This is a genomic window from Haloarcula sp. S1AR25-4 (assembly GCF_031624555.1).
In the GTDB taxonomy this organism is placed as follows: Archaea; Halobacteriota; Halobacteria; order Halobacteriales; family Haloarculaceae; genus Haloarcula; species Haloarcula pellucida.
Genome location: NZ_JAMQOR010000003.1, coordinates 1 through 223,948, shown reverse-complemented (window position 1 = coordinate 223,948; position 223,948 = coordinate 1). Strand labels below are relative to the sequence as shown.

Sequence of the window (223,948 nt, the reverse complement as noted above, 5' to 3'; positions counted from 1 at the left end):
GAGCGCGACGACGAGGTCCTCTGCGACGGGATGTGCGTCGATGACGATGTCGTCGCCCTCGCTCAGGTCGATTGAGTGGTCGACGATGACTTCTGCGTGTTCGCGGATGCGCGGGTCCATACAGGAGCGTCCGGCGACGGGCCCAAACCACTTTCGCCGCCGGCTACTTGTCCTTGCTCTGTTGGAACCCCTCTCTGAACCCTTGGAAGGTCCGGCGGAGCATCAGGTACATGAAGAAGAAGAAACCGAGCACCGCGGCCAGCAGTCCGTAGATGAGCACATCCTGCATACCCGGCCGTTGACAGTCACCAGACAAAGAGGTTTCGCCACCGTTCGATAGCAGCCCGGAAACCGCCGATTTCGAAGAGTCAAATCCGTCTTTGAGCGATATGTGTAACGACCGTCGTACCTTGGCAAAGACTCATAACGCCATAGTACATATCGTATCCCATGTCGTTGCTGCCCTCTCGGGACCCGGCGATTCCCGACGCGGAACCCCGGGTCATCGGGGTCGACAGCGAGGACGCAGACGACGTCCTCTCGGCACTCTCCTCGGAGACTGCCCGCGAGTTGCTGGCGGCACTCAACCGTGAACCAGCGCCGCCCGCGGAACTCGCCGACCGAGTGGGGACGTCGCTCCAGAACACCCAATACCATCTCAAGAAACTGAAAAACGCCGGTGCCGTCGAAGTCGTCGATACGGCCTACTCCGAGAAGGGCCGCGAGATGGACGTGTTCGCGCCCGCGAACCAACCGCTGGTCATCTGTGCGGGCGACGAACAGGAGACGTCGGGACTGCGGGCCGCGCTGTCGAACCTGCTGGGTGCCCTCGCAGTCGTCGGACTGGCGAGCGTACTGGTCCAACAGGTGTTCGGGCGCGGACTCGGGACACTGTTCGGGCCGACGGTCCGGAGTGGCAGTGCGGACACGGGCGACCCAGACCCGAGTTACTACATCGAGAACGGGACCATCGCCGACGGCGGCGTAGCCACGCAGACGGCGGATGCGGCGACACAGGGCGGCGCGGAACTGCTCGGTGGCCTCCCGCCCGGACTCGCTTTCTTCGCCGGCGGGGCGTTCGTCCTCGCGATGGTCGGTGCCGCCTGGTACGTCCGCCAGTAAGTGTCAAACCAGTCTTTCACTCTCCAATAGGCCCTTTGTTTTCGAGTGTCAACGTATCACACGCGCCGAACTGCTCGGCGCGAGACGGTCCGCAGTTGGCACTCTCAGCTGGCATTCCCCGGCGGCGCGGCCGGTTCCCTCTCACCGGTCTCGGGCCGCCGTCGAGAACACCGCTCCATCTGGCGACCGGAGGCGGACACGGACGCGTCCGTCGTCTGCCTCCAGTTCGGCGTGGGCTGGCCGATAGCGGCGCGGGTCGGCGTAACTCCCCGGATTGACGAGTAACCGACCGCCGAGTTCCCCGATCTCGGGCCGGTGTGAGTGACCCACGACGACAACGTCGGCGTCCTCCTGTCGCGCGAGCATCCCCAGTGCCGTCTCCGAGTGTTCGTGACCGTGGACGACGAGTACCGTCAGCCCCGCCCACGAGAGCGTCGCCACGTCCGAGAGCCGGTCCCGGACCCCCATCGTGTCGTTGTTCCCGGAGACGGCCGTGAGCGCCGACGCCTCGGCCGCGACGGCGTCGAGGACGGCTTCCGTGGTGAAATCGCCCGCGTGGACGACGTGGTCCGCGGCCCTGACCGCGTCGAGCGTGTGCCCCTCCAGTCGGTGGCCGTCGGTGCCGTGCGTATCGGAGACGACAGTGAGCATATCCCGGATAGCGTCTCCAGCCGTAAATCCAGAACCACTTTCCCCCAGCCTCGTGACTGCCCGGGCATGGCAGGCAGTAAATCAGTCGTCCTCGCCGCCCTCGTCGCCAACGGCGCCATCGCGGTCCTGAAGTTCTTCGGGTTCCTCCTGACCGGGAGCGCCGCGATGCTGTCGGAGACGTACCACAGCATCTCCGACACCGGCAATCAGGTGTTCCTCCTCATCGGCATCCGGTTTTCCGGACGCGAGGCCGACCGACAGCATCCCTTCGGCTACGGCAAGGCACAGTTCTTCTACAGCTTTCTAGTCTCGGTGTTCCTATTCGGCATCGCGGGCTGGGAGAGCCTGAAACACGGGTACAGCGAACTCACCGCCGCTGGCGGTCACGGTGGGGAGGCCGCTGGCGGTGCCGTCGAGTTCCTGTTCATCAGTTTCACGCCGCCGACGTGGCTCGACCCCCTCTGGGTCAACTACAGCGTCCTGCTGGGTGCCTTCGCCTTCGAGACGTGGGCGCTGTACAAGGCCCGCGCCGAGATGCGACGGCAGATGAAGCGCAACGACTGGTCGAGCTATCGGGAAGCGTTCCGCAAGACCAGCGACGTGACGACGTTGACGGCGCTGACCGAGGACACTATCGCTCTCGCCGGCATCGTCATCGCACTGACTGGCCTGTTCCTCGAACAGATGACCGGTAACGCCGTGTACGACCAGATTTCGGCGGTGCTCATCGGCATCATGCTGATGGGATTCGCGCTGGCGCTGGCGTGGGAGAACAAACGCCTCATCCTCGGCGAGAGCCTGCCGGCGGACGTGGGCCGAGAGCTCCGAGCGGCCGTCGCTGACCACGAACACGTCACCGACATCGTCGACTTTCGGACGGTGTACTTCGGACCGAACGAGGTCGTCGTCTCGGCCGACCTAATCTTTACGGATGGGCTGGAGACAGCGGAGATAGACGACGCCATCACCGCCATCGAAGACTCGCTGAAGGCGATCAACGGCGACATCCGGAAAGTGTACATCGAACCCGAGACGGCTTGATACTGCAGGCTGTACCGTCTCTGGCGAGTTCGTCACCCCGGGTGACCGACCACTTCACGAGCGGACACCCGGCAGTATGTCTCACTCGTACAGTCCGAGTTCGTCTGCCCACCACGGCACGGAAATCCGGTCTATACCGGTCGTGACCCGCATCCGGATCACGACTGCCGCCCCGACGGTGCGGCGTTCCCGGTAGTCGACGTAGCGGACGACGCCCGCCCGGTCGACGTAGATGCGTGACCGGACCGCGACCGTCTGGTCCGGGTCGGCACCAGGTACGGGCACCGCCGTGTCGTTGGATCCGACGACGGCGAGCGCCCGACCGTCGCGCTGGACCGTCCCGAGACGGTGGTACTCCTCGGCGTCGAGGATCGGGCGGAGACGGGCCGCACCCGACGCCGAGGAGACGTACGGAATCTGGCCGTCGCTGGGTTCGGTGACGTAGTCCGTGTCCGGGTCGTCGCGGACGCTGCGATACAGCGTCCCGTTCGCGACGACGGCGTCGTCGGTCAGCGGGCCGAACGTCCGCCGGACGCGGGTTATCCCGCGCTCGCGGTCGACCCACACGTCTCGCGTGTTCTGTGGCCCCTCGCGTTCGACGTGGCGGTGGAAGCTCCGATCGGCGAGTGCGGCCTCGTGCCGGTCCAGAATCCGGTCGAGGTCGACGCTCCCGTTTTCGCGCGGGAGCGCCACGGTGTCTGTGGTCGTCTCGGGCACCGGCGCGGGCGTCAGCGGACGCTCCGAGGAGGACGTGTCGGCACTCGCAAACAGGCCCGAACAGCCCGCGAGCGCGACCACCGCGACGACGAGCACCGGGCGCCACATGGGTAGAGACAGGAGTGCGAGCGGGATAGCTGCTGGGGCGAACCCTTTTGCCCGAGAACGGCCAACGGACCCCCGTGGCGACGACAGACGACGGCTACCTCCGCTTTTTTCCCTACGAGGAGCCGTACGACCACCAGCGCGAGGCGATGGCCACCATCTACGACGCCTTAGACGACGGTCGAGACGTCCTCTTCGAGGGGGCCTGTGGCACCGGCAAGACGCTGGCCTCGCTCGTCCCGGCGCTGGAACACGCCCGCGAGACGAACAAGACGGTGGTCATCACGACGAACGTCCACCAGCAGATGCGCCAGTTCGTCGAGGACGCCCGCGCCATCACCGACCACGAGGACCTTCGCGCGGTCGTCTTCCGCGGCAAGGGGTCGATGTGTCACATCGACGTCGACTACGAGGAGTGTCAGGCGCTGCGGGACACCACCCGCGAACTGGTCGACGTCGAGGGCGACATCGCCGACCTCGAACGGCGCGAGGGGGAACTGCTCGAAGCGGGCCAGTCGGGCGACGGCGAGGCCATGGAGGCCCGTAGCGCCGTCGTCGAGGAGTTACGCGACCTGCAGGAGCAGCGCGACGAACTGGAGTCCGAACGGTCGACCTGTGATCACTACTACCGGAACCTGACCGTCGACACCACCGAGTTCTACGCGTGGCTCTACGACGACGTGCGCACGCCCGACGACGTGTACGAGTACGCCGAACAGCAGGGGCTGTGCGGCTACGAACTACTGAAAGAGGGGATGGACGGCGTCGATTTGGTGGTGTGTAACTATCACCACCTGCTAGACCCCACCATCCGTGAGCAGTTCTTCCGGTGGCTCGGACGGGAGCCAGAAGACGTCGTCGCCGTCTTCGACGAGGCCCACAACGTCGAGTCGGCGGCCCGCGACCACGCCCGGCGTACCCTCACCGAGAACACGCTCGACCAAGCGCTGGACGAACTGGCCGAGTCCGAAGACGCCCGGGCCGACGGTGCCGCGAACGTGCTCGAAACGTTCCGCGACGCACTGGTCGAGACCTACGAGGACGCCTTCGGCTTCGGCGACCGGGAGGCCGTCGACGAGCACTGGGACGACGTCACCGTCGCCAACGACGACAAGAAAGACGACCTCACCCTCTCGTTCTTCCGGGGGTACACCGGGCCCGGCTTCCACGAGGAGGTCGACCAAGCGCTGGACCTCGGGCGCGAACTCGACGCTACCTACGAGGAGCAGTTCAAGGAGGGCGAACTCGACACCCGCAAGGAGTGTCAGACCCTGCAGGCGGCCGCCTTCCTCTCGGCCTGGCTGGCCGAATCCGACGAGGCCGGCCAGTACCCCGTCGTGAGCGTCCGCCGGGACGAGAGTACCGACGAGGTGTACGGCCGGGCGGAACTGTACACCTGCATCCCCGAACAGGTGACCCGGGACCTGTTCGACGACCTGCACGCGGCCGTGTTGATGAGCGCGACGCTGCGCCCGTTCGACGTCACCGAAGACGTCGTCGGCCTCTCGGACCCGGTGACGATGGCCTACGGCGCGCAGTTCCCCGAGGAGCGCCGGCGGACCTACGCCGTCGACGGGCCCGCCCTGTTCTCTAGCGAGCGGGACAACCCCGAGACCCAGCAGACCATCGCCCGGACGCTGGAGGACGTCATCCGGTTCACGCCGGGGAACACCCTCGTGTTCTGTCCGTCCTATAGCGAGGCCCAGCGCTACCACGACATGGTCGCCGTCAGCGGCACCCGCTATCTGGACGAACCCGGCACGCAGGCGCGTGACCTCCGCGAGGCGTTCACCGACGACGACGGTGCCGTCCTCTTCACCTCGCTGTGGGGCACTCTCGCGGAGGGCGTGAGCTACGACGGCGACGACGCCCGCACCGTCGTCGTCCTCGGGGTTCCGTACCCCCATCTGGACGACCGGATGGAGGCTGTGCAGGACGCCTACGCGACGGCGTTCGGCGACGAGGACACCGAGGAGGCCGGGTGGCGCTACGCCGTCGAGATCCCGACGGTCCGCAAGACCAGACAGGCGCTCGGTCGGGTGGTCCGCTCGCCCGAGGACTTCGGCGCGCGAGTCTTGCTCGATAAGCGCTACACGGAACACGCCGAGATGGACATGCGCGACTACGCGGTTCGGGGGACGTTTCCACCCGAGGAACGCCGGGAGATGGTCGACATCGGCCCGGAGAAACTGAAGTTCGCGCTGTTGAACTTCTATCAGGACTTGGGCGCCTACGACGGGCCGCCGCCGAAGCCATAGCGAGGTTCCGAACGAAGGGAGGAACCTCGAAGCGACGCGGTGAGCGGAGCGAACCGCGGAGCAATAGCGAGAGGCGCGAACGTCCTCAGAGAGAACGGTCAGAAAAGTTAATATGTCGATGCCGAGACGGTATCTACGTGATGCGCCCTCCACAGTCCTCCCTCCGCAGTAGCCTTACAACCGCCGTCGCCCTCGCTATCGCGGCCGTCTCCTGGGCCGCGGCGACGGCCCGCACAGCGACGTCGTTGGCGTGGACGATACTCCGCGGGGCAACAGCACGACTGCAGTCGAGCGCACGAACCGGGCTCCGCGAGAGTCATCGCGTCCTCGCCGGCCCACTCCGGCGGGCGGTCACTGGCCCGGTTCGAGACGCACTACTCGGTCGTCGGTTGGACATCTCACTGCTGATAGGCCTGCTCACGGTCCCGCTGGCTCTCGGGTCGGTGTGGTGGGTCGACGCGAACGTCGGCTACGATGCGCTCGTCGAACTGGTGTCGGGGACGTGGGACGGGACGAGCCCCGAACTCGGCGTCTTCCTCGCCGCCGCCGTACTCGTCGGTCTCGGTGCCGTCAGCGCGGGGCTGAACTCCGGGCTCCTCCCGACGAGCGGACTGGTCATCGCGCCAATCTTCGGCGCGGCGCTGACGCGCTACGGCACCAGCGTCCCGACGTACGGCGGCGGAACGACCGTCGTCTCGCTGCCCGAGGCCGTCGCGTATGCCGCGTACGTCGGCGTCGCGTTCGGCGTCCCCATCGCGCTCTGTGGCTTCCTCCTCGGTGCCGGACTCCGCCGTGTCGGGGTCGTTCTCACCGACACCGCCGGCCCGTCCCGACCGACCGAGCAAGCCTGACGAGCGGCGTCGGCGGACCCCTGCGGAACACTCGTCCGGGTCCAAACCGGATAGTTTGAAACCCCCGCTGTGCTATCCCCGGCCAATGCTAGTCGCCTTCGACTTCGACGGGACGCTTTCGGACTCCGAGATGACGGTCCTGCTGGGCAATCAGAACGGTACCGCCGAGGACATGGCGTCGATCACCGAACGAGCGATGAACGACGAAATCGAGTACGCCGAGAGCCTGCGCCAGCGCTGTGCCCTGCTCGAAGACCTGCCCGACGAACAGGCACAGGCGGCCTTCGAGCAGGTCGAACTGCGGCCCGGCGCCGCCGAGGTCATCGAAGCACTTCGAGAAGCGGGCCACTACGTCGTCATCCTCACTGGCGGATTCGAGCGCGGCGTCGAGGCCGCACTCGCAAAGGCGGGCGTCGAGGTCGACGCCATCGTCGCCAACCGCCTCCCTGTCGCTGACGGGAAGAGCGAGGCGGGAACCGCCTCGGAAGACACGAGCGGGCAGCGCCCGCGAGTGCTCACCGGCACCGTCGAGGGCCCGCTCATCGAGGGGACGAAAGACGACGCGCTGGAGGTCGCGACGGCCATCACCGGCGAGGACCGCGCGGAGACGGTCGCCGTCGGCGACGGCGCCAACGACCTGCCGATGCTGGAGGTGGCAGGGCTGGCCGTCGGCTTCGAGCCGAAACCGGCCGTCGCGCCGTCGTGTGACGTGACCGTCTCGACGATGGACGAACTGTACGACCTCTTCGAACAGAAAGAGATGCTGTAGTCGGGCTACTCGGTCGCCTGCGCGATGGCCTGGTCGAGGTCGGCAATGATGTCGTCGACCGACTCGGTCCCGACCGAGAGCCGCACCATGTCGTCGGTGACGCCGGCGGCGGCCTTCTCGTCGTCGGTGAGTTGCTGGTGGGTGGTCGATGCCGGGTGGATGACCAGCGTCTTCGCGTCGCCGACGTTGGCCAGCAGGCTGGCTATCTCGGTGGACTCGACGGTGGTGCGGGCGGCGTCGTACCCCTCCGCCAGCCCGAACGTAATCATGCCGCCGTAGCCGCCGTCGAGGTACTTCGTCGCCGTCTCGTGCGTCTCGTGGTCCTCCAGTCCAGGGTAGGTGACCCACGACACCTCGGGGTGGTCGTCTAAGAACTCCGCGACGGCCATCGCGTTCTCGCAGTGGCGGTCCATCCGGGTCGGGAGCGTTTCGAGGCCCTGCATGGTCTGCCACGCGTCGAAGGGGGACTGCTGGCAGCCCAAATCGCGCAGCCCGCGGGCGATAGCGGCGTAGGTGAAGGCGGCGTCGCCGAACCGCTCGCGGAAGTTGACGCCGTGGTACGCGGGGTTGTCGCCGGCGATTTCGGGGTACTTCTCCTCGTACTCGTCCCACGGGAACGAGCCCCCGTCGACGAGGACGCCGCCGACGGTGGTGCCGTGGCCGTGAATCCACTTCGTCGTGGAGTTCCAGACGAGGTCCGCGCCGTGTTCGAGCGGGTTGCACAGGTACGGCGTCGCGAAGGTGTTGTCGACGAAGAGGGGGACACCGTTGTCGTGGGCGATCTCGGCGAGTCGCTCGAAGTCCGGGGTGACCAGCGCGGGGTTGCCGATGGTCTCACAGTGGACGTAGGCCGTGTTCTCGTCGATGGCCTCCTCGTAGGCGTCGTAGTCCAGCGTGTCGACGAAGCGGGTCTCAACGCCGTTTCGCGGCGCGGTGTGGGTGTAGTAAGTGTAGGTCCCGCCGTACAGGGAAGAGGCGGTGACGACGTTGTCGCCCACGTCGGCCAGCAGGAAGGTGGCGAGGTTCAGCGACGCCATCCCCGAGGCGGTGGCGACGGCCCCGACCCCGCCTTCGAGTGCGGCCAGCCGCTCCTGTAACATCCCGACGGTGGGGTTCATCAGTCGGGAGTAGATGTGTCCCGGTTTCTCCAGTGCGAACTGGGCGGCGGCGTCCTCGGCGTCCTCGAAGACGTAGGAGGTGGTCTGGTAGATGGGCGGTGCGCGAGCCCGGGCCTCGGCGTCCGGTTGTTCCTGTCCGACGTGGAGCGCGTCCGTCTCGAATCCGCGGTCGTCGTCACTCATACATCGGAGTAGTCACGGGCGACCCCCTTAATTCCCGTCTACCGCGGCGAGAGAGCCCCCGAATCCGAGATAGCGGCGATTTTGGGCGACCGTCACGAACCGGTTCGCCCGCCGAACGACCCTGCCTGATCAAAGAGTTATGAGTCAGTAGGCCGTTCGTCCGCTATGACACGGACCCGGGAGACGACGGTCCTTCTGGTCTCGCCGCCGTCGTGGCCGGGTCTCGTCACAGCGTTCGACGGGGACCCGTCGGTGACGGTCAGCGACGTCGACAGCGTCGAGGCGGCCCTGACGACCCACGGCGACGCGGTCGACTGCGTCGTCTGCACCGCGGACCTGCCCGGTGGAGGGTGGCAGGACCTGCTGGCGTCGGTCGAGGAGACGCCGTTCGTCCTCGTGGCCCTCGACGGAAGCGAGGGGCTGGCCGCCGACGCCGTCGCCGCCGGTGCCGACCGCTACGTCCCGGCCGACGACCCCAAGACCGCGAGCGCGGAGGCGGCCAGTGCCGTCGACGCCCTCCTCGACGCGACCGGACCAGCGGGCCACCACGAGAAGCTCGTCGAGTACTCCACCGACGTCATCGCCACCTACGACCGGGACGGCCGACTGAGCTACGTCAGCGAATCCGTCGCCGACACCCTGGGGTACGAACCCGAGGAGATGCTGGGCGCAAACCCACTCGAGAAGGTCCATCCCGACGACCGCGGGCGCATCGTGGACTTTTTCGGGAGGTTACAGGAGCAACCGAACGAGACCCGGCGGGCGACCTACCGGTTCGAGACCGCCGACGGGAGCTACCGGACCCTAGAGTCCATCGGCCGCAACCGGTTCGACGACCCCGCACTGGAGGCCATCGTCATCAACTCCCGTGACGTGACCGAACGCGAGGAGCGCAAAGCCGAACTCGAACTCCGGGAGTCCATCATCGAGGTGGCACCTATCGGCCTCCACGTCCTCGACGAAGAGGGGGTCTTTCTGTGGGTCAACGACGCCTTCGCCGACGTCGTCGGACGGGACGCCGAGGCCATCGTGGGAACGGAGTATCTTCGGCTCATCGAGGCGGGAACGATTCCACCGGACATCGGGCCGTGGTACGACGAGTCGGTCCGGCGGCTCCTCTCCTCGAAGACGGACGTGGAGACGGCCCGCCGGGACGCGGTGCCGGTCACCGACGCCGACGGCGAGACGCGGCTGTTCGACGTGCATCTGTCCCTGCTCCCGCTCGACGACGGGGAGTTTGCCGGCACCGTCGCCGCGTTCCGCGAGGTGACCGAGCGAAAGGAGTACGAGGCCGAACTAGAGCGGCGCAACGAGCGGCTCACCGAGTTCGCCAGCGTGCTGAGCCACGACCTGCGGAACCCGCTGTCGGTCGCCACCGGCCGGCTCGAACTGGCTCAGGACCGTCTGGGCACGGACAGCGACCTCACCGCCGCCCAGACCGCCCTCGACCGCATCGACGCGCTCGTCGAGAACATGTTGACGCTGGCCCGGGAGGGCCGCGTGCTCGGGGAGCTGACCGAGGTGGACCTGAGCCAGGTCGCCAGGGCCGCTTGGTTGACGACCGAGACGCGGGCGGCGACGGTCGAGATCGCACCCGAGGTGGGGACCACCGAGGCCGACGAGACCCGTCTCCGCCAGCTGTTCGAGAACCTCTACCGCAACAGCGTCGAACACGGCGGGACGGATGTTACCGTCACCGTCGGGTCGCTTCCGGACGGGTTCTACGTCGCCGACGACGGGTCGGGCATCCCGGACGACGGCGAGGGAGACCTGCTGCCGGGTGAGGACGGCGGGTTCGGCCTCGGCATCGTCCGGGCCATCGCGACGGCCCACGGGTGGGACATGGACGTGACCGCGAGCGAGGCCGAGGGCGCCCGTTTCGAGTTCACCGGCGTCGGGAGCGAGTGAGGCCGCCGACGCTCACTGTTGCAGTGACCCCGCGTACGACTGGGCGCGGGCGACGACCGTCGCCGGGTCGAACCGGACGAGGCCGTAGCCGTCGCCGTCGAGTCCGCGGAACCGCTCGTCCCACGCCCCCCGGTCCGGGCCGAGGTACTTCGTCAGGAGTCGGTCGGCGCGGTCGGCGTCGAACGGTTCGAGCGTCGCCGTCCCGCGCATCCCGACGTGTTCGACGCGCCCCGACTTCGGGTCGAAGTCCACGACGGCGAGGGCGGACTCGGGGAACTGTCGGAGACGGTCGGGATAGGACCGCCCGTCCTCCATGGCGATGAGCCACACCTGCTCGCCGTCCCAGTGGAACCACAGGGGCGAGACCCGGGGGCCCGACTCCGAGGATTGGGCGAGGAAACAGAACAGAGGCCGAGCGAGGAACTCGCCCAGCGAGGCGTCGAGGGTGTTCTCGACGATGTCCATGCCAGCGCGTCGACCGCCTGCGGGAAATAGGTTGGAGTGGAAACCGAGGGCTAACTGGTGCGTATCTGGATAGTGCGTGGCGGTCGGCCGGGAGTGAGGCGCGACAGGTGTCGCGCCCGAGCGACCCGGGGAAGGGCAGGCCCGCGACGGAGCATCCCGGCCCGCCTCGGCGACCGGTTTCACGCGAATCGCGGGTAGCGCGGTCACGTGCGACCGCGAAGACGAACGCCGAGGCCGTGAGTCAGCGATTCGTAGCGTGTTCGCCCCACGGTCGGGAGAGACGGCGACGCCGTCTCTCGAACCGCCCATCGGAAGTCTTCGACTGCTGCGGACGCGTGACCCGGGTGACGAAGGTGGTTAGGCGAACTTCCGCACCGTCATGTCCAGCGTATCGAGGTCCAGAATGGGGGCGAAGCCGGCGTCGGGGTCGATGTTGACGGACTTCTGGAAGTCGGTCTGTGCCTGCCAGCACCCCGAGTTCAGCGCGAGGACGTTGTGGTACTTCCCCCAGCCGAGTTTGTGGACGTGGCCGGTGTGGAACACGTCGGGCACCTCTTCGATGACGAGGTAGTCGCGGTCCTCCGGCGCCAGTCGGGTGTGGCCGCCGTACTGCGGGGCGACGTGGCGCTTTTTCAGCAGTTGGTACATCGCCTTGTGGGGGTCGTCGTAACTGGCCTCCTCGTCGGGGAGTTCGGCGATGACCTCGTCCAGCGAGACGCCGTGATACATCAGCACTGTGACGCCCTCCACCGTGACGAGGGCGGGGTTCGAGTGGACGGTGGCGTCGTGGGCGGTCATGATGTCCCGCAGTTCCTCGTCGAAGCCCGGTTGTGGCTCCGCGAGGCGGACGGCGTCGTGGTTGCCGGGAATCATCCGAATCTCCATGTCGCCGGGCACCTCCTTGAGATACTCCGAGAACTGCTCGTACTGCTCGTAGATGTCGATGATGTCCAGTTCCTCGTCCTGATCGGGGTAGATGCCGACGCCCTCGACCATGTCGCCGGCGATGAGGAGGTACTCGACGTGTTCCGCTTCAGCGGTATGGAGCCAGTCGGTAAAGCGATGCCAGGCGTCGGCCATGAACTCCTGACTGCCGACGTGGACGTCGGAGATGAGCGCCGCCTGCACGTGGCGGTCGGCCGTCGACGGCGAGTGGGTCCGTGGCACGTCGGGGAAGTGCAGGGAGTCGACGAAGAGGATGCCCGAGTCGTCGGCGAGCGTTCCGTCGACGGCGATGACCTCGTCTAAGAGGAGTTGCTGGACCAAATCGGCGATGGGGCGGTCCTTCATCACGAGACAGGGGAAGGTCCCGTTCGTGTCTTCGAGTTCGACCAGCCAGTGGCCGCTGGCCGTCGAGCGGATGTCCGAGACCATCCCGATGAGTGCGGCCTCGCTACCACCGGCCATGTTCTCGATGGCGTCGGTCGGTCGGTGGTTCACGCGACCACGGAGTTTGCTCGCGAGTTTCTCGTAGCGGTCACGGAACACCGACACGAAGTCGCTGTACTCGCCGGTCCCGGTGGAGTTACCGGTCATGTCGTTTGCGACCTCGATGGCCCGTTTCGAGAGGTCGACGTCGCGAGACCCCTTCGTTTCGTGTGGAACGTCCCCACCCGCGTCGGGCGACACCCCGGAGTCTGTTCCAGTCGAAACAGAGGGGTCTCGGGTCGCGGTCTCCCCGTTCTCCTGTTCGGCGGCCCGCTGACTGCCGGCGGTCGCGTCGGCTCTCGATTCTGCCCGGTCGAGCACGGCTTCGACGTGCCCAGCTGTGAGCTTCAGCGCGTCGTCGGGCATCGTTTCGACTGCGCGGTCGAGTGCGCGTTCCGGGTCCGGTGCGTCGGCCAGTTTCGTTACGGCCTCGCGTTCGGCATTGTAGCCGCGGCTGGCGAGTTCGCTGACGATACGGGCCGGCGTCGAGAGCGGCACGTTCTCTACTCCGCGTCGGCGGGCAAAAACGTAGCGGACCGGCAGAGGACGTGGTGACACAAAGTTGATACCGTGGTGCTGACAAGCCGAGGTACGGATGGAACCCGACGTGTCGGCAGAGGACGACGACCGCAGTGCCGCCGTCGGTTCGGACGGCGACGTAGACGACGAGGACGTGCCGGTCTCGGTGTACGTTCGCGACATCGCTACGAGTGTCGGCGCCGTCGTGTTGGTGGGCCTGTTGCTGTTCGCCGTCAGCGGCGTCTGGCCCCCGTTGGTCGCCATCGAAAGTGGCAGTATGACACCGAACATCGACACCGGAGACATGGTGCTCATCATGGAGGAAGACCGGTTCCCCGGACCCGACGCCCGACACGGTGTCGTTACCGCCGAGACCGGAGCCGAGTCGAACTACGTGATGTTCCGCGAACCCGGCGACGTCATCGTCTTCGAACCCAACGGCAACGAACAGCGGACGCCGGTCATCCACCGGGCGATGTTCTACGTAGAGAAAGGAGAAAACTGGTACGACCGCACCGACCCCGACGCCGTCGGGGCCGCCGATAGCTGTGCCGACCTCCGGAACTGCCCCGCCCCGCACGACGGGTTCGTGACGAAGGGCGATTTCAACGACGCCTACGATCAAGTGACCGGGACCAGCACGGTCGTCCGCGACGAGTGGGTCGTCGGCACCGCCGAACTCCGGATCCCGGGTCTCGGGTGGGTCCGGCTCCAGACGGGGACCCGGCTCGCCGGTTGATCGCCCGCTGGGATAGCCCGGACAACGGAACGTTGATTGTGCGTCTCTCGGTAGTCCCGGTAGAATGTCCGGTGACGACCGTCCGTCGGCAAGCGACGACGGTGACGAGGACGGGCCTGGTGTACTGGTGTACGTGACCGACATAGTCGGGAGCGCCGGTGCAGTCTTGCTGGTCGGCCTGTTGCTGTTCGCCGTCAGCGGCGTCTGGCCCCCGCTGGTCGCCATCGAGAGCCCGAGCATGGACCCACACATCGAGAAGGGCGACCTCGTCTTTGTCATGGAAGAGGAGCGATTCGCCGGGGCGAACGCACAGGACGGCGTCGTCACCGCCGACCGCGGCGAGGACTACGTCCGATTCAGCCGACCGGGCGACGTCATCGTCTACGCACCCGACGGGAACAATCAGACGACGCCCATCATCCACCGGGCGATGCTGCACGTCGAGGAGGGGGAGAACTGGTACGACCGCGCGGACCCGGCGGCCGTCGGGGTCGCGGATAACTGCCGCCAACTCACCAACTGCCCGGCGCCCCACGACGGCTTCATCACGAAGGGCGACAACAACGCCCGCTACGATCAGGTGGGGTCGAGTCCAATCAGCGACCCGGTCAGGCCCGCCTGGGTCGTCGGCACGGCCGAGTGGCGCGTACCGTTGCTCGGCGAGATTCGACTCGGCTGGAACCAGGCCGCACGCGTCTCGGCAGCCGAAACGTCGGTCGACGCGGAGAACACTACTGTCGCCGTCGCGTAGTCACGCGGGCGCACACTCAGTTGTCGAACCGCGCTTGGACGAACGGCTGGACGTCGTCGATGTCGCCGAGTCGCGAGTCAGAGAGGAGGACTGCTTCGGTCTCTTCGGTCGGTACCGACAGGGAGATCTCCTTCGTCCGGCCGTACCGGCCCTTCGAGACGACGACGGCGTTGACGATGCCCAGCATGTCCAGTTCGGAGATGAGGTCCGTGACACGGCGCTGGGTCAACACGTCGGCGTCGATCTCCTCGCAGAGGTTCTTGTAGATGTTGAACACCTCGCCGGTGTTGATGTTGCGGACGCCGTTTTTCTCTAACAGGATGATGGCAAAGAGGACGATCTTCGACTGGGTCGGGAGCGTCCTGACGACCTCGACGACCCGGTCGAGTTCGATCTTCTCTTGGGCCTGTCGGACGTGGTCTTCCTCGACCTGATCGGTCTGGTCGCGTTCGGCGAGTTCCCCGGCGGTCCGGAGGAGGTCCAGTGCGCGGCGGGCGTCCCCGTGTTCCTGTGCGGCGAAGGCCGCACACAGCGGGATGACGTCGTCGGAGAGCGCACTCCCCTTGAACGCCACGTCAGCCCGCGCCTGCAGGATGTCCCGCAGTTGGTTGGCGTCGTACGGCGGGAAGACGATCTCCTCTTCGCCGAGGCTGGACTTGACGCGGGGGTCGAGAAAGTCGGTGAACTTCAGGTCGTTCGAGATGCCCATGATGGACACGCGGGAGTTCTCCAGTTCGGAGTTCATCCGCGAGAGGTTGTACAGCGTGTCGTCGCCGGACTTCTCGACGAGTTTGTCGATTTCGTCCAGCATGATGACGACCACGCGCTCGTGGTAGTCGACGGCGTCGAAAAAGGACGAATACACCCGGTCGGTCGGCCACCCGGTCATCGGCACTTCCTCGAAGTCGTCTTTGTCGGCTTCGAGGGCGTCGATTTCGCTTTCGAGCGCGTCGACGCTTTCGAACTCCGTCGCTTCGAGTTCGGTGGCGTCCTCGCGTGCGCGAGACAACACGTCTTCGAGCGTCTCGATGCGGTCGTCGATGACGTCGGCGTTCTTGTTGATGAACTTGTTCGCGAGCTGTGCGAGGACGCGGTACTGGGTGTCGGTCACCTCGCAGTTGATGTACTCGACTTCACAGGGGACCTCGTACTTCTGTGAGGTCGTCTCCAATTCCTCGCTGACGAACTTCGCGCTGGCCGTCTTCCCGGTCCCCGTTTTCCCGTAGATGAGAATGTTCGACGGTGTGTCCCCACGGAGAGCGGTAACCAGAATGGTCGCCATGTTGTTTATCTGCTCTTCTCGGTGCGGGAGTTTGTGCGGCGTGTAGGACGGTCGCAGTACCTCCTTGTTCTCGAAGATGGGTTCGCCTTCGAGCAAGTCGTCGAACAGGCCGCGGGAAGCCTCGTCGGAGTCCCCGGTGCTTCCCGTATCGAGGTTGTCGAAAACGACGTCGTCCAGGTCCGGTGTCTGTGAGGACTGGGCGTCGGTCGTGTCGTCGTCGGACGAGAGTGAGTACTCCGGGTCCTCCGATGTGTCGGGCCCGGCGTCCGAGTCGTCGAGTGAATCGGTCATTGTCGAGAGCGCAACCCCTTTGTTTCGAGTGGAGAGCAACGGAGATGCCCGAAGAGCGGACGTGAGGACTGCGTCTGTGCCACCACTGACGAGTGTCGACGCTCTCGGGTGCGTCCAGTTGAACCACATGAACCCGTGGGTGATTCGATATTAAATATTTCGGTCGAATCGTGGCGGCAGATCCACCGGAAAGAGTCCCCCGGTACGGACGATGACGACCGAGTTACGGGAGTTCGTCGCTGCGCTACTGCCGAAGTAGTCGAGGGGTACGCCCTCGATACCGGAGATACTCTCGGTGAGGAGTGGGTAGCGGAGTGGCTGCACGGGAACTAGGGGGGAGGGGCGACTGACCGTGGGGCGACGAGGACCGAAGAGCGGGGACGAGTAGGAGAGTCATACCGGCGCTACAGTTCGCGAGAGTGACTAGAATCCCACAGTTCCGGTGAACCCCCCCACCCCTTCGTTTCGGGTGGAACGGCCTTCGAGAGAGGGGTGGGGGTGAACGAACGAGGGGTTGCTCTCTAGACTAGGAAAGACTTAATACATATACAGAAAAACCAAATCCGCACCCTAGAGAAGAAAACAACTAGAGGATTACAGCTGTTCTAGACTAGTGTTTCGACGCCTCTGCTCTATGAATCTGCTAGTCTAGCTCGTAGCGCACTCTTCAGTTCCGCCTGTCGAGCGCCGTCTCAGCGGCGTCCACCCCGGGTCCGTTCGCCGTTCCACCTGAAACGAAGGGGTGGGGGGCACACACCTCCCCCTCTGTTTCCCCTCCGTCCCCTTCGTCATGGTATCCCCGGCTTCGGTCGAAACGTCCGTCGGTGTGTCTCGGGATCTCGGTTCCTATCGTTCACCGCTCTATGACCCTCGTTTCGCGTGCGTCCGAAAGCGCGGGTGAGACACCGAAGGAACCTGTGAATTTGCTCAATTCGTCCGTTCCCAGGCCGCTCTCCCGTGTTTCGTCTCGACGGTGGCGGGCCTCTCCAAACACATAATTAAACTCACACTTGTCTGACGTAGCCTTAAGTGAATTCGCCTTTCTTCTACGGGCAGAAGCCGCCAAACCGGCGAGTCCGGGCGGCGGGAGGATAGGATGGGACTGTTAACAAACCTCAGAGATAGCATTTCACGGGCAGCATCGACGCTGTTCTCCGAAGAAGACCCAAAGCGTATCGGGATATACGGCCCGCCGAACGCCGGGAAGACGACGCTCGCGAACCGTATCGCACGCGACTGGACCGGCGACGCCGTCGGCCCGGAGAGCCACGTGCCACACGAGACGCGCCGCGCGCGCCGGAAGGAGAACGTCGAGATAGAACGGGACGGGAAGAAGGTGACAATCGATATCGTCGACACGCCCGGCGTGACGACGAAAGTCGACTACACCGAATTTCTGGAACACGACATGGAGAAAGACGACGCTGTGCGTCGATCTCGGGAAGCCACGGAAGGGGTCGCGGAAGCGATGCACTGGCTTCGCGAGGACGTCGACGGCGTCATCTACGTGCTCGATTCGGCGACCGACCCGTTCACGCAGGTCAACACGATGCTCATCGGCATCATCGAGAGTCAGGACCTCCCGGTGCTGATTCTCGCGAACAAGATCGACCTAGAGGAGTCGTCGGTCCAGCGGATTCGCAACGCCTACCCACAACACGAGACCATCCCGCTCTCCGCGCTGGAGGGCGACAACATGGACGAGGTCTACGACAAGATAGCGGAGTACTTCGGGTGATACCATGGCAGAGATAAAAGGCCCCGACGACGGCGTGCAGATAGACCTCATCAGCGGCGAACGGATGGACGGCCTCGCCTCGATGGAGAAGATACGCATCATCTTAGACGGGGTGCGCGATGGCAACATCGTCATCCTCGAAGAGGGACTCTCCCCCGACGAGGAGTCCCGTCTCATCGAGGTGACGATGACCGAGATAAGCCCCGACGAGTTCAACGGCATCGAGATAGAGACCTACCCCAAATCGGAGACGGCAGACCAGAGCATCCTGGACCGCATCATGGGCAAGGAGTCGACGAAGAAACTGACCGTCATCGGTCCGGCCAACCAGATCGAGACACTCCACAAAGACGAAACTCTCATCAGCGCGCTCGTCTCCCGGAAATAATGCCTCACCAGTGTACGAACTGCGGCCGCGCGTTCGACGACGGCTCGAAGGAGATGCTGTCTGGCTGTCCGGACTGTGGCGGTAACAAGTTCCAGTTCCGGCCCGACGGCATCGATAGTCAGGCGCCGCCGGATCCGGATGCGGAACCGCCAGAACCCCCGGAGCCGCCGGGTGCCGACAGTACCGTGGCACGCACCGTCGGCAAGACGGCAGCGACGGTCCGGGACATCGTCGGCGGCGGGAACGACGACCCGACCGTCGGCGCCGACGCCGGGGCCGCCAGTTCGACTGGAGCGAGCGGTTCCGACGACGCCTCGCCCGGCGTCGACCGGAGCGAGGCCGCGACCCGCCGGGAGGTCGACACCCAGACGCCAGACACCGAGGACGCTGCACAGGCGAGCGCCCGCGCGGACGTGGTGACGCCGGACGAACTCCCCCAGGAGCCACAGTCGGACGCCGACGACGAACATCACTTCCAACCTGTCGGCGCCGACCCGGACCCGCCGGAGGAACCCGATGAGACGGAGCGGCCGGACCTCAAGGAACTGCGCGAGGAACTCAACGACCAGTTCGAGTCCATCAAGGTGCTCGAACCGGGGCAGTACGAACTGAACCTGATGGAACTGTACGACCGCGAGGAGTACATCGTCGCGTTACAGGAGGACGGCCGGTACTCGATTCAGGTCCCCGAGACGTTCCGCGAGTAATCCCCTTATTTTCGGGTGCGATCCGGCACAATCGTTATATAACGCCGCGTAGATGAATCGCGTACGAACCATGGCACACCGGAACTGTTCGCCGACGGAGTCACACCTCGAAGAGTGGGCGTCGCTCCTCGGGACAGACATCGCCGAGGAATCACGGGAGCGGACCGAGAACGGCGACTGGCCGGACTAATCAGACGGCGTCCGAAGACAGAGAGAAAGACGGCGAAAGTCCTGACGGCGTTACTCGATTTTGGCGTACTGCTCTGAGAGCTTCTCGGCCGCCTCGGCCATCAGGTCCTGTTCGTAGTCGTCTAGGTCCCACTCGACGACTTCCTCGACGCCGTTCGAGCCGAGTCGGACGGGGACGCCGAAGGCGGTGTCCTCGTGGCCGAACTCGCCCTGCAGTTTGACCGAAGCGGGCAGGACCTCGCCGGTGTCGCGGACGATGGCCTCGACCATGTGGGCGACGCCGCGGGCGGGGCCCCACTCGGTCGCGCCCTTGCGCTCGATGACGTCCATGGCCGACTCCTGTAGGTCGCCGAGAATCTCTTCTTTCTCGTCGCCGTCGAACTCGGGGTCGGTGCCGTCGACGCGGACCTTCGAGAAGACGGGGACCTGTGCGTCGCCGTGCTCGCCGAGGATGGTCGCCTCGACGTTCTGGGTCGGGGCGTCGAAGCGCTCGGAGAGGACGTAGCGGAACCGCGCGGAGTCCAGTCGACCGCCGAAGCCGATGACCTGTTCGCGCGAGCGGTCGCCGGCCTCGTAGAGGTGGCGGTTGAGCAGGTCGACGGGGTTGGAGGTAGTCAGCGAGATGTAGTCGTCGTTGTGCTCGTCGAGCGAGGACTGGATGTCCTCCATGATGGGGGCGTTGTCGCCCGCGAGGTCGATGCGGGTCTGGCCCGGTTGGCGCGGGATGCCGGCCGTGATGACGACGACGTCCGAACCAGCGGTGTCCTCGTAGCCGCCCTGTCGGACCGTCGTGTTCGAATCGTATGCGATGCCGTGGTTGGTGTCGGCGGCCTGCCCGATGGTGTCTTCTTCCTTGTCCGGGATGTCGACGAAGACGACTTCGTCGGCGATGTCTCGGAGCGCGATGTTGTACCCTGCCGCGGCGCCGACCGTTCCGGCCGCACCGACTACGCTTACCTTTGTCATACCATTCGAAACGCCTTCGGCGCGAACGTTAAACGTGTCGAAACCCCCCTCCACGGGTCACTGATCGGACCCGAAAACGGTTTTCAGCGCCACGGCGTTGATACGTGTATGAGCGACTTCGATAAGGAAGCCGAACGCGAGAAACTCCGGGAGAAATTCGAGAAGGAGGAAGAACAGCGTGCGGCCACCGAACAGATGAGCGAACTCCTGTTGAAGGGTGCGACGATGACGAACGCCCACTGTTCGGACTGTGGCGACCCCATCTTCCGCTACGACGGGCAGGAGTTCTGTCCCACCTGCCAGAAGCCCATCACACGCGAGCAGGGAGCGTCGGCGGACGGGACCGACGACGAGGCCGGTCAGTCCGCCGACGGGGACCACATCGAGGTGGCGAACCCGAGCGACGAGGCCCGCGTCCAGTTCGGCGCCGACGAAGCGGACGACAGCGAGGCCGAGGAAGCCCGGACGGACGAACAGGACACCAACTCCAAAGCGGTCTCGGAGACGAACCACGTCGGCCGGAACGAACCCGACCGGGGGACGGACGCCCAGACTGCGCCATCCCGGGAAGTGCCGTCGGCAGACCCCGAACGGACTCCAGACGAAGCGGGGGGTAACCGAGAGACGGACGACCGTCGACCCGCTGACCGGCAGTCACACACCGCCGGTCGCCGGTCTGTGGGACGCGACGAGCGGGCGGGGCGACGGGCGAACCCGGACGTTTCGACTCGAACTGAGCGCGCTACCGGTGACGTACGTGCGGACCTCGACGCTGCGGCGTCGCTGCTTGCGGAGACGGTTCGGCGGTTTGCGGAGCGGGCCGCGGCGGCCGACGACCCGAGAGAAGCGCGCGAACACCTCGCTGCCGCCCGCGAGGCGGCGGAGGCGCTCGACGCGGCAAAGCGCTGACCGCTGTCAGCCGTCGGCGCGGACGCCGTCCCCGACGTCGACGGTCCCGTCGTCGCGGTGGACGTCGATTCGGTCGACGAGGGCGTCGATAGTCGGGACGTCCTGTGGCTTTGGCCCGCCGTGTCTGGAGACGATGCGGAGTCGGTCCTCGACGCACTCGAAGAGCACGACGCCGGGAAGGCTAGGGATCGTGCGCTGGAACGGTGCGAACGCATCGAACTCGTCGGGTGGGACGTCTCGACGGTCGTCGTCGACGCCGTCGTCCGTGGGGTCTGCGAGCATCGGGAACGGGAGTTCGTAGCGGCGGTGCCACACCAGCGCCCGTTCGCGGATGTCGGGCAACACCGGGACGACGGCGGTCCCTCGCGTGGCGAACTCCCCGTAGTGGTCGGCGAGTCGACTGACGAGGTCCCGACACAGCGGGCAGTAGTGGTTCCGGAGCAAGACGGCGAGGACGTAGTCGTGGTCGGCAGCGAGACGCTCGGACGTCAGCGTCGCGCTCCCTGCACCGACGTTGTCGAGTTCGAAGTCGAAGTAACGGTCACTACCGGTCGTCGTATCTGTCACCTGAGGACCCCCTTACCGGAACCACGCTATACAACTGCTTCAAACTTTCTCTGCACGAACAGATCGGTGAAATCGAATCGGCGTCTCAGGGATCGTACTCGCCGCTAACGACGTCGCGGATACGCGTCGCGGTCACCTCGCCGATGCCCGCCACGTCGAGCAAGTCGTCGTGGCCGGCGGTCATCACCGCTTCGACGCTCCCGAAGTGGGCCAGCAGGTTCCGGGCCGTCACTGGTCCGACTTCCGCGACCGAGGTGACGACGTACTCCTGTTGCTCGGCCAGCGTCTTCGACTGTTTCTCGCCGTGGACGCTCACCTCTCGGTCGCCCTCGTCCTGTTCGCGGCCGGCGATGACCTCCAGCAGGTCGGCCGTCTCGGCCTCGTCGGCGGTGCGCATCACGCTGGCGCCGAAGTCGACCGCGAGCGAGGCTAGCGCCCCGTTGATGGCCTTGTGGTGGACGTTTCGGGCGCCATAGAGGTCCTCGCCCTCGACGACGACGACCGGGCGGGCGTAGTGGCGGGTGGCGTCGCCGACTTGCTCGAACATCGACCGGTCCCCGCCGGTCAGTGTGTCCATGAAGTCGGCGACGGTCTTTCGCTCGACGACCACGCGGTCCGAGAGGACGTAGTCGCCGACCGCCAGCGTCTCCAGTCGCGTCTCGACGCCGTCGCGTGTCGAGAGGTCCCGGGCGATGGTCGAGTCGAGTTCGCGCTGGTCGGCGACTATCTCTATGGTCTCCTCGTCGCCGTCGGCCGTCGCGACGGCTCCCTCCAGTTCGTCGGCGTCGGTCCCGGCCTCCTCGGCCACGTCCTCGCCGGCGAACGCGTCGAGGCCGGCCTGTCCGTCGTCGTCGGGCGCGCTCTGTGCGCCGTCGTCCTCGGTTTCGACTGGAGCGGGCGACCCCTCGCTCTCGGGCCCGGTTTCCGATCCGGCGTCGTCCCCGTCTGGGTTCTCGTACTCGTCCAGCCCGGTCTGGTCGAGTTCGGCCTCCAAGTCGCCGGCGACGCTCTTTAAGTTCTGTAACTCCCGTTTCATCCGTTTCTGGTCGTTTCTGGCCTTCCAGAAGTACGCCTCGTCGCGGGTGTCCTCGGCCAGCAAGACGACGACGCGGCCCTCGGCCTGTCGGCCGGTTCGTCCCTTGCGCTGGATGGCGCGGATGGCCGTCGGGACGGGTTCGTAGAACATCACGAGGTCGACCTCCGGCACGTCCAGTCCCTCCTCGGCGACGGAGGTCGATACGAGGACCTCGAACTCCCCGTTCCGGAAGCGGTCCAGCGTCTCCTGTTGCTCGGTCTGAGTCATCCCCTCGCTGCCGTCGGTGTCCGACTGGCCGACGAACTTCTGGGTCGAGAAGTGGTCCGAGAGGAAGTCGACGAGGGTTTCGGCGGTGTCCCGGGACTCGGTGAAGACGATGACTCGCTCGCCGTTCTCGATGCCGAGCGTCTCGGCCAGCAACATCCGCGTCTGGCGGAACTTCGGGTGGAGGTCGTCGTACGCGGCGGCCTTGCGCATCGCCTCGCGGATCTTGGGTTCGCTGACGAGTCGCTGGTCGGCTTTCGACGCGCCGGACGAGCGGGCGGCCTCCTTCAGTCGCTCGAAGTACCGCCGCAGGGACTCGACGCTCTGGGTCTCGACGTAGGTGACGGCCGTCCGTAACTTCCGAATCTCCGCGAGCAGGCTCATCCCCTGATACCCCTCGCTCTGGTCGTTGTCCATGAGTTTCCGCAACTCGGCCTGCATCCCCTGAATCTCTCGTTCGGAGAGGTCCGGCGAGGACTTGTTGGTGACGCCGAGGTCCTTTAACTGCGCCAGTCGGTCGGCGACGACTTCGTTGATGGCGTCGCGTATCTCTATCACTACGTCGGGGAGTTCGATACGTTTCCACTCGACGCTCGTATCGTGGGTGTACTCGGCGACGTCGGCGTCGTCCTCGGTCATCACGGTGACCTCCGAGAGGCCGAGATTCTCACACACTTCGAGGATGGCCTCCTCGTCGTCGCCGGGGGAGGCGCTCATCGCGGTGACGAGGGGATCGTCGGCGTCGGCGTGGTAGCGGTCGGCGATGTAGTTGTAGGCGTAGTCGCCGGTCGCGCGGTGACACTCGTCGAAGGTGCAGTGGGTCACCGACGAGAGGTCGATACGGTTGCCCACGAGGTCGTTCTCGACGACCTGCGGCGTCGCGATGACCACTCGCGCACGCTCGAACAACTCCGCTCGGTCGTCCGGTCGGACCTCACCCGTGAAAACGACTATCTCGTCGTCGGGAACGGTCAGCGCCTCACGGTAGAACTCGGCGTGTTGCTGGACCAGCGGTTTCGTCGGGGCCAGCAGGAGGGCGGTGCCGCCGACGCCGTGGAGGCGGCGGGCGGTCACGAGCAGGGAGACGGTCGTCTTGCCGAGGCCGGTGGGGAGACAGACGAGGGCGTGGCGATCGTCGGCGGTGTCGGCGAGTTCGACCTGATACCGGCGGTTCTCCAGCAGCCCGTCGGTAACCAGTGGCTCGGTGACGTACTCGCCACCGGACTCGGCGTCGGTGGTCGCCATTGGCGAGGCGTTGGCCCCGCCGGCGGTTAAGGGTTCAGGTAGCGTGGTGGAAGTGAAACGGGGTGGACGAAGGTATTATTTCATCTTCTGATAATCATAACTCATGACGGTGACCAGTCCGGTCGAACTCGTACTCGTGGTGTTCTTCACGGTTTCGGGGCTGTCACTCGTTGCGCTCACGGTGTATCTCCGGACGTATCCCCACGGGATTCGCGGCGTCCGCTCGTTTACCGCGCTGTTGGCGCTGACGGCGGTGTGGTCGTTCGCCGCCGCCGCGAAGATCGTCCTGCCGACCGCGGTCGAACGCGTACTGGTCGCGCTCGAACTCCCGCTTGGGGTGCTGTTCGTACTCGTCTTCTTCGTGTTCGCGGCCCAGTACACGGGCCGAGACTGGCACCGCCGCCCCCTCTTTATCGCGTACGTGGTGGTCGTGCTGATGGGGCTCGTGCTGGGTATCCTCACGAACCCGCTCCATCACCTGTTCTGGGAGGGTATCGACCTGTCGACGGCGGTGTTTCCCCATCTGGTTCACAGGGGACTGGGACCGCTGTACTTCCTCTATGTCTTCCTCTCGTACGGGCTGTACTGTGTGGCGGTGTACGCGTTGCTGGCCATCCACCTCCGGAGTCGGTACAGCACCGAGTCGGTGTTGCTCGTCGCCTTCGGGAGCGCGCTGCCGCTGTTTATCAACGTCGTCTCTGTACTGGACAGTGCCCCGATTCCGGGGCTGGATTACACGCCGATCGGCCTCGCCCTGTTCGGCATCGCGACGACGTGGTCCATCCAGCTAGATTTTTTCGACATCGTCCCACTGGCTCGCGATACGGCCGTCGAGCAGAGCAGCGAAGGCATGGTCATCCTCGACGCCGAGCGCCGCATCCGTGATTTCAACCCCACGGCATCAGAGCTCCTCCCGTCGCTTGCGAGCCACCAGAATGAGTCCATCGAACGAATCGTCGAGAACGCCGAAGAGTGGTTCGAGGACGTCGACGGCGGCCGTACCGAGTTCGCTCCCCAGACCGACGAGGACCGGTATCTCTCGGTCCAGACGTCCGCGATAACCGACGGCCCGCACCACCTCGGCTGGACCGTCGTCCTCTCGGACATCACCGACCAACAGCGACGACAGCGTCACCTCCACCTCGTCTCGCGCGTCCTGCGACACAACATGGCCAACCGCATCAACACCATCATGGGTCACGCGGAGGTGTTAGAGGAGTACGTCGACGAACGTGGTCGGCCCCATCTGCAGGCTATCGACGACAGCGCCGGTTCCATCATGGAGACGAGCGCGAAACTCCGGACGATACAGCGTATCGTCACGAGCGAGCGAGCCAGAGAGCGAACCAACATCTCGACCACTGTCGAGGCCATCGTCGCCCGGTACTCGGCGAAATACCCGGCGGCGACGGTGACGGCGTCGTGTCCCGACGAGGTGTTCGTCCGATCGACCGTCGGGCTACAGGCCGCCCTCGAGAACCTCGTCGAGAACGGCATCGAACACGACCCGGATCCATCGCCGTCGGTGACTATCACCGTCACCGTCGATGCGGACACGGTCCACGTCACCGTCGCCGACGAGGGCCCGGGCATCCCCGACACGGAGCGTCGTATCCTCGAAGAAGGTGAGACGCCGCTCCAACACAGTTCCGGCGTCGGCCTGTGGCTCGTCTACTGTTTCGTCGAGCAGTCGGGACACGACCTCACGTTCGAGTTGCGCCCGGAGGGCGGGAGCGAAGTGTCCTTCTCGCTGGACCGGGCTCTGCCTGAACCGGACGGGTGACCGCGCTGGTCGCTGTAGACGGGGAAAGCCATCAATTCACTCCGATGTGTAGCTTGAACTACCATGGCGTACCACAGCCGCTCGACTCCCGCACAGGTCTGGCAGACACTGACCCACTCGCTCTGGTGGGCACAGCAACTCAGCGTCTTGCAAGGGGTGGTCGCGGCCGCAAAGGCGGCGTTCGCGGCGGTGTTACTCGGAGTCACGGCGCCGGCCGCACCGGTCGTCGTCGGCCTCGTCTCCTTTGCCGTCTACACGGCCAACGACCTCGCCGACATCGAGGAGGACGCAATCAACTGCCCCGAGCGGTCGTCATTCGTCACAGACCACCCGGTGGTGGTCGCCGGCCTCGCCGTCGGTGGCCTGCTACTGGGGGCGGGCATCGCGCTGTGGGCGGGCGGGCCGGACGCACTCGTCGTCGCCCTGATTCCGGTCGTCGCGTGCGTCCTCTACAGCGTCCCGCTCGCACCCGGGTGGCGGCGACTGAAGGACGTGTTCGTCGTGAACACGGGGCTGGTGGCACTGGCGTGGGCGTCGACCGTGACCCTGCTCCCACTTGCCGTAGCGGGTCGTCCCATCGGCCCGGTCGCGGTGGCGGTCTGTCTGTTCTTCTTCCTGCGGTCGTTCGTCTCGGTCGAGGTGTTCAACGTCCGAGACGTCGTCGGTGACAGGGCCACGGGCGTCGAGACGCTCCCCGTCGTCCTCGGTGTCGGTCGGACGCGGCAGGTACTCGCGCTGCTCGATGGCTGTTCGCTCGCGGTGCTGGTCGCGCTCACGCCCGTCGCGCACGCGGCCCTGCCCGCGGTGTTTGCCCTCCCGGTCGTGAGCTATTCGCTCTCGCTCACGTGGGTTCTGGACCGGACGAACGCGATGGATACGCTCTGTCTGGCCAAAGACGGCGAGTACCTCCTGCTCGGACTGGTCGCCCTCGCCGTCTAGAACGGGACCAAGACCAGTCCGGCCCACATCGCGGCGGCCGCGAGTACCGGGATGGCGAAGTTGTCGTCGACGACGTAACCCGCGATGGTGGGTTTGACCCCGTCGGCGAACGTCGCGGCGACGCCGCCCAGCACTGCCGCGGCCGGCGAGACGAACGGGGACGCGAGCAGCGTACACACGCCGAACATCACGAGCAACACCCACGCCTGCTTGACGTTGCTGGCCTCTGCAGAGCCCAGCAGGCCGCTTATCGGATCGCCGATGGCCAGCATGAACATCGCCGGTACGGCCACGGTGGTGGGTAGTCCGACGGCGACGGCCCCGGCGACGACGGCCATCCCGACGATGTACAGCGCGTAGCCCGCCGGATTGTCCTGTTCGTACTCGCGGGTGAGACGGTCGTAGATGGCCCAGTCGAGACCGATCGAGAGACGAACGAACTCCAGAAAGACGACGGTAACCAGACACACTGCCAGAAACGTCTGGACGACCCGCCAGGTGACGAGGTCCGGGGCGAGGAGGTACGAGAGCGGGACCGCCGACCCGGTGGCGTGGACGAGTCGACGGGCGACCTCGTCAGCCATCTTACAGGTCGTCGAAGGTCGTCTCGCCCTCGGTGAGGCGCGCTATCGTCTCCGCGAGGCCGTCGATGGAGACGCGTTTCTGCTCTGTGCTGTCCCGTTCCCGAACGGTGACCGTGTCCTCCTCTACGGACTCGTAGTCGACGGTAACGCAGTAGGGCGTCCCGATCTCGTCCTGTCGGCGGTAGCGCCGGCCGATGGCACCGGAGTCGTCGTAGGTGACCGAGTGCCCGGCCTCGCGGAGGGCGCTCGCTATCTCGCGGGCGTACTCGGCCATGCCGTCCTTGTCCATCAGCGGGAAGACGCCGACGGTGGTCGGGGCCTGTTCTGGCGGGAGGTCGAGGTAGGTGCGTTCCTCGCCGTCTACCTCGTCCTCGGTGTAGGCGTGGGCCAGCATCGTGTAGATGAGGCGACCGACCCCGAAGGAGGGTTCGACGACGTGCGGGCGGACGTGTTCGCCGTTCTCCGTGACCGTCTCGACGCTGAAGTCTGTCTCCTTGACGGGGACGGTGTAGGCCTCGCCGTCTACCTCGACGGTCACGTCCTCACCCTCGAAAGCCTCGGGGTCCCGTTCGGCCAGCGCTTCGAGTGCGTCGGCCACCGACTGGGCGTCGCCGCCGAACTCGGGCCCGAGGTAGCTCATGTCCGGGTCGACGGTCGGTCGTTCGACGGTCACGGGTTCGTCGTACTGCTTGAAGACGGTGTAGTCCTCGCCGGAGTGTTCGGCGTGCTTCTGCAGGTCGTAGTCGCCCCGATAGGCAAAGCCCGTAATCTCTATCCAGTCGCCGTCGATTTCGGCTTCGGCGTCCCAGCAGTCAGCGGCGTAGTGGGCGAGTTCGCCCGGGAGGTGCTGGCGGAACCGGAACCGGTCCATGTCGATACCGATGCGCTCGTACCAGTCGCGGGCGACGCCCAGATAGTACGCCACCCAGTCGCTGGTGACGACGCCCTCGTCGACGGCTTCGCCGACGGTCAGCTGTTCGACGCCGCCGTCAGCTGCCTGCTGGCTCTCGCCGGAGTACAGCGGGAGCGTCACGTCCTCTACGTCGGCGAGCGGCGGTTCGTCCTCCTCGGGGTCGACGAAGTGTTCGAGTTCGGCCTGCGTGAACTCACGCACGCGCACGAGGGACTTCCGGGGGGAGATCTCGTTGCGGTAGGCCTTCCCGATCTGTGCGACGCCGAAGGGGAGCTGGTTACGCGCGTACTCCGAGAGCTGCGGGAACTCGACGAAGATGCCCTGTGCCGTCTCCGGCCGAAGGTAGCCCGGCGAGGAGGTGCCCGGGCCGATGTTCGTCGCGAACATCAGGTTGAAGTTGTCGACGGGTTCGCCGGCCAGCGAGGCGTTGCAGGACGGACAGGCGATGTCGTGGTCGGCGATGATGTCCATGACGTCCTCGTTGGGCAGGGACTCGGCCTCCTCGATGTCGGTGTTGTCCTCGACGATATGGTCGGCGCGGTGGGTCGCGCCGCACTCGCCGCACTCGATGATCATGTCGTCGAAGCCATCGAGGTGGCCCGACGCCTCGAAGACGGCTTCGGGCATCACGTCGGGGGCCGAAATCTCCTGATGGCCCTCTTGCAGGACGAAGCGGTCACGCCACGCGTCTTCGACGTTCGACTTCAGGGCCGCGCCCTGCGGGCCGTAGGTCCAGAACCCGGCCGCGCCGCCGTAGGCGCCGGCGGCGGGGAAATAAAAGCCCCGGCGCTTGGCCAGTTCGGTCAGTCGCTCGCCCTCGCTCATAGGCCCTCCAGTAGGTCGACGTCGCGGACGATACCGTCGAGTTCGTCGCCCGCGACGAGTGGAATCTGTTCGATGTCGTGTTCGATCATCAATCGGGCCGCCTCCCCGGCGGTGAGGCGTTTGCTCACGGTCACGACGTCGGCGGTCATGAACTCGCTTACGGGTTCGACCGGAATCTCGACGTTTCGGGTGGGCATGTAGCGGCCGCCGACGGCCTTGATGCCCTCCCAGGCCCACTCGTCGTCCTCGTTGGCGATGGACTCGCCGGTGTCGTCTTCGCCCTCGACGACCCGGGCCACTTCGATGATGTCGACTTCGGTGAGCATCCCGGTCATCTCGCCCTCGGCGTCGAGGACGACGCCGTAGGGGACTTCGGCGTGGGACAGTTCCCGCTCGGCGACGGTCAGTGGCGTCTCGACGTAGATGCAGTTGATATCCCTGCGGGCGAGGTTCCCGACTTCGGTGTCGCCGTCGACGTCGCCGCTCGCGATAGCGTGGACGACGTCGGTGACGGTGACGATGCCTTCGAGGCGCCCGTCGACGACGGGGATGCGGCGCTCGTTCTCCGCGACCATCAGGCGTGCGGCCTCCTGAATGCTGGCCTCGGCGGTGATGGTCGGGACTTCCTCGACGAGCAGCGCGAGCTGGTCCTCGTCGGGTCGGTCGATGAGGGCGTCCCGTGAGATGAGTCCGCGGAACTCCTCGCCGTCGTCGGTGTCTTTGATGACGGGGACGGACGAGAACGCCCGCTCTTGGAGGTACTCCAGCACGTCGTCACGGGTGCCCGGAATCTCGACCGTGACTACCTCCGAGCGCGGCGTCATGGCGTCTGCGACGTTCATACTGCCAAAACTTCCTGCCCGCACCTACTAAGTCCTTAACATCCACCGCTTTCTCCCGGCGCTCGGTCCGAGTCGCGTGGGTCCACGCCCGTCCGAACTGACAGCCGAAACCGTGCTGTGCAGGCCGCGACGACGCCGAAAACCCCGCTCGAAATCCTCGCGAACGGGTACGTTCACATCCGTTACCTAACACCGAGAGTAGGCCGGCCGTACCACTCGCCGCTCGACTGAACCTCGGACGAACCGCGACACTGCGCGCGGATGCCGCGGGGAGTCTCGGTCGTCTCGTCGTGGAAGTAGCGCACCCCCGGTCAGACAGATGTCTGACACTGGTCCGACTCCGTCCGGGGATTTCGCTACGTTTATATGTGGGTGTTACATATTGTCATGCATGGAGCCGGACACGGTTGCCCCAGCGGAGGTTGCTGAGGACGCGGAGGTTATGGCTTCCGTCGAGGAAGGTACGACTGATACGCTCGTCATCGCAGACGTCTCGACCGACGAGGCGTATATGACACTCCCGCTGGTAGACGCCGCCTCGCTGCCGGAATGGCGGTAACGCGCGGTCCGGGTCACTGCGGTTCGATCCGCGATTTTCACATTTTCGACGCTCGGGACTCGTAGCGACTGCCGACGCCGTCGCGGCGTTCGGCCGTCCTCGAACCGATCAGGTACCGCGCTCGAAATCGAGCAGCGGTATCGTCGCCAGTTCGCCGTCGGCGGCCTGCGGTGCGTCAGCGACGGCAGGACCGGTGTCGCCGGACGCCCCACCGTCCGTGGCCGTGGGTTCCGAGCCGTCGGTCACGGCTCGCCGGCACCGCACGCACGCGTTGAGAAAACAAGCGTTATGCCGTCCCGGTAAGTTCGGTCCGGTATGAAGGTACTCGTCACGGACCCCATCGCCGACGCCGGCCTCGCCCGGCTCCGCGAGGCGGGCCACGAGGTGGAGACAGCCTACGACGTCGAGGGCGACGCGCTGCTCGATGCAGTATCCGATGCGAACGCGCTCATCGTCCGCTCGGGCACCGAAGTCACCGACGAGGTACTCTCGGCCGCGCCCGAACTGGTCATCGTCGGGCGCGCCGGCATCGGCGTCGACAACATCGACATCGACGCCGCCACCGAACACGGCGTCATCGTCGCCAACGCCCCCGAAGGCAACGTCCGGGCCGCCGCCGAACACAGCGTCGCGATGGCGTTCGCCACCGCCCGCTCCATCCCGCAGGCCCACGACCGTCTGAAGGGCGGCGAGTGGGCGAAAGGGGCGTTTCTCGGCACCGAGGTCAACAAGAAGACCCTCGGTGTGGTCGGCTTCGGCCGCGTCGGCCAAGAGGTCGCGAAACGACTGGGCAACCTCGGCATGGACATCGTCACGTTCGACCCCTACATCAGCGAGGAACGCGCCAAACAGTTCGGCGCCGAACTCGTCGACGAACTCGACGAGTGTCTCGAGAAGGCCGACTTCGTCACTATCCACACGCCGCTGACCCCCGAGACCGAGAACATGATCGGCGAGGAGGAACTCGCCCAACTCGAAGGCGGGTACGTCGTCAACTGCGCCCGCGGCGGCATCATCGACGAACCCGCCCTCGCGGAGGCCGTCGAGGACGGCGTCCTCAAGGGCGCGGCGCTCGACGTCTTCGGCGAGGAACCGCTCCCCGACGATTCGCCGCTGCTCGACGTCGAGGACATCATCGTCACACCGCATCTGGGCGCGTCGACGGAGGCCGCCCAAGAGAACGTCGCCACCTCGACGGCCGACCAGATTATCGCCGCGTTCAATCAGGAACCCGTGGCGAACGCCCTGAACGCGCCGTCGCTCGACCGCGCCACTTTCGAGCAGGTCGAACCGTACCTCGAACTCGCGAGCACCGCCGGCCGCATCGCCGTCCAGCTGTTCGACGGCCACATGAGTTCCGTGTCGGTCACCTACGCGGGCGACATCGCCGACGAGGACGTCGAGTACGTCACCGCCAGCGCGCTGGAAGGCGTCTTCGCACCCTCGGACATTCAGGTCAACGCCGTCAACGCTCCGCAGATCGCCGAAGAACGTGGCATCGACGTGACCGAGTCGAAGACGAGTTCCGCCGAGGACTACCAGAGCCTCATCACCGTCACCGTCTCCGACGGTGCGGAGTCCGTCTCGGTCTGTGGAACCCAGTTCGGCGGCGAGGAGTCCCGCATCGTCCGCATCGACGACCACCGCATCGAGGCCGTCCCGCACGGTCACATGCTCGTGGTGCGCAACAAGGACGAACCCGGCACCATCGGCTTCATCGGGACCGTGCTGGGCGAAGCGAACATCAACATCGCGGGGATGTTCAACGGCCGCGAGACCATCGGCGGGGAGGCCATGTCCGTCTACAACCTCGACGAATCGCCGACGGCCGAGGTCTTCGACCGACTGGCCGAGGACAGCCGCATCATCGAGACGACCTACGTCGCACTCGGCGACGAGTAAGCCACGCCGCGTTTTTCCGAGCCGAGTCTCCGGGGGAACCGTTATCTGTCGCGCTAGTCTTGTCGAGTAACGAGCTAGTGGGATGGAGACAGCCGACAGCCGACAGGTCCGGACCCTGTTCACCGCCCTCGAACGCGGCGAGACTGGCGTCTACGACCTCGTCGTCGCACACGACGAGACGACGACCCCCGAACTGGACGGCGGCGGCCGGCGACGCAGCCCCTCTGTCGACGCGCCCGCTCGACACGGCCGATTGGACGCAGTACGGCCGGTACAACGTCTCCGCCATCGCGGAAGCGTACGACTGGGACGTGAGACCGGCCGACACCGACGACGATCACGTCCGGTTCGAGATTACCGGACTGGAGGCACGATGACACCGACGCCGGGTGGTGGGTGCCGATGAGCGAGGCCGATCCGCTTCCCGTCACCTGCGTCGACCCGGACGGTCGACTCGGCCCTGTCGTCACTGCACTCCGGACGGCCGACGACGTGGCGGTGGCGGTCGTCGAGACCGTCGACGACGTCTCCGCGACGGCGGCGTGCTGTGTCCTGTTGCACGCCCCGGAGACCGTGTCGCACTCGGCAGTCGACGGATTCGCCCAACTGGACGCGCTCACCGACGCCCACCCCGAAATGTCGGTCGCACTCTACGGCCACGACATCGGGTCGATGACGACCACGACGCGGGCGTTCACCCACCGGGCGGTGGACGAGGGCGTCGACGCCGCGATAACGATGGGCGGCAACCGACCCGAACTCATCGTCCGCCGGGTCAAGCAGGCCGCCGGTCGCGAGACGCACTTCCAGTCCGACTCCGAACTGCTGGACTCGCTGCTGGACTCGTTTCCCCACCAGCTGTTCGTCAAGGACGACGTCGGCCGGTTCGTCGAAACCAGCGCGCACACGGCCAGCGAGTACGACTTCGACCGGGACGAACTGGTCGGATTGACCGACTACGAACTCCTCCCACACGACCTCGCCGACGAACTCTACGAAGAGGAACAGCGCATCATGGCCGCCGGCGAACCGATGCTGAACAAGGTCGAACACTACGTCGACATCGAGGGCCGCAGTCGCTGGGTCAACACGGCGAAAGCGCCCCGGTTCGACGCCGACGGCGACCCCATCGGCATCGTCGGGAGCACCCGCGACGTCACCGACGAGAAGCGACAGGAACACATGGTCCGGGCGGTCCACGAGGCCAGCCGTGACCTCGTGCGGGCGGGCGACCGGACCGAAATCGGCGAGGTGACCGTCGCCATCGCGAAGGACATCCCGGCGCTTCCCCGAGTGCAGGTCGCACTCGTCGACGCTGACGGCGGGACCCTTCGACCGGTCGACCCCGACGACCAACGGCGCGTCTACGACCGGTACGCGGAGTGGTACGACCGCGCGTTCGACCGCGGCGAGACGCTGTTTGTCACCGCCGACGGGGCCGACGCGGTGGCCGAGTGGACGGCCGCCGACGAACCCGCCGCCGCCCTCATCCCAGTCGGCGACCACGGCGTCTTCGGCGTCACCACCGGCGAGGGGACCGTCGACGAGTTCACGCTTGATCTCGCGAACATCCTCGCGGCCAACGTCGAGGCCGCACTCGACCGGGCCGAACGCGAACGCGAACTCGAACGCCAGAACGAACGGTTAGAGGAGTTCGCCAGCATCGTCAGCCACGACCTGCGGAACCCACTTACCGTCGCCGACGCCTACGCCGAAATCGCCAGAGAGGACCCACAACCGAGACACTTCGACAAAATCGAGGGCGCCTTAGACCGGATGGCGCAGTTGACCGAGGAACTGCTGACCCTCGCGAAGAAAGGACAGGCCGTCGGCGAGACGACGGCCGTCCGGTTGCAGGACGCGGTCGACGAGGCCCGCGCCTCCGTCGGCGCCGACCGTCTCACGGTTCGGACCGCCGACTGCGGGACCGTCGAGGCCGACGCCTCCAGACTGGTCGAACTGCTGGAGAACCTCTTCCGGAACGCCGTGGAGCATGGCTCCTCCCACGGTCGACCAGCGTCCGACGACGACGCCGAACACGGGACCGCAGACGACGAGGCAGTCACCGTCACGGTCGGGATGCTCCCGGACGGCGAGGGATTCTACGTCGCCGACGACGGCCCCGGTATCGCCGAAAGCGAACGCGAGAAGGTGTTCGAGATGGGGTACACCGACAGCGAAGACGGCACGGGATACGGGCTCTACATCGTGAAAACCATCGCGGAGGCACACGGGTGGTCGGTGGCGGTCACCGAGAGCGACGCCGGCGGCGCTCGGTTCGAGGTCAGCGACGGTACCGTCCGCTGATTAGCGCTCGTCGAGCAGTCGCTCGTACCGCTCGACGACCGCCTTCCGGCGTTCGCGTTCGCATTCGAGCGCCGTCTCCAGCGCGGCGATGCGACAGTGCAGGACGGTCAGTTCGAACTGCGCGATGCTCGTCGGGGTGGTACCGGTGGAAGTGCGGTCGACGTCCGACCCGGACTCGGGCGTCGCCACTTGGGTGGGTCGTGTGGTCACATACCACGATTGGCGTCGAGCGGCAAAAGCACCCATCGGACGGCCGTCACACGCCCGTCATGCGGCCGTCGGCGGCCTGAGAGCGCAGGCCGACCTACATGAAGTCCGCGATGCCGGACTGCTTGTTGTGGTCGTTCTCGAACACCGACTCGATTTTGGTTTCGAGAATCTTCAGCCGCTGTTTCGTGTAGTCGCGAGCGCCGAACTCGTCGGCGACGCGGATGGCCGTGTCGATGTACTTCGTCACCGATCCCTCGTGGACGGTGAGGTTCACGCGGCCGCCACACTCCCGGCAGTCGCCGGTCAGCGGCATCCGGCGGAACGACTCCCCGCAGTCCAGACACCGCACCTCCTGTCTGGAGAACGCCCGGAGGTTGCCGATGAGGTCCGGCAGGAAGTGGTACTCGATGATGCGCTCGGCGACGTCGGACTCGACGACGGCCCGGAGTTTCCGCGAGAGCGACAACTGGGCGTCCATCTTCTCCTCCATCGACCCGAGCGTCTTGTACGCCGAGAGGTCCGGCCCGGCCGCGAGGTCGGTGGTGTCGTGAGTGTGCCGGAAGTCGGTGTACTCGCGGTCGGTGCCCAGCGTCTCCTCCGCGATTTTCATGACGTCCTCTACCTCGGCGGGGTCGGCCAACTCCCGCGTGGCCTCGTAGAATTCCCGCGGGTAGCGGTCCATGATGTCCATGTTGTGGGCCTCGTCGTCGATCTCGCTCGGGTCGATGCGCGAGGACATGACGAGTGGGGCGTCCATCTGTCCGCCGCGCTTGTTCGGGAGGTAGGACTTCGAGAAGTTGAGCAGGCCGTCCATCAGGAGCATCACGCAGTCCTCGTCGCCGTCGCACTGGCCGACGTAGGTTCCCTCGACGGCGACCCGATGAGTGTCGGCGACGGTGAGACAGTAGACGAACTCCACGTCGCTCTCGACGTACTCGACGGCGGTCACGGCGTCCGTCGGGACGCCAGCGCCGTCGGCCACCGGCACCGTCGCACCCGCGCCGGTCATCGTCGTCTCGCCGCCGTCGTAGGCCGGGAGGGCGTCGCCACGCTCGATTTCGCTGGCGCGGACTTCCTTGACGCCGCTCTCGCCCGCCCGGAGCATCGTGTGGTCCGGGGTGACCCGCAGCGTCCGGTCGCCGACCTCGATGCGGACGAGGTGGTCCGGCGCGCGGTGTCTCGAGACGGCCTCGACTGGTCTGCGGCAGGGGCCGTCGTCACCCAGCGACGGCACCGCGAGGTCCCCGTCCAGTTCCTCGACGAGCGTCCCGAAGTCGTCCGTCTCGGGGTCGTCGAGTCGCGACTCCACCAGTTCTTCGATGGTCCCGTAGTGCCAGTCGTCGGCTTCGTCCTCGTACCACACTTTCGTCTCCGGGTGGAAGCAGTTCCGCCGTTTCGCCGCGTGGAAGTACGGGTGGGCGTAGCCGACGGCCGCCGAGGTAAAGCCGACGACCCGGCCGACCGTCGCGGCGGAGGTGTGTGGGGCCATCCCGAAGACGAGTTCGCCCACGAGTTCCTCGCGGTCGTCGAACTCGTAGTACGGTTCGAGGCCGTAGTACTGCTCTAGGAGGTCGTCGACGAACGCCGCGGTCTGGAGCATGTGTTCGGCCGCGCCGTCCGAGAGGACGATGTCCTGCACTTTCAGTTCGACCAGTTGGTCGGCGTGGGTCAGCGGGTCGCCGTGGATGTCCGTCTCGTAGCCCAGATGGCGCAGGCGGTCGGGGTCGACGTCGAGTTCGGCCGGTCGGACCGCCGTCACCGGCAGGTCGGTCATGTCGTACCGGACGGTGCCGTCCTTGAACGCCGAGACGTCGTGTTTCGCCCGCAGAATCCCCTTCTCCATCGGTTCGGGCAGTTTCTCCTCGGAGGTGAGCCCCTTGACTGCTTTCAGCGTGTCGAACGCCGTCTCGCGTTCGCCCACGCTCTGGAGGGCGTCGCGGTATATCTCCCGGACGTCCAGTTCCGTGTACTGGGTGGGAGAGGCCAGCGTCTCACAGCGGTCACACTCCGCGCGGCCGGACTCGTCGGGTTCGACCTCCATCTCGCAGTCGGGACAGACGTACACCGTCTCGGCGACGGCGTCACACTCCGGACAGCGGGCCTCGTGGGTCTCCGTGCCGCAGTCGGGACAGCGCCGGCGAGCGACCTCCACGTCGACGCGGCCCGGCGTCTCGCTCATCGAGTCGGCGTGTTTGGTCGCGTCGGCGACGCTCCGCTGTGCCCCGCCGGCCTCGCCGATGGGAAAGAGCGTGTGGACGGCCGGCGAGAGGTCCCGGCGCTCTGACTTCTCGGGCCGGCCCATCCGGTTGCCGATGCGGGTCGGGGCGCGCTCGCGGATTTCGAAGGGCGACACCTCGTTGACCGCGAGGACGGCGTTCCGACCCGCCTCGTCGCCCAGTTCGTCGTCGACGTAGCCGATGGCGTCGGCCGCCTCCTGTTCGCCGTAGGTCTTCGCGCGGTCGGAGAGGTCCTCGATGGTCCACTCTCGCTCCAGCGAGCGGTCGAAGCCGAGCGTCCGGACCAGCGGTAGCCAGTCGGGGACGACGAGGCGGTCCTCGTCCTGTACGTGTTCGACCAGCAGGCGTTCGAGGGCGGCCTGTGCGTCGTCGGTCCGCGGGAGGACGAGGTCGCCAGTGGCCGCTCGCGGGTCGCTTCCGCGGCGTGTCGCCCCGCTCGCTCCCCGCTCGCCGTCCCGAGACGCGTCCGGCGGACGCGTCTCGCGGGCACCGTCGGTCTGTGCGACCTGCCCCTCGTCGATGGCGTCGGCCAGCGCCCCCATCTGGTCGACGGTCACGTCGTGCCAGAGGTAGGTGTACTTCGGGTGGAGCGGCGCGTCGTACTCGCTGGCCCACTCCAGCGCTTCCTCGGCGCTGGGGTCCGCGAGGTCGACGGTCGGACTGTCCCGCATCGCCTGCACGTCCGCGCCCGCGGCCGCGAAGTCCTGCTCCCACCACTCGACGGTGTAGGAGGCGGGCGCGAGCGGGTGGTTGTTCTCGACGAACTCGCCGTAGTTGACGAGGTACTCGCCCAAATCGAGTATCTTCTCGACGCCGTTCCTGACCTCGAGCGCCTCCTCGGCGTCGTCGATTCGCCGGACGTCGCCGTTGGCGAGGCGGACCGTCGGTCCCTCGATGGTGTCGACGGGGACGACGCCGGCGGCCTTCCCCGGCCGCTCGGTCTTTATCTGGGTCCCGGTCGCGAGGAAGTCGTCGACCAGATGCATCGTCGCCGGGTGGACCCCCGCCGTCGCGAACCCGTGGTTGCGCGCCCGGCCGTAGCGCAGGCGGAAACCGCCCGATTTGGAGGGGTGTGAGAAGACGGGGCGGCCGGCGATGAGGTCCCGCAGGTACTTCTTCGCGGGGTCGACTCGGGGCGGGCCGGCCTGTTCCGCGCTGTCCTCGTCGCCGCCGTCGTCACCGTCGGCGTCCTCGCTCGCGTCGTCGCTCTGGTCTCCGTCGTCTTTCGAATCGGCCTCGTCGTCGTTTCCGATGGTGCCGTCGATGAGGTCCTGCAACCACGGCCAGTCGACCTCGTCCAGATTCCGCGTGTAGCGCTGAATCTTCGGGGCCTTCAGCGCGATCCCCTCCGCGAGGACGAGACACATCCCGCCGCGGGCGGAGTTGGAGTCCACCCGTTCGAGGTCGCGATAGCCCGAGACCTCCTCGTCGCCGGTGGCCTCGCCGTCCAGCATGATGGGCATGTGTTCGGCGATGAACTTCGTCTCCTTCTCCTTCGGCGAGTACTGGAGGCCGGTGTCCTTGTCGTAGAGGTCTATCTCCTCGGCGTAGCGACCGATCTCCTCCTCGCGGGCCTTGTACTGGTCGATGCCCAGCAGCGCCCGGGCGTAGTCGGCGACGAGGACGGAGAGGGCCTGTGCGGTCCCGCCGGCGGAGCGAATCGGGCCGGCGTAGTAGACGTTGATGAATTCGGTCCCGTCGTCGTTTTCCAGCAGTTCCACGCGGTCGATACCCTCGATGGGCGCGGCGACCACGCCTTCGGTCAGCAGGGCGACGGCCGTCCGAACCGCACCTTCGACTTTCCCCTCGCGGGTGTCGTAGTCACCGACGGTGCCCTCCACGAAGTCGTCGACGAGTTCGAGGGCGGCTTCCTCGCGGGACATCTCCCCTTCGAGTTCGCGCACCCGTTCGGCGACCCCGTCGATGCCGAGGATGTTCTCGACACGGTCGGCCATGTCCCGCGCGGTCGGGATCTCGACCTCCGGTTTGGGGTCGCCGCCGCGCTCTCGGGCGCGCTCTGCGACGTCCATCGCCGACTCGAGTTCGGTTTCAAGCGTCTCGAAGTACTGTTCGTCGGCCTCGCGCATCTCAGAGGTCCCAGAGGTCGAGGTCCGTCGGTTCGTCGTGTTCGCGTTCGAGTGTCGTGTCGAATTCACGGACGTACAGTTCCCCCGCCCAGACGGTGCCGGCGTTCAGGTGGCCGGCGATGGCCTCGCCGTCCGGTCGCGAGAGGACGGCGTGGGTGTGGGCGAAGCGCTCCCCCTCTAACCACGAGACGTTGCCCATACACGCGGCTACCTCCAGGGGCTCGTCGAAGGTGACGGCGTCGTACTCGGTGCGCTCTTGGTCGTAGAACCATATCTCGGCGTCCTGCACCGCGCCGAGCCCGTAGAAGAAGGCCGCGTCGACGTCCTCGTCGGCGGCGAACGACTCTATCTGCGCTCGCCAGTCGGCGCCGTGGTCCAGTCGGCAGACGTACTCCGAGGCGGTGTCGACCTCCCGATAATCCATACTGACACTGGACGGTAGGCGACGGCAAAAACGTACCGCCCTGACCCGCGACGCCCTACGCCGGCAGGGACACGCGAGAGACGGACTGCCCGCGCTCGGCGTCGTGAAAGACGAGGTCCTCGACGGTCCACTCCACGGGGTCTATCTCCCGGTCGACCAGTCGCTCGGCCGCCGCGGGGTTTCCGCCCCGTGCGACGGTGACGTGCGGGACGTAGGCGTCGCCTTCCATCCCGTCGACGGGGTCGAACTCGGCACAGAGGCGTTCGTGCAGCGCCCGCAGGCCGGGGCTCTCGACGGCGAGGTAGACGACGGGGGAGGGCCCGGTCACGGCCGTCTCGAACTGTTCGACCCCGGCGATTCGGACGGTGAAGGGGGCCGTCCCGCGGAGGGCGTCCCGGGCGCGCGCTTCGATGCGGGCGTAGGCGGCGTGGTCGCCGCTCCCCAGTCGTTTGGCGACCATCGTGTGCTCGCCGCGGGGGCGGGCCTGCGCTCGCGGGAGGTCACGGGCGAGGCGTCCCGCCAGCGCGGTCACCGACGACGGGAGGGACACGTTGAGGCTGTACACGCCGCTACTGAGTCGGGCAGGCGGCAAAAGGGACGCGGTCCGCCGGTTACAGGCGGTCGGTCAGGTAGAGGACGATGAGCGCGATGAGCGCGATGCCGAGGAGTGGCTGGAGCGGGCCGAGGAGCCACCCGAGGATACCGAGGACGCCTTCGACCACTTCCAGCGCTATCCAGACGACGGCGAGGAGGAGCAGTACTTTCAGCAGCGTGTCTACGTCGACTTTCCCGCGATCCATAGGTGTCGGTTCCGCTCGACGGCTCAAACCAGTTGTGGCCAGCCGTTGGCAACAAACCATATTGTCGCCGAGCGTAAACTGCCTACAGAATGCGACGAATCGGTAGCTTACTGGTGGCTCTGTTGCTCGTGACCGCGCTGCTGCCCGCGACGGCGGCAGGCGCCGCGTTCGGCGGCCTCTCCCAGCAGTCGGTGGACCCCGACGTTGTCGTGATGACCGCCGACGTACAGGCCGACGGCGACGCGCAGTGGGCCGTCGCCTACCGGATTCGACTGGCGACCGACAACGACACGCAGGCCTTCGAGGAGTTACAGGCCGACATCCGCGCCAACGAGACGGCCTACACCGACCGGTTCGGCGACCGGATGGCCGGCACGGCCCGCGCCGCCGAGAACGCGACCGGCCGGGAGATGGCCATCGAGAACGTCAGCGTCACGGCCAGACAGGAGTCGTTCGGGCAGACGTACGGCGTCGTCACCTACCGCTTCCGGTGGACGAACTTCGCCGCCACCGAGGACGGCCGTCTCACGGCCGGCGACGCCCTGTCGGGCCTGTTCCTCGATAGCGAGACGTCGTTGACGATGTCGTGGCCCGCGGGCTACAGCGCCCAGACGGTCGCGCCCGCCCCCGACGACCGCTCGAACACGTCGGCGACGTGGCGGGGCCAACAGCAGTTCGGCACCGACGAGCCACGGGTCGTCCTCGCGCAGACGGGCGGCGGGGGCGGTGACGGCGGCCTCGACACGGCGCTCGTCGGCGGGGCGGTACTGGTGGTCCTCGCTCTCGTGGGGGGCGCATACTGGGCGCGCCGGTCGGGCCTGTTCGGTGGCGGCGACGAGGGCGACGAGCCAGTCCAGCAACCGACGGCGGCGTCCGAAGGCGGGGACGGGGACACGACGACAGACACCGACAGCGCGGCGGCCGCCGGGGCAGCCGGCAACGGCGCGTCCGCACCCCCGGCGGAGCTGCTCAGCAACGAGGAACAGGTGCTGAAACTGCTGAACGAGAACGGCGGCCGTATCAAACAGCAGGAGGTCGCGAGCCGACTCGACTGGACCGACGCGAAGACGAGTCAGGTCATCGGCGGCCTCCGCGAGGACGACGAACTGGAGACGTTCCGGATCGGTCGCGAGAACGTCGTCACCCTCCCCGATACGGACGTGACCGAGACGACCGACGACGAGAACGGCGAGTAATATCGTAGCCATTGAAAATCAATGCACACCCGACCGCACGACGGCGGTGCGGTCGGTGTGTGTGAATCGTTTCAATTGTTCCTATAACCGTTCCGGTGTTTCATCACTCCGTTTCCCCGCGTGCGGTCGCTGTCCTGCGGTTTAATCCGGTTTAATCGGCGACGAACCGGGCTGACGGTGAGGGGTTTATACGTGGATAGGGGGCCAAGCAGTGGACACGATGAGACGAGCCACTCCGGCACTGCTGGCCCTCCTGCTCGTGACGAGCGCACTGGCCGCGGTGCCAGCGGCCACGATGGCACAGGAGACGTCGACCCAGACCGAACAGCGCAGTGAGAACGCGACCGTCGCCCCCGGGGCACAGCTCGCCGGCGCGGTCGGCGTGCAGGGCGCCGAACTCGGCGGTGAGGTCGAGGCCCGCGCGTACGGTATCAGCGTCGCGAAGGCCAACACCGACAACGCCCGCGCGGCCGTCGTCGCCGAGGAGACCGGCGAGCTAGAGGTGCGCCTCGAAGCACTCCGACAGCGCAAGGCGGCCCTCCAGCAGGCCCGCGAGAACGGGTCGATGAGCGAGGGCGAGTACCGCGCCCGGACGGCCCAACTCCACGCCGAGACCCGAACCGTCGAGCGACTGGCCACCCAGACCAACGAGACGGCGAGTACGCTGCCCGCCGAGGCGCTCGAAGCAGAGGGCGTCGATATGGCGGCGGTCCGCTCGCTGGCCGACCGCTCCGAGGAACTGACCGGCCCCGAAGTGGCCGAAATCGCACGCAGTATCGCCGGTAACGACGTCGGCGAAGGCGTCGGCCCGGCAGCCGACCGCGGCTCCGAGGCACGAGAGAACCGCGGCGAGCGCAACGAGACGGGTGCCGACGCCGAGGCGACCGTGACGGTCGACGCGAAGACGAACGACACCGACACGACCGTGAACACGACGGCCGACACGACCGTCAAGGCCGAGACCGGCGACCTGCCCGACGCGAACACGACCACCAACGAGACAGTCCCGGCCCCCGACGGCGGGTACTGACGACACTCTGTCAGCAGTCCCCGTGTGACTGATAACCACGCCTTCTCGAACACGGAAGCTATTAGTACGGGACCTACGGTAGTCGCAAGTACATGACGCGGACCACCGTCGCCGACGCGCTCGCCGCCGCCGACGAGCGGTCCGTCCGCTTCTCCCCGAGCCGACGACGACGACGGGCCCTCTGCTAGGCCCACTACTCTCCTCACTTCGTTTCACGGTTCGTTTCGACTCCGAGTACCGCCGGTCGGCTGTCCGGCGTGTCAGTCCAAACCGACAGTCACACCACGGAACCCACAGAGTACACAACTATGTCAGACGGAAACGGAACCGTCGCGCTCGCCTTCTCCGGTGGGCTCGACACGACAGTCTGCGTATCGCTGCTGAAAGAGGAGTACGGCTACGACGAGGTCATCGGCGTCACCGTCGACGTCGGCCAGCCCGACTACGAGTTCGAGGAGGCCGAGGAGACGGCTGAAGCGCTCGGCGTCGAGCAGTACGTCGTCGACGCGAAAGAGGAGTTCGCCGACCTCTGTCTCAAGGCCGTGAAGGCCAACGCCGACTATCAGGGCTACCCGCTGGGCACCGCGCTCGCCCGCCCGGTCATCGCGAAGGCCATCCTCTCGGTGGCCGAAGAGGAGGGGTGTAACGGCATCGCCCACGGCTGTACCGGCAAGGGCAACGACCAACTGCGTTTCGAGGCCATCTGGCGCGACTCCGACATGGAGGTCATCGCCCCCGTGCGCGAACTCGGCCTCACCCGCGAGTGGGAGAACGAGTACGCCCAAGAGAAGGGCCTCCCCGTCGAGGGCGGCGACGGCGGCCGCTACTCCATCGACACGAACCTCTGGAGCCGGTCCATCGAGGGCTCTGAACTCGAAGACCCCTCGACGATTCCCGAGGACGACATCTACAAGTGGACCGAGAACCCCTCCGGCAAGGACGCCGAACTCGTCGATATCGAGTTCGAAGACGGCGAGGCCGTCGCCGTCGACGGCGAGGAACTGGGGACGGTCGAACTCATCGAGCAACTCAACGAGCAGGCCGGCGCCCACGGCATCGGCCGCACGGACATGATGGAAGACCGCATGCTCGGTCTGAAGGTCCGCGAGAACTACGAGCACCCCGCGGCGACGGTGCTGCTCACCGCGCACGAGGCGCTCGAAGGCCTCGTCCTCACGCAGGAAGAGCGCGCGTTCAAACAGCAGGTCGACCAGCAGTGGTCCCAGAAGGCCTACGAGGGCCTCGTGGACGCGCCGCTCGTCTCCGCACTCGAAGCGTTCATCGACGACACGAACGAGCGCGTCACCGGGTCCGTCACCGTGAAGCTCGAAGGCGGGCACTGCCGCCCGGTCTCCCGCGAGTCCGACTACGCCGTCTACAGCGAGTCTGCGGCCTCCTTCGACGAGGAGGACGTCACCGGCGGCATCACCCAGCAGGACGCCACCGGCGTCGCGAAGTACCACGGCTTCCAGTCCCGTCTCGCCAACGGCATCTTAGAGAACGCGAAGAAGGGCACGGCCGTTCCCGACGGTGGCGAGGACGACCACGGGGAGGCCTCGGACCACGCGAACGGCAACGCCGTGAGCGGCGAGTCCTCGGAGGAGTAATCCCATGGGCGACGGAGAGGACGACGCCGGACACGAACCGGACGACGAGACGGTGGTCCGCCGCGACCGCTTCGCGGGCGGGCCGGCACGCTCGTTCCTCTCCTCGCTCGCCGACGACGAGCGCATCTTCGCGGCCGACCTCGCCGTCGACCGCGCCCACGTCGTCATGCTCGAAGAGCAGGACGTCGTCGACCGCGAGACGGTCGGCGAGATACTGGCGGCGCTGGACGACGTCGAGGAGGCCGGGCACGGCGAACTGCCCGACGGCGAGGACGTCCACGAGGCCATCGAGAGCGCGGTCATCGACCGCGTCGGCCCGGAGGGCGGGAAGATGCACACCGCCCGCTCGCGCAACGACGAGGTGGCCGCCTGCATCCGCTACCGCCTGCGTGAAGATATCCTCGAACTGGTCGAGACGGTCGTCGGCGCCCGCGAGCGGTTGCTGGACGTGGCCCGTGAGGAAGCGGAGACGGTGATGCCCGGCTACACCCACCTTCAGCCAGCACAACCGACGACGGTGGCCCACTGGGTGCTGTCCTACGAACAGGCGCTCCAGCGCGACACCGCGCGCCTGCTCGACGCCTACGAGCGCGTCAACCAGAACCCGCTCGGGTCGGCCGCCTTCGCCGGCACGCCCTTCGACGTGGACCGCGAGCGCACCGCCGAACTGCTCGGGTTCGACTCGGTGGTCGAGAACTCGATGGACGCCTCGGCGACGCGGGACTTCCTCGTGGAGGTCACGAGCGCCGTCGCGACGCTCGCGACGACGCTCTCCGGTCTGGCCGAGGACGTCGTCGTGATGGCCAGCAAGGGCCACGTCGAACTCGACGACGACTACGCCTCCACGAGTTCCATCATGCCCCAGAAGAAGAACCCCGACACGCTGGAACTCGTCCGTGGTCGCACCGGCGACGCGACGGCGGGGCTGAACGGCCTGCTGACGAACCTGAAGGGGCAACCGCGCGCGTACAACCGCGACCTGCAACGCGCGGGCCGGCACGCGTGGGACGCCATCGACAGCGTCACCGAGAGCGTCGAGGTCGCGGCCGGTGCGGTCGCGACGGCCGAGTGGCCCGACGAGACGCTGGCGGCCGCGGCCACCGAGGGGTTCGCCACCGCGACGGGCGTGGCGGACTTGCTGGCGATGGCCGGCGTCCCGTTCCGCACGGCCCACGAAGTGGTGGCCGAGGTCGCCGCGGGCCTCGGCCCAGAGGAGGACGCCCCGGACTACGAGGCCATCTCGGCCGTCGCGGAGGACGTCCTCGGCGACCCGCTCTCGCAGTTCGTCGACCGGGAGGCCGTCGAGGCCGCCCTCGACCCCACCGAGAGCGTCGCCATGCGCGACTCCCGCGGCGGCCCCGCACCCGAGGCCGTGGCCGACCAACTGTTGGTCGCCGAAGAAGTGCTCGCCGGCCACCGGGAAACTGTCCAGACGGCCGCCGACGCCGTAGAGCGCGCACACGACCGCCGTCTATCGGAGGTCGACCGCTATGTGTGAGCGACGAGCCCCGCGAGGGGTGATTGTACCATAAATCTGATACAGTGTTCGGGAACACGCGATAATTTGCTTTTAGACGCCATTAGATGGCAGTATGGGTTACTAATCGGTACTGATAGGTTCGAAGATTTTAAGTGGGTGCGGGCGCGAGAGAACGGTACAATGGCAGACTGCATCGAGTGCGGGGCGGAAGTCTCCCTGCACGACAACCTCGAAGTCGGAGAGATCGTCGACTGTGCGACCTGTGGTGCCGAACTCGAAGTCGTCGGCACTGACCCCGTCGAGCTCGACACCGCACCCGAGCTCGAAGAGGACTGGGGTGAGTGAGGTGTTCGCGGTGGCGCGGCGCGTTGCGTCGCATACGACTGTGACCCGTGACGCCGCGACCCGCGAACACACGGAGGACACAGCATGAAAGTCGGAATGCTCTACTCGCGCATCCGCCGGGACGAGAAGCTCCTGCTCTCGGAACTGCGCGACCGTGACCACGAGATAGAGAAGATAGACGTCCGCAAACAGCAGTTCAACATCAGCGAGCCTCCCGCGAAGTTCGAGGGTCTCGACGTCGTCGTCGACCGCTGTCTGGCGACGTCTCGTAGCGTCTACGCGACGAAGTTCGCCGCGGCCTACGACGTGCCGGTCGTCAACGGCCCCGACGTCGCGGAGGTCTGTTCGGACAAGGTCAAAAACAGCCTCGCGCTGGTCGAGGCGGGCGTCCCGACGCCTAACACCGACGTGGCGTTCACGAAAGACGCCGCGCTGGAATCCATCGAGGACTTCGGCTACCCGTGCGTGCTGAAGCCCGTCGTCGGGTCGTGGGGTCGCCTGATGGCCAAAATCGACTCCCGCGACGCCGCGGAAGCCATCCTCGAACACAAGGAGACGCTGGGCCACTACGAGCACAAGATATTCTACGTCCAGGAGTTCGTCGACAAACCCGGTCGGGACATCCGCGTGCTGGCCGTCGACGGCGACCCCATCGCGGCGATGGTCCGCTCCTCGGACCACTGGCTCACCAACGCCGCGAAGGGTGCCGAGACGAACGAGTTCGAACTGGACGACCGTGCGCTCGAACTGGTCGAGAAGGCGTCGGCCGCCGTCGGCGGCGGCCTGTTGGGTATCGACTTGATGGAGGTCGGGGTGTCGCAAAGCGACACCCGGAACGCGAGCGGCGACGAGCCGCGAGCGGAGGACTACACGGTCCACGAGGTCAACCACACCGTCGAGTTCAAGGCGCTCAACGAGGTCACCGACGTGGACGTGCCCGCAGCGGTCGTCGACTGGCTCGAATCGAAGGCGGCAAGCGAGAGCGACGCGGAGGTCACCGCATGACGTACTCCGCCAGCGTCGTCGGTGGCTCCGGGTTCACCGGTGGGGAACTCCTCCGCATCCTCGACGGCCACCCCGAGTTCGAACTCGCACAGGCCACGAGTCGGTCGAAGGAGAACAAGACCGTCGGCCACCAGCACCCGAACCTCCGGCACTCGGACCTGCGCTTTTCCTCGCCCGAGGACCTCGAATCGGTTGACGTGCTGTTCGCCGCGACGCCCCACGGCGTCTCCATGGAGCAGATAGACCAGTTTCAGGACGCCGCTGGTACGGTCGTCGACCTCTCGGCGGACTTCCGTCTGGACACCGAGGCGCAGTACGACGAGTGGTACGACGGGCACACGCGTCCCGAACTGCTCGAACAGAGCGAGTACGCGCTGCCGGAACTCAACCGCGACAACCTCGCGGGTGCGGACCTCATCGCTTCCGGCGGCTGTAACGCCACGGCGACGATTCTGGGCCTGCTCCCGCTGTTCGAACACGGTGTTCTCGGCGGCGACGAGCAGATAGTCGTCGACGTGAAGGTCGGATCCAGCGAGGGCGGGGCCGGCGGCGGCGAGGCGTCCAGCCACCCCGAGCGCTCGGGGGTCGTCCGTCCCTACGCCCCGACAGGCCACCGTCACGAGGCCGAGATTCAGCAGTTCCTCGGCGTCGACGTCTCCTTCACCGTCCACGCGGTGGACATGGTCCGTGGCGCCAGCGCGACCTGTCACGTCTTCCCCGACGGTCCCGTCTCGAAGGGCGACCTCTGGGGAGCCTACCGCGGCCAGTACGAGGACGAACCGTTCGTCGAGCTGGTCGCCGGCGGTGGCGGCGTCTACCGCTACCCCGAACCGAAGGCCGTCGCGGGGACGAACAAGGCGGAAGTCGGCTTCGAACTCGACCCCGCCAACAAGCGGCTGGTCGTGTTCTCGGCCATCGACAACATGATGAAGGGGTCGGCCGGGCAGGCGGTCCACGCCGCCAACGTCGCCCTCGGCCTCGAGGAGACGGCGGGTCTGGAGTTCCAGGGACTCCACCCCGTCGGCGCACCGTAATCCCTGACGAAGCTTTCTATGACAGTAGTTATCAAAGTCGGTGGCGCTCGTGCTGTTGACCCAGCGGGGGCGCTCGCGGATGTGGCATCACTCGTCGAGCAGGGCGAACAGGTCGTCGTGGTTCACGGCGGCTCGACCAAAGTCGACGAGACGCTCGAACGACTCGGCATCGACCCGGAGTACGTCGAGACGCCGAGTGGCGTCGTCGGCCGCTTCACCGACGAGACGACGATGGAAGTGTTCGAGATGGCCTTCGGCCACCTCAACACCCGACTGGTCGCCGGCCTCCAGAGCGAGGGCGTCGACGCCGTCGGCCTGAACGGCGTGGACGGCAAGTTGCTCTACGGCCCCCGCAAGTCCGCCGTCCGCGTCGTCGAGGACGGCAAGAAGAAGATCAAGCGCGGCGACCACTCCGGCACCATCAAGCAGGTCAACGGTGACCTCTTGGGGTCGCTGTTGGACGACGGCTACACGCCCGTCGCCGCGCCGCCGATGGCGGGTAGCGAGGCGCGAAGCGCCTCGGAAGGTTCGAGCGGCGACGAGCCGCGAGAACAGGTCATCCCTGTCAACACCGACGCCGACCGCTCGGCGGCGGCTATCGCCGGCGAACTCGACGCGACGCTCGTCCTCCTGACCGACGTCGAGGGCGTCTACGAGGACCCAGACGACCCCGCGACGCTCATCGAGTCGGTCGAGACGAGCGAGGAGTGGGCCGCCCTCGAAGCCGCCGCCGAGGGGTTCATGGGCCGGAAGATAATGGCCGCCGAGGAGGCACTCTCCGGCGGCGCGCCCGAAGTGGTAGTCGCGGACGCCAACGCCGATACCCCCATCCTGTCGGCGCTTGACGGCGACGGGACGCACGTGCAAGCGAGCGCAGTTCAGGAGGCAGACCAATGAGCGGCTTCGTCTTCAACGAGAAACCCATCCAGATAGAACGCGGCGACGGTGCCTACGTCTACGGCGACGACGGTACGGAGTACCTCGACATGGGTGCGTCCTACGCCTGCGTCCCCCTCGGACACGGCCACCCCGCGGTACAGGACGCGGTCACCGAGCAGTTCGAGAAACTGACCTACGTACAGGCTTCCTACCCCAACGCCCAGCGGACGGCCCTGTACGAACTGCTCGCCGACACCGCACCGGACCCCATCGACAAGACGTGGCTCTGTAACTCCGGGACAGAGGCCAACGAGGCGGCGCTGAAGTTCGCGCGCTCTGCGACCGGGAACTCCAAGATAGTCGCCACCATGCAGGGCTTCCACGGCCGGACCATGGGGGCGCTCGCGACCACGTGGAAGGACAAGTACAAGAAGCCCTACGAACCGCTCATCGGCGACGTGGAGTTCGTCCCCTACGACGACGCCGAAGCGCTGGACGAAGCGGTCGACGAGGACACCGCCGCGTTCATCGTCGAACCCGTACAGGGCGAGGGCGGTATCAACCCCGCGTCGGCGGGGTACCTCGACGCGGCCCGAGAGATTACCGAGGACGCTGGCGCGGCGCTCGTCTTCGACGAGGTCCAGACCGGCATGGGCCGAACCGGCGCGCTGTGGAACTCTCAGCGGGCGAACGTCACGCCCGACATGATCACGTCGGCGAAGGGGTTGGGCAACGGCTTCCCCGTCGGTGCGACGCTGTGCCGGGACTGGATCGCCGAGAACTACGGCTCACACGCCTCGACGTTCTCCGGTGGCCCGGTCATCTCGGCGGCCGCCGGGGCGACAGTCTCGACCATCGTCGAGGACGACGTCCCCGAGAACGCCGCCGCCATGGGCGAGTACCTCCAGACGGAACTGGCGGCGGCCATCGGCGACGAGGTGCGGGACATCCGCGGCGAAGGACTGATGATCGGCGTCGAAGTCGGCCGCGGCGCGAACAAGGCATTGAAGCAACTCGCGCTGAATCACGGCATCCTCGCGCTGCCCGCGGGCCGGACCGTCGTGCGTCTGCTCCCGCCGCTGACCATCGACGAGGCCCACGCCGACGAGGTGGTCGAGGCCATGGCAGAGGTGGTGGGATGAGCGAAGCGGCCGTCGAGGAGGCCGACACCGAGGCCCGCGAACTGCTCGAAGACGTCGTGCGCATCCCCTCGGTCACCCCCGAGGAACGCGAGGCCGCCGAACGTCTCGTCGAGTTCTTCGAGGCCCACGACCGCGAGGTGTGGATAGACGACATCGGCAACGTGCGCGCGCCGGCCGACGACGGCGTCCTCCTGACCTCCCACGTCGACACCGTGCCGGGCGACATCCCAGTGCGTATCGAGGAAACCGACGAGGGCGACGTACTGTGGGGCCGCGGCAGCGTCGACGCCAAGGGACCGCTGTGTTCGATGGCCGTCGCCGCCGTCCGCACCGGGGCCTCCTTCGTCGGCGTCGTCGGTGAGGAGGTCGACTCCCGCGGCGCTCGGTACCTCGTCTCTGACCGCGACGCCGAACCGGACGCCGTCGTCAACGGCGAGCCCTCCGGCTGGGAGGGCATCACGCTGGGGTACCGAGGACTGCTCGGTGGGACCTACGTCGCCACCAGCGAGTCCGGCCACTCCTCGCGCCCGGAGAACAACGCCATCCAGGACGCCATCGACTGGTGGGCCGCCGTCGAGGACGAGTTCGACCCCGACGAGTGGGTGCCCGTCTTCGAGCGGGTCACCTGTAAGCCCGTCGACATCGACGGCGGCATCTCCGAGGACGGCCTCTCAGTCGAGGCGACGATGGACGTACAGCTACGGGTCCCTCCGGAGTACACCACCGACGAGATTCGCGAAATCGCCGACGGTCACCTCACCAACGGCACGGTCCACTGGGACGACAAGGTCGAACCCGTCATGCAGAGTCCGCGGACCCCGGTCGCGCGGGCGTTCCGGGCCGCCATCCGCCAGCACGGCGGCGACCCGACGCTGCTCCGCAAGACCGGCACCAGCGACATGAACGTCTTCGCGAAGGCGTGGGACTGCCCGATGGCGACCTACGGCCCCGGCGACTCCGACCTCGACCACGCGCCGAACGAACACATCCACCTCGCGGAGTACGACCGCGCGGTCGGCGTCCTCACGGACGTCACCGAACGCCTCCTGTAACTATGCACCTGCTCGACGTCGACGACCTCACGACCGACGAACTGTCCGCCGTGCTCGCTCACGCGGCCGAAATCAAAGCCGACCCCGGCGACTACGAGGACCTGCTGGACCAGCAGACGCTGGGGATGATATTCGAGAAGCCCTCGACGCGAACCCGCGTGTCCTTCGAGACGGGGATGACCCAACTGGGCGGCCACGCCCTCTTTCTCGGCCCCGACGACATCCATCTGGGCCACGGCGAACCGGTCAAGGACACGTCGCGAGCGCTGGCCCGTTACGTCGACTTCGTGATGGCCCGCGTCTTCGACCACGAGGACGCCGAGGAACTGGCCGCATACAGCGACGTACCGGTCATCAACGCGTTGACCGACGACGCCCACCCCTGCCAGACGCTCGCCGATCTGCTCACGATTCGTGAGGAGTTCGGCGGCTTCGACGTGGACGTGGCGTGGGTCGGCGACGGCAACAACGTCTGCCAGTCGTTCGTGCTGGGCGCGGCGATGACGGGTCTCGACCTCACCGTCGCCACGCCTGCGGGCTACGAGGTGTCCGACGAGGTACTGGACCGGGCCGCCGAGTTCGGGAACGTCCCCGAGACCACGAACGACCCCGAGGCGGCCGTCGACGGGGCCGACGTCGTCTACACGGACGTCTTCGTCAGTATGGGACAGGAAGACCGCCGCCACGAGAAACTGGACGACTTCGACGGCTTCCAGATTACCACGGATCTGCTGGGCGACCGCACGCTCATGCACTGCCTGCCCGCCCACCGCGGCGAGGAGGTCACCGACGAGGTCATCGAGTCGGACAACGCCGTCGTCTGGGACCAGGCGGAGAACCGCCTGCACGCTCAGAAAGGGCTGCTTGCGTGGCTGGCCGAGACGGCGTAGCCTCGAAAAATCGGCACGATCTATTCACGACCTATACATTTGATGTTTATATAATACACAGAGCAAAAGTAACATGCCCATTCGAGAGAAATGTAGAATCAATGCCGACGATGAAGACAGGTCTCCCCATCTACCGATCAGTCTTAAGCCGGTATTCTATATCGAGAAGTGACGTACTCATATTGTTCTCGCTGACGATTTTCGCAATGGGCATGCTTTTATCCGGTCTTTCATCACTCTTCGTCTTCTCAGCTGTCTTTGTCGCAATCATGTCTCAATTAGTTGGGATATTACCAATAGCCAACTATAATGGAATGAATCTAAGATCTTTCATATATTTCATTTCAGTCCTGTGTATCCTGATCATAGACTAACAAATATTGCCGCATAATGCTATTTTCCTCCCCGGCACTGTCTTCATACCCAAATCGGACTGTCGGAGTGACTGACTAGATCCCGTGACCGACCAGCGGGTGTGAGCGGCCTCGTTCCCGCGTTTTTCGCGCCATCAGTCTGAACGAGAGGGTGACGCGGCCCGACTGTGTCTATCTGCCGACGCTCTCCGGGAGCGACTGCTCGTCGGCTTCACGTACGTCGATGCCGCGCGACCGGAGTGCGGACGCCATCTCGCCGGTCGAAAGCCCGCTGAACCCGGCCGCCTGCTCCAGCGTGTACGTCCTGCTACGGTACAGTGTCAGCGCCGTCGTGAAGGACTTGGATGACATTCTCCAACGTCTGCTGACTAGCAGAACTAGGTATTAAACATTCTGTGGTAAACTGTGGCTAGATTTTTTGGCTAATTGGGGAAAATACCACATATGTACTGTTATGGGTTGCATAAGTGGACGAACAGTTTGTCCCCCTCGCTGCCGAACGTCGAGCGGATTTCCGTCGGGTTGACGACGGTGACGCCCACGTCGTCGCCGATAGACTGCTTGGCTCCACCCGAAACGCTACCCTTTTCGATACGTTCGTGACCTGTTGACACAGTTTCGGCCGTGCCTGAATCGCCCGGTTCCAGTCGAAACGGTGCCCTTTTCGATACGTTCGTGACCTGTCGGCACAGTTTCGGTCGTACCTGAATCGTCCGGTTCCAGTCGAAACGGTACCCTTTTCGATACGTTTGGGAACAGTTAGCACCCGAACCGTCAGTTCGGCGGGTCGTCGCTCTGTCCGGGCACACCACGGCCCTGATAGAACTCGCCGCCCCAGTTACCGACCCAGATGTCCTGATTGGCGAGATAGAGGGCGTCGGCGGTGTAGAACCGGTCGTCGGTGACCGACCACTCGCCGGCCTCGGTGTCGTACGCGACTTCCCCGTTGTAGACGCTGGCCTGCCCGAACTCGCCGCCGGCCTTCGGCGGGAGCGGCGGTTCGTTCCCCTTCGACTGGCTCACCGACGGCGGGCGCTGGGCACGCTGGAGTCGGCCAGTGTTGAACGTGCTGTCGAAGAAGCGCGCGAACAGCGGTCGCACGTCCGAGTTCCCCAACACGGCGTCGGCGGCGTTGAGACCGCCGGTGATGTCCCCGGCGTCCCGCGCGGTGATGGCGTACGTCGAATCGCCCGTCCCGGAGGCGAAGGTGCCGGCGTCGTCGTCCCACAGTTCGTCGACCATGTAGCCGACCACGTCGCCCGCGGTGTCGGTGTGGTCGACGCCGTCCATCTGGGAGGCCCACAGGAGGCCCTGTGCCACGATGCCCTGCGTGGCCGCTTGATTGGCCGCGCCGTTCTCGACTTTCCCGTTGCCCGCGAGGTTCGACTGGACGACGCTCGCGAGGCCGTTCGCGTAGTCGGCGGCGGCACTCAGGTCGTCCTCGGTGCCAGCCTGCGGCCCGTAGTACCCGACCGCACCGAGCATCAGTCCGACCGAGCGGGTCGACTCCTGTTGGGCCACGTCCTCGGGGCTGAACAGGTCCATCGTCGTCCGGGCGACCCCGTCGGTAATCTCCTGTATACCGACGTCCGTCTCGAAGACGGCGTCCGCACCGGCCTCGCTGGGGAGCAGCGGCCGGGGGTTGACGTACCCGAACCAGCCGTTCTGTGCGAGGCTACTCATGTCCGAGAGGAACCACGTCATCGCGGCGTGGTGATGGGGTCGACGCGTCTCGTCCTCGATACGGCCCTCGGCGGGCCGGTACTCCGAGAGGAACTCCCAGCTATCGCCGTGGGTCAACGCCCCGTTCCCGCGGGACCCGCCGACGAGAATCGCGGCGTTGATACCTATCTGTCCCAGCGTCGAGAGCAACTGGGCCCGGAACCGTGGGGCCATCTCTGTCGGCAGCAGGTCGAAGTGCTTCTGGAAGTTCTTCGCCCAGGTGACGCCCTTGAGGTGTGTCCACGCCAGCGACGATGGGCTGACGACGCCGGAGGATTCGCTCTTGTCCCACGCGAGCGTCTTCGCGTCCGGTCGGCCGGTATCGTCCTCCAGTACCGGCCGCTGCGTGAAGTGTGGGTCGCCCTCGGTAAACGCCGCAAACGAGAGATTGGGATCCGTAATCGGCGGGCGCTCGACTGCGGCCCGTTCGAGCATCGCAGGAAGGCGCTGGTCCCGCATCTGTTCCATCTGCTCGTTCAGCGGGAAGGGGACGCCGTTGGCGCTCATCGCGATGTTCGTGCTCATGTTGTACAGCGAGTACCAGTAGGCGTCGAACGTCGCCGCCGCGAAGTCGTAGGCCGCGGTCTGGCCACCGCCACCGCCCGAGGGGTCGCCGACGACGACGGCGCCTTTCATCCCGAGCGAGCGGTGGGGAGTACAGAAGTACAGGTGGATGCCCTCGCTGTCGAACGAGCGCTCGTACGCCGCACCGGCCTCCCCGACCGGGTCGCCGCTCTCGAAGGACCCGTCCTCGGCGACGACGTTGTGGCTCCCGCCGTTGCCGGTCCACTCCCAGACGACGGTCGTTCCGGGGTCGACGTGGATGGCCGGCGGGTCGAACGCGAAGTCCCCGCCGTTGCCCTCCGCGCCGACGGCGACGGTCACCGACGACTCGCCGCGCAGGTCGGTCGTCCCGTCGAAGTTGTCGGTGTCGGAGAACCAACCGCCGTAGTCGACGTCGCTACCGCTACTGGTCTCGGTCGATGTCCCGGTGGGCGTTCGCGTCGAGGCGTCCGTCGCCGCGTCCGTAGGCGTCGTCTCCGTCCCGCCGAGGCCCTGACAGCCGGCGAGCGCCGCCAGCGTCCCGAACGTCCCCGCGAGGACCGTGCGTCTGTCGTGCATCGTATGCCGGGCTACCCAACTCTGGGAAATAGCGGTACCTCGCCAGCGTGGCACCGACACACCGACGGGGAACGGTTAGATAGGTGGAGCGACCGGCGAGCATAACTGTTCGCCGGTCGTGCGCCCGTGTGACACACGCTCTCGTCCGGGAGTTGATAACTCATGTGCGAGTGCCCGACAGTATAAACCGATGGCGCTGGTACCGCCACGCAATGGAGCCACTCGTCGTCGACGCCGGCGAAGCCGACGTCGAAGCGCTACTGGACGCGCTCGAAGACGGCCAACGGGTCGTCGTCCGCACGGAGTTCCTCGGGGAGTCCCACGAGGTGACGCTGCGTTACGACGGCGTCTGGTACTGCGATACCCCGACGCGACTGCACAAACACGATTCACGCGAGGAGATGCGGACCTGTTTAGAGCGGCAGGGCTACGGGCGGGAGTGAGCGGTAACGCCGGTTTTACCCGGTGAGCTACGGGTAACGGCCCCGTTTATGCGTGGCGCGTGCCTATCCGTTCGCACATGGCAATCGACCCATCGCCCGACGCCTTCCGCGAACTCATGGTCGACGACGAACCGCCGCTCGACGAGGTGATGGCCTGCGTCTTCGGCGTCCAGCGACACGAGGTCCGGACCTATCGGACGCTGCTCGACACCCCCGGTAGCACCGTCGAGGAACTCGCCGCCGAACTCGACCGGGACCGTTCGAACGTCAACCGCTCGCTGTCGACGCTCCGCGAGAAGGGCCTCGCGAAGCGCGAACGACGCTTGCTTGACGGCGGCGGCCACGTCTATCAGTACACCGCGACGCCGCTCGACGAGGCCCGCGAGTTGATGCACGAGACGCTGGACCAGTGGACCGCGGCGGTCCACGACCGAATCGACGAGTTCGACGCGACCGACGTCTAACCGCGCCGAGAACGCCGTCGTCGCCGGCTCACGGTCCCGATTCCCTGCTGGCCGTAACCGTCCGACTTTTGCCCGGGCGGACCATCACCTCGAACAATGGCTGATCTGCAACTCACCGACGACGTGCCGTCGGCGGCCGACGACGGCGTCTGGCTCGCCTGCATCGAGTGCGGCGAGTCGTTCGCGCCCTTCGAGGACGTCCGCTACACCTGCGACCACTGCGACGGCCTGCTGGAGGTCCGGTACGCCGACCTGCCTACCTTCGAGGACTTCGAGGGCGAGGGGTCGGGCGTCTGGCGCTACCACGACGCGCTGCCGTTCGACGTCGGCGTCACCCTCCCGGAGGGGAACACGCCGCTCCACCGCGTCCCGCGCATCGAGGACGAGGTGGGCGTCGAGAGCCTCCGCGTCAAACACGAGGGGATGAACCCCACCGGGTCGTTCAAGGACCGCGGCATGACCGTCGGCGTCCGGGTCGCCAAAGAGGTCGGCGTCGGCCGACTGGCCTGTGCCTCGACCGGGAACACCTCCGCGGCGCTCGCGGCCTACGGCGCCCGCGGCGGGATGGAGACGCTCGTCTTGCTTCCCGCCGGAAAGGTCGCCGCCGGTAAGATCGCGCAGGCGGCCCTACACAAGGCCCGCATCCTCGAAGTCGACGGCAACTTCGACCAGTGTCTCGACATCGTACAGGACCTCGCTCAGCGCGGCGAGGCGTACCTCCTGAACTCGCTGAACCCGTTCCGCCTAGAGGGCCAGAAGACGATCGGCCTCGAAATCATGGAGGAGCACTACGCCGACTACGGCGAGTACCCCGACCGCATCGTCCTGCCGGTCGGCAACGCCGGCAACACCGCGGCGCTGTACAAGTGCTTCCGCGAACTCGTCAAGGCCGGTGCCATCACCGAAGAGCAGGTGCCGAAACTCACCGGCGCACAGGCCGAGGGCGCCGCCCCGATGGTCGAGGCCATCGAGGAGGGCCTCGACGAGACCCGCCGCTGGGAGGACGTCGAGACCCGCGCGACGGCTATCCGCATCGGCAACCCCGTCAACGCCCCGAAGGCCCTGCCGGGCATCCGCGAGACCGGCGGGACGGCCGTCGCCGTCTCCGACGAGGAGATCACCGAGGCCCAGCGTGACCTCGCTGGCGAGGGCGTCGGCGTCGAACCGGCCTCCGCCGCCTCGCTCGCCGGCCTCCGGAAACTCCGCGAGCGCGGCGTCGTCGGAGACGACGAATCGGTGGTCTGTCTGACCACGGGCCACCTGCTCAAGGACCCCGACGCGGCCGCCGAGGCGGGCAACGACCCCGAACCCGTCGCCAACAGCACGGAGGCCGTACTGGAGCATCTGGCCGAGAACTGACCGACCGGCCACTCGCCGCCGGTAGCAGGCAATTCTTATCACCCGCACGGGCGAATCCAACTCGACATGGCCGATACACGCCGGGACCGACCGGACCGTCCGACGCCCACAGGCACACCTCGTGACCGGAGGGAGCGATGACCGGCGTCTACGAACGGGCGCTGGGCGAGGCGGCCGACGACCTACACCCGAAGGTCCGCGAGCGCTACAGCATCGGCACCGAAGACGGCGTCACGGTCGGTCGCGGCGAGATGGACGTCTCCCGCGGTACGCACGTCCTCCCGGCGCTGTACGCGATGACGACTCGCGACATGCTGTTTCCCGAGGCCGGCCACGATATCCCGTTCTCGGTGACGACGGTTGGCTATGACCTCGACGGCCACGAAGCGATGACGACCCGACGAACGTTCGAGTTCGGCGGCAAGACGCGGCGTTTCGACTCGGTGACGGTGTGGGACGCCGACGGCGAGCGTCTGCTCGACTTTCTGGGGCGGGGCGGCCCCATCGCCACGGAACTGCACCCTCGCGTCGAGGCCGGCGCGCTCGTCGTCGAGGCTGGCCGCCAGTGGGTCCATCTTGGTGACCACTACGTTCGGCTCCCCGGCCCCCTCGTCGCCGACGTAGAGGTCCGTGACCGCTATGACGACGCCGGCGAGTGCTACTACGTCCTCGCCACCGTCGAGAACGCGCTGGCCGGCCACATCCTCAGCTACCGAGGGTCGTTCACGCAGGAACTGACCGAGCGAGACGAGGTGGCAGACCTCCGACCGATTCGCCGCCTGCCGACGCTCCCGCCGCGATGAGCGAGTCGTTCGGCCGGGGGTCGACGGTGAGGGCAGCGGCCTCCCGGCCGACCGTCGTCGGCATCGCCGTGACCGACCTGAGCGCCGCGTTCGGCGCCCTCGTCTGGGTCGCGGCCGTCCTCGTCGCCGGCCTCGGGCCGGTCGAACGGGCGCTCACGCTCGCACCGCTCGTCCTCGTGCCCCTCGGCGTCGGCATGGCCGCGACGCCGCCGTTCGGGGGCACCGCCGGATACGCCGTCCGCGCCGCCGTCTGGCTTCAGCCAGTCGGTGCCGTCCTGTTCACGGCGTCGCTGGCACGTCCCGTCGGCGAGGTGACGGCCACCGCACTGGCCGCGCCGTGGCTCCTCGTGACCGGACTGCTCGGCCTCGCCGCCGTCGCCCGAACGCGCGCTCGCGGCGGCCTCGCACTGCCCGAGGCGGCCGTCGACGCCGGCCTCGCGTACGTCTCGGTCGGCGCGGTGGCGCTCCTGTTGTATCAGCTGGACCTCACGTTCTGGTTCGGTCGCACCATCGTCCTGCTCACGGCGGTACACTTTCACTATGCCGGGTTCGTCCTCCCGGTGCTCGTTGGGCTCTCGGGCCGCGTCCTCTCGCCGTTGTCCGGGGCGTTCTCGTCCCTCGCGGGCGTGATTCTGGTCGGCCCGGCCATCATCGCCGTCGGCATCTCGTTCTCGCCGCTCGTCGAAGTGGTGGCCGTCGGCGGCTTCACCGTCGCCGTCGCGCTGTTCGGCGGGTACGTCCTCGCTCGGGTCGCGCCGGCCCGCCCGCGAGTGCAGGGACTGTTGCTCGGCGCGTCGGCCATCGCGCTCCCGGCGTCGATGGTGCTGGCGCTGGGCTACGGCGTCGCGACGTTCTCCGGGACGGACCTCGGCCTCGACATCGCCACGATGGTGGCGCTCCACGGCTCGCTCAACGCCTTCGGCTTTGCCCTGCTGGGGCTGGTCGGGTGGCGTCTCGCGGTGCCAGCGGGCGTCGCGTGACCCGCTCTTTGGCTACTCGACTGTCAGCGACGCCTCGTGCAGGCGTTCCTGTCGAGGGCGTCCGGCGCGCCGCGGTTCCGTCGGTCGTCGCATCGTCGAGGACGCCGCTGCACTCCGCGGGGACGAACGTGACGAGGACGACGAGTGCGGCGGTGATCTGGGCCGACCGTACCGACCACCGCTCGTGGTGCGTCGACTACTGCTCGGCGCGGCTCGGTTCGAGGCGATACCGGACCGTCGGTTTCCCCTCGAACCGGGGGCCCTGTCCCGTGCGTGTAAATCCCGTCGCCTCGACGGCGGCCTCGACGGCCGACTCGCCGTCGGGGACGAGCAGTTCGACGTCCATCCGTTCTCGTTCGGCAAAGGAGATGGGTTCGTCGAGCAGTCGTTCGCAGGCGTCGGTCGACCCGGCGAGTTGCGTGACGTGGACGGTGCCCCGTTTGGCGTCGTAGCTGACGAATCCCACGATGCCCTCTGTGGTCCCGTCTGTGGCGACTCGCACCGTTCGGTCGTGGACGAGGTTGCGCATCACGTCCGGAGGACTGTCTGCGAGGTCGGCGAGACGCCCGGCGTCGGCCTCGACAGCGTCACGTATCTCCATGGCTGTGACTGTGTGCCCCACGTAAATAAACGGTGTGTCGGACAGTACCATCCGACGCCGGAATCGGGCCAGATGAACACAGTTATCCCGAGCGGCGGCGAACGCGGGGGCATGACTCAATCACACACGGCACAGGTGGTTCGATGCGCGTAGTCGCGAAGTTCGGGGGCACTAGCCTCGGCAGCGGCGACCGAATCAACCGGGCCGCAGACTCCATCGCGGCCGCGGTCCAGCAGGGTCACGAAGTCGGCGTCGTCGCCTCGGCGATGGGCAACACGACCGACGAACTGCTGGAGGGTATCGAGTACGAAGCCGCCGACGAGGACCGTGCCGAAATCGTCTCCATGGGCGAACGGACCTCCGTCCGGATGCTCAAGGGCGCACTGGCCGCCCGCGGCATCGAGGCCGTCTTCCTCGAACCCGGCAGCGAGGATTGGCCCATCATCACCGACGAGTACGGCGAGGTCGACGTCGAGGAGACGAAAAAGCGCGCTCACGCGCTGGCCGGCCAGATGAAAGACGTCGTCCCGGTCATCACCGGGTTCCTCGCGGAGGACCACGAGGGCAACGTGACGACGCTCGGCCGCGGTGGCTCCGACACGACGGCGGTGATGCTCGGCAACTACATGGACGCCGACGAAGTCGTCATCGTCACCGACGTCGAGGGCGTCATGACCGGCGACCCGCGCGTCGTCGAAGGCGCCCGGAACGTCGGCGAGATCAGCGTCGACGAACTCCGCTCGCTCTCCTTCCGCGGGGCCGAAGTCGTCGCACCCTCCGCGCTGTCGTATAAGGACGCGAACCTCGGGGTTCGGGTCACCCACTACCAGCACGGCGACCTGCTCACCGGCGGCACCTCCATCGAGGGCGAGTTCCAGAACCTCATCGACCTGCAGGAGCAACCGGTTGCCTGTGTCACCGTCGCCGGGCGCGCCATCCGCAACAGCCCCGGTATCCTCGCGGAACTGTCAAGCGCCATCGGTAACGAGGATATCAACATCGAGGCCAACTCCTCGGGGATGGACTCGCTGACCTTCTACGTCGACGCCGAGGACGCCGACGAGGTGGAGGCGCTGCTTCACGACGAAATCGTCGACGACGAGACGCTCTCCTCTGTCACCGTCGAGGACGACATCGCGGTCATCCGCGTCACCGGCGGCGACCCCAGCGACCACGCGCTTCCCTACCGCGTCACCCGACCGCTCGCCGAAGCGCACATCCACCTCTACGACGTCGTCACCTCCGCGACTTCGGTGTCGGTGTTCGTCCCGTGGGACGACCGCGAGCAGGCCCTCGAACTGGTGCAAGACGTTTTCTAGGAAACCAGCTCGCTGACTCACGGCGGTTTCTTACTGAAGGTGTCATAGAATCACTCACAGTCCCCTGAAATGTGAGCCGATGAATCGCTCACTACAGTGCCTTTCGTCATCATTCTGTTCGCGCAGTCTGGCCCGGGAACCGCTGACTGGCTACCTCACCGGGTTCGCAACGGGGAGCAGACCCGAGGATATTATTCGGCGAAGGAGGACGACGATACCGTTCTCCAGGCCGTTAGCGAAGACCGCCTGCTCATGTGATTCGTCGGGGTCGGCGTCCGGGTAGAAGGAACTGACCAACAACGTCGTGCGGTCGACCAATAGCAGGCGGCTGATGGCGATCTCGTCGTCGCTCGCGGGCCCCAGGAGCCAGTCCAATTCGGTTTCGAACACTTTCACGGATGGCAGCTCGGTACCGAGTTTGGCGATGATTGCGTCCGTCCCGCCACCGATGATCACGTCGACGCCGCGGTCGACCGCGTCGTGGAGCCGCTCGTACAACGCCTCCGTCAAAATTTCCTCCTCGACGACCAACAAGACGATCTCCGATTCGGCGTCCTCCAGCAGCGTGTGTGTTCGGGACTCGATGCCATCGTGACCGGACAGCGCCCATACCTCCTGCATTCGGCCGCTGTCGTCGACTTCCGGTTGGTAATCGAGCGCTTCGAGCTGTGACTGGAGGGTGTCGATCCGCGTGTCGTACTGTTGACGCAAGACCGCGGTCGCCTCCTCGATGCTGACCGCGCGAAACTGTTGGGGGCTGGAGTGCTGTACTTCGACCAGCCCCTTTGACTCCAGCACTCGGACGGCGTCGTACACCCGGGTCCGAGGGACCTCGGAGATCTCGCTGATTTCCTTGGCGGTCCCCCTTGAGAGTTGGGTCAATGCCAGGAAACTCCGTGCCTCGTACTCCTTCAGCCCGAGGTCCTGCAACAGACTCACCGTCTCGGCTTTACGTTGCTCAGCTGCCATTAGGTGGTCCTGTCATATCTGATTGGTTGAGAGGGCTAATTCACGCTCAGTCGGGATTTGAGTGACTGACTCTCCACATTTCGAGCAAGCGTCCATCTCCTCGCTGATGTACGTCGTCTCACAGGCAGGGCACGAAAACAGGGCCGTGGTGGCCTCGTCCTCGGAGTCGTCGCGAGCGGACGGTGTCTCGGCCTGTGTGGGCCCACCGAGTCGGGAGAGCCACGTGTTGAGACGCCGGCTCATTGGGTTATGGCCACCCCGCGGGCAGTTTGTCTTCGTGGTCGGCCATCAACCGGAGAAACGGCGCGATCTCGTCGAGGGAGTCCGGGACGTACCGACGAACGCGATCTGCCAATGTACTACAATTATTGGATACCGCCTCGGTTGATTCGGACATACCGTGGCAAGAACGAGCTAGCGAATAAGTCCTTCCACTCAAATGACCTACACATTTGCAAAATCCAACCTCAAACAGTTATTTGTGGATATATTGAAACTCAGACGTGGGGACCGAGCCAATAGACACGAATATATTTGAAAATTTCAAGCGATTCTCGACTATCCTTGATCGGTGACCGACCCGTCGTCGATCTCGTCCTGGCGCGCGTCGGGGCCCGGTCGTGGATAGAAGTGGTCCCATGGCTGGACCCGTGTCTCGGAGATGATCTCAGAACTGTTGATCGTCAAGCCCAAGTCCGCTAGTTCGTTGCGGATCTCTTCGATCTCTCCGACCGTATCGGCGACGACCTCGACGTGGACATTTCGTTCGCCCCCAAGCAAATCGCGGGTGGTCACCACACCGCGAACGTCGAGGATCTCTTCGGTCATCGAGTCCAGCTTGTTCGGATTGACCGTGCAGACGAACATGACGTGGAGAGGGTAGCCCGCTTGCTCGTAGTTGATCTCGGGACGATAGCCCCGAATCACGCCCCCGTCTTCGAGTTTGTCGAGCCGATTCCGGACCGTCGTGGAGGTCACATCCACCTTCTCGGCGATCTCCGTATCGGTCTGGCGGGCGTTGAGTTGGAGTTGGTGCAGGATGCTCCGGTCCACGTCGTCGATTTGAATGCCGTCCATACCGTGTCCTTGGACGGGCCGACTGAAAAGTCCGCACGGGTCCTTCACTAGCATAGATTGAAGCAGTTCGTCCGATACCTCCGCACACCTACTGCACAGAAGATCCACGCGCTATTATCCGAAACCAAGGCTCTGTGAAAAGTTGTATGACACTCTCTATCGGGGTCTATTGCTGTGTCGCCGGGCCGGGACTGTCCGAGTGCGACGTCCCGCGGTCCAGACCGACCATTTACCGCCCTTGGGTCAGTCGGAACCCGATTTTCCGGGGGAGGCCGGCGTCCTCGACGGCGTGGACGACTTCGGTGGTGTCGTACTCGACGCGGCGGTCCACGACGGTCATCGAATCGAGGTCGAGGACGGCGTAGGCGGCGCGGTGGTCGCCGTCACGCGGTTGCCCGACGCTCCCGGGGTTCATCACGACACCCTCGTCGTACACCTCGTGGTGCTGGTGGTGGGTGTGGCCCATCACGAGGACGTCCTCCTCGCCGAGGAGGTCTGGCCCGAACTCGTCGGGGTAGGTGTAGTGGTCCGGGTCCTCGGGGTGGCCGTGGACGAGTTTCACCCGGTCGTTACACGTCAGGCGTTCGTCGGGGAGGCCTGCGAGCCAGTCGAGTTGCGCCTCGTCGAGTTGCTCGCGGGCGTGTTCGACGCCGGCCTGTGCCATCCCGTTGAACGCGAACGGCGTCTCGCCGGCGACGGCCCGGTCGTGGTTGCCCATCACTGTCGGCACCTCGCTGTCGGGCCAGTAGTCCTCGCCGTCCAGCAGTCCGCGCATCGCGTCGACGCAGTCGGCGTGCCACGGGTTGTACCCGACGACGTCGCCCGCACAGACTAGCCGGTCGACCGACGGCATGTCCGCGAGCACCGCTTCTAGGGCCACCCGGTTGCCGTGGATGTCAGAGAGAACGCCTACCTTCATTGTGTGGTTCTAGCGGGTGAGGGGTCTTGAGTGTCGGCACTGCATCACGTATTGTGGTGACCGGCCGACTGCGGCCGTCACTCGCCGTTGTACACCGAGACGTCGAAGTCGCCGGCCGCGCCGTTGACGCCGGCCGCACAGACCGCGTGTTCGAACTCGTGGTCGTACACCTCGCGGGCGGCCGCCTCGGCGGCCGTCGCGTCGAGGTCGAACGCCGTCGGGCTATCCTCTTCGTAGGTGGCCACGAGCGTCGGTTCGGTGACCTCCTCGACGAGGAGGGCGTCTCGACGGACGGTGCCGACGACCGCGCCCGGACCGTCGGCGTTCGTCGTGGGGTCCTCGGCGTCGACGCCGACGATGCCGGCGATGCGGGGCGTGTCGTAGTCGTCCTTCTCGAAGTCAAGCGAGAGCAGCGGTTCGGCGAGGGCGTCCCGTGCGGGGTAGCCCAGTTCGAGTTTCTCCGCGATCGGGTCGACGTGCGAGCCGTTGCCGACCACGGCACCGCGGTCGGTCACGCGGACGCCGTTGTAGGAGATGTAGGGGTTGTCCGTCTCCGGTGCGTCCGGAGTCGGTTCGACGGTGACGGTCCCGTCTCGCTGTACTGCCTGCCGGTTCGGGAACGACCGCGAGGAGACGCGGTAGGCGCCTACCTCGGGGCCGACGACGACGAAGCGTCCGACGTACATACCCGACGGTGGCGGCCAGCCCGCAAAAGCCGTGTCGATGTCCGGGCGAGGGTTCAACTACCGACGGGCGGCCAGCCACGCCGTGACGAGCGAACACGACTGCGTCCGGGCGCTCCGCCACGCCGCCGCCCGACTCGGCGAATCTCCGACGAAAGTCCAGTACGAGGCGCTCGGCCTGACGCCGGCGTCGGGAACCATTCAGCGGGTGATGGGTGGGTGGAACGCCGCCAAGGAGGCGGCGGGGCTGGCGACGAACTACTCGCGCGGGAGTCGCGTCCAGGCGAAACCCGAAGACGTCGACCTGCCCGAGGGACTGGCGTGGGCCGACCTGAGTCAGGACCAGCGCTGGCACTACAGGCATCGGGAAACGAACCGTCGACGGACGCTAACCAGACGGGCCCGACATCGGGCGTGGGTCCACGAACAGAAACGCGACGGCGAGGGATGTGCCCGCTGTGGCGAGACGGATCCCGCCTGTCTCGACTTCCACCACCGCGACGACGCCGACAAGGAGATGACCGTCTCCGAGATGGTCACTCACGGCTACGCCAAATCGAAGCTACGTGCCGAGATGGCGAAGTGCGTCGTTCTCTGTGCCAACTGTCATCGGAAAGAACACTACGAGAAACCACCGCACGTCCGACCGCCCGACGGCACCTCGTCGGATGCCGACGACTGACACGCCAACTCGAGTCCGCAACACTGAAATACAGCAGCCGGCTATACGGTAGTGTACGTCGCTGAGCGAAACCAGTGACGAACGTGTCAAAGTTCCGTGGGGTAGTGGCCAATCCTGTTGCCTTCTGGGGGCAACGACGGAAGTTCGAATCTTCCCGGAACTACTCTCCTCCGTTCACTAACTCGCGAGCGATAGCGCCGTCACCACCCGACTTCTTGTACGTCCCCACACGAGGTGAGATATGGCGCCCGAACACGTCCTCGTTCCGCTCGATGGCTCGCCGCTGGCCGACGAGGCGCTGGTCCACGCCCTAGAGACGTTCGACTGTCGGCTGACGGTGCTGAACGTCGTCGCGCCGCTGGACAGCGCCATGAGCGAGGGCGGGATTCTCGAACCGGGCGAGGAGCGCCGCGAGGAGGCGACAGCACGGGCCGACCGCCTCGTCGAACGGGCCGAACGCCGCGCCGCCGACGTCGACCGCACCGTCGAGACGGCGGTGGAGACGGGCGATCCCGCCGAGACGATTCTCGACTACGCCGCGGCCAACGACGTCGACCAGATCGTGATGGGCGGACACGGCGGAGACCGGAACGAACTGGCCCGCCGACTGCTCGGGACGGTGGCGACGGCCGTCGTGGACGAGGCCCCGGTGACGGTGACCGTCGTCCGCTAGCCCAGTACCGTCGCGAACGCCCGGTAGAGGCCGAACCCGACGGCGACAGAACTGACGAGGGTGAGCACCCAGAAGCCGACCGTCACTCCGATCTTACGGCGGGAGACGCCCGCCGACCCGCCGGCGAGGCCGCCGCCGATGACCCCCGAGATGATGATGTTGTTGAACGAGATGGGGATACCCAGCGCGATGGCCGTCTGGGCGATGATAAAGCCCGGGACCAGTGCGGCGATGGAGCGCCTGACCCCGAGTTGGGCGTACTCGCGGGCGGTGGCCTGTAACAGTCTGGGCGCGCCCATCCACGCGCCGCCGAGGATGCCGACGGCACCGAGGCCGAGCAACAGCAGGCCCGGAAGGCCCAGTTCCACGCGGTAGAGGTTTTCGAGGGGCCCGGTCGCCAGTCCGACCTGGCTCCCGCCGCTGGAGAAGGCGACGACGCTCCCGAGGACGACGAGAAACGTCTTGATGCCCTTATCGACCGACTGCTGGGTGCGCCGACGGATGAACAGGAAACTCGCGACGGCCGCGAGGGCCGTCGCGAGGACGGTGATGCCGGGCAGGGGGACGAGCATCGCGAAGAACCCGGCGATGGAGTTCTGCGTGGCGTCGGCCGGCGCGGGGATGACGCTCAACTGCACGTTGGCGACGATGCCGCCCACGACGGCCGCAAGCAGTGGGACGCCGACCGTCTCGGGGATGTCGTCACGGCGAAGTATCGTGGCGGTGAGGTACGCCAGCCCACCGGAGACCGGCGGGACGAGAACCCAGAACGTCGCGATTTGCCGGTAGGTGTCGAAGACGGGCGCGCCGCCCAGCGAGAGGCCGACGCCGACCATCGCGCCCGTCGTCGCGAACGCGGCGGGAACGGGGTAGCCGCTGTAGATGCCAAAGGCCATGAACAGCGTGGCCGTCAGCAGGCCGGTCGTCGCCGCGAGCGACGTGATCTGGACGCCGTCGATGAGTCCAGCACCGACCGTCTCGGAGATGCTCCCGCCTTGCGTGAGCGCGCCCAACGCCGCGAGGATGCCGATGAGGAAGGCCGCTCGCATCGTCGAGATGGCGTTGGCGCCGATGGCCGGCGCGAACGGCGGCGAGTTGCTGTTGGCGCCGAGCGTCCACGCGGTCACGAGTCCCGTGACCGTCGCGAGGACGACCAGCGCCCAGAAGACGAGTCCCGCCACCGACGACTCAGCCCTCCCGGTCCGCTCGCGTCGTGTTCATTGGCGAGCGTTCACGCGCCCGCCCGATAAACGTTCCCGCGGCTGGCGGTCGCGTCAGTGAACGGGAGAACGCGTGTTCAGTAGCCGAGCGACTCGCGGACGAGGACGACTGTCGTGCGTCCCTCCTCGGCCTCCTGTCGGTAGACGAGTTGTTTCGCGATGACGCTCCCCGCGCCGTAGGCGTCCTGTGCGCGGGCGTCTTCGAGCGGATACGCCACGTCTTCGAGGCGGTCCAGCGCGGTGTCTAGGTCCCCAACGATCTTGTTCGTCCCGGCGACCAGCAGGAGGTTCTCGGCGGCGAAGGGGTAGGCCCCGATACGGCTGCCGGAGGCGTCGGCGGCGACGAGTTCGCCGGTCTGTGCGATGGCGTTGACGCTCCCGAGGAAGTAGTCGCTGGCCTGTGCCTCCCGCCGGGCGCGCTGGCGTTCTTCGTCGTCGTCGATGCCGTAGACCTCGCTGTGGACGTTCTCCCACTCGTGGTCGCCCTCGGTGAGGTACTCCACGAACCCGATTTCTTCGAGCGTCGTGGAGTGGCCGTCCATCACGGACGCTCCGGGGGGTATCCGCGCCTGTATCTCGTCGAGTGCGGCCTCGCCGTCCTCAACCACGACGACGTCGAACCCGTTGGCTTCGAGGTTCTCGATGGCCGCGTCGAGTTCGTCGTCGCTGGGTCGGTCGTCGAGCGATTCGTCGTAGGACACCGCGTCGGCGTAGTCGTCCTTGCGTTGGGACATACCGATACCGTCGCGTCTCGGGGTGAAAAGCGCTCGCGGACGCCGTTGTTACCGGGTGACGGCGGTGTTACCGTCGGCGTCGACACACTCATATGCACGTATGCTCATATGTAGGGTCGAACAATGAGCCAGAACCCTACGACCGACGACCGGGAGTGCTGTGCGCCACTCGAACACGACGTCGACGGGCGGCAGTTCGCGGCCCACGTCCGTCTGCTCTCGGGGGCCGGCAACGACACTCGCTACGAACTACTGCGACTGCTGGCCGCCGCGGAGGGCGAAGTCTGTGCCTGTGAACTCCCTGAGGCGGTCGGTCTGAGCCAGAGCGCAGTGAGCCACGCGCTCTCGACGCTGTACGACGCCGGTCTCGTAACGCGCGAGAAGGACGGTCGCTGGCGCTACTACGGTCTGACTCCGGCCGCCGAGTCGCTCATCGAGACGCTCGACGAGATACACCCAGACCATGACTGACACCGACTCCACCGCTTCGACTGCACGGACCGCCGACGAACAGCGACGCATCGTCCGGGAACGCTACGCCGCAATCGCCGCCGACAGCAGCGGGTGCTGCGACGAGGGCGAGACGGACGGGAGGGCGACCGACGAGATGGCCCGCAAACTCGGGTACGACGACGGTGAGATAGGGGACGTGGCGGGTGACGCGAACCTCGGCCTCGGGTGTGGCAACCCGCAGGCTATCGCCGACCTCGAAGAGGGAGAGACGGTGTTGGACCTCGGGTCGGGTGCCGGATTCGACTGCTTTCTGGCGGCCGACGCCGTCGGCCCGCAGGGTCGCGTCGTCGGCGTGGACATGACTCCGGAGATGGTCGAGAAGGCACGCGAGAACGCCGCCGAGAACGACGCCGACCACGTCTCCTTCCGCCTCGGCGAAATCGAACACCTCCCGGTCGCCGACGGGACGGTCGACGTGGTCATCTCGAACTGCGTCGTCAACCTCTCGCCCGACAAGCCGCAGGTGTTCCGCGAGGCGTTCCGGGCGCTGCGACCCGGCGGCCGGATTGCCATCTCCGACGTGGTCCAGACCGCCGAGTTCCCGCCCGAGATTACGCGTGACCCCGAGTCGCTCGCGGCTTGCGTGGCCGGCGCGTCGACCGTCGATGCGCTCGAAACGATGCTCGAAGAGGCCGGGTTCGAGGCAATCGACATCCGTCCGAAGGACGACAGCGACGAGTTCGTCCGCGAGTGGGCCGACGACTACGACCCCAGCGACTACCTCGTCTCCGCGAGCATCGAGGCTCGAAAGCCGAACTAGCGCCGTCGGGACGGGATTCGGGCCAGCGGCCACCCGTGCTAGCCGAACACTCATGTGTCACGCCGTCCCACTCCGAGGTATCGAATGTCGCGCCGCTACGACCACGCACGGGTCAAGGAGTACTGGCAGCACGTCTGGGACCGGGAGGGCGTCTACGACTGCCCCGACGACGCCGACGACCCGACCTACGTGCTGGGGATGTTTCCCTACACCTCCGGCTCGTTGCACATGGGCCACATCCGAAACTACGCCATCACCGACGCCTACGCCCGCTACCGCCGGATGGCGGGCGACGACGTGCTCCACCCGATGGGGTGGGACGCCTTCGGCCTCCCGGCCGAGAACGCGGCCTACGAGCGCGACACCGACCCCGAGTCGTGGACGCGGGCCTGCATCGAGCGGATGCGCGGCGACTTAGAGGAGATGGGCTTTGGCTACGACTGGAGTCGGGAGATAACGACCTGCGACCCAGAGTACTACCGGTGGAACCAGTGGCTGTTTACCCGCCTGCACGAGGCCGGCCTCGTCTCCTACGACTCGGCGACGGTCAACTGGTGTCCCGACTGCGAGACGGTGCTGGCCGACGCACAGGTCGAGACCGAGGCGGACGGCGGCCACGACCACAGTCACGGCGGCGTCTGCTGGCGGTGTGGCACCGCCGTCGAACAGCGCGACCTGGACCAGTGGTTCCTCACCATCACCGACTACGCCGACGAACTGTACGACGGCCTCGACGACTTAGACGGGTGGCCCGAGGGCGTCCGTGACAGCCAGCGCAACTGGATCGGCCGACAGGAGGGAGCCCGCGTCACCTTCACGGTCGACGGCCACGACGTGGACGCCTTCACCACGAGGCTGGACACCGTCTACGGCGCGACGTACCTCGCGCTCGCTCCGGGCCACGAGGTGGTCGGCGAACTGACCGAGCGAGACGAGGCCGTCGCCGAGTACGTCGAGTCGGTCGCCAGCACGGACGACGCGGGTCTCAGCGGCGTCGAGACGGACCTCACCGCGACCCACCCCTACACCGGCGAGGAGATACCCGTCTACGTCGCCGCCTACGTCTTAGACGACGTGGGCACCGGCGCGGTCATGGGCGTGCCCGCCCACAACGACCGAGACCACGCCTTCGCCAGCGAGCACGACCTGCCGGTCGAGCAGGTGGTCGAACCCGTCGACGGAACCGGTACGAACCTACCCGAGGAGCCCTACACCGACGACGGGATGCTCACCGACAGCGGCGAGTACGACGGCCTCGCGAGTACGGCCGCTCGCGACCGCCTACTCGAACACGACGCCGCCGCGGAGGCGACGACCTACCGCCTGCGGGACTGGCTCATCTCCCGCCAGCGCTACTGGGGGACGCCGATTCCGATGGTCCACTGCGACGACTGCGGCCGGGTGCCGGTCCCCGACGGGGACCTGCCCGTCGAACTGCCCGAGTACGTCCAGACCACGGGCAATCCGCTGGACGCCGCCGAGGAGTGGAAACGGACCGAGTGCCCCGACTGCGGCCGGGACGCCGTGCGCGAGACGGACACGATGGACACGTTCGTCGACTCCTCGTGGTACTTCCTGCGCTATCTCTCGCCGCATAGCGAGGCGAGCGGTGAAACCGCGAGCCAAGCGGACGCCCCCTTCGACCAGCAGACCGCGGACGAGTGGCTCCCGGTCGACGTCTACGTCGGCGGCGAGGAACACGCCGTCCTCCACCTGCTGTACATCCGCTTTTTCACGCGGGCGCTCGCGGATCTGGGCCTGTTGAACCGCCGGGAACCGGTCGACCGACTCATCAATCAGGGGACGGTCCTCCACAGCGGCGAGAAGATGTCCAAGTCGAAGGGCAACGCCGTCGCGCCCCACGAGTACGGCGCCGAGACCACTCGGTTGTTCGTCCTCTCGGCGGCCCACCCCGAACAGGACTTCGAGTGGACGGTCAAGGACGTCTCGACGGCCTACGAGTTCCAGCAGACCCTCTACGGGATGGTCAGCGACTACGTGGAGGGCCGCGAGACCCGAACCGAGAGCGCGCCCCACGACGCCTATCTCGAACGCGAGATAGACCGGACTATCGCCGCCGTCACCGAGGAGTACGACCGCTTCCGGTTCCACCGCGTCGTCGGCGAACTCCAGCGGTTCGCCCGCCTGCTCCGCCGATACGCGGGCTACGACACGCCCTACCGCTTCGCCTACAGTCGCGGCCTGCGGGTGCTGACGAAACTGGTCGCGCCAATCGCGCCGTACCTCGCCGAGGAACTGTGGCACCTGCTGGACGAGGAGGGCCTCGTCGTCGAGTCGCCGTGGCCCGAATCGCTACGGGACGTCGCGGAGTTCCGCATCGAGCGCCAACTCGTCCGGACGACGCTCGACGACGTGCGCGACATCACCGACGTCGTCGACATCGCGGACCCGAACGAAATCGAGGTGGTGGTCGCCGAGGACTGGAAGTACCGGGCCTACAGTATCGCACAGGACGCCGACCCCGGCGACGCAGTCGTCGGCGAAATCATGGGCGAGGCGTCGATACAGGCCCACGGCGACGCCGCCGCCGACTACGCCGCCGACCTCGCCGAACAGGGCGCCGGCCTCGAACCCGTCGTCGACGGCGACCGGGAACTCGAAGTGCTCTCGCAGGCCGCGTGGCTGTTCGAGGACGAGTTCGGGGCCGACGTGACGGTACGGCGGGCCGACGGCGACGACGAACTAGCGCGGAAAGCCCGGCCCAACAAGCCTGCAATACATATCTCTTGAGGCGGAACCGGGCACGTACGCCAGATTCGGGCCGGACGTCGCGCGAGTCACAGCGGCCCCGGTAACGTCGTCTTAGCGACGGTCACGTTCCCTTGTCACACGGTATCTCGATGCAACTACGAGCGCAAATATGTCTGTGACCGTATAACTACGTTCGGTCGTGACGCCGCTCTATTCGGGCGGTTTCGCCCCGGAGAATGCCATGACACGAGACGACGAACCACTGACACACGGCGACACCGGTGCTCTTGCCCCCGACGAGTCACGCGACCGGGACACCGACGCGGGCCACTTCGCTGCGCTCCCGTTCCTGCGGCGCGACTTCCTCTCGGACTCCGCGAAACTCGGTGCCGGCGCGCTCGCGCTCTCCTCGAGCGGCGTCGCCGCCGCGCAGGCCGACGACGGACAGACAGACGACGGCCAGACCGGCGGCGGACAGGTCGACCAGCCAGAAGGCCTGAGCATCGAGGTTCTCGCCCCGCATGCGGGCTTCACCGACGACGTGGGGATGGCGCTCGGCGTCACCTTCGAACAGGGCGGCGACGAAGCCGCGTTCGTCCGTGACGCCTCCACCATCGTCCTCGCTCGGGTGACGCTGGAGCCGGGCGGGACGACCGGGTGGCACACCCATCCGGGTCCGGTCGTCGTCACCCTCGTCGAAGGCGAACTCGAGGTCGTCTTTTCCCACACCTGCACCACCCACACCTACGCGGCCGGTGAGGCGTTCGTCGACCCCGGCGGCCACGAAGAAGTCGCGAGGAACCCGAGCGACACGCAACGAGCGGTCGCCTACGCGCTGTTCTTCGCCGTCCCCGACGGCGAGTCGCCGACGACACACGTCGAGCCACAGGACTGCTGAGTCCGGCACTCGTTCGGCGGCCCCGGTGCGACGCGCTGGGGCCAAGCCGTTTTCCCCCCGCAGTCGTTACCGGCGGCTATGGAGCAACGAACGCTCTCGGTGAGTGGCATGTCCTGTACAGGGTGCGAGGAGTCGGTCGAGGCCGCCGCCCTCGGCGTCGCCGGCGTCGAAGCGGCTACGGCGGACCACGACGCGGACGCTCTCGTCGTGGAGACCAGCGGCGCCGTCGACGACGACGCGCTCTCGTCGGCCGTCGCGGACGCCGGATACGAGGTCGTCGGGTAGTCAGTCGTCGACCGCGGCGTGGGCCGTCTCGACGGCCGTCAGGAGCGCGTCCCGCCTGTCGCTGCACACCAGATGCGAGCGACAGCCACAGTCCGAACAGCCGAAGTCGGGCACCGACTCGGTCGCTCTGTGGTCCTGTAAGCGCTCGGCCACGGCACACTCGACGGCCGCGCGGGTCGTGACGACGGTGTCGACGCGGGTGGCGTCGTCGCCCAGCAGGTAGTCGACGTGCCAGTGGCGGGCGTCGTTGTCGCCGCTGGCGACGGCCCGGTGGCGGTCGACCCGCGAGAACCCGCCGGCCCCGAGCGCGCTCCCGGTGTAGGCGTACCACCCCGCGGGGAGCGATAGGTCGCCGAGCGCGCCAACCGCGAGGGGGCCGTCGCTGTCGCGTTCGAGGACGAGCGTGTACGTCCCGCCGTCCATCCCTTACGCGCCGATTTCGGGGTCCGCGGCGAGGTCGCCGAATCCGTCGATGCGGAACTCCCGGGTGTCGGTGCAGTCGTCGTTCGCGGCGGCGAGTTCGCCGACGAGCCAGTTGAATCGGCGCTCGAAGTCGTCGTAGGGGGCCTCCTCGAACGTCTCTCTGACGGCGTCGGCCGTGAGGGCCTCGTCGTACTGCTCGGCGAAGGCGGCGACGTTCTCGGCGGCGGTCTGTGCGGTGTCTGCGTCGGTCTCCTCGCCGAAGGCGTCGGCGAGCGATTCGCTGATGTCGGACATGTGCGATGGAACGGCACGCGGTCACGTATGCGTTCTGGACTCCGACGACCGTGGCACCCGGACCTTTCTTGTGCGCTGCTCGACAACACTACCCTATGCGCCGTCCCGCCGAGAGTCCGACGCTCGTGACGCTGCTCCTCATCGTCGCCGTGTTCGCCCTCCAGCAGGTCGTCGGACTCGTCGCACGCCAGCGCCACATCTTCGCGCTGTCGAATCCCTTGCTCGACCAGCCGTGGACGCTGGTCACGAGCGTCTACGCCCACGCCGGCCCCTCCCACTTGCTTGCCAACGCCGCAGCGCTCGCCCTCGCGGGCCTCCTGCTCGAACGGACGACGACCAGCGCGCGCTTTCACGGCTTTTTCGTCGCCGTCGGCGCCCTCTCCGGGGTCGCACAGGTCGCTTTCGTCGGGACCGTCGGCCCCCTGATTCCGGGCGTCCCGGCGAGCGTCAGCGTCCTCGGGGCCAGCGGCGCCATCTTCGGCCTCTTTGGCTACCTGCTTGCGGCCAACCGCTTCACCGAGACGGTCGTCGGCGGGTTCGAACTCCCCGCTCGCGCGCAACTGGCGCTGGGCGGCGTCCTCGCGGCGGCGATAACCCTGCTGACGGCCAATCCCGGCGTCGCGCTGGTCGCCCACTTCACCGGCCTGTTGCTTGGCTTTCTCGCCGGTCGGGCCCACCTGCTGCGGCCCGCCGACACCGCGCCGGAGGCCGACCCGACCCGGTTCTGAGTCAGCGGACGAACACGTCGTCGTGGAGGCTCCCGGTCACCTCGTCGGCCAGGGTGCGCAGGTTGACGGTGTCCTCGCGGTTGTACGACACCAGCGTCTCTAGGGCCCCGTCGCGGCCGCTCTCGTGTTCCCGCCAGAGGCGGACCGCGTCGCGCCCGGAGATGTCGGGTCGGTCGCGCTCGATGCCGATGTCCTGCTCGACCTGCTTCAGCCCGCCCGAGAGGCCGATTTTCTTGCAGGTGTACAGCAGATCGAGATGCGGGCGCTGGAGGTCGACGTCGAAGTTCGCTTCGAGGAAGGGCACGTCGAAGCGCTTGCCGTTGAACGTCACCAGCAGGTCGGCGTCGGCGAAGGCCGCCCGGAGGTTCCCGGCGGTCAGGTCGTCGCCGGCCACGAGCGTCTCCGTCTCGCCGTCCTGATGGAGGCTGACCGTCGTCACCCGGTTTCGTTGCTGGTCGAGGCCGGTCGTCTCGATGTCGAAGAAACACGCGCGGTCCCGGAACGTCTCGTAGAGGCGCCACTGCTCGCTGTTCGGGAACTGCTGGTCGAAGTACGCCACGTCGGCCGCGTCGAGGTGGTCGCGTCCCTCCTCGATGAACCGCTGGATGCGGTCGCCGCGCTTGCCGCCGACGACACCGGGTTCGAACTCGTCCCAGTGGGTGATTCCCTGCTCCCAGATGGACCGCTCTGTCTGCTCGCCGACGCCGTCGACCCCGATGAAACTGTTCTCGACGCGCACGCTCTCCGGTACAGGCGGGGGCGTATGTAAGTTCGTCGGGTAGCGAGGGACCGACAGCCGTCGGTCCCTCGGACAGCGAAGCCTCTCGATGCGATACGGGGAGCGAAGCGACCCGCGGAACAGTGGCACGGGGCCGACCAACGGGAAGCGCCCCGCCGAAACGCCGAAGCCACCCGAGCGCCCACCCCGAAGTATGACCGAGTATCTCGTCGGCGCGTCGTCGGTACACGTCACCGCGGCGGCCGCGGACTACCTACAGGACCGTCTCGACCCCAACGAGGACAGCGTCGTCGTGGTCGGCGTCAGGGAACCCGACGCGCCGTCACGGGACGCCGGCGACGCCGCCAACGTGGCCCGGTCGCGCCTCGCGGCCGTGATGCCGACGACGGAGACCAGAGACGGCGACCCGGTCGCGGAACTGCTGGCGGCCGTCGACGACCACGGCCCCGACGTGGTCGTTCTCGGAGTGAACCGCGGCACCGAGGGCGCCGGCGGCGTCGGGTCGACCGTCACGAACCTGCTGGCCCGCGTGAACCGCCCGGTCGTGGTCGTTCCGCTGCCGGATCTCTAACGGCCGACGCGGTCGAACAGACTCCCCTCGGGGAACTCAAGCGCGAGGTCCACGTCCAGCAGTGCCTCGACCGCGTCGGCCACGGCCGGTGCGAGGTCCGACTCCGGGTCCAGTGCCGTCGGAACCGACGCGTTCGGGCCGGCAGCGGGGATCTCGTGGTCGGCGGCCTCGATGGACAGTGCCCCGTCGACGTCCGTTCGCGTGGCGACGACGGCGTCCGCCATCGCGTCGAGGTCACGACACCGACCCTGCTGTCGCGGGAGGAGGTCCCGGCCGCGCTGGGTCGCCGGGACGACGAGTGCACGACGCTGTGCGGTGGTGAGCGCCGCGATGGACTGGTTCGCCGCGACGGGTGGAACGTCGAGTATGACGTGGTCGAAACGACCGGCGGCGTCCGCGACGGTCGTCTCGAAAGCCCGCGCGCTCTCGGGCGTCTTCGCGCGGGCGAGGCGCTCGAACGGCGCGTGGGCCGGGCAAATCTCGACCCGGCCCGGCACGTCGAATCCGGCGTCGTACAGCGCGTCGTCGAGCGCTGCCTCACCCGTCACGACGCCGGTCACGTCGTCGGTGAGTCGTCCCCCGACGTGTGTCGCCAGTCCCTGCGTGGCGAACGCGGCGTCTAGAACGGCGACGGACCGGCCCGCGCGGGCCAGTGTCGCCGCGATCTCGACTGTCGTCCTCGTCGTCCCGGCACCCCCGGTCACCCCTGTGAGTGCGAGCGTCGTACACCCCATACGACAATCCTACCGCGTATTGAAATAAAAAGTTCTAGATGAATCATCTCGAAATTCAGCGCTTCGAGTGATGAGAATAGTTATGCCGCCGCCGAGCGTTACGTACGTTCCACTAAGGTGGCTGGATGACACGAAAGGGTGGCCGTACGCTGTGGCACCGGCGTGAGTTGCTCCGCACGATGGGGCTGACAGCCGCGACTGGAGCGCTCGCCGGGTGTGAGTACGCCACAGACAACGAGTTCACCGCAGACGCTGTCGTGTTGCCACCGGCGGCACAGTCGTCGCTCGGGTTCGCCTCTATCGTCGAGCAGTCCCGGCGACGAACGGTCGAACGAACCGTCAACGGGCGGGACGTCACCGCGACCATCGAGCGTTTCGTCTCGGTGTACGCACAGACCGACGGCGAGATGTCGTGGGGGGACTCGGAATCGGGGCCGCTCCTGCTGCGGTTCTCCGGCGGGGCTGTCCCCTTCGACGGGACGACAGACCGACTGTTCGTCGGTCCCGCGACGGCGTTCGACACCGTCGGGGGGACCCTCCCGTTTCTCCGGGACGGCGTCGTCGACCCGCGCGGTGTGGTCCTGTTCGCACCGGGGGCGGCGCTGTCCGGGGCCGTACTCGACGCGAACGAGGCCCTCGCGGTCGCCCATCGTTCGGCGCTCTCGGAGGGACCGTTCGTCCCCACCGACACCGGCTTCTCGGTCCCCGACTCGGCGTTCTTCCCGAACTCGGTGTTCGACGTCGACGCCGAGTGGTTCCCGAACAAGAACTGGATACTGCCCGACGACGACGCACGCTCGACCGTGGCCGTCTTCCCGGGCCCCGGCGTCGACAGCGGGGCCGTCGGGACCGCGGGTCGCTCGTTCGAGGCAGGGACGGAACTCGACGCGACGTACGTCGCCGCGCCGGCGGACGTGTTCTTCGATACGGGCGTCTCGGTGACCGACCCCGGCCGACTGCAGACGTTCCTCGGGACCGACGCGGATCAACTCGGTGCGGTCGCCCCCGAACGCCCCATCGACGACGCCGGCGTCGTCGTCTTCTCCGACCGGGAACGCGGCGTCCCGTTCGCGTATATTCCCGGTGAGACGCTGTTCCCCGACTCGACGTTCTTTCCCGAGGCCGTCTTCTCCGCCGATCGGCCGATACTCGCCGCGTCGCTCGGCGACCTGTTCCTCGACTCGACGTTCTTCCCGGACTCGTTTACCCTCTCGGAGTCGCTGCTGAACCCGCAATCGCTGGCGCTTTTCTTCCCTTCGGAACCGGTTTCGTCGGTCCCCGACCCGTTTACCGTCGTCGACTCGGGGGCCAACCTCTCGCCCAGCGGCACGGTTCTGTTCTTCCCGACCGGTCCGGGCACCCTCGGCGGCGCCGACGAGGGGCCGTTCCCCGACTCGGCGTTCTATCCCGACGCCGTGTTCGCTCCCGATTCGCTCTTCTGGCCGGACTCGGTGTTCTGGCCGGACTCGGCGCTTTTCCCCGACGCCGCGCTCCTGCCGATGGAGACGAACGCACACCCCGCGACGAGCGCCGGACTCCCGGTGTCGTTCCCGAGTTCGTTCTTCTTCCCGGGAACGACGTTCTCGCCGACCGAGGTGCTCCATCTCCCCGGCGATTTCGGGTTCTCGGCCGACCTGTTCGAGAACGCCGGGACCGAGGTCACGCACGCGCGCTCGGCGACGGCCGAAAAGCAGGACGCGGCCGAGATAGACACCGCGCCACTCAGCCTCGGCGTCCTCAGTACGCCGGTGGCCAGCGTCGCCGGCCAGTCGATCAACACGCTCGCCGGACTCTCCCTCTCGGACCTGCTGACGAACGACCAGGCGGAGTCGTTTCTCCTCTCGGCCGGCGTCGGGGACGGCGGCGTCGAGTGGGCACGCGGGCCGACGCGACTCGGCACCGAAGCGGCGTCGCTGCTCGGGGACCCGGTCACGATGGAAACCCACGCGGGCATCCTCGACGAGTCGAACCCGAGTGTCGTCTATCTCCACCTCGCTCGCGTCGAGAACGGAGGCAGCGTCGTCGTCAGCGCCGGGGTCCACGGGTTCGAGGTCTCGGACACCGACCGCCCGTTCGTCGGCGCGGACGGCTACGTCTCACAGGACCGTCTCGACCGCTACCGCTCGACCGTCGTCACCGCCGACGAGGCGCTGACCGTCCGCTAACTCAGACGCTGTCGCCGATCGCCGCCGCGATGTCGTCCAGCTCCGCCTCGGGGAGGTCCGGCCGGTCGCCGAAGATGGCGTGAATCGGCCGGCCGCCGTCGTCGGAGAACCGCGGGACGATGTGGCCGTGGACGTGCGGGACCTCTTGGCCGGCCTCCTCGCCGTTGTTGAACGCGACGGTACTCGCGGGGGCGTCGACGGCCGCCTCCACGGCGGGCGTGAGTTCGTGGAGAGCCGCGAACACGTCGCCGCCGACGTCCTCGGGCAGGTCCGCCATCGTCTCGTGGTGGGCCTTCGGGATGACGAGCGTGTGGCCCCGTGCGAGCGGATTCGCGTCCAAGAACGCCAGCACCGTGTCGTCCTCGTAGACGGTTCGGCTCGGGATGTCGCCAGCGACTATCTGGCAGAAGATGCAGTCGTCCATAGCTGGGTAGTCGAGTGGTTTTGCCATCAAGGTTGGGCTACTGACGACGACTGCTGGGCCGGCGCGGTTCAGTTCGGCTGTGGCACGCTACTCGTCGGCGAGGTGCCCGGGACGCCACTCGCCGTCGAACTCCCGGTGGGTGAACGGCAGGGCGTCGTCGCCGGCGTAGCTAGCGACCAACTGCCCGTCGCCCTCCAGATAGTACTTGTAGGTCGTCAGGCCCTCCAGCCCCACGGGGCCGCGGGCGTGAATCTTGCCCGTCGAGATGCCCACTTCGGCGCCGAGACCGTAGCGGTAGCCGTCGGCAAAGCGGGTCGAGGCGTTGTGGAAGACGCTGGCGGCGTCGATGCCGGTCATGAACGTCTCGGCGGTGTCGGCGTCCTCGGTGAGGATCGACTCGGTGTGTTTCGAGCCGAAGGTGTTTGCGTGGTCGATGGCCTCGTAGACGTCGTCGACGACCTTGATGGACAGTTCGAGGTCGCCGTACTCCGTCTCCCAGTCGTCGTCGGTCGCGGGGTCGACGTCGACGATGTCGCGGGTGGCCGCGTCGCCGCGCAGGGTCACGCCGGCCTCGCGGTAGCGCGCGACCATCTCGGGGAGGAAGTCGTCGGCCACGGCGTCGTTCACGAGGAGGGTCTCGACGGCGTTACACACCGCCGGGTACTGCACCTTCGCGTCGAAGGCGACGTCCGCGGCCATCTCGAGGTCGGCGGCCTCGTCGACGTAGACGTGACAGACGCCCTCGGTGTGGCCCAGCACGGGAATCTGGGTGTTGTCCTGGATGTAGGAGACGAACTCCGAGGAGCCACGCGGCATGACGAGGTCGACCTCGTCGTCCATCTCCAGCAGTGCGTCGACCTCCTCGTGGGCCTCGATGAGCGTCGCCCAGCCGACGGGGAGGTCCGCCGTCGCCTCGACGATGGTCTCGTAGAGGACGCGGTTGGACTCGCTGGCCTCGCTGCCACCTTTCAGGATGACGGCGTTACCGGACTTCAGCGCGAGCGCGGCTATCTGGACCAGCGCGTCGGGGCGGGACTCGAAGATGGTCCCGACGACGCCGATGGGGACCGCGACCTTGTACAGTTCGAGGTCCTCGTCGAGTTCGCGGGCCGCCAGCGTCTCCCCCAGCGGGTCATCCTGCTCGGCGACGGACTCGACCATCTCGGCGATGCTCTCTAGCTTGCCCGCGTCGAGTTTGAGTCGGTCGACGAGCGCCTGTGTGTACTCGCCCTCCGCGAGCATCTCCTCGGCCGCCGCGACGTCCTCCTCGTTGGCCGCGAGGATGGCGTCGCTGTTGTCGCGGATGGCGTCGGCGATGGCCGCGAGCGCGGCGTCGCGCTCGGCGGCGTCGACGTTGGCCAACCGCAGGGCCGCGGACTGTGCAGCGGTCACCTGTTGCTCGGTCGTCTCAGTCATCTGTCTCACCGTTGATGGGGACGAATATTGTGCCCACCGATTCCGCCTCGGCGACCTTTCGCAGGACGTCCGGTTCCGTCGACTTCGCGATGATGGCCGGGATGCCGTGTTCGCTGACGTCCCGCGCGCCGCTGACCTTCGTCTGGATGCCGCCGAAACCGCCCGTCGAACTCTCCGTGACGACGTCTTCGACCTCGCCGTAGTTCTCGCCGACGACCGGGATGTGCTCGGCGTCTGGGTCTTCCTTCGGGTTGCCGGTGTAGACGCCGCCGACGTCGGTCAGGGTCACCAGCAAGTCGACGCCGACGCCGATGGCGATAGAGGCCGAGATCATGTCGTTGTCGCCGATCTGGAGTTCCTCGGTCGCGACGGCGTCGTTCTCGTTGATGATGGGGACGATGCCCCAGTCCAGCAGCGTCTCGACGGTGTTGCGGAAGTTGGTGAACCGCTCGGGGTTGTCGAGGTCGTGTTCCGTGATGAGTATCTGGGCGACCTTGCGGTCGTACCGGGCGAAACTCTCCGTATAGCGGTGCATCAGGTGACTCTGGCCCACCGTCGAGAGCGCCTGTGACTTCTCGACGGTCTCGGTGTCGTGGTCAATCCGGCCGATGCCGGCGCCGACGGCACCGGAGGAAACCAGCATGACCTCCTTGCCCCGCGAGAGCAGCGACTCGATGTCGTCGACGAGTTTGTCGAGTTTCTCGTCGTCTAAGTTCGACTCCGCGTCGGTCAGCGAGTTCGTGCCGGCCTTGACGATGACGCGCTCGGCCTCGGCGGCCTGTTCGCGGGCGCGAGAGAGCGAGGCGGCGTCGACGCGCTCAGTCATCCTCGAATGCGGCCGCCAGTTCTTCCGAGCGCTGTTCTGCGGCCGCGACGGCGTCGGCGAGCGCCGCGTCGGCCTCGCTGTCCCAGAGCACCTCCATGCCCTCGATGGTCGTCCCGTTGGGCGAGCAGACCGCGTCGACGAGTTCGTCGGCGGTGCGGTCGTCCTGCAGGACCGTCTCGGCGGCGCCCTTGAACGTCTGGGCGGCCAGCACCTGCGCCTCCTCGTGGTCCAGGCCGCCGGCGACGCCGGCCTCGGTCATGGCCTCGATGAAGTAGAAGACGAAGGCTGGGCCGCTCCCGTTGACCGCGGTGGCGATGTCCATCTGGCCCTCCTCGATTTCGGCGAACTCGCCGACGTCGTCGAGCAGTTCGCGGACCTCGTCGGTGACGTCGCCGGTCGCCGCGGCCGCCATGTCCCGCGTCTCGGCGGCGAGGTTCGGCATGATGCGTACGACCCGCGCGTCCGTCCGGGCTTCGACGAACTCCGTCGGGACGCCGGCCGCGATGGAGACGAGCGTCTGGTCGGCCGAGAGGTCCAGTTCGTCAAGCACCGCTTCCACGATGTCCGGTTTGACCGCGAGGAAGACGACCTCGGCGTCGGCCGCTCGACCCACGTCGTCGGTCGTCTCCTCGCAGTAGTCGGCGACGGCGGCCAGCGCGTCCGGGTCGAGGTCGCAGGCGACGACCGAGTGGTTGCCCGACGCGTAGAGCCCCCTCACGAGAGCACTGCCCATGTTTCCGCAGCCGATGACACACGTACGTACCATAGTCTCTAGTCCACCGGACGAGATGGGGAGACTAATTGTGTTTTCATCTCGCACGGCGGGTGGGACCACAAGACTGGTACCGTCGCCGGCCCAGCTGTCGAACGAATGCCCTCCTACGAGTACAGACTGTTCGAGGTCGATACTGGAGTGTTCGGCGGGAGCAGCGTCCCCGTCGACGAACTGAACGAACTCGGTGCCGAGGGGTGGGAGGTCGTCGCTCCCATCACGGAGAACAGCGGGCAGACCGCCGGCCTGTTACTCAAGCGCGAGCGCTGACCTGCAGGCCCCCGCTCGGCCACGCAGACAACCGATTGCCCTTTAATGCCGGCGGCGAATGTGACCGATATGGAACGGTTCGCCGCGGTCGACGACCAGTACGACCCCGAGAGCGTCGAATCGGGGGTCTTCGAGTACTGGGACGACGTCGACGCCTACGAGCAGACGGTCGAGCACCGCGCCGACGGGGAGGACTTTTTCTTCGTCGACGGGCCGCCCTACACCTCCGGGGCCGCCCACATGGGGACGACGTGGAACAAGACGCTGAAAGACCTCTACATCCGCTATCTGCGGATGCAGGGATACGACGTCACCGACCGGCCGGGCTACGACATGCACGGCTTGCCCATCGAGACGAAAGTCGAGGAGCGACTGGACTTCGAGAACAAGAAGGACATCGAGCGCTTCGGCGAGGAGAACTTCATCGAGGAGTGCAAGGCCTTCGCCGAGGAGCAACTCGACGGTCTCCAGACGGACTTTCAGGACTTCGGCGTCTGGATGGACTGGGACGACCCCTACAAGACGGTCAATCCGGAGTACATGGAGGCCGCGTGGTGGGGGTTCCAGCAGGCCCACGAGCGCGGACTCGTCGAGCAGGGCCAGCGCTCTATCAACCAGTGTCCCCGCTGTGAGACCGCCATCGCCAACAACGAGGTCGAACGCGAAGAGGTCGGCAAACCGTCTATCTACGTGAAGTTCCCCTTGGCCGACCGCGAGGGGTCGCTCGTCATCTGGACGACCACCCCGTGGACCATCCCCGCCAACACGTTCGTCGCCGTCGACGGCGAGGTCACCTATCAGGGCGTCCGCGCCGAGAAAGACGGCGAGAGCGAGGTGCTGTACGTCGCAGAACCGCGCGTCGAGGACGTCCTCTCGAAGGGCCGCTACGAGGACTACGAGGTCGTCGAAGAGGTCAGCGGCGAGGAGATGGTCGGCTGGCAGTACGACCACCCGTTGGCCGAGGAAGTACCCGACCACGCCCAAGGCGAGGGGTCGGGACAGGTCTACACCGCGGCGTACGTCGACGCCGAGGACCAGACCGGGCTGGTCCACTCCGCGCCCGGCCACGGTGAGGAGGACTTCGAGCGCGGCCGCGAACTCGGCCTCGAAATCTTCTGTCCCGTCGGCGGCGACGGCGTCTACACCGAAGAAGGGGGCAAGTACGCGGGCACGTTCGTCCGGGACGCCAACGACGACGTCGTCGCCGACCTCGATTCGAAGGGGCTCCTGCTGGCCAGCGAGTCGGGCTACACCGTCAACGAGGGGCACTGCTGGCGCTGTGACACCGGCATCGTCCGCATCGTCACCGACCAGTGGTTCATCACGGTCACCGACATCAAAGAGGAACTGCTCGACAACATCGAGGACAGCGAATGGCACCCGCAGTGGGCCCGCGACAATCGCTTCCGGGACTTCGTCGAGGACGCCCCCGACTGGAACGTCTCGCGCCAGCGCTACTGGGGCATCCCAATCCCCATCTGGCTTCCTGACGACTGGGACGGGTCGATGGACGACGCCATCGTCGTCGGCGACCGCGAGGAACTCGCAGCGCGAGTCGACCAAGATATCGACCCCGAGACGGTGGACCTGCACAAGGGCACCGTCGACGACCTCACGATCACGGAGGACGGGACCACGTACACCCGCGTCGGCGACGTCTTCGACGTGTGGCTGGACTCCTCCGTGGCGACGTGGGGGACGCTCGACTACCCCGAGAAGGAGGAGGACTTCGAGCGCCTGTGGCCCGCCGACCTCATCATGGAGGCCCACGACCAGACCCGCGGGTGGTTCTGGTCCCAACTCGGGATGTCCACCGCCGCCACCGGCAAATCACCGTACAAGGAGGTGCTGATGCACGGCTACGCCAACATGCCCGACGGCCGCGGGATGTCCAAATCGAAGGGTATCCTCGTCGACCCGCACGAGGTCATCGAGAAGCACGGCCGCGACCCGATGCGCCTGTTCCTGCTCTCCGTGACCGCGCAGGGCGAGGACATGAACTTCTCGTGGGAGGAGACCCAGGAGATGCAGCGCCGTCTCAACATCCTCTGGAACGTCGCCCGGTTCCCGCTGCCGTACATGCGGGCCGACGACTTCGACCCCGAGGAGACCACCGTCGAGTCCGTGCGCGAGGACCTCGAACTCGCCGACGAGTGGGTCCTCTCGCGCCTCCAGAGCGTCGAGCAGGCGATGACCGAACACATGGAGGCCTTCGAGAACGATAAGGCCGCCCACGAACTGCTGGACTTCGTCGTCGAGGACGTCTCGCGGTTCTACATCCAGGTCGTCCGCGAGCGGATGTGGGAGGAGGAAGACAGCGACTCGAAGCAGGCCGCCTACGCCACCCTCTACCGCGTCCTAGAGGAGGTCGCCGCGCTGTTCGCTCCGTTCACGCCGTTCGTCGCCGAGGAGATATACAGTTCGCTGACCGGCGACGCGGGCCACCCGACGGTCCACATGTGCGACTGGCCCGAACCCACCGAGGACCTCCACGAGCCTGCCCTCGAAGACGAGATGGAGGTCGTCCGGGAAGTCGAGGAGGCCGGCTCGAACGCACGCCAGCAGGCCGAGCGGAAACTTCGCTGGCCGGTCACACGCGTCGTCGTCGACGTCGCCGGACAGGGTCCGGCGGACAGTCAGACGGAGTCTGACGACACCGACAGCGACGCCGTGGCCGACGCGGTGCGCGCACAGGCGGCCATCGTCGCCGACCGCCTCAACGCCCGTGCGGTCGACGTCGTCGGCCCCGACGAGGCGTGGGGCGAACTCCACTACTCCGCCGAGGCCGACATGAGCGAACTCGGTCCGGCGTTCGGGGACGACGCCGGCCGCGTGATGAACGCGATGAACGAGGCCCGACTCGACGAACCGTCCCTCGATGCCCTCGAAGGGAGCGTCGAGGAGACGCTGGGCGAATCGGTCGAGTTGACCGACGAGATGGTGACCTTCCGCCGCGAGACGCCCGAGGGCGTCACCGGCACCGAGTTCGCCGCCCTCGACGGCGGCGGCGTCGTCTACGTCGATACGACGCTCACCGAGGACATCGAGAGCGAGGGCTATGCACGAGAAGTCATCCGTCGGATACAGGAGATGCGCAAGGACCTCGAACTGGACATCGAGGCCCGCATCGTCGTGGACCTCTCGATTGCCGATGACCGCGTCGACTCGCTGGTCCGCGAACACGAGGCGCTCATCGCGGAGGAGGTCCGCGCCGACGAGTTCGGCGAGGTCGAGGACGGCCACCGCAAGACGTGGGACGTCGAGGGCGTCGAGATGGAGATAGCTATCGCGCCGTGCGAGGCCGACCAACGGGAGGCCTCGGAACAGGCGAGCGGCGACTGAGGGAGCCGCGAGCCACGGCGGCGGCGGAAGCGTCCGACTGAAACGGTCGGTCTTCCCTTCGTCGCCTCCCTCGGGAGCATCTGGTAACAAATGCTACCGTCTCGCACGGCGTAGTTCCCCGTAGCGCTCACTACGAAGTCACGCAGTCCGGGGGGACGCGTCGAACGGAGCGCACGGAGACACCGATGGCAGCAACAGCACCACTAGACGAGGAGAAACGAATCGCGCGTCAGTTCCCCGAAGAGGTCGCGACCGAGGGGAATGTAGACCTCATCGACGACATCTGCACGCCGGACGTCGTCGACCACAGTCCGCTCGGCGAGGTGTCCGGCCGCGAGGACCTGAAAGCACAGATACGCGGCATCCGGGAGTCTTTCGAGGACTTCTCGGCGTCCGTCGAGGACATCGTCGCCGAGGGAGACACCGTCGCCATGCGAGTGACACTCAGCGGGAAACACACCGGCGAGTTCATGGGCGTCGACCCGACAGGAGAGGACGTCGAGATAGAGAACATGGTGTTCACCCGGTTCGAGGGCGGTCAGATAGCCGAACGCTGGGTCCAGCCGGACATGCTCGGCCTCATGCAACAGGTCGGCGCCGTCGACCTGCCGGGGAACTGAGCGGATCGACCGTTCTCTACCCTTTCTTTCGACGACTCTCTGACTATATCTTCGACAGACCGTAACGTGTTTCGTGGGGAACAGACTGCTACCGAGCAGTGACACAACGACGGCAACTGCAGGCGCTCTTTTTCACCCGCTTCGCGAACGCCTTCGGTATCGTGACGCTGCTGACGCTCTTGCCGACGTACATCGACCTGCTGGACCCGCAGGGGTTCGTCCTCGGGATGTTCGCCACGGGGCTGACGCTCGCACAGGCTGGCACCGTCGTCCCGGTGTCGTATCTGGGCGACCGGTTCGACAAGCGGACGATTCTGCTGGCGGGGTTGGCGCTCGCCACCGCCGTCTACGGCCTGTTCCCGCTGGTCGGGTCCAGTTGGGGGTTCGTCTTCGTCCGCGGGTTGCAGGGCGTCGCCGCCACCGTCGCGGGACTGCTGGGGCTCGCGCTGGTCGGGCAACTCGCCCGCGAGAGCGAACGGGGCAACACCATCGGGATGTCCAACTCGTGGCGGTTCGCGGCGGCCATCGGTGGGTCGCTGTCGGCGGGCGTCCTCTACGATACGTTCGGCTTCGACGCGGTGTTCGGCCTGTTGATGGCCATCAGCGGCCTCGCCTTCCTCGGCGTCCTCGTCTGGGTCGACCCCGACGAGACGACCACCGACGGGTTCGCGTTCACCGACCTCGCGCTGAACCGCCGCATCCTCACCATCACGAGCTTCCGCGCCCAGTACGCCGTCGCCGTGACGCTCGTCCGGACGTGGGTGCCCATCTTCGCCGGCGTGGCGGCCGCTCGCGGTGGGCTGGGGTACAACGCGGCGATACACGGCGCGACGGCCGTCGCCGTCGTCCTCGCCGCCGAGAAGTTCACGAATATGCTCGCCCAACCCTACACCGGCAGCCTCTCGGACCGCTTCGGCCGCGCCCGGTTCGTCTTCGTCGGCGGGCTCTGCTACGGGCTGGTGGCGCTCGTCGTCCCGTTCACGCCGGCCATCGGGTCGGCGCTCGGCCTCCCGTCGGTGTTCCCCTACTTCGGGAACCTCTCCCCGGCGTTTCTCCCCCTCGTGGCCCTGAACGGTCTCCTCGGGGTGGCCGACTCGATTCGCGAACCCGCGAGCATGGCGCTGTTCGCCGACGAGGGGAGCGACAGCGGCGTCGCCTCCAGTTTCGGCGTCCGCGATTTGGTCTGGCGGCCCGGGGCGGTCCTCGCGCCGCTGGCGGGCGGGTGGCTGACGACGAACGTCGGCATGGAGTGGGTGTTCTATCTGGGCGCGGCGTCGGCGTTCACCGGCGTCGCGGCGTTTCTGGGCATCCTCACGGTCCGACACGGCCGGGACGGACTCGCGGCGTGGTGACTCAGAGTTCCGCGGCGACGACGGGGGCGGCGCTGACCTCGCTGACCGCGCGCTCCAGCGTGTCGGTGCCGTAGACGGCCTCGACGCCGGCCGCAGAGAGCTTCGTCAGGGCGTTGCTCGCCAGCATCGGATGGACGCAGGTGACGAACACGCGGTTCGCGTCTCGGTTCATCAACACCTCGACGGACTCGCTCATCGTCGACCCCGTCGCGATGATGTCGTCGACGAGTACCACGTCGCGGCCCGCCACGTCGGCGTCGCTGGGCGTGATCTCGATGTCGCCGCTGTCGTAGTCGCGGTCCTTCTCGAAGTAGTCCGTCTCGCCCTCGCCGTAGGCGTCGCGGGCCGTGACGGCCAGGTCGATGGCACCCTCGTCGGGCGAGAGAAAGAGCGGGCCTTCGAGCGCGTCGGGAAGCGGGTCCGCGAGGAGGCCCGCGGCGTCGACGTGGGCCGTCGGCACGTCGAAGAAGTCACAGACCGACGGTTCGTGGGGGTTGACCGTGATCACGCGGTCGGTGCCCGTCGAGATGGCCCGCGCTATCGCCCGCGAGGAGACGGGTTCGCCCGGGCGGAACGCTTCGTCCTGTCGCGCGTAGCCCATGTACGGGAGGACGGTCACCACCTCGCTGGCCCCGGCTTCGCGGGCCGCGTCCTGCAACTGGAGCACCTGCACGTGCGCGTCGCTGTCGACGGTGGAGGCGACGACGACGGCGCGCTCGCCCGCGACGGACTCGGGCAGGCGGACGACGTGCTCGCCGTCGGCGAACTGTTCGTACTCGACCCGCCCCAGTCGCTCGTCGGTGGCGTTGGCCAGCGCCGCGGCAAACGCCTGTGTGTCGGCCCCGGGGATAATCATGTGCGAGGGGTAGCCGGCCGGGCTAAACCACTTTTCGATTCCGGGGCTCGAAGGTGTGCGTACGGCACGCACTGGCGCATTCGGGACCAACCGCCGGAAAGCCCCGACGCGTTCGACTCGCGCGCCTCGCTGTCACCGAAAATCAGAGATTTTCGAGATGACGAAAGAGCGGCGCTCTTTCGAACCATGCGCTTCCGTCGCTCGCTCAGTCCAGTGCTTGCGTCGGCGTGCTTCGCCGAGCGCGTCGCCCCTTTCAGTCCACCCGGTCGGCTGTGTCGACTGCTGTCCCTTGCTGGCTGTGTCACCGGCCGAACCCCGGGTTGTCGCGCCGACAGAAAGCCGGGTGGTCAGGCCACGGCGACGCCGACGACGTCGGGGACGCCCAGCGAGCGCTGTCGCCACCCGCCGCGGCCGTCGGCCGTGGCCTCGTCGTCGGTGTCCACGAGGAAGGTGCCGTTCTCGGTGATGGCGTAGGTGTCCGTGCCGTAGGTCACGTCGACGACCCGTTCGCGCACGGGGAGGTCACACGCCCGCCAGTCGCCGTCGACCAGTTCGGAGAGGCCGTCGTCGTCGGCGGCGTGTGTACGGGTGTCGTCGCTCGCCACTGCGCCGTGGCGGCCCGACCGCACCTCGACCCACGCGCCGTCGTCGAGGGCGTAGAGGCCGTCGGCGGTGGCGGCGTAGCCCGGTGCCACGTCCGTCACGTCCGCGAGGCCGAGACGCTCACAGTCCGGTAGGCGGTAGACGCCGTCGGCCGCCGCCAGCAGGCCCCCGTCGATGGCCCGGACATCCTCGACGGCGCCGAGGTCACGCCACGCGCCGTCGGCGTACCGTGCGACCCGGCCGCCGCCCGCCGCGAGGAGTCCATCGGCGTCGTAGCCGACGGCCGTCGCCGGCCCGAACCCCGTCGGTGCGAACCCGTCGGCCGTCGAGACCAGCACGGACTCGTCGGTGGCGACGGCCACCTCGCCGTTGGCCCCGGCGACGTCGCGGGCGGTACAGCGCTCTTCGAGACTGAACCGGCCGACCTGTCCGCCGGCCGTCTCGACGCGCGTGACTCCGAGGCCCGACGCGACGTAGGCGTGGGTCTCCGGCCGTTTCTCCCCGTACATCCGCTTCTCCGAGAGCGCGATGTCGTCGTCGCTCACTTCATATCGCCTCTTTGTAGGCTTCGAGGGCATCGTCTACGTCTTCCGCTGTGTGGGCATCACAGATGAACTGTGACTCGAACTGGTTCGCCGTCAGGAAGACGCCCCGCTCTTTCATCGCGGGCCAGAAGAGTCGCTCCCACCGCTCGGTCTCGGCCTGTTTCACGTCGCCGCCGTCCTTCGGGCAGTGGTCGTAACGGGGGCACTCGGGCCGCTGCTGACAGCCCGCCTCACAGTGACCTTCGAAGGTATCTGGGCCGTCGCGGGTGAAGACGACCTTGAACATCGAGTCCGTCCCGACGACGGTGTACTCGGGGGCCTGCTCTTCGAGGATGTCCTGCAGGCCCGAGCGAATCCGCTCGCCCAGTCCGTTCACGTGGTCGTATACGTCGTGTTCGGCCGCATACCGCAACGTCTCAAGCCCCGCCGCCATCGTCACGGGGTGGCCCGAGAAGGTGCCGGACTGGAACACGTCGCCGGCGGGCGTGAACTGCTCGATGATCTCGCTCTTGCCGCCGATGGCCCCGACGGGGAACCCGCCGCCGACGATTTTGCCGAACGTCGTAATGTCCGGTTCGATGTCGAACTTCCCTTGCGCGCACTGGAGGCCGCCGACGCGGAACCCGGTGATGACCTCGTCGAAGATGAGCAGCGAGCCGTGGTCGTTACAGAGGCCCCGGAGGGTCTCGTGGTAGCCGTCGACGGGGTGGACGATGCCGTAGTTCCCGAGGATGGGTTCGGTGAGGACGGCGGCGATGTCGTCGCCGTGTTCGTCGAACACGTCGCGGGCGGCGTCGGGGTCGTTGAACGGCACCGTCAGCGTGTGTTCGGCGAAGCTCTCGGGGATGCCCGGACTGGAGGGGGCGGTGTGGTCGCCCTCGCCCTCTACGAGCGTGGACTCCTGTGCGCCGTGGTAGCCGCTCTGCATCACGACGATCTTGTCCCGGCCGGTGTAGCCACGCGCGAGTCGCACGGCGGAGACGGTGGCCTCCGTCCCGGAGTTGACGAACCGAACCATCTCGACGCTGGGGACGTGGCGGGTGACGAACTCCGCGAGTTCGACTTCGACTTCGGTGGGCGCGCCGTACATCGGTCCCTCGGCGGCGCGTTGCTGGACCGCGGACTGGACCTGTTCGGGCATGTCGTGGCCCAGTAGCAGTGGGCCGTAGCCCATCACGAAGTCGATGTAGCGGTTGCCGTCGGCGTCGACGACGTGGCCGCCGTCGCCCTTCTGGACGAAAAAGGGGTACGGGCGGACGGCCCGGACCGATGAGTTGACGCCACCCGGCATGACCGACAGCGCGCGGTCGTACAGCGCTCGCGACTGTTCGTGGTTCATGGCGCGGGGTTCGAACGCTGTCAGAAAGAACCTGACGGGTCACGCCGTTCGGGTCGTGACTACTGGACGAATGCTGTTCGAATCACGCATCGGATACAACTTCGTCAAGAGATAGCGTTTTGTGTTGGGTGTCCATGCATCTAAGCAGAGATATGTTTGCCGAACGTGCGTATAATCCGGCGCTCGACGGACGGTCGTGCGCCTGTCGGGGGCGTGGTGTGGCATGAGCGACTGGGTCCCGACGACGTGTATGCGGTGTGCGGTCGGCTGCGGGCACATGCACCGGGCCGCCGACGTCGGGTACGGTATCGACACGGTGCGCGGCGACGCCGCCCACCCGGTCAATCAAGGACTGGCCTGTGCTCGCGGCATTCAGGAGAGTCGCGACCCCGACGGCCAGTGGCTCACGCGGCCGATGGTCCGTGACGACGGCGAGTTGCGCCAGACGACGTGGGACGTGGCGCTCGCCCGCGCCGTCGAGGGCCTGCGCGAGGCCCACGAGACCGACCCCGATTCGGTCGCCGTCCTCGGGAGCGGCCAGCAGACCAACGAGGCCGCCTACGCCCTGGGGAAGGTCGCTCGCGGCGGCTTCGGCACCCGGCTGTACGACGCCAACACGACGCTGTGTATGGCCAGCGCCGTGACGGCGTACTATCAGGCCTTCGGCAGCGACGCCCCGCCATGTACCTACGCCGACATCGAGGACGCCGACCGACACGTCGTCTGGGGGGCCAACCCCGCCGTCGCCCACCCCGTGATGTTCCGCTGGATTCGACAGGCGGCCGACGCCGAGGGCGTCGAACTCCTCACCGTCGACCCCATCCGCTCGGAGACGGCCGAGAACAGCGACCACCACGTCGCACCCGACCCCGGCAAGGACCTCGCGCTGGCGCGGGCCGTCCTCGCGCGACTGGTCGAGACCGACCGCGTCGACGAGGCGTTCGTCGCCGAGGCGACCGACGGATTCGACGAGTTGCTGGCGGCGCTGCCGACCGCCGCCGAGGCGGCCGACGAAGCCGGCGTCGAGATGGCCGAGGTCGACCTGCTGGCCGACGCGATGGACCGCCGTGCCCTGCTGTACTGGGGCATGGGCATCAACCAGCACGTCCAGGGCACCGAGACGGCCCGCGCGCTCGTCGACCTGGCGCTGGCCTCGGGCAACCTCCGACCCGGCGGCGGTCCGTTCTCGCTGACCGGACAGGCCAACTCGATGGGGACGCGGGTCTGCTCCTCGAAGGGGTCGTGGCCCGGCCAGCGCGCCTTCGGCGACCCGGACCACCGCCGACTGGTCGCCGACGCGTGGGACGTGCCGGTCGACCGGCTGCCCGACGACCCCGGCCCGGGGCCGGTCGGGATGCTCGAAACCGAACCCGAGGCCGTCTGGGCCGTCGCCACGAACCCCGTCGCGGGGATGCCCGACGCCGACAGCGCCCGCGAGACGCTCGAAGACACCTTCCTCGTCGCACAGGACGCCTTCCACACGGAGACCACTCGACTGGCCGACGTGGTGTTGCCCGCGGCGACGTGGGGCGAGTCCGACGGGACGACGACGAACATGGAGCGGACCATCTCGCGGGTCAGGGCGGCGACGGAGGTCCCCAGCGGCGTCCGACAGGATCTCGATATCGTCGCCACTATCGGCTCGCGCCTGTTCCCTGCCCTCTTCGACGCTACCTCGCCGGACCCGAGCGACGTCTTCGACGAATTCGCCGCGCTCACCGAGGGTACCGTCGCGGACTGCTCGGGAATCACCTACGACCGCTTAGACGAGGCGCACGCCGTCCGCTGGCCCGCGCCCGACGAGGAGAGCGCCGGCGGCTACCGGTACTACGAGACCGAGGCGGGCGGCGCGGAGTCGTGGGCGTTCCCCACCGCGAGTGGCAACGCCCAGTTCTCGACCGGGCGGCAGGGCGACCTGCCGGAACCGACCGACGACGACTACCCGCTGACCCTGACCACCGCCCGCGAGGCCGACGGGTACAACACGGGCGTCCGCTCGCGCGGCGGTGCCGCCGGTGACCTCGTGGCCCGTCTCCACCCCGAGACGGTCGCGGCCCACGCCGACCGCGTGGTCGACGACCGCCTGACGGTGACCTCCCGACGCGGGTCCGCGACGGTCCTCGTCGACGAAGACGAAGGCGTCCCGCGCGGGATGGTGTGGCTCCCCATCCACCACCCGGCGACCAACCGCCTGACGCTCTCCGAACGGGACCCGCAGTCGAAGGAACCACACTTCAAGCAGTGTGCCGTCCGTCTCGTCGCGCCCGAGGCGTCCGACGCGACGGACATGGTCGTCGAAGCGGACGATTGAGCCCGGCGGGCGCTCTTCTCGGAGTCCTCTCAGCAGTCGTGACGACCGCGTCCGTCGTCGTCTCACAGGGGACAGCGCCACCGGCACGGCTTCGACCACGGAATCGGTGGACAGTCCAGACGTGGCCGCTGTTCGCCCGCGGCGGCCGGTTGTCGTGTGATCCGGACGGGTGACACATCTTCTCAGCGGGTGTCGCGGTTTTCTTCGCAGATGTCAGATTTTCCCCGCGGCTGGTGGACGGAATACGTCCTTAAGGTGAGAATATCCGATTGCAGATTGGCCACCCGTCCAAACGGAGGCGACCGAAATTCACGCTCGTCAACGATTACGGTTATTAGGTACTGGTACATTCGGATAATCTGTGATGATGTGGCCACACATCCAGAATAACACCGATTCGATGGACGAACAGTCGTCAATGAATGTACATGGTGTACACCCGGTCGCTCCGCCGGAGGTGGTCCTATGGGGCTGATCAAGATGACGAAGTACCGGACGCTGTTGCTCGCGACCATCGGGTTCAACTTCTCCTTTCTCATCTGGTTTTCCTTCGCGCCCTTCACGGGACCGATGGCCGAGGAGTTCGGGCTGACGACGGCCGAAATCGGTATCCTCGCGAGTTCGGCCATCTGGATGGCGCCGTTTGGCCGTATGCTGACTGGCTGGCTCTCCGATAAGTTCGGCGCCCCGACGATTTTCGCCATCGTGCTGGCGTACGTCGGCGTGTTCTCGATGGCCAGTGCGTTCATCGAGACGTACTCGCTGTTTTTCGTGACGCGCATCATCGTCGCGACGGCGGGCATCACGTTCGTCATCGGCATCCAGCACGTCGCCGAGTGGTGGGAAGAGGAGAACCTCGGCCTCGCCGAGGGCATCTACGCCGGCGTCGGGAACGCCGGGGCCGCGGGCGGTGCGCTCATCCTCCCGCGCGTGTTCGGGAGTGGCTGGAGCGGGCCGCTGTTCTCGACGAACTGGCGGGCCGCCTTCTTCTATACCGGCATCGTCTCTATCGGTCTCGCCGTCGCGTACTACACGCTCGGTGAGGCCGCAAAGACCGAGGAGAAGCGTCAGGCGACCAAGGACAACGCGAGCTTCAAGGACTGGATACACACCGCCACTCGCTACGGGACGGTCGTCCTCGCACTCGCCTACGTCATGACCTTCGGTCTCGAACTGTCGATGAACGGGTGGCTCGCCACCTACTACCGCGAAGCGTTCAATCAGGACAACCTCGTCATCGCGAGTACGTTCGCCGCCACGTTCTCTATTGCGGCCGGCCTGCTCCGCCCCATCGGCGGCTACGTCAGCGACGTGCTGGCCCGCAAGGAGATGGACATCCTGCCGTTCTTCGAGGGCCGCTACCGCGAACAGTGGACGTTCGTCTCGCTGTGTCTCGTCGTCGTGACCATGTTCGGCATGACGCTCGCCGGCCTCTCGGGCGTCCTCATGAACGCGGTCGTCGTGGGCTTTCTCGTCGGGACGGCGTGTGCGTTCGCCGAGGGATCCATCTTCGCACAGGTGCCCGCGATGTTCCCCAACAGTTCCGGTGCCGTCGCGGGCGTCGTCGGTGGTGTCGGGACCGTCGGCGGCATCGTCTATCCGCTGTTTTACTCGGCCCCGTGGCTCGCGAACCTCCACCTGGGCTACTCCGTGGCCGCCGTCACGATGATCCCGATCGTATTGCTGGCCGCGTGGGTGTTCCGCCCCGAAATCGCGAAAGTCGCCAACACGGCCGGCTTCGTCGGTAGCACCAACGCGACGGAGACGGTGGCGTCCGGGGACGACTGATGCGCAGTGGCGTCGTCCTCGCGGGTGGGTACTCCACCCGCTTCGGTCCCAAAGACAAGGCGACGGCCGAACTCGACGGGACGCCGCTCGTCCGCCGCGTCGTCGACCGCATCGAACCGGCCGTCGACGAGGTGGTGGTCAACTGCCGTCGCGGACAGCGCACAGCCATCGACGACGCGCTGACCGGTCACGACTACCGCCTCGCCGTCGACCCCGTTCCCGACGGCGGTCCGGTCGCTGGCGTCCGCGCTGGCTGTCGGGTCGCCCGCGGGCGGGAGACGTTCGTCACGGCCTGTGACATGCCGTTCGTCCGACCGCTGCTGGCCGAACGGCTGTTCGAGGCCAGCGAGGGTGACGGGGCCGTTCCGCGTATCGGCGGGCGCCTCCGACCGCTGGCGGCCGTGTACCACACGCGGGCCGTCATCGAGGCCGCGGATACGACTCTCGGACTCGGGTCCGGTGCGCTCAGAGACATGCTCGACCGCCTGTCGATGACGGTCGTGCCCGGTCCCGCGCCGGCGCGTGCCGTCAGCGACGTCGACACCCGCGCCGGCCTGCGGGCCGCCGAGTCACGGTCGACGTGACAGCCACGTCGCGGTCGAGGCTCACGGAACCGGGCCGCAGTCTGCTGGTTTTCGGGTCTCGACCGCCCTCGACCTTAGACCCATTAAACACCTCCCAGATGGCTTAATTCTGGACGGGCGTCCGGTGGCACCCCGTGGTTTTGGATTTATTCAACGATTAGAGTTTTAGTCATCCATGTACACGCTTCTATCGTAAATTAGCGTACGTTCGAATACTAATGAACGATAAAAACATACGATACTCCGTAACTGAGGCGATCTGACGATGGCGCACAAAAAAGAGGACGTCAAAGGCGAACTGTACGGCGACGAGGTCCGCGAAAAGCTAGAGGAGTTTGCCGAGAACGGTTGGGAGTCCATCCCCGAGGACGAGCGCGAGGCGTGGTTCTCGCGGTTCAAGTTCTGGGGCGTGTTCCACCACCGCGGCGGGCAGGAGTCGTACTTCATGATGCGACTCACCAACTGCGGCGGTATCTTAGAGCCCGACCAGCTGCGGGCCATCGGCGAAGTCGCCCGCGACTACGCGAGAGGTCCCGCAGAGAACCCCGAGTTCGGTAACGGGTGGGTCGACTTCACGACCCGGCAGTCCATCCAACTGCACTGGCTGAAACTCGAAGACATCCCCGAGATATGGGAGAAACTCGAAGCCGTCGGCGTCTCCTCTCGCTCCGCGGGCGGGGACACGATGCGCAACATCTCGGGCTGTCCGGTCGCCGGCAAGGCCGAGGAGTACGTCGAGTCCCGCCCCATCTTAGACGAGATTCAGGAGACCATCCGCGGAGACAACGACCTCGCGAACATGCCGCGGAAGTTCAACATCTCGGTGTCGGGGTGCCGGCAGGGGTGTGCGCAGGACGCCATCAACGACATCGGCCTCGAACCGGCCCACAAGATAATCGAGGGGGCGGAGATCGAGGGGTTCAACGTCCGCGTCGGCGGCGGCCTCGGCGGCCGCGAACCGCGCGAGGCGCGTCCGCTGGACCTGTTCGTCCGTCCGGAACACGCCGTCGAGACGGTCCGGGCGTTCGTCGAGTTCTACCACGACGAGGGGAACCGACAGAACCGCTCGAAAAACCGCGCTCGGTTCTTCGTCGACGAACTCGGTACCGACGCCATCCGCGAGGAACTGGACGACCGCCTCGACTTCGAGTTCGAGACCGCCGGGACGGACTTCCGCGGCGAGTACAGCTACAACGCCGGCAAACGGACCGAGTACGGCGCCCACGACCACGTCGGCGTCTACGACCAGAAAGACGACAAGAACTACGTCGGCCTCTCGGTCCCGGTCGGACGCATGCCCGCCGAAGACGCCATCGAACTGGCCGACCTCGCCGACGCCTACGGCTCCGGGGAGGTGCGACTGACCCGCCGGCAGAACCCGCTCATCATGGACGTGCCAGACGGGAACCTCGCGAACCTGCTGAACGAACCGCTCCTCGATACGTACTCGCCGGAACCGAACCCGTTCGTGCAGGGCGCGATGGCCTGTACCGGGACGGAGTTCTGCTCGCTCGCGCTCACGGAGACGAAAGCGCGGATGGCCCGCCTCCTGCGATGGCTTGGCGACAACGTTGACGTGCCCGACGACGTGGACCGCATCAAGATGCACTTCTCGGGCTGTACGGCCGACTGCGGGCAGGCGATGACTGCCGACATCGGCCTGCAGGGGATGCGCGCCCGGAAGGACGGCGAGATGGTCGAGGCGATGGACGTCGGCGTCGGCGGCGGCATGGGCGAGGACCCCACGTTCATCGAGTGGGTGCGCCAGCGCGTGCCCGCCGACGAGGTGCCCGGCATGATAGCCAACATCGTGGAGGCGTACGCGGCGCTGCGCTCGGAGGGCCAGACCTTCAGCGAGTGGGTCGACGCCACCGGTCACGAGACCATCGTCGAACTCGCCGAACCCGAGGAGGTCGAGGGGTACACCGACCCCTGCCTCGCCGACGGCAAGCAGTCGTGGTATCCCTTCGACGACGGCGAGAGCCCGGCCCCGACGGACGCCAGCGGCGAGCCGCTATCGGCGGACGACTGACCATGCCAGAACAGCGCGAGGACAACGCACAATCGGCGGATTCCCGACCGCAGGAGGTGGCCTACGACGCCGCACCGGAACTCATAGAGTAGCGCGAGGCCGTACGACGGCCTCGTGAGCTACGGTGTGCGGCCGCCGGTCCGAACTCCGGCACCCCGACGGAGCATTGCTCGTGTCCATTTCGCTCCGTCGGTTCGTTTTGCGTTCCGTCGCTCGTGACTCAGAGCCACCGCGCGAGCCCCGCGCTCGTCGCCATCTCGACGACGCCGAAGACGACGGCCGGGAGCGCGGCGTCCGGCGGGAACCCCGCGGTGACGACCAGCGCCGCCGCGACGGCGAAGTCACGCATCCCCACCGACAGTGCACCGGCGATACGGACCGGGCGGTCGCTGCCGGTCGTCGCGAGCCACCCGAGACCGTAGCCAGCGCCGTTGAGTGCCAGCGCCCCCACGCCGACGAGTGCGACGGCCGCGTAGTCGCTCCGCAGGAGCGCCGCGTTGGCCCCGGTCACGCCACCGATAATGAGGACGACCATCACCGCCGAGACGGCCGGGTAGTCGCCCTCGTGTGCCGCGACGCGCGCCGGGTATCGCGCACGAACGGCGATAGCCAGCGCCATCGGCCCGACGACGGCGACGAGCAACTGCTCGACGATGGGCCACGTCTCGACGGTGACGCCGCCGGCGAACAGGCCCGTAGCGACGGGGACGACGACCGTACTCCCGACGCCCGCGACGACGAGGACGACCGACGACAGCGCGGTGTTGCCGCCGGCCAGTTCGGTCATCGTCGGCGTCACGAGTTCCGGCGTTACCGCGCCCAGCAGGACGAACCCAACCGTCAGGGCCGGGGAGAGCGAGAAGGCTCGCGCGAGGCCGAACGCCACTATCGGCATCGCGAGGTGTGCGAGGAGCGTCGCCGTCAACGGTCGTGGGTCGATGGCCCGGAAGCGGTCGGCCGACAGCGTCAGCGAGACGCTCCCGACCATCACCGCGAGAATCGGCGTGGCGGCCCGCGTGACGACGGCCACCTCCGGGAGGGTGACGCCGACGGCGACGGCGAGCAGCACCCACCCCAACAGGTAGTCTTCGACGACGTCGGTGAGGGACACGCCGCGACGTGGGTGGGCCGGCCAGTTGGGCGTTGTCACTCGCCGATGCGGGAGACTATCGCGTCGACGTCGATGCTGCCCTCCTCGTCCTTGTCCCAGACCGTCTCGCCGTCGGCGGCTACTCGGAAGACACCGCCGTGGTCCGGCCTCAGACGGACGCCGTCGAGGTCACGGCCGTACTCGTCGAGCAGGGCTGTCTGGAGGTCGATAGCGTGATCACGGAGTCCACAGGGGACACAGTACTCGATGTCGACGTGCACGTCTGTGCCGTGGCTACGAGGGGGCCTAAAACGGCTGTACGCCGCAGGGAACCGGGTTACCGTGTGGAAACCCGCCACCGCCCTTTTGGCCTCTGGTCGGCGTAGTGACGGTATGAGCGAACTACGTTCGGACGCCGACTGTGCGGCGTCGTGGTGTGCCGACGACCCGTGGTGTGGGTTGACCTGTGCCGTGGACGTGTTGGGTCACAAGTGGCATCCCGTCGTCGTCCACCGGTTGCTCGCACGGGGGCCGCTGGGGTTCGGCGAACTGGCCGACGACGTCGGCGCTATCACCAACAAGGTCCTCTCGGAGACGCTCGCCGACCTCGAAGCGGCAGCGGTCGTCGACCGAACTGTCGTCGACGACCGCCCGGTCCGTGTCGAGTACTCGCTGACCGACGACGGCGAGGCGCTGGCTCCGGCTATCGAGGCCTTACAGGACTGGGGTGAGCAGTATCTCGTGGACTGACTACAGGACGTCGCCCGCGTTCGTGTCCGCGGCTACGTCCGTATCGAGGTCGATGTTCTGGATGAGCGAGACGAGCGATTCGAGTTCCGGGAACGTGTAGACGGTCATCCCGAGGTCGCCGTCCTCGACGGTTATCTGGGAGTCGATGACGAAGACGAGTTCGGACTCGGGCCACCCGCCCATCTTGTCGACGATGCCGCTCGCGGGGCCGAACACGAAGTTCGGCGTTCCCATGTCGATGGTCGTATCCAGCACGTTCGCCCACCCGTCGATGAACGCCGAGGTCATGATGTTGCCGATCTCCTGCATCGCCGACTGTTCCATGTCGGAAAAGCCGCTGCCCTCGCTGGGGTCGCCCATCCCGCCCATCATCGCCCCGGCCAGCCGTTTGCTGTCGGCCGGATCGAGCATGAAGAGGACGTAGCCGTAGGGCGGTTCGTTCAGTTCGACGAAGATGCCGACCCGTTTCTCGGTCCCGATGTGCGTTTTCACGTCCGCGATGTCGAGGAAGTTGATCTGTGACGTGTGTACCGACGCGTTCAGGCCAGTCAGTTGGCCGAGGTTGTCAGCGACGGTCCCCGACCCCTCTTTGGCCATCTGGTTGAAGAGGTCGAGTTTCCGCACGTCGACTTGCAGGCCCATACGCCTTCGAACGGCGCGACCGGCTTAACGCCACCGCACGGCGAGGCTGGCACCGCCCCCGACGGATGCCACCTCACTCCTCGCCGGGGACGTACGGGCCGAGGTCGTAGCAGTTGCTCGCGGGGTACTCCTCACAGCCGTAGGCCGCGTCCCGGGTCACGTCGACGAACTCGTACCGCCGCGTCTCGGTCTGTTCGCTGGCTGGCAGCCCCTCGACGATGGGCACCGGACGGATGGCCTGATGGTCGCAGGCACGCATCGTCTCGCTTCCCATCCCCATCGCGTAGGTGGCTCCTTCCAGTTGCTTGACCACGTCCGGCGGACGGAACGTGCCGGCCCGTTCGACGGCCGCCGCGTACTGCAGGGTCTGACCGTACGCCAGCTGGGCCTGATCGGACGGGAGCGAGCCGTACTCGGCGCGGTAGCTCTCGGCGAGACTGTTCGAGAGCGGGGTGTCGATGCTCTGGTCCCACGCGATGGTCCCGAGGACGCCCTCGATAGCCGACCCGGCGAACGACGCCAGACTCCGACTCAGGATGGGGACTACCACCGTGACGTCCGTCCCGAGTATCTGCTCGGCCTGCTGGACGGCGTTTGCGCCGTCGATACCGCGGTAGTTCAACACGACCACGTCCGGGTCGGTGTCGGCCGCCGCCGACAACTGGGACTCGTAGTTCTCGGTGCCGACGCGGGTCTCCGTCGTCCCCGTCTCGTTCCAGTTTTCGTCTTGCATCCGCTGTCTGAACTGGTCGGCCTGCGTGTACCCGTAGTCCGAACTGGCGTGCAGTTGGTAGAAGTCGGTGCGGCCCTCGAACCGCGCTGTCAGGACCGGCGCCAGCGCGTTGGCGGCCATCGTCGCGTTGTACATCTCCTGAAAGCCATAGCGGCGACAGTCGGTGCCGGTGACGTTCGTGCCCGGAGCGAACCCGAGCATGTGGACGACGCCCCGGGGCTGGCACACGTCGAGCAGTTTCTTCGCGGTGTTGGTAGACCCGCCGCCGGCGACCATTATCGCACCTTCGCGGTCGATGAGTTCCTGTCCGACCGTCGCCGCCGTCGACGGCGACGACTTCGTGTCGCCGACGGCCGCCTCGACGGTTCGGCCGCGGAGTCCATCGCCGTCGAGCGCACCGAACAGGTCCGCGTCGACCCAGCCACCGCCCTCGTTTACGTGCGCGACCGCCAGTTCGAACCCGCGACGCTGGTCCTTGCCGTCGGGCCCGAACGGGCCCGACTGCGGGACAGTGGCCCCGAACGTGACCGTCTCCTCACCGACCGGATAGCTCGCGAACGCGGTGTTCTCGGCCGGTGTCTCCGTCTGTGCCCCGCCGCCCCCGAGACAGCCAGTCAGTCCCGCGAGCGCGCCGCTCGCTGCGGCCGACCGCAGAACGTCCCGACGTGTCGTCGACTCACGCATGCTCCACCCATATATATTGAAAAATATAGTACTATACCTGTTGGTAATTCTTTCCTGTAGCCGGAACGACGCTCAGAGCGGTGCCGAACGCGTTCTGAACCGCGCCCTTAGCAAACGGATGGAAAAGCGTGCCCGGTGGACCGACTACGCGTCGGCGTCGTCGACCGGGAACTGCTCGTGTTCGCGGACGGTGTTCAACACGACCGAGGTGGCCGCGCTCTCGATGTCCGGATCCGTGAGCAGGTCCTTGATGCGGGCGTTCATGTCGTTCGTATCGCGGAACTTCCCGACCGCGACGATGTCGTGGCTACCGGTGACCTCGTACACCGCGACCATGTTCTTCAGGTCGCGCAGGCGCTCGGTCACGGCCATGAGGCCGCTGCCGTCGACCGACAACTGGAAGACGGCGGTGACCTCGTAGCCAAGCTCCTGATAGTCGATTTGGGCCGTGTACTCCTCGATGACGCCGGATTCGACCAGTTGGTCCATCCGTCGCGAGACGGTCGTGGCAGCGACGCCGGTTTCGGCGGCGACGTCACGGGCGCTCGCCCGACCGTCCCGGAGCAAGGCGTTGACGACTTGTCTGTCGATGTCGTCGACCATCGCGCGCCGCTCAGACTGCCTCTGGGCCCGTCTTGCCTGTTCGGACCTGATAGGCGTCGTCGACCGGGAGGACGAATATCTTGCCGTCGCCCTTTTCGCCGGTGTGGGCACCGTCGGCGATGGCCTCGACGACGTCGTCGGCGGGGATGTCCGCGACGACGGTCTCTATCTTGACCTTCTGGTGGAGGTCGACGACGTACTCCTCGCCGCGCCACTGGCCCTTCTTTGCGGGCTGTGAACCGCGTCCGGAGACGTTGGTGACTGTCAGCGAGGGCGCGCCCACTTCCGCGAGCGCCTGCTTGACGTCTCCGAGTTTGTCCGGCCGAACCATTGCGACAACCATCTTGATGTCAGTGTCTTCAGTCATCTTTGGAACCTCCGTCAGTACGCACGTTCTCACTCACCATGCCACCGTCGGCGACCACGCTGTCACCGGAGCCGAACTCGGGGTAGGTTTCGACGCCGTGTTCGCTGACGTCGAGGCCTTCCTGTTCGTGTTCGGGCGTGACGCGGGCCTGTCCGATGGCCTTGAGGATGCCCCACACCGCGGCCGTCGCGACGATAGTCCACGCGGCGATAGCGACCACGCCGATGACCTGCGCGATGAACGCGTTCACGATACCGCCCGCGGGTGCCTCGGCCGCGACGAAGGGGAACATGAGCGTCCCCAGCACGCCGGCGCTCCCGTGGACCGGGAACACCGCACAGACGTCGTCTATCTTCAGGCGCTTCTCGATGAAGTTGAACACGAGCGGGAGCTGTGCACCCGCGAGGCCGCCGACGAGGAAGGCGCCCCACCAGCTGGTGGTGTCCGGAATCGCGGTGATGCCGACGAGGCCCGCGAGCAGGCCGTTGGCGACGTACAGCGTGTCGACCTTGCCGGTCTTGGCCCACGCGACGGCGGCGGCGCCGATGGCACCGGCGGCCATCGCGATGGTCGTCGTCATGGCGACGCGACCGACGTAGGAGAACGCGCCGAGCTGGAGCGAGCCGTCAGTGAAGACGAAGACGCTCGCGGCGGTGCCGACGTTGAAGCCGTACCAGCCGAACGCGAGGATGAGCGTCCCCAGCACGGCGAAGGTAAGCGAGTGACCGGGGATGACGTTCGCGGAGCCGTCCTCGTTGTAGCGACCCATGCGCGGGCCGAGGACGTAGGCGGCGGTGAGGCCGGCGATGCCGCCCATGCCGTGGACGATCATGCCGCCCGCGAAGTCGTGGAAGGTCGCGCCGCCGAAGCTAATGTACGACCCCGCCCACGTGATACCCGTGACGACAGGGTAGATGACCGCGGCCAGCAGGAACGTGTAGGTGATGTACGCGCGGAGTTTCGCGCGGCCGGCCACCGCCCCCGAGACGATGGTCGCTGCCGTCATCGCGAAAACGGCGCCGAACAACCAACCGACCCAGTCGTTCGGGTTCTCGGCGACGAAGGCCGGCGAGAAGCCGCCGCCACCGACGAGCGAGGAGATGCCGGCACCGATGACGAAGAACACCGACACACCGACCGACCAGGTCAGGAGGTTCTTCGTCAGTTGGTTCGCTACGTTCTTCGAGCGTACCTGCCCCGCCTCGAGCATGGCGAAGCCGGCGTGCATGAAGAAGATGAGGAACGTTACCACCAGTACCCACAGGAGGTTCACTCCCGTGACCAACGTTTCGAGCGTTTCCGGTGACGTCTGCAGTGGTGCGAGTACCATGATTTGTATCGTGCTGTGATTATTGCGTTTGAACGTCCAACTTTATCGTCTTCAGCGCCGTCTTTGTCAACTCGTTCACGGAGAAACCTCTTGCAACAGCACTACATAAGGATTTGCTTTACGAAACTCGATATTCTGGGGTATTCGGTAGACGAACGTCCGGATTACCGTATGATATTATGGATATAAGGTTGTTCTCCGTCAAGAAACTCGGTATCCGTCTGCCGTGATTTTGGACGAATGTCGAACGCGAGTCCGGCCGAACGGGTCGAAATCGGCCGGTTTCGCTTGCGCGCGCTCCCGATATCGCACTCTCTGGACGTGCGTCTACTGTCGGCACTCGTTACTGAACGGTTGGCGAGAGACCGACGAACGAAGTGGGCGGTCGCAGGCCCTTCTCTCAGAGTCGGTCGGCCACGTCCTCTGCGAAGTAGGTGAGAATCAGGTCGGCACCGGCCCGCTTGATAGAGAGCAGCGACTCGTAGGCGACGGCCTCCAGATTCAGCCACCCCTTCTCCGCGGCGGCGTGCAGCATCGCGTACTCGCCGGAGACGTTGTAGGCGGCGACCGGGTGGTCGTAGCTCTCTCGGACGTCTCGGACGACGTCCAGATACGGCAGGGCGGGTTTGATCATCAGCACGTCCGCGCCCTGTTCGACGTCGAGTTCGACTTCCCGGCGCGCCTCGCGTGCGTTCGCGGGGTCCATCTGGTAGTGTCGCCGGTCGCCGAAGGCCGGCGCGCCGTCGGCGGCGTCGCGGAAGGGCCCGTAGAACGACGACTCGAACTTCGCCGCGTAACTCATGATCGGGACGTCGGTGTGGCCGTCCTCGTCTAAGGCCTCGCGGATGGCACCGACCATCCCGTCCATCATGCCCGACGGCGCGACCATGTCCGCGCCTGCGCGTGCGTGACTGACCGCGATGTTCCCCAACAGGCCCAGCGTCTCGTCGTTGCGAACGGTGAGGTCCGGGTCCGACTCGGCCGTCTCCTCCAGTACCCCGCAGTGGCCGTGCTCGGTGTACTCACAGAGACAGACGTCCGTGATGACGTAGGCGTCCGTCTCGTCGGTGATGCGCCGCACAGCCTCTTGTACCACGCCGTCGCTGGCCCACGCCCGACTTCCGCGGTCGTCTTTCGACTCGGGGATACCGAAGACCATGACCGCCTCGACGCCGGTTTCGAGGACGTCCTCGACGCGGGCGACGCTCTCCTCTACCGGGACGCGTTCGTGGCCCGGCATCGTCTCGATGGGGACCCGTTCGTCCGTCGTCGCGTCGACGAAGACGGGCGCGATGAGGTCCGACGCCGAGACCTCGGTCTCTCGGACCAGCGGGCGAACCCCGTCGGTCCGAAGCCGTCGGGGGCGACGTGTCGTGTCCATATCCGAACTCCGGGGGTCGGCGGCAAGAAGGCTCCGCTCGTTCTCGGGTGTCCCCGTCAGTCCAGCAGACTGGCTTTCCCGCGCAACAGGAGGAGACCGATGCCGGGACTGGCGACCAGCGCGTTCAGCAGGTCCCCGACGACGGGGACGGCGCTGACCGCCCCGACGACGACGGCACCCACCGCCAGCGCCGCCCAGCGGTTGTCGACGTCGCCGACCCCGGTGAGCCACCGGCCGACGGCGTACGCGCCCAGCGGCGTCCCCACCAGCGCGACGACGAACAGCGCCAGCAGGCCGGGGATGGTGACGACGAGACCGACGAGCGTCAGCGCCAGCAGGACGAGGCCGACGATGATTGCGAGGTAGCCGAGCGTGCCGACGGCGACGACGACGCCGGGGTCGTCGAATATGTCCTCGACGGCGTTTCTGGTCCAGGCGGGCGCGGCAGCGAGTAGGAGAGCGCCGACGAGGAGGCTGTACCCGCCGGCCGCGGCGAACTGCGCGAGCGGCGACAGGGTGACCTGCCCGGTCGGTTGCTGTGCGGCGGCGACGCCCGGCAGGACCGCGAGTGCGACCGCTGCCGTGGCGAGACGTTGGCTGGTGGAGGGCATCGTCCGGTCCTTTCCGAGGCGACGGTAAATATCTCGTGTCTTCGGTAGGCGGTCGTCACACCGGACACGAAGCCGTTTTCCCCGTCGACCCAGTAGTCGTCGCTATGTCTGCTGTCGCGGAGAAGATGGCTGCCGCCCGCGAGGACCTCGCGTCGCGAGACGGCGTGGTGGTCGCGTTCTCCGGCGGGGTCGACTCGAGCGTGGTCGCGGCGCTGGCCTACGACGCCCTCGGGGACGACGCCGTCGCCTGTACCGCAAAGTCCGAGACCCTGCCCGCCGAGGAACTGCAAGACGCCACCCGCGTCGCCGAGGAAATCGGCATCCGTCACGAAATCGTGGAGTTCTCCGAACTCGACAGCGACGAGTTCATCCAGAACGACGACATGCGCTGTTATCACTGTCGTTCGATGCGTCTGGGCGCCATGTACGACCGCGCCCGCGAACTGGGCATCGACGTCGTCTGTGACGGCACCAACGCCTCCGACGTGGGCGAGGGCCACCGCCCCGGCCTTCGGGCCGTCGACGAACTCGACGCCTACTCCCCGCTGCTGGAACAGGACATCGAGAAAGAGGAGGTCCGGGAGATCGCCCGCGAGTACGACCTCTCGGTCGCCGACAAGCCGTCGATGGCCTGTCTCTCGTCTCGCATCCCGACCGGCCTCGAAGTGACCGAGGAGCGTCTCTCCCGCGTCGAGAAGGCCGAACGGCTCCTGCGGACGTGGGGCTTCGAGCAGTTCCGGGTCCGCGACCACGACGGCCTCGCCCGCATCGAGGTCGGCGAGGACGAACTGGAGACGGCGCTTGACCCCGACTTCGTCCGGGCGGCCCGCGACCACGTCGAGGACTGCGGGTTCGACCACGTGACCTTAGACCTCCACGGCTACCAGACGGGGAGCGTCAGCCCCGAGGACGAGGAGAGCGAGGCGGACGTCGTCTCGAACGTCTTCGACGCCGACTATCCGACCGCCGAGTAACTCACTCGCGCCACGGCCGCGCGCCTTCCGCGACGAGTTCCGCCATCGACCCGTCCAGCCGTAGCTCCGTCACCGAGCAGTTCGGTGGCGAGTGGGCGGTGATGGTCGCGTCCAGCGAGCGCTCGGTCACCGCGGCGAGCAGGACTTTGACGACGCCGCCGTGCGTGACGAGCAGCACCGTCTCGTCCGGCCCGACCGTCGTCCGCAGGTCGCCCAACGCCGACTCGACGCGGTCACAGAACGCCGCGACGCTCTCGGCGTCCTCCGGCGTGGCGTCGAGCGACGACACGCTCTCCTCGGGGTCGTGGTCGGGGTGGCGCTCGAACAGCGTCTCGGCCAGAAAGCCCTGATAGACGCCGAACCCGCGCTCGCGCCACGCGCTGTCGACGGTCGGGTCCGGCAGTCCCGCCGCCGTCTCACGCACCTGTTCGGCCGTCTCCCGGGTTCGCCGGAGGTCCGAGGTCACGAGGCGGTCTATCGCTCGCTCGTCGGCGAGCCACGCCCCCAGCGCCCGCGCTTGCTCGCGGCCGCGGTCGGTGAGTCTCGTCGGGGCCCACCCCTGCACCCGCCCCTCGCGGTTCCAGTGTGTCTCGCCGTGCCGGGCTACGAGAACGGTCGCCACGCGATGGTCACTCCTGTGTCTCGGCGGGGCTCTCGCTACTGCCGTCGCCGCCGCGGCGGTAGCGTGCGACCAGCAGGCCGGCCTCGAACAGGACGACGAGCGCGGCCGCGACGCCGACGGCGGCCGTCGTCGCCAGTCCGAACTGGTTGATGAGGCGGAACAGCGTCGGGTCGGGGCTAGAGAGGTAGCCGACGACGATGGCCACGGTCCAGACCGGCAGGCGGACCGTCCGGAGGCCGCGCCACAGTTTCACGCTGCCGTAGTAGTTCTTGTTGAGGTAGGCCGTCAGTTCGAACAGCACGATGAGGCCGCCACCGACGAGTATCGGCGGGGCCAGTCCGACCTCGGCGAGCGCGCTCGTGACGCTTGCGGGCAACCGGCCGTAGTACCCCGTCGGCACCGGTGCGGGGCTGAGGACGTACCCGACCAGCGCGAACAGGAGGTAGGCGTAGGGCCGCCGGTTCGTGAGGTCCTCGGCGGTCGGGACGGGCGAACTGCTCCCGGTCCACTTCAGCAGGAGGAGCGTCCCCTCGAAGAGGCCGATCATGGTCACGGCGACCATCAGCGGCGCCATCCCCGTCGGGTCGGGGCTGAAGACGAACGCGATGGCGGCGAACGCCCCCCAGAAGTAGAGGCGGCGGTCGACGAGCCACCGTCTGGTCGTGACGCCCATCATGATGGCGAGCATCACGAACAGCGGAATCTGGAACACCAGCGCGAAAAAGCCCAGCATCAGGATGATGAGGTTGAACGTCTCACCGAGGCCGAACGCGAGGTCTGCGGCCCGGTCGGAGTAGGTGATGAAGTAGTCGAACATCGCCCGCAGGACGGCGAAGTACGCGAAACCGACGCCGATGGCGGCCAGCACCAGACTCGTCGGGACCGCCGCGAGGTAGTAGCGCCGCTCGCGGGGGTACAGCCCCGGACGCATGAACAGGTACGTCTCGTAGACGAACACCGGGAGGGCGGCGATAAAGCCGACTAACGAGGCGACCTTCAGCCGCGCGAGGATCAGCGCCAGCGGGCTGTAGACGTGCGGACAGTCGGCACCGGAGACGGTGCTCTCACCGCCCGGCTGGGCCTCGACGGCGAACTGGCCACACGTCTCGGCCGGGCCATCGAGGAAGGAGTACCAGAGGAAGTTGATGAGTTCGTCCGACGCCGGAAGCGTAAGCACCGCGACGGCGGCCATCACGCCGACGACGATGAACAGGCGCGTCGCCATCTCCTCGACGTGGTCGGCCAGCGGCATCTCCTCGTCGTCGGGTGCGCCGCCGATGCCGGCCTCGTCGTCGGGGTCGTACCCCGGTGCACCGGCGCCCGCCTCCGATCCGGGCGACCCGCCAGTCGGCGAGGGTGTGGCCGGAGTACCCCAATCAGTGGGGACGTCCGCCGGCGTGGCGGCGGCAATCTCCGTGGGATCGCGGTCGAACAACCCGGCACGGGTCGGTCCCGGAAGGCCGTGTGCCCCCGCCGTCGCCTCGTGGCCGCCGACGGGTCTGTCACCCGGGCCGCTCACGTCGTCCGTGGCGTCGTCGACTTCCTCGTCGTCGTCACTACCCTCGCTCGGGTCTGTATCACCCGGTTGGCCGTACGGGTCGTGGCCACGTTCCTCGGGGTGGACGTCGCTGTCGCTCCGGCCCTCCGAGGACAGCAGCGGGTCCTCGGGCCGTGGGCGGTCGTCGTCTGCGTCACCGTCCACCATCTATCTGGGAGCGGTTTGGCGGTTGGTAGTTGTAAACTTTCTTTTCGAGCGGCCCCGCTCGCCGCCGAACGCCACTGATGAACAAATTGATAACGCAGAATCGGCTACCCTCACGGAAGATGGCGAGTGCAATCGACGAGGACACGGTCCAGACGGTCCAGAGCGGCCGTGCGACGCTGGGTGCGATGCTCAGCACCGCCCAGACCCACCTCCAGAAGGTGTTCATCGTCTTCGTCATCGGGATGATCGGGACCATCATGGCCCTGCAGTACGGGGTCTGGGACCGACTCAAACAGGACCTGCTGTACTCCCAGATGGACCTCACGACGAAGGAGGCGACCGACATCGTCGTCGTCACGCCGTTCGACGTCATCCTCTTACAGGTGAAGATAGGGGCCGTCGTCGGCATCCTCATGTCGCTCCCCCTGCTCGTCTACTTCGGCCGCGACGGGTTGCGACGCCGCGGGTGGTGGCCCGCAGAGAAGATTCCGCTCTGGAAGGGGGCGCTGTTCGTCGTCGTCAGTCTGGGTCTGTTCGCCGCCGGCGTCGCCTACGCCTACGAACTGTTCTTCCCGCTGATGTTCAACTTCCTCGCCGGCAACGCCGATGCCGCCGGGTTCCTCCCCCAGTACTCCATCGTCAAGTGGGCCCAGTTCGTCTTCCTGCTGGCGGCCTCCTTCGGCCTCGCGGCCCAGTTACCCCTGCTGATGACGGTGCTTTCCTACACCGGCATCGTCCCCTACGAGACGTTCCGCGAGAAGTGGCGCTACGCCGTCCTCGCCATCTTCGGCTTCGGCGCGCTGTTCTCGCCGCCTGACCCGTTCACCCAGATCATGTGGGCCGCGCCGCTGTGTGGGCTCTACGCGCTGAGTCTCGCGCTCTCGAAACTCGCGGTGACGGTCAAACGCTCCAGCGACCTCGTCAGCACTCGCCGGGTCGCCGTCGAGCACTGGAACACCGTCCTCGGGGCGGCGGTCCTCGTCGGCGGCCTGACCTACTACGTGCTGACGACCAGCGCGTTCCAGTACGTACAGGCCGTCGAGGCGTTCGCCGCACAGTACTCGACCCAACTCACCGGGAACCTCGCCCGGCCCGAACTGTTCGGCCTCTCCGTCGAGGGGACGGCCCTCTTGCTGGCCGCCGTGTTCGGTTCGGCCGGGACCGTCGCCGTCGTCTACTACCACGTCCTGCAAGCGCTCGACCAGAACGCGGTCGGGCCCGGTCGTCGGCACGGCGACCCGACGGCCATCGACATCGACGAACTCAGCGCCGCTGCTATCGAGGTCGCGCCGCCGGAAGCCTTCGAAGAGATGACCGAGGAGGAGGCACTGGCTCACGCCGACCGCGCCCTCTCCGAGGAGAACCAGGAGAAAGCCCAGTTGATTCTGGACCGCTGGGACATGGCCCACGAGGACGACCCCGAGGGGACGGCGGCCGCCGAGAGTACGGACGGCGATGGAGACGTCGAGGACGAAGAGGGCGTCCTCACGTCGACGACGGCCGGGATGGTCAACGCCTTCACCGAAGAGGAGACCACAGAGGACGACGTCGGCGGCTACTACTACGACATCCGCTTCATCTTCGACTCCATCGCCTCGAAGGCGTTCTGGATACTGGGTGTGTTCGGCCTCGTGCTGTCGGCGGCGTTCCTGTTCCTCTATCAGGGCGGTATCGGTCGCATCCAGCGCATCTTCGTCAGCCGTCTCCCCGAGGGGATGGCCGAGGGCGTCAACATCGTGACGTTGCATCCGGTCGAACACCTCGTGTTCATCGTCAAGTTCTCGACCATCCTCGGTGCCATCTCGGTGGTGCCGCTGTTGCTCTACTTCGCGTGGCCGGCGATGCGCGAACGCGGCTTCGTCGTCGGCGACCGGAACGTCCTCCTCGTCTGGGGCGGGACGCTGTTCGTGGCGCTCATCGGCGGGAGTCTGCTCGGGTTCCTCTACGTCGCCCCGATGACCATCTCGGCTATCGCCTACGACCAGTTGCAGGCCAACATGGTCATCGCCTACCGCATCAGCAAGTTCGGCTGGCTCGTGTTCTTCCTCACCATCGGCATCGGCCTGCTCGCGGAAATCCCGGTGACGATGTTCCTGTTTCACCGCGCGGGCATCGTCCCGTTCCACCTGATGTACGAGCGCTGGCGCGAGGTGGTCATCGGCATCGTCGCCCTCTCGGCCGTCCTCTCGCCGAACGGCATCTTCACGATGTTCATCGTCGGCATCCCGACGGCGGCGGCCTACCTGCTGGGACTGGGTATCCTCTGGGTGTACACGCTCGGCGGTCGCCGGACGCCGAAAAACCGGAGCGAACCGGCCGACTGATTACCAGCTCGCGTCGCCACGACACGTCACGCCGGGTGCCGTGAACACCGTCCCCGGACTGACACTGTTGGCATCGTCGATGACTTTCGTGCCCTCGAGATAGATCTCGTTGTCGTATCCGGCGTCGTTCTTTACGAACACCACCGTGCTCTGGTCACAGCCCGGCTTGAACAGCAGGAACACGTCGTTGGTCGGTTCGGTGCTCGAACTCGAATCTGTGGTTATCTTGCCGTCGGTGATGGAATAGGCGTCCTCGCCGGGGTCGAGCCCGCTGGGCGGGGCGTCGGTCCAGTTGTAGCCCGGACTCGGGACCGCGGTCCAGTGGACGTTGTCGACCATGACCACGACGAACACCGGGGGGTCCAGTCCTTCGATGGGTCGCTCGTACATCTTGATGTGATGCCACGGGTTCGCCAGCGATATCGGTCCGAGGTTCATCCCGTTCGAACCGGTGTAGTCGGCGGCGAACTGCTCCCCGTTCGGGTCGATAGCGAGGCCGAACGCGTACCGCTCGTTTATCTGGTGGCTGGTCCCGTCGACGATGGCGTACTTGAACTTCGCCGGAAACGTGTTGTACGACGGACAGTCGGTCGGTTCCTGTACGTAGTACTCCTCGACCTTTCGGCTCGTCTCGCCGTTGATGCTGGCGACGTAGATGTGGTCTCCCGGATACACGCACCGCAGGCTGACCGACGACTGCCCGTCCCAGTGCTTTACCACCCGTCCGTTGATCTGTAGCTCGAAGGTCGTCTCCGGCGCTCGCTGGTTGTGCCCTCTCACACGCAACTCGAGCGTATCCTTGCTCCCTTCGTCTATCGCCGCCCCGTACTGTGCCTGCGAGTGGACCGTCGCCGACGTGAGCGCGTCCGACCCCAGCGACGTCGCCATCGTGCCAGCCACCGTCACCAACAAGACGACGATGAGCACCAGCAACGCGACGCCGACGACCGGCGACACTCCCCTTTTTCCCACACCCATATGTACCGACGGTAATTGCCACACCCTATATTAAGCTTCATTCAATATCGGGAGCTGTGAAACGAGCCGGTGGCGTTCGCTCTCCCGGACGGACACGCTCGGCGGCCGGACAGCGCCGGGGAGTCCGAGCGAACCGGCCGACTGAGACGACGAGGCGACCGATTTAAGCACGGCTGTCGATATTCTGTGGATATGCCCAAGATAAGCGTCGAGGTGCCCGCGGAACTGTTAGACGACCTCGACGACCACGTCGGCGAGGAGGGGAAGTTCGTCAACCGGAGCGAGGCCATCCGCGCCTCCGTCCGCAAGACGCTCGATATACTGGACGACATCGACGAACGACAGGGACGACTCGACGATGAGCAGTAGCGGCGAGCACCCGATTCGGGTCGGCCTCGTCGCCCTGTTCGTGACGGCGCTGGTCGTCTCGCAGGTCACGGCGTCGAAACTGCTGGCCGTCGGCCTCCCGTTTTCCCTACCCGTGGCCGGCGAGACGCTCGTCCTTCCCGGCGCGGCGCTGGCCTACGCCCTGACGTTCTTCGCCTCCGATTGTTACGCCGAACTGTACGGCCGCCGGGCCGCCACCGTCGTCGTCAACGTCGGCTTCCTGATGAACTTCGTCCTGCTGGCGCTGGTCTGGAGTACGATTCTCGCCCCCGGTCTCCCGGCTGCGGCCCAACCGGTCGACCCGGCGGCGTTCCGGAACGTACTCGCGGCGAGCACCGGCATCGTCGCCGCCAGCCTCGGCGCGTACGTCGTCAGCCAGAACCTCGACGTGTTCGTCTTCCACGCGCTGCGCGACGCCACCGACGGCGAGGCGCTGTGGCTCCGGAACGTCGGGTCGACGGCCACCAGCCAACTCGTCGATACGGTCATCTTCATCGGCGTCGGGTTCGTCCTGTTTCAGGGCGTCTCCCTGTCGGCGGCGCTGTCGCTCGTCGTCGGGCAGTACCTCTTGAAACTGCTCATCGCGTTGCTGGACACGCCGTTCGTCTACGCCGTCGTCGCACTGGCCGGCATCGAGGACGACGAGGACGAGGCCGCGCCGGCGGTGCAGTAAGGGCTCGCTACTCTGCGGGTTGTGCGAAGGCGTAGCGCGGCTTCACGTCGTCGACGCGTACCTCCAGCGTCTCGCCCTTCTCGACGCCGCTGACGAACAGCGTGAAGTTCTCCACTTTGGCGATGCCGTCGCCTTCCTCGCCGATGTCCTCGATGGTCACCTCGACCACCTCGCCCTCGCGGACGGGGGCCGTGAGGCGGTGTTTCGCGACGAGGTACAGTTCCGAAGACGAGTCGCGCGAGGCGTCGGGGCGGACCTCCCGGACGTACTCGAACTCCGGTTCGATGTCGGCCTTCAGGTCGTCTAGGTCCTGCCCGTCGAACACCTTCGCGGCGAAGTCCCCGCCCGACGAGAGCAGGTCCGTCGCCACCTCGAAGGCCTGCCGCACGAGGTGGACCGACCGGGCGTGGTCTAAGTCGTACTCGCCGGTCATGTTCGGCGCCATGTCCGAGAGGACCACGTCGACGGGGCCCCCACGCTCGCCGGCGTCGCCGCCGACGACTTCGCGGACCTCGTCTTTGGTGCTGTCATCGGTCATATCCCCGCGGACGTACTCGACGGTCGGGTCCGGGTCCGAGAGCGGGTCGATGCGCTGGCGGTCGACGCCGACGACGGTGCCCCGTTCGCCGACGCGTTCGGCGGCCACCTGTAGCCAGCCACCGGGTGCGGCACCGAGGTCCACGACGGTTCGGCCCTCACCGAGCAGTCCGGCAGTCTCGTCCAGTTGTTGGAGTTTGTAGGCCGACCGGGCCCGATACCCCTCCTGTTTGGCTCTGTTGTAGTAGTCGTCCTTCCGGCTCATTTGTTGCCTATCGTACCCGTCCGAGCGGTTTACGCGTGTCGCTGTGCCCGAGATGCGATACGGGGTACCATTCCACACCCGAACACGTTCATCCCCCTTCCTATGCCGTGAGAACGCGTCTCAGGTCCTGAGAGTCCCCTTTCTGGTATATGTGTGGTCCGGACGGAGATACACCTGCAACGGAGGTCCCACTCATGTCATCCATTCCGACGGCGACGCGGCGTCGCGTGTTGCAGGCGTTGGGCGTCGGCACGGCGGCCATCGCCGGCTGTGCCGGAGCCCCCGGCGCAGAGACCGAACAGCCCACCGAACGGACCACCCCTCAGGAGCCAAGCATGAACCCCGCACAGCAGACTGACGTCGACCGTATCGCCGCCGATCCCACCGACATCCCGGCCCCCATCGACCGGTCGGAGCCCAAGACGGTGTCGGTCGAGATGACGACGAAAGAGCAGGTCGCGGAAGTCGAACCCGGTGTCACGTACACGTACATGACCTTCGACGGGCAGGTTCCGGGGCCGATGATTCGGGTCCGCCGCGGCGACACCGTCGAGTTGACCATCACCAACGAGGAGGGCAACTCGATGCCCCACAACATCGACCTGCACGCCGTCCGTGGTCCGGGTGGCGGCGCCGAGGCGTCGATGGTCACGCCCGGCCAGACCAAGACCTTCCGGTTCAAGGCCACCTACCCCGGGAGTTTCATCTACCACTGTGCGGTCCCGAACCTCGACATGCACATCTCCTCGGGGATGTTCGGCATGATACTGGTCGAACCGAAGGAGGGCCTGCCGGAGGTGGACCACGAGTTCTACTTCGGCCAGCACGAACTCTACACCAAGGGCGAGGCCGGCGAGGAGGGCCACCACGACTTCGACGTCGAGTCGATGAAGGCCGAGGACCCGACCTACGTCCTCATGAACGGCGAGAAGTACGCCATTACGCCCGACGGCTACGGTGCCCCGAGCATGAACGTCGGCGAGACGGCCCGCGTGTACTTCGCCGTCGGCGGTCCCAACCTCGACTCGGCGTTCCACCCCATCGGCTCCGTCTGGGACGAGGTCTGGCCGCAGGGCGCCACCGCCAGCGACCCCCACCGCTTCGTCCAGACGACGCCGGTCAAACCCGGATCGACCGTCGTCGCGACGCTGCACGCCGAGGTGCCCGGCCCCATCAAACTGGTCGACCACGCCCTCTCCCGGGTCGCCCGCAAGGGCATGATGGCGGTCATCAACCGCGAGGGCGAGGCCAACCCCGAGGTGTTCCAGCCAGAGGGCTGACCGACTGACGAGCCACCGGGTCGTGCCGAGGACTTTGCCGGTCCACACGCCGTCGTCTGTGTCCTCCCCGCCACGACACTCGCGACCTGAGTGTGCAGGCTCCCGGTCGAGTCGCGGTCCGTGACCGGCACGTGCTGACTCGTCGGGGCGGCCGCGGTGTCGGCCGAACCGAGGGTCGCACGCGCACGCGGAGTCAATGAGGGACTTTTTAATGCATGGGGGCGTAGCCGGGTTCAAGATGTTCAACGCCATCGTGAGTGCGGACACGCTCCAATCGGCTCTCGATTCAGTGAGCGTGCTGGTGGACGAGTGTAAGATCCACCTCGAAGAAGACGGGCTTGAGATTCGGGCGGTGGACCCGGCCAACGTCGGGATGGTCGACCTGCGACTGGAGGCCGCTGCCTTCGAGTCCTACGAGACCGACGGCGGCCTCATCGGCGTCAACCTCTCCCGACTGGAGGACATCGCCGGCATGGCCGACGCCGGCCAGTTGGTCCACCTCGAACTCGACGAGGAGACCCGGAAACTCCACATCGCCATCGACGGGCTAGAGTACACGCTGGCCCTCATCGACCCCGACTCCATCCGACAGGAACCGGACCTCCCGGATCTGGACCTCTCGGCGCACATCGTCATCGAGGGGAAAGACATCGACCGGGCGGTCACCGCTGCCGACATGGTCAGCGACCACATCGCGCTGGGTGTCGACGCCACCGACGAACTGTTCTACGTCGACGCCGAGGGAGACACGGACGACGTCCACCTCGAACTGACACGGGACGACCTCATCGACCTCACCGCCGGGGACGCCCACTCGCTGTTCTCGCTGGACTACCTGAAGAACATGAACAAGGCCATCCCGAAAGACGCCGAAGTCGAGATGGAACTGGGCGAGGAGTTCCCCGTCAAGATGCACTTCAACTTCGCCGAAGGCGAGGGTCGGGTCACCTACATGCTGGCGCCGCGCATCCAGAGCGAGTAACGACTCAGTCTGCTGCCTTCGTCTGTCCCCCATCGCCTGCGATGGCCTATCGACGTCCTCTCTGGCCGTCTCGGGTCCGACGGGCGTCTGACGTACCGTTTTGTGGGGGCGGGACCAACGCCCACCCATGGAGAGTCTCGGAGACGCATACAGCGGTGATTCCCGCTTTGCGGGGCGTGACCCCCGCCGCGTCTACGCTGGCGCTGCCCTCGGCGTGCTGGGAGCGCTAGCCGTCGTCGTCGCCGTCCTCGCGGTGACGACGCCGCTGTCGACCGTCCTCGGCGTGAGCGACCTCCGGGCCGCCGAGAAACTCGCCGGGACGCTGGGTGGACTGGGCATCCCCGCGATGTTCCTCTCGGTCGTCGCCGTGCTCCCGTCCTCGACGCGCGAACAGGGCGGCGTCGTTCTCGGAACGGGCCTCTGTCTGGTCGGTATCGGTCTCTTCCAGCGGGCGTACCCCCACCGCTGGACGACCGGCGCCGAGACGATGGCCTTCGAGACGACGATGGCGTACTTCCTCGGGGCCGGTCTCGCGTTCTGGTTCGTCTTCACCGCCATGGCGAGTTTCCGGGCCCGGAACAACCCACAGGGGATGGTCCGACTGGAACTCACCCAGCGGGGCGAGTCGAAGACGGTGCAGGTCTCCCCCGAGGAGTACCGTCGCTACGCGAAGGCCATCCGGAGCGACGGCGGCGAGACCGAGGAGATCATTCGGGAGCTAGAGTCTCGGGCAGAGGACTGAGTTAGCTCTCGGTCGCCGTCGTCTCGGTCGCCGTCGTCTCCTCGCTCTCTACCTCCTCGACCTCGACGTCCTTGCCGGCGACGCCGCTCTCGCCGATGACCGGCAGGAGGTTGTAGCCGTTGGGTCCTTTCTCGACGACGTTGATGTCGAAGACGAACTCGACGGCCTCGTCCGCGACGATTTCGAACGGGTTGACGATCTGGAGTTTCTCGCTGGGCACCTTCACCGGGACCGTCTCGCCGTCGACGACGCCCTCGACGTCGCCGACGTACAGTTCGACCTTGCTGTAACGCCCGGCCTCCAACTCGCCGTCGAGGACGCCGATGGCCTTCTCGCCGACCACTTCGGTCAGGTCGACGGTCGGGCTGTCGAGGTCGAACACTTCGAAGCCGCCGTCGCCGTCACCGGCGTCGGCGTCCGTCTCGTCTCCGCCTGTCTCCTCGCCGCTGTCCGCTTCATCGTCCGCCGCTTCGTCGGGTTCCTCGGTCTCGGGTTCCGTTTCTTCGCCGTCCGTTTCCTCGGTTTCGCTCACCGCTGTCTCAGTCTCGTCGGCCTTCGCCCGGAAGACCCGTGCCCTATCGAAGGTCACGTCCAGCGAGTCGAAATCGCCGATGTCGGCGGGCCGGTCGCTGATGAGGAGGCGGAACGTCCCCGTCGTCGACGATGCCGTCACCGTGCTGTCTGTCGCGTCGCCGTCGGTGCTGCCGCCACCACTCTGGCCGCCACACCCGGCGACGACCGAGGCGCCGACTGCGGTGGTCGTACTGATGAACGTCCGTCGGTCCATACACACCCGTCGCCCCCGTGTTCGTATATAAAACACCGTTCGTTCAGGCTCGTGACGGCGGTTGAACAGAATAAACGCTCGACGTGAACGGTTTTTGTCGCTGCGGGTCGACGGTCCGACAATGGCAAACTCGAACGCGAAGGGGGACCGACGTGAGCGGGAGTTGGTCAACGCCTTAGACGAGGCCGGGTTCGCAGTGATGCGAGCGCCGGCCAGCGGCAGCGCCACCGAACGAGAACTCCCGGACGTGCTGACCGGCGACGGCGAGACGTTCTACGCCATCGAGGCCAAATCCAGCGCCGGCGACCCCATCTATCTGACCGGCGAGGAGGTCGAGGCGTTGCTGTTCTTCGCGCGGAACTTCGGCGCGAAACCCCGTATTGCAGTGCGATTCGACCGCGAGGACTGGTACTTCTTCCACCCCGGCGACCTCTATACGACCGACGGCGGGAACTACCGCGTCAAGAAGGAGACGGCCCTCTCCGAGGGGACGGACTTCGAGGAGTTGGTCGGCCACTCTGAGAAGGTCACACTCGACGAGGTGGCCGACGACGGCCCCGACGCGGCCGTACTGGACGTCCTCTCTGCGTTCGAGCGCGGCGACCTAGAGAAGGAGGAAGCGGCGGCGATGCTGGAGTAGCGAGGTGTCGAACGGAGTGAGACACCTCGAAGCGACGCGGTGACCGCAGGGAACCGCGGAGCAGTAGCGAGGGGGCCATCGCTTCGCTCACTCCACCAGTTCCGCGTCCGTCCGATGGAGTCGACTGTAGGGGAACGCGTACCGTCGCGGGTCGTCTCGACGGGTCGCGTCGGCGAGGTACGTCACCTCGACCACGATGTCGTCCGGCGGGTAGCCTTCGTTGGTGTCGTGGGCGGCGACGGTCCGGCCGGTCGCCTCGATGACGTACTCGTCGGCCCGGTCCTCGCTCACGCCGGCGACGACGAGGCTGTCGCCCGTCTCGCGGTCGACGACGACGTCGCCCGGCAGGACCCGGCAGTTCCCACAGAGGTGTGGTGGGTCGGCGTCTTCGGACACGAACGTGACGGCACCACAGACGTCACAGCGGGCGCGCTGGTGGTGTGGTGGTGCCACTCGGCGGGCCGTAATCTCGATGGCGACACGGCGGAGGTGTTTGCATTGCTCGCCGCGAATCTGGTGGTCGGGACAGGTACAGGAGTGGTCCGTGAGGTCCACGAGGTACGTGTGGCCACTCTCGGAGGTGACGGCGTAGGTACTGCCCTCACGCGGCCGGACGGCCATGCGCTCGGTCCAGGCGCGGGCGGCCCGGGAGTCGAGTTCGCTGGGGTCCGGTGCGAGTGCAGTCCGCTCCGAGTCGGCCGATGGCTCTATCAGTGTCATAGCGGGCGGACACGGCTGTATTTCTCGGTGTGTCCAGTCGAAACGTAGGGTCTCGAGCGAGGTAAACGTCTCGGCCAGCAGCCCGCTGTGGGTATGGTTTGGGGTCGCTTCGACACCCTTTTGGCCGGGCCACCGATATCGCGCCACATGGAAATCGACCGGGAGGCCATCGTGCAGATAGTGGTCTCGACCATCGCGCTGCTGACGTTCGTCGCCGCCGCCGTCTTCGTTTCGCTGAACTACTCCAGCAACGGCGGGCTTACCGAACAGGGCGGCGTCGCGATAATCGGTGCTATCGGGCTGTTCATCGTCGTGATGCTCGCGGCGGGCATCTGGATGGAACGACAGGAGTTCTAGGCGTCGGCCTCGTCCTCGCCGCTCTCGCCGTTCTCCTCGCGCCAGTCGACCAGGTCGTCGTCTTCGGCGTCGTCTAACTTCTTCTCGTAGTAGGCCATCGGGTGTGAAATCCGCTCACAGAGGTCGTCTTTGTTGACGCAGTCGCCGTAGGACACCATGGTCGAACACGCCGGCGTCGAGTACTCGGTGGGGCTGGTGTCACCACGGATGTGATCGACCTGATAGCGGGTGGCCTCCTCGCCGAAGCCAGGATTCACCTGAAAGAGGTCGACGATCTCGTCGGTCGTCATCCCGATGCTCGTGAGGAACGCGGCGATGGCGAAACGGGAGTGGTGCTCGAGGTGCTCGCCTTTCTGGACCTGATCGAGCAACGCCTGCATGCACGGCGGGAACATCTCGGGGACGACGGTGTCTATCTCGCGGGTGAGGTCGAGTTCCGCGAGTACCTCCTGTAGGTGGTCGACCTCTTCGTCGAGTTCGCTCGCGATGGCGTCGGGGACGTCGAACGGGAGGCCGTCGGTGACGCGGTGACGAATGGCCTGTTTCAACAGGACGTGGAGTTCCTCGGCAGCGATGCGGACGCGGCCGTCGGCCAGCGGGCGGTTGACCAGTCGCCACTGGTCGCCCCGCTGGTCGGCCGCCAAATCGAGGTACGTACCGACGTCGACCCAGTAGCCCGTCTCGGCTTCGTGGACCGATCCGGAGAGGTCGAACTCCGCGAGCAGGTCCCGCAACTCGATGCGCTGGCTCTGGGTGGACTTGAACTCCGTCGTCGCCTCGAACTCGGTGCTGAACTGCTCTCGGGCCGCCTCGGCCTCCGCGCGAGCGTACTTGCGGGTACAGACGTGCTGGTCGACCAGCGAGACGAGGACGCGGGCCACCGGATACGACAGCAGTTCGACGCGGGTCCGTCGGTGAGGCTCGCCCACGGTGCCGTCCGTGATGGCGCGTTCGACCCGCTCCAGCGCTCGCTGGGTGACCGCGTCGTCGGTGGCGACGACCTCACCGAGGTCGACCGCGGCGGCCTCGACGGCCTCGCGGGCGGCGGCGAGGAACGGATAGCGGGCGTGGAGCGGCTGCATGAACTGGCGTTGCGCGTGTGGCCGAATAAAATCCTCGTTCCGGCCGCCTCGAACCCAGATGAATTATCACCTCGCCTCTGTGTAGTGGGTGACGTGTCCGCGACCGACCGCTCTGTCGACCTGACCGAGGGGCCGCTCTTGCGCCCGCTGCTCGCCCTCTCCTTGCCGCTCGTGGGAACACAACTCCTCCAGGTCGCGTACAACCTCGTGGATACGTTCGTCGTCGGCCGACTGGGCGACGGAGCCGTCGCAGCGCTGACCTACTCGCTGCCCTTTATCTTCCTCACCATCTCGCTGGGGAGCGGCCTCACTGTCGCCGGAACCGTCCTCGTCTCACAGCACCGCGGGGCCGGCAACGACGACCGGGTGCGGGCCGTCGCCGGGCAGACCATCGCCGTCACCGCCGTCGTCTCGGGTCTGCTCTCGCTCGTCGGCTATCTCCTCGCGCCGACGCTCCTACCTTATATCGGGACGACGCCGGGGACGGAGATTCACGCCATGGCCGTCGAGTACACCCGTATCGTCTTCGCGGGGACGGCGTTCATGTTCGGCGCGTTCGCGTTTCAGGCCATCCTGCGGGGGTGGGGCGATACGAAGACGCCGATGTACCTGATGTTCGGCAGCGTCGTCGCCAACGCCGTCCTCGATCCGTTCTTCGTGCTGGGATTCGACGGCAACGTCGTCTTCTCCCTGCTCGGGCTTGGCGGCCTCGAAGCGACGCTGTACGCGCTCACCGGCTTCTCGGGGATGGGCGTCGCGGGAGCGGCCGTCGCCACCGTCATCTCCCGAGGCGGCGCCGCACTGGCCGGCTTCTGGCTCCTCTTTTCGGGTCGACTCGGCTTCGCGCTCTCGCTGTCCGACCTCTGGCCCGACCGGGAGACGGTCCGGAAGATTCTGGACGTGGGCGGTCCCGCGGGTCTCGAACGCTCTGCGGACTCGCTGGCCTACACCGGGATGACCGTCCTCGTGGCGATGGTCGGGACGAACGCCGTCGCGGCCTACGGCGTCGGCAACCGCATCAACACGCTCGTCTACCTCCCGGCGGTGGGCCTCGCACAGGGCGTCGAGACGGCCGTCGGCCAGAACCTCGGGGCCGACCAGTCGGGCCGCGCTCGCCGGGCCGTCCTGCTGGCGGCGGGTCTCGGCGGCGGCGTCTTCCTGCTCGCCAGTCTGGGTGCCTACGCCTTCGCCGCGGCCATCGTCGCCCTCTTTTTCGACGTGAGCAAGACGGCCCCCGAGGTGCTGTCGATGGGTGCCGACTACTTCCGGATCATCGGTCCGACGTACGTGTTCATGGGCCTGTTTCACCTCCTGAACGCCGCCTTCCGCGGGGCCGGCAGCACGCGGACGGCGCTCGGTTTCTCCGTCGCCTCGCAGTGGTTCTTCCGCATCCCGCCGACGCTCCTGCTCATCACCGTCGTCGGGATGGGCGCGGCGGGCGTCTGGTGGGGTATCGCCGTCTCGCACGTGGCCGCCGCGGCCCTCGTCGGCGTCTGGTTCCTCGTCGGCGACTGGGACGAGTCGGTGGTCGACGAGGACGAGCACGGGGACCGGTCGGACGACGAGGCGGCCGCTACCGCCGACTAACGTACTGTGGGATAGTTTCACAGACCCACGGAACGGCTATACTGACTGACCGTCCAGTCAGTACCATGTCGGTCCCCCTCTCTTTCCCTTCCCTGAGGTGTCGACGATGACGGCGACGAGCGAGCAGTCCGAGCGGTTCACGCAGGGGGCTCTCCTCTGGCCCCTGCTGACGCTGGCAGCGCCGCTCGTCGCCACGCAGCTCCTCCAGACGCTGTACAACATCGCCGACACCTTCTGGGTCGGCCGTCTGGGGCAGGACGCCGTGAGCGCCCTCTCGTTCTCGTGGCCCATCGTCTTCCTGCTGGTGAGCGTCGGCGGCGGGATGACCGGCGCCGGTACCATCCTCATCTCCCAGCACACGGGCGCGGAGAACGACGGCCGCGTGAGCCACGTCGCCGGCCAGACGCTGGTGTTCGTCACCGCCCTCTCGGTGGCCATCTCCGTCGTCGGCTACCTCCTGACGCCGACACTGTTGCAGGTCATCGGTACCGAGGCTGGCACGCCCATCCACGAGATGGCCGTGACCTACACGCGGTACGTCTTCCTCGGCCTGTACTTCATGCTCGGCTTCTTCGTCTTTCAGGCGCTGCTGCGTGGCTGGGGCGACACGAAGACGCCGATGTACCTGATGGTCGGCAGCGTCGCGCTCAACGTCGTGCTGGACCCGATACTCATCCTCGGGTTCGCCGACAACCCCCTGTTCGCGTGGCTCGGTCTGGAGGGCCTCGCGGCCACCGCGTTCGCGGCGACGGGATTCACCGGCCTCGGCGTCGAAGGTGCCGCCATCGCGACGATATTCTCGCGCGGCCTAGCCGCCGTGGCGGGCCTCTGGCTCCTGTTCTCCGGCCGAGTCGGTATCGAACTCTCGCTGTCGGACCTCCGGCCCGACCTGCCGGAGATTCGCAAAATCGTCCGCGTCGGCGCGCCACTCAGCGTAGAGCAGAGCACGCAGGCCCTGTCGGTGACGGTGATGACCGCGCTCGTCGCGCTCGTCGGCTCCGACGCCGTCGCGGCCTACGGCATCGGTGGCCGCCTCACGTCGCTCGTGTGGCTCCCGATGGTCGGCATGGGGATGGCCGTCGAGACCGTCGTCGGCCAGAATCTCGGTGCCGGCGAGCGAGCGCGCGCCCGTCGGACCGTGCTGCTCGCCAGCGGCATCCTCGTCGCGGTGTTCCTCGTCGCCAGCGTCGTCGTGACGTGGTTCGCGCCCGCCATCGTCGGCGTGTTCATCACCGGTGCGGGCGCGGCCGCCGTCGTCGACCACGGCACGGCGTTCCTCCGCATCGTCGCGCCGACGTGGGCCGTGATGGCCGTCTTTCACATGATAAACGGCGCGTTCCACGGCGCCGGGTCGACCCGCCTCTCGATGGGACTGGGCCTGCTGACGCTGTGGGGCTTCCGTATCGTGGCCGCCGCGGTCCTCGTCGTCGTGGTCGGGATGGGTGCGCCCGGCGCGTGGTACGGTATCGCCGCCTCGAACGTCGCCGCCGCCGTCGCCGGCATCGCCTTCTTCCTGCGCGGACACTGGCTGGACGACGTCATCGAGGAAGAGTCGGGCGAGGACGACGGCGACGCCGACGCGACCGAGGTCGCGACGCCGGCCGACTGAAAACTGAGCGCGATAGCGTGGTAGAGACTAGTTGTTTCTTCGATGCTGCCATCTACGCAGTCGCTCAGTAAAGTCTACGAACTTTGAAACGTCTCTGTCGCATACTGAAAGACAGTCTGCTATGTGTGCCTTTTTCGATGAGTATAAAAATATCAACCAAAAGTAAGATGTTGATTTAGGAAGTATCTCTCGCATGGAGCGAAAGTCCGTTCTGAACACCTCCATTGGCATAATTATACTAGTGGTCGCAGCGAGCGCCCCCGGAATCTCTCTATTAGCTGGAGGAATAGCTGGATACTTAGAATCGAAGAATCCTCGGAGCGGAGCCCGTATCGGCATTACTGCAGGAGCAGTTGCACTCGGATTGATGCTACTTTTTTCGATGGTGGTTGAGATTGGTGAAGCATTCGATCATGGGATAGCGCATTATCTTTGGACCGGTCTGGGCCATCCAGCTATTAATGGGATAATATCCTTCCTCATACTGCCGTTGTTGGGCGGGGCCATTGGAGCATATATTCGTGCGGAAACCTCGTCCAACCAATAGTACGGTAGAGTGCGTTTCGTGAGCTTCTGTCTCTCAGTATACACGTTCGTTTTAGCAGCCGATTCACGGATTCTTCGGAAAAAGAAACGTTGTGGATGGTTCTCTATCATCCTCGGCTTGGGGAGTGATTTCGAGGGTTCTCGTAGTTTACCGGCTCTCATTCTCTTCGCTACGAATCTCTCTACTGCTCCGCGGCTACGCCGTCGTCGGGCGGCAACGCCGTCTGACTGCCTGAGGGACCTTCGGTCCCTCTCCGCTCGCAATTCGAGGTTCTTCGCTGGCGCTCAGAGCCTCGCTACGCCTCACGGATCGCATCGCTCCCCGTTCGCATTTAGCGGGCCACTCGCTTTGCTCGTGCCCCGCCCTACTGCTCGCGGGTCACTGCGTTCCCCGCTGCGCGTTATCGAGGAACCGCACTGCGTTCGGTTCCTCGCTACGCCTCACGGATCGCATCGCTCACGGCTGCGCCGTTCGCGTGCGAGGTGCTGCGCGCCTCGCGCTCTCCGTTCGGCTGTCCGGTGCTCGCGCTTGGCGCGAGCACCTACGTCCCGTGCTGCCAGGAGTCCATATACTCGGCTTGGGTCTCCGTCAGGGAGTCGAACTCGACGCCCTCCGCCGCAAGCTTGATTTCGGCCACCTCCTTGTCAAGTCGGTCGGGAACGTCGTGGACGCCGGCGTCGTAGGCGTCGCCGTTCTCGACGAGTTCGCGCACGCAGACGGCCTGAATCCCGAAGCTCTGGTCCATCACCTCGACGGGGTGGCCGAGCGCGACGGGCGTCGCGAGGTTGACGAGCCGACCCTCCGCGAGGACGTTCAGGCGGCGGCCGTCTTCCATCTCGTAGCCCTGCACGCCGTCGCGGGCCTCGTAGGTGTCGGCGGCCATCTCGGAGAGGGCCTCTAAGTCGATCTCCACGTCGAAGTGGCCGGCGTTGGCGAGCAAGACGCCGTCCTGCATCCGCTCGAAGTGCTCCTCGACGATGACGTCGCGGTTGCCGGTCGTCGTGATGAACACGTCGCCCTCTTCGGCCGCGTCGGCCATCGGCAGCACGTCGTAGCCCTCCATGTGGGCCTCCAGCGCGCGGCGGGGTTCGACCTCGGTGACGACCACGTCTGCGTTCTGGCCGCTTGCCTTCTTCGCGACGCCCTTCCCGCAGTAGCCGTAGCCGGCGACGACGACGGTCTTGCCGGCCCACGAGAGGTTCGTCGTCATCGCGATGGAGGCCAGCGAGGACTCGCCGGTGCCGTGGACGTTGTCGAACAGGCGTTTCATCGGCGTGTCGTTGACCGCGAACATTGGATAGTCGAGTTCGCCGTCCGCGTCCATCGCGCGCAGGCGGTGGACGCCGGTGGTCGTCTCCTCGGCCCCGCCGACGATAGTGTCGATCAGTTCCGGGTAGTCCTCGTGGACCATCGCGACGAGGTCCATCCCGTCGTCGACGGTGATGGTCGGTTCGTGGGCGAGGACGGCTTCCATCGCCCCGTAGTACTCCTCGTCGTCGACGCCGCGTTTGGCGTAGCAGGTCACACCGTCGACCGCGTCGAGCGCCGCCGACACGTCGTCGTGTGTCGAGAGGGGGTTACAGCCGGTCATCGCCACTTCCGCGCCACCGGCCGCGAGCACCTCGGCCAGGACGGCGGTCTTGGCTTCGACGTGCATCGCCATGCCGATGGTCTCGCCGGCGAATGGCTGGTCCGCCTCGAAGGACGCTCGCAGTGCGCCCAGAATGGGCATGTGCTGGACAGCCCAGTCCATCTTCCGTCGGCCGGACTCACGCGCGGCCTCGACATCGTCGAGCTGCTTGGAAATCGGATCGGTCATGCCAGAACAGTCGGCCACGGCGTCCTAAACCCCACCGAAGCGTATCGACCAGCGAGGCGGTCCCAACATACAAGCGAGTTGACTCCCAGATGAGTGGTAGTAGATGCCCGCTCGTGCACAGAGCCCGCTGATCGGAAATCTCCTGATCGTCGCCGTCGCCGTGGTGCTGCTGGCGACGCTCTCGGTGGGCGTGTTCACTTACACGTCGATGCTCGGCGACGAACCGCCGTCGGTCTCTATCGATACGAGCGTCTCGGCGACCAGCGTCGAACTCGTCCACGCCTCCGGCGAGTCGATCCCGGTCGACGAATCGAGCGTCGTCTTCGACTTCCCGGACACGCAACTCGAAGTCCCACTGAGCGTGCTCGCGCTGGAAACCGGCACCGACGACGGCGAGTTCACCGCCGGCGAGGTGTACCGCTATCCACACGGCGTCGAGGACGGGACCGTCGAGGTGCGTCTGGTCCACGACCCCAGCGGGGCCGTCGTCGACGAACTCGAACGGCGCGTCACCAGCGGCGAGAACGTCCTCGCCGACTTCGAGTCGCGTTCGCTCTCGAACTACGCGGGCGGCCAGAGCAGCAGTGGGAGCGCGTCGGTCTCCGACGGCGGGCGAACGGTCACGCTGACCGGGAGCCAGTGGAAGTACATCGACTACCCCTACGAGATGACCGGCCAGACGATGCTCACCTTCGAGTTCCGGAGCGACGCGCAAGGCGACATCCACGGCATCGGCCTCACGCGAACGACCTCGCAGGCACCCAACCGAGTCGTCCGAGTCTACGGCACGCAAAACTGGGGGAGCAACGTCTCGACGGCGACGAGCGAACCGTACTACGACGGCAGCGGCGAGTGGGTCCGCTACGAGATTCCGCTCGGCCAACTGTATCAGATCGATGCCGACTACCTCGTCGTCGTGATGGACTGTGACGCGACGACGGCCGTCGCCTCGGGCACCGACGACGGCCGCTGTGTGAGTCGGGACGGCAACACTCCAACCGCCACCTCGTACTTCCGGAACATCCAGATAGAGGAAGCCGACGGCTGACCGACCTCAGACTGGACGGCCTCCGTCTCGAAGACCAAACTGCCGAAAGCGGCGTCGACGGACAGCGGACGACTGCCTACACCGTCTCTCGGGACAGTATCGAGGACGGGTTCGTCTTCACCGGGCGAGTGACCTTCTCGTGGGGAGCCAACACGCCGACCGGGTCGGAGATGCAACTCGACATCGAAGTCGAAGAACGGGGGACCGGACCGAGCTACGTGTGACAGCGATCAGTTCGGGCCGCGGTCCTCGGGCGGGCCGGCGTGTTCCGGCGGACCGGCATCTTCCGGTGGGCCGCGCTCGCCGTCGTCATCGTCGGCTCCCTCGTCTTCCGCATCTTCAGTCGCGTCTTCTTCGTCTTCGGCCTCTTCGCTCTCGTCTTCGTCTTCCGCATCTTCAGTCGCGTTTTCTTCGTCGTCTTCGCTCTCGTCGGATTCGTCTTCAGTTTCGTCGTCGGTCTCTGCTTCTTCGTCTTCAGCCTCTTCTTCCTCGTCCTCGGATTCGGCGTCCGGGCCGCGGTCCTCGGGCGGGCCCGCGTGGTCGGGGGCGTTCCCGGGGTTGTTCTGGGTCACGTACTCGGAGACTTCCGGACCGATACCGGTGGACCCGTTCTCCAGTAGGTAGTGGACGAAGTCCGAGACGCCGGCGAACTCCCGGTCCTCCTGTACCGTCTCGTTGACGTATTCGAGTTCGACCGTGGTGGCGTCGGAGGCGTTGTCGGCACTGGCGTTCACCGAGACGGTGACGTTCTCGTCGGGGGCGACCAGCGACACCTCGCCGTCGGCGTCGGTCTGGTAGTCGCCGGTACCCTCGTAGGTGGCGTTGCCGTCGGTCGAGACCGAGACGTTGGCGTTCTCGATGGCGGTGTCGTTGCGGGTCACGTCGACGGTGACGGTCCCGTCGTCGTTCTGGGCCGCCGAGACGTCGATGCCGTCGACCAGCGTGACGTTCAGTTCGGCGGTCTCGCCGTCGGTCACGGTCAGGGTCACGGGTTCGTCGCCCTCGGGCGTCGGGAGGACCACGGTGCCGTTCTCGCCGGTCTCGTAGCTCCCGGCGCCGTCGTAGTCGCTGTTCGTCTCGCGCGTGCTGACGTTGACCGTCGCGTTCTCGACGGCGGCGTCGTCGCGCGTGACCGTCACGACCACGTCACGGTTCTGTTCGACGTCGACCTCGAAGTCGGGGTCGAGTTCGACCGTCGTCGCCGCCGTCTCGTCGTCGTCGCTGGCAGTGACGGTGACGTTCACGCGCTCGTCGGGCGTCGGGAGGGCGACGGTGCCGTCCGCGTCCGTCTCGTAGCTTCCCGACCCGTCGTAACTGCCGTCGACGGCGGCGACGGTCACCGTGGCGTTCTCGACGGCTGACCCGTTCCGCGTGACTTCGACGGTGACGTCGTCGTCCTGTGTGACGGTTACGGCGAGCGATTCGTCCGCGGTGTCGGCGGCGGCCGCCGCCGGCGCGAGGGCAGCGCCGAACAGTGCAGCGACCGCGAGGAGGGCAATCAGTTGGTTTCGCATTACGTACCAGTCGTTTACCGGATAACCCACTAAACCCCCCTCTCGTTCACACTGTTCAGTCTGATTCGCGACTCCGAATACACGGCCGCAGAACGCCGCATACGATTCACGAACCGCTCTGAACGTTTAATCGTCTCCGGCTCGGTCGACGAGTGCCGCCGCGTGCTCGCTCGCACGCTGTCGGACCGACTCCTCGTCGAACACCTGCACCTCTCGTTCGCGCAGCAACACCGCGCCGTCACAGACGGTGTGGCGCACGTCGCTGCCGCGAGCGGCGTAGGCCAGATGCGAGACGAGGTCGTGGGCCGGGGTGAGGTGGGGCGTTTCGAGGTCGACGACCGCGAGGTCGGCGTTCGCGCCGGCTTCGATGCGGCCGCTGTCGAAGCCCAGCAGATCGGCGCCGTTGGCCGTCGCCATCTGTACGACCGTCTCGGCGGCGACGGCGCTGGCGTCCTCGGCGGCCAGTTTCCCGAGCATCGCCGCGTCGCGCATCTCGCCGAACATGTCGAGGTCGTTGTTCGAGGCCGCCCCGTCGGTACCCAGACCGACCGTGACGCCGCCGTCTAGCAGCCGCTGGACCGGTGCCATCCCGCTGGCGAGTTTCATGTTCGAGGCCGGGCAGTGGACCGCGCCGGTGCCCGTCTCGGCCAGCAGGCCGATTTCGGTCTCGTCGACGTGGACGCAGTGGGCGAGGAACGTGTCCTCGCCGAGTAGCCCCACGTCGTCGGCGTATTCGAGCGGTCGCACGCCGTGTTCCTCGACGATAGGGTCGACCTCGTCGGTCGTCTCGTTGGCGTGGAGGTGCATCGGCAGGCCCGCCTCGACGGCCTCGGGGACGAACTCCCGCAGGTACTCCTCGCCGACGGTCGTGAGGCTGTGAGGCTGGAACGTGGTCGTGATGCGCCCGTCGGCCGCGCCGTCGAGTTCGCGGGCCACGTCCAGACTCTCCTGCATATCGGCGCGAGCGCCCTCGTCGTCCTTGCCGACGGTGACTGCGGTGTGGCCGAGGACGGCCCGGACGCCCGCCTCCTCGACGGCCGCGGCTATCTCGTCGACGTGGAAGTACATGTCCGAGAGGGCCGTCGTGCCCGACTTCACCATCTCGACGAGACCCAGTTCCGCGCCGACGCGGACGTCCTCGGGCGTGAGTTCGGCCTCGACGGGCCAGATGTCCTCCTGTAACCACGCGTCAAGCGGCTTGTCGTCGGCGTAGCCCCGAAGCAGGGTCATCGCGACGTGGGTGTGGGCGTTGACCAGTCCCGGGATGACGAGGCCGCCGCTGGCGTCGAGTTCGTCGTCGCCCGACAGTTCGCCGGGGGCCTCGACGGCCAGTATCTCGCCAGCGCTCTGGTCGACGAGGACGTCGGCGCGTTCGACTGTCAGGTCCGGACGGAGGACCCGTCCACCGCTCACGAGGAGTTCGCTCATGACCGGCGGTTGGGTGGCCCCGCTCTTAGTTCGGCCGGGTCCGCGGTGGCCCCTTCCGTTACCGTCATACCGGTCGAGCGCCTGCCTTCGGTACTCCGATGGCCGTCACCGACGCCGTTCGGCGCACCGTCCGCGACCTGCGGGAGGGCCACCCCGGACGGTTGCTCGGCGCCGTCGCGGCCGGGTGGTTCCTCGTCCTCGGGATGCGCTTCGTCGTCCCGGCGGTCCTGCCGACCATCACCGAGGAGTTCGGCCTCTCGAACGCGGCGGCGGGGCTGGCGGTGACGGTGCTGTGGCTCACCTACGCCGCGATGCAGTTCCCGACGGGGGCGCTCATCGACCGCGTCGGCGAGCGCACCCTGCTGGTCGCCGCGGCCCTCCTCTCGGGGGCGGGGCTGCTCGCGTACTTCGTCTCGGCGACGTACGCCCTCTTCCTGCTGGCGACGGCCGCCTTCGGTCTCGGAACCGGACTGTACGGCCCGACCCGCGGGACGGTCCTCTCGCGGACGTTCGACGCGAACGAGGGGACCGCCTTCGGCGCGGTGATGGCCGCCGGCTCTATCGGTGCCGCCGCGCTCCCGTTCGTCGCCAGCGTCGCCACCGCTCGGTACGGGTGGCGAATCGCGCTGGGCGGCGTCGCTCCCGTCTTCGTCGTCGTGGCGCTCGCGCTCTGGCTCTCCGTCTCGGACCGACCGACGGCGACGGACGGACGCCGCCTCCGCGAGGACCTGCGGGCCGCCCTCGCCGGGATCCGAAACCGCGGCCTCCTGCTGGCCGTCGTCGGCGCGACGGTCATGCTGTTCGTGTTTCAGGCGGCGACGGCCTTTCTGACGACGTATCTCGTGACGGTGAAGACGCTCGACCAGAGCACCGCCGGGGGCGTTCTCTCGGTGCTGTTCGTCGGCGGTGCCATCTCCCAATCCGTGACCGGCCGCCTCGCGGACCGCTACGGGTCGCCGCCGGTGTTGACCGCCGTGGCGCTCGTGAGCGCGGTGCCGCTGGCGCTGCTCCCCCGACTGCACGGCGAACTCGCACTCGCGGCCGGCGCGGCCGCAATCGGTATCCGCATGAGCGCCGGCCCGCTATCGAACGCCTACATCGTCGACGTCCTCCCCGACGACGTACAGGGGACCGGGTGGGGCTTGCTTCGCTCCGCCTTCTTCGCCGTCGGGTCGCTCGGGTCGACGCTCGTCGGGCTACTGGCCGACGGCGGTCTGTTCGACGTCGCGTTCTACCTGATGGCCGGCCTCACCGCACTGGCGGCGCTGGCCTACCTCGCGCTTCCCCACCGAGCGTGACCCGCGAGGGAAAGACAGTTGGCCCGCCGCCGCACAGTCAGGGTATGCGCATCGCCGTCCCCAACAAGGGCCGCCTGCACGACCCGAGCGTCGAACTACTCGAACGGGCCGGCCTCCACCTCGTCGACGGGGCCGACAGACAACTGTACGCCCAGACGGTCGACCCCGACGTGACCGTCCTCTATGCCCGCGCCGCAGACATCCCCGAGTACGTCGCCGACGGCGCCGCCGACGTGGGTATCACCGGACTCGACCAAGTGCGAGAGGCCGGCGTCGACCTCGTGGACCTGCGTGACCTCGACTTCGGCCGCTGTCGCCTCGTCCTCGCGGCGCCCGAGGACGACGACAGCGTCACCTCCGTCGCCGACTTCGAGGGCGGCCGCGTCGCCACGGAGTTCCCGAACATCACCCGCCGCTTCTTCGAGGAACAGGGCGTCGAGGTGGACATCGCCGAGGTGTCGGGGGCGACAGAACTGACTCCGCACGTCGACATCGCCGACGGCATCGTCGACATCACCTCGACCGGGACGACCCTGCGGATGAACCGCCTCGAAATCGTCGCCGAGGTACTCCAGAGTTCCGTCCGCCTGTTCGCCCGTGAGGACACCGCAGACGCCGAGAAGGTCCAGCAGGTCGACATGGCGCTGGGGTCGGTCCTCTCTGCGGAGGACAAACGGTACCTGATGATGAACGCGCCCGAGGAGGCCTTAGACGACGTGAAGGAGGTCCTACCGGGGATGGGCGGGCCGACGGTGATGGACATCGCCGGGTCCGACGACGTGGCCGTCCACGCCGTCGTCGAGGAGTCGGCCGTCTTCGAGACGATCAACGACCTCAAGAGTGTGGGTGCGAGCGACGTCCTCGTCACCGAGATCGAGCGCCTCGTCGAGTGACGTAGCTTTTCTCTCAGAACACGTCGACGGTGCCGTCCTTCCGCGGTTCGGTCGCCCCCGACAGGGTCCCGTCCTCGTAGCGCGCTATCTGTGCGCCGCCGAAGTACAGCGGCACGTCCACGCGCACCTCGTGCCCCCGGCGGACGAGTTTCGCGGTCACGTCCTCGTCGAAGCGGGCCTCCGTCGCCAGCGTCCCGTCCTCGCAGTAGCGCCAGCGCGGTTCGTCCAGCGCCGCCTGCAACGGCATCTCGCGGTCCAGCAGGTTCGAGAGGACCTGCACGTGGCCCTGTGGTTGCATGTACCCGCCCATGACGCCGAAGGCCGCCCAGTCGTCCTCGCCGAAGCGCGCGAGGCCCGGAATCAGGGTGTGGAACGGCCGCTTGCCCGGTTCGAGGCGGTTCGGATGGTCGGCGTCCAGTGAGAACGACGCCCCGCGGTTCTGGAGCGTGAGGCCCGTCTCGCCCGCCACGAGGCCGCTCCCGAACCCGTTGAACAGCGAGTTGATGAAGGAGACGACGTTGCCCGCGCCGTCGGCGACGGTCAGCAGGACGGTGTCGGCGTCCTCGGCCGGCGAGTCGACCATGCCCACTTCTGCGTTCTCGATGGCCTCCGACCCGACTTCTTCGGCCCGCCGCTCGGCCCACTGTTTCGACTCCAGCGGCGGCACGTCCTCGTACGCCGGGTCGGTGATGTAGTGGTGGCCGTCGGTGAAGGCGAGTTTCGTCGCCTCCGCAAGCAGGTGGGTTCGTTCGACGGGGTCGTCGGTCTCGGGGACGCCGACGGCCTCGGCGACGTTCAGCGCCTCCAGCGCGACGAGGCCCTGATTGTTCGGCGGGAGTTCGTACACCTCGACGCCGCCGTAGGTGGTCGAGACGGGGTCGGGGAACTCCACCTCGAACCCGGCGAGGTCCGAGCGTTCGAGGAGGCCGCCCGCGGACTGGACCGTCTCCGCGATGGCGTCGGCGATGTCGCCCTCGTAGAACGGGCCGGCCCCTTCCTTAGCCAGCGTTTCGAGCGTCTCGCCCAGTTCGGGCAGGCGCATCTGCTCGCCCACTTCGGGTGCCCGTTCGCCGTCCACGAGGTACTGCTCGCGGGCCGCGTCGTTGCGCAGTTCCGGTTCACAGAGCGCCCACGCCGAAGCGATGACTTCGCTCACCGGGAACCCCTCGGTGGCGTAGTGGACGGCGTCGTCGAGGACGGCGTCCATCGAGAGGCGCCCGAACCGCTCGACGGTGGCCTCCCAGCCGCGGGGCGCGCCGGGCACCGTCACCGTCAGCGGGCCGCGGTCGGGCATCTCGGCGTCTGCCGGGGCACACCCCTCGTGGTCGGCGACGCGCTCCCGCACCGTCTCCAGCGTCGCGGCGTCGGGCGCGCCGCCGCAGGCCCGCATCGCCCCCACGTCGCCCTCGGCGGTGCGGTAGAGCGCGAAGGCGTCCCCGCCTAGCCCCGTGCTCATCGGTTCGACGACGTTCAGCGTCGCCGCCGTCGCTACCGCCGCGTCGAAGGCGTTGCCGCCCTCGCGCAGGACCTCGATTCCCGCCTCGGCGGCGAGCGGTTGGCTCGTCGCGACGACGCCGCGGGTCCCGTAGGCCGTCGACCGACGGGAGGTAAAGCGGTCCAGATTCGGCTGGCTGTCCATAGACGAACCCGGTGGCTGGCGCTGAAAACTGTTTGGCCGCCCCTACGCGTCGAGTCGCCAGAGCGTCACCGCGAACACGAGTCCCAGCGCGGGGAACACGGCCAGTCCGAGGAAGGTGCCGCTCACGCCGACGGCCGAGAGGAGATACCCAGAAATCGCCGCGCCGGCGGCGCCGACGCCGAAGTTCGTCAGGTAGGTGTAGCCGTAGGAGAGCCCCCGGTCGCCGGGCGGGCTGTACTCGGCGATGGTGGCCTGATACAGCGGCTGGAGCGTAAAGAGCAGGAAGCCCAGCAGGACGCTCACCGCGAGCAGCGGTGCCAGCCCCGCTTCGGCGGCGGGGACGAACAGCAGGGCGACGACGGCGAGGCCGCCGAACACCGCCGCGAGTCCGGTCGTCGTCTCGATGCGGTCGGTGAGTTTCCCGCCGACGTACTGGCCGGCGATGCCGACGGTCAGCAGGCCCGAGTACAGGTAGAAGGCGAGGTCGAACTCCTCGGCCAGCGGGCTCCCGGGTTCGAACACCCGCACGAACTCGGTGACGGGCGGGAGGAAGCCGCCGAGGACGTCCGGCAGGAACGTCAGCGTCCCGCGGTAGAACAGCCCGTTCGTCGTCACGACGAGCATCGCGAGGGCGAAGCCCGTGGTGAAGAGGGCGCGACTGTCCGCGAGGAACTCGCCGACGGAGGCCGGCGGGCCGTCGTCGCCGTCACTCGCCTCGCCGCCGTCGGTGCTGACCGCCGCCGTCTCGTCGAACTCCGCGGTGAGCGCGTACGCCACAGCCCCGACGGCCGGGACGACGAGCAGGGCGGCGACGACGCGCCAGTCGAACGCGAGCAGGAGGAGCGCGGTCAGGAGCGGCCCCAGCGCGATGCCGGCGTTGCCGGCCATCCCGTGGTAGGCGAAGCCGGTGCCGCGTTCCTCGACGCCGGTGGAGATGAGCGCCAGCCCTGCGGGGTGGTAGACGCTGGCCGCCAGCCCCCACAACCCCAGCGCGAGGGCGATGGTGAGGACGCCCGGGGCGACGCTCAACAGGAGGAAGGCGGCTCCCATCCCGACCAGACAGGCCGTCACGAGCAGGTTCGAGCCGTAGCGGTCCGCGAGGACACCCCCGGGCAGGGCGCCCGCACCGAACAGCCCGTAGCCGACGGCCACCACCGTTCCGAGCAGTGCCGTCGTCACCGGGAACTCGGTGAGCCAGACGACGACGAAGATGGGGATAGAGAGTTCGTAGGTATGGACCAGTCCGTGTGCCAGTCCGGTGAACGTCACGATGGCGCGGTCGTTGTCCTCCATTACACCAGTCCGAAGATGTTGTTCAGCGCGAACCCGAGCACCGCCGCGAAGGCGAAGTGCAGCGCGACCAGCGGCGCGGTCGACCGGGTCGACAGCCGATACACGGAACTGATGGCGATGCCGTCGGCCAGCAACGTCGCGGCGACGACGACGAGGACGCCGAGGCTGGGCGAGACGAGGCCCGACTCGACGCCCCACCGCTGGAGCAGGAGGGAGACGACGGTGGGGACGATGGCGGCTTTCGCGGCCAGTTGGCTCGGGACGTCACCGATGAAGAACGTCGCTGCCAGATGGAGCGTGACGGCGTAGAACAGCCAGGTGAGCAACAGGGTGACGACGACGGCGAGGACGCCGCCGCCAGTCAGACTCGGCGTACCGGCCTGGAGCATACCTGCGGTTGGTCGCGGCGGCGCTAATGCGTTGTGTTCCCGAGTGCGTGGGCGGCCCCACGGCGGGTCGGGTCCCTAGTCGAGGAGGCCGAGTTCCTCGAGGCGGGAGACGATCTTGTCGACGGCCTCCTCTGCGTCCTCGGGTTTTTTCCCGCCGGTGATGACGAGTTTCCCGGAGCCAAAGAGGAGCGCGACGACGTCCGGTTCGTCGAGGCGGTAGACGAGACCGGGGAACTGCTCCGGTTCGTACTCGATGTTCTCCAACCCGAGGCCGATGGCGATGGCGTTGAGGTTGAGGTTTCGACCGAGGTCCGCGGACGTGACGATGTTCTGGACGACGATCTCGGGGTCGTCGTCGACCTGAATGTTCAGGTCGCGGAGCTTGTCGAAGACGATACGCAGACTCTGGTGGACGTCGTCCGTCGACTTCGCGCCTGTACAGACGATCTTGCCCGAACGGAAGATGAGCGCCGCGGATTTGGGGTCCTGCGTGCGGTAGACGAGTCCGGGGAACTGCTCGGGGTCGTAGTCGGCACCCTCGAGGTCCATCGCCACGCTCTGAAGGTCGAGCTCCTGGCCGATACCGGTCGAGGCGACGACGTTTTCGATGTTGATGGTCTCCTTGGGGTCAACCATGTCTCGATTTAAATCACGTATTTAAGGCTTATAAAGGTTCATGGCATCGACTGACAGGTCGCACAGCTAAAACGTCGATGAGCTGATCACTTCGGGCCAAATAGGGTCGCGTGACGGCCGGCGACCGGCACGCTATTACCGGCACGGACGCACGATACCGGCGTGTACGTCCTCGAACTAGGCGGACAGGACGACCCCTTCGCGCGCCGGGAGGCCGCGGGCGCGGCGAGCGACGTCGCCGTCCTCGCGCCGGGCCTCGCTACCGCGCGCGGCGTCACGGCGCGCGCGCGACACCTCGCGTTCACCCACCGGGTCTGTGAACTGGTGGGGACGAGTGACCCGACCGTCGAGAGCGCGCACGCACTGCTCGAGGCCGCGACCGTCGACCGCGAGGGGACCGTCGCGGTGCGGGCCGTCGACGTGCGGGCGAGTACGGGTATCGACACCCAGCGAGCGGAACGGACGCTGGGCGGCGTCCTCACCGACCGCGGATTCGCCGTCGATTTAGACGACCCCGACCACACGCTGTATGCATACTTCGCCGACCCGGCGGGCGACGAGGAATCGGGCGGTGGCGAGGATGCGTCCTCGTGGCGGAACGGCGACGCGGGAGGCCCTGACGCGGGCGAGGCGTGCTGTGCGCTCGGGTGGGAACACATCGCCAGCGTCCGGGACTTCGGCGACCGCCAGCCCACGAACCGTCCGTTCTTTCAGCCGGGGAGCATGGACCCGCTAGAAGCCCGCGCGCTGGTCAACATCGCCGGTGCGCGGCCCGGCGCCACCGTCGTCGACCCGATGTGTGGGACCGGCGGCATCTTACTGGAGGCGGGACTAGTCGGCGCGCGCGTCGTCGGCGGCGACGCACAGGAAAAGATGGTCCGGGGGACCCGACAGAACCTCGCGTACGCGCTGGACGGCGACGGGCATCCCGACCGCACGGCCTATCCCGAGGCCGGCCGCTGGGACGTCTGTCGCTCGGATGCGGCCAGATTGCCGCTCACCGACGACGTCGCGGACGCCGTCGTCTTCGATGCACCCTACGGCCGACAGTCGCGCATCGAGGGGGAACTGCGCCCCCTCGTTTCCGGTGCGCTCGCCGAGGCCCACCGCATCGCACCGCGCTGTGTGCTGGTCGCCGACCGGGACTGGAGCGACGCCGCCCGCGACGCCGGTTGGACCGTCGCTCGCCGGTTCGAACGTCGGGTCCACCGGTCGCTCGTCCGTCACGTCCACGTGCTGGAGTGACCGACCGTCCAGTTTTCTTGGACGCGCGTTCACTATTGTGACGTGGTAACAACGCTTAAGCTATCAGACTGGCCATACAGGCACACAGATGCCTCGATGGTCAGACCCTGCCCCCTGTGACGAGGACGAGAAGCTGTTCGAGTGTCCGTCCTGTGGCAAGCGCCTCTGTAGCGACCGCTCGACAGTGACCTGCGACCGATGTGACGAACAGATGCAGAACCTCAGCGTCCCGCGACCGGAGTAGCTACCGGATCGCCTCGAGTGCCGCTTCTGTGTCGCCGTCCATCCGGTCGAGTAGCGACCGCACTCGCTCGCGTGTCGCGTCGTCCGGCATGACGAGCACCATCCCCTCGTCGGGTTGGCCGTAGACGACACTCCCGCCGTCGGGTATCGCGAGGACGGCCGGCAGCGCGGCCAAATCCTCTTCGCCGTCGACGTCTACGAGCGTCGTCCCGTCGCCGTCGAGCGCGTCACGCATCGCGACGAGCAACGCGCGGGTGAGCGTCGCCGCCGGGTTCGAGACGGAGACGCGACGGTCGAATCCCTCGATAGCGGCGCTGACAGCCGCGTCGACGGCCGACCGCTTGGTCCGTTCGTCGACGAGGGCGACGTCGGGGACGCGGCCCGCCTCTAACAGGTGGTACGTGACGATGTCGCCGACGGCGACGAGCGGGTCGCCTGCATCGGCCAGTAACGCCGCCGAGTCGGTGTACAACCGCCCCATCGGCTCTTTGAGGTCCGCACGCAACGCGTCGGGGAGTTTGAGAACGACGTCGGACACGTTAGCGGACTTTCAGCGCGTACTGGCCCGGTTCGGTCACTTCCATCTCGCGGGCGATTTCGGACTTCTCGGGGTGGGCGATGACGACGTAGCCGGCCCAGTCCTCGGTGAGCGAGGTCCCACCGCAGGCCTCGCACTGGCTCTCTATCTCGGCGCTTTGCACCCGGTGGCAGTCGCGGCAGACGAGTCGGTCGGCCATCAGCTATCACCGACTTCCGCCGTACTCTCTCGTTTCTCGCGCTCTTCCTGTAGCCAGCCGTGTTTGCCCAGCCCCACCTGTTTGGCCGTGAGGCCGATTTTCGAATCGCGGGGGTTGCGCTCGTCGATGCTCTTCGTGACGATGCGGGCCCGGACGGCGTCGCCGACGGTGAGCGTCCGGTTGGACTCCCGGGAGGCGAGTTGCTGGTTCTCCTCGTCGTAAGCCAGATACTCGTCGGAGATCTGGGAGACGTGCAGCAGGCCGTCGACCGGCCCGATGCCGACGAAGGCTCCGAAGTTGACGACTTCGACGACTTCCCCGTCGACCACTTCCTGCATCTGCGGGTCGAAGGTGAGTGCGTCGAACTCGGCCTCGTAGTAGACGCCGGGTTTGTTGGGCAGGACGGCACCGTCGCCGATGTCGTGGACCTCGATGACGGAGACGACGCTGCCGACGTCTTCGTCCATCCGGCCCTCCAGTTTGTCCTGCAGGAGCTTCTTGACCATCCCCGGACTGACGTCCGCGAGGTGGCGTGGCGGCACTTCGACCGTATCGCGTAGGCGTACCCGTTTGTACATATTATGGTTGAGTGATACCGAGTTTGTTCTGGCCCCTTAAACTAATTACTGGAACGCTTGCGCCGAGCAGGCGGCGTTTGAGGGGTTTGTCGTTCGTCACCGCGTGTGTCGTCTCCGGTCGCGTCGCGAGTTCGAGGACGGCGTCGTCGGCGTAGTCGGCCTCGGTATCGACGACCGAACACCGTTCGAGGAGGTCCCGTCCGACGCCAGCGGCCGTCGCCTCCGCACCGGCGCCGTCGGCGAGTTTCTCCAGTTCTTCGCGGACCGCTTCGGGGACGACGTAGTCGCGGTCCGTCTCGGGCGTGTCCGAAACCACCCTGTCGAGTTCCTCGAACACGCGGACGTTACATTCGACCGGCATCATGAGCGCGTTCGTATCCAGGACGATCATCCACGCAGCGTGCCGACGCCGATGAGTCGCCATCGGGCCCCGACACGGCGGTTGATAGCTATCTTCGCACCGGCTTCGGCACACACCGGCCGTTTGAGGGCGAGTTCACACTCGCCGTCGCGGGCGCTGGTGACCGACCCGACGGTGGTTGCGGTGCCGATGGTGAGCATCAGCGGTTCGCCGGTCGATATCTCCTCGACTTCGCCGCCGTCGTCGCCGACGATGCGTTCGAGTAAGTCCACGTCCATCGTGAACTGCTCGTGGGTCGGCGGGAGACTGCCGGGCGGCCCGGCGACCTGACCGGCCAACGCGTCACCTTTGGTGATGGCAGGGTCGAGTCCGGTCCCGACGCCCAGCAGTCCGCCGGGCGTGACTTCGTCGACGAAGTCGCCGCCGGCCTGTAGCGAGCGGACGTCCGTGGTGACGGGGCGCCACTCGGTCTTGCCGCCTTCCTCGACTTCACGGCCGGGGCGCAGTTCGACCTCGTCGTCGGCTTCGAGTTTCCCCTGCACGAGCGACCCACCCAGCACCCCACCGAGGAGGTCCTCCCACGTGGTGCCGGGGCGGTTGATGTCGAACGAGCGTGCGACCATCATGCGGGCGTCGGCTTCGGGGTCCCGCTCGGGGGTCGGAATCTCGCGCTCGATGGCGTCGATGAGGAGGTCGATGTTGGCCTCCTGCTGGGCGCTGATGGGGACGATGGGAGCGTCTTCGGCGACGGTCCCCTCGACGAACTCCTGTATCTGCTCGTAGTTTTGCATCGCCCGTTCCTCGTCGACGAGGTCGACCTTGTTCTGGGCGATGACGATGTTGTCGATGCCGATGATGTCGAGCGCGCTCAGGTGCTCTTCGGTCTGGGCCTGCGGGACGGGTTCGGTCGCGGAGACGACGAGGACGGCGCCGTCCATGATGGCCGCACCCGAAAGCATCGTCGCCATCAGCGTCTCGTGACCGGGGGCGTCGACGAACGACACCGTCCGGAGGTAGTCGGTGTCTACGTCGTGTTCTTCACAGCGTTCGTCGACCGTGAAGGCGTCCGGTTCGTCCTCCTCGGGACAGCGCCGGAACGTGGCGTCGGCGTAGCCGAGCCGGATAGAGATACCGCGCTTCATCTCCTCGGAGTGCTGGTCGGTCCATTCGCCGGACAGCGCCTGTACCAGGGTCGTCTTCCCGTGATCGACGTGCCCGACGAGTCCGATGTTCACCTCCGGTTGTTTGTTCGATGTCATTTCGAGAGTAATCTTGGTGGAGATTCGCCGCGTGCGACTGATAAACCTACTGTTTGCGGGTCGTGGGCGGCAGATGCCCGGATCCGCGACTCCGCGTGTCGCGTGTACGGTTCGCTCGGCGGCGCTACGTCGCGGCCTGTTTTCGGACCAGTTCGGCGAGGTCGACGTAGTGGTCGGTGTTCGACCGCTTTCGCATGTACGCTGCGCCGACCGATTTCGCGGCCGTCGCGACGCCGCTCTCGTCGGTCGCCGTGTACAGGACGGCCCCGACGTCGACGTCGGTCTGTTCTACCAGCGTCACGCCGTCCATCACCGGCATCTCGTAGTCGGTCACGACGCAGTCGAACGAGTCGTCCAGTCGCTCTAAGGCCGTCGTCGGTGCAGTCGTGTAGGTCACCGACAGGTCGCCGTCGAGGTGTTCGAGGTACTCGGCGACGAGCGTCGCGACCATCGGGTCGTCGTCGACGACGAGCACCCGGTACCGGCGCTCACTCACGTCTCTCCCCGTTCCCATCTGCTGTCACCAGCCCCATACACTCCGACCGATTCTCTGTGCCGTAATAAACGCTCGGTGACGACTTCACGACCTGAAAGGACCCCCTTCTCACATCGTCGGCGACGCACTGGCGTTCTCCGGGGCGCCGTCGATGCACACACCGTGTGAATCTCGACCATCCGCTGGGCGGCCATGCCGACGGCGTCCCGAACCGGTGGGACAGCCGACGTAGCGCGGGCGGAAGCCCCATGGGAAGCCACGGGGGACTCGACGATGACGGCGTTGAGCGCGCCCCTTTTATCGCTCTCGCCCCTGTCTCTGCCCGTGCGGGAGTTCGGCTTCGAACTGGCGCTGTGTGCGGCCCTCGAACGCGAGGGCCACCTCGTCAGCCGGCAGCTAGGCGGCCACGTCCACGGTCGACGAGTCCTCGATACCGTCGTCGTCCACCCGACCGACGCCGTCTCTCGGCGGGCCGCCATCACGCCCGAGCGTCTCCCGACGACCGCTATCGAGGCCGACGTGGGTCCGGGGCGGGCGCGCTACTGGAAGGACGCCTTCGACTGTCACCCCGACCGCGCCGAGCGGGCGACCGAACTGGCGATAGAGCGGGGCTTCTTCGAGCGCGAGCGACACGGCGGGCGCACCTACGTCCGCCAGACCGCCCGCTACCCAGACTGGATCGAGGGCATCACCGCTATCGAGAACAAACCGGACCTCGACCGGCCGGGTGACCTCCAGACGCAGTTGCGAACCGACGTCTCGCTGGCGCTCGTCGACCGGGTCGTGCTGGCGACGGCCGACTACGTCACGCGCGCCCACCTCAACCGCATCCCCGATGAAGTCGGCGTCTGGCGATTCGATCCCGAGACGGGCGACCGCGAGATCGTCCGCGAGGCGACCGACCTTCCGACCGACGAGGCGGGCGTCGAACTCCGAGAGCGAAAGCCGCTCCGGGCGGACGTGCGCGTCGTCTCGGCCGCCGAGAAGGCCAGCGCCCGGACCCGACTCGCCGAGCGCGCCTACGGAAAGGGGTGGCGGAGCTTCGACTATCCGCCGTGTGCGAACTGCTCGCCCGATGCGGACGGAATCCCCCACTGTACGTGGAAGGACCGTCCCGTTCGGGCGAGCGAGGAGTGCGGCCCCGACTGCGAGGGACACGAGAAGGCCGACGCGCCGACCGTCGACGGCGAGGCGCTCCGGGCCGAGCGCACGCCGTGGGACCCCGATCCGGCGGGGACGCGGCGGCGACAGACGGGGCTCGACCGGTTCGGCTGATCAGATACGACTGTGGTTCACGCGAATCTGGTGGTCGACGGCCAGCACGATGACGCAGGCGACGACGGCGTTCAACCGCCCACGCCACCTCGCCGGTCGCGAGGAGGTCGCCGCTCACCGAGACGAGAAACGCCACTAGCCCGCCCACCAGCGGATACGGCCACGTGCGGTCCACAGCGACCGATAGCGTCGCCCGTACTTACTGGACACGGTCGTTCTCGGCGTCGGCCGGGCCGTCGCGGGTCCAGTCGTCGGAGACGGTCCCGCCGTCGCCGGCCGCGGTCTGTGTGTGGCCCTCGTAGTTGTCGGCTGTCTCCGCCGGGGCCTCCGCCGCGACGTTCTCGGCGTGGCCGGTCCGGGCGCGGTAGTTCGCGGCCGTGGCGATGGCGACGCAGGCGACGAGGCCGACGACGAGGACCCAGTCGACGTAGTCGGCGAACAGCCACAACCCGACGACGGCGAGGCCGCCGCTGACCAGCGCCGCCCCGACGGTCTCCGCGATACCACGCCTGTCCATGCTGTCGTGTGTGATTCCACCGCACAAAAGTGTGCGGTCGCTTTCACGTAGCCGAATCGGCCGCCCTCACAGCGAGAAGCACTCGCCGTCGACGGCGATGTCGTCGGCGAACGCCCGGTCGGCGGGGACGTAGTGGGCCGTGTGGACGATGCGGTACGATTCGGCGTCGATATCGTCGGCGAAGTCCCGCGCACCGGGCAGGGTCATGTGCTTCGTGCCGAACGTCCGCGGCACGCCGTCCTCGTCGTGGTGAGCGCCGCCCTTCGGGTGGAACTCGCAGGCCTCCTCGTGGACGATGCCCTCGACCAGCGCGAGGTCGGCACCCGAGAGCGCGGCCTTCGAGCGGTCGGGAATCTCGTAGCAGGTGTCCCCCGAGATGGAAAGCACCGCGCCGCTCTCCGGTTCCTCGATGCGGAGGCCGTAACACAGCAGCGGCGGGTGTTCGACGGGCACGAGCGTCACCTCCAGCCCGGCGACGGTGAACGGTTCGTGGGGCGTCTGCGGGTGGACGGAGACGGTGTCGAGGTAGTCGTAGCGACTCCGTATCCCCTCGGCGACGCTCTCGCCGGTGACCGGGTCCGTCTCGTCGGCGGCGTACACCGGGAGGTCGTCGAACAGGCGGTAGGCGTTGCCCAATCCGTCCAGATGGTCGAAGTGGACGTGCGTGACGATGGCCGCGTCGGGGAGTCCCACGTCCTGCGTGAGAAACTGGTGGCGGAAGTCCGGACTGGCGTCCACGAGGAGGGACTCGCCGGTCTCCTCGTTCCGGACGTACACCGAGAAGCGAGAGCGCTCGACGCCCTCGCTCGGGTCGACGCCTCGCTCGCGCAGTCGCTCGCGAAGTTCCGGGCCGGGGTCGTGGGCGCGCTCGCAGGTCTCACAGTCGCAGTCGACCGTCGGCGTGCCCGTCGTGTCGCCGGTGCCCAGCAGCGTGACCTCCATCGCGTCACACTCCGTGACTGCCGTGGAAAAAGGTCGCGCCTCGGAACCCCGCCCGGAAACCCATCTTCGACGTTACAGCACCGATGAAAATTTTATATCGAATAACTGTGAACGAGAGTTCGATGCAACAGCACACAGCAACTGGAGCGCGCACAGTCGTGGTCGCACTCCTGCTCACCGTCGGTCTCGTGGCCGCTGGGGCCGGCGTGACGACGGCGGCGGCCGCGACGAGCACAGACGACCTCGCCGTACAGACTGCGTGGGCGGACCCGCTCTCCGAGACGTCGATGGTCACCGGGGCAAACGTGACACGGTTGCCGGACGACGAGACGGCGACCGTCAGTGTCTACTATCGACCCAACGGGACCAGCGACTGGCAACGTGAACGGGTCACTAACGTGACGACGACGGGCCTGCAGTACGTCGAACTGACGGACCTCCACCCGGAGACCGAGTACGAGTACTACGCCGCGGCGACGGCCAACGGATCGGTCGCAACCGGCGACGTGCGGACGTTCACGACGCTCCGCGACCGCCCCGACGTGGTCGCGACAGGGGCCACGGGCGTCAACGAGAGCGCCGCGACGCTCCGGGCGAACGTCACGGACCTCGGCGGGGCGACGGCGGCGCTCGTTCAGTTCGAGTACAAGCCGCAGTCGGCCGATAGCTGGACGTACACCGACGAACGGCAGATAGGGACCACCGGACCGGTCGCCGAACAGGTCGCTGGCCTCTCGGCGGCCACCGACTACGAGTATCGGGTGACTATCCGCGCCGCCGACGGCGACGAGGCGCTCAGCGCCCGGTCGACGTTCCGGACCGACGACCCGGTGCGTGTCCTGACCGGCGCGGCGACCGACGTCACCCGGACGAACGCGACGCTCACCGGCGAGATAGCCGACTTCGGCGGCGCTAGTCCCGAGGTCGTCGCCTTCGAGTACCGGCAGATTGGCGCCGAGAACTGGGACCGTGCCGACGCGACGCTGGCCTCCGACGGCACGTTCTCGGCCACGGTGGGTGCGCTGTCGCCCGGGACGACCTACGAGTACCGCGCCATCGCCAGCACCACCGACGGCGACGGCGACCGCGGCGCCGTCCGAACGGTGACGACCATCTCCGACCCCGCCGTCACCACCGGTGCGGCGTCGAGCGTCGGCGAGACGACGGCCACGGTCGGTGGCAACCTCACCAGTCTCGGCGGGGCCGACGAGGCTACCGTCACCGTGCAGTACCGACAGGCCGGCACGGACGCGTGGACGGCCGCGCCCAACGAGACGCACACCAACGCCGGGCCGTTCGCGGTGTCACTCTCCGGTCTGTCACCGGGCACCGACTACGAGTACCGTGCCGTCGTCACGACGCCGGGCGGCGCGAGCGACACCGGTGCAGTCCGGACGTTCGGTACCGACCGCGCGGCGTCGCCGCCGGCCGTCGACTCGCTGTCGGCCCGCGACACCAGTCCGCCGAACCCCCACGTCGAACTCGACGTCGACTGGCGCGTGAGCGACGTCGACGGTGACCTCGACTCGGTCACGGTGACGGTGCGTGACGGCGGCGGTCGGACCGTGGAGTCGGTCACGCAGTCCGTCGCCGGCAGCAGTGCCGGCGGGTCGCTCGTGGCGTCGATAAAGAAGGGCGCCGGCGAGACGTACACCGTCACGGTGACGGTGCGCGACGCCGCCGGCGAGACGGCCAGCGAGTCGACCAGCGTCTCGACCGGGCGTTGACACCAGACGAGGACGTCTCGCCTGGACGCTGACGCACGAGGCGGGGACGTGTCGACCGCGACGACCCTTTCTACTCCTCGGCCACGAAATCCCCGGGGTCCAGTCCGTGCCGATTGGCGGCGTCGGCGATAATCGTCTTCGCTCGTGCCTCGGCCACGTCGTCGACGAGACACTCGATGAACCCCGAGAGCAGGGCCGGCCGGATACGCAAGTCGACGAACTCCACCTGCCCCTCGGCGACGACCACGTCGATGTCCCACTCGCCCTCTTCGGGGTCGGTCATGCGGACGTCGACCCAGTCGTCGGCCGTCTCGTCGGTGTCTGTGAACACGTCGTCTCCCATGAGTGTGTCAAATGACACCGAGCGGCATAAATGTCTGTCTCGCCGATGGGATCGCCACTACGGCGGGAGTGGCGTGTACTCACTTTCCGTGCCGAACTAACGAACTATACGGCTCCGTGACGACGGATGCAGTATGACATTCGTCGTTCCGTTCGACGACTCGACGCACGCTCGCGCGGCCCTCGTCCGCGCCCGTGAGTTCGCCGACGCCCTCGAGGAGGACGTCCTCGTGATCTCCGTCGTCCCGAACAACAACGTCGACTACGCCCGGGAGGCGGGATGGCTCGGTCCCGAGGAACCGTTCGACCTCGAGGCCATCGCCGCGTCACTGGAGCGCTCGGTCCACGACATCGCGCCCGACGCGGCGTTCGAGTACGAGACCTGCGTCAGGGAGGCGACCGGGAACCGCATCGCAAAGCCGATACGGAAGTTCGCACGGCACAACGACGCGTCGATGGTGTTCGTCGGGTCGGCCAACGCCGGTCGACTCGTCACGACGCTCGGCAGCGTCGCCGGCCGCATCAGCACCGACGCGGCCTACGACGTGGTCATCGTCCGTCGCCTGCCCGAGACCTGACCGATCAGTGGTCGTGGTCGTGGTCGTGGCTGTGGCCGCCGTCGCTCGCTGCGTCGGCGTCCTCGGAGAAGTCCCCGCCGGCGACGAGGGCGTCGTGGTCTCCGTCTATCATGTCCATGTTCTTCAGGTTGTCACGCTCCTCGAAGTCCTTGATGGCGTCTTCGAGGTCCGCCTGCGTGAGCGTCGTGCGCTCCTCGGTCAGAGCCTCTAACACCGCCTCGCGGAGCACCATCCGGAGGTCACTCCCGGTCAGCCCCTCGGTGAGTTCTGCAAGCGTGTCCGGGTCGAAGTCGGTGATGTCCATCTCCCGGGTGACGATGCGGAGGATGTCCGCACGCATGCTGCGGTCGGGTTTGGGGAAGTTGACGATTTCGTCGAAGCGCCGCCACGCCGCCGCGTCGAGTTGGTCGGGGTGGTTGGTCGCGCCGATGAGCAACACCTCGTCCTGAATCAGCGAGATCTCGTCGATGCTCTTCAGCAGGGTGTTGACGGCGCGTTTGATCGCGGCGTGTTCGTCAGACGACCGCGTCTTCGCGACGAAGTCGAACTCGTCCATAAAGAGGATACACGGCGAGAGCCGTTTGGCCACCTCGAACACCTTCTCGACGTTTTTGGCCGTCTCGCCGAGGTACTGGCTCGTAATCATCGACAGTTTCACCTCGACGAACGGGAGGTCCAAGTCGTGGGCGAGCGCCCGTGCGACGCTGGTCTTGCCGGTGCCCGGCGGGCCGACGAACAGCAGTTTCCCGATTTCGCGCAGACCGATCTGGGCGAGGTAGTCTCGGTGCTCGATGGCCTTCACTATCTTCTGGATCTCGCCCTCCTGGTCGGGCGTCAGCACGAGGTCGTTCAGCGTCGTCTCGACCTCGGCGGGGGCGCGCACGTCGACGAGGTCCAGCATCTCCTCGTCGTCCTCGTCGTCGCTGTCGAACGCCTCCTCCAGCATCGCATCGATGAACGCGCGATCGGCGCGCGCGGGGCGGTTCGTGGCGCGTGCCGTCTCGTAGTCCAGGTCGAACTCGTTGCCGAAGGCCGCTACGAGCACGGGGTTGCGTTCGAGACGGTCGGCGTCGACTCGCTCGATGTACCACTCCTCGGCCATCTCCTGATCGGTGAAGGAGATGGCTCCGGAGAAGTCGTCGCGGTCGGTAAACATCAGGCCCGAGACGGCGCTCCACGGCCGTTCGACGCCGGTCGCTTCGCTCGCAGTCGTGTTCGTCGCCGACAGCGGTCGCTCGATATCACCGTCGCTCCAGAACACCGCCCGGTAGGCCGGGGGCAGGTCGTCTGGGTCGAGGTCCTGTCGCTCGCTATAGATGGCTGTCGTCAACAGGAACTCGACGACGTCCAGTTCCGGGTTGCTCATTCCCACCTACGTTGCCACGCGACCGGGATAAGTGACTCGAAGCGCCGGCGGCGACACAGTCGGTCCACCGGCATCGACCGGCAGATGCCGACCGCTCGGTGGCCTACTGACCGTCTGGTCGTCGCTCCACGACAAAACACCCGCCATTAGCCGGCGAACGCTTATGTTCCGGAGCGACGAATTTACAATTCCATGACAATTGAGGACATGGAGCAGTACGGTCTGACGAAGATGAGTGACGAGGAGATGCACGACTTCGTCTCGACCCAGCGGATGGGCGTCCTGGCGCTTCCCGCCGACGACGCGCCCTACGTCGTGCCGATGTCATTCGGCTACGACGGGGCGTCGACGCTGTACTTCACGTTCGTCGGCGGCCCCGATAGCCGGAAGCGCACGTTGATAGAGCGAGCCGAGACGGTTCGGTTCCTGACCTACGCCGCCCAGTCCGCCTTCAACTGGGAGAGCGTCCTGTTGACGGGGACCGTAGAGCGCGTCCCAGAGCCGCGGTGGGAGGCGATACGAGACGTCCTCGAGACGGCGTGGCGGCCGGACGTGTTCGAGGCGGCCCGCGAATCCGAAGCAGTCGTCGTCTACCGATTCACCGCCGACGACTGGGCGGGCATCAAACACACCGGTCTGCCGCCGGGATTCGACGCCGACGAGTCCTCGGCCTGAACGGGAGACAACTCGGGCCCCGCGGTCCCGAGTTTGTGAGCTTTTAACACGGCCCATGTCGTTGTCCTGTCCATGCCGACACCGGTCATCGTAGATGCGGTCCGGACGCCACAAGGGAAAGAGGACGGCGCACTCGCGGGCGTACGTAGCGAGGACCTCTCGGTTCCGCTCGTCAACCAGTTGCTCGCGAGTACCGGCGTCGAGAGCGACGAGGTCGACGACCTGCTCTGGGGGTGTGCCCAGCAACGCGGCGAGCAGGGTAACAACGTGGCTCGGGTCATCGCCCTGCTGTCGGACCTCGGCGAGAGCGTTCCGGCGTCGACTATCAACCGCTGGTGTGCCTCTTCCGCGGAGGCGCTGATGCGGGCCGCCGACGCCGTCGCGGCCGGCCAGCGTGACGTGCTCATCGCCGGTGGCGTCGAGTCGATGTCCCGCGTGCCGATGGGCGAGAACACCCACAACGTCCACCCGCGACTCGCCGAACTCTACAACATCGGCGAACTCCAGATGGGGATGACCGCCGAGAAGGTCGCCGAGGAGAAGGACGTCGCTCGGCGCGAACAGGACGAGTACGCCGTCAGAAGCCACCAGCGCGCCGCCGAGGCGACCGATTCGGGGCGATTCGACGACGAACTCGTCCCCATCGGCACGGACGAGGGCCGCGTCGAGGAGGACGAGGGCATCCGCCGGGACACCGACGTAGAGACGCTCGCCGGCCTGCCGACGGTGTTCAAGTCCGACGGGACGGTCACGCCGGGCAACGCCTCCCAAGTCTCGGACGGCGCGGCCGGCCTGCTGGTCACCTCTCGCGAGTTCGCCGAGGAACGCGGCCTCGACGTGATGGCCGAAATCGGTGCCCACGAGGTGGCCGGCGTCGACCCGACGGTGATGGGCATCGGCCCGGTCCCCGCGGTGCGTCAACTGGCCGAGCGCACCGGCCGTGACACCGGCGCCTACGACCTCGTCGAACTGAACGAGGCCTTCGCCTCCCAGTGCCTGTACTGCCAGCGTGAACTGGGCTTCGACGACGATATCTACAACGTCAACGGCGGTGCCATCGCCATCGGTCACCCCCTCGGCGCGTCGGGCGCCCGCCTGCCGGTGACGCTCGTCCACGAGATGCAGAAACGCGACGCCGAACTCGGTCTCGCGACGGAGTGTGTCGGGTTCGGACAGGGCGCGGCCATCGAGTTCCACCGGGTCTGAGGGCGCACGCACGCGAATCGTTGTGCGATTCGCGCTTTTTCGCCCACGTTTTTGCGCCGAGTGGTGGCCGACGGCCACCCGAGGTGGAAAAAGGTGGCAGCGGGGTGGCCATCGAGTTCCACCGGCCGTCGCATAGCAGCGGTGGCCGGCACTGGCTGACCGACGGACCGAGCGGCGGGCGGTGTGTAGTGACGGGACGCCACGGAGCAGCGCGATGCAGACAGTCGGAACGCCTCCAGAGGCTGGCTGCTCGAACGGGCCGGCTGTGCGGCCGCACTCTCAGCGACCCGACGACGGCCCACGCAAAGCGCGTAGCGCGTCGCGGTGCCGAGAGCACCGGGACGTTCTGACACTGCTACCGCTAACCGGAACAGACGGGCACGGACCGCCCGAACTGTTTTGAGTGCCCGGCCGTTGCTCCGCCCATGGAGTACACGACGCTCGGCTCGACCGGTATCGAAGTCAGTAAAATCTGTCTCGGCTGTATGAGCTTCGGAAGCGACCGCGAGTGGATGCTGGACGAAGACGAGAGCCGCGACCTGTTAGAGCGCGCCATCGAACTGGGTGTGAACTTCTTCGACACCGCGAACGTCTACTCGGCCGGCGAGAGCGAGCAGATTCTCGGCGACGTCCTCGCCGACTACGACCGCGACGAGCAGGTCGTCGCCACGAAGGTCCGGTTTCCCGGCGCGAGCGACCACCGAAACGCCCGCGGTCTCTCCCGGAAGACCATCGAGCAGGAACTGTCGAACTCGCTCGACCGGTTGGGGATGGACACCGTCGACCTCTACCAGATCCACCGCTGGGACTACGATACGCCCATCGAGACGACGCTGCGGGCGCTGGACGATGCCGTCCGCCGCGGGCAGGTCCGTCACGTCGGTGCCTCCTCGATGTGGGCCCACCAGTTCCAGCGCGCGCTCCACGTCAGTGAGCGGGAGGGACTGGCGCGTTTCGAGACGATGCAGGACCTCTACCATCTGGCCTACCGCGAGGAGGAACGCGAGATGTACCCGCTCTGTGACCGGGAGAACGTCGGCGTCATGCCGTGGAGCCCGCTCGGCGCGGGCTACCTCACACGCCCCCACGAGGAGTTCGAGTCGACGACCCGCGGCGTCCACGAGAGCGAGGAGGCCGAGGTGCCATACGCCGAGGGACCGGGCAGTGAGGAGATAAACGAGCGCGTACAGGAACTCGCGGCCGACTACGGCGTGACGATGGCCCAAATCGCGCTGGCGTGGCAGTTCCAGAACGACGACGTCACCACGCCCATCGTCGGCACCTCCAGCATCGAGCATCTGGAGGCCGCCGTCGAAGCGCTGGATATCGACCTCTCGGCGTCGGACGTGGCCTACCTCGAAGAACCGTACGAGCCGGTGGCAGTGTACGGGCACGAGTAGCGAGGCGCCGAGTGAAACGAGGGGCCTCGGGTTGCGAGCGGCGGTAGCCGCGAGCAGTAGCGGGAGTCCGAGTACAGCGAGGAATCCCGGAAGACGAACGGGGAACGCAGTGAGCCGTGAGTAGCGAGGGTCTGAGCGAAGCGAAGACCCTCGACGGAGCGGGGACCGCAGGGAACCGCGGAGTAGCGAGGTTCCGAACGCAGTGAAGAACCTCGGATTGCGAGCGGCGGTAGCCGCGAGCAGTAGCGAGAGCCTGAGCGAAGCGAAGACCCTCGACGGAGCGGTGAGCGTCGCGAGCGACAGCGGGCGTCGCCCGCCAACGACTTGCACGGCCGGAGCGTACGGCCACACAGTCTACGGCCCGACTTCGCCATGATTCCGCCCGTCGTCCGCCGCTGTCCCGAGTGTGGGCACCTGACGTGGAGCCACCGCTTCCCGGTCGTGAGCGCCAGCGACGGGCCGCAACTCGTCGAATGCCCGTCTTGTGGCCACCGGTTCGAGACGGTCGACAATCCGTGGCTCAACTGACCGCGACATCTGGCCGCCCCGGTCGGCGTCTCGCGCGTGTCGTGACTACGGGTCGAGCAACTCGCCGGTCGCCACCGGCACCACGCCCCCGCCGACCGCGACGTGAACGTCGTCGCCCGCGCTCGCGTCGGCGTGGAGGGAGAGGAGCGACGGCCGCCCCATCTCGTAGCCCTGTTCGACCCGAACGTCGACGACGGGGCTGCCGCGGTACTCGGTGCGAGCGAGGTACGCGGCGAGACAGCCGTTCGAGGAGCCAGTCGCCGGGTCTTCGGGCACGTCGTAGAACGGCGCGAACACGCGGTCCGCGAGGTCGTTCTCCTCGCGCCGTGCGTCGGGCGCGAACGCCAGCACGTTCTTTGCCTCGCGGTCGCCGGTCACCCGGTCGTAGGCCGCGCGGTCGAGGTCGATGCTCGTCAGCGCCTCGCGGTCGGTCAGCGGGACGACGATGGTCGGCAGGCCGGTCGAGACCACCCGCACGGGCCAGCGGTCGTCGAGCGCCTCCCGCGGCAGGCCCAGCACCTCGGCCAGCGCGGCGTGGTCGAGTCGATCGCCGAACTCCGGGGTCCGCTGCGTCATCCACAGCGTCCCGTCCTCCCGCGCCTCGACCGGCACCTCGCCCACGCCGAGGTCGAGCGTCACCGTCGCCGGTCGGTCGTCGGCGAGGTGCTCTCGAATCACGTGGGCGGTCCCCAGCGTCGGATGGCCGGCGAACGGAATCTCGCTATTGGGCGTGAAGATGCGCACCGGCCACGCGCCGTTTTCGGGTGGTCCGGTGACGAACGTCGTTTCGGAGTAGTCCATCTCGCTGGCGATGGCTTGCATCGTCTCCGTCGAGCGGTCGCCGGCGTCGGTGACGACGGCCAACTGGTTGCCGGCGTAGCGCTCGCGGGCGAACACGTCGACGATGTGGAACGGGTGGGACATACGAGACGTCTCGCCGGCGACGACAAAGAGCGTGGGGATAGTGTGGTTCGCTGTCCCACACGGCTTTGGCCGCCGGCCTCGTCCATCCGGTATGGAGACGGTCGCAATCGTCTGTTACGACGGCTTCGACGAACTGGACGCAATCGGCCCCTACGAGGTGTTCGAGAACGCCATCCGGTTCGGTGCGACGTGGGACGTGACGCTCCGGACGGTCGATGACCAGTCGACGGTCACCGCCAGCCACGGCCTCACAGTCGACGTAGACGGGCCACTCGCCGACACTGACCCGGACCTCCTCGTGGTTCCGGGCGGCGGGTGGAACGACGGGAGCGATGCGGGCGCACGCACGGAGGCCGACCGGGGTGACCTGCCCGACGCCATCGCGGCCGCTCACGAGCGAGGGGCGACTATCGCGGGGGTCTGCACCGGCGGGATGCTCCTCGCCCGTGCCGGCGTGCTGGACGGACGCCCTGCCGTCACCCACCGCGGCGCACTCGACGACCTGCGCGAGACGGCCGCCGCGGTTGTCGACGCCCGCGTCGTCGACGACGGCGACGTCCTCACCGCTGGCGGCGTCACCTCGGGACTGGACCTCGCGGTCCACCTCGTCGAGCGTGAGTGGGGCGCCGAGACTGCCGACGCCGTGACGACGGAGATGGAGTACGAGTCCCGTGGGTCGGTTCACCGGTCGGCGTGAGAGTGCTGACGGTCGGATCCGCCGGTAGCGTGACGACAAATTTTAAGTTCGTGTGTAAAGCACGTTTTACACGTAAAGCGAGCTTTACGGAAAGGCCGCTTTACGTGGTTCCCGATGACCGCAACCGCACACACCACGACGACGTATCGACGCACGTACTTCGGGCTCTGGGCCGCCGCCGGCCTCGTATTCGCCCTGCTCATCGCCGCCGGGTATCCGCTCGTCGGCGTCGGCGCGTTCGCGCTGGGGGCGCTCGGCGCGACCGCCCTGCAACACCGCTCGTCGGTCGTCATGTTCGACGAGCGCGACACGACCGTCTTTCAGGAAGCCGGCGCCAACACCGTCGCCGCCGTCGGGATGAGTTCGGCCGTCGTCTTCCCGACGCTGACGGCCCTGCGGGCGCTGGGCGTCGTCGAGTGGCCCCTCTGGCTGGCGCATCTGGGCTGGTTCGTCGCCGGTCTGTTCGCCATCTGGGGGCTCATGGTCGCCGTCGCCCGGTCGAAGCGATGAACAACCGCCTGCCCGCCCTCCGCGAGGGCCGCGGCGAGAGTCAGGCGGACCTCGCGGCCGCCGTCGGCGTCACCCGCCAGACTATCAACGCGCTGGAACGCGACCGCTACGACCCCTCGCTGGAACTGGCGTTCGCGCTGGCCGACCACTACGACTGCGCCATCGAGGACATCTTCTCGCCGGAGGCGTGACTCTCGTCTGTGTCGCTCGTTCGGACTGCGGATACAACGGCCAGAAAGCCCCGTTCTCCCCGGTCGAGGGCTTCGTTGCGGTCCTCGGCATCACTCCGTTCGTCCCTGCGGTTTCCGTCAGCCGTCTTCTCGGAGCGTGGGCGGTCGACTGTGCCGACCACCACGCTGGTGGTACCTTTCAGTCCCGCCTGATTCGGTCGGGACTTTCTGGCTGTTCACGGCAGTTGCTGCAACAGATACAGCAACCCGTATCGTCCTAGGCGCTCTGGCGAGCGTCGTCCAAGAGGGCCTGAACGTTCACGGCTTCGCCGCGCTCGCTGCTCTCGATGGCGGCGAAGACGATGGCCATCGACTGGAGCGTCTCCTCGACGCGGGTGGCCATGGGCTCGCCGCCGTCCAGCCATTCGCAGAACTGCTCGATGAGCCACGCGTTCTCCCAGAGGGGCCGTTCGGCGGGCGGTACCTGCTGACCGTCGCCCTTCCGGACGCCCTCCCAGTTGCCCACGCGGTCCGGGTCGAAGGGGAACCGCTCGACCTCGCGGTTGTCGAGGACGACGGTCTCGTCCTTGCACTCGGCGCGGAACTGCTCGTGGCCCCACCCGTTGAGCGTCGTCGCGTTGGCGTAACTCCCCTCGTACTGCGCGCGGGTACCGTCCTCGAAGTGGAGGGTGACGAGGCCGGTGCAGTCGCCTTCGTAGTCGGCGCCGTCGGGAACCCACGTCTCGGCGTAGACGCGCTCACAGCGGGCGTCGGCGAACGCACGGAGCATGTCCAAGTGGTGAATGGCGCCGTCGAGCAACAGCATGTCCCCCATCTCGTGAACGTACTCGGAGTAGAGGCCACGCTCGCGGACGTTCCCGGTGTAGCGGGCGGTGAGGTAGTCGATGGGGCCGGCCTCTGTGAGCGCGCGCCGGAAGGTCGTCTTGTCCTGATCGTAGCGGTGGCTCATCGTGACGCCCATCTTCGCGTCGGCCTCGCGGACCTTCCGAGCGATGCGGACCGAGCCTTCCAGCGTGTCGGCGATTGGTTTCTCGGAGATGATGTCGAGGCCGTGGTCCAGCGCCGTCTCGATGACGGGTTCGTGGGCCGCTGGCGGCGTGACGACGGAACAGAAGTCCGCATCACGCTCCGAGAGGGCGGTCTCGAGGTCGGTGTAACAGCGCTCGGGAGAGAGGTCGAGGTCTGTCTCGGCGCGTTCGAGGCGTTCGGGGTCCATATCGACGGCCGCCACGACTTCGATACGGCCGGCGTCGACGTTGGGTGGAATCGCCTCGGTTGCCCAGTGTCGACCCTGTCCGCCGAGGCCGACGTGTACCATCCGGTATGTCATTGGTACGTACCAACGCCGTGCATGAATAAATGTCGCGCTATCTGCGGTCGGTGCGCCCTACTCGCTGTCGGGGAACTGGACGTGGCGCTCCATCCCGTCCTCGGCGACGAAGGCCTCGCCGTCGAAGCGCTCGCGGGCCTCCCCGGCGAGTGTGCCGGCCCGTCCGGCGTAGCGCGTCGAGATGTGGGTCAGCGCCAGCGACCGGACGCCCGCTTGCTGGGCCACGTCGGCGGCCTCTTTCGCGGTAGAGTGGGCCGTCGCCTTCGCCCGTTCCTTCCGGTCCTCGGCGAAGGTGGCATCGTGGACCAGCAGGTCTGCCCCCTCGCTGGCCTCGATGACCGACTGGGTCGGGAGCGTGTCGCCGGTGTAGACGACCGTCCGACCGGGCCGCGACGGGCCGACGACTTCCTCGGGTTGAACCGTCCGGCCGTCGTGTTCGACGGCCTCGCCGCGGTGGAGTTTCGAGTACTTCGGTCCCGGCGGGATGCCCAGTACCTCCTCGGCCTTCTGGCGGTCGAACTCGCCCTTGCGGTCGTCCTCGGCGAGGACGTACCCGACAGAGGCACAGCGGTGTTCGGTCGCGATGGCCCGTATCTCGTACTCCGGGCGCTCCAGGACGGTATCGCCGGCCGACACCTCGTTGATACGGACCGGGTAGGAGGGGGTGGTCCCGTTGGCCTCGATGAGTTGCTTGACGTTCCCGCGGGTGCCCGCCGGCGTGTGGATGGCGACGGGGTCCTCGCGGTCGTTGAAGTCGAACGTCTGGAGGAGGCCCGGAATCCCAAGCACGTGGTCGCCGTGGAGGTGGGTGACGAAGAGGTGGTCGACGGCGAACCCGGTGCCGTAGCGCATCATCTGGCGCTGGGTGCCTTCGCCGCAGTCAAAGAGGAGGTAGTCGCCCTCGCGGTTGACGAAGATACTGCTTGTGTTTCGCTGGGTCGTCGGGATGGCACCGCTCGTCCCGAGGAACGTCACTCGCATCGTCGTACCGTCGGCCGCCGCCGCGTAAACGCGTGTCGAAAGCCGGCCGGCAAAGCCGACCTTTCGAGCGCTAACGTGTGCCTTGCGCTCGGATGGCTCTCTCTTCGATTCTGAACGGTCGTGGCGGTTTATCGGTCCGACTCGTGTCCCACCGCCCGCGTCATCGACGAACTGACGCTACTGATTCACATGACACGGACTAAATTCGTCGCTGTGTTTTTGGCTGTCCTTGTGACCGGGATGCTCGCCGCGCAAGCGGTGGTTGCGGTACCCGGTATGACGGCACAGCAGGACACACCGGAGACAGACACCGCGACACAGGCGGACAACGAGACGACAGCCAACCAGACGACTCTCACGCCCTCGGTCACGTTCGACGACCAGGAGTCCGACGGGACGACCGTGACGGTGTCGAACGTCACGGTCCCGGACGGCGGGTACGTCGTCATCCACGACGAACTACTGCAGGGCGGTGACGCGCTCAACAGCGCTATCGGCGTCTCGGAGTATCTCGAACCCGGCGAGTACGACGAAGTGACCATCACGCTGTACGACGTCCCCGGCGCCGACTTCGGTCCGGAGACGACGGACGACGAGGCGACGGATAACGAGACCGCAGCGAACGAGACGGGAACCGAGACGGGAACTGAGACGGGAACTGAGACGGGAACTGAGACGGGAACCGAGACGGCCACCGAGACGGGAACCGAGACGGCAACTGAGACGGGAACCGAGACGACAACTGAGACGGGAACCGAGACGACAACTGAGACGGGAACCGAGACGGCCACCGAGACGGCCGACGAGGGTCCGCAGGTGACGCTGACTGAAGACCAGACCCTCACGGCGATGCTCCACGTCGACAGCAACGACAACCAGACGTTCGACTACGTCAGTACGTTCAGTCTGGAGGACGGCCCGTACGTCGTCGACGGCGAACTGGTGACCGACAGCGCGAACGTGACTGTCGCCGACGCCGGGAACGAAACCACCGAGACGGAGACGCCGACCGAGGGCGGCACCGAAACCGCCACGCCCACCGAGTCGGGTACCGGCACGGAGACGCCAACCGAGGGCGGCACCGAGACGTCGACGGAGACGGGCACCGAGACCGGCACCGAGACCGGCACCGAGACCGGCACGTCCGGTGAATCCGCTGGCTGATACCGGACCTCCCACGACACGCCGACGGCGACTCACGGACAAAGCTCGTCTTTCTTTCGCTAACTCTGCCTTAGCAATCGGTTGGCCGCACCTTCGATTCTGAACTGTCTGAGCCGTTTATCGGCGCTCCTTCCTACCCATCGTTCGCGTCGTCGGCCCACTGACGACACGAATTAAGCCATGATACGATCCAGAACGCTCGCCGTATTGCTCGCATTGATAGCCACCGGTGCGGTCGCCACGCAAGTCGCCGCCGTCCCCGGAGTAACACCACAACAACAGGACGGGCCGACAGCCCAATCGGCGTCGTTCACCGTCGATATCCTGTCGGCTCCCGAGAGCGCTGCACCCGGGTCGACCGTCACCGTCGTCGCGGAGGTGACCAACGACGGCGCCCAGCGCGGCACGCAACCGGTCGAGTTCCGAGTCGGTGGTGCCGTCGCCGACCGGGCGGTCCTCACGCTCGAACCCGGCGAGAGCCAAGTCGTCACGTTCAGCGCCGACACGGAGGGACTCGACCCCGGTGACTACCGCCACGGCGTGTTCACCCGCTCGAACGGACAGACGGCCGAACTCGTCGTCTCGGAGTCGTTCACTATCGAGGACTTCGACGCGCCCGACACCGTCGAGGCCGGTGACACGGTCACCGTCGACGTCGAACTGGAGAACCCGAACGACTTCGACACCACGCAGAACGTCTCGTTCTGGCTCGCCGGCTCGCTGGTCGAGACGCAGTCGGTCACTATCGACGACGAGGACGACGAGGACGTGACGTTCAACGTCTCGACGGAGGGTGCCTCGCCCGGCACGTACGTCCATAGCGTGTTCACCCGCGACGATGGTCAGTTCGCCGAGATTACCGTCGAAGAGCCGGGGCCGGAGACCGCCTCGGTCGTGATGAACGATCAGGAGTCCGACGGCACGACCGTCACCGTCGACGAACTGGTCGTGCCGAGCGACGGATACGTGACGATTCACGACAGTAGCCTGCTAGATGGCAACGTCGTCGGGAGCGTCGTCGGCGTCTCGGAGTACCTCGAAGCGGGCGAGTACGAGAACGTCACGGTCACGCTGTTCGACGTCGAGGGCGCCGAATTCAACGAGACGGCACTGACCGAAGACGGGACGTTCATCGCGATGCCGCACAACGAGACGACGGGTGACGAGACGTACGACTTCGTCGCCAGCGACGGTGCCGACGACGGCCCGTTCCTCGCCGACGGTCAACCCGTGGTCGACGCCGCGAACGTCACTGTCGCCGGCGCGGACGAGAACGAGACGGAGGTACCCGCCGACAACGAGACGGAGACGCCCGTCGACAACGAGACGGACGAGAACGAGACGGCCGCACCGACCGGCAGCGTGACCTTCGACGACCAGACGTCCGAGGGCACGAGCGTCGTCGTGACCGACGTCTCCGTCTCCGAGGGCGGCTACGTCGTCGTCCACGACAGTAGCCTGCTGGAGGGCAACGTCGTCGGGAGCGTCATCGGCGTCTCCGAGTACCTCGAACCCGGCGAGTACGACGAGGTGACCGTCGAACTGTTCGACGTGCCCGGCGTCGGGTTCGAAGAGCCGACTCTGACCGAGAATCAGACGCTCATCGCGATGCCGCATCTGGAGACGACGGACGACGAGACGTACGACTTCGTCACGAGCGCTGGCGACGACGACGGGCCGTACGTCGCCGACGGCCAGCCAGTGACCGACGCGGCCACCGTCACCGTCGCCAACGAAACCGCCGGCTGACGCCCCTGTCACACGTTCACATTTTTATCCCTGGATGTCGTACCCCGCGCCATGAAGTTCGTCATCGTCGGGTACGGTCGCGTCGGCACCCGCACCGCACGCATCCTCCAGAGCGAAGGCCACAACGTCGTCATCGTCGAACGGGAACCGGAGAAAGTCGACCGGGCCAGAGACGACGGGTTCACCGTCGTCGCCGGCGACGGCAGCGAGGAGTCGGTCTTAGAAGAAGCCGGCATCGACACCGCCGACGCCATCGGCGGCCTCACCGGGGACCTCAACACGAACTTCACGGCCTGTATGATCGGCAAGGAACACGGCTGTCGGACCGTCCTCCGCATCGACGCCGACTACCGCGAGGAGATTTACGAGAAGTACGCCGCCGACGTCGACGAGATAATCTACCCCGAACGTCTCGGCGCTGCCGGCGCAAAGACGGCACTGCTGGGCGGGGACTTCAACGTCCTCGCGGACCTGACCGAACGCCTGTCTATCGCCAGCGTCGAGGTGCCCGAGGGCTCGCCGGTCATCGGGAAGCGCGTCGTCGAGGTGGAGTTGCCGGGCGACGCCCACATCTACGCCCACGGCAGCAGCCACGAACCCATGACGATTCCGCTCCCGCAGACGGTCATCGAGGCCGGCGACAGCGTCGCCGTGATGGCTGCACCCGACGGCCTCGACGACGTTCGGGCGTCGCTCAAGGGCGGGACCTGAAGCTGTCCGGACTGGTTCGGTCGAGAACGGAAAGGGGGTGCGGTGTCCGGGCGCGCGCCGGGAGGATGGGATGCGCTGCAAGCACGCAAGCAGCGTGTAGATTGCCGTTGCGCGCCCGTATCGAGGGGAGAGTCCCGTCCGATATAAACTCCCGTCAGACGGACGGCACACGACACGGCTTTTTCCCTTGCCCGTCGTTCCCTCACGCATGAGTTGGGCTGACCTGTTCGAGCGAGCGCGGGCACACGAGACGAGCGTCGACGCGGTGCGAGAGCGACTCCGGGCACACCGCGGGGAGGCCGACGATGACTGAGGCCGCGCCCGCCCGCGTCGTCGCCGACGCCGACGTCCTCGCGGCGGACGTACTCTGTGGTGACGACAACCCTGCCCGCGATGCACTCGACCACGTCCGGCGACACTCGTGGGTTACCCTCGTCGCCAGCGACCCGCTACTGGACGACGGCGAGGCCGTGATTCGGGACCTGAGCGACGCCTCGCTCGCAGAAGCGTGGCGCGAGCGAATCGAGCGCGAACGCGAAGCGGTCGAACACCCCGAGGACGACCACCCGGCGCTGGCCTCCGCCTATCGCGGCGACGCCGCGCACCTACTCACCTACGAGGAGAGTCTCCGGAGCGCGAAGGCCGGGCTCTCGCTCCAGCCACACATGCCGGTGAGCGTCCGGTCGCCCGACGCGTTCGCCCGCCTGTTCGACCCGGCATCGCTGTACGAGGCCGTCGAAGGCGGCGAGTATCCCGGTCCCGACCGGGACCCGCGGGCCTAGTCGTCGGCGCTCGACGCGACAGCCGTCACCCGTTGCCGGTTCGCAGCGCCGTCGCCGACCTCGAATGCCGTCAGCAGGTCGTACAGGTCGTCGGTTCGGTCGGCGACGGAACGGACCTCGTCGGTCACCTCGGAGATGCTCGCGGTCTGTTGCTGGGTCGCGGCGGCGACGGACTCGGCCTCCGCCTTCGTCTGGTCGCTTACGGCCGCTACCTCGTCGACCGCCGCGACGACTTCCTGTGTCGTTTCGGCCTGCTGGGCGGTCGCGTCGGAGATCTCCTGGATGGCGTCGTTGACCTCGCCGACCACGTCGACGATGTCCTCGAAGTCCCGCAGCGTCGACTCGATGGTGTCGGTGCTGTCGGCGACTCGCTCGTTCGTCGCCTCCACGTCGCTGACGGTCTCGTTGGCGGCCGTCTGGACCGCCTCGATGCGCTCGGAGACGTCCGCGGCGGCGTCGCGCGTCTCCTCGGCCAGTGACTTCACCTCGTCGGCGACGACGGCGAACCCGTCGCCCTCGGCGTCGGCCCGCGCCGCCTCGATGGAGGCGTTCAGCGCCAGCATGTTCGTCTGCTCGGCCACGTCGGTGATGAGGTCGACCACCTCGTCTATCTCGGCGATCTGCTCGACGAGGCCGTCGACCGACGTGGCGATGTCGTCGATGCGGCCCGTCATCGTCTCCAGTTCCTCGATCGCGTCGGCGGCCTCCTCGCGACCCTCCCGCCCACGGGCCGCGGCCCGTTCGGCCGTCTGGGCGGCGTCGTCGGCGGTGGCCGCTATCTCCTCGACGGTCGCCGACAGCGTGTTCATGTCCTCGGCGACCCGGTCGTGACGGTCGGACTGCTGGCTCGCGCCCGCGGAGATCTCCTGCACCGAGCGGGCTATCTCGTCGCTGGCCCGGTCTATCTCGGCGACGCTCTCGGTGACGCTGTCGCTGGTCTCGGCCACCTCGTCGGCGAACTCGGTCACCTCACCGACGGTGTCAGCGAGCGTCGTCACGAGGTCGTTGTAATCGGCGACGACTCGCTGGAACTCCTCGTCGACGTCGTCGAACTCGGCGTCGATAGTCGCGGTCAAATCGCCAGTCTTCGCCCGCTCTGCCGCGTCGCCGAAGGCCGTCACCAGTTCCGAGAGCGCCGCAGACCGGCGTTCGAGGTCCTCGGTCATCTGCTGGAGTTCGGTCGTGTACTCGTCTACGTTGGTCGCCATCCGGTCCAGTGACTCCCCGAAGGTGCCGGGGATGTCCTCGTCCATGACCGGGTCGTCGAACGCCTGCCGCGAGAGCGCGTCGGCCTGCCGGGACACCGTCTCCAGCGACGATTGCATGGCGACGAAGGAGGCCAGTAGACTCGCTACCTCGTCCTCGCGGTCGCTGTCTGGCACGTCGACGTCGACCTCACCGTCGGCGATGCGGTCCGCACGCTCCGAGAGCGTGACGACCGGGTCGACGAAGTCCTCGCGGGTGATGAACACCGTATTGGCGAAGGCCACCGTCGCGCCCGTCAGCAGCAGTCCGGTGAGAGCGACCTGTGCGACACCGTTCAGGAGGAACGCGACGGCGGCGAGTGCGACCGAGGCCGCAAACTGGAGGCCAACGGCCGCCAGTACCTTCCGCTCGACGGAGCCAGCGACTCCGAACACGTCGAGCGACCTGCGTATCAGTCCCTTGTACCGTCGGATGAACGTGTTCGACATACGCCGGTATTTGCCAGTACGGTATTTCAATACACGGCGCCGTTCTCGAAATTCGAAAAGGGGGACATCGGCTGGGCGGCCGCTCTGCCTCGGAAACCACGCCTGTCTGACTCGGCTTTCAGCCGTGAAACTCAGCGCCCACCGTTGACCCACGCCGCGACCCGGCGGACGACCGGCCGCGGCGTCACCCGTCCCAGCAGATCCACGACCCGCATCGCCCGACTCGGGACCACGACCGTCTCGCCGGCCATCAACCCCTCGTAGGCCGATTCGGCGACGGCCTCGGGCGTGTTCGAGGTGAGGCGACCGACCGCCGAGTCGCCCATCCCGGCCCGGGACTGGAACTCGGTGTCGACGGGGCCGGGACACAGCAGGGTCACGGCCACCTCGTCGCGCAACTCTGCGGCGATAGCCTCGGTGAAACTGTTGACGTAGGCCTTGCTGGCGTAGTAGCCCGCGAGGTTCGGTCCCGGCTGGAACCCGGCGACAGAGCCGACGTTCAACACCTTCCCGCCGCCGTCGAACTCGTCGAGGAACAGTCGGGTGAGTTCGACGGGCAAGACGACGTTCAGTCGCAACTGGGTGCGCTCGGCGTCGAGGTCGCTCTCGGCGAACGGCCCGTAGGTGCCGACGCCGACGTTGTTGACGAGGATATCGACGTCGAGGCCGCGCTCGGTGACTGTCTCGTGTAGCTCCTCGGCCGCCGAGGCGCTGTCGAGGTCCATCGCGACCGTTTCGGCAGCCACGCCCTCGCGTTCGAGGTCGGCGGCCAGCGATTCGAGGCGCTCCTCTCGCCGGGCCACCAGCACCACGTCGTGGCCGTGGCCGGCGAACTCGCGAGCCAGCGCTTCGCCGATGCCCGCCGACGCCCCCGTAATCAGGGCCGTGCCGCGTTCGCTCATCGCTCGGCGTTCCCCTCACGCCCGTCCGGTCGTTTGGGGTGTACCGCCGTCGCTTCGCGCCGCCGGTGCGACTTCCGAAAGACGCAGTCGCGTCTTTCGACGTACGCCTCGCTCATCGCTCGGCGTACCACTCCGCGAACTTCGCCAGCGCCCGCCCGCGGTGGGAGACGGCGTTTTTCTCCTCGGTGCTCATCTCGGCGAACGTCGTACCGTCGTGTTCGAAGATGGGGTCGAACCCGAACCCGCCGTCACCGCGCGGCGCGACGATTTCGCCGGGAACACGCCCCTCGAACAACTTGACCGGGAGCGACTCCTCGCCGCCTTGCACCTGCTCGTCGGTGGTCGCGGCCCCGCGCTCGTCGCTCGCGAGGTCCTGTCCCCGGCGCTCGTCCGGCGCGCTCTCCCCACGGTCGACCCCGCCCGGTTCCGGCGTCGCCGCGAAGTCCCCGCCGTCGCAGTAGGCGATGACCGTCTTGAACGCGGCGGCGTGGTCGTCTTCGGGTTCGGTCATCCGCCAGACGCCCTCGACGCCGACGGTGTCCTCGACGTACGAGGAGTACGGACCGGGGAAGCCGTCGAAGGTATCGATGAACAGGCCGGCGTCGTCGACGATGACCGGCCCGTCGGCGGCCCGGTATGCCGACCGTGCGCCGTGGGCCGCGACCGCCCCCAGATCGTCGGCCTGAATCTCGGGGTAGTCGAAGTCGAACTGACCCACCTCGTCGTCCAGATACTCGGTGGCCTCCCGGACCTTCCCGGGGTTGGTCGTCACGAAATTGAGCATACCGGGACAGGGCGGGCGGCGACAAAAGAAGCGTCGGTCCGTCGTGTGGACCGCTGTCGGTCGACGCTGTCTCAGTCGACGACGACTTCGACGGGTTCGTCCTTCTCGTCTTCGTCCTCGAAGCCCTCGGACCCGCTGTTGCGTTCGAGATACAGCATGGCGCCGGCGACGAGGAGGACGACCCACGACCGCCAGTTGGCGAGGTTCAGCGTGTAGCCGATGCCGAACGGTTTCTCGACGAGCATCCCGTCACCGGGCTGCCAGTACGACGACACTAACCGCTTGAAGCTCGGTCGCTCGAAATTGTACGGCACGCCAAACAAGGTCCCTGACTGCGGTTTGTCTGCCATACGCCCGTGTACTCACCCCGACGTTAAGTCGTTTGTCACTACCCACTTTTTACTGCGATGGGTGTCCTCGCTCACTTCGTTCGCTGCGGACACCCCCCTTGCAAAAACATGGAAAAACGGCCGGTGAACCGCCTCGCTTCGCTCGGCGGACTGTTCGATAGCACGCCTCCCCCGTCTTCGCGGCACTGAGACCGCTCCCGGCCACCGCCCGGCGTGGTCACTCGACGGACGTGAGATACACGGCGAGTACCGCCAGCCCGATGCCGGCGGCCTTCCGCGCCGTCAGGGACTCCTCCAGAAAGAGGATGCCGATGACGGAACTGGTCGCGATGAACATTCCGAAGATGGGGACGACGACGCTGACCGGGCCGGCCGCCAGCGCCCGGTAGTACGCGATGATGCCGACGGTCAGCGCGATGCCGGCGCCGTAGGCGTAGATAGCGTCCTCGTGGCTGAGGTACTTCGCCACCGAGAGGTCGGTGGCGACCACGAGGCCGATGGCGGCGACGACGAGTATCCCGTTGGAGATGAGAAGCACCACGTCGCTGGGGATCTCGGCCGTCGCCAGTTTCGCCAGTGGCGGGACGAGCGTGTAGCCGACGAGCGCGAGTACCGCCCACGCGATGTAGTTCATACGCTGGGTGAGGACTGGGAGGCCCGTGTGCGTTCCGGTTACTGGTATCGACCGCGGCCCTCGATGTCGTCGAGGCTGGCGAAGACCGACTCGGCGTGGTCGCTCTCTGCCCGGTAGGCGTCCTCGGCCGCGGCGAGCAATGTCTCGGGGTCGTCGGCGGTACCCGAGAGCGACTGGGCGAGGACGTGGAGGTCCATCGCGTGGTCCTCGGGTTCGTCGGTGTAGTAGCCCAGTCCGAAGTCGATGAGGAAGACGTGGCCGTCCTCGCGGCCGGTGTCGACTCGTACGTTGCGAGTGGTCGGGTCCCCGTGGACGAACCCGGCGTCGTGAATTCGTGCGAGGGAGCGGCCGACGGCGGCCACGGTGTCGGCGGTCAGCGCCTCCCGCAGGTCCGCGTCACCGACGCGCTGGAACACGAGTCGGGCCTCGTCGGGGTCGGTGTCCAGAACCAGCGGCGTCGGGACGCCGTGTCGCCGGGCCTCGCTGGTGAGACGGGCCTCCTGTCGGGTCCGTTCGATTCGCAACCGTTCGTCGAGCGCCGGATGGCGGTAGCTTCGAGGGACCCGGTCCTTGACGACGCGGTCGGCCTCGATGGTGACCGTCGCCTCGGCGCCCTGTACCTCGGTCTCCGTCTCGACCACGCGGTCGACGGACTCCTCGGGACCGCGCCACGACACCGCGACGTCGTCGGGCCGGAAGTTCGAGTCGATACCCGATTCCTCGATAGCGAGGGTGTCGCCGGCGGCGTACATCTTCGCGCCGAGGATGGCTATCATGCCGGCGTTGTCCCGCAGGAAGCGGTTCTCGGGCGCGAAGAAGTCGGCGCCGCGCTGGTCGCACATCTCGCGGAGCATCCGCTGGAGGCGGTCGTTCTGGCCGACGCCGCCGCCCAGCACCAGTTCGTCGGCGCCGGTCAGCGACAGCGCTCGCTCCGAGACCTCGGTCAGCATGGCGAAGATGGTCTCCTCCAGTCCGCGACAGACGTCCTCGACCGGCACGTCGTCGTCGGAGGCCTGCTTCGCGGCGCTCATGATGCCCGAAAAGGAGAAGTCCATCCCCTTGACGACGTAGGGAAGCGGGTGAAAGTCGCCGTCGCGGGCGTGTCGTTCGACCTTCGGACCGCCGGGGTGTTGCCAGCCGACGTGCCGGGTGAACTTGTCGATGGCGTTGCCGACGCCGGTGTCCATCGTCTCGCCCAGCACGCGGTAGCGGCCGTTCCGGTAGCCCAGCAAGTGGGCGTTCGCGCCGGAGGCGTTCAGACAGACCGGCGACTCGAACCCGGAGCGGTGGCGCCCGACTTCGAGGTGGGCGACCATGTGGTTCACACCCACGAGAGGGACGTCGAACCGCTGGGCGACGGCGCGGGCGGCGGTGCCGACGATGCGGAGACAGGGACCGAGACCGGGCCCGCGTGAGAAGGCCACGGCGTCGATCGGTGGGTCGTCGCCACCTGCCCGTTCGCGGGCGTGGGAGATGGCCGTCTGGACGACCTCGGGAATCGCCTCGCCCATGTGTTCGGCGGCTTCGCGCGGGTGGATGCCGCCGCTCTCGGGTTGGTAGGCGTCGCTCTCGATGAAGACGTGTTCCTCGTCGGTTGCCCGGGTCGGGTCGTCAGTCTCGAACAGCGCAGCACTGGCTGCCCACGCGGTACCCTCGATACCGAGAACGCGCATGAAGCGGCCTTACTTCCACTCGGTGTAGCCGCACTTGCCGCAGTGCTTGCGGTCGTCGTGGTCGGCCAGCACCGTGTCGCCGCAGCGCGGGCAGTTCTCCTTGACCAGTTCGCCGTCCTCGTAGTACTCGTTGCGGGCCATCTATGCTTCCTCCGCCTCTTCCTCGCCGTCGGCGACGATCTTGTTGCGTTCGAGCATGTGGTCCTGCTCGACGTCACGGGCGTACTCGGGGCTGTCGTAGACCTTCGCGTAGCCGACCGTCTTGCGCATGCCGAACTTCGTGTCGAGTTCGTGGATGACGACTTCCTCGGCGTCCTTGTTCAGCGTCGCCGCCAGAGAGTCACGCACAGAGAGACGGGACGGCGTCGCTTCGTCGTGGACGACCTCGAATCGGACGTCCGTTCGGTGCAACATGGGGTTCGTTTCTTCCTCGATGATGTCGATATCCATGGTTCGTTGTCCATAGATTCCCGCCGAAGCGCCTAAAAGGATTTCGAAGCCGCAACTCCCGGTTCTCGGGGATGTCGCTGGTGTGCAGTTCACACGCTACGTCTGTAGCTGCGCCAGCAGCCGCGAGAGGTGAATCCGCTCGTTGGCCGCGTCGGTCAGCGCCATGTCCGTCTCGCCGGCCAGTCGGTGGACTTCGGCCAGCCGCTGGCCGGAGTACCGCGACCGGGCGACGCCGAGCAGTTCCTCCAGTACGTCGTCGGCGCCGTACCCCTCGTCGACGAGCAGGTCGTCCAGCGTCGAGCGCGCGTCCGAGAAGCGCCCCTCCTCGGCGGCCTCGACCATGTCCGCGACGGCGTCGTCGGCCTCGACGTCGGCAAGCACCTCGTAGGCCGTCTCCATCGTCACCTCGCCGGCCTCCTCGTAGGTGGTCTGTGTGGCGAGGATGGCCTGCCGGAGGTCGCCCTCGGCGTACCCGGCGACGTACTCCAGTCCGTCGTCGTCGTGGTCGGCGTCCTCGGCCGTGACGACGTCTCGAAGCACCGACACCGTCTCCTCGTGGGTCGGTGCCCGCATCACGACGGGGAAACATCGCGAGCGAATCGGCGGGATCAGCGCCGAGGGCTGTCGCGTGGCGATGACGAACTGCGTGGCCTCGTAGTACTGCTCCATCACCCGGCGCAGGGCCTGCTGGAAGTCCTCGCGCATCCCCTCGGCGTTGTCGAGCAGGATGGTCTTGTAGGTGCCCGACATCGGCGTGTAGCTGGCCGATTCTTTCAGAACGTGGTTGATGAGGTCGGCCTTCGAGGACTCGCGCCGGCGCTTGCTGTCGATAAAGGACGCGAAGCGCGGGTCGTTGGCCACCTCCTTTTTCGTCATGTCGAAGACGTCGGCGACGTTGAGTTCGGTGAAGTCGGCGTCGGGGTTGTCGTGGACCGTCTCGGCGAAGGCACGGACGCCGGCCGTCTTGCCGGCCCCCTTCGGCCCGTGGACCAGCAGGTTCATCGGCTCCTCGACGGCGCCCTGCAGGTGCTCGCGGGCCTTCTGCTGGGGGATCTCTTCGAGTGCCGGCGCGTGGGTCTCGGTCCACAACGGGGCGTCCATCTGTCGGCCGTGGGTAGGCGAGGCCCCGACAAGTATCCCGCGGTTGCGAGGATAGCGAGGGGCCGAACACAGTGCGGTCCCTCGACACAGCGCGGCGGCGAGCCCTGCGAGCCGCGAGCAGTAGCGAGGGGCGCGCGAAGCGAGGGGTCACGCTACTGCTCACGGGTCACTTCGTTCCCCGTTCGCTTCGAGGGCCGCTCACTTCGTTCGCGCCGCTCGGTACTTTCGAGAGCCCAAGCGAAGCGAGGGGTCACGCTACTGCTCACGGGTCACTTCGTTCCCCGTTCGCTTCGAGGGCCGCTCACTTCGTTCGCGCCGCTCGGTACTTTCGAGAGCCCAAGCGAAGCGAGGGGCCACGCTACTGCTCACGGGTCACTTCGCTCCCCGTTCGCTTCGAGGGCCGCTCACTTCGTTCGCGCCCCTCGCTAGCCCTCGAACAACTCCTCGAACACCTTCTGCTGGGCCGCCCGGAGGTGCTGGTGGTAGGTCGGCCGGGAGATGTCCATCGCCGTGGCGAGTTCGTCGCCGTCCACCTCGCGGGGCCACTCGAAGAACCCGCCGAGGAACGCGGTTCGGAGCGCCGTCTCCTGCCGGTCGGTGAACCGCTCGGCGAGCGACGCGCGGAACTCCTGTTGGGTCTGGACCGGCCGTTCGTGTTCGTGGTAGCCGACGAGGTCGGTGTTGCCGTAGTTGTCCTCGACCAGCGAGAACACCTCCCGGGCCTCGGTCTCGTAGGGGAGTTCGATTGTGTACCGGACGATGCCGCTCTCGCCGGAGATGGCCTTCGGCACCGCGCCGTGGTCGACAAGCGTCGCCAGCAGCGACTCGCCGACGGTGACGTCGAACAGCGAACTCCCCTCGTGTTCGGCGACGCAGGTGGCGCTGACGACGGTGTCGTCCTCGGTCAGTTCGGCGAGAATCGCCTCGCTGTCTCCGCCCTCGACCGTGAGGTACAGGCGGATGGCCCCGTCGTCCTGCGTGACCGCGCCGGCCGACGTGAACGTCGCGCCCGTCGACGCCGACAGTCTGCTCAGGAGGAGATCGCGGTCGTCGACGGTGAACTCCAGTTCGACGACCTTGTCCGCCGAGAGAATCTTCCCGCTCTCGATGGCGTTGATGGCGTTTGCGACGGCCCGGCCCAACGCTTCGAGGACGACCTGCTCGCGGTCGTCGAAGGCGTCGGGTTCGTCGGCACAGACGTACAGGACGCCGTAGGTCGAATCGGTGTACGACAGCGGGATGGCCATCACCGAGGCGACGCCGGCCTCGCGGACGCGGTCGACCCACTCACTGTCGGCGGCCGCGAGGTCGTCGAGTATCTCGGTGGTGTGGTCGGTGAAGGCGACGCTGCCGGGCACGCCGTCGCCCAGCGGGACCGAGAGGTCGTCCATCGCTATCGCGGCGTCGCCGGCCCACTCGCTGGGCAGCAGCGCGTTCCCGCGGACGTCGGGACGACCGACCCACGCGAAGGTGTAGGGGTCGGTCGCGGCCAGTTGCTCGCAGACGCCGACCTCGATGGCTTCGCGGGTGGTCGCCTCGACCAGCACCTCGACGGTGTTCTCGATGAGGCCGTTGATGCGGTCGAGGATGGTCGCGATGCGCTCTCGGGTCTCTCGGACTTCCTGTTCGCGCTTGGCGCGGTTGCACGCCGCCGCGGCGTTGGTCGCGAGCAGTGCGACGACCTGCCGGTCGATGTCGTCGAAGGCGTCGGGTTTCATCGACACGACACTCAGCGTGCCGTGAACGCCGATCGGGAAGTACAGTCCGGACTGGACCGCCGGGTCGGCGTCGTCGAGTTCGTGGGCCTCGCTCTGTGTCGTGGCTTCCCCGGACGCGAACACTTCTCCCGGTCGTCCCTCGTCGAGTGCGTAGACCGGGCGCTCGCCGAGTCGCTCGACCACTGCGTCCGTTGTCGCCGTCGGTCGCAACACTCGTTCGTCGGCGTCGTACAGTCGGACGACGGCCATATCGAGTCCGAGGACGCGTTCGGCCGCGCCCGCGACGATGGTCGCTACCGCCTCTCTACTGGGGGCTTGCATCAGCGCCCGGGAGGTCTCCTGTAGCGCAGAGAGCATCTCCTCGCGGCGCTTTCGTTCGGTGATGTCACGGATGACGCCCGCGGTGCCGCGAAACTCCCCGTCCGGCCCGTACAGTACCGTCATGTGGTCTTCGCAGGGGAGCGTCTCGCCGTTGGCCCGCCGGAGCTCCAGTTCGAACGTCGTCCCCACGTCGTCGGGGTCGTCCGAGGAGAGCAACGCGGCGAGTTTCGACTCGGCCAGTTCGACCGTCTCGCGGTCCTTGATGACGCCCGTGTGCTCGCCGAGCAGTTCGTCGGCGTCGTAGCCGGTCAGATCCGCCATCCCGCCGTTGACGAAGACGAATCGCCCCTCGTCGTCGAGCGCGTACACCCCGTCGTCCAGCGCTTCGATGACCTCGCCGTGGCGGTCGAACTCCCCGGCACCGACGGCCCCGGACCCGCGGTCGGCGGCCGCGATCGCTTGCTCGATGCGGTGGGCGAGGACGACGTACTGCCCGTCGGTCCCTCGCTGGACGTAGTCGGTCGTGCTATCTTCGAGGACGCCGTCGACGGCGTCGGCTGACCCAGTCCCGAAGACGACGACCGGGACGTCGGGACGGGTCTCCCGTAGCCCCGCCACCAGCGGTGGCACGTCGACGCCGTCGCTCACGATACAGTCGACTGCGCCGACGGAACTCGCCGTCGCCTCGCCGTCGGCCGTCACCAGTTCGAAGTCGTCCCCCACCCGAGCCAGTGCGCGTGCCGTCTCCGCGACGGCGGCCTCGTCGCTCCCGCAGACGAGGACGGTAACCCCGCTATGCATACCTAACTGGTTAGCCCCTCCCACACAAGAATGTGTAGGTCCCGAAACGCCGACGCGCTCTCGTTACGGCGTGTGTCGCTCATCACCGGATGACACCGCGCACCGGGCCGCTCACCCGTCCGGTGTGTCTCCGCTGGTCGCCGGTTTCCGGACGTGTACCGCGTCTTCTTTGCCGTTGGAGCACTCCGCCAGCGGCGCCGCTCACGGGCCCGTCGTAACAGAATGCGCCGACCGGGAATTGAACCCGGGCTAGAGCCTTGGGAAGGCTCTGTCCTACCACTGGACCACCGGCGCGCTCACTTCGTTCGCGCTCCGTGGCTCGCAAACCCGAGGGGTTTGCTCACCACCGGCGCACTGCACTCGCGCGGCGTGTCGCGATTCCTGCGGAACCGCTCGTCACCGACGCGTTCACTAACAGTTTCTACGACCGTCGCACTTGAACGTAGCGCTTCCGGCGGGACGTCCACAGGGTGGACACTGTCTCCGGATGTAGTCCGATCGCTGGACGCACGTCCGAAAATACCGCGTCGATGGATGGCTATTTGTTCGGTTAGGCCTACCGATAGGTATGGCCGAAGCCGACACCGTCGTGCGGGCGGACGACCCGCTCGACCTCACATTCTCGGAGGCCGAACTCGAGGCGCACCGCGAGCACATCACCGACTTCGTCGAGGGCCAACTCGACGCCGCGGGCGTCGACCGGGCGGTAATCGGCCTCTCGGGTGGCATCGACAGTACGCTGACCAGCCACCTCGCGGTCGAGGCACTCGGCCCCGACGCCGTCCACGGCCTCGTCATGCCCAGCGAGGTCAACCGCGCGGACAACATGAGCGACGCCGAACGGGTCGCCGACGAGTTGCTGGGCATCGAGTACGACGTCGTCGAAATCAACCCGCTGGTCGACGCGTTCCTCGACGCCTACCCCGACGCCGAGGGCGACCAGTTGGCGGTGGGGAACCTCCGCGTGCGCTGTCGCGCCGTGCTGAACTACCTCGTCGGCAACCACGAGACGGCCCTCGTGCTGGGCACCGGCAACCGGAGCGAGGCGCTGGTGGGCTACTACACGAAGTACGGCGACGGTGCCGTCGACTGCCACCCCATCGCGCCGCTGTACAAACAGCAGGTCCGCCAACTCGCGAAACACGTCGGCGTCCCCGACGACCTCGCCGAGAAGACGGCGAGCGCCGAGATGTGGAGCGGCCAGACCGACGCCACGGAGATGGGGATGGACTACGACACGCTCGACTCGATACTCGCGCTCCACGTCGACGGCGGCGTCCCGAAGACCGCCACCGCCGACCACATCGGCGTCCCCGAATCCGTCGTCGAACGGGTCCGCGAGATGTACGAGTCCAGCGCGCACAAGCGCGCGATGCCGCCGGGCCCGGAGCCGCTTTACTGACCACGTCTGCGCTCCGGACGTCGCCGTGCCGACTCGCACCCTGCTTTATTTGGGTGCCGGCCGTCAGTCCGGTATGACGCGACGCGCGAACTACGCACGGTGTACGTTCCAGCAGCATCTCGGCCCGGACGAGGATTCCCTCGACGTACCGTGGGCCGAGTTCTCCGGCGACAGTACCGACCCAGTCACCTTCGAGGTGCCGACCGACGTGCCGGCCGAACCGTACGTCGAGATGCAGGTGTACGACGTCGACGCGTTCACGCACGAGATCTGCCTCAACGACGAGCCACTGTCGGGGTTCGACATCGCGCCGGGGTCCGGGTGGCAGTACTGGATGGACACCGTCGGCGCCGACCAACTCCACGCCGGGGCGAACACGCTCCAGTTCGAACGTGATCGGGACAGCGACGACGCCTTCGTCGTCGGGACGGCTATCGTCCACTGGAAAGAGCCCGCCGAGTAGATATATAAACCGGCGGCACGGGTGGACAGACGATGTGCCAAACAGTAACACGATAATCTGCGGTTTCGGTCGCAGTGTGGCGGTTTCACCGGTGGTCTGTGGATTCATATTGCCCCCGTGATTCGCTCCTATCCCACACTTTTATATAGAACCACATGCAATCTTTCGCTGACTATGAGCCAGCGCCAAATGCAGGGCCAGCCGATGATCATTCTCGGTGAAGACGCCCAACGGATGAAGGATAAGTCCGCACAGGAGCACAACATCTCGGCCGCTCGCGCGGTCGCCGAGTCCGTACGCTCGACACTCGGACCGAAGGGGATGGACAAGATGCTCGTCTCCTCGATGGGTGACGTCACCGTCACGAACGACGGCGTCACCATCCTCACGGAGATGGACATCGACAACCCGACGGCCTCGATGATCGTCGAGGTCGCCGAGACCCAGGAGGACGAGGCCGGTGACGGCACCACCTCCGCCGTCGCCATCGCCGGGGAACTCCTGAAGAACGCCGAGGACCTCCTCGAACAGGATATCCACCCGACGGCCATCATCAAGGGCTTCGACATGGCCGCAAAGGAAGCCAAAGCCGAGATCAACGACATCGCGACCGACGTCGACCCCGACGACGAGGAACTCTTAAAGAAGGTCGCCGAGACGTCGATGACCGGCAAGGGCGCGGAACTCAACAAGGAACTGCTCGCCCAGATCATCGTCGATGCCGTCAACGCGGTCACCGTCGAAGCCGACGACGGCTCCGTCGTCGCCGACCTCGAGTACCTCAACATCGAGACCCAGACCGGCAGCTCCGCCGGCGACTCCGAACTGCTCGAAGGCGCCGTCGTGGACAAGGACCCGGTCCACGAGGAGATGCCCACCTCGGTCGACGACGCGAAGGTGCTCCTGATGGACACCGCCATCGAACTGGACGAGACGGAAGTCGACGCCCAGCTTTCGGTCGACGACCCGAGCCAGCTCCAGAACTTCCTCGATAAGGAGGAACAGCAGCTCAAGGACCTCGTCGACAAGGTCGAGGCCACCGGTGCCAACGTCCTGTTCTGCCAGAAGAACATCGACGACATGGCCCAGCACTACCTCGCCGAGAAGGGCATCCTCGCCGTCAAGCGCGCGAAGAAGTCCGACATCGAGTTCCTGAAGGAGGTCCTCGGCGCGAGCATCGTCTCGGACCTCGACTCGGCCAGCGAGGACGACCTCGGCCACGGCACCGTCTCCCGTGACGAGAACGAGGGGCTGTTCTACGTCGAGGGCGGCGAGAACGCCCACGGCGTCACGCTCCTCCTGCGTGGCTCGACCGACCACGTCGTCGACGAACTGGAACGCGGCGTCACTGACGCGTTAGACGTCGTCGCCGCCACCGTCGCCAACGGCGCGGTGCTGGGCGGCGGCGGAGCTCCCGAAATCGAGGTCGCCGCTCGGCTGCGCGACTTCGCCGACTCCGTCGAGGGTCGCGAACAGCTCGCCGTCGAGGCCTTCGCCGACGCACTCGAAATCATCCCGCGTACGCTCGCGGAGAACGCCGGCCTCGACTCCATCGACACGCTGGTCGACCTGCGCGCCGCCCACGAGGACGGCGACGTCAGCGCCGGCCTGAACGTCTTCACCGGCGACGTCGAGAACACGCTCGACACCGGCGTCGTCGAGCCGTCCCACGCGAAGACCCAGGCCGTCTCCTCGGCTGCAGAGGCCGCGAACCTCGTGCTCAAGATCGACGACATCATCGCCGCCGGCGACCTCTCGACGTCCGGCGACGGTGACGAAGGCGGCCCCGGCGGCCCCGGTGGCGCCCCCGGCGGCATGGGCGGCATGGGTGGCGGCATGGGCGGCATGATGTAAGCGAGGTTCTGAGCAACGCGACGAACCTCGAAATCGCGAGCGGCGAAGCCGTGAGCAGGGAGGGCCGAGCGAAGCGAGGGCCTACCTCACAGTCGAGCGGCGGAAGCCGCGAGGCAAGCGAGGTTCCGTAGGAACCTCGATAGCGAACGGGCGAAGCCCGTGAGGTAAGACCACTTTTTGCAACTCCCTCGGGCGGCAAAGCCGCCCTCGGTCGTGCAAAAACGTGGGGAAAATCGCGGCGTGCTCCTGTCGCGCCTTCGGAGCGGTAGTCCGCGCGCCGGATGCTCACTGCAACTCTTCTGCTGCTAATCTTTTGACTGGCCTTGCCCTCACACCACGAAGAACACGCTCGCACCGACCAGCCCACCGCCCAGAATCAGGTACATCGCGTCCACGTCCCGGGTGAAGAGGGCGAACGTCGTCACTGCGAGGGCCACCCGGAACGGGTCGACGCCGGTCACGCCGAACGGTGACCCACCGACGACGGCGAAGGCGTCGACGGCGAGTGTCACCGTCGCGCCGACGATGGCGCCGACGACGGCGGCGTTGATGCCGTACAGCGCGGCCCGTACCGTCTCGTCGTCCCGGACGCGCGCGACGTAGGGGAACGCGCCGGTGATGAAGAGGAACGAGGGGGCGAACGCGCCGAGCATGGCGACGAACGCGCCCAGCACGGCCCACCCGACCGACCCGTAGGCGTCGAGCATCAGTTTGTAGCCGACGAACGCCGTGGTCATCACGACCGGGCCGGGCGTCAACTGGCCGATAGCGATGCCGTCGACGAACTGCGTGGCGGTGAGCCACCCGAAGACGCCGACGACGTACTTCTCGATGAAGGGGATGAGGACGAGGCCGCCGCCGAAGATAAAGGACCCCGTGTACAGCATGAACAGGAACAGTTTGATCCAGAGGTTGCCCCAGACGGCGGCGAACAGGCCGGTGAGCGCCGCCGGGAGCGGGAGTGTGTCACCGAGAACGGTCGCGGCGCGGGCGCGAAACGCGTAGAGGGTTCCGACTGCGAGGGCGACGAGCGTTCCTAGCGAGACGCGCCGCCAGTTGGCTCGGACCCACTCGGGGCGAAACAGGAAGACGGCGACGGCCCCGGCGACGGCGAACTCGACGACCGGGTTCGGGTTCACGAGGACGGTGGCGACCAGCGCACCCGTGAGCAACCCGAACAGACGGAGGTCTATCGTCCACTCGTCGCCGCCCAGCGTGACCGTGAGGTCGGGTCGCCCCTCCCGCAGCGAACTCCGACCCATCGAGTACGCCGCACCGCCGATGAGGCCGATGACGACGGGGTTCACGCCGTAGAAGAACGCCTGCACCGACGGGAGTTGGCCGAACGCGAAGTAGACGTACGTGAGCGCGACGACGATGACGAACGTGGGCGCCATGAACGTCGCGCCGGCGACGAGCGCCCCCAGATTCCCGCCCCGGACCCACCCCATGAAGATGCCCAGTTGGGTCGAGGCCGGCCCCGGGAGCATGTTGCAGATGGCCAGCCCCTCCATGAACGTCGACTCGTCGGTCCACTCGCCGACGAGTTCGTCCTCCATCATCGCGATGTGGACCAGCGGCCCGCCGAATCCGATGAGCCCGAGTTTCAGGAAGAAGCGGGCGATGCCGGCGAGGCGTGACCGGGTGGCCGACCCCTTGTACTCGCTCGCGCCCTCTACCGTGGCGTCGGTGGCGGGGTCGCCGGCCATACGCGATGTGACGGGGCATTGAACCAAAAATCTCGTCCACGGAGCGGTCCGGAGCACTCCGTATCCGTCCGGAGACTACGACTCGGTGACGGTCCCCCGGGGACACGCGAGCAGCGTCGAGGACGCCGTCGACGTAATCGGTCCGACGCCGGGCACTCTGACTCGGTGACTGGAGCGGTTGCAGTCGAACCAGTTCCGGTCGACGCCGACCGTCGTCTGCCGGCCGTCGACGGGGACGCGAATCTCGACGGTGTAGGATGCGGGCGTCAGCAGTTCGAACCGGCGGGTCGTGTCGGCGGCGTACTCGTTGCGGCGCTCCAGCGACGGGCCGTCGTCGGCCGCTCGCACACTGACCGCTATCTCGCGGGCGTTCGACCCGGCGTTCCACACCATCACGCCGTGTGGCCCGTTGTCGCCCGGGTTCTCGACGCCCTCTCGTGTCCCGACCGCTATCGTCTCGACGACTCGCGTGGGGCCGGACGCGTCGTCGGCGTCGGTGGACCGCTCGGCGCTCGACGGTGACGCTGGCGTCGCTTCGGTCCCGGTTCCGTCTGGCTGTCGCCCGTCCGGCCCGGTGCTGTCGAGCGGCGAGACACAGCCAGCACCGAGAGCGGTACTCAGGAGGGCGAGATACGAGCGGCGCTTCATACCCTGCGATGTCAGCCGAACGGAAAGTACTTGGTGGTCGCTCAAACGCTCGCTGAGCAACTGAGACGTGTCGAGGTGCGTTGGGACCGGTCACGCTACGGGCGTCAGTGCGGTGACTGTCTGACCGACCTTGCATGTGCCACGGTAACGAGCAACAATTGCCGCCGTCTGTGAGCGGTCAGGAGCGCGAAGTCGCCGGGAGAGGGCCTCTCGACGGTCCGGATTCGGCGCTATACACACATGACGATTTACATTTCTACACGCAGCAATTCGCTTGCCGACCTAGAAGATACTATATTTCGTTGTCACAAACTATCGGACGTCGAATCTCACACGTACCGGCGGCATCGGCCGAGAACCGACGACCAAGGATCGTGTCACTCGTTGGCACTACGTATGAGTGATGCCGAACAGCCGACCGAGGCGGACGTACACGACCACCACGACCACGAGGGGCCGGGCTATCTGACGCCACAGGCGGCCATCGAGGAGTCCGAACCGGAGGAGACGGCCTACGTGATGGGCCTGCACGTCGGGCAGGACGTCGACGCGCCGGACTTTCTGGCCGTCGTCGACGTCGACCCGGACTCGGACACCTACGGCGACATCGTAGAGCGCGTCCAGATGCCAAACCGCGGCGACGAACTCCACCACTTCGGGTGGAACGCCTGTTCGTCGTCCTGTCACGTCGAGGGGCTGGAGCGCCGCCATCTGATCGTCCCGGGCCAGCGCTCCTCGCGCATCCACGTCGTCGACACGAAAGACCGGCGGGACCCGGAGATAACGACGGTTATCGAACCCGAAGAGGTGTACGAACACGACCTCTCGGCACCCCACACCGTCCACTGCATCCCCGACGGGGAGATACTCATCAGCATGCTCGGGGACGCCGACGGCGACCTCCCCGGTGGCTTCCTCGAACTGAACGACGACTTCGAGGTCGAGGGCCGCTGGGACCCGCCCGGCGAAATCGAGATGAACTACGACTTCTGGTACCAGCCACGCCACAACGTGATGCTCTCGACGGAGTGGGCCGCGCCGAAGACCTACTACCCGGGCTTCGACTTAGAAGACGTCGAGAACGGCAAGTACGGCCAGCGGCTCAACTTCTGGGACTGGGAGGCCGGCACCGTCGAGCAGACCATCGACCTCGGCGAGGACGGGCTGATTCCACTGGAGGCACGATTCCTCCACACGCCCGAGAGCACGCACGGCTACGTCGGGGCTGCGCTGTCCTCGAACATCGTCCACTTCTGGGCGGACGGGGGCGAGTACCACGCCGAACCGGTCATCGAGTTCGAGGACAGAGAGCACGAGGACTGGGACATGCCAGTCCCCGCACTGCCGACGGACATCCTCGTCTCGATGGACGACCGCTACCTCTTCGGGTCGAACTGGCTCCACGGCGAGGTGTGGATGTACGACATCTCGGACCCGTCGAACCCGCGCAAGGCGGACTCCATCTCCATCGGCGGGTACTTCGGCGACATCCGAGAAGTACAGGGGCGCGACCTCGTCGCCGGGCCGCAGATGATCCAGCTATCGCTGGACGGCGAGCGCCTCTACTGGACGACCTCGCTGTTTTCCTCGTGGGACAACCAGTTCTTCCCCGAGGAAGGCGAGAAGGGGTCGGTGATGCTCAAAGCCGACGTGAACCCGAGACGTGGGACGCTCTCGCTGGACGAGGAGTTCCTCGTCGACTTCGGCGACCTGCCCGAGGGGCCGGCCCGCGCCCACGAGATCCGCTGGCCCGACGGCGACTGTACCAGCGACGTCTGGCAGTGACCCGCGTCCGTCTGGTCTGGCGCGACGCCGACCGCGTGGCGACGGTCGACGTCCTCGCCGGACAGACCGTCCTCGATGCGGCCGAGGCAGCGGACGTCGCACTCCCCTTTGGCTGTCGGACCGGCGCGTGTGGCACCTGTACGGCCCGGTTACTCGACGGCGAGGTGTCTCACCGGCGACCGCCACGTGCGCTCAAGGAGCGCCACCTCGACGACGGCTACGTCCTGCCCTGTATCGCCGTGCCCGAGACAGACGCCCGACTGGAGGTGGGGGCGGCGGTGCAGGCCGACCTCGTCCCGAACCCGTGGAAGTAGCTCACTCGCCGAGGTCCGGCGTCGTCGTCCCGAGGTCGCTGTACCGCATGGACTCGGTCACCCGCAGTCTCGTCCCGTTCCGGACGACGGTGTACTGCGTGCCGTAGCCGTAGACGACGCCGCTGGGACCGACGACGGCGGTGAAGCGCACGTCCCCGACTCGCTCGGCGGGGACGACGGGGAACTGTGAGCGGTCGGTCGCCCCGTCGGCGACGACGCGGGAGACCGGCGCCCGGTAGGTCTGCATGACCTCCTCGCCGGTCCGGGTGACGGCGGTGACGTTCGCACCCGAAAACAGCGAAGCGATGCGGCCGTTGTACGTCGGGTCGAAGAACAGCGCCGCTCGGGGCGACAGTGGTGGTGCGCCGATACCCCGGCCGTCGGCGACGATGGCCCGCCGGGTCGTCCCGTTCACCGTCGTCCACTGGACTGCACGCCCCTCGGTCCAGCGAGTCCGAATCTCCGTGTCCGGGACGCTGGTGCCGGTAATCGTCCGGGTAGCGACGTACTCGCGGTAGTTCGCGCCGAACTCGCCGGTGGTGACCTGCCGCAGACGGACGGTGCCGTTCGCCGTCTCGACGGTACGGGTGTGCCGGAGGGTGTAGGAGACGTTTCCGAGCGTCGTCACGTGGGCCCGTGCGAGCGCCCGCGTGTCGGTGACCCCCGTCTCGGTGAGTCCCGGAGCGACAGGGGCCGGCGGTTGTGCGGGGACCGGTGCCGGCGTCACCGTTTCGCCGGCCGACGGGGACCCCGACCCGACGAGGCCGGTACACCCCGCGGTGACGAGACACAGCGCCAGCGCCGCGACGGTGGCCCCCCGGTGCATACCCCGAGCGACGGACTGTGGACGGATAACGACTCGGGGTGACGAAATTTCTCTCGTGGGCAGAGACGCGGGCAGTATAAGTGCCGCGACGTGCGACGTTTTCGCATGCAGACGCTGCTGCTCGGTCCCGACGACGTGGCGGAACACGCCGACCTGCCCGCGGTCATCGACGCCGTCTCGGCGGCGTTCGCGGCCGACGCTCGCGGGGACACCATCATGCCCGCGAAGTCCTACATCGACCTCCCGAAGTACAACGGCGACTTCCGCTCGATGCCGGCGTACGTCCACGCCGGCGAGTGGGACGCCGCCGCGGTCAAGTGGGTCAACGTCCACCCGGACAACCCCGCCGACCACGGCCTCCCGACGGTGCTGGGGACGCTCATCTACTCGGACCCGGAGACGGCGTTCCCGCTGGCGGTGATGGACGGCACCGTCCTCACGCGCCTGCGGACCGGCGCGGCGGCGGCCGTCGCCACCGACCACCTCGCCGTCCCCGAGGCGGACTCGCTGGGCCTCGTCGGTGCCGGCACCCAGTCGTATACGCAACTGGAGGCCATCGCGAGCGTCCGAGACGTCGAGACGGTGGTCATCGCCGACCGCGACGCGAAGAAACAGCAGGCCTTTATCGACCACTTCTCGGACCGCTTTGCGGTGCGCGCCGGGTCCGTCGAGGAGGCCGCCCGATGTGACGTGCTCTCGACGATAACGCCCGTCGAGTCGCCCATCGTGGACCGCGAGTGGCTAGGCGAGCGCACCCACGTCAACGCTATCGGGGCCGACGCCGCCGGCAAGCACGAACACGCCGACCAGACCCTACTGGACGCGAAACTCGTCATCGACGACTACGAGCAGTGTACCCATTCGGGCGAAATCAACGTCCCGTGGAGCGAGGGGGTCCTCTCGGACGGGGACATCTACGGCGAACTCGGCAGCGTCGTCGCCGGGGAGATACCGGGCCGCGAACCCGGGGACGGCCTCACCGTCTTCGACTCGACGGGGTTGGCGATTCAGGACGTAGCCGCCGCCCACGTCGCCTATCAGGGCGCACAGATTGCGGGTGACGGCCTGTCGTTCGGACTGGTCGGCACCGAGTCGCCCTAGTTCGACGGCGCCACGGCCTCGGTCACCTTCGAGATGAGCCAGACGATGAGGATGAACGGCAACAGCGGCATCAACAGGACCAACAGGCCGAGGAACATCCCCCACCCGATGACGTCCATGCTCTCGTCGCGGTGCGGGCCAGTCAGCGGCGTGACGGTTCGCAACGGTTCCGGCAAGATGGAGTCGGTCGACTCGTCGGCGTCGTCTGCCATACTGACTGATAGGTTCGGCGTGAGCATAAGGCTACGGCTGGCACTCCGTACCGCCGCTCGGGTCCCGTGAAGGGAAAGGTATAGCACCGTCCGTGTCCGAAATCACGGTATCATGACCACGACTGGCGAGGAACGCGAGCGTGGGTTCGACCACACCGCCATCGAACCCCACTGGCAGGCGGCGTGGGAGGACGCCGACGTGTTCCGCATCGACGACGGCGCCGAGGACCCCGAGTACGTGCTGGCGATGTTCCCGTACACCTCGGGCAGTCTCCATATGGGCCACGTCCGGAACTACACCATCACGGACGCCTTCGCCCGCTTCGAGCGGATGCGCGGGGAGAACGTGCTGCACCCGATGGGGTGGGACTCCTTTGGCCTGCCCGCCGAGAACGCCGCCGAGGAGCGGGACACCAATCCGCGGGACTGGACGATGCAGTGCATCGACTCGATGCGCGAGCAGTTGACCGAGATGGGCTTTGGTTACGACTGGGAGCGCGAGATAGCCACCTGCGAACCGGAGTACTACCAGTGGAACCAGTGGCTGTTCAAGCGCTTCCGCGAGGAGGGTCTCGTGGAGCGACAGGGCGCCGAACTGAACTGGTGTCCGTCCTGCGAGACGGTACTGGCCGACGAACAGGTCGAGGAGGGGGAGGCTCCGGAGGAGCCTCACGGAGACGGCGGCGCCGTCGAAGTCTGCTGGCGCTGTGACACCCCCATCGAGCACCGCGAGATGGACCAGTGGTTCTTCACCATCACCGACTACGCCGAGGAACTGCTGGAGGCCTTAGACGAGTTGGACGGCTGGCCGAACAACGTCCGGGAGATGCAGCGCAACTGGATCGGGAAACAGGAGGGCGCGAGCGTCGCCTTCGAGATTCCCGGCTACGACGAGGTGGACATCTTCACGACGCGACTGGACACCATCTACGGGGCGACCTACTTCTCGCTGGCCCCCGGCCACCCCGTCGCACAGGCGATCGCCGAGGACAACGACGAGGTCGCCGAGTACATCGAGATGGCCGAACAGGCCGACGAGGACGACCTCGACGTGACCTCCGGCGTCTTCACCGGCGAGTACGCGGTCAACCCCGCCACCGGCGAGGAGATTCCCGTCTACGTCGCCGACTACGTCCTGACCGACGTTGGGACCGGCGCGCTCTACGCGGTGCCGGCCCACGACGACCGGGACCACGAGTTCGCCGAGGCCCACGACATCGACATCGTACAGGTCGTCGAACCCACCGAGGACGCCGACGCAGACCCCGACGATATCGACGTACAGGAAGCGGCCTACACCGAGGACGGCGTCCTCGTCAACAGCGGCGAGTACGACGGCCTCCACAGCGAGGACGCTCGTGAGCAGTTCGTCGAGGTGTTCGACGGCGAGCACCGCACGGAGTACAACCTCCGGGACTGGGGCATCTCCCGCCAGCGCTACTGGGGCACGCCCATCCCGATGATTCACTGTGACGACTGTGGTTACGTCGAGGTGCCCGACGAGGACCTGCCGGTCGAACTGCCGGAGTTCGTCCACACGACGGGCAATCCGCTGGACGCCGCCGAGGAGTGGAAACACGTCGACTGTCCCGACTGCGGGGGCGACGCGGTGCGAGAGACGGACACGATGGACACGTTCGTCGACTCCTCGTGGTACTTCCTGCGCTACACCTCCCCGGACTTCGAAGACGCGCCGTTCGACACAGACCGGGCGAGCGACTGGATGCCGGTCGACCAGTACGTCGGCGGCATCGAACACGCCGTGATGCACCTGCTGTACGCCCGCTTTTTCACGAAGGTGCTAGACGACGGCGACCTGCTCGAGGGCGTCCGCGAGCCCTTTACGAACCTGACGAATCAGGGGATGGTGCTGGGCGAGGACGGCCACAAGATGTCCAAGAGCCGCGGTAACGGCGTCTCGCCACAGCGCATCATCGAGGAGTACGGCGCCGACACCGCCCGCCTGTTCATCATGGAGGCCGCCCAGCCGGAGAAGGAACTGGCCTGGAGCGCCGAGGAGGTCCAGTCGGCCCACAGTTTCCTCCAGAACGTCTATCGGCTGGCCGACGACTATGCTGCAGGTGCGGTCGCCACGGACGAGGCCGACGACATCGCCGATTACGTCGCCCGCGAGATCGACGCGACGGCCGCTCGCGCCACCGAGGAGTACGAGGGGTTCCGCTTCAACCACGCCCTGCAGGCCGTGCGCGAACTCGTCTCCCTGCTCCGGCGGTACGAGGACGCGACCACGCCGGACGCCGACGTGCTCGAACGCGGCATCACCACCGCCGCGAAACTGCTCGCCCCGGTCGCCCCGCACGTCGGCGAGGAGATATGGGAGCGACTGGGCCACGACGGCCTGATGGCCGAGGCCGACTGGCCCAGCGCCGAGGCGCCCGAGGACTACGCCGTCGCCCGCCGCCTCGTCGAGAACACCCGCGAGGACGTCCGTGACATCGTCGACACAGTGGGCATCGAGAATCCGGAGACGATCACGCTCGCCGTCGCGCCCGAGTGGAAGCACCGGGTCGTAGACATCGCCCGCGAGGCCGACCGAGTCGTCCCCGCGGTGATGCAGAACGAGGAGCTACAGCAGTACGGCGAGGCCGCCGCCGACTTCGCGAAGGACCTCGCGGGCCGTGCCCAGTACGACGAGACGCTCTCGCCCGCGGGCGAACGCGCGGCGCTGGAACGGGCCGCGTGGCTCGTCGAACGCGAGTTCGACGCCGAGGTGGTCGTCCAGTCGGCCGAAGCGGCCGACGAGAGTCTGGCGAAGAAGGCAGAACCCGGTCGTCCGGCTATCGACATCGAGTCGTAGGCCGGCGCGCTCTCTTTCGCGACTACTGTTCTGTGGCGTCGAGTAGTCCCGCCTCGCCGAGGTCACGCAACACGTCGGTCGCGTGGCCCTCCGGGCGGACGCCCTCGTAGACGCCGACGACCTGATTCCGTGCGACGACGAACGTCGTCCGACGGCTTCGCCCGTCGACGAGGTCCACGTCGAACGCCTCGGCGACGTTCCCGTTCGGGTCGGCGAGCAGGTCAAACGAGAGGTCGTGGGCCTCGGCGAACTCGGCGTGGCTGTCGACGTCGTCGGTGGAGACGCCGTAGACGTCGACGCCGACGCTTTCGTACTGCTCGTAGCGTTCCTCGAACTCTTTGGCCTCGGTCGTACATCCCGACGTATCGTCTTCCGGGTAGAAGTAGACGACCGTCGGGGTCGCAAAGTCCGGTCGTACCCGGTCGCCGTCCTGGTTCTCGGCGACGATGTCGGGCACCGCTGTCCCCGGTTCGAGGACCATCTCAGTTCACCGGGATGTCCGTCCCGTCGTCCGCGTCGCCGCTGACCTTCGGGAGGCGGACGGTGAGTACGCCCTCCTCGTAACTCGCGCTGGTCCCCTCCTCGTCGACGGCCTCGGGGAGTCGGACGGTCCGACTGGCCGACTGCCGGCGGCGTTCGCGCTGGACGTAGCGACCGTCGGTCGTCTCGCTTTCCTCGCTGTGGTCGGCGGTGATGGTGAGTTTCCGTTCTTCGACCAACTGGACGTCCAGGTCCGCGCTGTCGAACCCGGGGAGGTCGGCGTGGACGACGAAGGCGTCGCCCTCGTCGAGAATGTCCGTCGGGACGGTGTCTACGTCCACCCCGAACTGTTCGCTCAGGGTGTCGAACGCTCGCTCCAACTCCGAAAGCGGGTCACGGTCGCTCATAGGTGGGGGTACGCGGCCCCGGGACTTAAGCGCTGTACGCGACCACCGCTCAGTTCAGCACCGTCACGCTGTCGTACGAGCCGAGGTGTCGGACCCACCCGTTCTCGGCCAGGTCTTCGATGTCTTCGAGAGCGTCCTGCGTGCGCTCCTCGTAGAGGCCGGCGGCCGCGTCGATGTGGAAGACGTAGTCGCCCAGGCGCTCGCCGCTGGGGCGGGACTCGATGCGGGTGAGGTTGATGTCGCGGTCGGCGAAGGCCTCCAGCAGCTCCAGCAGCAGTCCGGGGTAATCGGCGTTCGGGTAGACGATGAAGGAGGTCTTGCTGCCGGCGTCGGTCCGTTCGCTCGCCGGGGCGACGGCGACAAAGCGGGTGGCGTTCGAGGACTGGTCCTGGATGTCCTCGGCCAGCAACTCCAGTTCGGCGCCGTTGGTTGCGTTTTCCGGGTGACCGATGGCGGCGACGCTCGGGTCCTCGCGGGCGCGTTCGACGCCGCGAGCGGTCGATGCGACGGCCTCCACCTCGACGTCGGGGTAGTGTTCGTCCAGCCAGCCGCGACACTGCGCCAGCGCCTGTGCGTGGCTACAGACGAGGTCGAACGACTCGCCCTGTGCCAGCAGCGCGTGGCGGATGGGCGTGATTATCTCCTCGACGACGGCGACGTCGTACTCGGAGAAGGCGTCCAGCGACTCGGTCACCGACCCCTCGATGCTGTTCTCGACGGGGACGACGCCACGGTCGGCCTCGCCCTCGGCGACGGCCTCGACGATGGCGGTCATCGACTCCGCGAACTCGATGTCGCCGTCCTCGACCGCCTTCGCGGCCCGGTGGGAGTAGGTCCCGGCGGGCCCCAGCGTGATGGTCGTCATACCGTCGGGTAGTTCGCTCGTCATGAAAAGGACCCCGGTCGTCGCTCGTCGGTGCGGTCGCTGCCACGGGTGACGGACAGTTCAGTGAGTGTCCGGAGCAAACCGCCGAGGAGGACGAGCACGCCGAGGCCGACCAGCACCAGGAACAGCCCGATGGCGCCCGGTCCCGACATCGGCCCGGTGGGGATGCTGGCGACGACGGCGGCCACCCCCGCGACTGCGGCGACGGCCGTGCCGAGTTCGACGGCGCGCACGATTGTGTAGCCCAGGTCGGCGGTGAGCGTCGCCGTCAAGTGGCCGTCGGTCCGCGCGGCTCGGTAGCCGGCGTACAGGGCCTCGCCGGTGACGACGAGTGCGAGGAGGAGTGCCATCAGTGGGACGAGGAACAGGGTCGTGATGCGCTCGCTGGGGACGATTCGGAGGTAGACGCCAGTCGAGTACAGGAGCGTCAGGACGATGGCGGTGAGCTTGGCGGCTTGGAGGGGCTTTGCACGATGGAACTGACGGAGCATGGGCTCACGACACCCACCACACCGCCCGGCAAACCTCTTGTGGTGCCAGCGGGGCTCAGGAGAGTCGTGCCAGTTCGTCCTCGGAGAGGTCGATGGCGCTGGCGGCGACGTTCTGCTCCAGGTGGTCGACGCTCGACGTGCCCGGAATCGGCAGGGTCACGTCCGAGTGCTGGAGCAACCACGCGAGCGCGATCTGGTAGCGCGTGGCGTCGTGGCGCTCGGCTATCTCGTCGATGCCGTCGACGTCGTCCAGTTCGCCGGCCGCCAGCGGGAACCACGGGATGAAGCCGACGTCGTAGTTCTCGCAGGCCGCCAGCACGTCCTCGTCGTCGCGGTTGGCGACGTTGTACTGGTTCTGGACCGTCGCTATCTCGACGATGTCCTGGGCCTGCTCTAGTTGCTCGACGCTGACGTTCGAGAGACCGACGTGCCGGACGAGTCCCTCGTCTTTCATCTCGGCGAGCGCGTGGACCGCGTCCTCGAACGGCGTGTCGGGGTCCGGGCGGTGGTACTGGTAGAGGTCGATGGGGTCCATCCGCAGTCGGTCACGCGAGCACAGCAGGGCGTTGTGGAGGTAGTCCGGGTCGCCGTGGGGGAGCCAGTCGGCGTCGGTGTTGCGCAGGAGGCCACCCTTCGTCCCGATGATCAGGTCCTCGCGCTCGGTGTCGAGCGTCTCACCGATGAGCCGTTCGGAGACGCCGGGGCCGTACGAATCGGCGGTGTCGATGAAGTCGACGCCGAGTTCCACGGCCCGCTCTAACACGGCGCGGGCGTTCGCCACGTCGTCGGGTTCGCCGATGATACCCTCGCCGGTGATGCGCATCGCGCCGAAGCCGAGTCGACGTACCGTGAGGTCGCCGCCGATGTCGAACGTATCACTCTCGTTGTGAACCATCGCCAGAGGTTCGTGCCCCACCCTGAAAGGGAGTCGGATGGGTCAGACGTCGGTGCCGCGTTGCCGGATACGCTCTAGGGCGATGCGGACGGCGAAGTAGCTCCCGGCATAGAAGACGAGAACGCTGGCGACGAACCCGGCCAGCGAGACGGTGCCCACCGAGAGGCCGTAGCCGGAGGGGGCGTACGGGTTAGCGCCGGCCGTCGCGATGTAGGACGCGACGGTGCCCTCGCCACCCAGCCCTATCGCGAACAGACAGACGGTGAGTAGGATGGCGAGGCCGCCGGTCCCGAGACCGACGTATCGCGCGAAGTCCTCCACGTCGAGGACGGCGTGGGCCTGTGCTTCGGTGAGCGGTGCGAGGCGGACCCGGTAGGCCGCCGCGCCGACGAGCAAGGTGGCACCGAGGGCCTCCAGTAGCCCGCCGAACACGCCCAGCAGCACCACCTTCGGAGAGGCGATTTCCGGGTCGGCCGCCGGGAGGAACTGACCGACGCTCTCCGGAAAGAGGCCGTACATCGGGAGCAGTATCGCGAGCAGTCCGAGGAAGGCACTCTGGAGTGCGAGCGTTCGGGGGACGGTCTGTCTGAAGTAGGAGTGACGCTCGTACCGGACGCGTTCGTACGTCGTTCCGGAGAGCATCGTGTCGGTGATGTGGTCGTCTCGAAGTGGGTCGGAAGACATGATTCTTGCCGGTTCTGCGCCTGGAGATATTTTCCGAAACGGCAATATAATCCTTTTGGACGGTGCCGGCCCCGATCCGAGACGCCCCTCAGCGCGTGTGGATGGCCTCGCCGCGGGCGGCTTTCGCGGCCTCGTGGACCGCCTCCGAGAGCGTCGGGTGGGTGTGGACGGTGCCGGCGACGTCTTCCAGACGGGCCCCCATCTCGATGCCGAGACCGACTTCGGCTATCAGTTCGGAGGCCTCCGGCCCGACGATTTGGGCGCCGAGCAGGAACTCCGTGTCGGCGTCGGCGACGACACGGACGAACCCCGCTTTCTCGTCGAGTGTGAGCGCTCGCCCGTTCGCTCGCAGGGGCATCTCGCCGACGACGGGGTCGAACCCGGCGTCGTCGGCCTCGGCCTCGGTCATGCCGACGGTGCCGATCTCGGGGTCGGTGAAGACGGCGGCGGGAATCGCCTGCTGGTCCAGCGCCGCGGGTTCGCCGGCGGCGACTTCGGCGGCCACCTCGCCCTCGGCCATCCCCTTGTGGGCCAGCATCGGTTCGCCGGCCACGTCGCCGACGGCGAAGATGTGCTCGACGTCGGTGCGGGCCTGATCGTCCGTCGCGAGGAAGCCGTCGTCGTTCGGTTCGAGGTCGATGGCGTCGAGTCCCAGCGTGTCGGTGACCGGCGTCCGGCCGACGGCGACGAGACAGCGGTCCGTGTTGTACTCCTCGACGTCGTCGTCGGCGTCGGTCGTGCGCACCCGGATGCCGTCGTCGAGTTCCTCCCAGTCGCGGGCGGCCTCGCCGAACGCGAAGTCGATGCCCAGCGATTCGGCACGTTCCCGGACGACATCGGCCACGTCCGACTCGTAGCCCGGGAGCACGTCGTCCAGCATCTCGACGACGGTGACGTCCGCGCCCAGTTTCGCGAACACCGTCGACAGTTCCATGCCGATGTAGCCCGCGCCGACCACGAGCAAGTCCTCGGGCACCGACTCCAGTGCGAGGGCGTCCCGCGAGGAGAGGATGCGGTCGCTGTCGAACTCGAAGCCCGGCACCTGGATGGGTCGGCTTCCGGTGGCGACGACGGCGTGTTCGAAGGCGATGGACTCCGAACCCTGTCCCTCGCCGCCGTGGGCGACCCGGACCGTCTCCTCGTCGACGAACTCGGCGGTGCCGGAGACGAGGTTGACGCCCGCGTTCTTACACAGCGACTCGACGCCCTTCGTCAGGCGCGTGACGACGCCGTCTTTCCACTCGGTCATCCCCGCCATGTCGACGGCGGGGTCGGCGAAGACGCCCATGTCCTCGGCGTGCTTGGCGTCGTGGGCCACGTCGGCCGCAGAGATGAGCGCCTTCGAGGGGATACAGCCGTGGTTGAGACAGGTCCCGCCGTAGGCGTCCTTCTCGACAAGCGTCGTGTCCAGTCCCAGTTGTGCGCCCCGGATTGCGGCGACGTAGCCGCCCGGCCCGCCGCCGATGACCAACAGTTCCGTGCCCGTGGTGACGTCTCCTACGACCATAGCGACCACTCGACCGGCCGGGTGAAAAACTACGTGCCATCGCTATCGCGACGAACCCGCTACCCGGCCGACAGCACCCGACGACGACGGACGAGATAGTACCCGACGGCTGGGACGGAGACGACAAACGGGACAAACAGCATCGTCCCGGCGGCGTGGACGACACCGGCCAGCGCGTACAGCGGTGTCGGCCGCCAGTCGCAGTCGGTCCCGACGAGACGGCGGCTATCGAACCAGAGTGCGACGGCCAGTGCGAGACCGAAGAGAACGCCGGCCCACCCGGCGAGCGTCGTCAGCAGGAAGAAGGCGATCGCGGTGAGCGGGGTGACTGGATCCCCACCCACGCTCATCGCGAACCCGCGAAGTGAGAGCCGCGACAGGACGAGACACATCGGCGGTAGCGCGAACAACACGAGCAGTCCGTACCACGTCCATCTGTCTGTGTTGGAGGGCATCGTCCCGACAATCGGCAAAAGACGGGGGAGATCTTTCTCTCCCGCGAGCGCACGTCGGGCCCTCGGCGACGCCGAACGTTCGCCGACGACGTGTCCCGTGTTATAGAGGGCCAAGCTATGTTACACCGGCGACCCAACATCCCAGTATGGCAGACCAGATCAGCGAGACGGAGGACCTACCCGCGACGCCGGGCCAGTTCGCCAAGGAGAACCCGGCGGTCTGGGAGGCGTACAGCGACCTCGGCGAGGCCTGTTCGGACGCGGGGCCGCTGGACGACGAGACGAAGCGCCTCGTGAAACTCGCGCTCGCGGTCGGCGCACAGTCCGAAGGCGCGGTCCACTCACACGTCCGGCGCGGACTGGACGAGGGATTGACCGCCGCGGAACTCCAGCACGTCGCCGCGCTGTCGATTCCGACAATCGGGTTCCCGAAGGCGATGGCCGCCAGAAGCTGGATCGACGACCTGACGGAGTAGCTACTCCAGCAACAGGCGCGTCGGGTCCGCGAGGTACTCTTTCAGCGTGTTGACGAACCGGGCGGCGTCGGCGCCGTCGATGACCCGGTGGTCGATGGCCAGCGAGAGCGTGAGCGTCGGCTTCGCGACGACCTCACCATCCTCGGCCACGGGTCGTTCCTTCAGCGCCCCGACGCCGAGAATCGCCGTCTCCGGGACGTTGATCACCGGGTCGGCGTACTCGCCGCCGATGGTCCCGAAGTTCGTCACGGTGAAGGTCCCGCCCTGCATCTCCTCGCGGGCGATGTCGCGGCTTCGCGCCCGGTCGACGAGGTCGTTGACTTCCGTCGCGAGTTCCAGCAGGCCTTTCTCGTCGACGTCCTCGACGACGGGGACCACGAGGCCGTGGTCGGTCGCGGCCGCCACGCCGACGTTCCGGTCGGCCTTGTAGACGATCTCCTCGTTCTCCGCGTCGAGTTGGCTTGCGAGGATGGGATGGTCGTCCAGCGCGGCGGCGACGCACTTCAGCAGGAACGGCGTGTAGGTGAGGTGGACGCCGCGTTCCTCGGCGAGTGGCTGGAGTCGGTCGCGGGCCTCGACGAGGCCGGGGACGGCCACTTTGTCGTGGTGCGTCGCGTGGGGGACCTCCCGACGGGAGCGGGTCATCTGCTCGCCGATGGCCCGACGGACGCCGCGGTACGGTTCCCGGCGGTCGCCCTCGGCCGCTTCGACCGCCGTGGTCGACTCGGCCGCCTCGTCGGCGATCGACTGCATCTCCGAGACGACCGCCTCGGTCACCTCGCGAACGTCTTCGTCGGTGACTTCGGCGGCTTCGGCCTCGGCGAAGGAGCGGACGGCGGCCTCGTCGACGTACGGTTCACCGTCGCGGGTCTCGTCGGTCGGCACCGCGTCGATGTCGACGTCCAGTTCGCGGGCCAGTCGCCGGGTCGCCGGCGTCGCCAGCGTCCGCTCGCGCCGTTCGGCCATCGGTTCCGCGGCCGACACCTTCCTGACGGCCGATTTGACCGCTTGGGCCTCGTCGTCTGTGGGCGATTCGCCGTCGTCGCCGACCCGCGAGACGACGCTGGTGGGGCCGTCGCCCTCGTCGTCACTGATCTTCGAGACGACGCTGGTGGGGCCGTCGTCGCTCTCGGCCGCCTCGGCCGCGGCCTCGACGTCGGCCTCCGTGACCCGGCCGCCGGGACCGGACCCTTCGACGGCGGTGATGTCGACCCCTTCTTCGCGGGCGAGGCGGCGGACGCTCGGCGCGGCGAACACCCGGCCGTCGCCGGTCGTGACCGTCGGAGCGGCGTCGGTGGTCGTCTCGTCGGCACTCGCTTCTTCGCTCGCCGTCTCTGTGGCCCCGCTCTCGGCGGCCTCCCTCTCGCCGTCTTCCTCGATAGTGACGAGGAGTTCACCGGTCTGGACCACGTCGCCCGCCTCGGCGTGCAGTTCGCGGACGACGCCGTCGACGGGTGAGGGGACGTCGACGGCGGCCTTGTCCGTCTCCACCTCGGCCAGCACTTGGTCCTCGGTGACGGTGTCGCCGACGGCGACGTGCCACTCCAGCACTTCCCCCTCGGCGACGCCCTCGCCGAGGTCCGGGAGTTCGAACTCGAACATGCGCTAAAACTCCGCGGCCTCTCTGATACCGTCTTTGATGCGGGCAGGTTCGGGGAGGTAGTAGTCCTCCAGCGCATAGAGCGGGAAGGGCACGTCGAAGCCCGTGATTCGCGTGATGGGGGCCTCCTGATACAGGAGGGCCTCCTCCTGAATCGTGGCGATTATCTCTCCCGCGAGGCCGCCGGTCTTCGGGGCCTCGTGGACGACGGCCGCTCGGCCGGTCTTCGTGAACGACTCGACGATTGCGTCGGTGTCCATCGGTTTCAGCGTCCGTAAATCGACCACTTCGACGTCGATGCCCTCCTCGGCGAGGGCCTCGGCGGCCTCCATCGTCGGGCGGGTCATCGCGCCCCACGTGAACACGGAGACGTCCTCGCCCTCGCGGCGGACGTTCGCCTCGCCCAACTCGACGGTGTAGGCCTCGTCGGGCACCTCCTCGCGGAACGAGCGATAGATGAGTTTCGGTTCGAGGAAGACGACGGGGTCCGGGTCACGAATCGAGGCGGCGAGCAGGCCCTTCGTGTCTCGCGGCGTCGACGGGACGACCACCTTCAGACCCGGTTCGTGGGTGTAGAACGCCTCCTTGGACTCGGAGTGGTGTTCCGGCGCGCGGATGCCACCGCCGTAGGGCGCTCGTATCGTCATCGGGCAGGTGTAGCGGCCCCTGCTTCGGGTGCGCAGGCGGGCGGCGTGACTCACTATCTGGTCGAAGGCGGGGTACATGAACCCGGAGAACTGCATCTCGGGGACTGGGCGCATCCCGTAGGCCGCCATCCCGACGGCGGTGCCGATGATGCCCGACTCCGCCAGTGGGGTGTCGACGACCCGGTCCTCGCCGAACTCCTCGTAGAGGCCCTGCGTCGCCCGGAAGACGCCGCCGTTCTTGCCGACGTCCTCGCCCATAACGAGGACGTCTTCGTCCCGTTCCATCTCGCCGTAGAGACCGTCTCTGACCGCCTGTACCAGCGTGAGACTCTGTGCGCTCATTCCAGTAGCACCTCGTCGCCGTGTCGCTCCCGCAACGCCTGCAGATAGTCGAGTTGCTGTTCGAGTCGCTTCGGCATCTCCGCGTACACGTTCGCGAACATCTCCTCGGGGTCGGGTCGTTCCGTCGACTCGGCGGCGTCGATTGCGTCGGCCACCTCCTCCTTGATAGACTCGTCGATGGCCGCGACCCGTTCGTCGTCCAGCAGGCCCCGGTCGCGGAGGAACGCCTCCATCCGCGGGATGGGGTCTTTCTGTTTCCAGCGTTCGACCTCCTCGTCGTCGCGGTACACCGAGGGGTCGTCGGCGGTGGTGTGGGCACCGAAACGGTACTGGACGGCCTCTATCATCGTGGGGCGGCGTTCGCCCTCGCCGGGGTCACGGGCCTTCGCGACGGCCTCGCTGGTCGCCTGATACACCGCCAGCGGGTCCATCCCGTCGACCTGCACGCCGTCGAAGCCGTAGGCGTTTGCCTTCTGAGCCAACGTCTCGCTGGCCGTCTGTCGCTCTCGCGGGACCGAGATGGCCCACTGGTTGTTGTTACAGAAAAACACCGCGGGCACGTCGAAGACGCCGGCGAAGTTCAGCCCCTCGTGGAAGTCCCCCTCGGAGGTGGCACCGTCACCGAAGTAGGTGAGGAACACCTTCTCCTCGTCCTTGAGCTTCGAGGCCCACGCCGCCCCCGTCGCGTGAGGTATCTGGGTGGCGATGGGGACGGCAAGCGAAAACACCTGCACGTCTTCGGGGGGTGCGTTCCCACGCTCGCTGCCCATCCAGTACAGCAGGTCCTCGGCGAGGCCCCAGCCCCGGACGTACAGCGCGAGGTGTTCGCGGTAACTGGGGAACGTCCAGTCGTCCCTGCCGAGCGCCATCGCGCTCCCGACCTGCGAGGCCTCCTGTCCGGACATCGGCGGGTAGGTCCCCATCCGACCCTGCCGCTGGAGACTCACCGCTCGCTGGTCGAAGTGCCGCCCCAGTTTGACGTTGCGGTACATCTCGACGAGCGTGTCGTCGGACAGGTCCGGCACCGTCGCACCGTCGACGACCTGCCCGTCCTCGTCGAGTACCTGTACTCTGTCCGTGGGGTCGCGCTGGAGGACACTCAGAGAGACCACCTACCCTGGTGTGACATGTGGTACATCTTGACTCGCGACGGGCTTAGCGTTTGTGTGGTGTTATATCCGGGCGAAAAACATTACCGCAGGGTATTTCCCACGTGGGTCTGAACGACCGCTCTCAGTCTACGAGCGTCGCTAGTTCGACCGGTTCCAGTCCCGCTTCGTCGACGACCGCACGCAAGGTCGGCACTCGCTCTCTGAGTTCGGTGGGGGTGTGACTGTCCGTGCCGAGGACGAACCCGACGTCCTTCTCGCGGAACACGTCGACGATGGCGGGGTCGGGGTGGACCCGGCCCAGCGAGCGATGGACGCGGCCGGCGTTGAGTTCGGGGACGGTCCGCGAGTCGGCCAGCGCCGACGCGACGCGTTCGTAGTCCCGTCGGGTCGTGTACCGACGGAGCGCGTCCATCCGCTCCGGCAAGTCGAGGTGGCCCAGCACGTCGAACAGGTCCGACTCCACGAGCGAGACGACGGCGTCGTAGTAGCGCTCGACGGCCGCCCGGCGGACGGCGCCGCCGGTCTCGGCGTACTGGCTGGCGCTGGTGTAGTCGTACGGCCCCGCGAAGTGGACGCTCCCGATGGTGTAGGCGAACTCGGCGTCGTCGAGAAACGCCGCCAGACGGTCCTCGTCGCCCTCGACGTAGCTCACTTCCGCGGCGTCGTACAGTCGCAGGTCGGTCTCTGCACGCGCCTCGTCGATGACCGCTCGTCGCTCCTCGTAGGTCTCGACGAGGTCGTACTGGTCGCGGCGACCGAACTCGTCCTCGGTCACGATGCAGTGGTCTGTGAGTCCGAGACCGTCGAGACCGACGGTCTCGGCGGCGGCGACCATCGCATCGAGTGCAGACCCGTCCGAGAACGTCGTGTGGGCGTGCCCGTCTGTGTCCATCGCTCACTCGGCCCCGTCGCCGACGTCGACCAACCGCTGGTCGACCAGTTTCGGGACGACGTCACGGCTGTCGAATTCAAGAGTGTACTCGTAGAGGTCGGTCCGCTTGACCTGTGGCTTGCGTTCGTACTTCGGCCCTTTCCCGAACGTGACCATCTCGCGGAAGACGGCCCGCTGTTCCGCCGTCGGCGGTCGCCCGTGGAGGTGCCGTGCGATGTACAGCGCCCCCGCGAGGTCCTCGGGCGAGGGCTTGCCGTTCGACCCTGCTCCGACGAAGTACGTCCGCTGGTCGCTCTGCTTTAGGTGTTCGGCCACGGCTTTGCCGTTGGTCAGACCACCGACGTAGACGTCGACGTCGTCGCCGCCCGCCAATCGGAGGTCGGTGACCGCGTTGCCGCCGTTAGTCGAGGTCATCGCCGTCGGTCGGCCCGCCACGTCCACGTCCTGGACGAAACTCGGGGAGTTAAAGAAGTCATAGCCCTCCTCGCCCTCGTAGTTCGGCCCGGAACTGCCGCCGATCTTCGCACGGGGATGTTCGGCCTTGAAATCTGGCTCGTTGCCCCGCTCCTCCGTGATGTAGATGTACTCCGCTCCGTTGGCGAACAGTTCCGGGACCGTCGTCGAGAACTGCGCGACGTCGACGACCACGTAGTTCCCGGGGTCGGGGTCGTCGGGAATCTGTGCCCGCGCCGGAATCATCGTCTCTAGCAGTTCCGCTGTGAGGTCGTCTTCGTCGTCGGTAACCAAGCGCATATGTGCCAGTTTTCCGCCTTATATATAAGGCAGACTAAGATTGATATAATACAGTGCGTACCTCTATATAGTCGGTTCCGGTCCAGCCGACCGGGCGTCGAATCGGGGTCGCCGGTCCGGGCCGTGGCCCTCACAGCGTGACGGCGATGACTGCGACGACGGCAAGCGACCCACCGAAGAACCCGACGTCGAGGGGGCGAATCTGCAAGTCCGCTAACTGCAAGTCCTTGCTCGCCGCGTCGTGCAGGGAGTGAGAGAACCCGCGTGTCTCCATCGCTTCGACGGTGACGCGACTGCGCTTTGCGACGTTGAATATCATCGGGTAGAACGCCCGCATCGAGATCCGTAGGATGTACGCGTAGTGCCGCCACCGGAAGCGACCGGGCGAGTCCGGCGCGGCGCTTCGCAACCGATAGGCGTTGACGAGGTCGTGATACTCCTCGAAGAGCACCGGCAACATCCGGTAACCGTAGGTGATGAGAAACGTGAACTGTCGGGGGATACCGAGGCTCCGAAGCCCCTGTGCGAGCGTCTTCGGACCCATGCTGGAGAACACGGCCAGACTCGACACCGAGATGATGGTCAACTTCAGCGTAAACGGTATCAACGCCCGAATCGCGGCCATCGGATCGCCCGTGAAGGCGGTCACGACGGCGTACGACGCTAGCGTCGAGGCTACCGTAAACGCCATCAGCGCGACCAGAAAGAGGCTCACCCGGGACACGTACGCGAGCAGCGAGACGAACGCCAGCAACCCTAACAGGACGCCCGTGTCGTAGAACAGCCACGGGACGAACAGGAAGACGAAGTACCACAGCAACAGTACCCGAGGGTCGAGGCGGTGCAGGAACGACCCCTCGTTCTCGTAGGCCGTCTTCAGCAGGTCGTTCTTGATGGCGTCGACGGACGCCGCGTCCCGGAGTCCATCGAGGTACGTCATCGCTCGGCCTCCACGGGGGCGTCGCTAGCGAGGCGACTCGCCAGTCCATCGACGGTCAGCGGTGCGGACGACAGTCCGAGTCGCTCGCTCAGTCGGACGACCTGTGGTGGTCGCAGATTCGCCCGCTCTAGGGTCTCGGTGTCCGAGAAGACGGCGTCCGGCGGACCGTCGGCGATGACGCGACCGCCGTCGAGGACGACGATGCGCGTCGCCCACGCCGCCGCCAGTTCGAGATCGTGGGTCGCGATGACGACCGTCTCGACGCGCTGTCCGGCGCGGTCGATGGTCCGCCCGACCTCCTCCCGACTCGCCAAGTCGAGGCTCCCCGTCGGTTCGTCGAGCAGGACGATCGATGGGTCGGTCGCCAGTCCGATGGCGAGCGAGGCGCGTCGCTGCTGGCCGACACTCAGCAGGCGACCGTCTCGGTGCTGTAGGTCGCCGAGGTTCAGGTACTCGATGACGTCGTCGACCCGCTCTTCGACGTCTGGGTACCCGCGGTCCCGGAGGTAGTGGGCGACGTCGGCGCGCACCTCGTCTTCGATGAACATCTCCTCGGGGTTCTGGTGGACGTACACCACGTCGTCGGCGAGCGTCTCAGGGAGTGTGGACCCGGCGTCGACGCCGTCGACCGTCACGTGCCCCTCGTCGGGACTCTCGATCCCGGTGACGAGTCGCAGCAGCGTCGACTTCCCGGCACCGTTGCTCCCGACCAGCACGACACGTTCGTCCGGGTAGAGGTCGAGCGAGAGGCCGTCGAGCGCTTGTCGGCTCCCGTCTCGGAGCGTCTCGTAGCTATGAGAGACGTCGTCTATCTCGATGACCGGGGACTGCCCGTCGGCGGTTGCCGGAGACGCCTCGATAGCGCCGTCGGTACGCACGCCGCCCGCGGCCGCTCGGTCTGTGAACTGTGTCACGCCGTCGGCAACGGTCACCGGCAGTCGCCGCCCGTCGTCGTACACCTGCTCTGCGACGCGGGTCACTTGCGGCGGATGGACGTCCTGTGCCCGGAGGTCGTCGAGCCTGTTCAGTGCCGCTTCGACGGGGCGCTTCCAACTGACCGCCCCGTCTTCCACCAGCACGACGCTCTCGCAGTACTCCGCGATGAACTCGGTGTGGTGTTCGATAGTGACCACCGTCTTCCCGTGGTCGGCGTTGAGTTCGGTGAGGTGCTCGTACGTCGCCCGGGCGTTGACGGGGTCTAACTGGGCCGCCGGCTCGTCGACGACGAGGATTTCGGGGTCGAGCGACAGCGCCGCTGCGAGAGCGACGAGGTGTTTCTGCCCACCTGACAGTTCCCAGATGAACCGGTCTTCGAGGCCGTCGAGGTCCAGCAAGTCGAGCGTCTGATGGACGCGCTCGCGGTAGTCCTCGTGACCGTAGTTCAGCGGCGCGAACGCGACTTCCTCGAACACGGTGGGGTTGACCAGTTGGTTGTCGAACTCCTGGAACACGTAGCCGACGTGCTGTGAGAGTTCGGCGACCGAACTCGTCGCGGTGTCCAGTCCGGCGACGGTGACTGATCCCTCGAAGGTCCCCTCGTAGAAGTGGGGGATGATGCCGTTGAACGACTTACAGAGCGTCGTCTTCCCGGAGCCGTTCCCGCCGACGACGGCCACGAACTCGCCCGGCGCTATCGACACGTCGGCCCCGTCGAGGACGTTCGTGTCTGTCCCGGGGTATCGAAACGAGAGGTCGTCGACGACGATATCGGCGTCGTGAGTCGAATCCATCGGTGTTCAGGAGGTCTGTCGGGTCGCTCGGTACCAGACGACGACGGCGACGATGGCGGCGACCACGATGGGCACCGCGATGAAGATCTGGCCGTACATCTCGAGGAACTCGGGTTCCCAGACGACGTTGATGGCGCCCCCGACCTCGCTTGCCGCTTCGGCGACGAACGCCAGCGGGAAGGCGAGCAGAATCGCGAGGAACGCCTTGAGCGAGAAGCCGCCCCACATGGAGGCGCCGCGCTCGCCCTGATAGGGCTCCATGCCCAGTAGCGGTTCGACCTTGCCGTGGAGCTTCGGATAGAGGTACAGCGCGGGGATCACGCCGAAGACGATACCGGTGATGACCATCTGGGTGACGAGGTCGACGGCCTCTAAGACGAAGATGCTCTCGGGGAGACCCGGGACGGCCTCCAGTTCCTCGACGCCGACGTACACTTTCCCGATGTCGATGAACATCGCGAAGAACTCCTCCAGCCCTTCCGCGATGAACACGACGAGCGCGAGCTGAGTGGTGTTCTCCGGGTCCTGCAGGAGTTTCGCGGCGAAGTAGTAACAGACCGGAATCAGGAGGAGTCCCTCCATCGCGCCCAGTCCGTCGAACTCACCCAGCAGGATTTCGCCGAACACGATTTCGCCCACCGGAACGGCCAGCGCCGCCCAGTAGGTCCGGAAGAGAAGGACCAGCACGATGGGGATGAAGACGAACTCACCCACGCCTAGTTCCAGCGGTCCCAGCGTGAACTCCGGGAGTATCTCCGTCACGGCGTTTTGCAACCCCGTGAGGGACATGACGAGGATGAACACCATCATGTCCTGTTTGTCGAACGCGAACCACCCCTCTGATGTAGTCGACGTTGTGCTCATGCTACAGCCGAACCGATACCGAGCCCCTATTTGAGCGCTTATAATAGCTCTATGACGGCCAATACTACGAGACGAGTGCTTGGTACAACTATATGCGTGTATGTACGAACAATTCCTCTCCGTATCCGACGTTCGCCCCTCGGAACCGCCTGAACGGTCGGTACGGGCCGACCTATATAACACAATTTCTTCGATAGAGTGTTCATAGTCACCCTTAGATGGGCCCTTCGACGACGATACGACGATGCGCCCGCTCAGGTTCCGGAGTGACTGGCGGACACTCGCTTTCACGTACTGGCCCGCTGGCGCAGTTCTCGGGGGCTCGTTGCTGTACGTGCTCGTCCAACTGCTCGTCTGGCCCGGGGATACGACCTACGCCATCCCGGACATCGTCGGCGAAGGCACGGTCGTCCTCGCGCTCCTCGCGGCCGTCTTCGTCGTCCAGCGCGTGCCAGTGCGCCGACTGTACCGTCCGCTGATGGGTGGTCTCACCGTCTTCTATCTGTTCGCGCTGACGGACTTCTTAGACGAGTTCGTCCAACTCCCCGCCGTCTTCGCGCTCTTGTTCGAGAACGGCGCGGAGGCGGTCGGAACCGTCCTGCTGGTCGTCGGCATCTATCGCTGGACGGCCGCCCGACAGGAACGAGAACACGAACTCCAGTCCCGAAGTGACCAGCTAGAGGTGCTGAACCGTCTCCTCAGGAACGACATCCGGAACGACACGATGGTCATCCGGGGCTGGGCGTCGGTGCTACAACGCGAGACGGGACCGGACGCCGACGAGCGTCTCGGTCGAATCGTCTCCGTGGCGAACGGCATCATCGATCTGACCGAAACCACCGAGGAGTTCACCGACGTGCTGACGACGGCCGAGACGGTCGACCTCGAACGGCGCTCGCTGGCACCGACTATCGAGGGCGAAGTAGAGAAACTGCGGGCCCGCTACGAGGATGCACGCGTAGACGTCGACGGGACCCTCCCGCAGGTCGACGTCGTCGCACACAGTATGCTTCCCGCCGTCTTCAGGAACCTGCTCACCAACGCCGTCGAACACAACGACGCTCCGACGCCGACGGTTCGAATCAGTGCGGAACGCGTCGACGACACCGTTCGGGTCCACGTCGCGGACAACGGCCCCGGGATTCCGGACGAGCGGAAAGATGCCATCTTCACCAGAGCCGAACCCGCACACGGCGGGTCCGGGTTCGGTCTCTACCTCGTCAAGACCCTCGTCGCGGAGTTCGGTGGCGACGTTCGAGTCGCCGACGCCGACACCGGCGGTGCCGTGTTCACCGTCGTGTTGCGGGTCGCCAGCAGCGGCCGGCTTCCCGACATCGACCAGATGGACGTCCGCTCCCCTCGCTAAACGGTTTTGTGTGCGCTCTCCCTACGGCCAGCCGTGACCGACACCGACGGGACGACCGGGTCGAAACGGGGGCCGGAGAACAAGGTCAGTAGACTCATCGACCAGTACGACCTGACCGGAATAGGGGCGGAACTCGAACGCCGCTGGACTGCCGAGGATGACGCGAGGGCGAGTCTCCGGGAACTGGCGACCGAGTTCAACCACCGACTCGTCGAGGCCGCACTCGCCGCAGAGAACGAGAGCCTGTTGGACGGCGAAGCGGCGAACCTGTACCGTCTGCTCACCGACGAGGACACCTCTACCGGAGCGCGCACCAAAGCCCGCCACCGGCTTCGCCGGAGCGGGCTCGACGTCGAGGGCCTCCGCGCGGACTTCGTCTCCCACCGCGCGGTTCACACCTATCTCACGACCTGTCGGGAGGTGACGCCGCCGTCGGACCGCGACGACGACGCGGACCCGACCGCCCGCCGAAAGCGAACGCTCGACCGCCTCACGAGTCGGGTCGAACGGGTCACTGCGGGAACCCTCAGCGACCTCTCGGCGGCCGGCGAACTGACCGTCGACGACGTCGACGTGTACGTCGACGTGCAGGTACACTGTCCGACGTGTGGCGCCCAGTACGGACTCCACGACCTCCTCTCGCGCGGCGGGTGTGACTGTCAGTAAATCGTGGACCGACGACTCGTCGGTCGGAGTACAACCCGTAACAGCTGTACGGCTGTAACGGGTTTGTCGGAGCGTGAACCGGCCGTCGAACGCCGTCTCACTCGCCGGTTCGCCGCGGCTCTCGAAAACCCGTAACGCGAGTACGGCTGTAACGAGTTTCGATACCGGATGGCAACGGCTTTCATCGGTTCACGCTTGGACCGACACATGGCCCCGTCCACTGAGATGGCAGCACTGCACGTCGAGAACGTCGGCGGCATCGAGTCGACCGACGTCTCGCTGGCCCCCGGCGTCTCGGTTCTCACGGGACGGAACGCGACCAATCGGACGTCGCTCCTCCAGGGGTTGATGGCCGCACTGGGGAGCGAAGCGCCGTCGCTGAAGAGCGACACGGCCACGGGGTCGGTCGAACTGGCTCTCGACGGCGAGACCTACACGCGCACGCTCACCCGCGAGAGCGGGACGGTCACGTTCGACGGGTCGCCGTATCTCGACGAGGACGTGACCGTCGCGGACCTCTTTGCGTTCTTGCTGGAGTCGAACGAGGCGCGGCAGGCCGTCGCCGACGATGCGGACCTCCGTGAACTCCTCATGCGTCCGGTCGACACCGACTCCATACAGCGCGACATCGCGTCCCTGCGCTCGGAACGCCGGGAGATAGTCCAGCGACTCGACGACCTCTCGACGCTGGAGGCGGACCTGCCGGACCTGCAGGCACGTCGAGACGAACTCGATGCGGAGATAGACTCCGTCGAGTCCGAACTGGAGGCGGCGCGCCAAGCACTCGAACAGGCCACCGAGACGGCGACGACAGACGGTGAACTGACCGACCGACTGGAGGCGCTTCAGGAGCGAACGTCGGAACTCGACGAGGTCCGCTTCGAACTCGAAGCGGAGCGTGACAGCCTCGACGCCGTCCGAGCGGAGTGTGCGGACCTCGAACGCTCGCTGTCGACGTTTCCGGAGGCCCCGGACGAGGAACTGGCCGAGGTGGCGTCGGAACTGGCCGACTGCCGCGAGCGGAAACAGCGACTCGACTCCGAGATCACCGAGTTACAACAGACGATACAGTTCAACGAACGGATGCTCGACGGTGGTGACCTCTCGGTCGCCCAGACGTCGACTGCGGACCGGACCGAGGCCGACGGGGTCGTCTGCTGGACCTGCGGGTCGGCCGTCGACCCGACCGACGTCGAACGGACGGTCGAACAGCTCCGAACGCTCCAGTCGGAACGCCGCGAGGAGCGAGCCACGGTTCAGGAGCGAATCGACGCCTTGCTCGACCGACAGGCCGAACTCGAGGAGAGCAAACGCCAGCGCGAGGAACTCCGCCAGCGACACGACGACCTGCTGGCCGAACGTGCGGAACGCGCCCGTCGCGTCGAGACACTCGAACAGCGCCGTGCGGACCTCCAGGCCGCCGTGGAGGACGCCCGAGACGCGGTCGGAAGCCGCGAGTCCCCGGACCAGTCGGACACGCTCGACCGTCACCGCGCCGTCAACCGCGCCGAGTTCGAACTCGAACAGCTCCGGGCCGACCGGTCGGCCGTCGTCGAGGAGATCGACGACCTGCAGCGCGAACTCGACCAGCGAGCGGACCTCCTCGCTCGACGGGAGGACATCGACGCGGAGATAGAGTCGCTCCGAGGCCGTATCGAACGCCTCGAACGGACCGCGGTCGCAGAGTTCAACGACCACATGAGTCAGGTGCTCGACATCCTCGATTACACCCGACTCGCCCGAATTTGGATAGAGCGTCAACCCGAGTCGGCCGACTCGACGGGAACGGCGCTCTCCGAGAGCCGATTCGTCCTCCACATCGTTCGCCGGACCGACGACGGGACGACCTACGAGGACGTCATCGACCACCTGAGCGAGTCCGAGCGTGAGGTCACGGGCCTCGTGTTCGCGCTCGCGGGCTACCTCGTCCACGAGGTCTACGAGACGGTCCCGTTCATGTTACTCGACTCGCTGGAAGCCATCGACTCGGAACGGATCAGCAAACTGGTCGGTTACGTCAGGCCCTACACCGACTTCCTCGTCGTCGCGCTCCTCCCCGAGGACGCGCGGGCGCTCCCGGACTCGTATCACCGAATCCGGAACGTCTGAACGGACGGGCGAGGACCCGCGCTTTACGCGCTCCGCGCTCGCTCGCGGGCGTCGGCCACGTCCTCGCCGCGCCGAACCGCCTCGACGAACAGTTCACCGGCGCGGTACGACGACCGAACCATCGGCCCCGAGGCGCAGTAGAGAAAGCCGAGTTCCTCCTCGGCGACCTGCCGCCACGTCTCGAAGGCGTCGGGGTGGACGTACTCCGAAACTTCGAGATGCGAGCGGGAGGGCTGGAGGTACTGGCCGAGTGTCACTACGTCGACACCGATCTGCCGGAGGTCCGAGAGCGTCTGGTACACCTCGTGTGCGTACTCGCCGACGCCGAGCATCAGACTCGTCTTGGTGTAGAGATCGCTCTCGCGGTCGGCCTGTCGCAAGACCGAGAGCGACTGCTCGTAGCCCGCCCGACGGTCCCGGACCGGCCACTGGAGGCGGTCGACCGTCTCGACGTTGTGCGCCAGCACGTCCGGTTCGGCGTCGATAATCTGCCGGACGAGTCGCTCCTCGCCGCGGAAGTCCGGAATCAGGCACTCGACGAGGATGTCCGAGTCCCGCCGCTTTATCTCCCGGATCGTCTCGGCGAAGTGGCCCGCGCCCTGATCGGGCAGGTCGTCGCGGTCGACGCTCGTCAGGACGACGTAGTCCAGTCCGATGTCGGCGACGGCCTCGGCCACCCGCTCGGGTTCGTCGGGGTCGAGCGGATCCATCCCGCCGGTCTCGACGTCACAGAAGTTACAGCCCCGCGAACAGCGGTCGCCCATCAGCATGAACGTCGCCGTCCCCGGTCCGTTCCGGCCGCTCCAGCACTCCCCGAGGTTCGGACAGTTGGCCTCCTCACAGACCGTGTTGAGGTTCCGGTCGCGGAGGCTCTGTTTGATGTCGGTGAACCGCTCGCCCGACGGTGGCCGCATCTTCAGCCAGTCGGGCTTGCGCGCACGACTCATTGCCCGACGCTTGGTGCGTGCGCGCAAAAGAGATTGGGTTCCGGGACGTCCGTCGTCACTGCTCCAGACTCGTCAGGTCTTCACTGCTGCACTCCGGGCACTGGAACCAGTACGACCCGGGGTCGGCGTCGGACTGGCACCGAGACGGGGTCGACGGCGAGGATGCGGCGGACCGCCTCGCTCCCCAGCACTTCGAAAATCGTCTCCGGCTCCCAGTCCCTGCTCACAGCCACGTTCATCGATGCCAGCTACATACATTCGCGGTCGCCGTCGGCCGACAACCACCGGGAGTGAGCCACAGCGGGGCCGCCATAGAAACGCCTTTGAGGTCCCGGACCCGCCTGTCTGACGTGTCACGCCGAGCCGAGAGTGAGCCGACGGTGGCGGTCGAGGAGGTGGTGCCCGACTTCGCCGACGCGTTCCCCTTCGAGCGGTTCAACGAGATGCAGTCGGCGGCGTTGCCCGCCCTGCTGAACCGCGAGGACAACGTCGTCGTCAGCGCGCCGACCGCCAGCGGGAAGACGGCGCTCGCGGAGCTGGCCATCTGCAAGACGCTGGCCGAGGGCGGGACGGCCCTCTTTCTGGCCCCGCTCCGCGCGCTCACAAACGAGAAAGAAAGCGAGTGGGAGCGCTTCGAGGAGATGGGCTACTCGGTGTACGTCGTCACCGGCGAACGGGACCTCTCCCCCCGCCGGGCCGAACGCGCCGACGTCCTCGTGATGACCCCCGAGAAGGCCGACTCCGCCACTCGAAAGCACGATACGGCCCGCTACTCCTTTATCACGGACGTGGACTGTTGCGTCATCGACGAGGTCCACCTGCTGGACTCCGAGCGGCGCGGCGCGGTGCTAGAAGTCACCGTCTCGCGGCTTCGACGCCTCTGTGGCCCGCGCGTGGTCGCGCTGTCGGCGACGATGCCCAACATCGAGGACGTGGCCGACTGGCTGGACGCCCCCGAGGAGACCACCTTCGCCTTCGGCGACGACTACCGGCCGGTGCCGTTGAACGCCGACGTCAAGACCTACTCCCACGGCGAGAACGCCTTCGCCGACAAGTACCGGCGGCTCTACCGGGCGCTGGACCTCGCGGAACCGCACATCCGCGACGAGGGGCAGGCGCTCGTCTTCGTCTCCTCGCGACAGGACACCGTGCAGGCCGCGAAGAAGGCCCGCGACGAACTCACCGAGCGAGACATCCCGATGGGCGCCCGCGGGGACTACGACTTCCACACCGACGCCGCCGATCTGCAGAACGACACGCTCCGCCAGTCCGTGCTGGACGGCGTCGGCTTCCACCACGCCGGCCTCGCCCGCGAGGACAAGAACCGCGTCGAACAGTGGTTCAAGGAGGGGAAGATTCAGCTTCTCTTCTCGACGTCGACGCTGGCGTGGGGCGTGAACCTCCCCGCCCGGTGTGTCGTCATCCGGGACACGAAACTGCACGACCCGCTGGAGGGCGAGGTGGACATGAGTCCGCTGGACGTCCTCCAGATGCTCGGCCGGGCCGGACGGCCGGGCTACGACGACATGGGGTACGCGTGGGTCGTCTGTGACCGCTCGGACGCCGACAAGTACCGCCGTCTCCTCCGGGACGGCAAGGAGATAGAGTCGCGACTCGCCGCGGAACTGGACGCCCACCTCAACGCCGAAATCGCGCTGGGGACGATCCGGGACGTCGACGACGTGATGGACTGGCTAGGGACCACATTCTATTATGCCCGCGCACAGTCGGCCCCCGACGCGTACGACGCGGGCAGCGACCTCCGCGAACGGGTGAGCAACACCCTCTCGGAACTGGTCGCCGACGGCTTCGTCGAACAGGACGGCCTCCGCGTCGAGTCCACTCGACTCGGCCAACTCGCCTCGAAGTTCTACCTTCGACTGGACACCGCCCGCCGCTTTGCCGACCTCGCAGAACGTTGTGCGGCGGCCGCCGAGAGCGGTGACGTGGACGCTATCGACGCCGACGACCTGCTGACGACGCTGGCCGGTGCGACGGAGTTCGACAGCGTCAGCGCCCGGTCGGACGAACAGGACGCGGTCCACGCTGTCATCGGCGACGGCGTCCCCGACCACCTCGATGCGGGCCAGCGGAAGGTGCTCGCCATCCTCCGGTCGGGGATGACCGGGACGACGCCGACGGAACTGAAGAGCGACGCGTGGGTCATCCGACAGAACGCGCTCCGACTGCTCGCCGCCCTGCGGGAGTTTCTCGACAATCTCGCGCCGGGCCGCTACGCCAACCTCGCCTGCCGCGTGGAGGCCCGCGTCGAACACGGCATCAGCGCCGACGCGGTGGGCCTGACCGCCATCGACGGCGTCGGGTCCGGGCGGGCGAAGAAACTCGCCGCCGCCGGCCTCTCGACGCCCGCCGACGTGGTCCGAGAGGGCGTCTCGGGACTCGTCTCGGCCGGTCTCTCGGAGGGCGTCGCCGAACAGGTGGTCTCGAACGCACGGGACCTGCCGGTGGTCGTCGTCGACTGGGGCGAGTTCCCCGAATCCGTCGCGCCCGGTGACCACGAGATGTGCGAGGTGACCGTGGCGAACAACGCCGGCGGCACTCGCGCGGGCCTGCGCGTGACGGTCAACGGTCGCGAGATGACCGCGAAACCGGCGTACTTCGGCCAGACGAACCTGCCCGTCGCCGTCTTCGGGGCCGACGCCGACGAACTGGCGTACACCGTCGAAGTGTCGTATCCCAACCTGCCACTCCCGCCGGTGACGTCCTCGCGAACGGTCGACGTCCGCTGACTACCGGCGGCACGAAGAAACGACTTCATAACCGATAATAAAACTTCTAAAGCTCTCTCAAATCGTCGTATCCGCCCGCAAAAACGACGGTAAAACCGGATAAAATCGGACAGGTTCCGTGTAACCTCGCGAACTGTCCGTAAGCGTCTGGCGTTTATATGGGGGTACGGGTCGTTCCATAGGACGAGGAGGAATCAGATGTCCAGTGTCTCGCCCTTCCGGTCCCCGTCCGAAGCGCTCCCAGACAGGAGTGTCGACTTTCGAACGCTCGCTTTCCGACCCATCCAGTTCCTCGGGTTCTGGACCGCGGTTCTGGCACCGCTTGCGTACCCGACAGTTCTGTTGAGCGGCCTCGACGGACAGTCGCTCCTGTTCCTCCTCGCAGGCGTGTTCCTCGCGAACGTCCTCGGCCTCGTCCTCGGTCGGGACTATCGTGCGGACGCCTGAGACACTCCCCACACGCACCGCTGTGGCCACCGGTCCCCGTTTTCCTCTCACCGACTCATACTGGTGGCTGTAACAAACTGCAGTACTTCGCCACCCCGGGGTGGCGAATATCTGTACGAACTTACAGCCACCAGTATCACTCGCCGAGCCACAGCGCCCGCAGGTCGTCGGCGTCGTCGGCCAGATGGTTGACCATCGAGAGGTCCGTCTCGTCGCCGTCGCCGCGGAAGCCGACGGTGGTCATGCCCGCGCGCACGGCCGCCCGTGCGCCGGCGGTGGAGTCCTCGACGGCCCAGCACGCCGCCGGGTCGACGCCCAACTCGGACGCGCCGCGCTCGTAGATGCCGGGTTCGGGTTTGCCCGGGCCGTCGACGTCCTGTGCGCTGACCGCCGCGTCGAAGTGGGCAAGTAGGTCGAACCGCTCGTCGATGACGTCTATCCAGTCCCACGGGGCCGAGGTGGTGAGCGCGAGCGGTACCCCGGCCGCACTGAGGTCGGCCAGCAGGTCGTGCGCGCCCGACAGCAGCGTCGCGTGGTCACGGTAGATTCGCTCGCCGGCTTCCTCGAACAGGCGCTCGTACTCCTCGCGGGAGACGTCGACGTCGTACTCGGCGGCGATGTCCGGGTACACCTCGGTGTAGTCGCGGCCGGTGATGGCCGACAGCGGGATGTCGTCGTCGGGCGCGACGGTCGGGAGGATGTGGTCGCGCTGGACGCTCACCCAGTGGTCTTCGGACTGGACGAGGACGCCGTCCATGTCGAAGCAGATGGCGGTCGGTGCGTCGCTCATTGTCCGTCCTCAATCGCCCGAGGGTTTTGCGTGTTGTGGGCGAGGGTTTAGATACCGGGAGGGGGCCATCCCCGTCCATGCACGACGGAACGCGCGGACGAGGACAATTGATATATACTCAACCCACTCTAAATGAGATGACACTCTCATAAAACATTTTGAAAATACGAACCCGATATTATAATTAAACACTCGCTGATTATCGGCAGCTGGATAGACGTAGCGTTCTGAAAACAAGCGGCTTGGCCGTTGCTGGAATCCTTGGTGCTGCTGGTCTACTCGATCCATTTGGAGCCGCTGCCGCTTCTGCTATTGCGATTATCTGCACAGTAGAGTGGGCAGCAATCAAGATTCAAAACAACGGATGTGGCGTAGTCCTCAATTTTTATGTAACGGGTACTGGATCAGTAAACGAAGCGAATATCCCGTTTCATACGATCTCTCCGCAATAGATATGAACCAGCACACCAGCAGGAAATGGGGATTCATACTCGCGGCCGTGTTCATCCCGCTCTTTCGGAGTTCCTCGGCTTGGAACAGTCTGTTCGCTGGTGGCCCGTCCGCTAAATGGATTCCGCAAGTAACCATGGCCCTCCTGTACGGTGTGTTCTTTGCTGTCGGGTTTTTTGGAGAGCAATTTGAGAGCGCCCACGACGACGGCGTTCGGTTCCCTGCCTACATGTGGGGATTCGGTTCAATCAGCATCGCTATTGGTATCGTTGCTCTCGCATTCATCGGGTTGGGATACGGTCTGATACCTTTCGGGCTTGATGTGGCCTATTCGATTATCGCCGTGGTAGCCGTAGGGACCATCGCCAAGAAAGTCAAGTGAAAGTGGATAAAATACCGACCTCACAAAACAAACCGCCGTTTCGGCCGAGCTTTCATATACGAAGACGGGACCACCCCCGTCCATGCACGACGGAACGCGCGTGATGGCCGGCGAGTGTACGACTGTCTTCGAAGGGTCCCGGGAACGCGAACAGCGCGGTGACGTGCTGGTGGTGGTCAAACCCGACAACACCGTCCTCGTCCACGACGCCGCCGGCTACCAACCGGTGGCGTGGCTCACCCGTGCGGAGAGCGTCACCGTCGAGGACGGCGTCGTCACCGCCAGCGACGGCGAGGAACTGCTCCGCGTCGTCGCCCACGAGGAACACGGCAGCGCCCGGTTCCCGGCCTCCCACGCCGGCGTCCCGGTGGCCGACTGCCCGGACTGTCCCGGCACGCTCGTCCGGGCGCGGGGGAGCGTCACCTGTACCGACTGCGAGGGCGAGTACGGCCTGCCCTCGAACGCCACCGTCACGGGCGGGCGCTGTGCCGACTGCGGCCTCCCGACGATGCGCGTCGAACGCGGCGAGGTGTTCGAACTCTGTCTGGACCGGGACTGCGAGCCACTGGACGACCGGGTGACCGACGCCTTCGACCGCGCGTGGTCGTGTCCGGACTGCGACGGCGACCTGCGAATCATCCGCCGCGGCGGCCTGCTGGCTGGCTGTGAGCACTACCCCGACTGCGACACCGGGTTCTCGTTCCCCGCCGGCGTCGTCGTCGACGAGTGCCCGTGTGGTCTCCCGGTGTTCGAGACGGCCGGCGGCCGTCGGTGTCTGGACAGCACCTGCGAGGCGGGACTCGTCGGCACGCTGTGACGACGGTCTTCCAAACGACTGCGAGCCCCAACCCACAGAGGATTTGTCCACGCACGAACCACCCAGAGGCATGGACCTCACACTCGACGGCGACGTCGTCCGGGCGGGGCAACGCGCCCGGGAGCGGTTCTACGACTCGCGCGGCTACGGCCACGCACAGAACGGCGACCTCGACCTCGCGCCGGTGGAGGCGGCTCACCTCCTCTATCGGGGGGACATCGAGGCCGTCGACGGGATGGACTTCCGTGAACTGCTGGGGTCGTCGGCCGTCCCGATGGTCGACTTCCTCGTCTATAAGGACCTGCGCGACCGCGGATTCTACCTCACGCCCGCCCGCGAGGGTTGGGTCGACGGCCCCGACGGGGTGGACTTCGTGGTGTACCCGCGCGGGAAGGGGCCGTGGGACGACGAGATCGCCTACCGGGTACGCGTCGTCGGCGAACGGGACGACGTGCCGGCGTCGTCGCTCGGCGACTGCGTGCTGGCCGTCGTCGACGAGGAGAGCGAGATAACGTACCTCGACACGACTGACCGCGAGGTCAGCGGGACCAGCGACGCCGACCTCTCGGTGGTCGACGGCGAACTGCTCACGGAGCGCGTCGTGTGCTGGGACCCGCCGAGCGAAGTGTACGAGCAGGCGTTCTACGGCCAGCGACTCGACGAGGACGCGGTGCAGTTGTCGCTGGTCGAGGCCGCGTACCTCGCTCGGGCGGGTGACCTGCGAGTCGAGGGCGGGCCCGACGCCGTCGTCGAACGCGGCCGCGAGGTGGAGGGCGAGCGGTTCGACCGTCGACTGACCGTCTACGCGGCCCTGCGGGACACGGGTGTCGTCCCGAAGACCGGGTTCAAGTTCGGCGCGGACTTCCGGACCTACGCCGACGTCGAGAGCGTCGAGAACCTCGGGCACTCGGAACTGCTCGTGCGGGCGTTGCCGGCCGCCCACAGTTTCGAACCGCGGGACCTCGCGCTGGACGTGCGACTGGCCCACGGCGTTCGGAAGACGATGGTGTTCGCGCTGGTCGGCGGCGACGCTGTCGAGTGGGTCGAAGTACAGCGGCTGACGCCGTAACCGGCCCTGATCGTTCGTACGGACCCGGAAGGCATAAGACCGTGTTCGCGCATGTCCCCCACATGGTGTCCACTCCCGTCGACTGCTGGCGCTGGCGCGTCCGGGAAGTGGACAGTCTCGCGGTTCCCGTCCGACGGGCGTAACCCGCCGACGGGTCCGGCGATGCTCCCTCCGCTTTCTCGGCCGTGGTTTCGACCGCATACCGACACGATACACGACACATGATGCGCGACTCACACACTGACGACGAATCGAGAGACGGGCAGACGCGGACCGACGGCGGCGAGCCGAGCGAGGCGAGGCGAGCCTCGTCGGACCGCCGGACCGACGGCGGCACCGACGCCGCCGGCGCCGACGAGGTCAAACTCGACCCGTGGGGCTCCTCGACCATCGCGGACTACCGCAAACTGTTCGAGCAGTTCGGCATCGAGGAGTTCGACGCGGTGTTACCCGACGTGCCGAACCCCCATTACCTGATGCGCCGGGGCGTCATCTTCGGGCACCGCGACTACGACCCCGTCGCCGAGGCGATGCGCGAGGGCGACGACTTCGCCGCGCTTTCGGGGTTCATGCCCACTGGCGACCCCCACATCGGCCACAAGATGGTGTTCGACGAGATAATCTGGCACCAACAGCAGGGCGCCGACGCCTACGGCCTCATCGCCGACCTCGAAGCCCACGCCGCCCGCGGCCTGACGTGGGCGGAGATAGACGAACACGCCCGGAGCTACGTCCTCTCGCTACTGGCGCTCGGATTCGACCCCGAGGAGGGCGAACTGTATCGCCAGTCCGAGAACCGCGAACTGCAGGACCTCGCCTTCGAACTCGGCGCCGAGGCCAACGCCTCCGAGTTGCAGGCCATCTACGACTTCGACGGCGAGACGAACATCTCCTACATGCAGTCGGTCGTCACGCAGATGGCCGACATCCTCTACCCACAACTGGACGAGCCGAAACCGACGGTCATCCCCGTCGGTCCGGATCAGGACCCGCACATGCGACTGGCCCGTGACCTCGCGGCGCGGATGCGCTACTTCGGCGTGACAGAGGCGTTCGCCAGTTTCGAGGCCCAACCGGAAGAGCGGCCACTGCTCCGGCAGGCCTACGACGCCCGCGAAGAGTACGCCGAGGACCCCGAGATGCCCCGCTGTGGCGAGGCCGCCGACTGGCTTCGGGACCACGAGCCAGCCCCGGCCGATGCCCGCGAATCGGCCGTCGAGAAACTCACAAACGCCGGGAAGGAACCGCTCCGGCCCCGGACACGAATCTTCGACCGGCGGGCGACCGACGCGGCGTTCGAGGCGCTCATCGAGGCCGTCGACGGCGAGAAACGGGTGTACGACGAACACGTCGACGCCTTCGACCTCTCGCAGTCCGAGGCCGAGGAACTCGCCCGGCAGGTGGAACTAGACAACGGCGGTTACGGCTTCCTCCCGCCGTCGTCTATCTACCACCGCTTCATGACTGGCCTCACCGGCGGGAAGATGTCCTCCTCGATTCCGGCCTCGCATATCTCCCTGCTCGACGACCCGGCGGACGGCTACGACAAGGTGAAGTCGGCCACGACCGGCGGCCGCGCCACCGCCGAGGAGCAGCGAGAGAAGGGCGGGAAAGCCGACGAGTGCCCCGTCTACGAACTGTACGCCTACCTGCTGTCTGGCGACGACGACGAGTTCGCGACCGAGGTGTACGAGGAGTGTGTCGGCGGCGAGCGCCTCTGTGGCGGCTGTAAGGAACAGGCTGCCGAGTTGATGGCGCAGTTCCTCGAAGACCACCAAGAGAAACGCGCCGAGTGGGAGGAGAAACTGGACGAACTGGACATCGACCTCGATACGGACCGCAAACGGTCGTGAACAGTTGGTAAGCCGACACAACGTCCCTTCGAGGTGGAGTCGTCCGTTCGACGGCGACTTTCGGTCGGCTTACACCCGAGGTAAGGCGCTCTTCCGCCCTCACGGGTGCGTAAACGATACGCTGTCGTTTTACTGTCGACGGTCTACCTATTGGGTGCCATGCAGCGACGGGACTACCTCCAGTACACCGGTGCAACGCTCGGTGGCACCGCCATCGCCGGCGGCGCGGCGTCCGAGGCCGCGGCCATCCCCCTCCCCCTCGAGGACCTGCCCGACGGGCCGACGGCCGTCGCGTGGGGTGACGCCGACGACGACGGCCGTGCAGAAGTTGCCGTTGCGCTTCGGACCGACGACGGGCCGCGATTCTGGGTCCTCGACGACGAGGATGCGGAGTTCGAGGTGCTGTTCTCCGGTGGTGAGGAGTGGGGTGACAGCGCCTTCGCGACGGCGCTCGCTTTCGGTGACTTCGACGACGACGGGGCCGACGAACTGGCGGTGGGTCGTCGGGCCGGCGGGAACGCCCGCTTTTTCGTCTACGACGACGCCGACGAGGACTTCGATCGCCTCCTCGCCGCGGGCCGAGACTGGAGCGACGACGCGAACACGACGGCGCTGGCGGCGGGAGACTTCGACGACGACGGGGTGGACGAACTCGCAGTCGGACGGTCCGCCCGGCGGAACGCCCGCTTCTTCGTCGTCGACTACGAGGACGAGGACGTACTGCTCCGCGGCGGCCGGGACTGGGGACGTGGTATCGCCACCTCGGCGCTGGCGGCCGGTGACGTCGACGACGACGGAGTCGACGAACTAGCGGTGGGTCGCCGGGCCGGCGGGAACGCCCGCTTTTTCGTCCACGACGACGCCGACGAGGACTTCGAGGTGCTGTTCCGCGGCGGCCGCGAGTGGGGGTCGGACAGCTATCCGACCGACCTCGCCTTCGGGGACGTGGACGACGACGGCTACGAGGAACTGGGCGTCGCCAGACGCGCCCGCTCGAACGCCCGTTTTTTCGTCTTCGAGGACGCCGACGCCGACTTCGAACGTATCCTCGCAGCGGGCCGCAACTGGGGGCGGGACGCCTACGCCACCAGTATCGACTTCGGCGACGTCGACGACGACGGCTACGAGGAACTCGTCGTCACTCGGCGGGCCGAGTCGAACGCCCGCTACTTCGTCCACGAGGACGAGGACGCCGACTTCGAGGTGCTGTTTACCGACGGCGACGACTGGGACGACGACGGCTACGCCATCGACGCCGCTTTCGGCGATATGGACGGTGACGACTTCGCCGAACTCGCCGTTGCCCGCACCGGACAGGGGCCACGTGCCATCCTCCGCGAAGACGAAGCGGCCGACTTCGAGTTCCGCGGGTTCGTCCTGTTCCCGGTGTGACCGAGCCGGCCGTCGGTGGCACAACGCTTTTTATCGCCCATTGCCACCGGACGGATATGGCACCCGAATCCCACCGTGCCGGCGCCGCTCGTCAGCCAGTCCGCGCTCCGGGATTCGGTTTCTTCTTCGCTTCCGGCCGGTAGTGGACTCGGGCCGCACCGAGAGGTAGCGGCCCGACGAAACCGCTGGCAGGAAGTGAGAACCGTTAACTGAGCGACCCGCGCTACTTCCCGACAACGACCGAGACACCCGTATGAAACGACCACAGGCACAGGTGGCCATCTTACAGGCCGCCGACGCACAGGAGGACAGACGAATCGACGAGGTGGCCGAGGAGGCTGGCCTCGTACCCGAAGCGGCGACGCGGGCCGCCTTCGAACTGGAAGCCGACGGTCTGGTGACCGTCTCCGAGGAGACGCTCGAACACTACGACCTGACCGAGGAGGGCGAGCGGTACGTCCGCGAGAGTCTCCCGGAGCAGGACCTCTACGAGGCCGCGCTTGACGCCGGGGCCGACGAGTCCCCGGTCGGGATGGGCGAGGTCATCGGTGCCTCCGGCCTCGAAGGTGGGGCCGTCGACATCGCGCTCTCGAACTTCGCCCGGAAGGGGTACGGCCAGATAGACAGCGGCGAGATAACCGCCGACCCCGACGCGGCGCCCGGCCGGGACCCGGAGATGCACGCGCTGGAAGCCGTCGCCGACGGCCGGGCCGAGGACGCCGACGCCGACGCTCTCGACCAACTCGAACGCCGCGGTCTGCTGGACATCAGCGAGGAGACCGTCCGCTCGGTCCGACTCACCGACGACGGCGTCACGGCGCTGATGGAGGGCGTCGAGGTCGCCGAGACGGTCGACCAGCTCACCCCCGAACTGCTCACCAGCGGCGAGTGGGAGGACGTGGAGTTCACCGAGTACAACGTCGAGGCCGACGCCGAGGACGTGCCCCACGGCAGGGAGCACATCCTCCGCCAGACGGCCAACCGCGTGAAGGACACGCTCGTCGGCATGGGGTTTCAGGAGATGGAAGGCCCCCACGTCGACGCCCAGTTCTGGATCAACGACTGCCTGTTCATGCCACAGGACCACCCCGCCAGAACCCACTGGGACCAGTTCGCACTGGAGCGACCGGACGAGATTCACGACCTCCCCGAGGACCTCGTCGAGCGCGTTCGCTCGGCCCACAAGAACGGCGTCGGCCCCGACGGCGAGGGGTACCACTCGCCGTGGGAGGAGTCGGTCGCCCGAGGACTGGACCTCCGTGGCCACACCACGTCGCTGTCGATGCGGTACCTCTCGGGCCACGAGATCGGCGAGTTGGAGCCACCGCAGCGGTTCTTCAGCGTCGAGAAGGTGTACCGCAACGACACGCTGGACCCGACCCACCTACTGGAGTTCTTCCAGATAGAGGGCTGGGTGATGGCCGAGGACCTCTCGGTGCGGGACCTGATGGGGACCTTCACGGAGTTCTACGAGCAGTTCGGCATCACCGACCTGGAGTTCAAACCGCACTACAACCCTTACACCGAACCGAGCTTCGAACTGTTCGGCACCCACCCCGAGACCGGCGAGGTCGTCGAGGTGGGCAACTCGGGCATCTTCCGCGACGAGGTGCTTTCCCCGCTGGGCGTCGACTGCGACGTGATGGCCTGGGGCCTCTCGCTCGAACGACTACTCATGCTCATGTACGGCTTCGAGGACATCCGCGACGTACACGGGACGCTCTGTGACTTGGAACTGCTTCGCGAGACGGAGGTGATGCACTGATGCCCGTCGTCGACGTCGACCCCGACGAACTTCGCCACCTCACCGGTCACGAGGAGAAAGACGACGAGGAACTCAAGTCGGACCTGTTCGACCTCGGACTGGAGTTCGAGGGCCGCACCGAGGACGACGAGTTCCAACTGGAGTTCGCCCCGGACCGCCTCGATCGGCTCTCAGTAGAGGGCGTCGCCCGGTCGCTACGCTACCACTACGGCGACGACCGCGGCGTCTACGTCCCAGCCACGAACAGCGCCGAGTGGACCATCGAAGTCACGGACCAACCCGAGGGACGCCCCTACGTCACTGGGGCCGTCGTCCGCGGCCTCGACATGAGCGAGGACGCACTGGAGTCGCTGATCCAGTTACAGGAGAAACTCCACGCGACGATGGGCCGCAAGCGAGCGAAGGGCGCTATCGGCGTCCACGACCTGACGATGCTGAAAGGCGAGGCCGCCACCGACGGCACCGGCAAGTCCATCACCTACACGAGCGCCGACCCCGACGAGGCGACGTTCGTGCCGCTGGACGCCGACCGCGAGATGACCCCCAACGAGGTGATGGCCGAGCACGAGACCGGCCAGACCTACGGGGACCTCGTGGCCGACTTCGACCGCGTGCCGGCCATCTACGACGCCATCGGCCTGTTCTCGTTCCCGCCGGTCATCAACGGCCGCCGGACCGAGGTCTCCGAGGACTCGCGGGACCTGTTCATCGAGATGACCGGGACCGACCAGTGGACCATCGACCGGATGTGTAACATCGTCTGCTACGCGCTGGAAGCGCGCGGCGGCAAAGTCGAACGCGTCGAGGTAGCGTACGCCGACGACGCGCCCGGCGAGTACCCCGGCCGGACGCTCTCGCGCCCGGACTTCGAGGTCCGCACCAAGACGGTCACGCTGGACCGCATCGAGAGCATCCTCGGCGTCGACCTCGAACCGCGCGAGGTAATCGACTACGCCGAGCGTGCCGGACTGGACGCCACCGAGATACGAAGCGAGGACGGCGTCTCGTTCGAGGTGGAGGTCCCGCCCTACCGCGTCGACGTCATTCACCCGCTGGACATCATCGACGACATCGGGCGCGCGCTCGGGTTCAACAGCCTCGAACCGACCTACCCCGACGTCTCGACGGTCGGCGGTCGCCACGAGCGCTCCCGGTTGGAGGACGCCGCCCGCGACACGCTCGTTGGTCTGGGCTTCGAGGACCTGCTCAACTTCCACATGACCAACGAGGCCGAGAATTTCGGCCGCATGAACGTCTCCCCGGACGACGACTGTCTCGGGGCGGCCGACCCGGTGACCATCCAGGAACCGTACAGCGAGGACTACACGATTCTCCGGACGTGGGCGCTGCCCTCCCTGCTGATGGTGCTTGAGAACAACACCCACCGTCGCTACCCACAGGACCTCGCGGAGATAGGTCTCGCCGCCGGACTCGACGATTCCCAGAACACGGGCGTCGCCGAACACCGCACCGTTGCGGGCGCCCTCGCGCGCACGGACGCTTCCTACGAGGACGCGAAGGCCCGCCTGCAAGCCATCGCCGAAGCGTTCGGTACGGATCTCCGGACGCCGCCGACGACCCATCCCTCGTTCATCGACGGGCGGGCGGCCGAAATCGTCCTCGACGGCGACTCGGTCGGCGTCGTCGGCGAGATACACCCGAAGGTGCTCGTCGACCACGACTTAGAACTGCCCGTGGCGGCGTTCGAGTTCCGACTGGACGCCCTAGAGTAGGCCGCTCACTGTCTGTCTCTCTGCCTACCGGTCGCTCGGGTAGACGTATTCGACGCCGCTCGGCCGCTCGTCGGCGTCTTCGTCTGTTTCGACGACGATGGTCGAGGAGAGCTTGTTGAACAGTCGGACCCCCTCTTTCTCGTAGGCGAGCCACCCGATGACGAGGTCGAGCGGGAGCAAGAACGCCTTTCCGAAGCTCTCGATGGCCGCGGTCCCGTAGTCGATCGGGTCGCCGCGTTCGTCGGTGACCGCGACGTTCAGCACCATCTTGCCGGCGGACTGTCCCTGGTACCCTTCGAGTGCCGTCCAGTAGACGAAGAGGGCGAGTCCGTTCAGGCCAGCGAAGGGGGTCGTCAGCGAGAGACTGCCGGTCAGGACTGCGAAGACACCCGCGATTTCACCGAGGCCGGTGAGGACGGCACCGACCAGTAGTACGTCGACGAGCCACGCCAGAAATCGGTCGTCCCACGAGGCGATGTGGAGCGTGCGGGGGGTGTCGGCCATACCCCGGTTTCTCCCACCCGCTACTTCAGGGTTCGCTACAAATCGGCACCGACGGCGTCTTCGACGCTGTCGAAGCCGTCCGCCTCTAACAGTTCGAGCAGGCCTTCGTTGATGTCTCGGGCGGTCGACGGGCCGTTGTAGACGAGGCCGGTGTACAACTGGACGAGGGAGGCGCCGGCACGAATCTTCCGGTAGGCCCCTTCGGCGCTGGAGACGCCGCCGACGCCGACCACCGGCACGTCGACTCGCTCGGCGACGAATCGGACCATCCGGGTCGACTGTCCCTCGATGGGTTTCCCAGAGAGGCCGCCCTGCTCGCTGGCGTTGGGCGAGCGGAGGCTGGCCGGTCGCTCCGTCGAGGTGTTGGTCGCGACGACGCCGTCCAGTCCCAGTTCCGTCACGAGGTCCAGCGTGTCCTCGACGGCGGGTTCGGGCAGGTCGGGCGAGAGCTTCACGAGCAGCGGTGCCGCGCCGGCCTCCTGCAGTTCCGAGAAGATGGCTTCCATAGCGTCGCGGTTCTGGAGTTCTTCGAACCCCTGTGAGTTCGGACAGGAGACGTTGACGACGAAGAAGTCCCCGCCTTCGGCCACCCGTTCGTACGTGTACCGGTAGTCTTCGGGCGCGTCGGCGGTTCCGACGTGCTCGCTCTTGGCGATGTTGACTCCCACGGGAATCGGGGCGTCGGTCGCGGCCAGTCGGTCGCCGACGACGTCCGCACCGTCGTTGTTCAGTCCCATCCGGTTGATGATCCCCTCGTCCTCGCGCAGGCGGAACATCCGAGGTCGTGCGTTCCCCGTCTGCGGTTCGGCGGTGACGCCGCCGACCTCGGCGAACCCGAAGCCCAGGGCCGCGAGCACCGACGGGATTGTCGCGTTCTTGTCGAACCCCGCGGCGACACCGACTGGGTTGTCGAACGATTGGCCGAAGGCATCGACCGACAGACGATCGTTGGAGACGGTGTACCGTCGAGCCATGGCGCTGGCGATTGGCGTCCCCTGCACCGCTTCGAGCAGCGTGTGGACGCCGTTGTTAGCTGTCTCTGCTGGTAGTGAGAACAACGCCGGTTTCGCGATATCGTAGAGTCTCATGAGCGTTCTCGAACGCCGTCTCGGTGGCGCCGTGACACCGGTGACGGTCGATTAGAAGTCGTGTTCGACCTCTTCGGGGTCGGCCTTCTGGATGATAATCTTGTTGTCCCGCACCCGTACGAACACCTCGTCGCCGATCTCCATCCCGGCGACGGCGAGTTCGTCTTCGTGAATGTTGATATGTACGTTGTGGTACTCGCCGTCCTCATCCTTGGCGCCACTCGGGCTGAGCTTCTTTTTTCGCACCATCGCGCTATCCTATTCCGTGCATCGCCGTAGGATACACTTAAGTCTACCGTGCCGCAGGTCGGCAGACGGCGCGCGGCCCGGGTGCGCGCGCGTAGTTATGGCCGCTTTTTCGCCCGATTTCGGCGCGGATTCCGACCGATATCCTCCGAAATAGCTCTTAGTATATAAATATACCCCGGGACGGAAGCCGGATTGGGGGGTATATTTATAATGTGCCATGTGCTGAATTGACATGGAGCGGTGAAAACCATGGCACGCGACAGTGACAAGCGCAACTTTGCGCTCCGTGAGGATGGCGATGAATCGAGCGTCTTCTCAGGCGGGACTCCCCGACAGGCTGCACTGAAGGCAGCCCGCCGGCTCGATCCGGCCGACAGCGAAGACGATGCCGACCGACAGGAGATACGACTCCGGGAGAAAGGGACTCACAAAGTCCACATCTACGAGGCGTGGGCGTGGGTCGAGGAGGCCCCCGACGACAAACCAGACTGGATGCCCGGCGACATTACCAAAGGGAACGTCTCGAAACAGGGTGTCGAACACCTCGACGACATCTGAGTCCCTGACCAGTCCGGGATTTTTCGACGAGTTACGTTACACTCGCGTGAGCGCGCGAGCGAGAGCCATCGGATTCAACCGCGTTTTTGTTCCCGTGTGGCCGGCCCGTATGAGGCTCTCTCACCCGTGTAACCGCCTGACGCACTCGATTCGGTCCGACGGGGTTAAGTGTGGTACTCCCATCGGAGTTGATGTGAACGCGGTACGGGGCGACGCGCCCCGGTCAGGCCAGCTCCCGATCGTTCCACTTAAGCGTAACAGTGGAGTCGAATGGGGTTCGAAGGTCGCTCATGTCGTGCGATTGGATGCGACCGAACACCGATGCCCTTAAGTGATACAGGGCACTCGGATCGAACGCGAATGAGGCCTGGCCGGGGCCGACGAAACCCGGCCGAACTGGACTGCGGCGAGGTCACTCGCCATCGTAACTCGAAGCCTTTAAGGTGGCTTCGAGATAACATACAGGTCCGGAGAAATGAGGATTCCACACCTGCGGTCCGCCGTACAGATGGGATCTGATGTTAGCCCTGATAGTTCGGTGACACCCGGTCGACGGGTGTCCTCGAACACCCTTCGATAGCGACCACACCCTTACGGGTGTGATCCCGCCTAACCCCCCGGCATTGTGCCGGGATACATTCCGGTTGATCCTGCCGGAGGCCATTGCTATTGGAGTCCGATTTAGCCATGCTAGTCGCACGAACTTAGATTCGTGGCGTATAGCTCAGTAACACGTGGCCAAACTACCCTACAGACCGCGATAACCTCGGGAAACTGAGGCCAATAGCGGATATCACTCTCAGACTGGAGTGTCGAGAGTGAGAAACGTTCCGGCGCTGTAGGATGTGGCTGCGGCCGATTAGGTAGATGGTGGGGTAACGGCCCACCATGCCAATAATCGGTACGGGTTGTGAGAGCAAGAGCCCGGAGACGGAATCTGAGACAAGATTCCGGGCCCTACGGGGCGCAGCAGGCGCGAAACCTTTACACTGCACGAGAGTGCGATAAGGGGACTCCGAGTGCGAGGGCATATAGTCCTCGCTTTTCTGTACTGTAGGGAGGTACAGGAACAAGTGCTGGGCAAGACCGGTGCCAGCCGCCGCGGTAATACCGGCAGCACGAGTGATGGCCGATATTATTGGGCCTAAAGCGTCCGTAGCCGGCCGGGCAAGTCCGTTGGGAAATCGACGCGCTCAACGCGTCGGCGTCCAGCGGAAACTGTTCGGCTTGGGGCCGGAAGACCTGGGGGGTACGTCCGGGGTAGGAGTGAAATCCTGTAATCCTGGACGGACCACCAATGGCGAAAGCACCTCAGGAAGACGGACCCGACGGTGAGGGACGAAAGCTAGGGTCTCGAACCGGATTAGATACCCGGGTAGTCCTAGCTGTAAACGATGCTCGCTAGGTGTGCCACAGGCTACGAGCCTGTGCTGCGCCCTAGGGAAGCCGAGAAGCGAGCCGCCTGGGAAGTACGTCTGCAAGGATGAAACTTAAAGGAATTGGCGGGGGAGCACCACAACCGGAGGAGCCTGCGGTTTAATTGGACTCAACGCCGGACATCTCACCGGTCCCGACAGTAGTAACGACAGTCAGCTTGACGAGCTTACTCGAGCTACTGAGAGGAGGTGCATGGCCGCCGTCAGCTCGTACCGTGAGGCGTCCTGTTAAGTCAGGCAACGAGCGAGACCCGCACTTCTAGTTGCCAGCAATACCCTCGAGGTAGTTGGGTACACTAGGAGGACTGCCGCTGCTAAAGCGGAGGAAGGAACGGGCAACGGTAGGTCAGTATGCCCCGAATGGACCGGGCAACACGCGGGCTACAATGGCTGCGACAGTGGGATGCCACGCCGAGAGGCGGAGCTAATCTCCAAACGCAGTCGTAGTTCGGATTGCGGGCTGAAACTCGCCCGCATGAAGCTGGATTCGGTAGTAATCGCGTGTCATAAGCGCGCGGTGAATACGTCCCTGCTCCTTGCACACACCGCCCGTCAAAGCACCCGAGTGGGGTCCGGATGAGGCCAGCATGCGCTGGTCGAATCTGGGCTCCGCAAGGGGGCTTAAGTCGTAACAAGGTAGCCGTAGAGGAATCTGTGGCTGGATCACCTCCTACTGATCGGGATTGGGGCTCTGCCCCAACCCACCTATGGTGTTCGAGAACACTCGCCGACCGGGCACCTATGAACTATCAGGGCTAACACCTGCGGATCTGCCGGGCCCATAGCTCAGCGGCAGAGCGCCGCCTTTGCAAGGCGGAGGCCCTGGGTTCAAATCCCAGTGGGTCCATGTCACGTGCCAGCCCCGAACCGTGCCCCTTAAGTGTGGGACGGCGATGGGATATGGTACGAAGACCGGTGCACTATCCCGGGTGAAACCGAGGATAGGAAGGGTCGATTCGCCCACCATCTACCACCTTGGGGGCGAGTATGAAACCGTGTGTACGTGCGATCCAGGCGTCCACTGGACTCGTTCAGTTTAGCGAGTCACAACGACGTTGGCTACTATGCCAG

The 223,948-nt window shown here is 66.8% G+C and carries 220 protein-coding genes, 2 tRNA genes and 1 rRNA gene (1 of these 223 cut by a window edge); 108 read left to right on the top strand and 115 right to left on the bottom strand.

Features of this window, described 5'->3' with window-relative positions:
* Together NDI85_RS14420 and NDI85_RS14415 are read right to left on the bottom strand one after the other, a co-directional pair.
* Positions 1-120, bottom strand: the beginning of a protein-coding gene (locus NDI85_RS14420; protein ID WP_189001791.1) for an aminopeptidase. Its footprint begins 972 nt before the window's first position; the window shows 120 of its 1,092 coding nt (coding positions 1-120); it begins with the start codon at positions 118-120; its stop codon lies off the left edge, out of view.
* Between the two features lie 43 nt (positions 121-163).
* Positions 164-289 (bottom strand): hypothetical protein, encoded by a 126-nt coding sequence (locus NDI85_RS14415; RefSeq protein ID WP_268239460.1) that lies wholly within the window; start codon positions 287-289, stop codon positions 164-166.
* 161 nt (positions 290-450) lie between these two features.
* On the opposite strand from NDI85_RS14415, the gene NDI85_RS14410 reads away from it, so the two are divergent.
* Entirely contained in the window at positions 451-1,122 is a 672-nt protein-coding gene (locus NDI85_RS14410; protein ID WP_189001789.1) for a helix-turn-helix domain-containing protein, read from the top strand.
* A gap of 141 nt (positions 1,123-1,263) precedes the next feature.
* On the opposite strand, the gene NDI85_RS14405 is transcribed toward NDI85_RS14410, so the two are convergent.
* Positions 1,264-1,773, bottom strand: coding sequence for a metallophosphoesterase (locus NDI85_RS14405; protein ID WP_310916187.1), 510 nt, complete (start codon positions 1,771-1,773; stop codon positions 1,264-1,266).
* Between the two features lie 66 nt (positions 1,774-1,839).
* Between NDI85_RS14405 and NDI85_RS14400 the strand changes: the two genes are divergently transcribed.
* On the top strand, positions 1,840-2,814 hold the full coding sequence (locus NDI85_RS14400; protein ID WP_310916186.1) for a cation diffusion facilitator family transporter: 975 nt from the start codon (positions 1,840-1,842) through the stop codon (positions 2,812-2,814).
* An 81-nt stretch (positions 2,815-2,895) separates the two neighbouring features.
* Here the strand turns inward: NDI85_RS14400 and NDI85_RS14395 are convergent, their stop codons facing one another.
* Complete coding sequence (locus NDI85_RS14395; protein ID WP_310916185.1) at positions 2,896-3,639, bottom strand: hypothetical protein; 744 nt, start codon at positions 3,637-3,639, stop codon at positions 2,896-2,898.
* Positions 3,640-3,713: 74 nt separating this feature from the next.
* Between NDI85_RS14395 and NDI85_RS14390 the strand changes: the two genes are divergently transcribed.
* The 3 genes from NDI85_RS14390 (at position 3,714) to NDI85_RS14380 (ending at position 7,514) form a co-directional block, all read left to right on the top strand.
* Positions 3,714-5,894 carry an ATP-dependent DNA helicase gene (locus NDI85_RS14390; RefSeq protein WP_310916184.1) on the top strand — a complete coding sequence of 727 codons (2,181 nt, stop codon included), beginning with the start codon at positions 3,714-3,716 and terminating at the stop codon, positions 5,892-5,894.
* A 140-nt stretch (positions 5,895-6,034) separates the two neighbouring features.
* Positions 6,035-6,745 (top strand): hypothetical protein, encoded by a 711-nt coding sequence (locus tag NDI85_RS14385; protein WP_189001779.1) that lies wholly within the window; start codon positions 6,035-6,037, stop codon positions 6,743-6,745.
* Between the two features lie 85 nt (positions 6,746-6,830).
* Positions 6,831-7,514, top strand: a complete 684-nt coding sequence (locus tag NDI85_RS14380; protein ID WP_310916183.1) for an HAD-IB family phosphatase — start codon at positions 6,831-6,833, stop codon at positions 7,512-7,514.
* A 5-nt stretch (positions 7,515-7,519) separates the two neighbouring features.
* Here NDI85_RS14380 and NDI85_RS14375 read toward each other — a convergent pair whose 3' ends face one another.
* Positions 7,520-8,815, bottom strand: a complete 1,296-nt coding sequence (locus tag NDI85_RS14375) for an O-acetylhomoserine aminocarboxypropyltransferase/cysteine synthase family protein (RefSeq protein WP_189001776.1) — start codon at positions 8,813-8,815, stop codon at positions 7,520-7,522.
* Positions 8,816-8,980: 165 nt separating this feature from the next.
* On the opposite strand from NDI85_RS14375, the gene NDI85_RS14370 reads away from it, so the two are divergent.
* Positions 8,981-10,723, top strand: coding sequence for a PAS domain S-box protein (locus tag NDI85_RS14370; RefSeq protein WP_310916182.1), 1,743 nt, complete (start codon positions 8,981-8,983; stop codon positions 10,721-10,723).
* A gap of 12 nt (positions 10,724-10,735) precedes the next feature.
* Here NDI85_RS14370 and NDI85_RS14365 read toward each other — a convergent pair whose 3' ends face one another.
* The gene (locus tag NDI85_RS14365; RefSeq protein ID WP_310916181.1) at positions 10,736-11,188 is read right to left on the bottom strand and encodes a pyridoxamine 5'-phosphate oxidase family protein; all 453 of its coding nucleotides are present in this window, start codon (positions 11,186-11,188) and stop codon (positions 10,736-10,738) included.
* A 357-nt stretch (positions 11,189-11,545) separates the two neighbouring features.
* Positions 11,546-13,114: a DNA-directed DNA polymerase II small subunit gene (locus NDI85_RS14360; protein ID WP_189001770.1), complete on the bottom strand. Its 1,569-nt coding sequence runs from the start codon at positions 13,112-13,114 to the stop codon at positions 11,546-11,548.
* Positions 13,115-13,211: 97 nt separating this feature from the next.
* On the opposite strand from NDI85_RS14360, the gene NDI85_RS14355 reads away from it, so the two are divergent.
* Positions 13,212-13,874 (top strand): S26 family signal peptidase, encoded by a 663-nt coding sequence (locus NDI85_RS14355; RefSeq protein ID WP_310916180.1) that lies wholly within the window; start codon positions 13,212-13,214, stop codon positions 13,872-13,874.
* Positions 13,875-13,938: 64 nt separating this feature from the next.
* Positions 13,939-14,625, top strand: a complete 687-nt coding sequence (locus NDI85_RS14350; protein ID WP_396275533.1) for a S26 family signal peptidase — start codon at positions 13,939-13,941, stop codon at positions 14,623-14,625.
* Positions 14,626-14,641: 16 nt separating this feature from the next.
* On the opposite strand, the gene NDI85_RS14345 is transcribed toward NDI85_RS14350, so the two are convergent.
* Positions 14,642-16,198 carry a Cdc6/Cdc18 family protein gene (locus tag NDI85_RS14345; RefSeq protein WP_189001764.1) on the bottom strand — a complete coding sequence of 519 codons (1,557 nt, stop codon included), beginning with the start codon at positions 16,196-16,198 and terminating at the stop codon, positions 14,642-14,644.
* A gap of 1,096 nt (positions 16,199-17,294) precedes the next feature.
* Here NDI85_RS14345 and NDI85_RS14340 point away from each other — a divergent pair.
* Genes NDI85_RS14340 through NDI85_RS14330 form a run of 3 tightly spaced genes read left to right on the top strand, consistent with a single transcriptional unit; the run spans position 17,295 to position 19,031 of the window.
* Positions 17,295-17,936: an Era-like GTP-binding protein gene (locus tag NDI85_RS14340; RefSeq protein WP_166967295.1), complete on the top strand. Its 642-nt coding sequence runs from the start codon at positions 17,295-17,297 to the stop codon at positions 17,934-17,936.
* 4 nt (positions 17,937-17,940) lie between these two features.
* A complete protein-coding gene (locus NDI85_RS14335) occupies positions 17,941-18,324 on the top strand; it encodes a DUF2073 domain-containing protein (protein WP_166967293.1) in 384 nt (127 codons plus the stop codon).
* Entirely contained in the window at positions 18,324-19,031 is a 708-nt protein-coding gene (locus tag NDI85_RS14330) for a Zn-ribbon containing protein (RefSeq protein ID WP_310916179.1), read from the top strand. The genes NDI85_RS14335 and NDI85_RS14330 overlap by 1 nt, the downstream gene beginning before the upstream one ends.
* A gap of 240 nt (positions 19,032-19,271) precedes the next feature.
* Here NDI85_RS14330 and mdh read toward each other — a convergent pair whose 3' ends face one another.
* The gene (gene mdh / locus NDI85_RS14325; protein WP_310916178.1) at positions 19,272-20,186 is read right to left on the bottom strand and encodes a malate dehydrogenase; all 915 of its coding nucleotides are present in this window, start codon (positions 20,184-20,186) and stop codon (positions 19,272-19,274) included.
* Positions 20,187-20,294: 108 nt separating this feature from the next.
* On the opposite strand from mdh, the gene NDI85_RS14320 reads away from it, so the two are divergent.
* Complete coding sequence (locus tag NDI85_RS14320) at positions 20,295-21,095, top strand: Sjogren's syndrome/scleroderma autoantigen 1 family protein (RefSeq protein ID WP_310916177.1); 801 nt, start codon at positions 20,295-20,297, stop codon at positions 21,093-21,095.
* Positions 21,096-21,101: 6 nt separating this feature from the next.
* On the opposite strand, the gene NDI85_RS14315 is transcribed toward NDI85_RS14320, so the two are convergent.
* Both NDI85_RS14315 and NDI85_RS14310 read right to left on the bottom strand, forming a co-directional pair.
* The gene (locus NDI85_RS14315) at positions 21,102-21,662 is read right to left on the bottom strand and encodes a redoxin domain-containing protein (protein WP_189001756.1); all 561 of its coding nucleotides are present in this window, start codon (positions 21,660-21,662) and stop codon (positions 21,102-21,104) included.
* Between the two features lie 85 nt (positions 21,663-21,747).
* The gene (locus NDI85_RS14310; protein WP_310916176.1) at positions 21,748-24,207 is read right to left on the bottom strand and encodes a DEAD/DEAH box helicase; all 2,460 of its coding nucleotides are present in this window, start codon (positions 24,205-24,207) and stop codon (positions 21,748-21,750) included.
* A gap of 103 nt (positions 24,208-24,310) precedes the next feature.
* Here NDI85_RS14310 and NDI85_RS14305 point away from each other — a divergent pair, with 103 nt between their 5' ends.
* Entirely contained in the window at positions 24,311-25,990 is a 1,680-nt protein-coding gene (locus NDI85_RS14305) for a histidine kinase N-terminal 7TM domain-containing protein (protein WP_310916175.1), read from the top strand.
* Positions 25,991-26,053: 63 nt separating this feature from the next.
* Positions 26,054-26,929: a UbiA family prenyltransferase gene (locus NDI85_RS14300; protein WP_189001750.1), complete on the top strand. Its 876-nt coding sequence runs from the start codon at positions 26,054-26,056 to the stop codon at positions 26,927-26,929.
* On the opposite strand, the gene NDI85_RS14295 is transcribed toward NDI85_RS14300, so the two are convergent.
* The 3 genes from NDI85_RS14295 to NDI85_RS14285 are packed head-to-tail and all read right to left on the bottom strand — an operon-like array spanning position 26,926 to position 30,093.
* Positions 26,926-27,513 (bottom strand): dolichol kinase, encoded by a 588-nt coding sequence (locus tag NDI85_RS14295; protein WP_310916174.1) that lies wholly within the window; start codon positions 27,511-27,513, stop codon positions 26,926-26,928. The two genes, NDI85_RS14300 and NDI85_RS14295, sit on opposite strands and share 4 nt — an antisense overlap.
* Before the next feature lies 1 nt (position 27,514).
* Complete coding sequence (glyS, locus tag NDI85_RS14290; protein ID WP_310916173.1) at positions 27,515-29,251, bottom strand: glycine--tRNA ligase; 1,737 nt, start codon at positions 29,249-29,251, stop codon at positions 27,515-27,517.
* Positions 29,248-30,093 (bottom strand): CBS domain-containing protein, encoded by an 846-nt coding sequence (locus NDI85_RS14285; RefSeq protein WP_310916172.1) that lies wholly within the window; start codon positions 30,091-30,093, stop codon positions 29,248-29,250. The genes glyS and NDI85_RS14285 overlap by 4 nt, the downstream gene beginning before the upstream one ends.
* A 391-nt stretch (positions 30,094-30,484) precedes the next feature.
* Here NDI85_RS14285 and NDI85_RS14280 point away from each other — a divergent pair, with 391 nt between their 5' ends.
* Entirely contained in the window at positions 30,485-30,652 is a 168-nt protein-coding gene (locus NDI85_RS14280; RefSeq protein WP_166967271.1) for a hypothetical protein, read from the top strand.
* A 108-nt stretch (positions 30,653-30,760) separates the two neighbouring features.
* Here NDI85_RS14280 and NDI85_RS14275 read toward each other — a convergent pair whose 3' ends face one another.
* Positions 30,761-30,898 carry a hypothetical protein gene (locus NDI85_RS14275; protein WP_310916171.1) on the bottom strand — a complete coding sequence of 46 codons (138 nt, stop codon included), beginning with the start codon at positions 30,896-30,898 and terminating at the stop codon, positions 30,761-30,763.
* Positions 30,899-30,967: 69 nt separating this feature from the next.
* On the opposite strand from NDI85_RS14275, the gene serA reads away from it, so the two are divergent.
* From serA to NDI85_RS14260, 3 genes are all read left to right on the top strand, one after another.
* Positions 30,968-32,554 carry a phosphoglycerate dehydrogenase gene (serA, locus tag NDI85_RS14270; protein WP_310916170.1) on the top strand — a complete coding sequence of 529 codons (1,587 nt, stop codon included), beginning with the start codon at positions 30,968-30,970 and terminating at the stop codon, positions 32,552-32,554.
* 82 nt (positions 32,555-32,636) lie between these two features.
* Positions 32,637-32,960, top strand: a complete 324-nt coding sequence (locus tag NDI85_RS14265) for a hypothetical protein (protein ID WP_189001734.1) — start codon at positions 32,637-32,639, stop codon at positions 32,958-32,960.
* On the top strand, positions 32,957-34,861 hold the full coding sequence (locus tag NDI85_RS14260) for a PAS domain-containing sensor histidine kinase (RefSeq protein ID WP_310916169.1): 1,905 nt from the start codon (positions 32,957-32,959) through the stop codon (positions 34,859-34,861). Before NDI85_RS14265 ends, NDI85_RS14260 begins: the two co-directional genes overlap by 4 nt.
* Here the strand turns inward: NDI85_RS14260 and NDI85_RS14255 are convergent, their stop codons facing one another.
* From NDI85_RS14255 to NDI85_RS14235, 5 genes are all read right to left on the bottom strand, one after another.
* The gene (locus tag NDI85_RS14255) at positions 34,862-35,071 is read right to left on the bottom strand and encodes a hypothetical protein (RefSeq protein WP_310916168.1); all 210 of its coding nucleotides are present in this window, start codon (positions 35,069-35,071) and stop codon (positions 34,862-34,864) included.
* 94 nt (positions 35,072-35,165) lie between these two features.
* Complete coding sequence (locus NDI85_RS14250; RefSeq protein ID WP_310916167.1) at positions 35,166-39,395, bottom strand: DNA-directed DNA polymerase II large subunit; 4,230 nt, start codon at positions 39,393-39,395, stop codon at positions 35,166-35,168.
* A gap of 1 nt (position 39,396) precedes the next feature.
* Positions 39,397-39,819, bottom strand: coding sequence for a PPC domain-containing DNA-binding protein (locus NDI85_RS14245; RefSeq protein WP_189001731.1), 423 nt, complete (start codon positions 39,817-39,819; stop codon positions 39,397-39,399).
* Positions 39,820-39,874: 55 nt separating this feature from the next.
* The gene (locus tag NDI85_RS14240; RefSeq protein WP_310916166.1) at positions 39,875-40,384 is read right to left on the bottom strand and encodes a 2'-5' RNA ligase family protein; all 510 of its coding nucleotides are present in this window, start codon (positions 40,382-40,384) and stop codon (positions 39,875-39,877) included.
* Positions 40,385-40,430: 46 nt separating this feature from the next.
* A complete protein-coding gene (locus NDI85_RS14235) occupies positions 40,431-40,619 on the bottom strand; it encodes a hypothetical protein (RefSeq protein WP_189001728.1) in 189 nt (62 codons plus the stop codon).
* A gap of 89 nt (positions 40,620-40,708) precedes the next feature.
* Here NDI85_RS14235 and NDI85_RS14230 point away from each other — a divergent pair, with 89 nt between their 5' ends.
* The 11 genes from NDI85_RS14230 (at position 40,709) to argF (ending at position 52,279) form a co-directional block, all read left to right on the top strand.
* Positions 40,709-41,815: a hypothetical protein gene (locus tag NDI85_RS14230; protein WP_189001726.1), complete on the top strand. Its 1,107-nt coding sequence runs from the start codon at positions 40,709-40,711 to the stop codon at positions 41,813-41,815.
* A 220-nt stretch (positions 41,816-42,035) separates the two neighbouring features.
* Positions 42,036-42,845: a hypothetical protein gene (locus NDI85_RS14225; RefSeq protein ID WP_310916165.1), complete on the top strand. Its 810-nt coding sequence runs from the start codon at positions 42,036-42,038 to the stop codon at positions 42,843-42,845.
* Between the two features lie 308 nt (positions 42,846-43,153).
* On the top strand, positions 43,154-44,452 hold the full coding sequence (locus NDI85_RS14220) for an argininosuccinate synthase (RefSeq protein WP_189001722.1): 1,299 nt from the start codon (positions 43,154-43,156) through the stop codon (positions 44,450-44,452).
* 4 nt (positions 44,453-44,456) lie between these two features.
* Positions 44,457-45,950 carry an argininosuccinate lyase gene (gene argH, locus NDI85_RS14215; protein ID WP_310916164.1) on the top strand — a complete coding sequence of 498 codons (1,494 nt, stop codon included), beginning with the start codon at positions 44,457-44,459 and terminating at the stop codon, positions 45,948-45,950.
* A gap of 162 nt (positions 45,951-46,112) precedes the next feature.
* Positions 46,113-46,277, top strand: a complete 165-nt coding sequence (gene lysW, locus NDI85_RS14210) for a lysine biosynthesis protein LysW (RefSeq protein WP_166967234.1) — start codon at positions 46,113-46,115, stop codon at positions 46,275-46,277.
* Between the two features lie 84 nt (positions 46,278-46,361).
* The gene (gene lysX / locus NDI85_RS14205; protein WP_310916163.1) at positions 46,362-47,282 is read left to right on the top strand and encodes a lysine biosynthesis protein LysX; all 921 of its coding nucleotides are present in this window, start codon (positions 46,362-46,364) and stop codon (positions 47,280-47,282) included.
* Positions 47,279-48,316: an N-acetyl-gamma-glutamyl-phosphate reductase gene (gene argC, locus NDI85_RS14200; protein ID WP_189001716.1), complete on the top strand. Its 1,038-nt coding sequence runs from the start codon at positions 47,279-47,281 to the stop codon at positions 48,314-48,316. Before lysX ends, argC begins: the two co-directional genes overlap by 4 nt.
* 18 nt (positions 48,317-48,334) lie before the next feature.
* A complete protein-coding gene (locus NDI85_RS14195; protein ID WP_310916162.1) occupies positions 48,335-49,213 on the top strand; it encodes an acetylglutamate/acetylaminoadipate kinase in 879 nt (292 codons plus the stop codon).
* Positions 49,210-50,337 (top strand): aspartate aminotransferase family protein, encoded by a 1,128-nt coding sequence (locus NDI85_RS14190; RefSeq protein ID WP_310916161.1) that lies wholly within the window; start codon positions 49,210-49,212, stop codon positions 50,335-50,337. Before NDI85_RS14195 ends, NDI85_RS14190 begins: the two co-directional genes overlap by 4 nt.
* Positions 50,334-51,389: a [LysW]-lysine hydrolase gene (locus NDI85_RS14185; protein ID WP_189001710.1), complete on the top strand. Its 1,056-nt coding sequence runs from the start codon at positions 50,334-50,336 to the stop codon at positions 51,387-51,389. Before NDI85_RS14190 ends, NDI85_RS14185 begins: the two co-directional genes overlap by 4 nt.
* A 2-nt stretch (positions 51,390-51,391) precedes the next feature.
* Positions 51,392-52,279, top strand: a complete 888-nt coding sequence (gene argF / locus NDI85_RS14180; protein WP_310916160.1) for an ornithine carbamoyltransferase — start codon at positions 51,392-51,394, stop codon at positions 52,277-52,279.
* A 545-nt stretch (positions 52,280-52,824) separates the two neighbouring features.
* Here the strand turns inward: argF and NDI85_RS14175 are convergent.
* The 3 genes from NDI85_RS14175 to NDI85_RS14165 form a co-directional block, all read right to left on the bottom strand.
* Entirely contained in the window at positions 52,825-53,004 is a 180-nt protein-coding gene (locus NDI85_RS14175; RefSeq protein ID WP_166967219.1) for a UPF0175 family protein, read from the bottom strand.
* 101 nt (positions 53,005-53,105) lie between these two features.
* The gene (locus tag NDI85_RS14170) at positions 53,106-53,267 is read right to left on the bottom strand and encodes a hypothetical protein (RefSeq protein WP_189001706.1); all 162 of its coding nucleotides are present in this window, start codon (positions 53,265-53,267) and stop codon (positions 53,106-53,108) included.
* Positions 53,268-53,427: 160 nt separating this feature from the next.
* Complete coding sequence (locus NDI85_RS14165; RefSeq protein ID WP_310916159.1) at positions 53,428-55,497, bottom strand: halocyanin domain-containing protein; 2,070 nt, start codon at positions 55,495-55,497, stop codon at positions 53,428-53,430.
* 212 nt (positions 55,498-55,709) lie between these two features.
* Between NDI85_RS14165 and NDI85_RS14160 the strand changes: the two genes are divergently transcribed.
* From NDI85_RS14160 to NDI85_RS14140, 5 genes are all read left to right on the top strand, one after another.
* Positions 55,710-55,940, top strand: a complete 231-nt coding sequence (locus tag NDI85_RS14160) for a hypothetical protein (protein WP_166967213.1) — start codon at positions 55,710-55,712, stop codon at positions 55,938-55,940.
* Positions 55,941-56,017: 77 nt separating this feature from the next.
* Complete coding sequence (locus NDI85_RS14155; protein WP_189001702.1) at positions 56,018-56,404, top strand: helix-turn-helix domain-containing protein; 387 nt, start codon at positions 56,018-56,020, stop codon at positions 56,402-56,404.
* A gap of 96 nt (positions 56,405-56,500) precedes the next feature.
* On the top strand, positions 56,501-57,763 hold the full coding sequence (gene thrC / locus NDI85_RS14150) for a threonine synthase (RefSeq protein WP_310916158.1): 1,263 nt from the start codon (positions 56,501-56,503) through the stop codon (positions 57,761-57,763).
* Between the two features lie 137 nt (positions 57,764-57,900).
* Positions 57,901-58,566, top strand: a complete 666-nt coding sequence (locus tag NDI85_RS14145) for a DUF4166 domain-containing protein (protein ID WP_189001698.1) — start codon at positions 57,901-57,903, stop codon at positions 58,564-58,566.
* On the top strand, positions 58,563-59,546 hold the full coding sequence (locus NDI85_RS14140; RefSeq protein ID WP_310916157.1) for a YndJ family protein: 984 nt from the start codon (positions 58,563-58,565) through the stop codon (positions 59,544-59,546). The genes NDI85_RS14145 and NDI85_RS14140 overlap by 4 nt, the downstream gene beginning before the upstream one ends.
* Positions 59,547-59,742: 196 nt before the next feature.
* Here NDI85_RS14140 and NDI85_RS14135 read toward each other — a convergent pair whose 3' ends face one another.
* Positions 59,743-60,147, bottom strand: coding sequence for a hypothetical protein (locus NDI85_RS14135; protein ID WP_310916156.1), 405 nt, complete (start codon positions 60,145-60,147; stop codon positions 59,743-59,745).
* Between the two features lie 143 nt (positions 60,148-60,290).
* On the opposite strand from NDI85_RS14135, the gene NDI85_RS14130 reads away from it, so the two are divergent.
* Positions 60,291-61,466, top strand: coding sequence for an aspartate kinase (locus NDI85_RS14130; protein WP_310916155.1), 1,176 nt, complete (start codon positions 60,291-60,293; stop codon positions 61,464-61,466).
* Between the two features lie 150 nt (positions 61,467-61,616).
* Here the strand turns inward: NDI85_RS14130 and NDI85_RS14125 are convergent, their stop codons facing one another.
* The 5 genes from NDI85_RS14125 to NDI85_RS14105 all read right to left on the bottom strand — a co-directional run bounded on the left by NDI85_RS14125 (position 61,617) and on the right by NDI85_RS14105 (position 65,117).
* Complete coding sequence (locus tag NDI85_RS14125) at positions 61,617-62,435, bottom strand: helix-turn-helix domain-containing protein (RefSeq protein ID WP_310916154.1); 819 nt, start codon at positions 62,433-62,435, stop codon at positions 61,617-61,619.
* A 12-nt stretch (positions 62,436-62,447) separates the two neighbouring features.
* A complete protein-coding gene (locus tag NDI85_RS14120; RefSeq protein ID WP_310916153.1) occupies positions 62,448-62,678 on the bottom strand; it encodes a hypothetical protein in 231 nt (76 codons plus the stop codon).
* A gap of 315 nt (positions 62,679-62,993) precedes the next feature.
* Positions 62,994-63,512: an AsnC family transcriptional regulator gene (locus tag NDI85_RS14115; protein ID WP_310916152.1), complete on the bottom strand. Its 519-nt coding sequence runs from the start codon at positions 63,510-63,512 to the stop codon at positions 62,994-62,996.
* 229 nt (positions 63,513-63,741) lie between these two features.
* Positions 63,742-64,431 carry a metallophosphoesterase gene (locus NDI85_RS14110; RefSeq protein WP_189001691.1) on the bottom strand — a complete coding sequence of 230 codons (690 nt, stop codon included), beginning with the start codon at positions 64,429-64,431 and terminating at the stop codon, positions 63,742-63,744.
* A gap of 77 nt (positions 64,432-64,508) precedes the next feature.
* A complete protein-coding gene (locus NDI85_RS14105) occupies positions 64,509-65,117 on the bottom strand; it encodes an IMP cyclohydrolase (protein WP_310916151.1) in 609 nt (202 codons plus the stop codon).
* A gap of 37 nt (positions 65,118-65,154) precedes the next feature.
* On the opposite strand from NDI85_RS14105, the gene NDI85_RS14100 reads away from it, so the two are divergent.
* Together NDI85_RS14100 and NDI85_RS14095 are read left to right on the top strand one after the other, a co-directional pair.
* Positions 65,155-65,796: a homing endonuclease associated repeat-containing protein gene (locus NDI85_RS14100; RefSeq protein ID WP_189001687.1), complete on the top strand. Its 642-nt coding sequence runs from the start codon at positions 65,155-65,157 to the stop codon at positions 65,794-65,796.
* Between the two features lie 241 nt (positions 65,797-66,037).
* Positions 66,038-66,469, top strand: a complete 432-nt coding sequence (locus NDI85_RS14095) for a universal stress protein (RefSeq protein WP_189001684.1) — start codon at positions 66,038-66,040, stop codon at positions 66,467-66,469.
* Here NDI85_RS14095 and NDI85_RS14090 read toward each other — a convergent pair.
* Positions 66,466-67,650: an inorganic phosphate transporter gene (locus NDI85_RS14090; protein WP_310916150.1), complete on the bottom strand. Its 1,185-nt coding sequence runs from the start codon at positions 67,648-67,650 to the stop codon at positions 66,466-66,468. The two genes, NDI85_RS14095 and NDI85_RS14090, sit on opposite strands and share 4 nt — an antisense overlap.
* 116 nt (positions 67,651-67,766) lie before the next feature.
* Positions 67,767-68,423: a lactate utilization protein gene (locus NDI85_RS14085; RefSeq protein ID WP_310916149.1), complete on the bottom strand. Its 657-nt coding sequence runs from the start codon at positions 68,421-68,423 to the stop codon at positions 67,767-67,769.
* A gap of 123 nt (positions 68,424-68,546) precedes the next feature.
* Between NDI85_RS14085 and NDI85_RS14080 the strand changes: the two genes are divergently transcribed.
* The 5 genes from NDI85_RS14080 (at position 68,547) to NDI85_RS14060 (ending at position 73,591) form a co-directional block, all read left to right on the top strand.
* The gene (locus NDI85_RS14080) at positions 68,547-68,894 is read left to right on the top strand and encodes a metalloregulator ArsR/SmtB family transcription factor (protein WP_310916148.1); all 348 of its coding nucleotides are present in this window, start codon (positions 68,547-68,549) and stop codon (positions 68,892-68,894) included.
* Positions 68,887-69,696 carry an arsenite methyltransferase gene (gene arsM, locus NDI85_RS14075; protein ID WP_310916147.1) on the top strand — a complete coding sequence of 270 codons (810 nt, stop codon included), beginning with the start codon at positions 68,887-68,889 and terminating at the stop codon, positions 69,694-69,696. Before NDI85_RS14080 ends, arsM begins: the two co-directional genes overlap by 8 nt.
* 84 nt (positions 69,697-69,780) lie before the next feature.
* Positions 69,781-72,447: a leucine--tRNA ligase gene (gene leuS, locus NDI85_RS14070; protein ID WP_310916146.1), complete on the top strand. Its 2,667-nt coding sequence runs from the start codon at positions 69,781-69,783 to the stop codon at positions 72,445-72,447.
* A 202-nt stretch (positions 72,448-72,649) separates the two neighbouring features.
* A complete protein-coding gene (locus NDI85_RS14065; protein WP_189001672.1) occupies positions 72,650-73,306 on the top strand; it encodes a cupin domain-containing protein in 657 nt (218 codons plus the stop codon).
* Between the two features lie 78 nt (positions 73,307-73,384).
* Complete coding sequence (locus NDI85_RS14060; RefSeq protein WP_310916145.1) at positions 73,385-73,591, top strand: cation transporter; 207 nt, start codon at positions 73,385-73,387, stop codon at positions 73,589-73,591.
* On the opposite strand, the gene NDI85_RS14055 is transcribed toward NDI85_RS14060, so the two are convergent.
* Positions 73,592-74,014 carry a GIY-YIG nuclease family protein gene (locus NDI85_RS14055; protein ID WP_310916144.1) on the bottom strand — a complete coding sequence of 141 codons (423 nt, stop codon included), beginning with the start codon at positions 74,012-74,014 and terminating at the stop codon, positions 73,592-73,594.
* Between the two features lie 3 nt (positions 74,015-74,017).
* On the bottom strand, positions 74,018-74,308 hold the full coding sequence (locus tag NDI85_RS14050; RefSeq protein WP_189001667.1) for a hypothetical protein: 291 nt from the start codon (positions 74,306-74,308) through the stop codon (positions 74,018-74,020).
* Positions 74,309-74,403: 95 nt separating this feature from the next.
* Here NDI85_RS14050 and NDI85_RS14045 point away from each other — a divergent pair, with 95 nt between their 5' ends.
* A complete protein-coding gene (locus NDI85_RS14045) occupies positions 74,404-75,036 on the top strand; it encodes a rhomboid family intramembrane serine protease (protein ID WP_189001665.1) in 633 nt (210 codons plus the stop codon).
* A gap of 1 nt (position 75,037) precedes the next feature.
* On the opposite strand, the gene NDI85_RS14040 is transcribed toward NDI85_RS14045, so the two are convergent.
* Positions 75,038-75,775, bottom strand: a complete 738-nt coding sequence (locus NDI85_RS14040; protein WP_310916143.1) for a ribonuclease H-like domain-containing protein — start codon at positions 75,773-75,775, stop codon at positions 75,038-75,040.
* A gap of 193 nt (positions 75,776-75,968) precedes the next feature.
* Here NDI85_RS14040 and NDI85_RS14035 point away from each other — a divergent pair, with 193 nt between their 5' ends.
* Entirely contained in the window at positions 75,969-76,346 is a 378-nt protein-coding gene (locus NDI85_RS14035) for a universal stress protein (protein ID WP_310916142.1), read from the top strand.
* Here the strand turns inward: NDI85_RS14035 and NDI85_RS14030 are convergent.
* Positions 76,343-77,080: an AAA family ATPase gene (locus tag NDI85_RS14030; RefSeq protein ID WP_189001654.1), complete on the bottom strand. Its 738-nt coding sequence runs from the start codon at positions 77,078-77,080 to the stop codon at positions 76,343-76,345. The two genes, NDI85_RS14035 and NDI85_RS14030, sit on opposite strands and share 4 nt — an antisense overlap.
* A 179-nt stretch (positions 77,081-77,259) precedes the next feature.
* Here NDI85_RS14030 and NDI85_RS14025 point away from each other — a divergent pair, with 179 nt between their 5' ends.
* Entirely contained in the window at positions 77,260-79,245 is a 1,986-nt protein-coding gene (locus tag NDI85_RS14025) for a DUF6517 family protein (protein ID WP_310916141.1), read from the top strand.
* A 1-nt stretch (position 79,246) separates the two neighbouring features.
* Here NDI85_RS14025 and NDI85_RS14020 read toward each other — a convergent pair whose 3' ends face one another.
* From NDI85_RS14020 to proC, 4 genes are all read right to left on the bottom strand, one after another.
* The gene (locus tag NDI85_RS14020) at positions 79,247-79,669 is read right to left on the bottom strand and encodes an HIT family protein (RefSeq protein WP_166967160.1); all 423 of its coding nucleotides are present in this window, start codon (positions 79,667-79,669) and stop codon (positions 79,247-79,249) included.
* A gap of 87 nt (positions 79,670-79,756) precedes the next feature.
* Positions 79,757-81,085 carry a glutamate-5-semialdehyde dehydrogenase gene (locus NDI85_RS14015; protein ID WP_310916140.1) on the bottom strand — a complete coding sequence of 443 codons (1,329 nt, stop codon included), beginning with the start codon at positions 81,083-81,085 and terminating at the stop codon, positions 79,757-79,759.
* On the bottom strand, positions 81,078-81,911 hold the full coding sequence (gene proB / locus NDI85_RS14010) for a glutamate 5-kinase (RefSeq protein WP_310916139.1): 834 nt from the start codon (positions 81,909-81,911) through the stop codon (positions 81,078-81,080). The genes NDI85_RS14015 and proB overlap by 8 nt, the downstream gene beginning before the upstream one ends.
* On the bottom strand, positions 81,904-82,677 hold the full coding sequence (gene proC, locus NDI85_RS14005; RefSeq protein WP_310916138.1) for a pyrroline-5-carboxylate reductase: 774 nt from the start codon (positions 82,675-82,677) through the stop codon (positions 81,904-81,906). Before proC ends, proB begins: the two co-directional genes overlap by 8 nt.
* A gap of 105 nt (positions 82,678-82,782) precedes the next feature.
* Here proC and NDI85_RS14000 point away from each other — a divergent pair, with 105 nt between their 5' ends.
* The 4 genes from NDI85_RS14000 to NDI85_RS13985 all read left to right on the top strand — a co-directional run bounded on the left by NDI85_RS14000 (position 82,783) and on the right by NDI85_RS13985 (position 88,267).
* The gene (locus tag NDI85_RS14000) at positions 82,783-82,953 is read left to right on the top strand and encodes a DUF4177 domain-containing protein (protein ID WP_189001644.1); all 171 of its coding nucleotides are present in this window, start codon (positions 82,783-82,785) and stop codon (positions 82,951-82,953) included.
* A 69-nt stretch (positions 82,954-83,022) separates the two neighbouring features.
* The gene (ileS, locus tag NDI85_RS13995; protein WP_310916137.1) at positions 83,023-86,295 is read left to right on the top strand and encodes an isoleucine--tRNA ligase; all 3,273 of its coding nucleotides are present in this window, start codon (positions 83,023-83,025) and stop codon (positions 86,293-86,295) included.
* A gap of 185 nt (positions 86,296-86,480) precedes the next feature.
* Positions 86,481-86,915, top strand: a complete 435-nt coding sequence (locus tag NDI85_RS13990) for an ester cyclase (RefSeq protein WP_189001640.1) — start codon at positions 86,481-86,483, stop codon at positions 86,913-86,915.
* Positions 86,916-87,013: 98 nt separating this feature from the next.
* Positions 87,014-88,267, top strand: a complete 1,254-nt coding sequence (locus NDI85_RS13985) for an MFS transporter (protein ID WP_310916136.1) — start codon at positions 87,014-87,016, stop codon at positions 88,265-88,267.
* Between the two features lies 1 nt (position 88,268).
* Here the strand turns inward: NDI85_RS13985 and prs are convergent, their stop codons facing one another.
* The 3 genes from prs to NDI85_RS13970 form a co-directional block, all read right to left on the bottom strand.
* Entirely contained in the window at positions 88,269-89,123 is an 855-nt protein-coding gene (gene prs, locus NDI85_RS13980) for a ribose-phosphate diphosphokinase (protein WP_310916135.1), read from the bottom strand.
* Between the two features lie 347 nt (positions 89,124-89,470).
* Complete coding sequence (locus tag NDI85_RS13975; RefSeq protein WP_189001635.1) at positions 89,471-90,271, bottom strand: hypothetical protein; 801 nt, start codon at positions 90,269-90,271, stop codon at positions 89,471-89,473.
* Between the two features lies 1 nt (position 90,272).
* A complete protein-coding gene (locus NDI85_RS13970; protein WP_310916134.1) occupies positions 90,273-91,610 on the bottom strand; it encodes a glutamate-1-semialdehyde 2,1-aminomutase in 1,338 nt (445 codons plus the stop codon).
* Between the two features lie 223 nt (positions 91,611-91,833).
* On the opposite strand from NDI85_RS13970, the gene nasA reads away from it, so the two are divergent.
* The 4 genes from nasA to NDI85_RS13950 all read left to right on the top strand — a co-directional run bounded on the left by nasA (position 91,834) and on the right by NDI85_RS13950 (position 98,325).
* Positions 91,834-93,921, top strand: a complete 2,088-nt coding sequence (gene nasA / locus NDI85_RS13965; RefSeq protein WP_310916133.1) for an assimilatory nitrate reductase NasA — start codon at positions 91,834-91,836, stop codon at positions 93,919-93,921.
* A 465-nt stretch (positions 93,922-94,386) separates the two neighbouring features.
* A complete protein-coding gene (locus NDI85_RS13960) occupies positions 94,387-95,709 on the top strand; it encodes an MFS transporter (RefSeq protein ID WP_310916132.1) in 1,323 nt (440 codons plus the stop codon).
* Complete coding sequence (locus NDI85_RS13955) at positions 95,709-96,293, top strand: molybdenum cofactor guanylyltransferase (protein ID WP_310916131.1); 585 nt, start codon at positions 95,709-95,711, stop codon at positions 96,291-96,293. The genes NDI85_RS13960 and NDI85_RS13955 overlap by 1 nt, the downstream gene beginning before the upstream one ends.
* Before the next feature lie 265 nt (positions 96,294-96,558).
* Positions 96,559-98,325, top strand: coding sequence for a ferredoxin--nitrite reductase (locus tag NDI85_RS13950; protein WP_310916130.1), 1,767 nt, complete (start codon positions 96,559-96,561; stop codon positions 98,323-98,325).
* A 220-nt stretch (positions 98,326-98,545) separates the two neighbouring features.
* Here the strand turns inward: NDI85_RS13950 and NDI85_RS13945 are convergent, their stop codons facing one another.
* The gene (locus NDI85_RS13945) at positions 98,546-99,436 is read right to left on the bottom strand and encodes a bile acid:sodium symporter family protein (RefSeq protein ID WP_189001623.1); all 891 of its coding nucleotides are present in this window, start codon (positions 99,434-99,436) and stop codon (positions 98,546-98,548) included.
* Positions 99,437-99,471: 35 nt separating this feature from the next.
* The gene (locus NDI85_RS13940) at positions 99,472-99,696 is read right to left on the bottom strand and encodes an Rdx family protein (RefSeq protein WP_310916129.1); all 225 of its coding nucleotides are present in this window, start codon (positions 99,694-99,696) and stop codon (positions 99,472-99,474) included.
* A 112-nt stretch (positions 99,697-99,808) separates the two neighbouring features.
* Between NDI85_RS13940 and NDI85_RS13935 the strand changes: the two genes are divergently transcribed.
* Complete coding sequence (locus NDI85_RS13935; RefSeq protein ID WP_310916128.1) at positions 99,809-100,165, top strand: helix-turn-helix domain-containing protein; 357 nt, start codon at positions 99,809-99,811, stop codon at positions 100,163-100,165.
* Here NDI85_RS13935 and NDI85_RS13930 read toward each other — a convergent pair whose 3' ends face one another.
* The 7 genes from NDI85_RS13930 to NDI85_RS13900 all read right to left on the bottom strand — a co-directional run bounded on the left by NDI85_RS13930 (position 100,166) and on the right by NDI85_RS13900 (position 106,516).
* On the bottom strand, positions 100,166-100,807 hold the full coding sequence (locus tag NDI85_RS13930) for a chemotaxis protein CheC (protein WP_189001617.1): 642 nt from the start codon (positions 100,805-100,807) through the stop codon (positions 100,166-100,168). It lies immediately after the preceding gene.
* Between the two features lie 73 nt (positions 100,808-100,880).
* On the bottom strand, positions 100,881-102,224 hold the full coding sequence (locus NDI85_RS13925; RefSeq protein ID WP_189001615.1) for an ABC transporter substrate-binding protein: 1,344 nt from the start codon (positions 102,222-102,224) through the stop codon (positions 100,881-100,883).
* Positions 102,225-102,368: 144 nt separating this feature from the next.
* The gene (gene lrp / locus NDI85_RS13920; RefSeq protein WP_189001612.1) at positions 102,369-102,827 is read right to left on the bottom strand and encodes an HTH-type transcriptional regulator Lrp; all 459 of its coding nucleotides are present in this window, start codon (positions 102,825-102,827) and stop codon (positions 102,369-102,371) included.
* 10 nt (positions 102,828-102,837) lie between these two features.
* Positions 102,838-103,194, bottom strand: coding sequence for a P-II family nitrogen regulator (locus tag NDI85_RS13915; RefSeq protein WP_189001611.1), 357 nt, complete (start codon positions 103,192-103,194; stop codon positions 102,838-102,840).
* Positions 103,187-104,524, bottom strand: coding sequence for an ammonium transporter (locus NDI85_RS13910; protein WP_189001609.1), 1,338 nt, complete (start codon positions 104,522-104,524; stop codon positions 103,187-103,189). The genes NDI85_RS13915 and NDI85_RS13910 overlap by 8 nt, the downstream gene beginning before the upstream one ends.
* 400 nt (positions 104,525-104,924) lie before the next feature.
* On the bottom strand, positions 104,925-105,905 hold the full coding sequence (gene hemB, locus NDI85_RS13905; protein ID WP_189001607.1) for a porphobilinogen synthase: 981 nt from the start codon (positions 105,903-105,905) through the stop codon (positions 104,925-104,927).
* A 56-nt stretch (positions 105,906-105,961) separates the two neighbouring features.
* On the bottom strand, positions 105,962-106,516 hold the full coding sequence (locus NDI85_RS13900) for a hypothetical protein (RefSeq protein ID WP_189001605.1): 555 nt from the start codon (positions 106,514-106,516) through the stop codon (positions 105,962-105,964).
* 104 nt (positions 106,517-106,620) lie between these two features.
* Here NDI85_RS13900 and larE point away from each other — a divergent pair, with 104 nt between their 5' ends.
* Positions 106,621-107,490 carry an ATP-dependent sacrificial sulfur transferase LarE gene (gene larE / locus NDI85_RS13895; protein ID WP_189001603.1) on the top strand — a complete coding sequence of 290 codons (870 nt, stop codon included), beginning with the start codon at positions 106,621-106,623 and terminating at the stop codon, positions 107,488-107,490.
* Position 107,491: 1 nt separating this feature from the next.
* Here larE and NDI85_RS13890 read toward each other — a convergent pair whose 3' ends face one another.
* The gene (locus NDI85_RS13890; RefSeq protein WP_310916127.1) at positions 107,492-108,112 is read right to left on the bottom strand and encodes a histidine phosphatase family protein; all 621 of its coding nucleotides are present in this window, start codon (positions 108,110-108,112) and stop codon (positions 107,492-107,494) included.
* Positions 108,113-108,119: 7 nt separating this feature from the next.
* Positions 108,120-109,817, bottom strand: coding sequence for a twin-arginine translocase subunit TatC (locus NDI85_RS13885; RefSeq protein WP_310916126.1), 1,698 nt, complete (start codon positions 109,815-109,817; stop codon positions 108,120-108,122).
* Between the two features lie 119 nt (positions 109,818-109,936).
* Between NDI85_RS13885 and NDI85_RS13880 the strand changes: the two genes are divergently transcribed.
* Positions 109,937-112,141 carry a twin-arginine translocase subunit TatC gene (locus NDI85_RS13880; RefSeq protein WP_310916125.1) on the top strand — a complete coding sequence of 735 codons (2,205 nt, stop codon included), beginning with the start codon at positions 109,937-109,939 and terminating at the stop codon, positions 112,139-112,141.
* Here the strand turns inward: NDI85_RS13880 and NDI85_RS13875 are convergent, their stop codons facing one another.
* The gene (locus tag NDI85_RS13875) at positions 112,142-113,119 is read right to left on the bottom strand and encodes a type IV pilin (RefSeq protein ID WP_310916124.1); all 978 of its coding nucleotides are present in this window, start codon (positions 113,117-113,119) and stop codon (positions 112,142-112,144) included. It lies immediately after the preceding gene.
* 192 nt (positions 113,120-113,311) lie between these two features.
* On the opposite strand from NDI85_RS13875, the gene NDI85_RS13870 reads away from it, so the two are divergent.
* Together NDI85_RS13870 and NDI85_RS13865 are read left to right on the top strand one after the other, a co-directional pair.
* Positions 113,312-113,488, top strand: a complete 177-nt coding sequence (locus NDI85_RS13870) for a ribbon-helix-helix domain-containing protein (RefSeq protein WP_189001586.1) — start codon at positions 113,312-113,314, stop codon at positions 113,486-113,488.
* Positions 113,478-114,179, top strand: a complete 702-nt coding sequence (locus tag NDI85_RS13865; RefSeq protein WP_189001584.1) for a queuosine precursor transporter — start codon at positions 113,478-113,480, stop codon at positions 114,177-114,179. Before NDI85_RS13870 ends, NDI85_RS13865 begins: the two co-directional genes overlap by 11 nt.
* A gap of 7 nt (positions 114,180-114,186) precedes the next feature.
* On the opposite strand, the gene NDI85_RS13860 is transcribed toward NDI85_RS13865, so the two are convergent.
* Complete coding sequence (locus NDI85_RS13860; protein WP_189001582.1) at positions 114,187-114,981, bottom strand: 23S rRNA (uridine(2552)-2'-O)-methyltransferase; 795 nt, start codon at positions 114,979-114,981, stop codon at positions 114,187-114,189.
* A 194-nt stretch (positions 114,982-115,175) separates the two neighbouring features.
* Between NDI85_RS13860 and nirK the strand changes: the two genes are divergently transcribed.
* The 3 genes from nirK (at position 115,176) to NDI85_RS13845 (ending at position 117,985) form a co-directional block, all read left to right on the top strand.
* The gene (gene nirK, locus NDI85_RS13855) at positions 115,176-116,261 is read left to right on the top strand and encodes a copper-containing nitrite reductase (protein WP_310916123.1); all 1,086 of its coding nucleotides are present in this window, start codon (positions 115,176-115,178) and stop codon (positions 116,259-116,261) included.
* Positions 116,262-116,499: 238 nt separating this feature from the next.
* A complete protein-coding gene (locus NDI85_RS13850) occupies positions 116,500-117,243 on the top strand; it encodes a DNA polymerase sliding clamp (protein WP_310916426.1) in 744 nt (247 codons plus the stop codon).
* 127 nt (positions 117,244-117,370) lie between these two features.
* Positions 117,371-117,985 (top strand): hypothetical protein, encoded by a 615-nt coding sequence (locus tag NDI85_RS13845; protein WP_189001578.1) that lies wholly within the window; start codon positions 117,371-117,373, stop codon positions 117,983-117,985.
* A gap of 1 nt (position 117,986) precedes the next feature.
* Here the strand turns inward: NDI85_RS13845 and NDI85_RS13840 are convergent, their stop codons facing one another.
* Entirely contained in the window at positions 117,987-118,772 is a 786-nt protein-coding gene (locus NDI85_RS13840) for a DUF4382 domain-containing protein (protein ID WP_189001576.1), read from the bottom strand.
* A gap of 121 nt (positions 118,773-118,893) precedes the next feature.
* On the opposite strand from NDI85_RS13840, the gene hjc reads away from it, so the two are divergent.
* Positions 118,894-119,412: a Holliday junction resolvase Hjc gene (gene hjc, locus NDI85_RS13835; protein WP_166967107.1), complete on the top strand. Its 519-nt coding sequence runs from the start codon at positions 118,894-118,896 to the stop codon at positions 119,410-119,412.
* Between the two features lie 87 nt (positions 119,413-119,499).
* Here hjc and NDI85_RS13830 read toward each other — a convergent pair whose 3' ends face one another.
* Complete coding sequence (locus NDI85_RS13830; RefSeq protein WP_189001574.1) at positions 119,500-120,132, bottom strand: SWIM zinc finger family protein; 633 nt, start codon at positions 120,130-120,132, stop codon at positions 119,500-119,502.
* A gap of 147 nt (positions 120,133-120,279) precedes the next feature.
* On the opposite strand from NDI85_RS13830, the gene NDI85_RS13825 reads away from it, so the two are divergent.
* Positions 120,280-120,489: a hypothetical protein gene (locus NDI85_RS13825; RefSeq protein ID WP_189001573.1), complete on the top strand. Its 210-nt coding sequence runs from the start codon at positions 120,280-120,282 to the stop codon at positions 120,487-120,489.
* Here the strand turns inward: NDI85_RS13825 and priL are convergent.
* A complete protein-coding gene (priL, locus tag NDI85_RS13820; RefSeq protein ID WP_310916122.1) occupies positions 120,486-121,571 on the bottom strand; it encodes a DNA primase regulatory subunit PriL in 1,086 nt (361 codons plus the stop codon). The genes NDI85_RS13825 and priL overlap by 4 nt on opposite strands.
* Positions 121,572-121,664: 93 nt before the next feature.
* On the opposite strand from priL, the gene NDI85_RS13815 reads away from it, so the two are divergent.
* From NDI85_RS13815 to NDI85_RS13805, 3 genes are all read left to right on the top strand, one after another.
* Positions 121,665-123,158: an MATE family efflux transporter gene (locus NDI85_RS13815; RefSeq protein ID WP_396275540.1), complete on the top strand. Its 1,494-nt coding sequence runs from the start codon at positions 121,665-121,667 to the stop codon at positions 123,156-123,158.
* A gap of 106 nt (positions 123,159-123,264) precedes the next feature.
* A complete protein-coding gene (locus tag NDI85_RS13810; protein WP_310916120.1) occupies positions 123,265-124,767 on the top strand; it encodes an MATE family efflux transporter in 1,503 nt (500 codons plus the stop codon).
* Between the two features lie 193 nt (positions 124,768-124,960).
* Entirely contained in the window at positions 124,961-125,314 is a 354-nt protein-coding gene (locus tag NDI85_RS13805) for a DUF5518 domain-containing protein (RefSeq protein ID WP_310916119.1), read from the top strand.
* A 541-nt stretch (positions 125,315-125,855) separates the two neighbouring features.
* Here NDI85_RS13805 and NDI85_RS13800 read toward each other — a convergent pair.
* Entirely contained in the window at positions 125,856-127,133 is a 1,278-nt protein-coding gene (locus NDI85_RS13800; RefSeq protein ID WP_310916118.1) for an adenosylhomocysteinase, read from the bottom strand.
* Positions 127,134-127,236: 103 nt separating this feature from the next.
* On the opposite strand from NDI85_RS13800, the gene NDI85_RS13795 reads away from it, so the two are divergent.
* A complete protein-coding gene (locus NDI85_RS13795) occupies positions 127,237-128,181 on the top strand; it encodes a type IV pilin (protein WP_189001564.1) in 945 nt (314 codons plus the stop codon).
* A 230-nt stretch (positions 128,182-128,411) separates the two neighbouring features.
* On the opposite strand, the gene NDI85_RS13790 is transcribed toward NDI85_RS13795, so the two are convergent.
* Together NDI85_RS13790 and NDI85_RS13785 are read right to left on the bottom strand one after the other, a co-directional pair.
* Positions 128,412-129,695, bottom strand: coding sequence for a hypothetical protein (locus tag NDI85_RS13790; RefSeq protein ID WP_310916117.1), 1,284 nt, complete (start codon positions 129,693-129,695; stop codon positions 128,412-128,414).
* A gap of 126 nt (positions 129,696-129,821) precedes the next feature.
* Complete coding sequence (locus NDI85_RS13785; RefSeq protein ID WP_310916116.1) at positions 129,822-131,123, bottom strand: amidohydrolase; 1,302 nt, start codon at positions 131,121-131,123, stop codon at positions 129,822-129,824.
* Positions 131,124-131,221: 98 nt separating this feature from the next.
* On the opposite strand from NDI85_RS13785, the gene NDI85_RS13780 reads away from it, so the two are divergent.
* Together NDI85_RS13780 and hisG are read left to right on the top strand one after the other, a co-directional pair.
* Entirely contained in the window at positions 131,222-132,421 is a 1,200-nt protein-coding gene (locus NDI85_RS13780) for an MFS transporter (RefSeq protein WP_310916115.1), read from the top strand.
* A gap of 44 nt (positions 132,422-132,465) precedes the next feature.
* Entirely contained in the window at positions 132,466-133,314 is an 849-nt protein-coding gene (hisG, locus tag NDI85_RS13775) for an ATP phosphoribosyltransferase (RefSeq protein WP_189001556.1), read from the top strand.
* Between the two features lie 13 nt (positions 133,315-133,327).
* On the opposite strand, the gene NDI85_RS13770 is transcribed toward hisG, so the two are convergent.
* The 4 genes from NDI85_RS13770 to NDI85_RS13755 all read right to left on the bottom strand — a co-directional run bounded on the left by NDI85_RS13770 (position 133,328) and on the right by NDI85_RS13755 (position 137,271).
* A complete protein-coding gene (locus NDI85_RS13770) occupies positions 133,328-134,953 on the bottom strand; it encodes a gamma-glutamyltransferase family protein (protein WP_310916114.1) in 1,626 nt (541 codons plus the stop codon).
* A 42-nt stretch (positions 134,954-134,995) separates the two neighbouring features.
* Positions 134,996-136,246 carry an MFS transporter gene (locus NDI85_RS13765; RefSeq protein ID WP_189001552.1) on the bottom strand — a complete coding sequence of 417 codons (1,251 nt, stop codon included), beginning with the start codon at positions 136,244-136,246 and terminating at the stop codon, positions 134,996-134,998.
* Positions 136,246-136,635: a hypothetical protein gene (locus tag NDI85_RS13760; protein ID WP_189001550.1), complete on the bottom strand. Its 390-nt coding sequence runs from the start codon at positions 136,633-136,635 to the stop codon at positions 136,246-136,248. Before NDI85_RS13760 ends, NDI85_RS13765 begins: the two co-directional genes overlap by 1 nt.
* Before the next feature lie 75 nt (positions 136,636-136,710).
* Complete coding sequence (locus NDI85_RS13755) at positions 136,711-137,271, bottom strand: TATA-box-binding protein (protein WP_166967082.1); 561 nt, start codon at positions 137,269-137,271, stop codon at positions 136,711-136,713.
* Positions 137,272-137,433: 162 nt separating this feature from the next.
* On the opposite strand from NDI85_RS13755, the gene NDI85_RS13750 reads away from it, so the two are divergent.
* Positions 137,434-138,516 carry a TIGR01177 family methyltransferase gene (locus tag NDI85_RS13750; protein WP_310916113.1) on the top strand — a complete coding sequence of 361 codons (1,083 nt, stop codon included), beginning with the start codon at positions 137,434-137,436 and terminating at the stop codon, positions 138,514-138,516.
* A gap of 88 nt (positions 138,517-138,604) precedes the next feature.
* The gene (locus tag NDI85_RS13745; RefSeq protein ID WP_166967077.1) at positions 138,605-138,760 is read left to right on the top strand and encodes a rubrerythrin-like domain-containing protein; all 156 of its coding nucleotides are present in this window, start codon (positions 138,605-138,607) and stop codon (positions 138,758-138,760) included.
* Here the strand turns inward: NDI85_RS13745 and NDI85_RS13740 are convergent, their stop codons facing one another.
* The 6 genes from NDI85_RS13740 to NDI85_RS13715 form a co-directional block, all read right to left on the bottom strand.
* Entirely contained in the window at positions 138,761-139,297 is a 537-nt protein-coding gene (locus NDI85_RS13740; RefSeq protein WP_310916112.1) for a GTP-dependent dephospho-CoA kinase family protein, read from the bottom strand.
* Between the two features lies 1 nt (position 139,298).
* The gene (gene spt4, locus NDI85_RS13735) at positions 139,299-139,496 is read right to left on the bottom strand and encodes a transcription elongation factor subunit Spt4 (RefSeq protein ID WP_189001544.1); all 198 of its coding nucleotides are present in this window, start codon (positions 139,494-139,496) and stop codon (positions 139,299-139,301) included.
* Complete coding sequence (locus NDI85_RS13730) at positions 139,496-140,074, bottom strand: DNA-directed RNA polymerase (protein WP_189001542.1); 579 nt, start codon at positions 140,072-140,074, stop codon at positions 139,496-139,498. The genes spt4 and NDI85_RS13730 overlap by 1 nt, the downstream gene beginning before the upstream one ends.
* A gap of 1 nt (position 140,075) precedes the next feature.
* Complete coding sequence (locus NDI85_RS13725; RefSeq protein ID WP_310916111.1) at positions 140,076-140,465, bottom strand: twitching motility protein PilT; 390 nt, start codon at positions 140,463-140,465, stop codon at positions 140,076-140,078.
* Entirely contained in the window at positions 140,462-141,694 is a 1,233-nt protein-coding gene (locus tag NDI85_RS13720; protein ID WP_189001539.1) for a translation initiation factor IF-2 subunit gamma, read from the bottom strand. The genes NDI85_RS13725 and NDI85_RS13720 overlap by 4 nt, the downstream gene beginning before the upstream one ends.
* A 124-nt stretch (positions 141,695-141,818) precedes the next feature.
* Positions 141,819-142,208: a response regulator gene (locus tag NDI85_RS13715; RefSeq protein ID WP_189001537.1), complete on the bottom strand. Its 390-nt coding sequence runs from the start codon at positions 142,206-142,208 to the stop codon at positions 141,819-141,821.
* A gap of 306 nt (positions 142,209-142,514) precedes the next feature.
* On the opposite strand from NDI85_RS13715, the gene NDI85_RS13710 reads away from it, so the two are divergent.
* Complete coding sequence (locus NDI85_RS13710) at positions 142,515-143,465, top strand: DUF5787 family protein (protein WP_310916110.1); 951 nt, start codon at positions 142,515-142,517, stop codon at positions 143,463-143,465.
* 199 nt (positions 143,466-143,664) lie between these two features.
* Here NDI85_RS13710 and NDI85_RS13705 read toward each other — a convergent pair whose 3' ends face one another.
* Entirely contained in the window at positions 143,665-143,982 is a 318-nt protein-coding gene (locus tag NDI85_RS13705; protein WP_310916109.1) for a hypothetical protein, read from the bottom strand.
* A gap of 66 nt (positions 143,983-144,048) precedes the next feature.
* Positions 144,049-144,924, bottom strand: coding sequence for an MBL fold metallo-hydrolase (locus tag NDI85_RS13700; protein WP_189001530.1), 876 nt, complete (start codon positions 144,922-144,924; stop codon positions 144,049-144,051).
* Between the two features lie 122 nt (positions 144,925-145,046).
* Here NDI85_RS13700 and NDI85_RS13695 point away from each other — a divergent pair, with 122 nt between their 5' ends.
* The gene (locus tag NDI85_RS13695; RefSeq protein WP_310916108.1) at positions 145,047-146,651 is read left to right on the top strand and encodes a hypothetical protein; all 1,605 of its coding nucleotides are present in this window, start codon (positions 145,047-145,049) and stop codon (positions 146,649-146,651) included.
* Between the two features lie 70 nt (positions 146,652-146,721).
* Here the strand turns inward: NDI85_RS13695 and NDI85_RS13690 are convergent, their stop codons facing one another.
* On the bottom strand, positions 146,722-146,994 hold the full coding sequence (locus NDI85_RS13690) for a hypothetical protein (RefSeq protein WP_189001527.1): 273 nt from the start codon (positions 146,992-146,994) through the stop codon (positions 146,722-146,724).
* A gap of 133 nt (positions 146,995-147,127) precedes the next feature.
* On the opposite strand from NDI85_RS13690, the gene NDI85_RS13685 reads away from it, so the two are divergent.
* Positions 147,128-147,571 carry a universal stress protein gene (locus NDI85_RS13685; RefSeq protein ID WP_189001525.1) on the top strand — a complete coding sequence of 148 codons (444 nt, stop codon included), beginning with the start codon at positions 147,128-147,130 and terminating at the stop codon, positions 147,569-147,571.
* Positions 147,572-147,575: 4 nt separating this feature from the next.
* Here NDI85_RS13685 and NDI85_RS13680 read toward each other — a convergent pair whose 3' ends face one another.
* Positions 147,576-148,937, bottom strand: coding sequence for an ATP-binding protein (locus NDI85_RS13680; protein WP_310916107.1), 1,362 nt, complete (start codon positions 148,935-148,937; stop codon positions 147,576-147,578).
* A 192-nt stretch (positions 148,938-149,129) separates the two neighbouring features.
* On the opposite strand from NDI85_RS13680, the gene NDI85_RS13675 reads away from it, so the two are divergent.
* From NDI85_RS13675 to NDI85_RS13660, 4 genes are all read left to right on the top strand, one after another.
* Positions 149,130-149,612 carry a pyridoxamine 5'-phosphate oxidase family protein gene (locus NDI85_RS13675; RefSeq protein WP_310916106.1) on the top strand — a complete coding sequence of 161 codons (483 nt, stop codon included), beginning with the start codon at positions 149,130-149,132 and terminating at the stop codon, positions 149,610-149,612.
* A 72-nt stretch (positions 149,613-149,684) separates the two neighbouring features.
* Positions 149,685-150,818, top strand: a complete 1,134-nt coding sequence (locus NDI85_RS13670) for a thiolase family protein (protein ID WP_310916105.1) — start codon at positions 149,685-149,687, stop codon at positions 150,816-150,818.
* A 425-nt stretch (positions 150,819-151,243) separates the two neighbouring features.
* Positions 151,244-152,218: an aldo/keto reductase gene (locus NDI85_RS13665; protein WP_189001517.1), complete on the top strand. Its 975-nt coding sequence runs from the start codon at positions 151,244-151,246 to the stop codon at positions 152,216-152,218.
* A 372-nt stretch (positions 152,219-152,590) separates the two neighbouring features.
* Complete coding sequence (locus NDI85_RS13660; protein ID WP_166967044.1) at positions 152,591-152,746, top strand: hypothetical protein; 156 nt, start codon at positions 152,591-152,593, stop codon at positions 152,744-152,746.
* A 45-nt stretch (positions 152,747-152,791) separates the two neighbouring features.
* Here NDI85_RS13660 and NDI85_RS13655 read toward each other — a convergent pair whose 3' ends face one another.
* Positions 152,792-153,670, bottom strand: a complete 879-nt coding sequence (locus NDI85_RS13655; RefSeq protein WP_189001515.1) for a PhzF family phenazine biosynthesis protein — start codon at positions 153,668-153,670, stop codon at positions 152,792-152,794.
* Between the two features lie 91 nt (positions 153,671-153,761).
* Between NDI85_RS13655 and NDI85_RS13650 the strand changes: the two genes are divergently transcribed.
* The 3 genes from NDI85_RS13650 to NDI85_RS13640 all read left to right on the top strand — a co-directional run bounded on the left by NDI85_RS13650 (position 153,762) and on the right by NDI85_RS13640 (position 155,068).
* Positions 153,762-154,367 (top strand): DJ-1/PfpI family protein, encoded by a 606-nt coding sequence (locus NDI85_RS13650; RefSeq protein ID WP_310916104.1) that lies wholly within the window; start codon positions 153,762-153,764, stop codon positions 154,365-154,367.
* A 114-nt stretch (positions 154,368-154,481) separates the two neighbouring features.
* Positions 154,482-154,877 (top strand): hypothetical protein, encoded by a 396-nt coding sequence (locus NDI85_RS13645; protein WP_189001513.1) that lies wholly within the window; start codon positions 154,482-154,484, stop codon positions 154,875-154,877.
* Positions 154,874-155,068 (top strand): helix-turn-helix transcriptional regulator, encoded by a 195-nt coding sequence (locus NDI85_RS13640; RefSeq protein ID WP_166967036.1) that lies wholly within the window; start codon positions 154,874-154,876, stop codon positions 155,066-155,068. The genes NDI85_RS13645 and NDI85_RS13640 overlap by 4 nt, the downstream gene beginning before the upstream one ends.
* Positions 155,069-155,324: 256 nt before the next feature.
* On the opposite strand, the gene NDI85_RS13635 is transcribed toward NDI85_RS13640, so the two are convergent.
* Positions 155,325-156,398 carry a Gfo/Idh/MocA family oxidoreductase gene (locus tag NDI85_RS13635; RefSeq protein ID WP_310916103.1) on the bottom strand — a complete coding sequence of 358 codons (1,074 nt, stop codon included), beginning with the start codon at positions 156,396-156,398 and terminating at the stop codon, positions 155,325-155,327.
* Positions 156,399-156,455: 57 nt separating this feature from the next.
* Positions 156,456-157,379, bottom strand: a complete 924-nt coding sequence (gene rnz, locus NDI85_RS13630) for a ribonuclease Z (protein ID WP_189001511.1) — start codon at positions 157,377-157,379, stop codon at positions 156,456-156,458.
* 276 nt (positions 157,380-157,655) lie between these two features.
* Here rnz and NDI85_RS13625 point away from each other — a divergent pair, with 276 nt between their 5' ends.
* The 4 genes from NDI85_RS13625 to NDI85_RS13610 all read left to right on the top strand — a co-directional run bounded on the left by NDI85_RS13625 (position 157,656) and on the right by NDI85_RS13610 (position 161,785).
* Positions 157,656-158,543 carry a hypothetical protein gene (locus NDI85_RS13625; RefSeq protein ID WP_310916102.1) on the top strand — a complete coding sequence of 296 codons (888 nt, stop codon included), beginning with the start codon at positions 157,656-157,658 and terminating at the stop codon, positions 158,541-158,543.
* 180 nt (positions 158,544-158,723) lie between these two features.
* Positions 158,724-160,292, top strand: a complete 1,569-nt coding sequence (locus NDI85_RS13620; protein ID WP_310916101.1) for a CARDB domain-containing protein — start codon at positions 158,724-158,726, stop codon at positions 160,290-160,292.
* Positions 160,293-160,343: 51 nt separating this feature from the next.
* A complete protein-coding gene (locus NDI85_RS13615) occupies positions 160,344-161,003 on the top strand; it encodes a TrkA family potassium uptake protein (protein ID WP_189001508.1) in 660 nt (219 codons plus the stop codon).
* 305 nt (positions 161,004-161,308) lie between these two features.
* Positions 161,309-161,785: a hypothetical protein gene (locus NDI85_RS13610; RefSeq protein ID WP_310916100.1), complete on the top strand. Its 477-nt coding sequence runs from the start codon at positions 161,309-161,311 to the stop codon at positions 161,783-161,785.
* On the opposite strand, the gene NDI85_RS13605 is transcribed toward NDI85_RS13610, so the two are convergent.
* The 11 genes from NDI85_RS13605 to NDI85_RS13555 form a co-directional block, all read right to left on the bottom strand.
* The gene (locus NDI85_RS13605; RefSeq protein ID WP_310916099.1) at positions 161,782-163,479 is read right to left on the bottom strand and encodes a methyl-accepting chemotaxis protein; all 1,698 of its coding nucleotides are present in this window, start codon (positions 163,477-163,479) and stop codon (positions 161,782-161,784) included. The genes NDI85_RS13610 and NDI85_RS13605 overlap by 4 nt on opposite strands.
* 131 nt (positions 163,480-163,610) lie before the next feature.
* Positions 163,611-164,381, bottom strand: coding sequence for an SDR family oxidoreductase (locus NDI85_RS13600; protein ID WP_310916098.1), 771 nt, complete (start codon positions 164,379-164,381; stop codon positions 163,611-163,613).
* Positions 164,382-164,493: 112 nt separating this feature from the next.
* Positions 164,494-165,165 carry a non-canonical purine NTP pyrophosphatase gene (locus tag NDI85_RS13595; protein ID WP_310916097.1) on the bottom strand — a complete coding sequence of 224 codons (672 nt, stop codon included), beginning with the start codon at positions 165,163-165,165 and terminating at the stop codon, positions 164,494-164,496.
* 71 nt (positions 165,166-165,236) lie between these two features.
* Positions 165,237-165,515 (bottom strand): DUF5808 domain-containing protein, encoded by a 279-nt coding sequence (locus NDI85_RS13590; RefSeq protein WP_189001499.1) that lies wholly within the window; start codon positions 165,513-165,515, stop codon positions 165,237-165,239.
* A gap of 217 nt (positions 165,516-165,732) precedes the next feature.
* Complete coding sequence (locus NDI85_RS13585; RefSeq protein ID WP_189001497.1) at positions 165,733-166,149, bottom strand: EamA family transporter; 417 nt, start codon at positions 166,147-166,149, stop codon at positions 165,733-165,735.
* A 38-nt stretch (positions 166,150-166,187) separates the two neighbouring features.
* Positions 166,188-167,822: a bifunctional N(6)-L-threonylcarbamoyladenine synthase/serine/threonine protein kinase gene (locus NDI85_RS13580; protein WP_310916096.1), complete on the bottom strand. Its 1,635-nt coding sequence runs from the start codon at positions 167,820-167,822 to the stop codon at positions 166,188-166,190.
* A 9-nt stretch (positions 167,823-167,831) separates the two neighbouring features.
* Entirely contained in the window at positions 167,832-167,963 is a 132-nt protein-coding gene (locus tag NDI85_RS13575; RefSeq protein WP_135303338.1) for a 30S ribosomal protein S27ae, read from the bottom strand.
* Complete coding sequence (locus tag NDI85_RS13570; RefSeq protein WP_166967012.1) at positions 167,964-168,272, bottom strand: 30S ribosomal protein S24e; 309 nt, start codon at positions 168,270-168,272, stop codon at positions 167,964-167,966. It abuts the gene before it with no gap.
* 96 nt (positions 168,273-168,368) lie between these two features.
* Positions 168,369-169,373 (bottom strand): AAA family ATPase, encoded by a 1,005-nt coding sequence (locus NDI85_RS13565; protein WP_189001493.1) that lies wholly within the window; start codon positions 169,371-169,373, stop codon positions 168,369-168,371.
* A gap of 425 nt (positions 169,374-169,798) precedes the next feature.
* Positions 169,799-172,213 (bottom strand): bacterio-opsin activator domain-containing protein, encoded by a 2,415-nt coding sequence (locus tag NDI85_RS13560; protein ID WP_310916095.1) that lies wholly within the window; start codon positions 172,211-172,213, stop codon positions 169,799-169,801.
* Between the two features lie 223 nt (positions 172,214-172,436).
* A tRNA-Gly gene (locus NDI85_RS13555) sits at positions 172,437-172,507 on the bottom strand.
* A gap of 274 nt (positions 172,508-172,781) precedes the next feature.
* Between NDI85_RS13555 and NDI85_RS13550 the strand changes: the two genes are divergently transcribed.
* The 3 genes from NDI85_RS13550 (at position 172,782) to thsB (ending at position 175,932) form a co-directional block, all read left to right on the top strand.
* Complete coding sequence (locus tag NDI85_RS13550; protein WP_189001490.1) at positions 172,782-173,615, top strand: NAD+ synthase; 834 nt, start codon at positions 172,782-172,784, stop codon at positions 173,613-173,615.
* Positions 173,616-173,688: 73 nt separating this feature from the next.
* Positions 173,689-174,078 carry a hypothetical protein gene (locus tag NDI85_RS13545; RefSeq protein WP_189001488.1) on the top strand — a complete coding sequence of 130 codons (390 nt, stop codon included), beginning with the start codon at positions 173,689-173,691 and terminating at the stop codon, positions 174,076-174,078.
* A gap of 174 nt (positions 174,079-174,252) precedes the next feature.
* The gene (gene thsB, locus NDI85_RS13540) at positions 174,253-175,932 is read left to right on the top strand and encodes a thermosome subunit beta (RefSeq protein ID WP_189001486.1); all 1,680 of its coding nucleotides are present in this window, start codon (positions 174,253-174,255) and stop codon (positions 175,930-175,932) included.
* A 329-nt stretch (positions 175,933-176,261) separates the two neighbouring features.
* On the opposite strand, the gene chrA is transcribed toward thsB, so the two are convergent.
* Both chrA and NDI85_RS13530 read right to left on the bottom strand, forming a co-directional pair.
* Positions 176,262-177,641, bottom strand: a complete 1,380-nt coding sequence (gene chrA / locus NDI85_RS13535; protein ID WP_310916094.1) for a chromate efflux transporter — start codon at positions 177,639-177,641, stop codon at positions 176,262-176,264.
* 75 nt (positions 177,642-177,716) lie between these two features.
* Complete coding sequence (locus tag NDI85_RS13530) at positions 177,717-178,289, bottom strand: hypothetical protein (protein ID WP_310916093.1); 573 nt, start codon at positions 178,287-178,289, stop codon at positions 177,717-177,719.
* Positions 178,290-178,685: 396 nt separating this feature from the next.
* On the opposite strand from NDI85_RS13530, the gene NDI85_RS13525 reads away from it, so the two are divergent.
* Both NDI85_RS13525 and NDI85_RS13520 read left to right on the top strand, forming a co-directional pair.
* The gene (locus NDI85_RS13525; protein WP_310916092.1) at positions 178,686-180,074 is read left to right on the top strand and encodes a selenium-binding protein SBP56-related protein; all 1,389 of its coding nucleotides are present in this window, start codon (positions 178,686-178,688) and stop codon (positions 180,072-180,074) included.
* Entirely contained in the window at positions 180,071-180,388 is a 318-nt protein-coding gene (locus tag NDI85_RS13520; protein ID WP_310916091.1) for a 2Fe-2S iron-sulfur cluster binding domain-containing protein, read from the top strand. Before NDI85_RS13525 ends, NDI85_RS13520 begins: the two co-directional genes overlap by 4 nt.
* Position 180,389: 1 nt before the next feature.
* On the opposite strand, the gene NDI85_RS13515 is transcribed toward NDI85_RS13520, so the two are convergent.
* Complete coding sequence (locus NDI85_RS13515) at positions 180,390-181,214, bottom strand: hypothetical protein (RefSeq protein WP_310916090.1); 825 nt, start codon at positions 181,212-181,214, stop codon at positions 180,390-180,392.
* Positions 181,215-181,319: 105 nt separating this feature from the next.
* On the opposite strand from NDI85_RS13515, the gene NDI85_RS13510 reads away from it, so the two are divergent.
* Positions 181,320-182,315, top strand: coding sequence for an ornithine cyclodeaminase family protein (locus tag NDI85_RS13510; RefSeq protein WP_310916089.1), 996 nt, complete (start codon positions 181,320-181,322; stop codon positions 182,313-182,315).
* On the opposite strand, the gene NDI85_RS13505 is transcribed toward NDI85_RS13510, so the two are convergent.
* Positions 182,312-182,527, bottom strand: coding sequence for a hypothetical protein (locus tag NDI85_RS13505; RefSeq protein ID WP_189001475.1), 216 nt, complete (start codon positions 182,525-182,527; stop codon positions 182,312-182,314). The two genes, NDI85_RS13510 and NDI85_RS13505, sit on opposite strands and share 4 nt — an antisense overlap.
* Positions 182,528-182,639: 112 nt before the next feature.
* On the opposite strand from NDI85_RS13505, the gene leuS (NDI85_RS13500) reads away from it, so the two are divergent.
* Complete coding sequence (gene leuS / locus NDI85_RS13500; protein ID WP_310916088.1) at positions 182,640-185,345, top strand: leucine--tRNA ligase; 2,706 nt, start codon at positions 182,640-182,642, stop codon at positions 185,343-185,345.
* Positions 185,346-185,367: 22 nt separating this feature from the next.
* Here the strand turns inward: leuS (NDI85_RS13500) and NDI85_RS13495 are convergent, their stop codons facing one another.
* The 8 genes from NDI85_RS13495 to NDI85_RS13460 all read right to left on the bottom strand — a co-directional run bounded on the left by NDI85_RS13495 (position 185,368) and on the right by NDI85_RS13460 (position 191,150).
* On the bottom strand, positions 185,368-185,826 hold the full coding sequence (locus NDI85_RS13495) for a peroxiredoxin (protein WP_310916087.1): 459 nt from the start codon (positions 185,824-185,826) through the stop codon (positions 185,368-185,370).
* 1 nt (position 185,827) lies between these two features.
* Positions 185,828-186,232 carry an Hsp20/alpha crystallin family protein gene (locus tag NDI85_RS13490; protein WP_310916086.1) on the bottom strand — a complete coding sequence of 135 codons (405 nt, stop codon included), beginning with the start codon at positions 186,230-186,232 and terminating at the stop codon, positions 185,828-185,830.
* Between the two features lie 49 nt (positions 186,233-186,281).
* On the bottom strand, positions 186,282-187,097 hold the full coding sequence (gene pheA, locus NDI85_RS13485; protein WP_310916425.1) for a prephenate dehydratase: 816 nt from the start codon (positions 187,095-187,097) through the stop codon (positions 186,282-186,284).
* Between the two features lie 20 nt (positions 187,098-187,117).
* Positions 187,118-187,609 (bottom strand): hypothetical protein, encoded by a 492-nt coding sequence (locus NDI85_RS13480; protein ID WP_310916085.1) that lies wholly within the window; start codon positions 187,607-187,609, stop codon positions 187,118-187,120.
* Between the two features lie 55 nt (positions 187,610-187,664).
* Complete coding sequence (locus NDI85_RS13475) at positions 187,665-188,504, bottom strand: aldo/keto reductase (RefSeq protein WP_310916084.1); 840 nt, start codon at positions 188,502-188,504, stop codon at positions 187,665-187,667.
* A gap of 42 nt (positions 188,505-188,546) precedes the next feature.
* Positions 188,547-189,188, bottom strand: a complete 642-nt coding sequence (locus tag NDI85_RS13470) for a hypothetical protein (protein ID WP_310916083.1) — start codon at positions 189,186-189,188, stop codon at positions 188,547-188,549.
* A gap of 88 nt (positions 189,189-189,276) precedes the next feature.
* Entirely contained in the window at positions 189,277-190,695 is a 1,419-nt protein-coding gene (gene lpdA / locus NDI85_RS13465) for a dihydrolipoyl dehydrogenase (RefSeq protein WP_189001462.1), read from the bottom strand.
* 59 nt (positions 190,696-190,754) lie between these two features.
* Complete coding sequence (locus tag NDI85_RS13460) at positions 190,755-191,150, bottom strand: hypothetical protein (RefSeq protein WP_310916082.1); 396 nt, start codon at positions 191,148-191,150, stop codon at positions 190,755-190,757.
* A 146-nt stretch (positions 191,151-191,296) separates the two neighbouring features.
* Here NDI85_RS13460 and NDI85_RS13455 point away from each other — a divergent pair, with 146 nt between their 5' ends.
* On the top strand, positions 191,297-191,626 hold the full coding sequence (locus tag NDI85_RS13455; RefSeq protein ID WP_189001459.1) for a carboxymuconolactone decarboxylase family protein: 330 nt from the start codon (positions 191,297-191,299) through the stop codon (positions 191,624-191,626).
* Here the strand turns inward: NDI85_RS13455 and NDI85_RS13450 are convergent, their stop codons facing one another.
* The 8 genes from NDI85_RS13450 to NDI85_RS13415 form a co-directional block, all read right to left on the bottom strand.
* Positions 191,627-193,228 (bottom strand): 2-oxo acid dehydrogenase subunit E2, encoded by a 1,602-nt coding sequence (locus NDI85_RS13450; RefSeq protein ID WP_310916081.1) that lies wholly within the window; start codon positions 193,226-193,228, stop codon positions 191,627-191,629.
* Positions 193,229-193,231: 3 nt separating this feature from the next.
* Complete coding sequence (locus NDI85_RS13445) at positions 193,232-194,215, bottom strand: alpha-ketoacid dehydrogenase subunit beta (protein WP_189001456.1); 984 nt, start codon at positions 194,213-194,215, stop codon at positions 193,232-193,234.
* Entirely contained in the window at positions 194,212-195,318 is a 1,107-nt protein-coding gene (gene pdhA / locus NDI85_RS13440) for a pyruvate dehydrogenase (acetyl-transferring) E1 component subunit alpha (RefSeq protein WP_310916424.1), read from the bottom strand. The genes NDI85_RS13445 and pdhA overlap by 4 nt, the downstream gene beginning before the upstream one ends.
* A gap of 130 nt (positions 195,319-195,448) precedes the next feature.
* A complete protein-coding gene (locus tag NDI85_RS13435) occupies positions 195,449-196,219 on the bottom strand; it encodes a PHP domain-containing protein (protein WP_310916080.1) in 771 nt (256 codons plus the stop codon).
* 3 nt (positions 196,220-196,222) lie between these two features.
* Entirely contained in the window at positions 196,223-196,972 is a 750-nt protein-coding gene (locus NDI85_RS13430) for a 2-phosphosulfolactate phosphatase (RefSeq protein ID WP_310916079.1), read from the bottom strand.
* A gap of 130 nt (positions 196,973-197,102) precedes the next feature.
* Entirely contained in the window at positions 197,103-197,912 is an 810-nt protein-coding gene (locus NDI85_RS13425; RefSeq protein ID WP_310916078.1) for an energy-coupling factor transporter transmembrane component T, read from the bottom strand.
* On the bottom strand, positions 197,909-199,642 hold the full coding sequence (locus NDI85_RS13420) for an ABC transporter ATP-binding protein (protein ID WP_310916077.1): 1,734 nt from the start codon (positions 199,640-199,642) through the stop codon (positions 197,909-197,911). Before NDI85_RS13420 ends, NDI85_RS13425 begins: the two co-directional genes overlap by 4 nt.
* Positions 199,643-199,648: 6 nt before the next feature.
* The gene (locus NDI85_RS13415; RefSeq protein ID WP_310916076.1) at positions 199,649-200,506 is read right to left on the bottom strand and encodes a hypothetical protein; all 858 of its coding nucleotides are present in this window, start codon (positions 200,504-200,506) and stop codon (positions 199,649-199,651) included.
* 244 nt (positions 200,507-200,750) lie between these two features.
* Here NDI85_RS13415 and NDI85_RS13410 point away from each other — a divergent pair, with 244 nt between their 5' ends.
* The 3 genes from NDI85_RS13410 to NDI85_RS13400 all read left to right on the top strand — a co-directional run bounded on the left by NDI85_RS13410 (position 200,751) and on the right by NDI85_RS13400 (position 204,647).
* Complete coding sequence (locus tag NDI85_RS13410) at positions 200,751-201,872, top strand: sensor histidine kinase KdpD (protein ID WP_189001437.1); 1,122 nt, start codon at positions 200,751-200,753, stop codon at positions 201,870-201,872.
* Positions 201,873-201,905: 33 nt separating this feature from the next.
* Complete coding sequence (gene rdfA / locus NDI85_RS13405; RefSeq protein ID WP_310916075.1) at positions 201,906-202,538, top strand: rod-determining factor RdfA; 633 nt, start codon at positions 201,906-201,908, stop codon at positions 202,536-202,538.
* A 207-nt stretch (positions 202,539-202,745) separates the two neighbouring features.
* A complete protein-coding gene (locus NDI85_RS13400) occupies positions 202,746-204,647 on the top strand; it encodes an archaea-specific SMC-related protein (RefSeq protein WP_310916074.1) in 1,902 nt (633 codons plus the stop codon).
* A 23-nt stretch (positions 204,648-204,670) separates the two neighbouring features.
* On the opposite strand, the gene lipA is transcribed toward NDI85_RS13400, so the two are convergent.
* Both lipA and NDI85_RS13390 read right to left on the bottom strand, forming a co-directional pair.
* Positions 204,671-205,621: a lipoyl synthase gene (gene lipA, locus NDI85_RS13395; protein ID WP_310916073.1), complete on the bottom strand. Its 951-nt coding sequence runs from the start codon at positions 205,619-205,621 to the stop codon at positions 204,671-204,673.
* A 53-nt stretch (positions 205,622-205,674) separates the two neighbouring features.
* Entirely contained in the window at positions 205,675-205,821 is a 147-nt protein-coding gene (locus tag NDI85_RS13390; protein ID WP_189001428.1) for a hypothetical protein, read from the bottom strand.
* A 153-nt stretch (positions 205,822-205,974) separates the two neighbouring features.
* Here NDI85_RS13390 and NDI85_RS13385 point away from each other — a divergent pair, with 153 nt between their 5' ends.
* On the top strand, positions 205,975-208,344 hold the full coding sequence (locus NDI85_RS13385; protein WP_310916423.1) for a DEAD/DEAH box helicase: 2,370 nt from the start codon (positions 205,975-205,977) through the stop codon (positions 208,342-208,344).
* A gap of 198 nt (positions 208,345-208,542) precedes the next feature.
* Positions 208,543-208,791 carry a hypothetical protein gene (locus NDI85_RS13380; RefSeq protein WP_189001426.1) on the top strand — a complete coding sequence of 83 codons (249 nt, stop codon included), beginning with the start codon at positions 208,543-208,545 and terminating at the stop codon, positions 208,789-208,791.
* A 136-nt stretch (positions 208,792-208,927) separates the two neighbouring features.
* On the opposite strand, the gene NDI85_RS13375 is transcribed toward NDI85_RS13380, so the two are convergent.
* Complete coding sequence (locus NDI85_RS13375) at positions 208,928-209,581, bottom strand: HAD family hydrolase (protein ID WP_310916072.1); 654 nt, start codon at positions 209,579-209,581, stop codon at positions 208,928-208,930.
* Between the two features lie 454 nt (positions 209,582-210,035).
* Between NDI85_RS13375 and NDI85_RS13370 the strand changes: the two genes are divergently transcribed.
* The 7 genes from NDI85_RS13370 (at position 210,036) to pheT (ending at position 219,042) form a co-directional block, all read left to right on the top strand.
* Entirely contained in the window at positions 210,036-210,413 is a 378-nt protein-coding gene (locus tag NDI85_RS13370; protein ID WP_189001423.1) for a hypothetical protein, read from the top strand.
* A gap of 82 nt (positions 210,414-210,495) precedes the next feature.
* Positions 210,496-211,230 carry an endonuclease NucS domain-containing protein gene (locus tag NDI85_RS13365; protein ID WP_310916071.1) on the top strand — a complete coding sequence of 245 codons (735 nt, stop codon included), beginning with the start codon at positions 210,496-210,498 and terminating at the stop codon, positions 211,228-211,230.
* A gap of 70 nt (positions 211,231-211,300) precedes the next feature.
* The gene (endA, locus tag NDI85_RS13360; RefSeq protein WP_310916070.1) at positions 211,301-212,299 is read left to right on the top strand and encodes a tRNA-intron lyase; all 999 of its coding nucleotides are present in this window, start codon (positions 211,301-211,303) and stop codon (positions 212,297-212,299) included.
* Positions 212,300-212,520: 221 nt separating this feature from the next.
* Positions 212,521-214,152 carry a tryptophan--tRNA ligase gene (locus NDI85_RS13355; protein WP_396275532.1) on the top strand — a complete coding sequence of 544 codons (1,632 nt, stop codon included), beginning with the start codon at positions 212,521-212,523 and terminating at the stop codon, positions 214,150-214,152.
* A gap of 159 nt (positions 214,153-214,311) precedes the next feature.
* Entirely contained in the window at positions 214,312-215,544 is a 1,233-nt protein-coding gene (locus NDI85_RS13350) for a hypothetical protein (protein ID WP_310916068.1), read from the top strand.
* A gap of 253 nt (positions 215,545-215,797) precedes the next feature.
* Positions 215,798-217,309, top strand: coding sequence for a phenylalanine--tRNA ligase subunit alpha (locus tag NDI85_RS13345; RefSeq protein WP_310916067.1), 1,512 nt, complete (start codon positions 215,798-215,800; stop codon positions 217,307-217,309).
* Positions 217,309-219,042: a phenylalanine--tRNA ligase subunit beta gene (gene pheT, locus NDI85_RS13340; RefSeq protein WP_310916066.1), complete on the top strand. Its 1,734-nt coding sequence runs from the start codon at positions 217,309-217,311 to the stop codon at positions 219,040-219,042. Before NDI85_RS13345 ends, pheT begins: the two co-directional genes overlap by 1 nt.
* Before the next feature lie 24 nt (positions 219,043-219,066).
* Here pheT and NDI85_RS13335 read toward each other — a convergent pair whose 3' ends face one another.
* Genes NDI85_RS13335 through NDI85_RS13325 form a run of 3 tightly spaced genes read right to left on the bottom strand, consistent with a single transcriptional unit; the run spans position 219,067 to position 220,883 of the window.
* Positions 219,067-219,546: an RDD family protein gene (locus NDI85_RS13335; protein ID WP_189001412.1), complete on the bottom strand. Its 480-nt coding sequence runs from the start codon at positions 219,544-219,546 to the stop codon at positions 219,067-219,069.
* Positions 219,547-219,581: 35 nt separating this feature from the next.
* On the bottom strand, positions 219,582-220,634 hold the full coding sequence (locus NDI85_RS13330) for a quinone-dependent dihydroorotate dehydrogenase (protein ID WP_310916065.1): 1,053 nt from the start codon (positions 220,632-220,634) through the stop codon (positions 219,582-219,584).
* A 51-nt stretch (positions 220,635-220,685) separates the two neighbouring features.
* Complete coding sequence (locus NDI85_RS13325) at positions 220,686-220,883, bottom strand: hypothetical protein (RefSeq protein WP_004516407.1); 198 nt, start codon at positions 220,881-220,883, stop codon at positions 220,686-220,688.
* Between the two features lie 249 nt (positions 220,884-221,132).
* Here NDI85_RS13325 and NDI85_RS13320 point away from each other — a divergent pair, with 249 nt between their 5' ends.
* The 3 genes from NDI85_RS13320 (at position 221,133) to NDI85_RS13310 (ending at position 223,724) form a co-directional block, all read left to right on the top strand.
* A complete protein-coding gene (locus tag NDI85_RS13320; RefSeq protein WP_166966927.1) occupies positions 221,133-221,441 on the top strand; it encodes a non-histone chromosomal MC1 family protein in 309 nt (102 codons plus the stop codon).
* A 637-nt stretch (positions 221,442-222,078) separates the two neighbouring features.
* Positions 222,079-223,549: ribosomal RNA gene (locus NDI85_RS13315) — 16S ribosomal RNA — on the top strand.
* Positions 223,550-223,652: 103 nt separating this feature from the next.
* A tRNA-Ala gene (locus NDI85_RS13310) sits at positions 223,653-223,724 on the top strand.
* Positions 223,725-223,948: the final 224 nt, after the last annotated feature.

Bases quoted from the DNA above. Each gene is read 5' to 3' on its own strand.
- NDI85_RS13480 (WP_310916085.1), bottom strand. From the start codon at position 187,609: ATGCTCCGTCAGTTCCATCGTGCAAAGCCCCTCCAAGCCGCCAAGCTC.
- lrp (WP_189001612.1), bottom strand. From the start codon at position 102,827: ATGGTCGACGACATCGACAGACAAGTCGTCAACGCCTTGCTCCGGGAC.
- proC (WP_310916138.1), bottom strand. From the start codon at position 82,677: ATGGTACGTACGTGTGTCATCGGCTGCGGAAACATGGGCAGTGCTCTC.
- hisG (WP_189001556.1), top strand. From the start codon at position 132,466: ATGCGCATCGCCGTCCCCAACAAGGGCCGCCTGCACGACCCGAGCGTC.
- NDI85_RS14145 (WP_189001698.1), top strand. From the start codon at position 57,901: ATGACCGGCGTCTACGAACGGGCGCTGGGCGAGGCGGCCGACGACCTA.
- NDI85_RS13785 (WP_310916116.1), bottom strand. From the start codon at position 131,123: ATGAGCGAACTCCTCGTGAGCGGTGGACGGGTCCTCCGTCCGGACCTG.
- NDI85_RS13425 (WP_310916078.1), bottom strand. From the start codon at position 197,912: ATGACGTACCTCGATGGACTCCGGGACGCGGCGTCCGTCGACGCCATC.
- NDI85_RS13455 (WP_189001459.1), top strand. From the start codon at position 191,297: ATGGCAGACCAGATCAGCGAGACGGAGGACCTACCCGCGACGCCGGGC.
- NDI85_RS14245 (WP_189001731.1), bottom strand. From the start codon at position 39,819: ATGGATTATCGGGAGGTCGACACCGCCTCGGAGTACGTCTGCCGACTG.
- NDI85_RS13430 (WP_310916079.1), bottom strand. From the start codon at position 196,972: ATGCGCTTGGTTACCGACGACGAAGACGACCTCACAGCGGAACTGCTA.
- NDI85_RS13900 (WP_189001605.1), bottom strand. From the start codon at position 106,516: ATGCCCTCCACCAGCCAACGTCTCGCCACGGCAGCGGTCGCACTCGCG.
- NDI85_RS14050 (WP_189001667.1), bottom strand. From the start codon at position 74,308: ATGTCCGACATCAGCGAATCGCTCGCCGACGCCTTCGGCGAGGAGACC.
- NDI85_RS14395 (WP_310916185.1), bottom strand. From the start codon at position 3,639: ATGTGGCGCCCGGTGCTCGTCGTCGCGGTGGTCGCGCTCGCGGGCTGT.
- NDI85_RS13690 (WP_189001527.1), bottom strand. From the start codon at position 146,994: ATGGGAGACGACGTGTTCACAGACACCGACGAGACGGCCGACGACTGG.
- NDI85_RS14165 (WP_310916159.1), bottom strand. From the start codon at position 55,497: ATGCACGACAGACGCACGGTCCTCGCGGGGACGTTCGGGACGCTGGCG.
- NDI85_RS14350 (WP_396275533.1), top strand. From the start codon at position 13,939: ATGTCCGGTGACGACCGTCCGTCGGCAAGCGACGACGGTGACGAGGAC.
- NDI85_RS14060 (WP_310916145.1), top strand. From the start codon at position 73,385: ATGGAGCAACGAACGCTCTCGGTGAGTGGCATGTCCTGTACAGGGTGC.
- NDI85_RS13605 (WP_310916099.1), bottom strand. From the start codon at position 163,479: ATGTCGAACACGTTCATCCGACGGTACAAGGGACTGATACGCAGGTCG.
- NDI85_RS13675 (WP_310916106.1), top strand. From the start codon at position 149,130: ATGACAATTGAGGACATGGAGCAGTACGGTCTGACGAAGATGAGTGAC.
- lysX (WP_310916163.1), top strand. From the start codon at position 46,362: ATGAAAGTCGGAATGCTCTACTCGCGCATCCGCCGGGACGAGAAGCTC.
- NDI85_RS14125 (WP_310916154.1), bottom strand. From the start codon at position 62,435: ATGGCAGCTGAGCAACGTAAAGCCGAGACGGTGAGTCTGTTGCAGGAC.
- NDI85_RS13830 (WP_189001574.1), bottom strand. From the start codon at position 120,132: ATGACACTGATAGAGCCATCGGCCGACTCGGAGCGGACTGCACTCGCA.
- NDI85_RS14020 (WP_166967160.1), bottom strand. From the start codon at position 79,669: ATGGACGACTGCATCTTCTGCCAGATAGTCGCTGGCGACATCCCGAGC.
- NDI85_RS13885 (WP_310916126.1), bottom strand. From the start codon at position 109,817: ATGGTGGACGGTGACGCAGACGACGACCGCCCACGGCCCGAGGACCCG.
- NDI85_RS14140 (WP_310916157.1), top strand. From the start codon at position 58,563: ATGAGCGAGTCGTTCGGCCGGGGGTCGACGGTGAGGGCAGCGGCCTCC.
- NDI85_RS14310 (WP_310916176.1), bottom strand. From the start codon at position 24,207: ATGGCGACCACCGACGCCGAGTCCGGTGGCGAGTACGTCACCGAGCCA.
- NDI85_RS14230 (WP_189001726.1), top strand. From the start codon at position 40,709: ATGCGACGAATCGGTAGCTTACTGGTGGCTCTGTTGCTCGTGACCGCG.
- priL (WP_310916122.1), bottom strand. From the start codon at position 121,571: ATGCAGCCGCTCCACGCCCGCTATCCGTTCCTCGCCGCCGCCCGCGAG.
- hjc (WP_166967107.1), top strand. From the start codon at position 118,894: ATGGCAAACTCGAACGCGAAGGGGGACCGACGTGAGCGGGAGTTGGTC.
- NDI85_RS13375 (WP_310916072.1), bottom strand. From the start codon at position 209,581: ATGAGCGACGCACCGACCGCCATCTGCTTCGACATGGACGGCGTCCTC.
- NDI85_RS13810 (WP_310916120.1), top strand. From the start codon at position 123,265: ATGACGGCGACGAGCGAGCAGTCCGAGCGGTTCACGCAGGGGGCTCTC.
- NDI85_RS14355 (WP_310916180.1), top strand. From the start codon at position 13,212: ATGGAACCCGACGTGTCGGCAGAGGACGACGACCGCAGTGCCGCCGTC.
- NDI85_RS14135 (WP_310916156.1), bottom strand. From the start codon at position 60,147: ATGGAGATACGTGACGCTGTCGAGGCCGACGCCGGGCGTCTCGCCGAC.
- chrA (WP_310916094.1), bottom strand. From the start codon at position 177,641: ATGGCCGGCGACCCCGCCACCGACGCCACGGTAGAGGGCGCGAGCGAG.
- NDI85_RS14365 (WP_310916181.1), bottom strand. From the start codon at position 11,188: ATGGACATCGTCGAGAACACCCTCGACGCCTCGCTGGGCGAGTTCCTC.
- NDI85_RS14095 (WP_189001684.1), top strand. From the start codon at position 66,038: ATGGCGCCCGAACACGTCCTCGTTCCGCTCGATGGCTCGCCGCTGGCC.
- NDI85_RS14105 (WP_310916151.1), bottom strand. From the start codon at position 65,117: ATGTACGTCGGACGCTTCGTCGTCGTCGGCCCCGAGGTAGGCGCCTAC.
- NDI85_RS13590 (WP_189001499.1), bottom strand. From the start codon at position 165,515: ATGGCAGACAAACCGCAGTCAGGGACCTTGTTTGGCGTGCCGTACAAT.
- NDI85_RS13825 (WP_189001573.1), top strand. From the start codon at position 120,280: ATGGAAATCGACCGGGAGGCCATCGTGCAGATAGTGGTCTCGACCATC.
- NDI85_RS13655 (WP_189001515.1), bottom strand. From the start codon at position 153,670: ATGTCCCACCCGTTCCACATCGTCGACGTGTTCGCCCGCGAGCGCTAC.
- NDI85_RS14385 (WP_189001779.1), top strand. From the start codon at position 6,035: ATGCGCCCTCCACAGTCCTCCCTCCGCAGTAGCCTTACAACCGCCGTC.
- NDI85_RS14045 (WP_189001665.1), top strand. From the start codon at position 74,404: ATGCGCCGTCCCGCCGAGAGTCCGACGCTCGTGACGCTGCTCCTCATC.
- NDI85_RS14160 (WP_166967213.1), top strand. From the start codon at position 55,710: ATGGAGCCACTCGTCGTCGACGCCGGCGAAGCCGACGTCGAAGCGCTA.
- NDI85_RS13410 (WP_189001437.1), top strand. From the start codon at position 200,751: ATGCGCCCGCTCAGGTTCCGGAGTGACTGGCGGACACTCGCTTTCACG.
- NDI85_RS13600 (WP_310916098.1), bottom strand. From the start codon at position 164,381: ATGAGCGAACGCGGCACGGCCCTGATTACGGGGGCGTCGGCGGGCATC.
- pheA (WP_310916425.1), bottom strand. From the start codon at position 187,097: ATGACGACCATCACGCTGGGGCCCGCCGGGACCTACTCCCACCGGGCC.
- NDI85_RS13445 (WP_189001456.1), bottom strand. From the start codon at position 194,215: ATGAGCGCACAGAGTCTCACGCTGGTACAGGCGGTCAGAGACGGTCTC.
- NDI85_RS13700 (WP_189001530.1), bottom strand. From the start codon at position 144,924: ATGGAGGTCACGCTGCTGGGCACCGGCGACACGACGGGCACGCCGACG.
- NDI85_RS13640 (WP_166967036.1), top strand. From the start codon at position 154,874: ATGAACAACCGCCTGCCCGCCCTCCGCGAGGGCCGCGGCGAGAGTCAG.
- NDI85_RS13365 (WP_310916071.1), top strand. From the start codon at position 210,496: ATGCACGACGGAACGCGCGTGATGGCCGGCGAGTGTACGACTGTCTTC.
- NDI85_RS13840 (WP_189001576.1), bottom strand. From the start codon at position 118,772: ATGGACCGACGGACGTTCATCAGTACGACCACCGCAGTCGGCGCCTCG.
- endA (WP_310916070.1), top strand. From the start codon at position 211,301: ATGGACCTCACACTCGACGGCGACGTCGTCCGGGCGGGGCAACGCGCC.
- thsB (WP_189001486.1), top strand. From the start codon at position 174,253: ATGAGCCAGCGCCAAATGCAGGGCCAGCCGATGATCATTCTCGGTGAA.
- NDI85_RS13335 (WP_189001412.1), bottom strand. From the start codon at position 219,546: ATGGCCGACACCCCCCGCACGCTCCACATCGCCTCGTGGGACGACCGA.
- NDI85_RS13580 (WP_310916096.1), bottom strand. From the start codon at position 167,822: ATGCGCGTTCTCGGTATCGAGGGTACCGCGTGGGCAGCCAGTGCTGCG.
- NDI85_RS14195 (WP_310916162.1), top strand. From the start codon at position 48,335: ATGACAGTAGTTATCAAAGTCGGTGGCGCTCGTGCTGTTGACCCAGCG.
- nirK (WP_310916123.1), top strand. From the start codon at position 115,176: ATGTCATCCATTCCGACGGCGACGCGGCGTCGCGTGTTGCAGGCGTTG.
- NDI85_RS13545 (WP_189001488.1), top strand. From the start codon at position 173,689: ATGACGCGACGCGCGAACTACGCACGGTGTACGTTCCAGCAGCATCTC.
- larE (WP_189001603.1), top strand. From the start codon at position 106,621: ATGTCTGCTGTCGCGGAGAAGATGGCTGCCGCCCGCGAGGACCTCGCG.
- NDI85_RS13790 (WP_310916117.1), bottom strand. From the start codon at position 129,695: ATGCGAAACCAACTGATTGCCCTCCTCGCGGTCGCTGCACTGTTCGGC.
- NDI85_RS13530 (WP_310916093.1), bottom strand. From the start codon at position 178,289: ATGAAGCGCCGCTCGTATCTCGCCCTCCTGAGTACCGCTCTCGGTGCT.
- NDI85_RS13875 (WP_310916124.1), bottom strand. From the start codon at position 113,119: ATGGGTGTGGGAAAAAGGGGAGTGTCGCCGGTCGTCGGCGTCGCGTTG.
- NDI85_RS14115 (WP_310916152.1), bottom strand. From the start codon at position 63,512: ATGGACGGCATTCAAATCGACGACGTGGACCGGAGCATCCTGCACCAA.
- NDI85_RS14225 (WP_310916165.1), top strand. From the start codon at position 42,036: ATGAGACGAGCCACTCCGGCACTGCTGGCCCTCCTGCTCGTGACGAGC.
- NDI85_RS14025 (WP_310916141.1), top strand. From the start codon at position 77,260: ATGGGGCTGACAGCCGCGACTGGAGCGCTCGCCGGGTGTGAGTACGCC.
- hemB (WP_189001607.1), bottom strand. From the start codon at position 105,905: ATGGACACGACACGTCGCCCCCGACGGCTTCGGACCGACGGGGTTCGC.
- NDI85_RS13585 (WP_189001497.1), bottom strand. From the start codon at position 166,149: ATGAACTACATCGCGTGGGCGGTACTCGCGCTCGTCGGCTACACGCTC.
- NDI85_RS14185 (WP_189001710.1), top strand. From the start codon at position 50,334: ATGAGCGAAGCGGCCGTCGAGGAGGCCGACACCGAGGCCCGCGAACTG.
- NDI85_RS13760 (WP_189001550.1), bottom strand. From the start codon at position 136,635: ATGCTCCAGGCCGGTACGCCGAGTCTGACTGGCGGCGGCGTCCTCGCC.
- NDI85_RS13570 (WP_166967012.1), bottom strand. From the start codon at position 168,272: ATGGATATCGACATCATCGAGGAAGAAACGAACCCCATGTTGCACCGA.
- NDI85_RS13320 (WP_166966927.1), top strand. From the start codon at position 221,133: ATGGCACGCGACAGTGACAAGCGCAACTTTGCGCTCCGTGAGGATGGC.
- NDI85_RS13505 (WP_189001475.1), bottom strand. From the start codon at position 182,527: ATGGCAGACGACGCCGACGAGTCGACCGACTCCATCTTGCCGGAACCG.
- NDI85_RS13955 (WP_310916131.1), top strand. From the start codon at position 95,709: ATGCGCAGTGGCGTCGTCCTCGCGGGTGGGTACTCCACCCGCTTCGGT.
- argF (WP_310916160.1), top strand. From the start codon at position 51,392: ATGCACCTGCTCGACGTCGACGACCTCACGACCGACGAACTGTCCGCC.
- leuS (WP_310916146.1), top strand. From the start codon at position 69,781: ATGTCGCGCCGCTACGACCACGCACGGGTCAAGGAGTACTGGCAGCAC.
- NDI85_RS13550 (WP_189001490.1), top strand. From the start codon at position 172,782: ATGGCCGAAGCCGACACCGTCGTGCGGGCGGACGACCCGCTCGACCTC.
- NDI85_RS13930 (WP_189001617.1), bottom strand. From the start codon at position 100,807: ATGGGCCTGCAAGTCGACGTGCGGAAACTCGACCTCTTCAACCAGATG.
- NDI85_RS13380 (WP_189001426.1), top strand. From the start codon at position 208,543: ATGTCCAGTGTCTCGCCCTTCCGGTCCCCGTCCGAAGCGCTCCCAGAC.
- NDI85_RS13615 (WP_189001508.1), top strand. From the start codon at position 160,344: ATGAAGTTCGTCATCGTCGGGTACGGTCGCGTCGGCACCCGCACCGCA.
- NDI85_RS14220 (WP_189001722.1), top strand. From the start codon at position 43,154: ATGTCAGACGGAAACGGAACCGTCGCGCTCGCCTTCTCCGGTGGGCTC.
- NDI85_RS13325 (WP_004516407.1), bottom strand. From the start codon at position 220,883: ATGGTGCGAAAAAAGAAGCTCAGCCCGAGTGGCGCCAAGGATGAGGAC.
- NDI85_RS13565 (WP_189001493.1), bottom strand. From the start codon at position 169,373: ATGGACGCCCCGTTGTGGACCGAGACCCACGCGCCGGCACTCGAAGAG.
- NDI85_RS13415 (WP_310916076.1), bottom strand. From the start codon at position 200,506: ATGAGCACAACGTCGACTACATCAGAGGGGTGGTTCGCGTTCGACAAA.
- NDI85_RS13660 (WP_166967044.1), top strand. From the start codon at position 152,591: ATGATTCCGCCCGTCGTCCGCCGCTGTCCCGAGTGTGGGCACCTGACG.
- rnz (WP_189001511.1), bottom strand. From the start codon at position 157,379: ATGCGAGTGACGTTCCTCGGGACGAGCGGTGCCATCCCGACGACCCAG.
- NDI85_RS13670 (WP_310916105.1), top strand. From the start codon at position 149,685: ATGCCGACACCGGTCATCGTAGATGCGGTCCGGACGCCACAAGGGAAA.
- NDI85_RS13635 (WP_310916103.1), bottom strand. From the start codon at position 156,398: ATGACATACCGGATGGTACACGTCGGCCTCGGCGGACAGGGTCGACAC.
- NDI85_RS13850 (WP_310916426.1), top strand. From the start codon at position 116,500: ATGTTCAACGCCATCGTGAGTGCGGACACGCTCCAATCGGCTCTCGAT.
- NDI85_RS14035 (WP_310916142.1), top strand. From the start codon at position 75,969: ATGACCGAGTATCTCGTCGGCGCGTCGTCGGTACACGTCACCGCGGCG.
- NDI85_RS14285 (WP_310916172.1), bottom strand. From the start codon at position 30,093: ATGAACGTCGCAGACGCCATGACGCCGCGCTCGGAGGTAGTCACGGTC.
- NDI85_RS14100 (WP_189001687.1), top strand. From the start codon at position 65,155: ATGTCCGGGCGAGGGTTCAACTACCGACGGGCGGCCAGCCACGCCGTG.
- NDI85_RS14400 (WP_310916186.1), top strand. From the start codon at position 1,840: ATGGCAGGCAGTAAATCAGTCGTCCTCGCCGCCCTCGTCGCCAACGGC.
- NDI85_RS13865 (WP_189001584.1), top strand. From the start codon at position 113,478: ATGAGCAGTAGCGGCGAGCACCCGATTCGGGTCGGCCTCGTCGCCCTG.
- NDI85_RS13495 (WP_310916087.1), bottom strand. From the start codon at position 185,826: ATGGTCCTCGAACCGGGGACAGCGGTGCCCGACATCGTCGCCGAGAAC.
- NDI85_RS14335 (WP_166967293.1), top strand. From the start codon at position 17,941: ATGGCAGAGATAAAAGGCCCCGACGACGGCGTGCAGATAGACCTCATC.
- NDI85_RS13470 (WP_310916083.1), bottom strand. From the start codon at position 189,188: ATGTCTTCCGACCCACTTCGAGACGACCACATCACCGACACGATGCTC.
- NDI85_RS13765 (WP_189001552.1), bottom strand. From the start codon at position 136,246: ATGGAGGACAACGACCGCGCCATCGTGACGTTCACCGGACTGGCACAC.
- NDI85_RS13970 (WP_310916134.1), bottom strand. From the start codon at position 91,610: ATGAACCACGAACAGTCGCGAGCGCTGTACGACCGCGCGCTGTCGGTC.
- NDI85_RS14265 (WP_189001734.1), top strand. From the start codon at position 32,637: ATGGAGACAGCCGACAGCCGACAGGTCCGGACCCTGTTCACCGCCCTC.
- NDI85_RS14380 (WP_310916183.1), top strand. From the start codon at position 6,831: ATGCTAGTCGCCTTCGACTTCGACGGGACGCTTTCGGACTCCGAGATG.
- NDI85_RS14345 (WP_189001764.1), bottom strand. From the start codon at position 16,198: ATGACCGATTCACTCGACGACTCGGACGCCGGGCCCGACACATCGGAG.
- NDI85_RS13770 (WP_310916114.1), bottom strand. From the start codon at position 134,953: ATGGACAGCCAGCCGAATCTGGACCGCTTTACCTCCCGTCGGTCGACG.
- NDI85_RS14000 (WP_189001644.1), top strand. From the start codon at position 82,783: ATGCCCTCCTACGAGTACAGACTGTTCGAGGTCGATACTGGAGTGTTC.
- NDI85_RS14120 (WP_310916153.1), bottom strand. From the start codon at position 62,678: ATGAGCCGGCGTCTCAACACGTGGCTCTCCCGACTCGGTGGGCCCACA.
- arsM (WP_310916147.1), top strand. From the start codon at position 68,887: ATGACTGACACCGACTCCACCGCTTCGACTGCACGGACCGCCGACGAA.
- NDI85_RS14080 (WP_310916148.1), top strand. From the start codon at position 68,547: ATGAGCCAGAACCCTACGACCGACGACCGGGAGTGCTGTGCGCCACTC.
- NDI85_RS13715 (WP_189001537.1), bottom strand. From the start codon at position 142,208: ATGGGAACGGGGAGAGACGTGAGTGAGCGCCGGTACCGGGTGCTCGTC.
- NDI85_RS13915 (WP_189001611.1), bottom strand. From the start codon at position 103,194: ATGACTGAAGACACTGACATCAAGATGGTTGTCGCAATGGTTCGGCCG.
- NDI85_RS13950 (WP_310916130.1), top strand. From the start codon at position 96,559: ATGGCGCACAAAAAAGAGGACGTCAAAGGCGAACTGTACGGCGACGAG.
- NDI85_RS13645 (WP_189001513.1), top strand. From the start codon at position 154,482: ATGACCGCAACCGCACACACCACGACGACGTATCGACGCACGTACTTC.
- NDI85_RS13625 (WP_310916102.1), top strand. From the start codon at position 157,656: ATGACGGCACAGCAGGACACACCGGAGACAGACACCGCGACACAGGCG.
- proB (WP_310916139.1), bottom strand. From the start codon at position 81,911: ATGACTGAGCGCGTCGACGCCGCCTCGCTCTCTCGCGCCCGCGAACAG.
- NDI85_RS13525 (WP_310916092.1), top strand. From the start codon at position 178,686: ATGAGTGATGCCGAACAGCCGACCGAGGCGGACGTACACGACCACCAC.
- NDI85_RS13780 (WP_310916115.1), top strand. From the start codon at position 131,222: ATGGCCGTCACCGACGCCGTTCGGCGCACCGTCCGCGACCTGCGGGAG.
- NDI85_RS14175 (WP_166967219.1), bottom strand. From the start codon at position 53,004: ATGTCATCCAAGTCCTTCACGACGGCGCTGACACTGTACCGTAGCAGG.
- NDI85_RS13800 (WP_310916118.1), bottom strand. From the start codon at position 127,133: ATGACCGATCCGATTTCCAAGCAGCTCGACGATGTCGAGGCCGCGCGT.
- NDI85_RS14250 (WP_310916167.1), bottom strand. From the start codon at position 39,395: ATGCGCGAGGCCGACGAACAGTACTTCGAGACGCTTGAAACCGAACTC.
- NDI85_RS14085 (WP_310916149.1), bottom strand. From the start codon at position 68,423: ATGTCCCAACGCAAGGACGACTACGCCGACGCGGTGTCCTACGACGAA.
- NDI85_RS13960 (WP_310916132.1), top strand. From the start codon at position 94,387: ATGGGGCTGATCAAGATGACGAAGTACCGGACGCTGTTGCTCGCGACC.
- NDI85_RS13860 (WP_189001582.1), bottom strand. From the start codon at position 114,981: ATGAGCCGGAAGGACGACTACTACAACAGAGCCAAACAGGAGGGGTAT.
- NDI85_RS14300 (WP_189001750.1), top strand. From the start codon at position 26,054: ATGGCGTACCACAGCCGCTCGACTCCCGCACAGGTCTGGCAGACACTG.
- NDI85_RS13355 (WP_396275532.1), top strand. From the start codon at position 212,521: ATGATGCGCGACTCACACACTGACGACGAATCGAGAGACGGGCAGACG.
- NDI85_RS13990 (WP_189001640.1), top strand. From the start codon at position 86,481: ATGGCAGCAACAGCACCACTAGACGAGGAGAAACGAATCGCGCGTCAG.
- NDI85_RS14055 (WP_310916144.1), bottom strand. From the start codon at position 74,014: ATGGACGGCGGGACGTACACGCTCGTCCTCGAACGCGACAGCGACGGC.
- NDI85_RS13560 (WP_310916095.1), bottom strand. From the start codon at position 172,213: ATGCATAGCGGGGTTACCGTCCTCGTCTGCGGGAGCGACGAGGCCGCC.
- ileS (WP_310916137.1), top strand. From the start codon at position 83,023: ATGGAACGGTTCGCCGCGGTCGACGACCAGTACGACCCCGAGAGCGTC.
- NDI85_RS13720 (WP_189001539.1), bottom strand. From the start codon at position 141,694: ATGACATCGAACAAACAACCGGAGGTGAACATCGGACTCGTCGGGCAC.
- NDI85_RS13650 (WP_310916104.1), top strand. From the start codon at position 153,762: ATGGAGACGGTCGCAATCGTCTGTTACGACGGCTTCGACGAACTGGAC.
- NDI85_RS13330 (WP_310916065.1), bottom strand. From the start codon at position 220,634: ATGAGACTCTACGATATCGCGAAACCGGCGTTGTTCTCACTACCAGCA.
- lpdA (WP_189001462.1), bottom strand. From the start codon at position 190,695: ATGGTCGTAGGAGACGTCACCACGGGCACGGAACTGTTGGTCATCGGC.
- NDI85_RS13435 (WP_310916080.1), bottom strand. From the start codon at position 196,219: ATGGACACAGACGGGCACGCCCACACGACGTTCTCGGACGGGTCTGCA.
- NDI85_RS13795 (WP_189001564.1), top strand. From the start codon at position 127,237: ATGCCCGCTCGTGCACAGAGCCCGCTGATCGGAAATCTCCTGATCGTC.
- NDI85_RS13490 (WP_310916086.1), bottom strand. From the start codon at position 186,232: ATGAGCGACCGTGACCCGCTTTCGGAGTTGGAGCGAGCGTTCGACACC.
- argC (WP_189001716.1), top strand. From the start codon at position 47,279: ATGACGTACTCCGCCAGCGTCGTCGGTGGCTCCGGGTTCACCGGTGGG.
- NDI85_RS13610 (WP_310916100.1), top strand. From the start codon at position 161,309: ATGACTGAGGCCGCGCCCGCCCGCGTCGTCGCCGACGCCGACGTCCTC.
- NDI85_RS14065 (WP_189001672.1), top strand. From the start codon at position 72,650: ATGACACGAGACGACGAACCACTGACACACGGCGACACCGGTGCTCTT.
- NDI85_RS14375 (WP_189001776.1), bottom strand. From the start codon at position 8,815: ATGAGTGACGACGACCGCGGATTCGAGACGGACGCGCTCCACGTCGGA.
- NDI85_RS13620 (WP_310916101.1), top strand. From the start codon at position 158,724: ATGATACGATCCAGAACGCTCGCCGTATTGCTCGCATTGATAGCCACC.
- NDI85_RS14410 (WP_189001789.1), top strand. From the start codon at position 451: ATGTCGTTGCTGCCCTCTCGGGACCCGGCGATTCCCGACGCGGAACCC.
- NDI85_RS13805 (WP_310916119.1), top strand. From the start codon at position 124,961: ATGGAGCGAAAGTCCGTTCTGAACACCTCCATTGGCATAATTATACTA.
- NDI85_RS14340 (WP_166967295.1), top strand. From the start codon at position 17,295: ATGGGACTGTTAACAAACCTCAGAGATAGCATTTCACGGGCAGCATCG.
- NDI85_RS14320 (WP_310916177.1), top strand. From the start codon at position 20,295: ATGAGCGACTTCGATAAGGAAGCCGAACGCGAGAAACTCCGGGAGAAA.
- spt4 (WP_189001544.1), bottom strand. From the start codon at position 139,496: ATGGCCGACCGACTCGTCTGCCGCGACTGCCACCGGGTGCAAAGCGCC.
- lysW (WP_166967234.1), top strand. From the start codon at position 46,113: ATGGCAGACTGCATCGAGTGCGGGGCGGAAGTCTCCCTGCACGACAAC.
- NDI85_RS13910 (WP_189001609.1), bottom strand. From the start codon at position 104,524: ATGGTACTCGCACCACTGCAGACGTCACCGGAAACGCTCGAAACGTTG.
- mdh (WP_310916178.1), bottom strand. From the start codon at position 20,186: ATGACAAAGGTAAGCGTAGTCGGTGCGGCCGGAACGGTCGGCGCCGCG.
- NDI85_RS14305 (WP_310916175.1), top strand. From the start codon at position 24,311: ATGACGGTGACCAGTCCGGTCGAACTCGTACTCGTGGTGTTCTTCACG.
- NDI85_RS13845 (WP_189001578.1), top strand. From the start codon at position 117,371: ATGGAGAGTCTCGGAGACGCATACAGCGGTGATTCCCGCTTTGCGGGG.
- NDI85_RS13450 (WP_310916081.1), bottom strand. From the start codon at position 193,228: ATGTTCGAGTTCGAACTCCCGGACCTCGGCGAGGGCGTCGCCGAGGGG.
- NDI85_RS13745 (WP_166967077.1), top strand. From the start codon at position 138,605: ATGCCTCGATGGTCAGACCCTGCCCCCTGTGACGAGGACGAGAAGCTG.
- prs (WP_310916135.1), bottom strand. From the start codon at position 89,123: ATGATTATCCCCGGGGCCGACACACAGGCGTTTGCCGCGGCGCTGGCC.
- NDI85_RS13595 (WP_310916097.1), bottom strand. From the start codon at position 165,165: ATGCTCAATTTCGTGACGACCAACCCCGGGAAGGTCCGGGAGGCCACC.
- NDI85_RS14015 (WP_310916140.1), bottom strand. From the start codon at position 81,085: ATGACTGAGACGACCGAGCAACAGGTGACCGCTGCACAGTCCGCGGCC.
- NDI85_RS13510 (WP_310916089.1), top strand. From the start codon at position 181,320: ATGCAGACGCTGCTGCTCGGTCCCGACGACGTGGCGGAACACGCCGAC.
- leuS (WP_310916088.1), top strand. From the start codon at position 182,640: ATGACCACGACTGGCGAGGAACGCGAGCGTGGGTTCGACCACACCGCC.
- NDI85_RS13870 (WP_189001586.1), top strand. From the start codon at position 113,312: ATGCCCAAGATAAGCGTCGAGGTGCCCGCGGAACTGTTAGACGACCTC.
- NDI85_RS14110 (WP_189001691.1), bottom strand. From the start codon at position 64,431: ATGAAGGTAGGCGTTCTCTCTGACATCCACGGCAACCGGGTGGCCCTA.
- NDI85_RS13575 (WP_135303338.1), bottom strand. From the start codon at position 167,963: ATGGCCCGCAACGAGTACTACGAGGACGGCGAACTGGTCAAGGAGAAC.
- NDI85_RS14190 (WP_310916161.1), top strand. From the start codon at position 49,210: ATGAGCGGCTTCGTCTTCAACGAGAAACCCATCCAGATAGAACGCGGC.
- thrC (WP_310916158.1), top strand. From the start codon at position 56,501: ATGGCTGATCTGCAACTCACCGACGACGTGCCGTCGGCGGCCGACGAC.
- NDI85_RS13475 (WP_310916084.1), bottom strand. From the start codon at position 188,504: ATGGTTCACAACGAGAGTGATACGTTCGACATCGGCGGCGACCTCACG.
- NDI85_RS14130 (WP_310916155.1), top strand. From the start codon at position 60,291: ATGCGCGTAGTCGCGAAGTTCGGGGGCACTAGCCTCGGCAGCGGCGAC.
- pheT (WP_310916066.1), top strand. From the start codon at position 217,309: ATGCCCGTCGTCGACGTCGACCCCGACGAACTTCGCCACCTCACCGGT.
- NDI85_RS13680 (WP_310916107.1), bottom strand. From the start codon at position 148,937: ATGAGCAACCCGGAACTGGACGTCGTCGAGTTCCTGTTGACGACAGCC.
- NDI85_RS13665 (WP_189001517.1), top strand. From the start codon at position 151,244: ATGGAGTACACGACGCTCGGCTCGACCGGTATCGAAGTCAGTAAAATC.
- NDI85_RS14030 (WP_189001654.1), bottom strand. From the start codon at position 77,080: ATGGGGTGTACGACGCTCGCACTCACAGGGGTGACCGGGGGTGCCGGG.
- NDI85_RS14295 (WP_310916174.1), bottom strand. From the start codon at position 27,513: ATGGCTGACGAGGTCGCCCGTCGACTCGTCCACGCCACCGGGTCGGCG.
- NDI85_RS14235 (WP_189001728.1), bottom strand. From the start codon at position 40,619: ATGGATCGCGGGAAAGTCGACGTAGACACGCTGCTGAAAGTACTGCTC.
- NDI85_RS13705 (WP_310916109.1), bottom strand. From the start codon at position 143,982: ATGGACAGGCGTGGTATCGCGGAGACCGTCGGGGCGGCGCTGGTCAGC.
- NDI85_RS14280 (WP_166967271.1), top strand. From the start codon at position 30,485: ATGGAGCCGGACACGGTTGCCCCAGCGGAGGTTGCTGAGGACGCGGAG.
- NDI85_RS13925 (WP_189001615.1), bottom strand. From the start codon at position 102,224: ATGCGTGAGTCGACGACACGTCGGGACGTTCTGCGGTCGGCCGCAGCG.
- NDI85_RS14155 (WP_189001702.1), top strand. From the start codon at position 56,018: ATGGCAATCGACCCATCGCCCGACGCCTTCCGCGAACTCATGGTCGAC.
- NDI85_RS13515 (WP_310916090.1), bottom strand. From the start codon at position 181,214: ATGCACCGGGGGGCCACCGTCGCGGCGCTGGCGCTGTGTCTCGTCACC.
- NDI85_RS14415 (WP_268239460.1), bottom strand. From the start codon at position 289: ATGCAGGATGTGCTCATCTACGGACTGCTGGCCGCGGTGCTCGGTTTC.
- NDI85_RS13695 (WP_310916108.1), top strand. From the start codon at position 145,047: ATGCAACAGCACACAGCAACTGGAGCGCGCACAGTCGTGGTCGCACTC.
- NDI85_RS13755 (WP_166967082.1), bottom strand. From the start codon at position 137,271: ATGGTTGACCCCAAGGAGACCATCAACATCGAAAACGTCGTCGCCTCG.
- serA (WP_310916170.1), top strand. From the start codon at position 30,968: ATGAAGGTACTCGTCACGGACCCCATCGCCGACGCCGGCCTCGCCCGG.
- NDI85_RS13420 (WP_310916077.1), bottom strand. From the start codon at position 199,642: ATGGATTCGACTCACGACGCCGATATCGTCGTCGACGACCTCTCGTTT.
- NDI85_RS14260 (WP_310916169.1), top strand. From the start codon at position 32,957: ATGAGCGAGGCCGATCCGCTTCCCGTCACCTGCGTCGACCCGGACGGT.
- nasA (WP_310916133.1), top strand. From the start codon at position 91,834: ATGAGCGACTGGGTCCCGACGACGTGTATGCGGTGTGCGGTCGGCTGC.
- NDI85_RS14370 (WP_310916182.1), top strand. From the start codon at position 8,981: ATGACACGGACCCGGGAGACGACGGTCCTTCTGGTCTCGCCGCCGTCG.
- NDI85_RS13345 (WP_310916067.1), top strand. From the start codon at position 215,798: ATGAAACGACCACAGGCACAGGTGGCCATCTTACAGGCCGCCGACGCA.
- NDI85_RS14330 (WP_310916179.1), top strand. From the start codon at position 18,324: ATGCCTCACCAGTGTACGAACTGCGGCCGCGCGTTCGACGACGGCTCG.
- NDI85_RS13370 (WP_189001423.1), top strand. From the start codon at position 210,036: ATGAACCAGCACACCAGCAGGAAATGGGGATTCATACTCGCGGCCGTG.
- argH (WP_310916164.1), top strand. From the start codon at position 44,457: ATGGGCGACGGAGAGGACGACGCCGGACACGAACCGGACGACGAGACG.
- NDI85_RS13460 (WP_310916082.1), bottom strand. From the start codon at position 191,150: ATGCCCTCCAACACAGACAGATGGACGTGGTACGGACTGCTCGTGTTG.
- NDI85_RS13880 (WP_310916125.1), top strand. From the start codon at position 109,937: ATGGCGAGTGCAATCGACGAGGACACGGTCCAGACGGTCCAGAGCGGC.
- NDI85_RS14405 (WP_310916187.1), bottom strand. From the start codon at position 1,773: ATGCTCACTGTCGTCTCCGATACGCACGGCACCGACGGCCACCGACTG.
- NDI85_RS13935 (WP_310916128.1), top strand. From the start codon at position 99,809: ATGAGCGAACTACGTTCGGACGCCGACTGTGCGGCGTCGTGGTGTGCC.
- NDI85_RS13350 (WP_310916068.1), top strand. From the start codon at position 214,312: ATGCAGCGACGGGACTACCTCCAGTACACCGGTGCAACGCTCGGTGGC.
- NDI85_RS13730 (WP_189001542.1), bottom strand. From the start codon at position 140,074: ATGTACAAACGGGTACGCCTACGCGATACGGTCGAAGTGCCGCCACGC.
- NDI85_RS13725 (WP_310916111.1), bottom strand. From the start codon at position 140,465: ATGATCGTCCTGGATACGAACGCGCTCATGATGCCGGTCGAATGTAAC.
- glyS (WP_310916173.1), bottom strand. From the start codon at position 29,251: ATGAGCGAGGGCGAGCGACTGACCGAACTGGCCAAGCGCCGGGGCTTT.
- NDI85_RS13685 (WP_189001525.1), top strand. From the start codon at position 147,128: ATGACATTCGTCGTTCCGTTCGACGACTCGACGCACGCTCGCGCGGCC.
- NDI85_RS13400 (WP_310916074.1), top strand. From the start codon at position 202,746: ATGGCCCCGTCCACTGAGATGGCAGCACTGCACGTCGAGAACGTCGGC.